Here is a 207,703-nt window from a genome sequence, read left to right as displayed (position 1 = left end):
CCGGACCCCTCGGGACTGGAGGGCATACGGCGAGAGTCCGGTGTTTCGCGTGGCGGTCCGGACCCCTCGGGACTGGAGGGCATACGGCGAGAGTCCGGTGTTTCGCGTGGCGGCCCGGACCCCTCGGGACTGGAGGGCATACGGCGAGAGTCCGGTGTTTCGCGTGGCGGCCCGGACCCCTCGGGACTGGAGGACATACGGCGAGAGTCCGGTGTTTCGCGTCGCGGCCCGGATCTGTTCGGGGTGAAGGGAATCCGGCGGCGGCTCGGCGAATTGCGTGGCGGCTCCGGTGCGTCGGGGGTGGAGAGCGTCCGGCGGCGGCGACCCGATGATCCGGCGGCGTTGGAAGCGGACACGGATCTCGGTGCGGGCGGCCGGGATTCGGCCGGTGGTCGGTGGAAACGCCGGGCCGGGTCCCTGCCGCGCGGTCGAGCCGGGGATCGCGCCCGGCCGACCACGCCGGGCCAGCTGCGGCGGACCCGGTGGATGCTGACCGGGCTCTTCACTGCGCTGACCGCCGTCTGCCTGATCGTGCTGGCCTCCATCGCGGCCTCCATCGACGGGCATTCGCGGGACAAGGCGTTGGACGCGCGGGTCGACCGGGTGGTGACCGGCCTGGTCCGCGAGGTGTATTGGAACGAGGACGGCAGCGTCGATCTCGAGACCGTGCGCGGGGACGAGGATCTGGTGGGCGGCCAGAAGACGGTCGCGATTCTGGTGCGCGACGCGAACGGCGGCTGGTCGGAGCAGTTCGTGCGCAAGCGGTCCGGGCTGCCCGCGAACCTGACCGATACGGCGCAGCAGGTCGCCGAGTCCGAGGACACGCTGTGGCAGACCGTCGCCGACCGCGACGGCAACCCGGTGCGGCTGGCGATCGCCCCCGCCTGGGACAACGACGGCGCGGTCGGCGCGGTCGTGTTCGCGGGCGCGGACCCCGCACCCGGGCAACGCGATCATCGCAGCCTGGTCATGGCCCTGTGGGGCGGCGGCCTGGCACTGGTCCTGATCGCGGGTCTGGCGGGACACCTGCTGTCGGGGGCGAGCATGCGCCCCGCGCTGCGCATGCTGGACCAGCAGGAGCGCTTCCTGTCCGAGGCTTCGCACGAATTGCGTACCCCGCTGGCCACTTTGCGGCTCTACCTCGATGCCGCGCTGCGGGATCCGGCCGACACCCGGCGCGCGGTCACCGACGCGCGCTCGCTCACCGATCGCATGGGCCGCATGGTGGCCGGCCTGCTGGCCCGCACGCGCGCGGAAAGCGGTGTGGGAGAACTGGATCTGCAGCGGCTGTACCTGGATCAGCTGGTCGAGGGCGTGGTCGCCGAATCCGGCGGCGAGATCGAACTGAGCGCCGAACCGACCGCGGTGCGCGCGGATCCGGACCTGCTGGCGCTGGCCGTGCGCAACCTGATCGACAACGCGGTGGTGCACGGCGGCACACCCGTGCAGGTCCGGGTCGCGGCGGGACGGGTGGTCGTGCGTGATCACGGGCCCGGCCCCGATCCCGCGCTCACCGATCCGTTCCGGCGCGGCGCGGTCGGGACACGCGGACACCATGGCATCGGACTCTCGCTGGTGCGGTGGGTGGCCGACGTCCATTCTGGTTCCGTGACACTGACTTCCGCGCCCGGCGGTGGCGCGCTGGCCACCCTCACCCTGCCGGAAGCGCCCGAGGACTCGCCCGCCGCCCAGTGAAGTTGTCGTGATCTTCATCACACGCGGCGTAGGGTGGCGGCGTGCCCACCACCAATGTCGAGAGGTTCGTCGGTGCCCCGCGCGCGAATGTCTTCCGCGCGCTCCTGGACGCGCGTTCGGTGCGAACGTGGATGGTCCCCGACGGAATGTCCAGCCGCGTCCTCGAATTCGATCCCCGCGTCGGCGGCCGCTTCCGGATCTCGCTGACCTATGACCGGCCCACCGAGGCCGGTAAGACGACCGCGCACACCGACACCTTCCACGGTGTCTTCGCCCGCCTCGTCCCGGACCGGGAGGTGGTGCAGACCGTCGAATTCGAGACCGAGGACCCGGATCTGCGCGGCGAGATGACCGTCACCTACACCCTCGTCGACGCCCCCGGCGGAACGACGGTGACCGCCCGGCACGAGAACCTGCCGCCGGGACTGTCCCCGCGCGACAACGAGACCGGATTCCGGATGGCGCTGGCCAAACTCGCCCGATTGAACGAGCGCGCCGCCGAAGACTGACCCGACGCCCGGGTGAACAACGCGATACCAGGAGCTGACCGTCAGCGCAAGCCTGGATGAAACGCCGGAAATTCGTACAGTTGATTGGTATGGCGTTGCCGGGATTCCCGCATCCTTCCGGAATCGCCGAGTACGACGATCGGCGGCGCCGGGAGCGGCTGCACGCGACCCGGCTCGGCGCCGGCTGGGTGCGCTGGCGCCGGACCCGTCTGATGATCATGCGGCTCAGCCTGATTCCACTGGTCACGATCGGCGTGTTCGCCGAGTACCTGGCCGTGGACGTGCTGCCGGAACAGGCGCGGCTGGCGCAGACCCACCCCGCGGTGCTGCCTATCGCGGGTCCCTCGGATCCGAAGGCGAGCGATACCGCCGTCTTCGATCTGGTCGGGCTCGGCGTGCTCGATGCCAGTGACACCGCGCGAGCGCTGCCCTCGCTGCGCCGGCTCGGATCGGTCTGGGCGGTGCGCTACGACAACACCGGTATCGACACCAAGGTCATCGCGGATCTGATCGTGAAGGTCACCGACGCGGCCAAGGTGCCGAACGTGGTGCTGTCCGGGCACAGCATGGGCGGGGTGATCGCGCTCGAGATCGCCAAACACCTGCACACGGGCAGCACCAAGAAGGTGCAGGCGGTCCTGTTGGACTGCACGCCGGTCGATCTCGACGCCGTCCGGCCCGAGAGCCGCGACCAGGGCGAGGAGATGCTGCGCTGGATGGGCTGGGTCCCCGGCGCGCGCGAGAGCCGGTTCCTGCGACTGGTCGTGGAGATGTATGCGCGCCACGACCGTTTCGCCGGCGGCCCCTATCTGATCCGCGGCGACCAGTTCCGCGACGCCCTGAAAGACGTGCTGCGCACCAAGATCCTGAACAACGACGCCGCCAGCAACGGCCTGATCGAGGCCCAGTTCAAGGCGATCGTGGCGGGCGGCGCGGTGGACGATCTGCGCGCGCTCGCCAAACCCGTCGCGGGCAAGCCGCGTCCGGCCGTGGTGTTCATCCGCCCGCACAACCCCTTCGACGATCCGATCGTGGACGTCGATTACTCACACAAGGTGCTCATCGACCAGGTCGGCGGCATGGATGGAACGCTGCTGGTGGTGAAGACGCGAACCACCGGGCACGCCAACCCGATCGAGCGGCCGCAGGAGTACAACACGGTCATCGAGAATCAGGTCGTGCCGTTCGTGCGCGAGTTACAGCTGGAGTGGGCCACCACCGCGGTCTATCTCGGCCGGTGAGGGCCGCTCAGCGCACGACGTCGTCGAAGGCGGGCCGAATTCCCGAGGGCGGCACCAGATTCCACCGCTCCAACTGAACCCGAACCTGCTCGGCGGCATCGATGTTCAACGGCCCGCTGGTCCACAGCGCATACGGCAGGTTCAGGAACCGCCCGTCCTTCACCGCCCGCAGATTCTGGATGCCGGGCTTGCCCCGCAACAGCTCCACCTTCTGCTCGACAGTCTGCGGCGGATAGTCCACGAACACAATGGCATCCGGATCGGCCGCCGCCAGCCGCTCCCAGGAGACCTGCGTCCAGGTGTCGGCCACATCCGCGAGTACGTTCCGCCCGCCCGCCGCCTCCAGAATCGCCTGCGGCGCACCGAATTGACCACTCGACATGATCGTGTCGGAGGCGCTGTCGAAGACGAAGATCGCGGGCGGGTTCGCCGCCGGGGGAGCGGACCGCAGAGCCGCCAGCCGCCGATCCAGATCCCCGGTGACTCGCGCCGCCTCATCCTTGCGCCCCGTGATCGCTCCCAGCGCGGTCAGATCGGTGCGCAACGCCGTCCACGCATCCACCACGCCGCGCTCACCATCGGCCCTGCGGCAGCTCTCGGTCAGCACATAGGGCGCGACCCCCGCGGCCCGCAACGAATCCGGCGTCAGATTCGCGGCCTCGGAATACCCGTAACTCCATCCCGCCACCATGACGTCGGGCCGCTGCGCCAGCACCGTTTCTCGTGAGGGGTAATCCGGCGCAACGGAATTCAGCGTGTCGACCGCATCGCCGTAGTGCTTGCGCAGCGTCTCCGCATCCCGTTTCAGGCTGGACACCGCGACGGTCTGCCCCTGCGCGCCGAGCGCCAGCACCATCGAGATCAGATTCCCGTCATTGACGAACATCCGCTGCGCCGGCGACGGAAACTTCTGCCCCACACCACAATTGCGCACCTCCAGGTTCCCTGCGCCCTCCCGCTGTGCCCCGCACCCCACCGCCATCACGACCGCCATCGCCAGCACCGGCCACACCTTCCCGCCGCCACTCCTCCCGAGAAGCGTCGAGTGGTGCATCCTCGCGGCGAAATCGGGCGAATCCCCTCGGGGATGTGCGACTCGGCGAAAGGTCATCCGGCGTGCGAACGTGGTCAAGACAGGGCCTTTCGTTCGGTGATGATCAGGTGGGTGCGAGTCGACTCGGGGTCGGGCGCACGGTGGGCTCGGACGCCGAAGACTCGCTCCAGAATCTCGGTGCGCAAGGCGACTTCCGGTCGATCGAGGGGGTGCGCCCGCCCGCCCTCGACCACCAGCACCCGATCGCAGAATCGGTCCGCCAAGCTCAGATCGTGCAGGCTCATCACGACCGTCCGCGCCAGTTCCCTTGTCAGCGCCAGCAATTCGAGCTGATGGGTGATGTCCAGATGGTTGGTGGGCTCGTCCAACAACAGCACCGGCGTCCGCTGCGCAAGTGCCCGCGCCAGCAACACCCGCTGCCGCTCCCCGCCGGAGAGTCTGCTCACCGGCCGTCCGATGAATCCGTCCAGATCCACCAGCCGCAGAACCGCTTCCACGGCGGCCCGCTCGTCCGGCCCGCCCGCGCCCCATGGCGGCAGATACGGGGTACGGCCCAAGGCCACCAACTCACCGACCCGCAGATCATCGGGCGGCTGCTCGTCCTGCCCGACCAGACCGACCAGCCGAGCCCGCTCCCGCTGTGAAACCCGGTGCAGCGGACGGCCGTCCACGACGACCTCGCCCGCGACCGGCGAGACCAAGCCCGCCAGGGTGCGCAGCAGCGTAGTCTTCCCCGCCCCATTGGGCCCCACGATCCCCACCGTCTCCCCGGCTCGCACCGCGAACTCGACGCCCGACAGGACGGTGCGCCGACCCGCGACGCACTCGAGTCCGAAGACCTCCAGCCCGCCGGCCGTCAGCTCCGGTGCCCCGGACTGCTCTCGCCCTGCTCCGAACCTCCGGTGGCGAGCAGGATTTCGCGTACCTCCGGAACGGTGCTCGCTACCCGCGCCGACGCCTGCCCCGGTCAGCTCGGCGGCGGTTCCGCGCACCTGCGGCGAGCCGCCGCCGGCGAGCGTAGTGGCCGCCGTCATCGCGGACTTTTCCGAGCCTCTTCCGAAGATCCTGAGGCGACGGTGCTTTCGTGCCCCGACGGGCGTGCGTCGTTCGGCGGGCGAATGGGGCTGATCGACGCCCTCGGCGCGCTCGGCGGCGTTCGCGACCGATCCGGGGGCGATCGGTGTCGGCTGCTGTGCGGCGTCGATCGGGCGAGCGTCGGCGCGAAGTCGTGCCGGGCCGGTGTCGTCGGGGGTCATGCCGTGCCGAAGCGGTAGTGGCGGCGGCCCATGAGCAGGAGGAAGGCGGGGGCGCCGATGAGGCCGGTGAGGACGCCGACCGGGATTTCGGTGGGGCGGACCAGGATTCGGGTGGCGGCGTCGGCTACCACGAGGAACGCGGCTCCGCACAGGGCGCTCGCGGGGAGGAGCGCGTGGTGGCGGGGGCCGACCAGGAGGCGGGCGGCGTGGGGGATGACCAGGCCGACGAAGCCGATGCCGCCGGAGACGGCGACCAGCACGCCGACCAGGACGGCCAGCAGGATGAACAGGGCGATGCGCAACTCGCGCACGGGGATTCCGAGGGAGGCGGCGGTATCGGGTCCGAGGTTGAGGGCGTCGAGCCAGTGGGCGGCCAGCAGGAGGGCGGTGAGGCTGGCGGCGACCACGCAGGCGGGCAGGAGGATTCGGGTCCAGTCGGCGCCCGCGAGGCTGCCGAGGAGCCAGAAGAGGACCGATTGGGCGGCCGACGGGTCGCTGCCGCGGAAGATGAGATAGCTGCTGAAGGCGGCGAAGGCCGACCCGAGGACGGTGCCGGTGAGCACCAGACGCAGTGGGGTGAGGCCGCCTTGGGCCATGGCGATCAGGAAGACGGCGGCGGCCGCGGCCAGGGCTCCGGCGAGTGCGCCCGCCGAGAGTGCCCAGAGCCCCGCTCCGGCGAACAGGCCGGAGGTGATGACCGCTGCCGCACCGACGCCCGCGCCGGAGGAGACGCCCAGCAGATAGGGATCGGCCAGCGGGTTGCGGACCAAGGTCTGCATGGCCGCGCCGGCGACGGCCAGGCCCGCGCCGACGATGGCGGCGAGAATCGTTCGCGGCACTCGCAATTGCCACACGATGGTGTCGAGTCCGAGATCGGCGGGCGCGCCGCCGCTGAATCGCCCTCGCAGCACGGCGAGTACGTCACGCAACGGGATGTTCTCCGCCCCGAACCCGGTCGCGCAGACCATGGCCGCGAGCAGCAGCAGTCCCATGACGGGCAGGGCTATCGATGTGCGCGCACGGCTCATCGCGGTGGCTCCTCGGGCAAATCGCGGCCTCTCCAGAGTGTTTCGCGGCGGGGGAGGTCTGACTCGCACGGCCCGGGGACCCTGCTCACAGTGGCGCGACCGTTCCGGAGTTACACCGGATTCCCGCACCCGCCGAGGATGACAGCGCCGAACTCTACCTCACCGTTATTGAAAATGAATTCCAATAAGGTAGCAAGGCCGGGTTCGCTCAGCGGACGCGGGTGCCGAGGAGATGGCGAACGCCGCTGATGAAGAGCTGGAGACCGAAGTCGAAGCGGGAGGTGGCATCGGTGGTGTCGTAGAGGGGCGAATGTTCTTCGGCCAGTGCGCCCATGGAGTCCATCTGGATGCGGGACTGCTCGTCGACCGTCTGGCCGAGCACGTAATAGAGCAGCGTGTAGGCGGCCAGATCGGCCTCCTCGCGGGTCATGCCCGCGCGAATCGCGGCGCTGGCCAGGCGTTCCCGGCCCTTGCTGGTGGTGAGGCGGGAAGCGTAGGTGGCCGAGACCAATTCGGCGCCGTCACGGTAGGCGAGCAGGCATTCGCGCAGCCGGTGCGCCAATTCGGTGATCTGCTCGGCCCATTCGTCCGCGGCGACCGGCTCGTCCATCGGCCCGAGGATGCGGTCGGCGACCGCGCCCAGCAGCGCCTGCTTGTTGGGGAAGTGCCAGTACAGCGCGCCCGGCTGGACGTGCAGCGAGGTGGCCAGCCGGCGCATGGTGAGATCGGCCAGTCCGTACTGGTCGAGAATGGCGATCGCCCCGTCGACCACGTCCGTGCGATGGAGTTGCACTGAAAAACCCGACCCTCTCGTGTTCCGGCTCACGTTCCGGACTGCTAGCCTACCCTGAACACCGTTCAAGTTGCTCGGCCACGCGGCCGCACGAAGGGATTCGCACGGACATGACCCAGGCAGCCGTCACCACCGAAGCCGTCGACGCCGGCGGCGTCAATGCTCTCAGCGCCACAGGCGACGACATTCTCGCCATCGCTCGCGAGCAGGTGCTCGAGAACGGCGTCGGCCTGACCCAGGAGCAGACGCTGCGGGTCCTGCAGCTCGGCGACGACCGGCTCGAGGAGCTGCTCGGCCTGGCCCACGACGTGCGCATGAAGTGGTGCGGCCCCGAGGTCGAGGTCGAGGGCATCATCTCGCTCAAGACCGGCGGCTGCCCCGAGGACTGCCACTTCTGTTCGCAGTCCGGCCTTTTCCAGTCGCCCGTGCGCGCCGCCTGGCTCGACATCCCCTCCCTCGTCGAGGCCGCCAAGCAGACCGCCAAGACCGGCGCGACCGAGTTCTGCATCGTGGCCGCCGTGCGCGGTCCGGACGAGCGGCTCATGGCACAGGTCGCCGCGGGCGTGGAGGCCATCCGCAACGAGGTCGACATCCAGGTCGCCTGCTCGCTGGGCATGCTCAACCAGGAGCAGGTCGACCAGCTCGCCGCCATGGGCGTGCACCGCTACAACCACAACCTCGAGACCGCGCGTTCGCACTTCCCGAACGTGGTCACCACCCACACCTACGACGAGCGCTGGGAGACCCTGCGCATGGTGCGCGAGGCCGGCATGGAGGTCTGCTGCGGCGGCATCCTCGGCATGGGCGAATCCCTGGAGCAGCGCGCGGAATTCGCCGCCGACCTGGCCTCGCTCGAGCCCGACGAGGTCCCGCTGAACTTCCTCAACCCGCGCCCGGGCACCCCGTTCGGCGACCTCGAGGTGCTGCCCGCCGCCGACGCGCTGCGTGCCGTCGCCGCCTTCCGTCTGGCCATGCCGCGCACCATCCTGCGCTTCGCCGGCGGCCGCGAGATCACCCTGGGCGACCTGGGCGCCAAGCAGGGCATCTTGGGCGGCATCAACGCCGTCATCGTCGGCAACTACCTGACCACGCTGGGCCGCCCGGCCGAGTCCGACATCGATCTGCTCGGCGAGCTCAAGATGCCGATCAAGGCGCTCAACGAAACCCTCTGACGAGGGCTGAGGGGGTCCGGGGGCTCAGCCCCCGCCTCGTCCCTTACCGTATGGGGTATGGGGCGCTGTCCCCGAAAGCCGGCCCAAACGCCCAAGTTTGAGACACGAAGGATCTTTCGAGGTGGTCGTGGACATCGAGGAGCGCTACAACCCCTTCACAGGGAAGCGAGTGGTGCCGGGTCTGGAGGATCCCGTACCTGCCGCCGCGGCATTGGGGTTGGAGCCGCCGCGCTTCTGTGAACAGTGCGGCCGCCGCATGATCGTGCAGGTCAGCCCCGACGGCTGGTGGGCCAAGTGCTCCCGGCACGGGGTAGTCGACTCCACGAGCCTGGAACACCGGTAGTGGCAAGCGCACTCGCCGCCGAGCCGGGCGGGCTACGCGGCGATGTCGTGAAGCGGGAAGTGCGCGCGGCGGCGGTCGTGGTGGCCGCCATCGCCGCGGTGGGCGCGCTGGCCGGGGTCGCCTGGGCGTTCCTGGCTCCCGCCGAGCAGTTCCTGGTGGTCGAACCCGATCGCGGTTCGGCGTTGACCGGTGAGAGCATGCACCGCTTCGACGCGCTCGCCATCTTCGTGCTGATCGGCGTCGTCGCCGGTGTGCTCACCGCCGCCGGGTCCTGGCGCAGGCGGCGGGTGCGCGGCCCGATCCTGCTGACGGGCATCCTCATCGGGTCCCTGGCGGGCGCGTTCCTCACCAAGGTCGTCGGTGAGGCGGTGGCCGAACAGCTGCACACCCGCCCCAAGCATCCGGCCGTCCACACCATCGTGGAATTCGCTCCCTCCGTGGAGGGTTGGGCCGCGCTCATCGCCCAGCCCCTCGCCGCGGCCGTGGTCGTGCTGCTGCTGACGGCCCTGAGCACCTCCGACGATCTGGGCACCGGCGAATACCTGCCCTTCGGCGGCAACCGCCCCGAACCGGTCGTGCTCGCACCGCCGCAATACGGTTCGGCCATCAGCTACGGCCCCTACCCGGGTTCCAACGCCGGCACCCAGTTCACCCCGCGTGACCCCGTGGTTCCCTTCGACGCCCCGGGCGCCGAATCCGAAACCCGCTGAGCATCGGCGCAATATTCGCTGGAGCTCCGGCGTTGTACCCCTTACCGTGTTCGAGTTCACCGAACCGATGCACCCTGGGGATTCCGATGAAGACCACACCCGCCGATCGCGGCGCGCCCGCCCCGGCGGAGCGCCCGGATCTCACGGCCTGGCGTCAGCGCCACGAGCTCCGCAGATCCAATGCCGCCCAGCCGATTCCGAACGGCCGCCGCTACAAGCGCACCACCAAGCACCGCGATCGCGACAATTAGCCGCGCCGGTGGGCTGTCGCGTTCGCCGTATTTGGGCGAAGATGCCCGAATGACGACAGTCGAGCGCAACATGTTCCCCGCGTGGTTCGACCGCCTACAGGTCAAATACATGAACCCGGTGGTCCGTCACCTCGCCCCCTATCTCCCCGGTTTCGCGGTCATCGAGCATCGTGGCCGCAAGTCCGGCCGTGAGTTCGCGACCCCGGTCAACGCCTTCCGCGGCAACGGCAAGCTGGTGGTCGCCATGGGACACGGTCGCACCGACTGGATCCGCAATCTCCTCGCCGCCGACGGGGGCAGCACCCGCACCGCCTTCCGCCGCTACCGCCTCACCAACCCGCGTGTGATCGCCCGCGGCGAAGCGGGCTCCGACCTCCCCTTCGCCGCCCGCCTCGCGGGCCGCAATCTGCCCCTGTTCGTAGCCGACATCCTCCCCGAATAGCCGTGCCAATCTCCTCGGGGCTGGTCGCTAGCGATAGCCCCGTGCGAGAAGGAATTTGGCCCCGGTCTCCAGCCCCTTGGGGGTCTGCAACTCGAAGTCGAAGGTGTCGGCGAGCCGGTTGATGACGTTGAACACGGCCGAGACCGCCAGGGCGTCCGTTATCTGATCGCGGGTTACGCCGGTGGGCAGCACTTTTCGCATATCCTCCGCGTCGACCGTGCCGTCCCTGGTCAGTTTTGTGAGCAATACGAGGACGGCGCGCAGGCCGTCCTCGACGGGGGCCGATTCGATATCGGCCAGGACCGCCTGGACTTTCGGGGCGTCCCGGTAGGCGCGGGCCGCGGTGGCGGTGTGCGCGGCGAGGCAGAAGGCGGTGTCGTTCGCCTGGGATATGCAGGCCGCCATCAGTTCTCGATCGGCGACCGACCAGGCGGAGGGGCCGCGCATGACCTGATGGGTGAACGCTCGGGCGTGGGCGCCGAAGAAATCGGGGCGGTACATCATCAGCCTGACGACATCCGGCAGAGGCTGGCCGGAAAAGAGCCGGACCATGGTGAACAGTGCCTTGGCGGTGGGTCGATAGCCGTGCTCGAGGATGTCGGGTCGCATCAGTTCTCCTCGGTGCCGGTCGCTTCGGCCAGGGCGGTCAGCGCGGCGTCGTACATGCGGGTGGACTGTCCGACGGCGGCGCAGATCACCAGTTCGAAGAGCTGATCCTCGCTGAATCCGCCCGCCTTCGCCGCGGTGAAGTCCGCATCGGTGACCTGCGTCGGCTTCGTCGCGACCTTGTCGATCAATTCGCGCAAAGGTGTTGGGACATCAGTGTTCCGGAAGGCCCGGTCGCGCTCCTCGGCCGAGGTCGTACCGTCTCCCTTCAGCACTCGGTCGACCAGTGCGCGAAGCAATGCTTGTTTGCTGTCATCGGTTGCCACAACCGCCTCCGGGAGCGAGATACGCAGGTTCTGCCTTCCTTCCGATTGTGGCCCTGTACCGCGCCGGAGGTCGGCGACACCGATGAATTCGGACGACCCGCATCGTCTCAACGGTCATGACTCAACCCACGTTCACCTCGGTGCTGACCGTCGCCGTCCCCGTGACCGACCAGGACCGCACCAAGGAACTGTTCGAGACCCTCGGCTCGAAAACCATCTTCGACCGCGAACTCCAGCCGGGCTTCCGCTGGCTGACACTGGAGCTCCCGGGCGGCACCGCGACACTGTCGCTGATCCTCGCGGGCCCGGAGTTGCCCACGGGCATAGACACCGGCGTCCGCCTGTCCACCCCGGACGCCCGCGCCGCCCACGCCACCCTGACCGGACTCGGACTACAGGTCGGCGATCTGCTCGACTGGGAATCCGCCCCGCTGATGTTCGTCTTCCGCGACCCGGACGGCAACCGCTTCTACGTCACCGAACCCTACGACAGCGAATAGCGCAGGTGGCGGGTCACGTCGCCGGTCAAGGTGATGGTGACCTCGCGCCGCGCGAACCGCCACCGCCCGTCGCGGCGCTCGAAGCGATCGCGGTAGCGCCCGGTGACCACGGCTTGCAGCGGAAAGTCCGGAAGTGCCTGGAAGACGGTGAAATAGGCGCGCGAATCCGCCACGTCGCCGGTGTCGTCGAATTCGACGGCGATATTGGTGGTGACGTGGTGGGTCCGCGGCGTGCCGTCCTCGTAGCGGATCACCGTGCCGCGCAACATCTTCTCGACCCCGGCGCTGCCGCGCACCGAACCGCCGCCGCCCGCGAACTCACCGTCCGCGAAAAGCTCGCCGACACCGGCGAAGTCGCCCGCATCGACGAGTTCGGCGTACCTCGCGATCAAATTCGTCACGGCGGTCGTCTCGGTGGCAGTGCTCATGCCAGTGACAGTAGGCCGAAGATCGGCCGGGCGGGATCGGGAGGGTGATCTTCGCCGCCGCAGGCCCGCGATCACCAGCGGTAGCGTTGCTCGCTGACGCGGACGGCGACGAATCGGCACCAGGGTTCCACGAAATGCCGGGTGAAGTCGTGCAGGACGCGGGCCGCCTGCGGCATGTGGGGGCCCGCGTCGGTGTAGTAGCCGTGCCGGTGGCCCAGGACAGTGCGGCGGGCGTGGGCTTCGAGCCGGTCGAACGGGGAGTCCGGTTGGGGCCTGGCGGCGAGGACGTTGGCGAAGCGCAGGTAGTAGCCGTTGTGGGACAGGATGTTCCACTCTTCGTCGGAGATGGCCGGTTCCCGTCTCGGCAGCGACCAGCGCTTGGTCAGCTGCATACGGATCAGGTCGTGGGCGATGGCGGCGTCGACCAGGCTCCAGGCGAGATCGCCCGCCACCTCGCGCACCCACGCGCCGTGTGCGGCGAACTCGTCGGCGCGCTGCGACGCGGCGCGGCGAAACGGCCAATTCGGTTGGGAGTAACCGGAACTGGCCACCGGCTCGACGATCGACACCCGGGCGGCCGCGGCTCCGTACCGGTCGTGGATGGGGCGCAGCACCGGCTCGGTGCGGGTCAGGCTGGGCACGAAATCCTCGAAACCCGGTGCGTCGCTGTCCCGCAACGCCTCCCGGCCCACGCGTTCGCCCTCCGAGGAGATCTGGTGCAGCGCGGTGACCATGTCGCCGTAGGCGCCGAGCAACTGCGTGATCAGCGCGGAGCGCCGGTTCACCCCGAGCGCCCGGGTGGCGACCAGGGCGGAGGTCGCCGCCGCGAGGGCGGACGCCGTCGGAGCGATGACCTGGAACGTAGTCATGGGATTCAGCTGGGAGGGCGGAGGGCCGCGAATTCGTCGGTGACCCGGATCTCGGAGTCGGTGAAGCGGTAGACGGCGGCCGGGCGGCCGCCCGCGCGGCCGGGGGAGGCGGTCGCACCGGTGGGCGTGATGACTTTGCGACGCGACAATACTCGCTGGAGGTTGGTGGTGTCGACGTCGTAACCCAGGGCGGCGCAGTAGATTTCGCGCAGGGTCGACATGGTGAAGGTGGCGGGGGCCAGGCCGAAGGCGATGTTGGTGTAGGAGAGCTTGGCGGCCAGGCGGTTCCGGGCGTGGCGCACGACGGTGCCGTGGTCGAAGGACATGGCGGGCAGCGCCGAGACCGGGTGCCACTTGGTGTCGTGGGGGAGTACCGGTTCGGCGGTCATCGGGACCAGGCCCAGGTAGGCCGAGGCGATGCGGCGGTCGCCGGGGACGCGGTCGGGATCGCTGAAGACCCACACCTGTTCCAGGTGGGTCAGCTCGCGCACATCGACCTTCTCGGCGAGCTGGCGGGCGGCGGAGGTGTCGAGGTCCTCGTCGTCGCGCAGGCGGCCGCCGGGAAGTGACCAGGTGCCCTTGGCGGGGTCCAGTGCTCGTTCCCAGAGCAGGACGGCCAGTTCGGTGTGGTGGCCGGGCGGGCAGCGGTCGGCTGCATCTTTCCCGAGAATGGTGATCCCTCCCACACTAGGGCTCTCACCTGCACTGATGGTGTCGGGGAAGCGACGAACCTGGAACACCGCGGTGAGCGTTTCGTGGATGGTGCTACGATGGGCCACGTTTTCGATTCTAAGTCGAAAACCTGTTGGATGCGAATCGGCGAGGTTGCCGGGCGCATGAGAGAAGGAGCCATCCCATGGCTGCAGCAGTGGGCGCGACGCTGACGTTGACCGATCGCATCGCGGACGGTCCGTCGGGATTCACCGGTGTGGACGCCACCCCCGAATGGGCGGCGGAGATCAAGCGACTGGCGCGCGAGCGCAATGCCACCATCCTGGCGCACAACTATCAGCTGCCCGAGATCCAGGACATCGCCGACCATGTGGGCGACTCCCTGGCCCTGTCCCGGATCGCCGCCGAGGCGCCCGAGGACACCATCGTCTTCTGCGGCGTGCACTTCATGGCCGAGACCGCCAAGATCCTCAGCCCCGAGAAGACCGTGCTCATCCCCGACCAGCGCGCGGGCTGCTCGCTGGCCGACTCCATCACCGCCGACGAGCTGCGCGCCTGGAAGGCCGAGCACCCGGACGCCCTGGTGGTCTCCTACGTGAACACCACCGCCGCGGTGAAGGCGCTGACCGACATCTGCTGCACCTCGTCCAACGCCGTCGACGTGGTCGCCTCCATCGACCCCGACCGTGAGGTGCTGTTCCTGCCGGACCAGTTCCTGGGTGCGCACGTCAAGCGCGTGACCGGCCGCGAGAACATGCACATCTGGATGGGCGAATGCCACGTGCACGCCGGCATCAACGGCGACGAGCTCAACGAGCAGGCCCGCACCCACCCCGACGCCGAGCTGTTCGTGCACCCCGAATGCGGTTGCGCCACTTCGGCTCTCTACCTCGCGGGCGCGGGCGAGTTCCCGGCGGACCGCGTGCACATCCTCTCCACCGGCGGCATGATCGATGCCGCGAAGGCCGCGAAGAGCAACCAGGTCCTGGTCGCCACCGAGGTCGGCATGCTGCACCAGCTGCGAAAGGCCGCCCCCGGCATCGACTTCCAGGCCGTGAACGACCGCGCCTCCTGCAAGTACATGAAGATGATCACCCCCGCCGCCCTGCTCCGCTGCCTGGTGGAGAACCGCGACGAGGTCCACGTCGACGCCGAAACCGCCGCCCTGGCCCGCAATTCGGTCCAGCGCATGATCGAGATCGGCAACCCGGGCGGCGGCGAATAGCCACGCCCACCCCGGCAGGGGAGGGATGAGCAATGGTGAATACATCGATTTCCATCACCTGGGAGGCCGAGGCCGACCTGGTGGTCGTGGGTGGCGGCGTGGCGGGTCTGACCGCCGCGCGTACCGCATCCCTGCGCGGGCTGCGGGTGCTGACCCTCAGCAAGGGCGGACCCAACGACACCTCGACCCAGTACGCGCAGGGCGGCATCGCCGTCGTCGCGCCGCACGGGGATTCGGTCGAATCCCATGTGCACGACACCGTGGTCGCGGGAGCCGGGCTGTGTGACGAGGACGCGGTGCGCTCCATCGTCGAGGGCGGCCAGCACGCGGTGGCGGCGCTGACCGACCTCGGCGCCGTGTTCGACCTCGGCCGCGACGGCGAGGTGTCGCGCACCCGCGAGGGCGGCCACAGCACTCGCCGGATCATCCACGCGGGCGGCGACGCCACCGGCGCGGAAGTGCAGCGCGCCCTGAACGCGGCCGGAATGCAGGTCATGTTCGGGGCCGCGGCGCTCGACATCGTGACCGGACCCGAAGGGGTGCGCGGCGTCATCGCGGTGTCGGACAAGGGATTCGGCATCGTCCACTCACCGGCCGTGCTGCTCGCCACCGGTGGTCTGGGGCAGCTGTACGCGTGCAGCACCAACCCGTCCGGCGCCACCGCCGACGGCGTCGCCCTGGCCCTGCGGGCCGGTGCGCTGGTCTCCGACCTCGAGTTCCTGCAGTTCCACCCGACGGTCCTGTTCACGCCGGGCGGGATCGGCCGACGCCCGCTGATCAGCGAGGCGGTCCGCGGCGAGGGTGCGACTCTCGTCGACACCGAGGGCGATTCGGTCACCGCGGGCGTCCACCCGCGCGGCGATCTCGCGCCCCGCGACGTGGTCTCCCGGGCCATCGCCGCCCGCATGGCCGAACTCGGCACCGATCACGTCTACCTCGACGGCCGCGCGATCGAGGGCTTCGCGCAACGCTTCCCGACCATCACGGCCTCCTGCCTGGCCGCGGGCATCGACCCGACCGTGGACCTGATTCCCGTCGCCCCCGCCGCCCATTTCCAATGTGGCGGCATCCACACCGACACTCACGGCCGCACCACGGTCCCCGGCCTCTACGCAGCCGGCGAGGTCGCCCGCACCGGCCTGCACGGCGCGAACCGCCTCGCCTCCAACAGCCTGCTCGAGGGCCTGGTCGTCGGCGAACGCGCGGGCGCGGCCGCCGGCGAACGCCGCGGCATGTCGGCCCCGATCACCGAGGCCGGCCCGCTGCGCTTCCCCCGAGCCGACCGAAAACTCCTCCAGGAGTTGATGACCGAACGCGCGGGCATCGTCCGCGACGGCGACGGCCTGCGCGCCGCCATCCTCCGCATGGTCGGCCTGGTCGCTGACAACGCGGCCCCGGACATCACGGTCGAGTGGGCGCTCAACCGCCCTTCGGTCGCCACGGAGCCCAAGGGCGAAGGTTCCACTCGTCACTCCGGCGCGTCCTCGGCCGGAATCCACGACGGCGGTGTGGATCCCGAACAGAAGCAGGCCGGGGTGACGAGCGTGTCGGCAGCCCCAGCGGGCGGATCGTCCGCGACGGCGGGCGGGGCCGCCTCCCCAACCGGCACGGCGACGGCGATCATCCGTGAGCTCGAGGATTCGGCGCTCACCCTGACCGCGCGGGCACTGCTCGTCGCGGCGGCGGCGCGCACCGAGAGCCGCGGCTGCCACACCCGCTCGGATCACCCGGAGCCGCAGCAGGAGTCACGGCGCAGCACCCACGTGCGCCTCGGGTCCGATGGTCGGCCGAAGCTGGTCACCGACGGCGTCGCACCCGCGATAGCCTGGGGCCGCCCCGCGGTCCCCGCCGCGTCATGAGGGGGTTCGCGCGCCCGGTCGGATTGTCCGGAGCCGTAGGCGGGGCTGCGGCGCGGCACCCCGTCGCGGCTCGGGGCGGATGGGCGTTCGACGCTGGTTTCCGAGGGCGTCGAGCCGCTGCCGTGGGCTCGCGCCGCGATTTCCGCCGCGTCATGGGCGGGTTCGCCCACACGGTCGCTGGCCGTCGCGGCGATTGTGGCACGACCCGAGGGGTGGGGATGCGCGCACCGGGGCCGGGTCGCGGTCTCCGGCGTCTCGAGGCTCCGCGCCGTATGGGAACGACGTTCACCTCGGGTGCTGTCACCGGGATCGCGGGCCGATGTGCCGCGGTCGACAGTGCCTGGGGCACAAGGCAAGTCATCGAAGAAGGAGCGCTGTCATGACCCTCGACGCCGGACTCGACCGCGACGAAGTGGTCGCTCTGATCCGCACGGCCCTCGGTGAGGATCTGCGGTACGGGCCCGACATCACCACCATGGCCACGGTGCCCGCGGACGCGATGGCCAAGGCGGACATGGCTTCCCGGCAGCCGGGGACGGTCGCGGGGCTGGATGTCGGGTTGCTGGTGCTGGACGAGGTCTTGGGCGCGGGCAATTACGAGGTGACCGCGCGGGTGGCCGACGGTACCCGGGTGCAGCCGGGGGACAAGGTGCTCAGCCTCGTCGCGCCGACTCGCGGGCTGCTCACGGCCGAGCGGACCATGCTGAATCTGGTGTGCCACTTGTCCGGAATTGCGACCGCCACCTCGCGGTGGGCGGACGCGGTCGCCGGGACCGAATGCCGGATTCGCGACAGCCGCAAGACGCTTCCGGGCCTGCGCGCGCTGCAGAAGTACGCGGTCCGGGTGGGCGGCGGCGTGAATCATCGCATGGGCCTGGGCGATGCCGCGTTGATCAAGGACAACCACGTGGTGGCCGCGGGCTCGGTGGTTGCCGCGTTGCGCGCTGTGCGGGAACTGAATCCGGAGATCGAGTGCGAGGTCGAGGTGGACAGTCTCGATCAGCTCGACGCGGTGCTCGCCGAGGACGTGGAACTGGTGCTGCTGGACAACTTCCCGCTGTGGGCCACGCAGGCGGCCGTGCAGCGCCGCAATTCTCGCTCGCCGCGCACCAAACTCGAGTCGTCGGGCGGACTTTCGCTGGACATGGCGGCGGATTACGCGCGGACCGGCGTGGATTATCTGGCCGTGGGCGCGCTCACGCATTCGGTCCGGGTGCTGGATCTCGGACTGGATATGTGAAAAGCGAGTAATGGCGGATTCGTCCCCGGCGTGCCACTCGGCCGGGGACGAATGCCCTGTTCAGCGCCGGTAGACCGGTGGATCGACCAGCCAGCCGATGCCACCGCACCCCGTGCACAGGATTGTCGACCCGTTCGCGGAATAGCCTGCGGCCCCGGTGCCTTCGCACCAGGCGCAGTAACGCCAGCCTCGATTCGGGTGGACGGTGTCGAGCAGGATATTGAGGAACCCTTGGATCGCCATGCAGAGTGAATCCCCTCGCTAGGCATCAAACGATCCAAGAATGCGGGATGCCGCGGGTGACTGTCCAGCAAAAGCCAGAGGGGTTTACACACCGAATTCGTGTGGGTCCAGGCGCAATACCTGACAAGCCTCGCGAATCACCGTGAGCGCGTGTGCGTCGAGTTCGCCCTCGATTCGCCCGACGATCAGACCGATGCGCACCACCGCCCGCGCCTGCTCGGGCCGCTCGGTGGCCTTGGCGATCTGCGCCATCACATAGGCGTGGCCGAAGGCCGGATCCATGATGAGCCGGGCGCAGTTGTCCTCGAACAGGTTTCGCAGATCGTCGGAGGACTGACGCTGCAGAACCTCGTGTGCGCCGGCCATCTGCGCGATGCGCATGCGCGCCGCCGGATCGACGCGCCCGTCGGTCGCGGCCAGCACCGCGCACATGCCGAGGGCGGCATCGCGGAAAGTTTCGCCCCACAGCTCGTTTCGAGGCCCGGGCGGTGGACCCGGGGGATCGGTTTGCGGGGACGCCGGGGAAACCAGCCGATTCGAGAACGCCATGACACACTCCGAGAAAACCACCGGACCCACGGACTCCCCGTGTCCGAGCCCGGACCCTGCGAACCAACCCTGCGTCGATCCACCCACAGCGACAGTAACAGCCTGCCGTCCGGTAGGCCCGCAGAAATTTCCTGACACTCAGCTGAGAAGCGGGTCGCCCGCTGTGGCGTCAGGCGGTGAGCGCGCGCTCGAGCGGCGTGCGGAAGCGGGGGATCGGCCGGATGTCGCCGTACCAGCGGCGCAGGCGCTCGGCCTCGGCCGCGATGGCGGACTCGGCGTCGGAGCCCGCGTCTTCGAGTAGCCGCCAGACGATTTCGCCATCCGGGCGCTGCGCCCAGCCGCCGATGATGCGGCCGTCCCACCACACGCTCGGGCCGATATTGCCGTTGCGGTCGAAGAGCTCGGGCTGATGCGGGCCCAGGTACCAGTCGCGGGACTGCCAGCCCATCGGGGTGGGATCCAGCGCGGGCAGCAGCGCGGCCCAGGGCTCGGGCGGCGGGGTGGGTTCGAGGTCGTCGGCCAGCACCAGGCCGGTCTCGCCGTCGAGATCGACTTCGACGGTATCCACCAGCGCCAAGGCTTTACGGACCTCGCCGAGCGTCCAGCCCGTCCACCACTTGATGTCGCTGACCGGCGCGGGGCCGAAGGCGCGCAACCATTTTCGGACCAGTTCGGCCCGTGCCTGCTCGGCGGGCATGGCCGGAATCCCTTCCGGCAGCCAGGTTTCGATCGGGGCCCAGGTGTATTGGCTGCTGGCCCAGGTGCCATTGGGCCGCCCGCGCACGATCCGGCCCTCACAGCCGAGGGTCACCAGCACCCAGGTGGTGATGTTCGTCGGCTTGGAGTAGGGCTTGCCCGGTGCGGTGTCCACCTGGGTCCGCAGCCGCGGCACGTCCTTGCCCAATTGCGCGCCCGTCGCGCTGCCCCGGGTCAGCAGTGCCGCGTGGGTCTCGGCCTCGACCTGGTTCCACCACTTGGTGAGGTTCCCGGTCACCGCGCCGGACTGTTCGAGATAACGCCCATAGGTCTTGCGCTGCTTGTGCGCCAGCGCGTCCGCGGTCGAAGCCTGCAGCACCGGCACCAGCTCGACGGGCGCGACGAACATGGTGCGCCGCATGGCCAGCATGCGCAGCAGTGTCCGATCGTCGTAGAGCGCCTTCTCGACATGGCCGGGTTCGTTCTCGAGTCCCCGTGCCCCCACGGAAAGGAAGACTGTCGCGGGATCGGTAGCGTGCAACACCACCATCGACCGCACCACATCCTCGACCGCGTCGCTGCGGGTGGCCGCCGCCAGGCGATGCCGTACTCCGAGCCGGGCCCGTCGCTCCGCGACGTCCATCGAACGCATGGTCGAATCCTAGCGGACCGCAATCGAATTCTCGCGCAGCCGGGGTCTGGGGCCGCGATCGTCGAGAGTTCGGTCAGGCGGGTTCGTTGGTGCGGGTGACCTCGTAGCCGAGCAGGCGCTCGGCCTCTTCGATGCCGCCCTGGAGATCGCCGACGGCGTTCATCTTCGACAGATCCAGGCCGAGGGTGACCAGGGTCAGGGCGATTTCGGAGGACAGACCGGTAATGATGACGCTGGCGCCCATCAGGCCCGAGGCGTCGACGGTCTTGACGAGGTGATTGGCCACGACGACGTCGATGGCCGGCACGCCGGTGATATCGATGACCACCACCTTGGCGCGGTTGCTGCGGATGGCCCGCAGCAGCTGCTCGGTGAGCTGGCTGGCGCGCTGTCCGTCGAGCACGCCGATGATCGGGAGGATCAGCAGCTGCTCACGGACCTGCAACACCGGGGTGGACAGCTCGCGGATCGCCTCCTGCTGCTGGCGGATGATGCGCTCGCGTTCCTCGACGAAGCTGACGCCCACGGTATTGGCGATCCGGTTCGCGGCCGGCTCGTAGGCGTCGAGAATTCGATTGAGCAGATCGAAATCCGACTGGTATTTCTCGAACAGGCTGCGGGCCAGCACGTCTCGCAGCAGGAGGACGATACCGAGCACTTCGTCGGTTTCCACGCCCCGGGGAATGATTCGTTCGGATAGGTTTCTGGCGTAATTCTGTAGCGCCTCGACGCTGCCGGTCTCCAGCACTTCGACATAGTTCTCGTAGACCGAGGTCGCTTCCGAGAAGATCTCTTCGCTCGTCATCGCGGTGAGTAATTTTGCCGCGGTGATGCGCTGGGCCCAGCGTTCGCGCAGGACGGAGCGGTTCTGGCGGAGGTGCGCGACCAGCTCGGAGAGCAGGCCCTCGCCCGGCCGGGCGGGGGGCTCCTCGAGTTCGTCGAGCAGCTCGGTCGTCGATATGACCGGTATGTCAGTCATGGATCACTTCGCTTCCTTCCGGATTGTGGATAGTGAGCGGAACAAATTGCGAATCATTTCTTGCTGATTCGGCGGAACCATACTGCTGAACCTCCGAATTGGGGCGTGTTGCCAGCGAACTCGACGGCGATTCGCACCCATCGGCGGGACGCCGGAGAAATTCACCGTCGCCGGTGCCCGGCGTGGGTGCCCGGGGAACGCGATCGCGCGTGCGACGATGCCGGATGTGGGTGGACGGTGGCGAGGCTGGAGAGTGGTCGGCGCAATCTCGGTGATGGTCGCGGCGACGATCAGCGCGACTCCCGCGGTGTCAGCCGCTCCGGGCGACGGCGTGACCATGCGACCGGTCAGCCTGACCGTCGACGGCGAGACCGCGACCGGCCGCGTCTACGAACCCGACGGCGGCGCACGGGGATTGATCGTCGCGGTACACGGGCACGACGGCAGCGCGAGCGACTTCCCCGAATACATGAGCTCGATCGTCAAGCAGACCGGCGCGGCGCTGGTCACCATGGACCAGCGCTCCGACGACAGCGTCTGGCGCACCGGCGAATGGAACGTCTGGGCCGGCTGGCGCGACACCGTCGCCGCTACCCAGTGGTATCGCGCCGACCACCCCGGCCTCGGCCCGACCATCCTCTGGGGCTGGAGCCAGGGCGGCGTCACCAGCGGCCTGGCCGCCGCCTACGCCCCGCCCGGCACCTACGACTACTGGGTCGACACCTTCGGCCACGCCGACGACGTCAGCGCCTGGTTCCTCTCGAACCTCCCCGGAAAATCCCTGCGCCCCGAAATCGAACGCGACGCAGGCAACTGCAACCCCCTCACCTGCCCCCAGTCCTACCTCGACCGCTCGCCGGTCTTCCTGGCCAACCGCATCACCGTGAAGCGAGCCATCCTCGTCCACGGCACCGCCGACGCCCTCGTCCCCTACTCGAGCTCCCTCGAAATGCGCGCCGCCCTCACCCTCACCGGCAAACCCACCTCCCTCTACACCGTCGCCACCGGCCGCGACCTCGACGGCCGCATAGTCCCCGGCGAACACGGCATCAACCCCGTCTTCTTCGAATCCGGCTGTGTGGTCTCCCGCCTCCTCCTCGGCACCGAACCCCAATCCGGCACCCCCGACTACCTCATCGACATAGCCCAGAACATCAACACCGCCCCACCCGCCCCACCAAACGCCAAGTGCGCGGCCTAGTCCCAGCGAGCATCCCGCCCCGCCGGCCGCCACATCAACCACACTGGCGGTCCACCGAAACGCATCCTCGTCCGCCCGCGAACCGCGAACCCGAAACGTTCGTCGTAACCGACATTCCCCGGATTGCTGGTTTCCAGGTAGGCAGCGACGTTTTCGTCATCGCATGAACCGAGCCGGGCCCGTAACAGCTCGCGGCCATAGCCCAGTTCACGCACCCCCGGAGACGTCCCGATCGCCTGCAGGTACCAGTGCGGCTCACCCGGATGTATGCGCTGCTTCTGGAGATCAGCCAGCCCCAGCCGCGGAATCCGCGGCCCGAACGCCCGAATCAACCCGGGCAACATACTGACCTGAGCCCGAACGGTGTGTCTCCACCGACCGGGAGGCGACCACAGAGTCGCCCCGCACACGATGCCACAATCCGAACACGCCATCCCCCTCGCTCGCCACACCGACCATCGACCAGCCCCAATCCCGCTGACCCACACCGACAATCAAGCGCAACCCACGCCTACGACCCCGACGATACCCACCTACCCCCGCACCCGCCCACCAATCTCGGATCAGTGGGCCTATTCATGCGTTATCCGTCGCCGACCGGCGGCTTTCTCCCAATTCCACTGCCTCAGTGCACGTTCAGGCCCATGATCAACTCCTGCGGCCCTTTCGCGGCAATGCTCGCTAATGCCCGTCACGACCGAAATTCGCTGCACAGCAGCAGAACCGGCTGCCGGTGCTACGCGCTGATCAATCGACCGCCTGGCGCCGCAAATGGCGCACGTAGAGTTTCTGGGTGGCCCGGGCTACGAGCGTGCCGGTTTCGTCCAGGATCTCGGCGGTGTGGTCGGTGATGGATTTGGCGCCGGAGTGCGTCGTGTCCCGGATCGCATCTACCTGTTGTCGTGGGAGGTGCATCGTCGCGGTGACCGTTCCCCTGCCCGGCGCGAGGAATTCGATACTTCCGACGGTGTTCCACACGCGATAGTCGCGGCCGAGCCGCCCGTAGGCCATGATCCCGAAGAAGGGATCCGTCATCGAGTACAGGGTGCCGCCGAAGGCGGCACGGTTGGGGTTGTTGCTGGACGGTTGGGTTGACGGCAGCGCCCGGGTACCAGTTGCAGGCGGACCGGGCGCTGACTGCGCTAGCGGCCACGATCGAAGCGGGGGCGCCGCGGAGGAGGGTTTTCGCATTGGTTTGTCTCCCAATCTTCTTCGCAATTGCCCAACCCGGTCAGTCGGGTATGTGTTCAGTCGGCGCTGACGGCGTCGACGATATTGAGGCGGGCGGCGCGGAGGGCGGGGGGAATGGAGCCGAGGAGGCTCAGAGCCAGTGCGGCGAGGGTGAATACGGCCAGTGGGGGGCCGGGGCGGAAGTGGACGTCGATGCCGAGCATGTCGGTGGCCAGGAGGGAGTAGAAGAATTGGTCGGTCAGGCCGAAGGCGACGCCCAGGGCGGCGCCGATGACGCCGATGGCGGCGGCTTCGGCCAGGACCATGCGGAGGGCGAAGCGGCGGCTGGAACCGACGGCTCGGAGGATGCCGAGTTCGCGGCGGCGTTCCAGGAGCGCCAGGGTGAGGGTGTTCAGTAGCGCCATGGCGGCGATGAAAGCGACGATCACCAGCATGATCCGCGACAGGACCAGGCCCTCCTGCATGGCGTGGCTGATGCCGTCGAGGGCGGCGGGGCCGCTGTAGACGTGGACTTCCGGCGGGAGTGCCGCCCGGATGTCGGAGATCAGTCGGTGCGGGTCTACTCCAGGGGCAGCGTCTATTTGGAGGGTGGTGGAGCCGGGACGCTGGAACCAGTCGCGCATGAGGGTGAGGCTCATCGCGGCGGTGCCCGCCAGAGCGGAGAAGTAGGAGACCGTTTCGAGTACGCGGGTGCGTTGTTCGCCGCTCGGGGTCTGCATCATGAGGGTGTCGCCGGTCGAAACCTTCAGGGCGCGAGCCAGATCGCGGGACAGGACGATGCCCTCGCCGGCGAGCAGGCGGCGCTGGGTGTCGGGGCCGAGGGAATGGAACATGGAGTAGTTGCTGCCCGGATCCACGCCGTAGACAAGGGCTTTGGTGCCGCCGAGGGAGGCGAAGGCGAGCTGGCCCTGGACCGTGCGGCCGATGCCGGGCACGGTCGCGACCCGTCGCACGATGTCGTCGGGGAGCAGGGTGGTGGGGGTCATGTCCTCGGCGCTGAGCGCCACCCAGGCGTCGTTGTCGCCGAGGGAGGCGAAAGTTTCGCGGGCCGAGCGGGTGGCATCGGTATTCGCGCCGGTAATGGTGATGGTCATGCCGACCGCGATGGTGACCGTCATGAGCGTCGCCCAGACGCGGCGCGGCGCCCGATCGATGTTCACCCCGGCCAGCACACCGGCCGAACCCAGCCGCCGGGCGAAGGCCGCCGCCAGCCGCACGATCGGCCCGGTGCACGCGAAGGCGAGCAGGATCTCCGCGCCGAGCGCGAAACCCAGTGCGGCGGCGGCGAACAGACCCAGGTGCGCGCGCTGGACCAGGATCGCGCCCGCCACCAGCACGGCCCCGCCGACCGCCGCGGCCACCCGCAACAACACCGGCACCACATCGACCCGCGACGCGCCGACCGGCGCCAGCGCCTCCACCGGATTCACCCGATACACCTGCCGCGCGGCCACCGCCGAGGCCGCCACATTGGTCACCGTCGCCGCCACCACCGCGACCGGAATCGCGTACCCGGGCAGTATGTATTGCAGCCGAGCATCCATCACCTGCGCGAACGCACCCGGCAGCAGGCTGATCGCATACCGCCCGGCCAGCACACCCAGCCCCGCCCCGAGCAGCCCGCCGATGACCCCCAGCGCGACCGCCTCCGCGAGCACATCCCGCACGATGGTCTGCCGTCGAGCCCCGATGGCCCGCAGCATGGAGATCACCGGCCGCCGCCCGGCCAGCGCCATGCTCATGGTGTTGTAGATCAGGAACGCCGACACCACGAACGCCAGGCCCGTACCCATGGACGCGATGAACCGCACCATCACGATCCCGTTGCCGGTCTGCGCGGCCCGCGCACTCGGCGTGCCGACCACCGCGCGTCCGGCGACCGCCGCCGTGACCGCCGAAGTCAACTGCGCCCGATCGGCATTCGGCTGCGCCACGATCAGCACCGAATCCAGTTGCCCGACCCGGTTGGTGATCCGCTGCGCCAACGGCAGCGGCGCCACCAGATAGTGTCCGCCATTGAGCTGCGCGAGCCGCCCGCCGCTCAATACCGCCGCGACGGTGACCCGCATCGGCCCCAGCTGGACCTGCTGCCCTTTCTCGAATCCCGTTCCGGCCCCGGCGAATACGCCGTTCGGCACGCGCAGCAGGCTCGCGAGCTCGTCACCGCGCACCGCACCCTTCAGATCGCTGTCCAGCGCGGCACTGGACGAATCCACGCCCAGCACCAGCAGCCGATCCGAATCCGGCCCGGCACTGGCCCGCAGCATCGGGACGGCCGCCGCCACCCCGGGCACGGTGGCCACATCGGCCGCCACCCGCTGCGGGAACCCCGCGTCGGTGACCCCCGAAATCTCCAGTGCCGCATTGCCCGCCAGCCCGGCGGTCAAGCGCTGGATGGATCCGGTGAGCGAGCCCGAGATGCCGATGACGGCCACCAGGAACGCCGAGCACACGGTCAAGACGACGATCGACGCCGCGGTCCGCCCCCAGTGCGTGGTGAACTCGCGCATGGTGAACAGCCGCAGCCGGTCCAGCAGCGCGATCATGAATTCACGCTAAGTTCCGGTGACGCCGGTGTCCACCCCCTGCGCTCCAATGCGTCTCAGACATTAGGCTCGATAGAATTGGAGCAGCGAGGACGAGGTGAGGCGCTATGAAGGTCGTGGTGGCCGGGGCGACAGGGTCGATCGGACGGCCGCTGGTCACCGCGCTACGGGCATCCGGGCATCAGGTGTACGCCCTGACCAGGGGCGGACGCGGCGCGGAGGTCGCTCGCGCGCTCGGGGCCACGCCGCTGGTCGCCAATGTGATGGACCGCTCGGACCTGTTGCGCGCCACCGAGAGACTGACCGCGGACGCGGTGATCCACCAGCTCACGGCCTACCGCTATTCGCCGCCCACCCACTACCACTCGCCGGGTCTGTTGCGGACCAACGCCTTACGCGAGGTCGGCAGCAAGCATCTGGTCGAGCTGGCCCAAAGGACCGGGGCGCGTAGATATCTCACGCAGTCACTGATCATCGGCTACGGCCTGCGCGACCACGGCCTGAAACCGGTGACCGAGCAGGACCCCTTCGGCCGCATCCCCGGCGACGTCAACGACGGCATCATCGGGGCCCTGCACGAGGCCGAAGCCAGTGCCTGGCGGGCGCCCGGCATCGACGGGATCGCCCTGCGTTACGGCCTGTTCTACGGACCGGGCGCATCCGATACCTTCGTGCGCGCCCTGAAGGTACGCATGCTCCCACTGCCGAACACGGTCACCGGCCACATCGGTTTCGTCCATATCGAGGATGCCGCCGCCGCGACCGTCGCCGCGTTGGAGCAGGGCACCGGCGGCCAGGCCTACAACATCGTCGACGACGAACCCATCACGTGGGGCACTATGTTCGAGGCCATGGCCGAGACCGTCGGCGCGCGCCCGCCCCGGCGCATCCCGGCCCGCCTGATGCGCATGACCTCCCCGCTGGCCACCGCCCAGATGCTGGACTTCTCCATCCGCGTCTCGAATGCCAAGGCGCGCGCCGAACTGGGCTGGAAGCCCGCCTACCCGACCTATCGCGAGGGCCTGCCGACCCTGGTGGACACCGTCACCTAGCCCGCCGGAACACATTCGCGCCCCGTCCGGTTCGATCATGACGAACGGACCGAACGGGAGGCAGTAGCGATGACACCGGTGGACCCCACCTACACCTGGCTGGGCGAGGAACTTGACCTCGACGCCTACCTGGCCCGGATCGGCTTCACCGGCGAACGCACGCCCACCCTGGCCACGCTGCGCGAACTGGTCCGCGCCCACACCACCACCGTGCCGTTCGAGAATCTGGAGATCATTCTCGGCCGCGGCGTCCCGCTGGATCTGGAATCCCTGCAGGACAAGATGATCCGGCGGCGGCGCGGCGGCTACTGCTACGAGAACGTCGGCCTGTTCGCGGCCGCGCTGGAGCGCTTCGGTTTCGAGTTCACGGCCATGTCGGGCCGGGTCACCCGGGGCGCGACCAACCTGCGCCCGGCCACCCACGCCCTGCTGCGGGTGCAGGCGGCCGACGACGATCGGATCTGGCTCTGCGACGTCGGTTTCGGCTGGGGTCCGCTGGAACCGGTCGAGCTCGCGCCGGATCGCGGTGAATTCAGCGCGGGCGCATGGCGTTTCCGGCTGGAGCGGCAGCTCGACGCGGTCGGCGGCGAACTCTGGACGCTGTACCAGTTCGGCAAGGACGGCTGGGTGGATCGGCACACTTTCGCGACCACCCCGCAGTACCGCGTCGATTTCGCGGTCGGCAACCACTACGTGTCCACCTCGGACCGTTCGCCGTTCACCATGCGCCCGTTCGTGGAGCGGTTCCTGCCCGAGGTGCAGCACACCCTCGACGGCACCACCTGGACCGCCAACTACCCGGACGGTTCGGAGGAGGTTCGCGAACTCGAGGTAGCCGAGCTGCCCAAGGTGCTCGCGGAGGTCTTCGACATCGACCTCGACGAGGCCGATGCGGCGCAACTCGTGCGCGCCGAGTGGCCGGCGGCGGTGAAAGGTAGCTGAACGCCGCGAGTGTGCGGGAGCAAACACGCACCAAACCGTTTGGTCTATGTCTGGTCATGGATATGCTCCGACCAGCGTTAACCGGTACACGGTCACGTAAACATCGCCGAGGTGCGGCATAGATCTCACCGAGATCTCGCTCATATCTCACGCTGACGTCGGCGATCCGCGCGCCGCCCGCTACACTCGTGCGGGGAAACGCGCGGGCAACCGCACTGTCACAGTCATCTCGGAGAACTTCGGAGTAGTGCCATCGAAACCGGCCAAGTGATCGCAGGGCATTACCGCCTGGTCGAACGGATTGGTAGCGGCGGCACAGGTGTCGTCTGGCGAGCCGTCGATCAGCGGCTCGAACGTTCCGTCGCGGTCAAGCAGATCATCACGCAGCCGAGCTTGTCGGATGCGGACAAGGACATCGTCCGGCAGCGTGCGGCGCGCGAGGCGCGCAACGCGGCCCGGTTCCAGCACCCCAATGCCATTGTCGTGTTCGACATCACCGAGCACGAGGGTGACCCGTGCCTGGTCATGGAGTACCTGCCGTCGCAGAGCCTGGCGGTCGTACTGTCCGCACAGGGCACGCTGCCGCTGCCGCAGGTCGCGCGCATCGGCGAACAGGTGGCATCCGCTCTGATCGCCGCGCATCGCGCCGGAATCGTGCACCGCGATGTCAAGCCGGGCAACATCCTGCTCGGCGACAACGGCGCGGTGAAGATCACCGACTTCGGCATCGCCAAGTCCAAGGGTGATGTCACCCTCACCGCCACCGGGCTCATCTCCGGCACCGCCGCCTACCTCGCCCCCGAGGTCGCCCGCGGCGCGGAACCGACCCCGGCGGCCGACGTCTTCGCCTTGGGCGCCACCCTCTTCCACGCGCTCGAGGGCGAACCGCCCTACGGCACCAACCCGAATCCGCTGGCCCTGCTGTACGCGGCCGCCAACGGACAGATCAGCGAGCCGCGCAATGCCGGCCCGCTGTCGGACCTGCTGCTGTCGCTGCTCAGCTTCGAGCCGGAGGACCGGCCGAGCATGCTCGACGTGCGCGACATCATGGCCGAATTCGCCGAGGTCGGCCCCGACGCCGAGGCCACCCGCGTGCTCGCCGCGCGCCGCGCCGGCCCGGCCGCGCCGCCCGCCGGACAGGCCGCGCGTCCCGCGCCGCGCCAGAACACCCGGCAGATGGAACGCCGCTCCGCCGCCAATGTCGACATCGCGACCGGGGCCATGCCCCAGGCGCAACTGCTCGACACTCCGCCGCCGCGTCCCTCGCACAACGCCGGTCCGCCGACGCGCAATCATCCCGCGCCCGAAGTGGATTACGAGGAACCGCGGTCGAGCAAGAAGCTGATCTGGATCGCGCTGGCCGCGGTCGTGGTGATCGCGGGCGGCATCGCGTTCGGCCTGCTGTCCAACTCGGGTTCGAGCTCCAACGCGGGCTCGAACGGCGGCGCCAGCACGAGCAAGGTGTCGCCCTCGGCGAGCACCGCCAAGGGCGCGCCGTCGGGTCTCGGCCAGACCAAGAGCGTCTCGCCCGTCAATTTCAGCGACGCGCTCGACGCGGTGCAGAGCTTCTGTGACGGCTTGCTGCCCAACGGCAACAGCGCCGGCGCCTGGAAGCATCTGACCCCCGCCGCCCAGCAGGTCTACGGCAGTCAGCAGGCGTTCCAGAGCTATTGGAGCCAGAACCCGGTGACCAGCTACGCCGGCATCAGCGGAACCAACGGCGGCACCGCCAATTCCGATGGCTCCATGGACATCACGCTGGCCAGCATCACCACCAAGAGCGGCAACAAGTCGCTGAACCTGCGGGTGATCGACGCGGGCGGCGGCAACCTCGAAATCGACAGCGACACCAAGTAGAGTCCGAAGCCGACCACTGCGCCGCACCGGAATTCCGGTGCGGCGCAGTGCATTTCAGATTTCGCATTTCGGTGCGGCCGGCCATGCCCGCGTGACGTCGCCGCGGTGGGGCGAACTCCGTCATTCCGGCTCGACACTCCGTCATTCCGGCCTGCTCATGGCCGGAAACCAGTGCTGTCGGGCGGATCCCGCCCGAGAAACATGCCGGGATGACGAGAGTTCTGGTCTGCCGGGACGACGAAGGGGTCCTGGTTGTTGGGATACCGCCGCCTCCCCCGTCGTGATGATGCGGTGTCGTCGTGCGATAGTGCCGCGATCGTGGGGGTCGGGTCAGCCCCGGGTGGCGGGCTCGGCGGTCAGACTCGCCAGCAGGCGCAGGGCGTCGGCGCTGGGGGAGCCGGGTTCGACGTGGTGGGCGACCAGGGCCTGGTCGGGATCGTCGGGGAGGCGGAAGGTCTCGTAGCCCAGATCGAGGCCGCCGACGATGGGGTGGCGGTAGATGTGGCGGCCGTGGGTCTTGTCCTTGAGCTCGTGGCGCTGCCACAGCTCGGCGAATTCCGGGCTCTCGGCGTTCATTTCGTCGATGAGGGCGGTGATGCGCGGGTCGCCGGGATTGCGGGCGGCGTCCAGGCGCAGGTAGGCGACGGTGTCGGCGGCCTTGTCGTCCCAATCCTCGTAGAGGTCCTTCGCGCCCTCGTCGAGGAAGACCAGGTGCAGGAAGTCGCGCTGTTCCGGCGGCAGCGCCCCGAAATCGGTGATCAGGGCCGCCGCCAAGCGATTCCAGGCCAGCACGCTCACGCCGCGGCCCACGATGTAGGCGGGGACGTCGTGCGCGGCGTCCAGCAGGCGGCGCAGGCCGGGCCGCACCTCCTGCGCGGCCGGCGGCTCCTCGCCCGACCACGGGCGGGCCAGACGGTAAAGATGGTCGCGCTCAACCTGATTCAGGCGCAGCGCCCGCGCCACCGCGTCCAGCACGGACTCGGAGAACTGCAGGCTGCGCCCCTGCTCCAGGCGCACATAGTGATCCACGCTCACCCCGGCCAGCAGCGCCAGCTCCTCGCGGCGCAGGCCCGGAACCCGGCGGCGGGCGCCGTGATCGATCAGCCCCACCTCCTCCGGGCTGAGCCGGGCACGGCGTGAGCGCAGGAATTCACCGAGTTCGGCACGACGGTCGAGGGTCATGAGTTCAGTAAACCAAGATGCGCCCGGAGTTAATCCTGGTCATCCGGTGCCCAGGCAGACGCCGCACTGTTTACCCCGCTTGCACCGGACGAAAGTAGTGCTCAGCGCCGCACAGGACGGCGAAAGACATACGAGGAGCACACCATGACCTCCCTTCCCACCCGTCAGCTCGGCACCACCGACATGCGGATCAGCCGGATCGGATTCGGCGCGTGGGCGATCGGCGGCGCGGGCTGGCGCTACACCTGGGGCGCCCAGGACGACGCCGAGTCCATCGCCACCATCCGCCGCGCGCTCGAGTCGGGCGTGAACTGGATCGACACCGCCGCCGTCTACGGCCTCGGCCACTCCGAGGAAGTGGTCGGCAAGGCCATCGCCGGATTGTCCGACGCGGACCGGCCGTACGTCTTCACCAAGGCCGGACTGGTCTGGGACGACAACGACCGCGCCGCCGCGCCGAAGCGAATCATGGCCGCCGACAGCGTGCGCCGCGAGGTCGAGGACTCGCTGCGCCGGTTGGACGTCGAGCGCATCGACCTGTACCAGGTGCACTGGCCCGACACCGGCGCGTCGCTGGACTTCGCCGACCCCGACGGTGTCGACCCCGCCCTCGCCACCCCGCTCGAGCAGTACTGGCAGACCATGGCCGACCTCGTGCAGGAGGGCAAGGTGCGCGCCATCGGCCTGTCCAATCACGATGTGCCGCAACTGGAGATCGCCGAGTCCATCGCCCACGTCGACGCCATCCAGCCGCAGTTCTCGCTGATCAAGCGGCAGTCCGCGGACGAATTGGCCTGGGCCGCAGCCCATCACACCGGCGGCATCATCTACCAGCCGCAGCACTCCGGCCTGCTCACCGGCGCGTTCTCCGCCGAGCGCGTCGCGAACCTGCCGGATGACGACTGGCGCAAGACCTTCCCGGAGTTCACCACCGAACTCGAGGCCAACCTGGCGCTGGTGGAGGCGCTGCGCCCGATCGCCGCGGCCCACCGCACCACCGTGTCGGCGGTCGCCATCGCCTGGACCCTGACCTGGCCCGGCGTCACCGGCGCGATCGTGGGCGCGCGTTCCCCCGAACAGGTCGACGGCTGGATCGACGGCGCCGCACTGGAATTGACCCCCGCCGATCTGGACGCCATCGCCGACGCGCTGCGCACCACCGGCGCGGGCGAGGGCCCGATCGGGCGCTGAGATCCGGCACTATCTGTACAACGGTCCCACATTTCGAGGAGTAGAAGATGTCCCTGCATGTCATCGCCGAGCTGCGCGCCATGGCCGGACAGGAAGACCGGCTGCGCACCGCGCTGGAGGCCATGATCGAGCCGTCGCTGGACGAACCCGGCTGTGTCTCGTACCAGCCGTTCGGCAACCCGAACGATCCGGGCCACATGGTCGTGATCGAGGAATGGGTGGACTCGGACGCGCTCGAGAAGCACTTCGCCACCGAGCACTTCCAGCACATCGCCGGCGTCATCGGGGAAATCCTCGCCGAGCCCATGACCATCAAGCAGCTCGTCGCCGAATAGTCTCGGTCGAACACTCGATCCTCGTGCCCCCGCGGTTCGCCGCGGGGGCACGGTCGTGTCCGGTGACGCGAAACACACGGTGCCGCAGGCCCGGAACACAGGTAAGGTCGGCCGCATGGTCACCCGGATTCGATCGACGGCGCTGCCGCTGTGCGCGCTCGTGGTCTCCGCGTGGGCCGTGCTGTATCTGGCTACGGCCACCCCCGATTCGCTGTTCGTGCTCGGCGCCGCCGCCGTCGTCGCGGTCACCGCCGCGGTGCTCTCCGCCCGCGGTCCGCTGCTGGTCGCCACCGCGCAGGCCGGTCCGGCCGAATCCGCCGGCAAGCGCCGCCGGGGCACCTTCCTGCGCCAGAGCAATCCCGACGCGCCGGGCCGTCCCCGCCCGCGGGCACCAGGAATCCTCGCGGCCTGACCACGCCCGCACGATCTTTCGACGGTCGTGCGCGCAGTCGGGTTCTCCGCCTTCCCGATTCAATTCGCCCGCGACGCATGCGCGGGCGACGCGCAGCGAGGTACCCCCGTGCTCGATTTCGTCTACTACCCCGTGTCCGCCGTCCTGTGGTTGTGGCACACCGCCTTCGCGTCGATCCTCGGCGCGACCAGTGGCCTGGCCTGGGTGCTGGCCATCGTCTTCCTCGTCATGACCCTGCGGGCGCTGCTGTTCCGGCCGTTCATGGCGCAATTGAGGTTCTCCCGCGCGCTCGCCGAGATGCAGCCGCAGGTCCAGGAGATCAAACGCAAACACGCGGGCGACCGCGAGAAGCAGGCCCTGGCCATCCAGGAACTGCAGAAGGCGGCCGGGGTCAATGTGCTGACCGGCTTCCTGCCGATCATCGGCCAGACGCTGGTCTTCGTCGGCCTCTACCACGTGCTGCGGTCGTTCCAGCCCGGCCACACCGAGAACTACGTCTTCAACGCCGCCCAGGTGCACTCGTTCCTCGACGCCAAGCTGTTCGGCGCGCCGCTGTCGGACACCTTGTCCACCGCGGGCTCCTCGTTCACCACCGTTGCCGCCGTGGCGATTCCGCTCATGATCATCGCCGCGATCGCGACCCACTTCACCGCCCGCGCGGCCATCGCCCGCCAGACCCCGCCCGCCGAGGGCGCCGCGGCCACCCAGGCCCGCATCATGAACACCGTGCAACTGTGGGTGTTTCCCGCCGGCGCGCTGCTGGCCGGGCTGATCATGCCCATTGCCATCCTGCTCTATTTCGTCACGCAGAACGCGTGGACCTTCGCTCAGCAACATTTGGTAGCGACCCGTTACGGGCAGGAGCCTGCCAAGAACACTGTCTGAAAAATGGCCAGCAATATCATGGCTATCTATGAATCGCAGCAGCCGGAAAGTCGCCGGAGCGACCGGGCAACGCCGCATTTTCAACCCGGTTTCCGTGGGCGCGGTCATTGTCATCGTCGCCTTGATCGCGGTCATCACCGCGAACTTCGTGCACAAGCACCATGACAAGCAGCAGGCCGCCGCCGACGTCGCGCCGCCGGCGGTCTTCACCGCGGACGGCCGCCTGCACTTCGGCACCGCGGACACCGTGGTCACGGTCATCACCGATTTCCAGTGCCCGATCTGCCACCAGTTCGAGACGACCACCGGCCCGACGCTGACCGACATGGTCGCCGCCGGCACCGTTTCCGCCGACTACGACACGGTCGCCGTGCTCAACGGCCTGTCGAAGGACAACTACTCGACCCGCGCGGCCAATGCCGGAACCTGCGTCGCCGTCGCGGACAAGTCGCTCTGGCCCGAATTCAGCAAGCGGCTGTTCGAGAACCAGCCCGCCGAGGGCGGCCCCGGCCTGACCGACGATCGGCTCGTCCAGATCGCCGCCGACGCCGGGGTCACCGGGCCCGACCTCGCCGACTGCGTCCATTCCGGTCGCTACAACGGGTTCGTCGCCTCGCACAGTGAGAAGGCCATTACCGCCGGTCTGACCCATGTGCCCGTCGTGAAAGTCGGCGATACCACCCTCGATAACCTCGGCCCCGACGGCTTACGGGCGGCAATCTCGCGCGCGACCTCGGCCGGGAAGTAAAGCGCTGGCGGCCACCCATTAGGCTGGTACCTGGTCGCAAGCGGTTTCGACTGCCTTGCGGATCCGAACAATCAGCACAGACAAGGACTGCACAGCGCTATGACTAGCCGCATCGAGCTCGCCCGCGTGGACCTGCGCGGACGTACTCCCACTGCTGCCGAACTGCGCGCGGCTCTGCCGCGTGGGGGCGTCGACGTGGACTCGGTGCTGCATCATGTGCGGCCGGTCGTGGAGGCGATCCGCGATCGGGGCGTCGAGGCCGCGCAGGAATTCAGCCTGAAGTTCGACGGTGTGCGGCCCGCCTCGGTGCGGGTGCCCGCCGCCGAGCTGGACAAGGCCCTCGCTGAGCTCGACCCGGCCGTGCGCACCGCCCTCGAGGTCGCCATCGAGCGCACCCGCAAGGTGCACAACGATCAGCGCCGCACCGACAAGACCACCCAGGTGGTGCCCGGCGGCACCGTGACCGAGCGGTGGATTCCGGTCGAGCGCGTGGGTCTGTACGTGCCGGGCGGCAATGCCGTCTACCCGTCCTCGGTCGTCATGAACGTGGTTCCGGCGCAGGCCGCGGGCGTGGATTCGCTCGTCGTCGCCTCCCCGCCGCAGGCACAGTTCGACGGCCTGCCGCACCCGACCATCCTGGCCGCCGCCAAGCTGCTGGGCGTCGAGGAGGTGTGGGCGGTCGGCGGTGCGCAGGCCGTGGCGCTGCTGTCCTACGGCGGCACCGACACCGACGGCGCGCAGCTCGAGCCGGTCGACATGATCACCGGACCCGGCAATATCTACGTCACCGCCGCCAAGCGGCTGTGCCGCGGCCTGGTCGGCATCGACGCCGAGGCCGGGCCCACCGAGATCGCGATCCTGGCCGACGCCACCGCCGACCCGGTGCACGTGGCCGCCGACCTCATCTCCCAGGCCGAGCACGACGTGCTCGCCGCCAGCGTGCTGGTGACCGACAGCGTCGAGCTCGCCGACGCGGTGGACGCGGCGCTGACCGCGCAGATGGCCGTGGTCAAGCACCACGATCGCGTCGCGGAAGCGCTGTCGGGCAAGCAGTCCGGCACGGTCCTGGTCGACGACATCGCGCAGGGCCTGCGCGTGGTGAACGCCTACGCGGCCGAGCACCTCGAGATCCAGACCGCCGACGCGCCCGCCGTGGCCGCCCGGGTCCGTGCGGCCGGAGCGGTGTTCGTCGGCGCGTGGTCGCCGGTGTCGCTGGGCGACTACTGCGCCGGATCCAACCACGTGCTGCCCACCGCCGGATGTGCCCGGCACTCTTCGGGTTTGAGCGTGCAGACCTTCCTGCGCGGGATCCACGTCGTCGAGTACTCCGAGGCGGCGCTGAAGGATGTCTCCGGACACGTTGTGGCACTGGCCAATGCGGAGGATCTGCCCGCGCACGGTCAGGCTGTGCAGGCGCGATTCGGAGAGCTGCGGTGAGTACTGTGATCGTCCCCGGCTCGAATATCTCGCTCGACGACCTGCCGATTCGCGACAACCTGCGTGGCAAGAGTCCTTACGGCGCACCGCAATTGACCGTTCCGGTGCAGCTCAACACCAATGAGAACCCGCACCCGCCGAGCAAGGCCCTCGTCGACGACGTCGCCGAATCCGTGCGCGCGGCGGCCGCGGACCTGCACCGCTACCCCGATCGCGACGCGGTCGAACTGCGCACCGATCTGGCCGCCTACCTGACCCGGCAGACCGGCGTCGCGGTGGATGTCTCGAACGTGTGGGCGGCCAACGGCTCCAATGAGATCCTCCAGCAGCTGCTGCAGGCCTTCGGGGGACCCGGCCGCAGCGCACTGGGTTTCGTGCCCTCCTACTCGATGCACCCGATCATCTCCGAGGGCATCGACACCGAGTGGATCGAAGCCAAGCGCAATGGCGACTTCTCCCTCGACATCGACTACGCGGTCATGTCGGTGGGGGAGAAGAAGCCCGACGTGGTGTTCGTGACCAGCCCCAATAACCCGACGGGCCACAGCATTCCGATCGCGGACCTGGAGCGCGTCCTCGAGGCCGCGCCCGGCATCGTGGTGGTCGACGAGGCGTACGGCGAGTTCTCCTCCGCCCCCAGCGCTATCAGCCTGATCGACAAGTACCCCACCAAGCTGGTGGTCAGCCGCACCATGTCCAAGGCGTTCGCCTTCGCGGGCGGGCGCCTCGGCTACCTGGTGGCCGCGCCCGCGGTCATCGACGCCATGCTGCTGGTGCGTCTGCCCTACCACCTGTCCGTGGTCACCCAGGCCGCCGCGCGCGCGGCCCTGCGGCACGCCGACGAAACACTGGGCAGCGTCCACGAATTGGCCGCCCAGCGCGATCGCGTCATGGCGGCGCTGGCCGAGCTGGGCTACGAGGTCATCCCGTCCGACGCCAACTTCGTGCTGTTCGGCCGCTTCGCCGACGCACCCCGCGCCTGGCAGCACTACCTCGACGAGGGCGTGCTCATCCGCGATGTCGCCATCCCCGGCTACCTGCGCACCACCATCGGCCTGGCCGCCGAGAACGACGAATTCCTGCGCGTCAGCGCGAAACTGGCGTCCGAGGAGCTGATCGCCCGATGACCACCGACCGTCCCGCCGACAGGATCGCCCGGGTCGAGCGCACCACCCGCGAATCCAGCATCGTGGTGGAGCTCAACCTGGACGGCTCCGGCAAGACCGACATCTCCACCGGCGTCCCGTTCTACGACCACATGCTGACCGCCTTCGGCCAGCACGGCAGCTTCGACCTGACCGTCCAGGCCAAGGGCGACATCGAGATCGAGGCCCACCACACCGTCGAGGACACCGCCATCGTCATCGGCCAGGCGCTGGGCCAGGCCCTGGGCGACAAGAAGGGCATCCGCCGCTTCGGCGATTGCTTCATCCCCATGGACGAGACCCTCGCCCACGCCGTCGTCGACGTGTCCGGGCGGCCCTACTGCGTGCACACCGGCGAGCCGGACCACATGCTGCACACCATCATTCCCAGCGTCGCGCCGACCGCGTCCTACTCGACCGTGATCAACCGGCACGTCTTCGAGTCGATCGCGCTCAACGCCCGCATCGCCCTGCATGTGCGGGTGCTCTACGGCCGCGACCAGCACCACATCACCGAAGCCGAGTACAAGGCCGTCGCCCGGGCACTGCGCGCCGCGGTCGAGTACGACCCGCGCGTCACCGGCGTCCCGTCGACGAAGGGCTCGCTGTGACCAAGAAGATCGCGCTGCTCGACTACGGCTCTGGCAACCTGCACTCCGCGAGCCGCGCCCTGGCGCGTACGGGTGCGGAAGTGACCATTACCGCCGACCCCGAAACCTGCTTGAACGCAGACGGTCTCGTGGTCCCCGGTGTCGGCGCCTACGCCGCGTGCATGTCCGGACTGCTGTCGGTGCGCGGCGACCGCATCATCGGCAAGCGCCTGTCCGGCGGCCGCCCCGTGCTCGGCATCTGTGTGGGCATGCAGATCCTGTTCGAGCGCGGCGTCGAATTCGGCGTCGAGACCGAGGGCTGCGCCGAATGGCCCGGCACCGTCGAACGGCTGGACGCCCCGGTCCTGCCGCACATGGGCTGGAACACGGTGAAGGCTCCCGAGGACAGCGTGCTGTTCGCGGGCATGGACGCCGATACCCGCTTCTACTTCGTGCACTCCTACGCCGCCCAGCACTGGGCGTGGGAGCCCGACAGCGGCAGCCAGATCGCCCCGGCCAAGCTCACCTGGGCCGAACACGGCGTCCCGTTCCTCGCTGCGGTGGAGAACGGGCCGCTGAGCGCGACCCAGTTCCACCCCGAGAAGTCCGGTGACGCCGGAGCCCAGCTGCTGCGCAACTGGATCGATTCGATCTGATCGACGCCGCGACGACCGAAACCCCCGCCGCAGGCGGGGGTTTCGTGTTTTCGGGCGGCCGGTTCCTCACCCGGCCGAGGGCCCGGGGCGCGCGCCCACCGACCAGACGGGGGCGGAGGCGACGCTGGAGAGCTGCCAGCCGTCGGGGGTGCGGGCGGCGGTGAAGCGGTAGACCTCGCCGAGGGTGAGGCGGGGCTGGGAGCCGAGCGTGGGATCCTGGGCCGGGCCCCACGCGAAGACGGCCAGCAGGTTGGCGCGGACCTTGGCGGTGTCGCCGTCCAGGTCGATCAGGATGCCGCTGATGACGTGCTGGATCCGCCTGTCGGGGGAGTGGTTTCGACTGGCCTGGGTGACCAGGGCGGTCCGCCCGACGGCCAGGCCGCCGGGCGTCTGCGCGGTGGCGTCGGGGGTGTACAGGGCGGCGAGCTCGTCCCAGTCGCCCTCGTCGAGCGCGCGCCCGAGGCGGTGCACGAGCTCGGTGATCTCGAATTTGTCCGCCAGGTCCTGGAATTGCCGGGTGGTGGTGCCGATCGCGTTCATGGCTACAGTCTTTCGACGAGATTGTTGGATGCGCCAACGTTGGTGAAACCAATGTAACCGATTGTGGGTGTCCCCAACAAGTGTTGGTAGATTTCCCGCATGGACTCCGCGCCCGAAGGGGCCTCCGGCCGGCTGCGCGCCCTCCCCACCCGCCTCATCGGCCAGGTCGCCCTCATCGCCAACCGCTGTACCGAGAAAGCGTTGGAACCCACCGGTTCCCGCCGTTATCACTACGCGCTGCTCGCCACCCTCGACGAACACGGCCCGCTCAGCCAGGCCGAGGCCGGCCGCCGCACCGGCATCGACCGCAGCGACGTGGTCGCCGCGGTCAACGACCTCGCCGACCGCGGCCTGCTGCACCGCACCCCCGACCCCGCCGACCGCCGCCGCAACACCCTCACCCTCACCCCGGCGGGACGAGCCCACCTCACCGACCTCGACGAACGCCTGGAAGCCGCTCAGCGCGAACTACTTCCAGGCTTCACCGCCGCCGAACGCGCCAACTTCGTGCTGACCCTGAACCGGATCCTCGAAGCTCATTCGCGCGAGCACTGACCCGACTCAGCACTTCGTCGAACCGGGCTCCACCGTCGTGCCGATGATGCGCGGCGGCCTGCCGGACGTCACGACCTTCGCTCCGTCCCAACGGTATTGGACGCAATAGAACGTCCCATCCGCGCAGGCGTCACAACTGCCGACGACCTTGTACTTCAACCCCACGCTGTCGTCGGTGGTATGCGCCGGATCCGTCGAGATGAAGCTGTTCCAGGTCGGTTCCGCCGTTCCCACGTATCCGCCCCGGTGGAACAGCAACACCTGCATCGGTGAACTCGCCGTCGCCCCTTCGATGCTGATCAAAGCCGCCGAGAGACCCGAGCAGATGCTGTTCACCGTCGGATTCGCGCCGACCGCCGGAAGCGCCCATTTCCATGGCTTTCCGGGCACGACCTCCACCGGCGCGAGACTCGCGGCCGCGTTCCTGATCACCGCCGGATCAGGTTTGCACGGCTGTTCACTCGTTCCCCCACCCGCCGCCGTGGTGGCGGCCGACTGCGATGTGGTTCCCGTCGCGGCCGACGCGCTCGAGCTCACGGGTGCCGTCGTGCTGGATTGCGCACCCGGTGTGCCCGTATCACCGCACCCCGATAGCGCGGCGGCAATGGCGAGCACTGTCATCACGATCCCTGCGCTGCGGAACAAGAGGTCCCTTTCATCCGAATTCGCTACTGGCACACACCCGATACCGCAACAGCATGCGCCCGCCTCCTGCTCGGAGGCGCAATTTCGGCAACTTCGCGCCCGAAGATCGACCGGCGCGAGAGTGGCGGGCGCTCGGTGTCGGTGCGGGTGGGTACCGTCGGACGGGTGGAAATTGGGGAACGAATCCAAGAGCTCGCGGACCGTATCGTGGCGTTGCGCGATGCCTACTATCAGGGCTCGCCGCTGGTCGCCGACGCCGACTACGACGCCGTCGAGGATGAGCTGCGCGCCCTGATCGAGGCGCATCCCGAGCTCGCGCCGGACCCGAATCCGCTGGAACAGGTCGGCGCCGCCGCGGTGCTGCACGCCCCGATCCGGCATTCGCGCCCGATGCTGTCGCTGGAGAAGGCCACCACGCCCGAGCAGGTCGCGGCGTTCTTCGCCCGTTTCCCCGGTCAGCCGGTGGTGGTGATGCCCAAGCTCGACGGGCTCTCGCTGGCCCTGGTGTTCGAGGACGGGCGCCTCGCCCGGGCGGTGACCCGCGGTGACGGCACCACCGGCGACGATGTCACCTTCCTGGTCCGCGCGCTGGTCGACGGCGTTCCCGAACGGATCGAGGCGCCGGGCCGCGTGGAGGTGCGCGGCGAGGCGGTGATGCTGCGCTCGACCTTCGCCGCCTACAACACCGCGCACCCGGACAAGCCGCTGATCAACCCGCGCAATGCGGCCGCGGGCACGCTGCGGGCGAAGGATCCGGCCACGGTCGCCGAGCGTCGCCTGATGTTCTTCGGCTTCGATCTGGACAACCCGGCCAACGACGCCGCCCACGATCTGGAGGAAGGGCTGCGCGCCTTGGGAATCGCGGGCGCGGCCATGCGGCACTGCGCCGACGCCGAACAGGCGCAGGCCGCGATCACCGCGATCGAGCAGGGCCGCAACGATCTGGACTACGACCTCGACGGCGCGGTGCTGCGGTTGGCCGACCGCGAGGCGTACGCCGCGGCCGGGACCCGCTCGAATTCCCCGCGCGGCGCGCTGGCGTTCAAGTTCGCCGCCGAGGAGAAGACCACGCTGCTGCGCGAGGTGATCTGGGATGTCGGCAAGACCGGCAAGATCGTCCCGGTGGCATGGCTCGAGCCGGTATTCGTGGGCGGCACCACCGTCACCAAGGCGACGCTGGCCAACCAGGAGGTGATCCGCGCCCGCGACATCAAGATCGGTGACACGGTGCTGGTGCGCCGCGCCGGTGATGTGATCCCGTTCGTGGCGGGCGTGCTCGACGCCTCCAAGCGCACCGGGGCGGAGCTCGAGATCGTGCCGCCCACCGCCTGCCCCTCCTGCGGGCAGCCGGTGACCGAGCAGGGCAACAGCCGGGAACTGTTCTGCACCAATGTTTCCTGCCCCGCGCAGACGGTGCGCAGGCTGATCCACTGGGCGTCGCGGGCGGCAGCCGACATCGAGGCGATCGGGCCGGTGTGGATCGAGCGGCTCGCCGAGGCGGGCATCCTGGAGAGCCCGGCCGACTTCTACACCCTCACCAAGGAACGCCTGCTCGAATTCGACCGCGTCGGTGAGGTTTCCGCGCAGCGGATGATCGACTCCATCGACACCAGCCGCCAGGTCGGCCTACGCCGCGCCCTGATCGGCCTGGCCATCCCCATGGCCTCCGACGGCACCGCCGCCCGCCTGGCCCGCGCGGGTTTCGCGTCCTTGGAGGAGGTCGCCGACGCGGGCGAGGAACGGCTCGTCGAAGTGGACGACATCGGCCCGAAAGTCGCTGCCTCCCTGGCCGCTAACCTCACCCGGCTGCGTCCGGAACTGGTGCGGCTGCGCGATGCGGGCGTCTCCCTGGACGTGCGGGAGGAGGACCTGCCCCCCGTGGTCGCGGCCGGCGCGCCGCTGGAAGGCAAAACGGTGGTGATCACCGGCGCCATCAGCGATCCGCGCTCGGGGGAGAAGGTGGCGCGCCCGACCTTCCAGCGCCTGTGCGAGAAGGCGGGCGCGACCGCCGCGTCCTCGGTTTCGGCCAACACCGACCTGCTCATCACCGGCGCGGGCGTCGGAGACGCCAAGCTGGCCAAGGCCGCGAAGCTGGGCGTCGAGGTCGTCGACCAGGCCGAGATCTGGAAGCTGCTGATCGAAGCGAATGTCGCCTAGCGACTGCGGGATCGGTGGTCGTCGCGGCGATCGGTGCCTTCGCCGCCGATCCACGCCGTGACCGCGGGCGGGCCAACGGACTTCCGCGGTGGCAGCCTCGCGCGAGCGAGGCTGGGTTCGCTGGTTCGCCGCTGTCGCGATCGGGGCATTTGCCCAGGCCGACGCCGGGCCATCACGTGGCAACCACTAAGCTGCTCCCGTGAGTCTTGTGCTGCTACCTGCCGTCGATGTCGCCAATGGTGAGGCCGTGCGCCTGGTTCAGGGGGAGGCGGGCAGCGAAACCAGCTACGGTTCGCCGCGCGACGCCGCGCTGGCCTGGCAGCATGCCGGGGCCGAGTGGGTGCATCTGGTGGACCTCGACGCCGCGTTCGGCAAGGGCTCCAATCGTGAACTGCTGGCCGAGGTCATCGGCGAACTCGATGTGAAGGTCGAGCTGTCCGGTGGCATCCGTGACGACGAGTCGCTGAAGGCGGCGCTGTCGACCGGCTGCGCGCGGGTGAACATCGGGACCGCGGCCATCGAGAACCCGGACTGGTGCGCCCGGGCCATCGGCGAGTACGGCGACAAGATCGCGGTCGGGCTCGACGTGAAGCTCATCGACGGTGAGTGGCGGCTGCGCGGGCGCGGCTGGGTCACCGACGGCGGCGACCTGTGGGAGGTGCTCGAGCGTCTCGAGCGCGACGGCTGCTCGCGGTACGTGGTCACCGACGTCTCCAAGGACGGCACGCTGACCGGCCCGAACCTGGAGCTGCTGAGCCATGTGGCCAATGCCTGTGAGGCCCCGGTCATCGCGTCCGGCGGCATCTCGGTGCTCGACGACCTGCGCGCCATCGCGACCCTGGTGCCCGAGGGCGTCGAGGGCGCGATCATCGGCAAGGCTCTGTACGCGGGCCGGTTCACCTTGCCCGAAGCTCTCGACGCGGTCCGCTAGCGAATGGCCGAACTCGCCGAGCTGCTGAGCATCGCCAGTGATGTGCTCGACTCCGCCGCACCGCGTTTCGCGGAGGGCATCGGAGCCCCGAGCGCGGTCGAGAAGGGGCGCAACGACTTCGCCACCGAACTCGACCTGGAGTTGGAACGCACCATCTCGCAGCGGCTGGCCGAGCGCACCGGAATCCCGGTGCACGGCGAGGAATTCGGCGGCCCGCAGCTGACCTCGGGCACCACCTGGGTGCTCGACCCCATCGACGGGACCTTCAACTACTCGGCGGGCAGCCCGATGTGCGGCATGCTGCTGGCGCTGGTGCGCGACGGCGTGCCGGTCATCGGATTGACGTGGCTGCCGATCCTGGGCCAGCGCTACGCGGCGATCCAGGACGGCCCGCTGCTGTTGAACGGGAATCCGCTGCCGAGCTTGGCTCCCGCCAAGCTCGCCACCGCCATGATCGGCTTCGGCAGCTTCAATATCGATGGGGCGGGCCGCATTCCGGGCATCTTCCGTTTCAACCTGCTGGGGGCGCTGAGCCGGCTGTCCGGCCGCCAGCGCATGTACGGCTCCACCGGCCTGGACCTGGCCTACACCGCCTCGGGAATTCTGGGCGGATCCGTGGTGTTCGGACATCACCCGTGGGACAACGCCGCCGGGGTGGCCCTGGTCCGGGCCGCGGGCGGCGTGGTCACCGACCTGCTGGGCAAGGACTGGACCATCGAGTCCGGTTCGGTGCTGGCCGCCGCCCCCGGCGTGCACGAGGAACTACTGGACCTGATCGCCGAGACGGCCGATCGGGTCCGAGGAGAGGTAGAACAATGACTTTGGCAGTGCGAGTGATCCCCTGCCTGGATGTCGACGCCGGGCGTGTGGTCAAGGGCGTGAACTTCGAAAACCTCAGGGACGCGGGCGATCCCGTCGAGCTGGCGGCCGCCTACGACGCCCAGGGCGCGGACGAGCTGACCTTCCTCGACGTCACCGCCTCCACCGGCGACCGCGGCACCATGATCGACGTGGTGACCCGCACCGCCGAGCAGATCTTCATCCCGCTCACCGTCGGCGGCGGCGTGCGCACCGTCGAGGACGTGGACCGGCTGCTGCGCGCGGGCGCGGACAAGGTGTCGGTGAACACCGCCGCCATTGCCCGCCCCGAGGTGCTGCGCGAGATGTCGGAGCGCTTCGGCTCGCAGTGCATCGTGCTGTCGGTCGATGCCCGCACCGTGCCCGAGGGCCAGCCCGCGACCCCGTCCGGCTGGGAGGTCACCACCCACGGCGGCAAGCGCGGCACCGGCATCGACGCCGTCGAATGGGCCGTGCGCGGAGCCGAACTCGGCGTCGGCGAGATCCTGCTCAACTCCATGGACGCCGACGGCACCAAGGCCGGTTTCGACCTGCCCATGATCCGGGCCGTGCGCGCCGCGGTGTCGGTGCCGGTCATCGCCTCCGGCGGCGCGGGCAAGGTCGAGGACTTCGCGCCCGCGGTGCAGTCCGGCGCGGACGCGGTGCTGGCCGCCAGCGTCTTCCACTTCGGCGACCTCACCATCGGCCAGGTCAAGGACGCCATGCGCACGGAAGGAATCACGGTCCGATGAGTTCGCTGGATCCCGCGATCGCGGCCCGCCTCAAGCGCAATGCCGACGGGCTCTTCGCCGCGATCGCGCAGGAGAAGAGCACCGGCGACGTGCTCATGATGGCGTGGATGGACGACGAAGCCCTCGCGCGCACGCTCGAAACCCGCAAGGGGACCTACTATTCGCGCTCGCGTCAGCAGTACTGGGTCAAGGGCGAGACCTCCGGCCACACCCAGTACGTGCACGAGGTGCGTCTGGACTGCGACGGCGACACCGTGCTGCTGGTCGTCGACCAGGAGGGCGCGGCCTGCCACACCGGCACGCACACCTGCTTCGACACCGATGTGCTGCTGTCCCAGGGTGATTCGCTGCTCTAGTCGTCGTGTGAGTTGACGTCCAGATGCGAGTTCGGCCGCCCCGAGCGGCCGAGCCCGCGGGCCATGCCCTTGTCGAGCTGCGCGACCAGCGTCTCGCCGAGCTCGAGCAGCTGTTTGGCCTGTTCGTCGTCCAGGCCGTCGAACACCAGGCCGCGCACGCACTCCAGATAGCCCGGCGCGGCCTCGGTGACCTTCCGATATCCGGCATCGGTCAGCACCGCTTGCGCCCCGCGGCGGCCGGAGGTGGTGACCCGCTGCGCCCAGCCGAGCCGTTCGAGCTTGGAGACCACATGCGAGAGCCGCGATAGCGATGCATTTGCCTTTTGCGCAAGCTCGCTCAGTTGCAATCGATGGCCCGGTTCTTCGGAGAGCAGAGTCATCACGAAGTATTCGAAATGGGTAATCCCGGACTCGCGTTGGAGCTGAGTATCCAACGCGGCGGGAAGTCTGGTCGTGAGCGCGACAAGGGTACGCCAAGCTCGCTGTTCCATGGGATTCAACCACTTGGTCACCGTGCGCGCCCTCTCGTAGCAGCCAAGTGACCCGTCATGCCAACCCCGGAACGAGCCACCCGCACGTCAAAGTTTGCCACGATTTCGCTCGTCAGTCACGGTGTTGCTGAATGACGTGACATCGATCACGCGTGTCGCGCAGTCGAATCAGTTCGCGCCGACTTCTGGAGGATTTGACGGAGTTTCGGGCGACACGCGAGCCTTTTCCGGTTCGGTGCGCTGTCGTTCGGCGCGTTGGCGGCGGAAATGCCTGCGCACCAAGAGAAATGCCACCAGTAGGAACAGCGCCGCGGCCACGATCGCGCCAGCGAGGGCGGCCCCGCGGAATCCCGGCGCGTCGACATCGAGAACGCGCTCACCGGCGTGTGCGGCGTTCGAGTTGCCCCACACGATGGTCAGCGTCAACAAATTCGGGACGGCCACGACCAGTGCGAGAACCGCTGCGGCCCCGGCGATAAACCTACCGCCCCGTTTACGCCAGCGCAGACCTGCCAGCAGCAACAAGAAAAGTGGCACAGCCGTACATGCGAGGCCCATTATCAGGCCATACCAGATCCCTTTTGCGAAACTCCCGCTGACCATTTCGCCGATGCGCTGCGCCCACCATCGCGGCAGAAATGACGCCAGAATCAAATACGTCAGCCACAACACGACCGCCGCCACCACGACGGCGATGATCCGATTGCGCCACGTGACGAAGGTTGAACGCTTCCGCTCCGGGTCCGCGCTGGGCGTAGTCATAGCCCCAGCGTATGTCCGATTTGCTGACTCGCGCAGGATCGACGCTCCGGCCGCCGCGCTCGGGACGGCGACCGCGCCTGGCTGCAAGGACTACCGGCGCTCCAAGCCGGGAACGTCAGCGCCGTACGGCAAGAACCGGCGACGCTGCCGGTCGAGAACCGTCAGCGCCGGACGTCGAAGACCCTCAGCCGCGCTGCTTCAAGAACTTCAGCGCCTCGTCGGCGTGCACGTTCGCGCGAATCTCGCTCGCGATCACCTTGGCGACGGTCCGATCGGGGTCGATCACGAAGGTGGTCCGCTTGACCGGCATCACCGCGCCCAGCAGCCCGCGCTTGACCCCGAACTCCTCGGCGACCCTGGCCCCCCGGTCCGACAACACCGGATACCCCAGCCCCTGCTTCTCGGCGAACCCGGACTGCACCTCCACGGAATCCGCGCTGATCCCCACGCAGCTGGCCCCCACGGCCTTGAATTCCGTTGCCAGATCCCGGAAATGGCACGCCTCCGCCGTGCACACCGGCGTATTCGCCGCGGGATAGAAGAACAACACCACCGGCCCGTCCGCGAGCAACGACTCGAGCGAACGCACGGTGCCTGACTGATCGGGAAGCTCAAAGTTGGGCGCGAGCTGACCTGCCTTCATGCCCGTAGGGTACCCCAGATTCATCGCCCACGAGCTATCTGTCAATCCTCTTCCTACCCAACCCAATTCGCTACCCGCCCGCCCATGAATCATCGGGGTCCTACCGCCGTTTGCGACAGCCCGACTCGGTAACGCGCCAACCTGGCCGAATTCGACCCCTGGACGGCTTCGGGTGTGGCGGTTGCGGCCGCCGCACCCGGTTTACCTCTTTGCCTGGGGGTCCGGGGGTGAAACCCCCGGAGCCCCAACCACCCCCGACACGGGGTGTCGGTCTACACCCCGATCAGGGCGGCGACCTCAGGGTTCTTGATCTCCATGACATCGAGGATGCCGTGCGCGCGCAGGAAGGGCTTGAGCTCCCGGATGCGGTCGGTGTGCTCGGCGTACTCGTCCGGGAAGCTCCGCGGGTCCAATGCTTCCAGGGCCTTCACATACGTGACGAACGAGGCGATGGCGGAGTACTTCCCGCCGGTGTTCATATTCATCATCCGCGGCGGCTGGCCGGGCATGTGGCCCGGGGCGATCTGCGGAGCTGCGTGCCGTGGACCCTCCGGTGCTACCGGTTGCGAGGGGTACATCTGTGTTGAACTCCTCTCGAAAATGGGGATACCGCGTGCGACCTCTCCATCTTGCTGCCGGAGCAGTGACGGCCTCCTGCGTATGGAGACCGGCGCGAGTGTAGTGATGACCGCTTCAGGTATTCGCCACAGGTGCCCGCTCGGCTGGGCGGGAACCGCGATTTAGATCGTGTCGGGTCGGCCTGGAATGATGGGCACATGCACGGCGCGCATGGTTTGCCTCTGAACGCGGCTAGCGACACCACCACCTCCCGGGATCAGTTCCGGGCGCTCGCGGCCGATCACCGGGTGGTTCCGGTGGTCCGAAAGGTGTTGGCGGACTCCGAGACTCCCCTCTCGGCCTACCGCAAACTGGCCGCGGACCGGCCCGGCACCTTCCTGCTGGAGTCCGCGGAGAACGGCCGCTCCTGGTCGCGATGGTCGTTCATCGGTGCGGGCGCGCCCAGCGCGCTGACCGTGATCGACGGTGCCGCGGCCTGGCTCGGCCAGACGCCCGCCGACGCGCCCGTGGGCGGTGACCCGCTCGCCGCCCTGAGCGAGACGCTGCGGGTGCTGCGCACCGAACGCCTGCCCGGCCTGCCGCCGCTGACCGGCGGCCTGGTCGGCTACCTCGGCTACGACCACGTCCGCCGCCTCGAGCGTCTGCCGGTCCTGGCCACCGACGACCTGCAGGTCCCCGAGATGGTCCTGATGCTGGCCACCGACCTGGCCGCCTTCGACCACCACGAGGGCGCCATCACCCTCATCGCCAACGCCGTCAACTGGAACGGCACCGACGAGCGCGTGGACGAGGCCTACGACGACGCGGTCGCCCGCCTGGACCGCATGACCGAGGCCCTGGCGGCCCCCGCCGACTCCACCGTGTCGGTCTTCGACCGCCCCGAACCGAAGTTCCGCCGCCAGCGCACCTCCGACGAGTTCGGCGCGGGCGTGCGCCGCCTGGTCAAGGAGATCGAGGCGGGCGAGGCGTTCCAGGTGGTGCTCTCGCAGCGCTTCGAAATGGACTACAACGGCACTCCGTTGGACCTCTACCGCATGCTGCGGGCCTCGAACCCGAGCCCGTACATGTATCTCATGCACATCCCGGACGGCTCCGGCGGCACCGCGTTCTCCATCGTCGGCTCCAGCCCCGAATCGCTGGTGACGGTGAAGGACGGCGTGGCCACCACGCACCCGATCGCGGGCACCCGCTGGCGCGGCGTCACCGAGGAGGACGATCTCCTGCTCGAAAAGGGCCTGCTGGCAGACGAGAAGGAGAACGCCGAGCACCTCATGCTCGTCGATCTGGGCCGCAACGATCTGGGCCGCGTCTGCGAACCCGGCACCGTGAAGGTCACCGAGTACCGCCACGTCGAGCGCTACTCGCACGTCATGCACCTGGTCTCCACGGTCTCGGGCCGCCTCAAGCCCGGCAAGGTCGCCCTCGACGCGGTCCAGGCGTGCTTCCCCGCGGGCACCCTCTCCGGGGCCCCGAAGGTCCGCGCCATGGAACTCATCGAGGAGCTCGAGCCGACCCGCCGCGGCGTCTACGCGGGCGTCGTCGGCTACCTCGACTTCGCCGGTGACGCCGACACCGCCATCGCCATCCGCACCGCGCTGGTGAAGGGCGGCACCGCCTACGTCCAGGCCGGCGCCGGCATCGTGGCCGACTCCGACCCGGACTACGAGGACGTCGAATCCCGCAACAAGGCCATGGCCGTGCTCAAGGCCATCGCCGCCGCCGAAACCGTTCGGGCCTACCGGCCGAACGCCTCGCAGCAATGAGTGATCCCGACCCGGACGCCACGCAAGCCGCAGCGGCCCATCCGGATTCGGTCTCGACGGGGGAGGGCGCGGCGAAACCCGCTGCCGCAGCTCCCGATTCAGCGAGTATCGCCGAGCGCGCGCAGGCGGCCGATCTGGCCGAAGCCGAAGCGGAGGCCGCGACCGCGCCGGCCGCGAAACCGAAGCGGCCGATCGCCGCGGTGGCGCTGCTGGCGCTCGCGGCGGCGCTGCTGTGGGCGTCCTCGCGCATGACCTGGGTTCGGCTCGAGATCACCAGCGATTACGGCCTGCCGCGCCACAAGAATCTCGACGGCGGCGTCTGGTTCGGGGCGCTGACCCCGCTGGCTTTGGTCTTCCTGGCCACCATCGCGGCCGTGTTCGCCACCCACGGCTGGTGGCGGCGCGGCGTCGGCGTGGTGGTCGCGGTGCTGGCGGCGATGTCCGCGGTGCCCGCCTACGCCCTGCTCACCCAGCACGGCACGGCCGATCGCGCGGCCCGGGTGGCCGAATTGCACGGCGGTGATCACGCCGGCGCGGTGACGACCTCGGCGCTACCCGCCGTGGTGGCCATCGCGGGCGCGCTGGCCGCGTTCGTGGCGGGCCTGCTGCTGGTCCGGCAGTCCTCCGAGTCGACCCGCATGTCCGGAAAGTACGACAATCCGGCCGCGCGGAAGCTCTCGGCGGCCGAGCAGGTTGCCGCACATCACGCCCGTTCTCGTGATGCGGAATCCGCATCACAGGGCGCGGCGGGCGAGCCGTTGTCGGGTCGAGTGCTGTGGGACGCGCTCGACGAGGGTGTCGATCCGACCGACGATGAAACCAATCACCCTGCCTCCCACGATGATCCGGATAACACCGGAAAGCGCGGGGACAACCACTGAGCAGGGCGGGGGAGCGGCAGCGTCGCCGCTACCAGCCCCGCTGTCAAGCACGGGAACATAGCCATTTACTCTTTATCAGCATCGGTGAGACAGCGCCTGGGGGGATTCTCAGGCAGCAAGTCCGTCTCCCCAGAAAGGATTCGAGCCAGATGACGGTACTCGACTCGATTCTCGACGGGGTCCGCGCGGATGTGGCCGCTCGGGAAGCCCTTCTGGATTTCCAAACGGTGAAGGCAGCCGCCGCGAAGGCCAAGTCCCCGCGTGACGCCAAGGCCGCCCTGCACGCCGAGGGGATCGGAGTGATCGCCGAGGTGAAGCGGGCCAGCCCCTCCAAGGGTGAGCTCGCGGACATCCCGAACCCCGCCGACCTGGCCCGCGCCTACGAGGACGGCGGCGCGCGCATCATCAGCGTGCTGACCGAACAGCGCCGCTTCCACGGTTCGCTCGCCGATCTGGACGCGGTCCGCGCGGCGGTCGACATTCCGGTCCTGCGCAAGGACTTCATCGTCGGCCCGTACCAGATCCACGAGGCCCGCGCCCACGGCGCGGACGTGATCCTGCTGATCGTGGCCGCCCTGGAACAGGATGTGCTGGCCTCCCTGCTCGACCGCACCGAATCGCTCGGCATGACCGCGCTGGTCGAGGTGCACACCGAGGAGGAGGCCGACCGCGCCCTGCAGGCCGGCGCCAGCGTGATCGGCGTGAACGCCCGCAATCTCAAGACCCTCGAGGTGGATCGGGATGTGTTCGCGCGCATCGCCCCCGGCCTGCCCAGCGAAGTGATCCGGGTGGCCGAGTCCGGCATCCGCGGCACCGCAGACCTTTTGGCCTACGCCGGTGCGGGCGCGGACGCCGTGCTCGTCGGCGAGGGCCTGGTGACCAGCGGCGACCCGCGCGCCGCGGTGGCCGAGCTGGTGACCGCCGGAACCCACCCGTCCTGCCCGAAGCCGGTTCGCCGGGGACGGTGAAAGAAGCGATGACTCAGACCGAAAAGCTCTCTGCCAAGAACGTTTCCGGCTTGCCGCAGATGAGCGAAGCCGTCACGCACAAGAGCCACGAGCCCGACCTGGGCGGCCACTTCGGCGTCTACGGCGGCCGCCATGTGCCCGAGGCGCTGATGGCCGTGATCGAAGAGGTCACCGCCGAATACGACAAGTGCCGGGTGGATCCGAACTTCCTCGACGAGCTGGACCGTTTGCAGCGCGACTACACCGGGCGTCCCTCGCCGGTGTTCGAGTGCAAGAACCTGGCCCAGCACGCGGGCGGCGCGCGCATCTTCCTCAAGCGGGAAGACCTGAACCACACCGGTTCTCACAAAATCAACAATGTGCTCGGCCAGGTGCTGCTGGCCAAGCGCATGAACAAGACCCGTGTCATCGCCGAGACCGGCGCGGGCCAGCACGGCGTGGCCACCGCGACCGCGTGCGCGCTGCTGGGCATCGAGTGCGTCATCTACATGGGCGCGGTCGACACCGTGCGCCAGCAGTTGAACGTGGCCCGCATGCGCCTGCTGGGCGCCGAAGTCATCAGCGTGACAACGGGTTCGCAGACGCTCAAGGACGCGATCAACGAGGCGCTGCGCGACTGGGTCACCAACGCGGACCGCACCTACTACTGCTTCGGCACCGCCGCGGGCCCGCACCCGTTCCCGCTCATGGTGCGCGATTTCCAGCGCATCATCGGCATGGAGGCGCGCCAGCAGATCCAGACCCAGACCGGCCGGCTGCCCGATGCGGTAACCGCCTGTGTCGGTGGCGGTTCCAACGCGATCGGAATCTTCCACGCCTTCATCGACGATCCGGGTGTGCGCCTGATCGGCTACGAGGCCGCCGGTGACGGTGTCGAAACCGGCCGTCACGCCGCCACTTTCACCGGTGGCACCCCGGGCGCGTTCCAGGGCGCGTACTCGTACCTGCTGCAGGACGAGGACGGGCAGACCATCGAATCCCATTCGATCTCAGCGGGTCTGGACTACCCGGGCGTCGGCCCCGAGCACGCGTACCTGAAGGACATCGGCCGCGCCGAGTACTACCCGATCACCGACACCGAGGCCATGGACGCGCTCATGCTGCTGAGCCGCACCGAGGGCATCATCCCGGCCATCGAGTCCGCGCACGCGGTGGCGGGCGCTCTGAAGCTCGGGCGGGAACTGGGCGAGGGCAAGATCATCCTGGTGAGCCTGTCCGGTCGCGGCGACAAGGACATGGATACGGCCGCGGAATGGTTCGGGCTGTTCGACAAGCCCGCCGACGCCGAGAACGCAGGGGAAGACAAGTGAGCCAGCAGTCCCGTCTCGCCAACACCTTCGCGACCTGTCGCGAGGAGAACCGCGCGGCTCTGATCGGCTACCTGCCCGCCGGCTACCCGGATCTGCAGGGCTCCATCGACGTCTGCCGCGCTATGGTCGAATCCGGTTGCGACATCATCGAAGTCGGCGTCGCCTACTCCGATCCGGTGATGGACGGCCCGACCATCCAGCACGCCGCCGAGCAGGCGCTCGCGGGCGGTGTCCGGGTGCGCGACGTGTTCAAGGTCGTGGAGGCCATCTCCCAGGCCGGCGGCAAGGCCGTCGTCATGACCTACTGGAATCCGGTGCTGAAGTACGGCGTCGATCCCTTCTCCCGCGATCTCGCGGCGGCGGGTGGCCTGGGCCTGATCACGCCCAACCTGATTCCGGAGGAGGCCGACGACTGGTTCGTGGCGTCCTCGGCCCACGATCTCGACCGCATCTTCCTGGTCGCGCCGTCCTCCACCGAGGAGCGGCTGGTCAAAACCCTCGAAGCCTCACGGGGTTTCGTGTACGCGGCCTCCACCATGGGCGTCACCGGCGCCCGGGACGCGGTCTCGTCCATGGCTCCGGCGCTGTGCGCCCGTATCCGCGCCCACTCCGACATCCCGATCGGCGTCGGCCTGGGCGTGCGAAACGGCGCGCAGGCCGCCGAAATCGCCTCCTACGCCGACGGCGTCATTGTCGGCTCGGCCCTGGTGACCGCCGCGGCGCAAGGTTTGGACGCGGTTCGCACGCTGACCGAGGAATTGGCGCAGGGCGTGCGCTCGACACCTGTTTCCTCGTAACAGAAAGAATTTCGAAAGGGCGCATACCGAATTCGGTGTGCGCTCTTTCGTATATCTCATTCATCTCCCATTCACACGTCCCGCGCGCAGGATTGTGTCTGGCAAGATATTTCATATTTTTCGGTGGCCGCCCGCGATCCGATCACCGTCGGCTCCGGCCACTCCGAGTACCTGAATCACCGGTCCGGCGCCCGTTTGGGCTACGGTGGGGACTCGTGACCTTACGAGCCCTTGCCGACAGCACCGGCGCAGACGTATTGGCCTATATCCCCAGCCCGCCGCGCGGTGTCTGGAACATCGGGCCGTTCCCGCTGCGGGCCTACGCGATCTGCATCATCATCGGCATCATCGCGGCCATCTGGCTGGGGGAGAAGCGCTGGATCGCGCGCGGCGGGCAGTCGGGCATGGTGCTCGACGTCGCCATGTTCGCGGTGCCGTTCGGGCTGATCGGCGGGCGGCTCTACCACGTGGCCACCGACTGGCAGAAGTACTTCGGGGCCAACGGTCACCCGATGAACGCCCTCAAGATCTGGGAGGGCGGCCTGGGCATCTGGGGCGCGGTGCTGCTGGGCGGCATCGGCGCCTGGATCGGCTGCCGGGTGTACAAGATCCCGCTGCCCGCCTTCGGTGACGCCATCGCGCCCGGAATCCTGTTGGCGCAGGCCATCGGCCGCCTGGGCAACTACTTCAACCAGGAGCTCTACGGGCGCGAGACCAAGGTGCCGTGGGGCCTGGAGATCTTCGTGCGCTACGACCACAGCGGTGGCGTGGACATGATGAACGGCACCGCCGCGGGCGCGGCCGAGAAGATCGTGCAGCCGACCTTCCTCTACGAGCTGATCTGGAACCTGATCGGCGTCGCGGTCCTGCTGTACCTGGACCGCAAGTACCGCGTCGGCCACGGCCGACTGTTCGCGCTCTACGTGGCGATCTACTGCTTCGGGCGGTTCTTCGTCGAGCTGCTGCGCGACGACGAGGCGACCCACATCGCGGGCCTGCGCATCAACACCTTCACCTCGGCGATCGTGTTCGTCTGTGCCTTGGCCTACTTCCTGTTCGCGACCAAGGGACGTGAGACCGCCGAGCAGATCCGGGGCGGGGTGGACCGGCCCTGGCCGTGGCAGTTCGGCGCTCTTCGGGCCTACGGCGCGGCCGGCGCCGCCGCCGCCGAAAGCTCCACTGATTCGGACGATTCCAGCAATTCGGAATCGGAGGATTCGGAAAAAGCCTCCGCCGAGCAGGTATCCGACGGGGAGGACGCATCCGAATCCGCTACGCCCGGCAACGAATCCGAGACGGAGGGCGATAACCCTTCCGAATCCGGTGATTCCGAGCCGGAGCCGAAGGAGCCCGCTGACCAGGCGAAAACGGTCGAGTCCGGCAAGAATGGCTCCTGATCCAGCGGTTCGGGCCGTTCCGGCGTGGGCGGTCCGCGATTCAGGAGGACGTGCGTGACCGACCCATTCAATCAGCAGCCGCCGCAAGACGGCCCGACGTACGGCGCGCCCGGCACCGGGCCGCAGTACGGCCAGCCGTACGGTCAGCAGCCGTACCCGGGCCAGCAGCCGTACGGCCAGCCCGCCCAGCCCATGGGTCAGCCCGTCCAGCCCTACGGCCAGCCCGCACCGTTCGGCGCGCCCGGCCCGATGGGTCCCTACGGCGGCGATCCGGAAGCCCCTTACGGCCGTGACCCGTTCGGAGTTCCGTACTCCGACAAGAGCAAGATCACCGCGGGCCTGCTGTCGATCTTCCTGGGCCACTTCGGAATCGGCCGGTTCTACCTGGGCTACACCACGATCGGCGTGCTGCAGCTGGTCACCTGCGGTGGTTGCGGCGTCTGGGCGCTGGTCGACGGCATCATGATGCTGACCGGCAAGGTCCCGGACCTGCAGGGACGCCCCCTGCGCGATTAGCGCGCAGGTCGACTGCGCGGTCAGCGCACCGGTCGACCACGACACTCCAGTCTCCGACGGCCGCCACTCGATCGAGTGGCGGCCGTTCGCGCATATCATCAGGTCGGATCCGCATCAACCTTTTCGCGCAACATGATGGTTGCCGTGCCGACCACTCGGTTCGCGGCGTACCCTTTGTCGGTTGTTGGTCGCGTGGTCACCCACGCCCGAGGAGAGGTTTCCGTCGTGCGCCGTAAGCTCGCCGCCGTCATGCTCGCCGTAGTCGCCGCAGCGGGACTCGTCGCATGCAGCTCCAGCAAGGACGACGCCAATGTCCTGAAGGTCGGCACCGAGGGCACCTATTCGCCCTTCAGCTACCAGGACAACGGCAACCTGACCGGCTATGACATCGACGTGATCAAGGCCGTCGGCGACAAGATCGGCAAGAAGGTGGAGTTCACCCAGGCCCCCTGGGACTCGCTGTTCGCCTCGCTGGAATCCAAGCGCGTGGACCTCATCGCCAACCAGGTCACCGTCAAACCCGAACGCGAGCAGAAGTATTCGCTCTCGGAGCCCTACACCGTGTCCGAGGGCGTCATCGTCACCAAGACCGGCAATGACGGCATCCACACCCTCGCCGACCTGAACGGCAAGACCTGCGGCCAGTCCGAGACCAGCAACTGGGCCGGTGTCGCCAAGGACGCCGGCTGCAAGGTCGAGGCCATCCCCGGCTTCGTCGAGGCCGTGCAGCTGCTCAAGACCGGCCGCGCCGACGCCACCGTCAACGACACCCTCGCCGTGAACGCCTACACCAAGGCACAGGGCACCGGCACCATCCAGATCGTCGGCAAGACCGGTGAGGTCTCCAAGCAGGCCTTCGCTGCCCGCAAGGACTCCCAGGCCCTGACCGATCAGGTCAACAAGGCCCTCGACGAGCTGCGCGCCGACGGCACCCTGGCCAAGATTTCCGAGAAGTACTTCGGCACCGACGTCAGCAAGTAAGCCGCGCAGGGCAATTCGACATGGATGACGCCACCTGGGCGCTGATCAAGCACAACCTGTGGCCCATGCTGCAGGCCACCGTCGACAAGACGCTGCCGTTGACGGCCATCAGCTTCGTCATCGGCCTGGCCATCGCGCTGTTCGTGGCGCTGGCCCGGATGTCGAGCGTGTGGCCGCTGTCGGCGGCCGCGCGCTTCTACATCTCGATCATTCGCGGCACGCCGCTGCTGGTGCAGCTGTTCATCATCTTCTTCGGCCTGCCGGCGTTCAATATCGTGCTGCAGCCGTTCCCGGCGGCCGTCATCGCGTTCAGCCTGAACGTGGGCGGCTATGCCGCGGAGATCATCCGGGCCGCGATCCTCTCGGTCGCGCAGGGCCAGTGGGAGGCGTCCTACTCGGTCGGCATGAGCTACGCGCAGGCTCTGCGGCTGGTGATCCTGCCGCAGGCGTCGCGCATCGCGGTGCCGCCGCTGTCCAACACCCTCATCTCGTTGGTGAAGGACACGTCGCTCGCGTCCACCATCCTGGTGACCGAGTTGCTGCGCACCGCGCAAATGGCCGCCGCGCCGACTTTCGACTTCTTCGCGCTCTATGGGGTTGCCGCAATTTACTACTGGGTAATATGCCTGGTCCTAGGATTCGGTCAAACTCGCTTGGAGACCCGCTTGGCCAGGCATGTCGCGCGTTGACCAGGCATTAGCTGAACGGCTGCTTACGAGAACCGTATATGTGTGTGCCGGGGTCGGCATGAGGGTTGTCACAGGTCTAGGGTTGAACGCGTGATGCGACGAACGAAGATTGTGTGCACCCTCGGACCAGCTGTCTCGTCCGAGGACCGAATTCGTGAGCTCGTCGAAAGTGGCATGGACGTTGCGCGCCTGAACTTCAGCCACGGCGAGCACTCGGACCATGCGGAAAACTATAAGAAGGTGCGTGCGGCCAGCGATGCCGCCGGCCGCGCCGTCGGCATCCTCGCCGACCTGCAGGGCCCGAAGATCCGGCTCGGCCGGTTCGAGGGTGACGGCAAGACCGTCTGGAACACCGGCGAGGAAGTCCGAATCACCGTCGACGACATCGTAGGGACTCACGACCGGGTTTCCACCACCTACAAACACCTCGCCAAGGACGCCAAGCCCGGCGACCGGCTGCTCGTGGACGACGGCAAGGTCGGGCTGACCGTGCTGCGCGTCGAGGACAACGACGTGGTCTGCCGCGTGACCGAGGGCGGCCCCGTCTCCAACAACAAGGGCGTCTCGCTGCCCGGCATGGACGTGTCCGTGCCCGCGCTGTCCGAAAAGGACATCGACGACCTGGAATTCGCCCTGAAGCTGGGCGTGGACTTCATCGCGCTGTCCTTCGTGCGCTCGCCCTCCGATGTGGAGCTGGTGCACGACATCATGGATCGCGTGGGCCGCCGGGTGCCGGTCATCGGCAAGCTCGAAAAGCCCGAAGCCATCGACAATCTGGAGGCCATCGTGCTGGCCTTCGACGCCATCATGGTCGCCCGCGGCGACCTCGGCGTCGAGCTGCCGCTCGAGCAGGTGCCGCTGGTGCAGAAGCGGGCCGTGCAGATGGCGCGCGAGAATGCCAAGCCGGTCATCGTGGCGACCCAGATGCTGGAGTCCATGATCACCAACTCCCGCCCGACCCGCGCCGAGGCCTCCGACGTGGCCAACGCGGTGCTCGACGGCGCGGACGCGGTCATGCTCTCGGGCGAGACCTCGGTCGGCGACTACCCGATCGAGGCCGTGCGCACCATGGCCCGCATCGTGCACGCCGTGGAATCCGAGTCCTCCACTCGTGTTCCGCCGCTGACCCACGTGCCGCGGACCAAGCGCGGTGTCATCTCCTACGCCGCCCGCGACATCGGCGAGCGCCTGAATGCCAAAGCGCTGGTTGCCTTCACGCAGTCCGGTGACACGGTGCGCCGCCTGGCCCGCCTGCACACCCCGCTGCCGCTGCTGGCGTTCACGCCGCAGTCCGCGATCCGCAGCCAGCTCGCCTTGACGTGGGGCGTGGAAACGTTCATCGTTCCTCCGGTGGGCACGACCGACGAGATGATCCACCAGGTGGACAACGCGTTGCTCTCGATCGGCCGGTACAAGAAGGGTGACCTGGTGGTCATCGTGGCCGGCTCGCCGCCGGGTACTGTCGGGTCCACCAACCTGATCCACGTGCATCGCATCGGCGAGGAGGACCACTAGTTTGAGTGCGTCGCTGGACGAGACGTCTTCGGACGTCGTCGCGGACCCGGACGGGCCCGGTCTATCCGAAGATCTCCGTGAGCTGCTCCGGCTGCTCGATCTCGAAGAGAACGGTCCCGACATCTTCCTCGGACACCATCCGGAGAAGGTCTGGAGCCGCACGTTCGGCGGCCAGCTGGTGGCCCAGGCGATCATCGCCGCGGGCCGCACGGTGGGCCCGGAACGCCCGATCCACGCGATCAACGCGCACTTCGTGCGCGGCGGAGATCCCAAGCAGCCGATCGAATATCACGTCGATCGGCATCGGGACGGGCGTTCCATCGCCAACCGCACGGTGACGGCGTACCAGGACGGGCAGGAGCTGTTCGTCATGCTCGCCGCCTTCCAGGACTGGGGCAAGGGGCTCGAGCACGGCGCGCCCCTGCCCGACGTCCCCGGCCCGGAAGACCTTCCACGCGTGGAAGAGTCGTTCGTGGGCATGGAGGACAAGCTCCAGATGTTCATCAACGCACCGCATCCCATCGAGATGCGCTACACCAACGACCCGGCCTGGATCCTCAAGGGCAAGGGCGAGAGCCTCGACTACAACCGGGTGTGGATGCGCGCCGACGGCGCACTGCCCGACGATCCGCTGATTCACGTTGCGATGCTGGCGTATTCGTCCGACACCACGGTGCTGGACTCCATCGTCACCACCCACGGCCTGTCCTGGGGGTGGGACCGCATCATCGCGGCCACGGTGAACCACTCGATCTGGTTCCACCGCCCCTTCCGCTTCGACGACTGGGCGCTGTACGCCACCGAGTCGCCGGTGGCGGCGGGCTCCCGCGGTCTGGCCCGCGGCCACTTCTACTCCCGCACCGGTGAGCTCCTCGCGACCACGGTGCAGGAGGGCGTGATCCGCCACTTCCCGGCGCGCCGCTGAGACGACACTCCTCTCGGGCCGTACCCCCTCGCGGGTACGGCCCGAGTTTGTTTCCATGCGCTCTCGCCCGCGTGCCGCGCGCGGCTCTCGCGAAGCCCGCAATCTCGCGAAGTGCCGAACCTTGTGGAGCGCCGAGATCTCGCGGAGCGTCGAAATCTCGCGGGGTCTCGAAGTTCAGAGGAGGTCCGGGGCGGAGCCCCGAAATCCCGAGGGGGTTCGGGGGCGAAGCCCCTGAGAGTCCCGAGAGTTGGGCTAGATCAGTTCCCGGTTCTCTTCGAGTTCGAAGTTTTCCCGCTGGAGGGCGTGGACGATGTAGGGGATCGGTTCGTCGGCGGACAGTTCCAGCACCAGGCGCTGCTCGAGCTTGGCGATGCCCGCCTTGGTTAGTTGACGGGCCTCGCCCACGAGACTCAGCGCGATCTCGTAGGTGCGGCGGTCGCCCGGTTCGGCGGCGGGATGGTCCAGCCGCCACTGGGTTTCGAGCACCGTGTGGGTGGGGTCGTCGCACTCCACCGGAAGGGTGAAGCGCCACGCGAAGATATCTCGATCGGCGACATATTCATCGACCACGCGGCACACCGTCTCGGTGACGCGATTCAGGGTCTGAGGTGTCACGTAAACATGGAGCGAAACATCCGAAATGCGCTTCGGCATGTCCTTGGTCCTGTTCTTGTGTCGAACCACCGGCAGTGGCGTTCGGCGGAACTGGTAAATGTTCCGCGCGCGAGTGTAATCCCTTACCGGACCAACCCGGCAGCAAGGGTTATTGACACGCGGGAATCGGCCCGGCCCGTGCGGGGTGTCGCCGTCCGGTGGGATCGCCTGCTATCCGGCCGATTCCACCGCGTGGCGGGTCGGTTCGACTGCCCGCTGGGGGTATTCGACCCGATTGGGAGCTTCGCTCCGTCGGCCCGATTCGCCCCGTCCGCCGTCTATCACCAGCAGCGGCTGCTGGCCGGTGACGGGGCTGCGCGGGTGCAGGGTGGCCTGCGGATGCTGATGCGCGTGCAGCGCCAGCAGCAGCGGGACCAGCGCCTCGGCGATGCGGTCGCCGACATCGCAATACTGTTGCGGGGACAGCCCGACCGGGTCGGCGATGTTCTCGCGGCCGACGATGGCGAGATCATCGCGGGCGGCGTGCAATCCGACGACGCTGCGCGCGCCGCTCACCTTCGCGATGCGGTACGCCTCGAGCAGAGTGAAGGCGCGGGGCAGCGCCTCGGGGACGAGATCGCGCACCTGGTCGCGGATCTTGTCGGTCATGGTCAGCACCAGGTCGGCCCGGTGCACCATCTCCGCCTTGAGGCGGCGGGCCTTGAAGTTGTCGGCATTGCCGCCCAGGCCCACGATCGTCTGTGCGGCAAGGGGTTCCACCGGGAATCCGACCAGCGCACGGACGCCGGCGCTCTCGGCCGACAGCTCCTGCAGTCCGTGGTCAGCGGCCACTGCCAGGGTGAGACGCTCGGCAATGACGGATCGGCAAACATTTCCGCTGCACACGAACAGCACATGCATGCGGATAACTTATGCCCGCCGTTGTCGCTTCGAAACAGTTCCGTGACCGAATCACACGTTTCAACCGCGATGTTCATCGCGCGGCCGAATGTCGCTCATCTACTGTTGGTTCCCGTTTACCGAAGTGTCGGGCCGGTGCCGAGTCAATCCCCCTGGCATGTGAGCATGCCTGTCCTACTCCGGTAAATCAATAGGCGAATAGGTCGGGGTATCGGTCGTCTTCTTGTCGTAGAGCGCGGATTCCGTTACCGCGGGCGCGATTTCGAGACCGCGCGGCTCCTGCCCCGACACCGCGTCGCGCACCCGCCCCCGCGTCGAGAACAACCGCCCTCTAGCTGGGACGGTCCGCGCGAACCGGGCCAGACCCGTGGGCGCGGACATATCGTCGTACACGGAATCTATTCCGCCCCTGGCGAAATAGGCTTCGTGCCAGAATCCCGTACCGCCGGAATCCTTCAGAAACTGCTGCCACCACTGCCGGTGCGGCTCGGACCGCGTCCACCGCTCCAGGCTCTCCAAATCCCGCCAATACTGCCGCGCCCCCCAATGCGGCGGCCACAGCGACCACACCACATCCTCGTGCGACAAAAGCCCGTCCGGCCGATCCCGATGCGACTTGTACAACTTGGGACCCACCCCGATCAGCCGCAGAATTCCCCGCGGAGTGCGCACCCGCATCCCGAGCAGGATGACGACCAGATCCGGATACTCCGTCAGATCCGCCGTAACTCGCTGCACCCGCATCCATCGACCTCCGCACGCACTATTGCCTCGTGCAGACCTACGTCCCACCCCCGAATCCGGTTCGAAGGCCCCACACCTCGGCCTCGCCCTCCAGCGTAGGCCCGCTAGGTGCTCAACCGCAGCACCGCCGAGCTGCCCTGGACGGCAATCACCTTGATCGTGAGCCCGTTCAGAAAGATCGTCCCGCCGACTCCGGTCGAGCCGGAGATGGGAAATCCGAACATCGATCCCGCGGCGGTGACGGACAGGGGGGAGATGTCCTGAATCTTGACCGTCCCACCGATCCTGGTGAATCCGGGCGTGGAAATGGTGGTCGGCCCGTCCACCTGAATCTCGCAGTTGGCATTGGCGCAGGCGTCGACGTTCGTCCCGTCCGCCGCCGAGGGCAATCCCGACTGTGATTTCGCCGATTTCGCCGGGGGAGTCGTGGCGGCTCCTGTCGTCGTCGCCCGATCCGGTGTCGTCCCCGCCGGCGCCGCGGTCCCCGTGGATTCCGATCCGCATCCCGCGGTCATCGCCGCGACCACCATCGCCACGCCCAATCCGGGGACGGCTCTCCTCAACGCGGTCATCGGGATTCGCATGCGGCCACTATGCGCGACGAGGTCCGCCACCGCAGCGGAATGCGAAACGTCTATAAGCCAAATCTTCGGGTGGCCCGGTCCGCGCACAATCTCCACATCGCGCCCGCCCGATGCGCACACCCGATTCCTAGAGTCGATTTCCGAACCCGGCCCGCCCCCAGATCGGAAGCCTTCATGCCCGACCCGCAGACCTTCGCCCGCTGGACAGCCGAATTCGAGGCCAAGGCCACCGCCCGCACCCGCACCGGCGACCCCGACTGGTCCCTGGGCGCCACCCTCCCGCCCGCCCTGGTTCGAAGCATCCAACGCTTCCAGGTAGGCGAATCCGGCGACGGCGCCAACCTCATGTCGAAAGCCGATGCCGCAGGCGATCCCACCTATGCCGCCGCCGTCCGCCTCTTCATCGCCGAGGAACAGAACCATGCCCGCCTACTCCGCCACCTCCTCGCCGCGGCAGGCCACCCAACCATCTCCCGCCACTGGACCGACGCGATCTTCGTCCACCTCCGCCGCGCCCTCGGCCTCCGCCTGGAACTCATGGTCCTCTCGGTAGCCGAGGTAATCGCCGTCCCCTACTACCGAGCCCTCCGCGACGGCACCCCGGACCCCCTCACCACTCGCACCGCCGCCCTCATCCTCGCCGACGAACAACGCCACATCCCCTTCCACACCCACCGCCTCCGGACGGCCTGCACCACCACCCCCTACCCGCTCCGCCCCCTCATCCGCGCCGTCTGGTGGACCATCCTCTGCGGCGCCCTCCTCGTGGTCCTCCTCGACCACGCCCCGGCCCTCCGCCAATTGGGTGTCACCCGAACGGAATTCGCCCGAGCCGCGTGCGCCCATTTCGCCCCGGTCTGCGCGACCGCCCTGCCGCTCCGGCGATCGCGGACCGGGTTCCCTACCGCCCGGCGACTTCCCGCAACCGGCTGACAACCTCATCGGGCCCGGGCATTCGCGCGATCTCCGCGGCGATGGCTTCGGACGCGTCGCGATACGGATTCCTCGTGTGCGGCAGCAACCGCGCCGCACAATCGGCGATCGTGCCCGCCTCGACATCGCCCGACATGAGCCCGATCCCGGCTCCGACGGCTTCGAGCGCGATCGTGTTGGCGAACTGATCGGCCCCTTGCGGCAGAACCAACTGCGGAACCCCGAAATTCAACGCGTCCAGCATGGTCCCGCTTCCGCCGTGATGAACAACCAACTCCGCCCGGCGTATCACCTCACCCTGCGGAACCCACGCGCGGACACTGACATTGCCGGGCAGCGGGCCCAGCTCCCGCGGATCGAGCCGCCCCGTCGCGACGACGATATGCGCGTCGAGGTGTGCCAACCCGTTGATGGCGGTGGTGAGCAGCTCGGGGGTGGCGAACACGCTGCCCAGCGTGAGGTAGATCAGGGAAACACATTCGGGTATGTCCGCGGCCGACTGCCGCCCACCCGGCTCGGAGTACGGCATCGGCCGCAACGCGATACGCTCCGCCTCCAGAAAAGCCTTGTCCTGCAACGACGGCGGACAAATATCGATGTGCGGCAACCCCGGCAACCCCGGAATCCGAGTAGGAAGCTCCAACCCGATCCCATCGGGAAAGTACCGCCCGAACCCATGCCACACCCCGGGTATCCCATGCCGATGCGCCGCAACCGCCACCCCCGGCACCCCCCACTCGTGCACCACCAGATCCGGCCGCACCCGCCTCAAACCCTCCTCGATGTCCTCCGCATAGATCTCGGAAAAACAATCCGCAGGCCGAAACGCCCGCACCCCATGCGCCCCCAACACCCCGTGCACCGCTTCCCCCGCCGCAAAGTGCACCTCACACCCCGCCCGCTGCGCCGCAACCGCAACCGGAATCAACGGAAACGCATGCCCAACAGTCGCAAGGCTGGCAAACAAGACGCGCATCCTGCCACCCTAACCCGTCAACTGAAGGTTGACGAGCGGTCGTGGTACTCCAGATAGATCAGCGCCGTAGAGACAGCTGCTTTCACACACCATGCGATGTGCTTCGTGCCCACCGACTGTGCTGGTCGGCGGTTCGTATCTGGACTCGGGTCTGGAAGTTCGGCCACGAGGACCGCGCAGGTGGCAGTGGCCGGTTGGCGCTCGGCGGCGAAAATAATTGCGTTACAAGGCGAAAGCCGCGCTGATAGCCTCGCAAGGTATCGGGTGGGGCTGTGGGGGATTCATCGTGTTATCCGACCGAGCCACGCCACAACATGATTCGCCGGAATCGGCGAGAAGGTGGGGGACAGCGATGTCGATGATGTCGGCTCCGGTCGATGCGCCGGTGTGGCCGCAATACGGCCGTGCGGTTCATGTCGGGACGAGCGCGAACGGCAAGGTTTCGGTGTACTTCGATCCCCAGTTGGGTCGGCCCGGTCTGCAGAACGCCTGCGACCTCCTCACCGACGCGGACCGTGTGGTCGCGGCCAACGATCGTATCTTCGGCATCGTGAGCGGGGCGGTGAACGTGATCGTGTTCGCCCTCGGCGGCCGGACCGACGGCACCGGGGGCGCCGACCATATGGCATGCGACTTCGTCAACGGCGGTTCCATCGAGGTCTGCGCCGCGTTCGGCGCGCCCGCACGAGTGTCGGCGCTCTTCGAGGCCGAACTCAGCGAATGCTCGATGGGTGGCAGACTCTGCGAGGTCAGTACCGGTGAGGCGCTCTCCCGCTGGTGCGCCGCCGTAGTCAGCGATAATGCGTTGGGCGACTTCGCGACCGCGCCGATCTGGCAGGCCGCGGGCGCCCCGGATTTCGTGAACATCACCGATCCGACCGACCGCAACCCGATCAGCACCGGCTGCGGCATGGCCTTCCTCTCCTGGCTGCTGAGCCTGGGCCACAGCCTCAACGAAGCCGCGCGCGCCATGGTGACACTCGGCGACACCGGCACCCTGGCACAGCTTTACGCCGAACTCACCGGCAACCCCGCCACCGCCGCATGGGACACCTTCTGCACCGCAGTGCACGCCCTGCCGACAAAGATCACCACCGATGACCCGTTCACCGCCTTACCGATGCCCGCCCAACTAGCCCTGCACAACCCGGGAACCGCAGAACCAGTCGACGCCGCCCTCCGCCCGGCCCCCGACCCGGTATGCCAGATCCGCTCCCACCGCCTGCTCGCCGCCGACCTCGACTACCCCGACGACCTGACCACCCAGCTCTGATTCTCTGACGCAACGAACGAAAGATATTGCACCCAAGGCCGTTCGACACCCCGCCGCATCCCGGCGGATCGGCATCAGCCTGAAGGCCGAGGTCGTACAACAAACGAGGAAGGTCCGTCCTGGTGATCTCCAGGACGGCCCTTCCTCTGGTGCCGGGTGCGGGACTCGAACCCAACACGTCCTTCCGGACTACGGCTTTTGAGCTGGTGCTTCTCGGCGTTTTCCTGGATCGGCCGTCATTGGTGAGGATCGGTGTCATTGGCTGGCCGGCGGGTTTGGCGATTGGCCGCCTCGGCTGGGGTCGCCGGTCCTTCTGCGGGCCGACTGTGGATCTGCCTCTTCTTTGTTCCTGGGGGTACTGATCTCCATGGCCGAACGGGTATCTGGCATGGGTGATCGTTCAGCGATACGGTTCTATGCGGGATTGTCCGATTGCCGCCTGTTGATGAACGGGGAGTGCCGTTATGACCGAATCAACGCCCGAGGGTGGGGGGACACCGGCCAGTGAGGCCCAGTCAAAGAGAGCTCTGGATGGGCTGTTTGCCGAGGATCCCACCTCGGACAGCAGTAAGTGGCTCAATGCGATGGAGAAGGCTTATGCCGAGCGCGTACTTCCGCCGGATGAGGACTAGTTTCCGCTGACGACTCGTCCGCTGCCTTCCTGCGCGATCCGACCCTGCTCAGTCACCTCCACCTTCCTGGAAGTCGGCCTGAAAGGAGTTGTAACGCACGGGCTTCGGCACACCGCGGCGTCTCTGGCGATCAGCGCCGGGCCGAATATCAAAGTCGTGCAACGGATGCTGGGGTCGCAAGACGGCCATGTTGACGCTGGACCTGTACGGGCACCTGTTCCCGGATGATCTGGACACCGTGGCGGCGGGGGCGGGTGCGGGCGCGCAGGCTGCTGCGGACCGATTGCGGACCGCATGAGAAAAGGGCCGTCTCGGTAATCACCGAAACGGCCCTCCGCCTTGGTGCCGAGTGTGGGACTCGAACCCACACGTCCTTCCGGACAACGGTTTTTGAGACCGTCGCGTCTGCCAGTTCCGCCAACCCGGCGCACCGGGTGGAAATGATAGCGGGTGTTTGGGCGAACCTACTAATCGAGGGGTCGTGGGGAGAACACGGTTGTGATACTGGTCAGTTTGCCCTGGGTACGTGGGTTGTGGGGGCGGGGCGACGGTACTCTTTGGGGTACTCGGTGCGTGCCGGGCCCGTGAGGGTGGCGCGAGGCGAGGTGGCATCGGGTGACGGTATTCGGAAGCGACAGGGGTTCATCTATGGGAACGACAGCAGGGGGCGGTAAGAAGGATGCGTCCGCCCCCAAGCGGGTGGTGGTTGCCGAGGACGAGGCGCTCATCCGGATGGACCTGGTGGAGATGCTCTCGGAAGAGGGCTATCAGGTGGTGGGTGAGGCGGGAGACGGTCAGCAGGCCGTGGATCTCGCCGTGGAGCTGCGGCCGGATCTGGTGATCATGGACGTGAAGATGCCGCGCCGGGACGGCATCGACGCGGCGGCCGAGATCGCGTCGAAACGCGTTGCGCCGGTGGTCATTCTGACCGCGTTCAGCCAGCGTGACCTGGTGGAGCGGGCGCGCGACGCGGGTGCGATGGCGTACTTGGTCAAGCCGTTCACCAAGTCGGATCTGGTGCCGGCCATCGAATTGGCCGCATCGCGATTCCATGAGATAGCCGCCCTCGAGAGCGAGGTCGCGAACCTGACCGACCGCCTCGAGACCCGCAAGCTGGTGGAGCGCGCCAAGGGTGTGCTCATGCAGACGCAGGGACTATCGGAGCCGCAGGCCTTCAAGTGGATTCAGCGCACGGCCATGGACCGTCGCACCACCATGAAGGCGGTCGCGGAAGTGGTGCTGGAGAATCTCGCGCCGAAGTAAGCGCGTTTGCCACGCTTTAGCCCTGTTGTTGCCAGAAATCAACTGTAAAAATTTACAGTGTGGTAACAACAGGGCATTTTCTCTTGTTGCGATGTCACATAGATGATTCGAATGTGATGCGGAGCTAACGTGGCGGGGCTATGTTCTGGTCGGGCCGATCGATGGGGCGGCCCTCTCCGGTCACCCCCGGGGAGCACAGAACATGAGGTGAATCGTGCTTGGTTCAATGACGCGCACGTCATCGCTGCGACGCAGCCGGGCGGCACGCGCGATGATCATCGGCGCGGCGGCCGTACTCGCTCTGGGTACGGCGGGCTGTAGCAGCAAATCGACGGACAACGGTGGTGGCGGAGGCGGCTCGAATCTGACGATTCAGCCACTCGTACAGGTTGATGCGCAGGGCAAGGAAGTCCCGGTCAAGGACGCCACCGCGGCCGCGGACCCGGCCGGTGACGGCAAGGGCAAGTGCGCCCCGCAGACCATCGGGATGGCGGGCCCGCTGACCGGTGACAACGCCAACCTCGGACTCAATATCGTCCGTGGTGTGAAGCTGGCGCTCGACCAGCACAACAAGGCCAACCCCGGCTGCCAGGTGACGGTCAAGGAATTCGACACCGAGGGCGACCCGCAGAAGGCCACCCAGGTCATTCCGACCATCGTCTCCGACCCGTCGATCGTGGCCCTGATCGGCCCGACCTTCTCGGGCGAGACCAAGGCGACCGGCGCGATTCTGAACCAGGCCAACCTGCTGTCGCTGACGCCGTCGGCCACCAACGTCACCCTGACCACCAACGGCTGGACCAACTTCTTCCGCGGTCTGGGCAACGACGGTGTGCAGGGTCCGGCCGTCGCCGGATACCTCAAGGGCACCGGCAAGTACAAGAAGATCTGCGTCATCGCCGACGACTCCGACTACGGCACCGGTCTGGCCAAGACCGTGACCGAGGGCCTGGGCTCGATCGCCGACCCGAGCTGCGCGGCCAACGTCAAGACGAAGGACAAGGACTTCTCCGCGACGGTGTCGAAGATGGCCGCGGCCAAGCCGGACGGGATCTTCTACGCGGGCTATTACGCCGAAGCGTCCCCGCTGGTGAGCCAGCTGCGCAGTGGCGGCGTGACCGCGACGTTCATCTCCGACGACGGCACCAAGGACGTCGAGTTCGTCAAGCAGGCGGGCAACGCCTCGAAGGGCGCGCTGCTGTCGTGCCCGTGTGGTCCGGCCTCGGACAAGTTCGCCGCCGCCTACAAGGCGTTCAACAACTACGACCCGGGCACCTACTCGACCGAGGGTTACGACCTGACCACCATCGTGCTCAAGGGCATCGAGGCCGGTAAGACCACCCGTCCCGAACTGGTCGATTTCGTGAAGAACTACGACGGCCAGGGTCTGGCGCGTGAGTACAAGTGGGGTCCCACCGGTGAATTGGCGAACGCGCTGATCTGGATGTACCAGGTCAAGTAGCGCAATTGATATTCGGAACAGCGTGTGCCGAGGTGTGGTTTCGGCACACGCTGTTTTCCTAGGACGGCGAAAATAACGAATGTCTGTACCCGCTCTGGCCGATGTGACGCTGTTGGCGAGCAGTTCCATCGAATTCAATGTCTCCGGTGTGGTCGACCAATTCTGGCGGCTCACCGTCGAAGGTTTGACCTACGGTTCGATCTACGCCCTGGTCGCGGTCGGATACACCCTGGTCTACGGTGTGTTGCGACTGATCAATTTCGCCCATTCGGAAGTATTCATGCTGGGCATGTTCGGTCAGCTGGTCGGTCTGATGGTCTTCGGATTCGCGGCCAGCGGTGACGTGTACTCCCAAGGGGTCGTGCTGACCGTCATCTACCTGGGCCTCGCCATGATCTTCGGCATGCTGGTGTCCGGCGTCGCCGCGGTGACTCTGGAACGTGTCGCGTACCGCCCGCTGCGCAAACGCGGCGCGAAACCGCTGATCTTCCTGATCACCGCGATCGGAATGTCGTTCGTGCTGCAGGAATTCGTCCACTACGTGCTGCCGAAGCTCACCGGCAACAAGCTCGGCGGCCTGAACGCGCAGCAGCCGATCAGGCTGGTGAATCCCACCGATCAGTTCTCGATCTTCGGCACTCCGGTCAACAACGTCTCCCTGGTGATCGTGGGCGCGGCGATCGCGCTGGCGCTCACCACCGAATTGCTCATCAACAGAACGAAATTCGGCCGCAGTATTCGCGCGGTGGCCCAGGATCCCGACACCGCGACCCTGATGGGCGTATCCCGGGAACGGGTCATCATGCTGACCTTCCTCATCGGCGGTGTGCTCGCCGGTGCGGCCGCGCTGCTCTACACGCTGAAGATCCCCAACGGGATCATCTACAACGGCGGATTCATCCTGGGCATCAAGGCTTTCAGCGCCGCGGTGCTCGGTGGTATCGGCAACCTGCGCGGCGCACTGCTGGGCGGGCTGCTGCTGGGCCTGGCCGAGGACTACGGGCAGATCCTGTTCGGCACGCAGTGGCGTGACGTGGTTGCCTTCGTGGTGCTGGTGGCGGTGCTGATGATCCGTCCGACCGGCATTCTGGGCGAGAGCCTGGGGAGGGCGCGGGCATGACCAACGCGAAAACGGCTCCCGCGCCGTCGAATCCGCCCGCGGACGCACCGCACGGCGTCGGCGACGCCATCCGCACCTGGTGGGCGGGGCTCTCGCGGCCCGCGCAGTGGGGGTTCGGCGTGCCGGCGGTGCTGGTGCTGGCCATCCTGCCGCTGTTCAAGCTGCCGCTGCTCGACACCCCCGGTACCAGTTTCGGCGGGGTGATGGCGCAGTTCGCCATGTACGCCCTCATCGCCATCGGCCTGAATGTCGTTGTCGGGCAGGCGGGTCTGCTGGACCTGGGCTACGTCGGCTTCTATGCGGTCGGCGCGTACACGGTCGGCCTGCTCACCAGTCCCAACAGCCCGTGGAATCAGACCGGCGGCTGGCTCGGCACGAAATGGGCGTGGCTGCTCTGTGTGCCGATCGCGATCCTCGCGACCTCGATCTCCGGGCTCATCCTGGGCACCCCCACCCTGCGCCTGCGCGGTGACTACCTGGCCATCGTGACCCTCGGCTTCGGTGAGATCGTGCGGCTGCTGGCGGACAATCTGCCCGACATCACCAACGGCAGCCTCGGTCTGTCCCGGATCCAGTACCCGCACCTGGGCGAGTCCGACAAGCACCCGGGCGGCTACTTCTCCTCCGGCAATCTCGGGGACCAGCACAGCTGGAACCTGTTGGACCGGGCCAACTCCGGAACCTGGTGGTACTGGCTTGGCATCGTGCTGGTGGTCATCGTGCTGCTGTTCGTCGGCAATCTCGAGCGCAGCCGCGTGGGCCGCGCCTGGGTCGCCATTCGCGAGGACGAGGACGCCGCCGAGATCATGGGTGTGCCCACCTTCAAGTTCAAGCTGTGGGCGTTCATGATCGGCGCGGGCATCGGCGGCCTGTCCGGCGCGCTGTACGCGGGCCAGGTGCAGTTCATCAACCCGACCGGATTCAACGTCATCAACTCGATGCTGTTCCTGTGCGCGGTGGTGCTGGGCGGCCAGGGCAACAAGCTCGGCGTGATCGTCGGCGCGTTCCTGATCGTGTACCTGCCCAACCGGCTCATGTCGGTGAACGTGGGCGGCCAGTCGCTGGGTGACTACAAGTATCTGTTCTTCGGCCTCACCCTGGTGGTGTTGATGATCTTCCGCCCGCAGGGTCTGTTCCCGGCGCGGCAGAAATTGCTGGCCTACGGGCGGCAGGTGTATCGAGCGGTGCGACGGCCGGCGGCGGCCGCGCAGACGACGGGAGCGGGACAGTGACGGGGCCGGGCGACGCGCTCTTCGACAACGAGGACATGGCGGCCGGGTACGCACAGCCCGAGGCCGAGCCCAGCGTGGGCATGCTCGATGTCACCGAAGTCCTTCCGGTGCTGGGTGATTCGGAGGCGGTCGCGGAGATCGCCGCGCCGCACCGCGAAATCGAGACCCCGATCGGCGCGCCGCTGCTGCGCACCGACGGGCTGACCGTGAAGTTCGGCGGCCTCACCGCGCTCGACAATGTGAGCTTCGAGATCCGCCGCGGCGAGATCCTCGGGCTCATCGGGCCCAACGGCGCGGGCAAGACCACCTGCTTCAACGCCATCTCCGGCGTGTACCGGCCCTCGGGCGGGACGGTCTACTTCGACGGCAAGCCGCTGACGAAGACCAAGCGCAACGAGATCACCCGGCTCGGTATCGCCCGCACCTTCCAGAACATCCGGCTTTTCTCCGAGATGACCGCGCTCGAGAACGTGGTCGTGGGCGCGGACGCCCGGCACAAGACCTCGGTGCCGGGCGCGGTGTTCCGTACGCCGCGGCACCGCGGCGAGGAGAAGGAATCGCTCGAAAGAGCCATGGCGCTGCTGGAATTCGTCGGCATCGCACCGCACGCGGTCGAGAAGGCGCGCAACCTCTCCTACGGTGATCAGCGCCGCCTGGAGATCGCCCGCGCCTTGGCGACCGAACCGAAACTGCTGTGCCTGGACGAGCCGGCCGCCGGGTTCAATCCGAGCGAGAAGTCCGCGCTCATGGATCTGATCCGCAAGATCCGCGACGACGGCTACACGGTGCTGCTCATCGAGCACGACATGCGACTGGTCATGGGCGTGACCGACCGCATCGTGGTGCTGGAGTTCGGCCGCAAGATCGCCGACGGGTTGCCCGAGCAGATCCGCCAGGACCCCGCGGTCATCAACGCCTACCTGGGCGTGCCCGACGAAGCCGACGCCGAGACCGCCCGCGATGCGGCCGAGGCGGAAAGCGTTGGCGCGCAACCGGCCCCGGATCTGGCCAAGCAGGTCCCGGGACTGGAGGCGGAGGCCGCACCGGGCGAGGAGTCGCTGCTGACGGTCGAGGACATGGTCGTCAACTACGGCAGAATCCAAGCCCTGCACGGCGTCTCGCTGAAGGTCGGCCAAGGCGAGCTGGTGACCCTGCTCGGCGCCAACGGCGCGGGCAAGACCACCACCATGCGCGCCCTGTCCGGCCTGCTGCCGCTGACCCGCGGCCGCATCATGTTCCAGGGTCGCGACATCACCCGCATGAAGGCCCATGAACGCGTCGTGGCGGGCCTCATTCAGGCCCCTGAGGGTCGTGGTGTGTTCCCCGGCATGACGGTCCAGGAAAACCTCGACATGGGTTGCCACGCACGCCCGTTCAAGGCCAAGGCGGAGTACAACAAGACCTTGGACTGGGTCTACGAGCTGTTCCCGCGCCTGCTGGAACGCCGTCGCCAGGTCGGCGGCACTCTCTCCGGCGGCGAACAGCAGATGCTGGCCATCGGCCGCGCCCTGATGGCCCGCCCGCAGCTCCTCCTCCTGGACGAGCCGTCAATGGGCTTGGCCCCCATGGTGATCCAGCAGATCTTCCGGATCATCGCCGACATCAACGCCCAGGGCACCACGGTCCTGCTGGTCGAGCAGAACGCCCAGCAGGCCCTGACCCGCAGCGACCGCGCCTACATCCTGGAAACCGGCGAGGTCACCAAAACGGGCGGCGGCCGTGCTCTCCTGCACGACCCGGCCGTCAAGTCCGCCTACCTGGGCGTGGGCTGACCCGCCCCCCCCGAAAAGCATTCAGGCCGGTCACCTTTGGTGACCGGCCTGAATATTCCAGCAGGGGCGACAGGAATCGAACCTGCAACCTGCCGCTTTGGAGACGGCTGCTCTGCCAATTGAGCTACACCCCTTTGACGGGTGATCACGCTACCAGCAACCCCGCCCGGGATGAAATCGGTTTTGCCGACCTGCGGCGATGCTCGGTGCCGACCTGCGGTGACGGGCCGAGTACGCCCGCTGCCCACGGATGTCGGAGGGGATACCTAGACTCTGTCGAGTGACCCCTGCCTCCACTGATCAGCGTCCTGGTGCCGTGCCCGTTGTTGCTTCCGGTGAGCAGCCGACCCTGCTGCTGTTGGATGGGCATTCGCTGGCCTATCGCGCGTTCTTCGCGCTGCCCGCGGAGAACTTCAAGACGCACAGTGGGCAGACCACGAACGCGGTGTACGGGTTCACGGCGATGCTGATCAACCTGCTGCGGGACGAGAAGCCGACGCATGTGGCCGCCGCGTTCGATGTGAGCCGCAAGACGTTCCGCACCGAGGCTTATCCGGAGTACAAGGCGAATCGGTCGACGACGCCGGACGAGTTCAAGGGGCAGGTGGAGACCACCCAGGAAGTGCTGGGGGCGCTGGGGATTCCGGTGATGGCCATCGAGGGCTACGAAGCGGACGATCTGATCGCCACGCTCACCACGCAGGCCGTGCCCGAGGGCTTCAAAGTGCTGATCGTGACCGGCGACCGGGACTCGCTGCAGCTGGTCAACGAGAACGTGACCGTGCTCTACCCGAAGAAGGGCGTCTCCGAGCTGACCCGGTTCACGCCCGAGGCGGTGGAGGAGAAGTACGGCCTCACCCCGCAGCAGTACCCGGACTTCGCGGCCCTGCGCGGCGACCCGAGCGACAACCTGCCCGGCATTCCGGGCGTGGGGGAGAAGACCGCGGCCAAGTGGGTGCGCGAGTACGGCGACCTGGCCACGCTGGTCGACCAGGTGGACAAGGTCAAGGGCAAGGTCGGAGACGCGTTGCGCGCCAACCTGTCCAGCGTGGTGCTCAACCGGCAGCTCACCGAGATGGTGAAGGACGTGCCGCTGCCGTACACGCCCGAACAGCTGGCCATGCAGCCGTGGGATCGGGAGAAGATCCACCGCCTGTTCGACGAGCTCGAGTTCCGCGTGCTGCGCGACCGGCTCTTCGACACCCTCGCGCCCGTCGAGCCGGAGGCCGAGGCGGGCTTCGAGATCAGCGGTAGCGCCCTGGCCGCGGGCACCGTTTCGGACTGGCTGGCCGAGCATGCGAAAGCCGGTGCGCGGCACGGTGTTTCCGTCGTCGGCAATGGCTCGCCGGTACACGGTGACACCCAGGCCATCGCGCTGGCCGCCGCCGACGGCGAAGGCGCGTACATCGACGTGCACACCCTGACCCCCGAGGACGAGAAGGCCCTCGGAGCCTGGCTCGCCGACCCGCAGACGCCGAAGGCGTTGCACGAGGCCAAGACCGCCATGCACGCGCTGCGCGGCCGCGGGTGGACGCTGGGCGGGCTCACCACCGACACCGCCCTGGCCGCCTACTTGATCCTGCCCGGCCAGCGCACCTTCAACCTCGAGGACCTCTCGCTGCGCTACCTGAGCCGCGAGCTGCGCGTCGACAACGGCGGCGAGGCCCAGCTGTCGCTGCTCGACGACGAGGAGCAGGTCGACGCCGAGGTCGCCAACGCCCAGATGCTGCGCGCCCGTGCGGTTTCCGACCTCGCCGACGCCTTCGACGCCGAGCTCGAGCGCATCGAATCCACCGCCCTGCTCGGCGATATGGAACTCCCGCTGCTGAGCGTGCTGGCCGATCTGGAGGCCGCCGGTATCGCCGTCGACTCCGCCCAGCTCGAGGAGCTGCAGCGCGAATTCGCCGACCGCGTCGCCGAGGCCGCCAACGCCGCCTACGAGGTGATCGGCAAGCAGATCAACCTGGGCTCGCCCAAGCAGCTGCAGGTGGTGCTGTTCGACGAGCTCGACATGCCGAAGACCAAGCGCACCAAGACCGGCTACACCACCGACGCCGACGCGCTCGAGAGCCTCTACGAGAAGACCCAGCACCCGTTCCTGCAGCACCTGCTCGAGCACCGCGACGCCACCCGCCTGAAGGTGACCGTCGACGGCCTGCTCAAGTCGGTCGCCGACGACGGCCGCATCCACACCACCTTCAACCAGACGGTCGCCGCCACCGGGCGCCTGTCCTCGACCGAGCCCAACCTGCAGAACATTCCGATCCGCACCGACATGGGCCGCCGCATCCGCGACACCTTCGTCGTCGGCCCCGGCTACGAGTCGCTCATGACCGCCGACTACAGCCAGATCGAAATGCGGATCATGGCCCACCTGTCCAAGGACGAGGGCCTCATCGAGGCCTTCAACTCCGGCGAGGACCTGCACAACTTCGTCGCCTCCAAGGCCTTCGACATCCCGATCTCCGAGGTGGACCCGGAACTGCGCCGCCGCATCAAGGCCATGTCCTACGGCCTGGCCTACGGGCTCTCGGCCTACGGGCTGTCCCAGCAGCTGAAGATCAGCGCCGACGAGGCCAAGGTCCAGATGGAGGTCTACTTCAACCGTTTCGGCGCGATTCGCGACTACCTGCAGACGGCGGTCGAACAGGCCCGCAAGGTCGGCTACACCGAAACCCTCTTCGGCCGCCGCCGCTACCTGCCCGATCTCGACTCCAGCAACCGGCAGCGTCGCGAGGCCGCCGAGCGCATGGCCCTCAACGCCCCCATCCAGGGCACGGCCGCCGACATCATCAAGGTCGCCATGATCGACACCCAGCAGGCGATCCGCGATGCCGGTCTGAAGTCCCGCATGCTGCTGCAGATCCACGACGAACTCGTCTTCGAGGTCGCGGCCGGTGAGCGCGAGCAGCTGGAATCGCTTGCCCGCGAGCACATGTCCAACGCCATCGAACTCTCGGTGCCGCTGGAGGTGTCGGTGGGCGTGGGCCGCAGCTGGGATTCGGCTGCGCACTAGGCAACTCGACACGCGGCGTGAATCGCGCGACACGCGGAATGCCCGCACCGAAGTTCGGTGCGGGCATTCCGCGTTTTCGCGGCGATCGGCATCCGGTGATTTCCGCGCCCGTCACCGGCTGTACGCCTTGTCGGAATTGCCCTGAGCTGGGCATGTTCACGTCTCGGATGTGTGCGGGCCCCACGGTGTTTGCTCGTACCGTCGAGTAGGCCGGTGTGACGGCCGCCGCATGTCAGCTGACCTGCGGCGAAGTTACTCGTGGGTCGATTGCGAATATGGTTGCCATCGAGTGGGAACGCCCCTACTATCGAGCGCGTGCCGAATCCCGCCTACAGCCGCAGCGCAGCGCTCGATGTCGCCGACCGCGACCGCGCCGCGCTCATTTCGCTTACCGCGAGTGTGGCTGCCAACGGCGTACTCGTAGTTCTCCGCCGTAGCGGGGTCTGATTCGGACCGGCCCCTCGCTGCGGCCGATGAACTTTTTCTTGCTGGTCCCCTCTGTCACTTTCTTCGGAAGAAGTCGGGAAGACCTAGTCCAATGACTATCACCATCGATACGCCCATGTTCCACGCCGCTGCCCCCGCGAGCCTGCGGGCCGAAAGCATCGGCCTGACCCCCGCCGAGTTCCACGACCGGTACTGCGAGCCCAACGGTCCGGTCAAGCTCAGCGACTGGACCCCGCTCGGCCACCGCGCCGGCACCGCCACCCTCGAGATCGCCGATCACCTGCGCACCGTCACCGCGACGGGCAACCCGGTGGCGGCGCTGACCTCGGCCCTCTACGACGAGGGCTACCCGGTGGAGATCCTCCAGTTCCACCAGCGCCGTACCCCGGACGGCTTGGCCACCTTCGTCCAGTGCGAGTTCAACGGCCGCCGCGGCTGGGGCGCCGCCCTCGCCGACGACCCGGCCGAATCCACCATCCGCGCCATGATCGCGGGCATCAACCACCTCGGTTCGCACTTCTGAGAGAAGAACAGAACCCGGCCCCGCTGCAGTAGCAGCGGGGCCGGGGTGTGAATGGTGTGGGTTGTCGGCTGTCTCGGGGCACGGGTGAGCGGCCCGGGGGTGTGGGTGGTTGGCCTCTCGGGTCGTAAGTCGGCGGTCTGGGGTGTGGGTTGTCGGCTGTCTCGGGGCACGGGTGAGCGGCCCGGAGGTGTGGCGGTTGGCCTCTCGGGTCGTAAGTGGGCGGTCCGGGGTGTGGGTGGTTGGCCTCTCGGGTCGCGAGTAGGCGAGCCGGGGTGTGGGAGGCAATGTCGCAGTCGCAATGCGATGTCGCGGTAGCCGCGAGGCAGCCGTCGGCGCAATCCGATGCTGCGTCATTTCGGCTGAAATGCGAAGCGCCGCATCTCTTTTCGGGGGAGATGCGGCGCTGGGCAGAGAGGGCGGTGAGCCGGTTACTTGGCTTCCTGCTCGGCGATCTGCTTGCGGACCTCGTCCATGTCGAGGGCCTTCACCTGGGTGACCAGGTCCTCGAGGGCGGCCGGGGGAAGGGCGCCGGGCTGGGCGAAGACGAGCACGCCCTGGCGGAAGGCCATGATGGTCGGAATCGAGCGGATGTTGGCGGCGGCGGCCAGACCCTGCTGATCCTCGGTGTCGACCTTGCCGTGCACCACATCGGGGTGGGCCTCGGACGACTTCTCGAAGGTGGGGGCAAAGCTGCGGCACGGTCCGCACCACGAAGCCCAGAAATCGACGAGAACGACGTCGTTTCCGGTCACTACCTCGTCGAAGTTCTGCTCGGTCAGGGTCTGGGTGGCCATGGTTTCCTCTCGTATTCGATGTCCCCCGGTCCAACACCGGGCCCTCTGGTTATCTTCCCCGGGCGGCGGGCCGGGCCGTCAGAGTCGTTCGGCCCCTGCGATGGGCCATTCGACGTGCCGTTCACCGTCCCATCGCCGGATACCCACCACCGTAGCCGGGGAATCCTTGTCCCAGGCCACCGCGTCCAGCGCGGCGTCGAACTGGCCCGGCCGGAGCCGCCGCGCCAAGGTGAGATGCGGGGTCCATCGGTCGGGCCGCACGTTCGCGGGGATGCCCGGGCAGTCCTCGATCACCTGGAACAGCCTGTGCTGCAACGCGATCAGCGGCGCGGCGGGCACGACGGCGCGGACCAGGATGGGCGCGTGGGATCCGAACACGAGCAGCCCGCCCAGCCGGACCTCGAACGGCTGGAAGTCCTGCCGCCCCAGGGCCTTGTCGAGCCGCGGCCAGATCTCCGCCGCCACCGCGACCGTGATGTGCGGCCGATGATCGGGTCCCGGCGCATGCAATCCGAGCTCGCGCAACAGCGCCCACTGCCGCCGCGTCCGCGCCTCGGCCGCGGCGTCGAGGACCAGCTCCACCGATTGCACCATGGTGTCCCGAACTTACGCCCAGGTCTCGAATGATGCGTGGACGTGTGCCGCCGCGGCACCGCCGAACCGGTTGCGCGAGGATGACTGGTCATGAGCGACAGCGACACTCCACTACGCCTGGGCCTGCTGGAAGGCGACGGCATCGGCCCGGAAATCGTGCGCGCCACCCGGGACGTGGTCGACGACGCCGTCGCCACGACCGGCCTGGCCCCGGTGGAATGGGTGCCGCTGCCGCTGGGCCACGAGGCCATCGAGGAGTACGGCGACCCCGTGCCCGAGCGGACCCTCGAGGGTCTGGCCGAGCTCGACGCCTGGATCATGGGCCCGCACGACAGTGCTTCCTACGCACCCGAATTCCGCACCGGCCTGCCGCCCGCGGGCGCGATCCGCAAACGCTTCGGCCTCTACGCCAATATCCGCCCGGCCCGCACCCTCGAGGGCGTGCGCTCGGTCGCCCCGGCCATGGACCTGTTGATCCTGCGCGAGAACACCGAGGGCCTCTACGCCGACCGCAATATGGCCGCCGGTTCCGGCGAGTTCCAGCCGTCCCGCGATGTCGCGCTGGCCGTGGGCGTGTTCACCCGCGCCGCCATCGAGCGCATCGCGCACCTGGGTTTCGAGATCGCGGGTGAGCGCGGCAAGAAGGTCACCATCGTGCACAAGGCCAATGCCCTGCCGATGACCATGGGCATGTTCCGGGACGTGTGCTACGAGGTCGCCGCGGAGTATCCGGATGTCGAGGTGAACGACGAGCACGTCGACGCCGCGGCCGCGCATCTGGTCCGCGCGCCCCAGGACTACGACGTGATCGTCACCGAAAACCTGTTCGGCGACATCCTTTCCGATCTGGCGGGGGAATTGAGCGGCTCGCTCGGCATGGCCGCCTCGGTGAACTGCTCCGATACCCAGATCATGGCGCAGGCCGTGCACGGTGCGGCGCCCGTGCTGGCCGGACACAATCGGGCGAATCCGGTGGCGCTGTTCAATTCCGCCGCGGGGATGTTGCGGTGGATGAGCCGCACCCAGCGCTACAGCGCCCTGCGCCGGGTAGGCGAGCGCATTGAACACGCGGTTGCGGATACGTTGCGGGCCGGTGTCGCGACGTCCGATTTGGGTGGGCTAGCATCTACCTCCGAATTCACCGAGCAGGTGCGCGCCAGGCTGCACCGCTGGTGAGCGCGCACTTCCGGGACCGGGCGTGTTCGGCCACGCAATGGCGTGTCGCCGATTAAAGTCCGGTTACCGACCGACGCGGACGGTGTCACTCGCATACCTTTCAAATGGCGAGCGGCGCCCGGACGTCGCGCACCCGAACTGTGGAGGATGCTGTGTCTGTTAGTAACTCACTCCGTGGGCACGCCCTGCGTGCCGCCTGTCTGCTAGCCGGAGGCGCCTTGGCGCTGACCGCGTGCAGCAACAATTCCGAGTCCAGCAACCCCAGTGTGGCCAAGGTCGACGTGGCCAAGGTCGACACCATCGCCGCCAAGGTGCCCGCCGACATCAAGTCATCCGGCAAGCTCGTGGTCGGCGTGAACGTGCCCTACCAGCCCAACGAGTACCGCGATCCGAGCAGCGGCAAGATCGTCGGCTTCGATGTCGACCTGATGGACGCGGTCGCCAAGGTCATGGGTCTGAACGCGGACTACAAGGAAGCCGACTTCGAGAAGATCATCCCCTCCATCGAGGCGGGCACCTTCAACGTCGGCATGTCCTCGTTCACCGACAACAAGGAGCGCGAGGGCACGGCCGACTTCGTCGACTACTTCTCCGCGGGCAGCCAGTGGGCCCAGCAGAAGGGCAAGGCGGTCGACCCCGACAATGCCTGCGGCAAGCGAGTCGCGGTGCAGCGCACCACCGTTCAGGACACCGACGAGATCCCGGCCAAGTCCAAGGCGTGCGTCGCCGCGGGCAAGCCCGAGATCCAGAAGGTCGCCTACGACGAGCAGTCCGCCGCCGCCAACGCGCTGGTGCAGGGTCAGGTCGACGCCATGTCCGCCGACTCGCCGGTGACCGCGTACGCCATCAAGCAGGCCAGCGACAAGATCGAGGCCGCCGGCAAGATCTTCGACTCCGCGCCCTACGGCTGGCCGGTCAAGAAGAGCTCGCCGCTCGCGCCGGTGCTGCAGGAAGCCGTGCAGTACCTGATGGACAACGGCCAGTACAAGAAGATCGCCGAGAACTGGGGCGTCCAGGAGGGCGCGATCACCAAGTCGGTCATCAACGGAGCAACGAGCTAAGTCGTTATGTCGCAGGACGAGACCTCTTCCGCAGCTTCGGCTGCGACGGCGGTCGCGAACACCGAGCCCGAGCCGATCAAAGCGATTCCGCTGCGACGGCCGGGCCGGTGGATCGCCGCCGCGATCATCCTGATCGCCCTGGGCCTGTTCCTCTGGGGCGCCAAGACCAACGACGCGTACCACTGGGACACCTACTTCAAGTACCTGGGTGACAAGCGAATCGCCCAGGGCGCGTTGGTGACTCTGGAACTCACCGTGCTGGCCATGATCATCGGCGTCGTGCTGGGCGTACTGCTGGCGGTCATGCGGCTGTCGCCGAACCCGGTGCTGCGGTCGGTGGCGTGGGCCTACCTGTGGATCTTCCGCGGGACCCCGGTCTATGTGCAGTTGGTGTTCTGGGGCCTGTTCCCGTCGCTGTACAAGACGATCACGGTGGGCGTGCCGTTCGGGCCGTCGTTCACGCACTTCGATGTGCAGCACTGGTCGGCGCCGTTCTTCTTCGCCATGATCGGCCTGGGCCTCAACGAGGCCGCCTACATGGCCGAGATCGTCCGTGCCGGAATCAATTCCGTGGGTGACGGGCAGCGCGAGGCATCGGTGGCGCTGGGCATGTCGTGGATGCAGACCATGACCCGCACCGTGCTGCCGCAGGCCATGCGGGTGATCATTCCGCCGACCGGCAACGAGCTGATCTCCATGCTGAAGACCACCTCGCTGGTGACGGCCATCCCGCTGACCACCGACCTCTACGGCCGGGCGCGCGACATCTACAGCATCAACTTCCAGCCGATCCCGCTGCTGCTGGTGGCGGCCACCTGGTACCTGCTCATCACGAGCGTGCTCATGATCGGCCAGTACTACCTGGAGAAGTACTACTCGCGGGGTTCGTCACGGCAGCTGACCGCGAAGCAGTTGCGCGCCTTGGCCGCAGCGCAGGTCGCCGGCGGAACGGGATAGGTGAACGCTGATATGTCCGAGGACTCGATGACGTTCTCCAAGACGCCGCTGGTCGAAGACGCTCGGCCGCACTCCGATGTACCGATGGTGCGGGCGGAGCGGGTGTGCAAGAACTTCGGTGCGCTGCAGGTGCTCAAGGGCATCACTCTCGAGGTGAAGCGCGGTGAGGTGCTGTGCCTGATCGGCCCGTCCGGTTCCGGCAAGTCCACCTTCCTGCGCTGCATCAACCACCTCGAGCAGGTGAACGCCGGACGGCTGTACGTGGACGGCGAACTGGTCGGCTACAACGAGCGCAACGGCAAGCTCTACGAGATGAGCCCGCGCGACGCCGCCAAGCAGCGCCGCGATATCGGCATGGTGTTCCAGCATTTCAATCTGTTCCCGCACCGGACCGTGCTGGAGAATGTGATCGAAGCGCCGACCCAGGTCAAGAAGATCGCCAAGGCGACCGCCCTCGCCCGGGCCAAGGAGCTGCTGGACCGAGTCGGCCTGGCGGACAAGGCCCATGCCTACCCCGCCCAGCTGTCCGGCGGGCAGCAGCAGCGCGTGGCAATCGCGCGGGCGCTGGCCATGGACCCCAAGCTGATGCTCTTCGACGAGCCCACCTCGGCGCTCGACCCGGAGCTGGTCGGCGAGGTTCTCGGCGTCATGCGCGAACTCGCCGCCTCGGGCATGACCATGGTGGTGGTGACCCACGAGATGGGCTTCGCCCGTGAGGTGGCCGATCAGCTGGTCTTCATGGACGGCGGTGTCGTGGTGGAGGCGGGCGACCCCCGCGAGGTTCTGGCCAACCCCCAGCACGACCGCACCAAGGCCTTCCTCTCCCGCATCCTCTAGCGCAGGAAATCCAGCACGGCGTCGGTCTGGCCGAGAATGGCGTGACCGACGCCGGGCAGGATCCGCACCGTCGCGTTCGGCATGAGTTGTTCTGCGCGGCGGGCGGTTTCGGCGGACTTGAACATGGCGTCGTCCTCGCCGGCGAGTACCAGGACGGGCATCGTCAGGGTGCGCAGTTCGGCGTCGGTGAAGATCGGCAGCTTGCCGGTGCGCGGGTTGAAGTGGGTGAAGGTCAGGGCCACGTCGTCGAGGATCTCGGCGTGGTCGGTGAGGTTCAGGCCGGTGACGATGGCCGCCGAGCGGCGCAGGTCGTGGTTGCTGAACAGGTGGTCGAGCAGGTTCTTGAAGATCCAGCCGAAGCGCTGCTTGCCGATGCCGCCGGGGCAGTACAGGGCGAGCTTCGAGACGCGGTCGGGGCGGCGGACGGCGTAATCCAGTGCGATCCAACCGCCCAGGGACATCCCGACGAAGGCTGCCGACGAAAGGTTCAGTCCCGCAAGGACATCGTCCAGCCACTTGGCGAGGGCATCGGAGCCGAGGACCGGGCGCGATTCGGCGCTGCCACCGGGTTCGCCCGGCATGTCCACCGCGTAGACGCGGAAATCCTTTGCCCACGAGGCGATATCGCCGCGCCAGCTCGAGGCGTTGGAGCCGGAGCCGTGCAGCAGGACGACGGGCGGGGCGTCCTGCGGACCGGAGGCGACGACGAAGGTGTCGCCCTCGCCGGTCGGAATGTGCAGCTGTTCGGCGGGAACCGGCCACTGCCGCAGGATCTCCCGGTAGCGGGCCTGGATGGCCTCGCGGCCCGCCTCGGACTTGTAGATCGCGTTCACGACGCGAGCACTCCTTCCAGATATTCGAGCAGCCGGGCGGTATCGCCCAGGCCGCCGACGAGAATGACCTTCATGCGGGCACGTTCACGGTCGTAGAGGGTCTGCACCCGCAAGGGTTGTGCCGCCGCGCCCCGGGCGCCCGCCGCGCCGGTCAGCAGGCTGCTGACGCGGTCGGCGGTGCCGGGATCGACGGCATCGATCTCGATGATGCTCGACGCCTCCGAATGGCGTTGCCGGGCAACCGATTCACGGAGGCTGTCGGGTGCCGGGTGGCCGGTGAAGGCTTCCAGATCGGCCCGCGTGATGCGGTATTGCTTGCCGATGCGGGTGGCGGGGAGCTTGCCGTCGCGCACGTAGCCGCGGACGGTGCGGACGTGCAGACCGAGGCGTTCGGCGACCTCGTCGACGGAGTACAGACGTTCTGTCACGAAAACTACCTTAAACATCCCTATCTATCCCTGCAATAGGGAAGTTTAGGTAATGACGCGAGGTGTCTCGCGTTTGCTAGCGGGTCCGGGTGAACATCGGCGCCGGATCCTTCCAGCGTGACAGCGCGATCCGGAGCTGACCGAGCAGGACCTTCGCTGCCGGGCTCACCGGTCGCTCGGTATTCCAGGCCAGCACCAGGCGGCCCCGCATCTGCGGATCGATCTCGAGAGTGCGCACGCCCAGTGCGGCCGCCTCCTCGGCGGGAATGCGCGGGATCACGGCCACCCCCAACTCGTGCGCGGCCAGCTTGATGAGCAGCGGGGGAGAGGCAGCCTCGAAGGCCACGTCGGGCACGAGACCGGCTTCGGTGCAGGCGTTTTCGAGCAGTCCGCGCAGGCCGGTGCCGCGCGGCAGGCAGATCAGGGGATGCTCGCACAGCTCGGCCACCGTGACTCGTTCGCCGAAGCCCGTGGCCCCGGCCGCGACCGCGGCGACAATGGCGCTGTCGTAGACGGTTTCGCTGTCGATGCCGGGATCCAGGCTGCCGGCGATGCTGAGGACCCCGATATCCAGCTCGCCCCGGCGGAGCGCGGCGTGCATCGAGTCGGAGGTGTCCTCGGTGAGCGAGATGCCGATCTGCGGGTGATCGCGGTGGAAATCGGCCAGCACCTGCGCGATGTCGATCTCCTCGAGTGCGGCCCCGGCGATCAGCCCGACCCGCACGTGTCCGCGCAGCAGGCCGGTGAACTCATCCACGGTGTGGGTGATGCGCTCGACCTGGTCGAGGGTCGCGCGGGCCAGCGGCAGCACGGCTTCGCCGACCGGGGTGAGGGTGACCGAGCGGCTCGTCCGGTCCAGAAGTGGTTGTCCCAGTTCGTGTTCCAGCTGCCGGATCTGTGCGCTGAGCCCGGGCTGGGCCAGGTGCAGGCGAGCGGCCGCCCGGGTGAAGTTGGCCTCCTCGGCGACCGTGACGAAGTACCGCAGCTGACGCAGTTCCATAACTGATAATTCTAGCTACAAGAAAAACTATCTGTTGGAGTTCTGGATTGAACCCGGGCAGAGTCATTGTCATGACGAAGACAGAGATCACCGAAATCCCCACCACCACCGGCCCCGTCTTCCAGCCGGGCGACACCGGCTACGACGCCGAAATCGCCGGATTCCAAACCGCTTACACGCACCGCCCGGCCGTGGTCGTCGGCGCGGCCCACACCGAGGACGTCCGTGCCGCCGTGGAATACGCGGCGCGCCACGGCCTTCCGATCGCCGTGCAGAACACCGGGCACGGTCTGTCGGTCGCCACCGACGGCGGCGTGCTCATCAACACCGGCCGCCTGACCGACATTCGGATCGACGCCGAGACGCGGATCGCCCGGATCGGCGCGGGCGTCAAGGCCGGCGCCCTGATCGACGCGGCCGCCGCGCACGGGCTGGGCCCGCTGCACGGATCCTCGCTGTCGGTCGGCGTGGTCGGGTACATCCTGGGCGGCGGCGTGGGCATCCTGGCCCGCGAGTACGGGTACGCCGCGGAGTACGTGCGCGGCATCGAGATGGTCACCGCCGACGGCCGGCTGCGCCGCCTGACCCCGGGCGACGAGTTGTTCGGCGCCGTGCTCGGCAGCGGCGGCAACTTCGGTGTCGTCACCGCGCTGGACATCGAATTGCTGCCGGTGACACAGGTTTACGGTGGCCAGCTGCAGTTCGACACCCGGCTGGTCGCGCCCGCGCTGGAGGCGTGGCGGCTGTGGACCCAGTCCGTGCCCGAGACCGTCACCTCGGCTATCACCATGCTGACCTTCCCCGACATCCCGCAGCTGCCCGAGCACCTGCGCGGGCGGTACGTGGCGACCGTCAATATCGCCTTCACCGGGTCCGAGGAGGAGGGCGAGCGGCTGGTCGAGCCGCTGCGGGCGGTCGGTCCGCGCATGGCCGACGACCTGCGGATGATGCCGTACTCGGAAAGCCATGCCATCTACCGGGATCCGGACCAGCCGCACGCCTACATCGCCACCAACGCGCTGCTGTCGGAACTACCCGCCGAGGCCACCGACGCCTTCCTGGAGATCACCGGTCCCGATGCGGCGGTGCCGACCGTCGCCGGATTCCGGCACCTGGGTGGTGCGCTGGGACGTCCGGGCCCGAACGGCATCTCGATGGATCACCGCGGGGCCGAGTACATCGCCCGGGTGCTGGCCATGCCGCGGCCCGACAATGCCGAACAGGTCCGCGACCAGCTGGCGCTGGTGCGGAAGACATTGCAGCCCTGGACCTTGGGGCACAACCTGAACTTCCTGTACGGCGGCGGCGACCAGGCCGGTGAGGAGCAGACCCGGGGTGGATACAGCCCGGAGACCTACGCCCGCCTGGCGGGTCTGAAGGCGAAGTACGACCCGGCCAACCTGTTCCGCAACAACCGCAATATCCGTCCGAACTGACCCTGTCGGGGTCAACGGCTCCGTGCCCCGCCGCACTGCTCGTGCGGCGGGGCGAGCTGCTTTTCATGCTTGTCGCGGCCGCCGCCGAGCGCTATCGTCGTGATATCACTTCGATACTAGGAGAGTGTCATGGAGTTGCGTCGAGCCTTCCGGCTGAACGGATTCCTCATGCTGGCGGTGCTGGTACTGCTGGTCATCGCGATCGCGGCGGAGGCGCACGGGCTCAACAGCCGGGCCGATCACCACGAGGGCTCCTCGACCGCCCTCGGCATCCTGCTGGCGGTGACCATCCTTGCCACCGTACTGGTGATCAGCGGCCTGGTCACCGTGAATCCCAACCAGGCCAAGGTGATCCAGTTCTTCGGCCGCTACATCGGCTCGGTCAGCGAGGCGGGCTTCCACTGGGTCACGCCGCTGTCCAGCCGTCGCGGCATCTCGCTGCGCGTCCGCAACTTCGAGACCCAGAAGCTGAAGGTCAACGACCTCGACGGCAACCCGGTCGAGATCGCGGCCGTGGTCGTCTACAAGGTGGTCGACAGCTACAAGGCCGCCTTCGCGGTCGACGACTACGAGGACTTCGTGCAGACCCAGTCCGAGACCGCCGTCCGGCACCTGGCCACCACCCACCCCTACCAGGCCGACGACTCGAGCGTCGCCAGCCTGCGCGACGGCGCCGAGGTGGCGGGCGAGCTCACCGCCGAACTGCGCGACCGCACCGAACTGGCCGGCATCGAGATCATCGAGGCCCGCATCACCCACCTCGCCTACGCCCCGGAGATCGCCCAGGCCATGCTGGTCCGCCAGCAGGCCGCCCAGGTGGTCGCCGCCCGCAGCCGCATCGTGGAAGGCGCGGTCGGTATGGTCGGCATGGCCCTGGATCGACTCGCCGAGCAGGGCGTGGTCGAACTCGATGAGGAGCGCAAAGCCGCAATGGTCTCCAACCTGCTCGTCGTCCTCTGCGGCGACCGTGCCGCCTCCCCGATCGTCAACGCCGGCTCCCTCTACGCCTGATGGTCAAGCGCGAGCCGAAAAAGGTGCTGCTCCGGCTCGACCCGGCGGTCCACGACGCCATCGCCAAATGGGCCGCCGACGACCTCCGCAGCATCAACGCCCAAATCGAGTACGCGCTCAGGATGGCCCTCAAACACGTTGGCCGCGAACCGAAATAGCCCTGCGCCGCCCGCCGATATCGGCCGGGCGGCGCTATCGGTATCTCGGGCGTGACAGGCGAAGAGCCCGTGAGACGACCGTCCGGACGCGTCACGAGCTCTCATATTCGGCCCCACTGGGACCTCACGTCGTCGAGGATACGGCCGAAGCCATGTCACGACACCGTTTCCGAACTGTCGATCAGATACCCGCCGCCGAGGGCGACCACTTGTGCCCTGCGCGTCTCGGTCTGAGAACGCCCGTCGGTGAAGTGCAGGGTCAACCGGTAGGTGACGGTCAGTTCGGACACATCCGCGCTGACGTCCCGCACCGTCACCGAATCGACTGTGCCCCAGTAGTTCCGGTATGCGTCGTACCCGCCGAGAACGCCCTGATAGCGGACGGTCAACCACCACCAGGTGCCGAGCGTGTTTCCCGGCAGCAACTGGTAGTACTGCCGGATGTAATCCGACAGGCCGTTTTCCGTCACCGGGGTGATCGGCGTCGAAAGGATCGGTACCGGGCTGGTCGGTCCCGGGGTGCCTGTCGGCGCCGACTTGGTGGCCGAAGTGAGGGCGGACGCCGAATGCGGTGCGGCGCTGGACGAATGGTTATCGGGCTGGCGTAGCAGTCCGGTCACCAGGGTGACCGCCACGATGGCGGCGACCGCCATGGAGGCGGCCCAGACCAGGGCGCGCAGCGAACGTCTCGCCGGATCCGGCTCGGCGAACCGCACGGACACCACGGTCTCCGCCGACCGGGGCGGATCGGTGTACTCCGTGGTGCGGGGCGGGTTCGATTGCGCGGGAGCGCCGTTGGCGACCACGGGTGCGGTCGGCGCCTCCTCGCCCGTGAGCGCGGCCCGGGCGGCGGCGGCGAGGGCTCCGGCGGACGGGAAGCGCGCACCCGGGTCCTTGGCCATGCCGCCCGCGGTCACCGAGTCGAAGGCCGCCGGGATCGATCCGCGCTCGGCGGAGGGCCGCGGCGGCGGGGCCGAGATGTGCGCGGCGATCTGCCGCTCGACACTGGCTCCGGAGAAAGGCTTCGAACCGGTCAGGCATTCGAACAGGACGCAGGCCAGCGAGTAGACATCGGCGCGTCCGTCGCAGTCGCCGTGCTCGAGCCGCTCGGGAGCCATGTACGTGAACGTGCCCACGGCCGCGCCGCCGGTGGTGACCGAGGTGTCGTCGCCGGACCGGGCGATGCCGAAATCGATCAAATACGCGAAATCATCCGTGGTGGTCAGGATGTTGGACGGTTTCACATCCCGATGCACCAGCCCCGCTCGATGGGCCGCATCCAGCGCGGCCGCGACCTGCGTGACGACCGAGACCGCCACCATTGCCGAAAGCGGTCCGTCGGTGGCCAACCGGCTCGCGAGATCGACGCCCTCGACCAGTCGCATATCGAGGAACAGCCGCCCCTCGATCTCCCCGTAGTCGTGAATCGGGATCACGTGCGGTTCGTTCAACCGAGCCGCGGCCTGCGCCTCCCGCCGAAAACGGGTCCGGTACACCGGATCATGGGCCAACCCCGGCGGCAACACCTTCAATGCCACGACTCGGTTCTTCTCCGTGTCGTAGGCCCGATACACCTGACCCATCCCGCCCGCACCGAGTTCCCCCAGCAGCCGGTAGCGGCCGAACCGGCTCTCCTCCACGCCGTACCCCCTAACACCACGAGGGTACGGTCGTTGCTGTCAGTTCGCTTTTTCGGTCACGAAAATGGCTGTGCCGGGGAAGATCTCGCCGCGCAGGGGGCTCCACTGGCCCCATTCGCGATCGAGCCATTCGGGCCAGTCGGGTTCGATGATGTCGATGAGGGTCAGGCCCGCGGCGACGATTTCGCGGACGCGGTCGCCGATGGTGCGGTGGTGTTCGACGTAGGTGGGTTCGCCCTCGGCGTCCATTTCGACGTACGGGGTGCGGTCGAAGTAGGGGATGGTGGCGCGCAGGCCGTCGGGGCCCGGATCGTCGGGGAAGATCCAGCGCATGGGGTGGTTCACGGAGAAGACCCAGCGGCCGCCGGGTTTGAGGACCCGGTGGACCTCGCGCATGACCTGACCGGAGTCGGTGACGAAGGGGACCGCGCCGAAGGCCGAGCAGGCCAGATCGAAGGATTCGTCGGCGAAGGGCAATTCCTCGGCACCCGCCTGCACGAGCGGAACGCGCGGCCCGCCCGCGGCCATGGCGGCGCGGCCGCGTTCGAGCATGGATCGGGAGATGTCGAGGCCGACGGGGTTCGCACCGTGCGAAGCCAGCCAGCGCGAGCAGGGGGCCGAGCCGCAGCCGATCTCGAGGATCCGCTTTCCTTCTATATCTCCCAGCAGGTGCCAGTCACCTTCGTGCAAGCCCTCCGGGCACCACACGAACTCGCCGGCGGGGGAGTCCACGCCGAGGAAGTCGGCGTGCGTCTCGTGGTATGCCTCGGCGTCGGCGTCCCACCACTTGCGGCTGGCCCGCTGGCTGGACTGCGAGTCGATGCGGGCGCGAGTCACTCCCACGGTCCCGAGGAGGGCATTGGCCTGGGCGTGCCGGGCGTCGTCGGGGGTGGCAGAGTGATCTTCGGACATGGGTTCACCCTATCGAGGGTTGCGATGGGACCCATGTTTGCTTGGTACAACACCCGTCGCGTACGCTGTTTTCCGCGAGTGTCTTCTGTACCCGGTTTCTCGAGACCGAGTAGAGCAGACAATCGTGCTGTGAGTCCGCATGCTGTCTTTGGAAAGAACACAGCAGGGCAGCGTTGTGCAGTGTCGCAGCGATGTGCCGTGCCAACGTTAGTTCCAACGGCTGCTGTTCGCAGCAATACCGAAAGTCCACATGTCCACTACCGACCACAATCCGTCCGGAGCCTCCCAACACATGCCCACCACTGTCACCTCGCCGCAGGTTGCCGTCAACGACATCGGCACTGCCGAGGACTTCCTCGCCGCCATCGACAAGACCATCAAGTACTTCAACGACGGTGACATCGTCGAAGGAACCATCGTCAAGGTCGATCGTGACGAGGTCCTTCTCGACATCGGTTACAAGACCGAAGGCGTGATCCCGTCTCGCGAACTGTCCATCAAGCACGATGTCGACCCGGCCGAGGTCGTTTCCGTGGGCGATGAGGTCGAGGCCCTCGTTCTCACCAAGGAGGACAAGGAAGGCCGCCTGATCCTGTCGAAGAAGCGTGCTCAGTACGAGCGGGCTTGGGGCACGATCGAGGAGCTCAAGGAGCGTGACGAGGCCGTCAAGGGCACCGTCATCGAGGTCGTCAAGGGCGGCCTGATCCTGGACATCGGCCTGCGCGGCTTCCTGCCCGCGTCGCTCGTCGAGATGCGTCGCGTCCGCGACCTCCAGCCGTACGTCGGCAAGGAGATCGAGGCCAAGATCATCGAGCTCGACAAGAACCGCAACAACGTGGTCCTGTCGCGTCGCGCCTGGCTCGAGCAGACCCAGTCCGAGGTCCGCAGCGAGTTCCTGCACCAGCTGCAGAAGGGCCAGGTCCGCAAGGGTGTGGTCTCCTCCATCGTCAACTTCGGTGCCTTCGTGGACCTGGGTGGCGTGGACGGTCTGGTGCACGTCTCCGAGCTGTCCTGGAAGCACATCGACCACCCGTCCGAGGTTGTCGAGGTCGGCAACGAGGTCACCGTCGAGGTTCTCGACGTCGACCTCGACCGCGAGCGTGTCTCCCTGTCGCTCAAGGCGACCCAGGAAGACCCGTGGCGTCAGTTCGCCCGCACCCACGCGATCGGTCAGATCGTGCCGGGCAAGGTCACCAAGCTGGTTCCGTTCGGTGCGTTCGTGCGCGTCGAAGAGGGCATCGAGGGCCTGGTGCACATCTCCGAGCTGGCCGAGCGCCACGTCGAGGTCCCGGACCAGGTTGTCGCCGTCGGCGACGACGCCATGGTCAAGGTCATCGACATCGACCTCGAGCGTCGCCGGATCTCGCTGTCGCTGAAGCAGGCCAACGAGGACTACACCGCCGAGTTCGACCCGTCGAAGTACGGCATGGCCGACAGCTACGACGACCAGGGCAACTACATCTTCCCCGAGGGCTTCGACTCCGAGACCAACGAATGGCTCGAGGGCTTCGAGAAGCAGCGTGAAGAGTGGGAGACCCGGTACGCCGAGGCCGAGCGTCGCCACAAGATGCACACCGCTCAGATGGAGAAGATGGCGGCCGACGCCGCCGCTGAGGCCGCCAACGGCGGACCGCAGAACTACTCCTCGGAGTCGGGCGCGCAGGCTGCCGCTTCGTCTTCGGACGCTCCGGCCGGTGGCTCGCTGGCGTCCGACGCCCAGCTGGCTGCCCTCCGCGAGAAGCTGTCGGGCAACGCGTAATTCGCGTTCCCTGACGGGATAGGCAAAGAAGAATCCCCCCGGGTCCTGAACGGACCCGGGGGGATTTTTTGTGGGGAGGGACGGGGCCTGCGGGATTGCAGGAGATGGGGCGCGGACCCGGGGGTTTTGTGGGTGGGGCCTGCGGGATTGCAGGAGATGGGGCGCGGACCCGGGGGTTTTGTGGGCGGGGCCTGCGGGATTGCAGGAGATGGGGCGCGGACCCGGGGGTTTTGTGGGCGGGGGCTGCGGGATTCGGCGGGTGACCGGGCTTGGGCTGCGGGAATCACGGTGGGGAGTGGGTATTCTCGGCAATAAGATGTCCGAGTCCACCATTGCTTCCACGCCCTCGCTCTGGGAACGCCGCAAGATCGAGGCGATGAGCCGGATCCAGCGGGTCGCGCTGGAGTTGTTCGACGAGCACGGATATCGCGAGGTGACCGTGGAGCGGGTGGCGGGGGCGGCGGGGGTGTCGCCGAGTTCGATCTATCGGTATTTCGGGACCAAAGAGATGCTGGTCCTCTACGACGAGACGGATCCGCAGGCGCTCGAGGTGATGCGGACTGTCGGGGGTGGGCAGACTCGGGACTTCGTCGAGTTGCTGGCCATCGCGCGGCCGCTGGTGCCGGTGGTGCTCGACGAGATCGTCACCGACGACGTCGAATACCGGACGCGGGTGCGGTTGGGCTATGTGCGCTCGATTCCCGAAGTGAAATCGCGGCAGACCGAGCAGTGGCGGGCGCTGGAGAACGAGTTCCGGATCGCGTTCGCGGAGTTGACCGGTCGGGACGCCAATGATCTGAAGCTGCGCATGGCGGCCGCGATCTGCATCTGGAGTTGTATGGCGGCGTTGGACCATTGGGAGGGAACGGGTTTCGCCGCGCGGTTGCGCGACGTCTATGCCGAGGCGGTGGAGGCGATACTGGTGTCGCTGGAGGCGCTGTTCCGCTGACGGCGGAAGGTGGGCAGCCACCAGTTCCAGCGGCCGAACAGCCGCATGAAGGCGGGGACCAGGATCAGGCGCACGAGCACGGCGTCGATGGCCACCGCGATGGCGAGGGCGAAGCCGATCTCCTTCAGCTCCATCACATCCGCGCTCAGGAAGCTCGCGAAGACCGCGACCATGATGGCGGCCGCGGAGGTGATGGGCCGGGCGGTGCGTTGCAGGCCCTCGGCGACGGCGGCGGCATTGTCGTGGGTGCGGTCCCAGGCTTCCTTCATGCGCCGGATGAGGAAAACCTCGTAGTCCATGGACAATCCGAACAGCACGGCGAAGACCAGCATCGGCAGGAAGACCTGCAGGAATCCGGCGCTGCGGAAGCCGAGCAGGTCCTGGCCGACGCCGTGCTGGAAGACCGTGACCGTAATGCCGATGGCCGCACCGGTGGCCAGTAGATTCAGCAGGATCGCCTTGAGTGCCAGCACGATCGAGCGGAAGGTCACCATCAGGAAGGCCAGCGAGGCGGTCAGCACCAGGGCGATGACCCACGGGAAGCCGCGCGAGATCAGGCCCGACACGTCGGTGAACATGGCAGGGGTGCCGCCGACGAGAACGTCCGCGGAATCGACAGCCGTTGCGCGGGAACGGATATCGGCGGTGAGATCACTGACGGCCGTGGAGTCGAAAGCCTCCTTGGGCACCACGGTGGCGAGATAGCGGCCGTCGGCCTGCTGGGGGAGGACGGTCGCCACCCGGGGATCGTGAGCGAGATCGGTGACCAGCTTCAGCATTTCGGTGCGGCCGTCGGCGGAGAGCGGAGTGTCGTCGGGTCCGGTGGCCACGACCTGGATGGGGGAGAGCAGCCCGGGGCCGAAGTTGTCCTGTACCAGGCGGGTCGCCTGACCGGTGGGACGATCGCCGAGCGAGTTCAGTCCCATGTCGATGCCGTAGCGAATGCCGGTGATCGGAAGGGCCGCGGCGACCAGCAGCGCCACCCCGAGCACACCGAAGATCACCGGGCGGCCCATCACCAGATGGGCCCAGCGCGCCCACGCACTCGACGCGGCCGTCGAGCGGGTCTCCGCGGGACGGAGCCGGGCAGGCAGCGCACCGCGATTGACGGTCGGACCGAGCATGGACAACAGTGCGGGCAGCAGGGTGAAGGCGGCGGCCAGCGTGCCGAGAACCGCGGTCACCACGCCGAGCGCCACGCCGTTGAGCATGGGCAGCCCGACCACCAGCAGCGAGCACAGCGCGATCATGACGATCGTGCCCGAGGCCAGGATGGTGCGGCCGGTGGTGTCGAAGGTCGCGCCGACGGCCGCCTCGATTTCCCTGCGGGCCCGACGATCTCGCACCCCGCGTTCGGTCAGCTCCTCGTTGAATCGGCTCACCAGGAACATGGCGTAGTCGATGGCGGTACCGGTGCCGATCATGGTCGCCACCGACAGCACGAACGAGTCGAAGGTCAGCCAGGTGGCGAGCCCGAACAGCACGCCCACCGCCAGCGCGATCCCGGCGGCGGTGACGGAGATCGGGACGGTGGCCGCGACCAGCGCGCCCAGCGCCAGCACCAGCACGACCGCCGCGATCGGCAGGCCGATCGCCTCGCCGCGGGTGATGTCGGCGGTCTCCATCCGGATCAATTCGCCCTCGACCGGGGAGTAGCCGGTCAGTGCGGCCCGCACGTCGGTATCGGAGGCGGCGCCCAGGGCGGTCTGCAGCCGGGTGGTGACGTCGATGCGCTCGGACATGCCGCCGTCGATGCCCACGATGCCGAGCGCGGTGTGCCGGTCGGCGGAGATCTGCTGCGCCGGAACGCCTTCGAAGGGGCCGACCGCACCGGCGACGCCGGACACCGCGCGGGCCGCACCCAGTGCCTGCTCGAGCGCCGAGCGGAAGCGCGGATCGTCCACGGTGTAGCGGTCGGAGTGCACGACGATCACGTCCTGCTCCGCGCCGAGCTGTGAGAAGTGCCGTGCGACAAGGTCTTCGGTCCTGGCCGAATCGGATCCCGGCGCGGCGTAGTTCGGTGCGCCCAGCTCGGCGTGCAGGGCCGGATAGGCCGCGCCGCACACCACGATCAGGACCAGCCAGACGCCGATGACGAGGCGGCGATGCCGGGCCGGATACATCGCCCAGCGCCCGAGCAGCCCGAGCCGGGGCGCGGATTCGGGAGATCGGGGCGGGTCGGCGAGGGCCGGACTGGTCATGGTGTCTCCCATGGATCAATACCTGAAAGTGACTCTCAGATATGGGCGCAAGCTTAGGCCGACCGGCCATTGAGGTGCAAGTCACTGTCAGGAATCCATGGCTGGACGCACTACGGTTACGAGTGGTTCGCTAGGCCGTCATCATTCGAGGGTTGGATGCGAACTGGACGTTCGACCGGATATCTTCGGCGCGGACCATTCACATCACTCCTAGCGGGAAGGCACCACCGGAGCATGGGCGTGTTCGCCGGAATCAACAGGCGCGATTTTCTGGCGAAAGCCATGGCAACCGGCGGAGCGGCCTCGCTCATGTCGCTGGCCGGACCGATCATCGAGAAGGCCTACGCCGCCGACCCGGCCGGCATGGGCGGACTCGGCGACATCGAGCACATCGTGCTGCTCATGCAGGAGAACCGCTCCTTCGACCACTACTTCGGAACCATGTCGGGCGTACGGGGATTCGACGATCCGTCCCCGGCCTGGAACCAGTACGGCTACGCGCCCGGCATCGGACCCACCCCGGACGGCTTCATCAACCCGTTCCGCCTCGACACCACCCGCGGCGCGACCCTCGACGGCGAGTGCATCAACGACCCGGACCACGGCTGGGTCGGCATGCACAAGGCATGGAACGGCGGCAAGAACGACGGCTGGATGCCCATGTCCATCGCCGCCGTCGGCGCCGGAAACGGCCCCGCCGCAATGGGTTACTACACCCAGGACGACGTGCCGGTGCACTGGGATCTCGCCAACGCCTTCACCGTCGCCGACAACTACCACTGCTCGGTGCTCGGCCCGACCGACCCCAACCGCCTGTACTGGGTCTCGGCCACCATCGACCCCGACGGCCGCAACGGCGGACCGCTGCTCGAGACCCCGACCCTGATCCCGCAGAACACTTACAGCTGGCGGACCATGCCGGAGAATCTCTCCGACGCCGGGGTCAGCTGGAAGATCTACAACAACCGCGATGTCGGCCCGCTGTCCTCGGTCGTGCTCGACGGCATGATGGGCTGCTTCAAGCAGGCCGCCGACCCGAATTCCGAACTGGCGCGGCGCGGTAAGGCCCCGGCCTACCCGTCGGACTTCGCCGCCGATGTGGCTTCGGGCCAGCTGCCGTCGGTGTCGTGGGTGATCCCGTCGCTGATCAACTGCGAGCACCCGGCGCTGCCGCCGGCCTTCGGCGCGGTCGGCATCATGCAGGTGCTCGACATCCTCACCTCGAACCCGGCGGTGTGGGAGAAGACCGCGCTGATCATCAGCTACGACGAGAACGGCGGGTTCTTCGACCACGTCACCCCGCCGACCGCGCCCGCGGGCACCCCGGGCGAGTACATCACCGTGCCGACGGACAAGAAGTTCGAGGGCGTGACCGGTCCGATCGGGCTGGGCTATCGCGTTCCGTGCCTGGTGATCTCGCCCTACAGCCGCGGCGGCCTGGTGGCCTCGGAGACCTTCGACCACACCTCGCAGCTGCGCCTGATCGAGCGCCGGTTCGGCGTCGAGGTGCCCAATCTGACGGCCTGGCGGCGCAGCGTGACCGGCGATATGACCTCGGCCTTCGACTTCGGATCGGCCCCGGACGCCACGAAACCCGCTTTCGCCCCGGCCAATCGGAAGGTCGACGCCGCGCTGGCGCAGTGCGGCCCGAACATTGCGCTCGGCTATGCGAACTCGGGCATCCCGTACCCGGTGCCGCCGAATGCCATGCCCACGCAGAACCCGGGCACGCGTCGTCGGCCCAGCGGCATCGTGTAGTCGCGCGACACGCGCGCAAAACAGTGGCTCGGTCCGAAAGGGCCGGGCCACTGGTCGTTTTGGGGAAACGATCAGGCGGCGGTGGCGGGCACCCAGTGCGGCATCGGGGCGGGTTCGGACGTCGAGCGTTTTCGCATGGCCGCGATGCTGTGACGGGCCGGGGTGAGGAGCGCGGTCAGCCAGGAGCGCCGGTACTCGGCGAGAGCGGCTGCGACGGCGGGGATCTCGATGCAATGCACGGTGCCCGCCAGGCCCAGACGGTGGCGACCCGTCTGGAGTTTTTTGGTGCCCACTGATGATCCTTCTCTTGCGTGTTACCGGCCTAAGATCGCCTGCGGCGAACCTTAGCGGAACAAAAGTGTGGATCGCCGAATTTTGCGCGACGAAAACCCCGGCGTGTCGGAATGTTGCCGACAAACGGTCCGTATTCGCCGAAAAAGTTGCGAAACGGTCTCGTCGGTATCACGGAATGGGCAAGGACTGCGGAGACAGGTGAATCCGCAGTTCCAGGTGGGTAACCCTGATTGCCGCCCCGACCGGCCGCAATGCGAGACTGGTCGAATGTTGCGAATCGGTCTCACCGGAGGCATGGGCGCGGGGAAGTCCACCGTCGCCCGCATTCTCACCGAGCTCGGCGCCGTCCTGGTCGACAGCGACGCCATCGCCCGCGAAGTGGTCGCCCCCGGCACCGAGGGCCTGGCCGCCCTGGTCGACGCCTTCGGCGCGGACATCCTCGCCGCCGACGGCAGCCTCGACCGCCCGGCCCTGGCCGCCAGGGCCTTCGCCACCGACGAGGCCCGCGCCACCCTCAACGGCATCACCCATCCGCTGGTCGGCAAGCGCACCGCCGAACTCATCGCCGCCGCACCCGCGGACGGCATCGTGGTGCAGGACATTCCGCTGCTCGTCGAGAACGGGCTCGGGCCGTTCATGAACCTCGTCGTGGTGGTCATGGCCGATGTCGAGACCCGCGTGCACCGGCTCGAGACCTTCCGTGGCATCTCCCGCGACGACGCCTTGGCCCGGATCCAGGCCCAGGCCACCGACGATCAGCGTCGCGCGGCGGGGGATGTGCTGCTGGACAACAGCGGCGAGCCCGAGGAGCTGGAACCGCAGGTCCGTGAACTCTGGGAGCGGCGGCTGGTGCCGTTCGAGCGCAACCTGCGCGAGCGGACCCGCCCGGTGCGCGGGGACGTGCGGCTGGCCGAACCGGATCCGACGTGGGCGGCGCAGGCGCAGCGGCTCATCGCCCGGCTCGCGGTCGCCTGCGGCGACAAGGCGATCCGCATCGATCACATCGGCTCGACGTCGGTTCCGGGCTTGCCCGCCAAGGACGTCATCGACATCCAGATCACCGTCGCCGACCTCGGGGTCGCCGACGCGCTGCGAGAGCCCTTGGAGGCGGCCGGTTATCCACGCCTGGACATCACGACCGACGATTCCAAGCCGGGCACCGATCCGGCCTTGTGGGCCAAGCGGATCCACGTCAACGCCGACCCCGGCCGCGCGGCCAATGTCCATGTGCGCGTGGACGGCTGGCCCGGGCAGCGGTTCGCACTGGCCTTCCGTGACTGGCTGCGCGCCGACGCGGCCGCCCGCGAGGAGTACCTCGAGGTCAAGCGCAAGGCCGAGGCCGCCGCGGCGGGCCTGAACGATCCGGCCGCGATCGAGGCGTACCTGGCTGTCAAGACGCCGTGGTTCGAAGCGGTCTACCCCCGGGTGCTTGCCGCGAACGGTGACACGGACTAGCGCCTACATCCAGGTCGGCACGATGTCCTTCGAAGCCGGCCGGTCCTCGAGGTGAAGCGGGCGAGGCGAGGGCGACCGGTCCGACCCGCGCCGCCGCCGTGGACCTCTTCGCGCGCCTCACATCCAGGTCAGCGTGATGCCCTTGGTGGCCAGCCAGTCCTCGAAGCTGTGGCCGTGCGCGGCGATGCCGTCGATCGTCGAGGTCGCCGACTCGATGGCGGTCTGGGCCTCGGTCAGGGTGAGGTAGCCCGCGGCGTGAGCGGCGAGTAACTCGTCCACGTCGAGTAGTTCGACCTCGCGGCCTTGGCGCACGACCAGGTCCAGGTAGTGGTCGACGGACTTCCACTGTTTGGGGCCGACCTGCTCGAATTCGCCGATGTCGATGTAGTAGTCCTGATCGCGCAGGTGCGCGGGGGTGAAATGGAAGACCGTGGCGCGCAACGAAACCGTCGGCAGCAGCCAGGACTCGATGTAATGGAACTCGGGATGGTCGGAGGTGCGGGCCATGTAGAGGCCCCACGGCTCGACCTGGTAGCGCTCCACCTGCCGCACGAAACCCTTGGGATCGATATTGGTGAGCTCGTCGACGTTGAAGTACTCCACCTTGGGTCGGTGCAGATCTACCGCGGGTGCCCGAGTCATGTCATTCAGCATCGCGTGTCGGGCGGCGGTCGTCCAGGGGAGCGGATGTCGCGTCGCCCATAGATTGCTGGAATCCGGTGCCGAGCGGGGCGAATTTCCCGAAATCACTATCTGAAGCGTTCGTGTTTCGCTAATGTTCGGCTGCGCTGCTTTGTTCGCGTACGGCCCGTCGCGCGTGGGCGGGCGCCTCAAACGTTAGGGAAGTTACTGCATGACTGAAAACACTGCCCGCCGGGTGGGTCTGGGGGCCACGTCCCTCGGCGCGCTGGTCGGGACCATCGTCCTCGCCGCACCGCAGGCCGGCGCCTGGCCGTCCGACGTGCAAGTCTCGGACTCCAGCCACAGTGTCGGCTGCACCTACACGGTGACCGCGACCCTGGATGTCGACCGGCTGCTCTCGGTGAGCTTCCAGGACAACGGCGTCGCGTTCGGCGGCACGGTCACTCCCAACATCGTGACCAGCAAGGCCTCGGTCCAGTGGACGCCGAGCACCGCCGGTTCGCACACCATCACGGCGATCCAGGACTTCATCTCGAAGTCGGTGACCGTGCAGGTGGATCCGCAGAGCGCCTTCGGCAGCTTCGGCTGTGGCCCCAGCGGCATCCTCTCCGGTGGGTCCGGCGTGCTGAACTCGCTGTTCCCGAGCATTTCCGGCTAGTCGGAGGGCGGAAAAACTCGTTCACACCCGCCCGGTCCGTGTTGCACGGACCGGGCGGTGTTGTCTCTGTGGCCTGCCGGGGTCGTCGCTAGAGCCAGCTGAGCGTGACGCCCTTGGTGGCCAGCCAGCGATCGACATCGTGATCGCATCCCGCGATGCCGTCCACCACCGCCGCGGCGCGCTCGATGGCGCGATGGGTGCGGTCGGTGTCGAAATGGCCTGCGGCATGGGCGGTCAGGAGCTCGTCGATGCCGACCAGCTCGGGCACCTGGCCCCGGCGCGCCACCACGTGCAGGTAGTGGCTCTCGGCCCGCCACTTCTTCGCCTCGCACGGGCCGTACTCGCCGATGTCGAGGTAGTAGGTCTGGCCGCGATCGTGGCCGGGCCGCAGGTGGTAGACCGTCGCACGCAGCGTGAGTTCGGGCAGCAGCCAGGACTCGATGTAGTGGTAGCGCGGATTGTCCACCGTCCGTTCGACATACAGACCGAACGGTTCTGCGTGGATCCGCTCCACGGGGTGGAGAAACCCGCGATAATCGGTCCACGAGAGATCCGCGAGATTGAAGTATTCGAGCCTTGGGCGATGCGGGGACACCGAAGGAGTGTTGCCGATCGCCTGACGCGGATGTGTGCCATTGGTGGAATTCCGCTGTGGCGTAAACAGACCGGCCATCGCCCTGCCTCTTCTCGAATCGTGCGACCAGCGAGCCCAGAGTACACCTGGAGAGCGGGATTCAAACCCTCGTGAACGGACTGAGATCTACGCGACATCGGCGCGTCGGAGAGTCGTGAAATCCGTTGGGGTGGGAGGCAATTCGGACATTAGAAGCCCTTTACCGAATTGGGTGTGGGACATGGGGGAACCGCCCGGCGTGAGTACTGATTTCGTGAGGCGGGGGTAACTCACCGGGTACTCCCAGAATCGGTTCGGCTCCCGACTGCCGGCACGGGTTGCCAACGCTGACGGCTCTCAGCCGTCCGCTGAAGGCGCGGGGAGGCGGGGGAGCTCGGCTGCGCATTACTTGTCGGTGGTCCGTCCTAGGCTGGGGGCATGGCTTTCGCAACCGAGATCCCGGACGACCTGCCGTTGGCGCATTCCGAACATCGCCCCATCGGTGAGATCGAACGTGTCGAGGGCCAGTTCCAGGTGGTCAGCGAGCATGTCCCCGCAGGTGACCAGCCCGCGGCCATCGCCGAGCTGGAGCGGCGGATCCGTGCGGGGGAGAAGGACGTGGTGCTGCTGGGCGCCACCGGCACCGGTAAGTCGGCCACCACGGCCTGGCTGATCGAGAAGCTGCAACGGCCCACGCTGGTCATGGCTCCCAACAAGACCCTCGCGGCGCAGCTGGCCAACGAGTTGCGCGAGATGCTGCCCAACAACGCGGTCGAGTACTTCGTCTCGTACTACGACTACTACCAGCCCGAGGCCTACATCGCGCAGACCGACACCTACATCGAGAAGGACAGCTCGATCAACGACGATGTCGAGCGGCTGCGCCACTCGGCGACATCGAGCCTGCTCTCGCGGCGGGACGTGGTCGTGGTCGCGTCGGTGTCGTGCATCTACGGTCTCGGCACGCCGCAGTCCTACCTCGATCGGTCGGTGCAGCTCGAGGTCGGCGAGGAGATCGATCGGGATCGGCTGCTGCGGTTGCTGGTGGACGTGCAATACACCCGCAACGACATGTCGTTCACCCGCGGATCTTTCCGGGTACGCGGCGATACCGTCGAAATCATTCCCTCGTACGAGGAATTGGCGGTGCGCATCGAATTCTTCGGCGACGAGATCGAGGCGCTCTACTATCTGCATCCGCTGACCGGTGATGTGGTCCGGCAGGTGGATATGGTCCGCATTTTCCCGGCCACCCACTATGTGGCCGGTCCGGAACGGATGGAACGCGCGGTCCGCGATATCGAGGCGGAACTCGAGGAGCGGCTGGCCGAATTGGAGAAGCAGGGCAAACTGCTGGAGGCGCAACGACTTCGGATGCGCACCCAATACGACCTGGAGATGATCAAACAGGTCGGATTCTGCTCGGGCATCGAGAATTACTCGCGCCATATCGACGGCCGTGGCGCGGGCACCGCGCCGGCGACGCTGCTGGATTACTTCCCCGAGGATTTCCTGCTCGTCATCGACGAATCGCATGTGACGGTGCCACAGATCGGCGGCATGTACGAGGGCGATATGTCGCGCAAGCGGAACCTGGTGGAATACGGTTTCCGGCTGCCGTCGGCGGTGGACAACCGGCCGCTCACCTGGGAGGAGTTCGCCGACCGCATCGGGCAGGCGGTGTACCTCTCGGCCACGCCCGGCCCCTACGAATTGGGCCAGACCGGCGGCGAATTCGTCGAGCAGGTCATTCGCCCGACCGGCCTGGTGGATCCGCACGTGGTGGTGAAGCCGACCAAGGGGCAGATCGACGACCTGGTGCACGAGATCAAGCTGCGCACCGAGCGCGACGAGCGGGTGCTGGTCACCACCCTGACCAAGAAGATGGCCGAGGATCTCACCGACTACCTGCTGGGTCTCGGTGTGCGCGTGCGGTACCTGCACTCGGAGATCGACACCTTGCGCCGCGTGGAATTGCTGCGCCAGTTGCGCTTGGGCGAGTACGACGTCCTGGTCGGCATCAACCTGCTGCGCGAGGGTCTCGACCTGCCCGAGGTATCGCTGGTCGCCATCCTGGACGCCGACAAGGAAGGCTTCCTGCGCTCGGCCACCAGCCTCGTCCAGACCATCGGCCGAGCGGCGCGCAATGTCTCCGGTGAGGTCCACATGTACGCGGACAAGATCACCGACTCCATGCGCACCGCCATCGACGAGACCGAACGCCGCCGCGCCAAGCAGGTCGCCTACAACGAAGAGCGCGGCATCGACCCGCAGCCGTTGCGCAAGAAGATCAATGACATCCTCGACCAGGTCTACCGCGAGGCCGAGGAGACCGAGGTCGAGGTCGGCGGCTCCGGCCGCAATGCCAGCCGCGGCCGCCGTGCCCAGGGTGAGCCGGGTCGCGCGGTCAGCGCCGGCGTCTACGAGGGCCGCGACGTCAAGAACATGCCCCGCGCCGAACTCGCCGACCTCATCAAGGACATGACCGCCCAGATGATGAACGCCGCCCGCGAACTCCAATTCGAGCTGGCAGGCCGCCTCCGCGACGAGATCGCCGACCTCAAGAAGGAACTACGCGGCATGGACGCCGCCGGGCTGTCGTGAGAGAAAGCTTGCAGCACAAGGATGTTCGGCGAGCGGACGGTGCGCCGACCCTGCAATGGGCGGCGGCGTCGACCACCACGGCACGGAGGTCTGTCCTGCCGGTCGGCGTCGTGAGGACGGCTGCACCACGTGTTATCCCGGCATTTCTTTGGCCGGGATCCGCGGCAGCCAGGGTGGATTCCGGCCGAACGCGCGCCGGAATGGCGAGGCCAGCTCCCCACCGGGCGGATGATCTGCCGAGCGGGCGAGCGGCGAGCTCAGGCTTGCTGGGCCATCCACTCTCCGACTCGGCGTTCGGCCTCTTCGCGGGAGACGTTTTCGACGCGGGTCATGACGATCCAGCGGTGGCCGAAGGGGTCCATGACTCGGCCGTAGCGGTCGCCGGTGACGAAGGTCTGGGGGTCGGAGACCAAGCGGGCGCCGTTATCGGTGGCCAGCTTCGTGACGGCGTCCACGTCGGGGCAGTAGTGGACGACGCTGGTGTGGACCCAGTCGTCGGCGGGGGCGCGCAGGCCCTCCTCGGGGATGGGCATGCCGACCTGGATGGTGGAGTCGCCGATGCGGAGTTCGGCGTGGGCGGCCTGGCCATCGGGAAGGTCGTTGCGGCTCAGCACCTTCGCGCCGAAGACGGCGGTGTAGAAGTCGATGGCCGCAGTGGCGTCCGGCACGGCGAGGAAGCAGGTGATGGAGTGGTAGCCCTCGGGTATCGGATTCACTGTGTCGCTCATGGCAATAACTCTCGTCGGCGCGGTCGAGCCGGTCTTGTAAGAAGGCGACAGGCGTGATGAGCAGCGGAAACAGCGAGGAAAGCCGGTTCGGGCCGCGGCCGGTGCCGCCGCCGGAGACCGCGAAGGGCATTCTGCGCCCGCGGCAGCAGAACGCGGCCAACAATCACGCCCGGTTGTCCGCGGGGGAGCGGGTCTCCCGCTATGTGGAGTGGTACTGGGCGGTTCGCTGGGATCGGCGCGGGCAACCGCCGTTCCACGCGGAGGTGCTGTCGTATCCCTGCGTGAACCTGACCTTCGAGCGCACCCACGAGCGCACCGGAGCGTTCGTCACCGGTGTGTGGACCACCAAGTACGTGCGCGAATTGGCCGGGGAGGGCGAGACTTTCGGCGTCAAGTTCCGCGCGGGCGGCTTCGGCGCGTTCACGGGTCTGGACGTCGGCGCGTTCAGCGACACCTCGGTTCCGGCGGCCGAGGTCTTCCCGGCCGTCGACGCCTTGTCCGAAGCCGTTCTCGCGACGGCGGATCACGAGCGGCGGCGCGATCTGATCGAGGATTTCCTGGTCGCGGCTCAGCGCACCGCCGGTGACGACGCCGCCTATCGTCAGGTGCTCGCGATCATCGAGGCCATGGAGCACGATCCGGCCCTCACCCGGGTCGACCAGGTCACCGAGCGTTTCGATATTCCGATCCGCACCCTGCAGCGCCTGTTCCGGCGCTATGTGGGCGGCAGCCCGAAGTGGGTGCTGCGCCGCTATCGCCTGCAGGACGGCGCGCATCTGCTGGCCGAGGGCCGCACCTCGGATCTGGCCGCCCTGGCCCTCGAACTCGGCTACTTCGATCAGGCGCACTTCTCCAACGAGTTCGCCAAGGAGGTCGGCCTGCCGCCACTGGAATACGCCCGGATCTCGCTATCTTCGTGAAAACACGCTGGTCCGGGAATTTTCCCCGCCCTGATGAAGTTGGTTGCCGTATCAACTGATGGCATTTCGATCATCGAAGGAGCGGGCCATGGACGTACTGGTATTGATCGGACGGATCCTGTTCGCGCTGCTGTTCCTCACCTCGGGCTTCGGGCATATCGCCCAGCGCAAGGCCATGGCGGAGTACGCCAAGTTCAAGGGCGTGCCGTTCCCGGATCTGGCGGTCCCCGCCTCGGGCGTGCTGCTGCTGGCCGGAGCGCTGAGCGTGCTGCTGGGAGTCTGGGCCGATCTGGGGGCGCTGCTGCTGATCGTGTTCCTGGTGCCGACGGCCTTCCTCATGCACGCCTTCTGGAAGGAGACCGATCCGCAGGCCAAGCAGGGGGAGATGGTCCACTTCAACAAGGACCTCGCACTGGCCGGCGCGGCGCTCATGCTGTTCGCCTTCTTCGCCCACACCGGCGGGGATCTCGGATTGACGCTCACCGGGCCGCTTTTCAGCTTCTGATCCGATCGCGACGCGTTAGTATTGCGCGTCATTGATCGGCCGGAGGGAAGAGGATCGCATGGCCATCCTCAGCGCGATTCTCGGCTGGTTGTGGGCCGAATATCGCGAGCTGTGAAGCAAGGCGAAGTCACTACCGCAAGGGCCGTTCGTTGTGCGATGTCACAGCGAACGGCCCGAGCAGTCTCTCTGTGATAAAGGGCTTGTGACGAATCTCCCAGGGCGGCAACGACGTTAACGTTTTGTGGGCCGCGTCGCGGCGGTCCGGAAATTCGCTGGTAGTCGAGGCTGTGTTCGGATGTGGAAGCGAAAGTAACCGCCGCCGGGCACGCCACGTGAGTGTGATGTGTTGCGATATCGAATATTTCCGCCTGTTATGCCGCTATTGTCAGGCCAAGTTGCCGCGGCGGTAACCCCACCGTTGTGGACGTCGCGGCCCCGACCCTTGTACTTGGAGGAGAAATGACCGCCTACCGGACGATCGTCGTCGGTACCGATGGCTCGGACTCGTCGTACGTCGCCGTCGAGCGGGCCGCGGCTCTGGCCGGCGACGAGGGCGCCACGCTGTACATCGCCTGTGCGTATTTCCCGACCGACGACCGCGATGTGGCCGCCGCCGCGGACGTGCTGAAGGACGAGGCCTACCAGGTGCGCGGCTCCGCGCCCACCAGCGAGATCCTGCGCGTGGCGCGGGACAAGGCCGTCGCCGTCGGCGCGGTGAACGTGGTGGAGAAGGCCGTGGTCGGCGAGCCCGTCGAGTCGCTGCTGGACCTGCTCAAGGAGGTGGAGGCCGACCTGCTCGTCGTGGGTAACCGCGGCCTCAACACCCTGGCCGGACGCCTGCTCGGCTCGGTTCCCTCGGACGTGGCCCGCAAGTCCCGCACCGACGTACTCATCGTGCACACCGTGCGCTGAGTGGGGCTTCGCCCCACACCTCGAGGAAGCCGGGGGCCAAGCCCCCGGACCCCCATCCAAGAGGAAGGGGCCGAGCCCGATCGGGCTCGGCCCCTTCACTGTTCGCGGGCCACGTCAGCTCAGCCGGTGCAGGACCCGCGGGAGGTCCTCGGAATGCACGACGGCCAATCGCTGGGTGGCGCGGGTCAGCGCCACGTAGAGGTCGTTCAGCCCGCGCGGTGATTCGGTGAGGATCCGATGCGGTTCGGCGAGGACGACCGCGTCGAATTCCAGACCCTTCACGTCGTGGACGGTCAGCACGCGCACCGAATCATCGGTCAGGTGAGCGAGTTCCGGGGCCAGGTCGTGCGGCACGATGACCGCGGTGGTGCCGGGCTGCTCGGCCTCGGCGGCGATCAAGCGCTTGATCTCGTCGGACAGTTCGGTCGCCGCCACCCGCCGCGCGGTGGGTGCGAAGCCGGAGTCGCGGACCGAGCGCGGTGCGGGCGCGTCCGGGTCGATGGCGGCCAGCACGTCCCCGGCCACCGCCATGATCTCCGAGGGCGTGCGGTAGTTGACCGTCAGCTCGGTGAGCTTCCAGCGTTTGGCCACATACGGTTCCAGCACCTGCTGCCACGACGACGCACCGGCCGGATCACCGGTCTGGGCGACGTCGCCGACGGCGGTGATCCAGCGATTCGGGATGCGGCGCATGACCATTCGCCACGCCATCTCCGAAAGTTCCTGCGCCTCATCCACGATGACGTGCCCGTAGGTCCAGGTGCGGTCCCCGGCGGCGCGTTCGGCGGTGGTCTGGCGGGTGCGGACCTGCTGGCGTTCGGCCAGCTGCGAGGCGTCGATGAGGTCGTAGGCCATGAGCAGTTCGGGGTCCAGGTCGTCCTCGAGATCCTGTGGCGCGGAACCGGTCAGGATGTCGAGGGCCTCCTGGGCCTCGGCCAGCTGGGCGCGCCAGCGGCGGCGGGAGCGCTCGCGCTCCTCGGAGTCGTCGATGCCGAGCAGCTCGGCCAGCTCGTCGAGCAGCGGCGCGTCGGCGTCGCTGAATTCGCCGCTGTCGGAACGCCGCAGCTCGGCGCGGTCGGCCTCGCTCCACCCGGCCGCGGCATTGGCCAGGCGCTTGGGATCGGCCCACAGCCCGCCCAGCACCTCCTGCGGGGTGAGGATCGGCCACAGTCCGGCGATGGCGCGCTGGATCTCGGCGTCGGCGCGCATCTCGTCGCGGATCTCGGTGAGATCCGTCTGGCTCAACAGGTTTCGCCCGCCCAGCGGATTCGCGCCGATGGCGGCGGCCAGCTGATCGGTGAGCGCGTCCACCACCGAGGCCGCGAAGATGGGCCGGGCCAGGTTGTGCGCGCGACGCGAGGACCGGGCGCGGCCGCGGGCCTTGGTGACGATCTTGCGGTCCAGTTCCAGCTGGTGCCCGTCGAAGTAGAGCCGGATCGGCTCGCGCGGCACCTCCTGCCAGTCCCGCACCGCCTTCTTGAGCACCTCGAGCATGGCGAGCGAACCCTTGAGTTCACCGGCGCGCAGCGAATCCTCCAGTGTCGCTTGCACTCCCGGATACAGGTTGCCGATGGTGGACAGCAGCACACCGGTCTCGCCGAGCGAGGGCAGCACCTGGCCGATGTAGTCGAGGAAGGTGGAGTTCGGGCCGATGATGAGCACGCCCGCCTTGTCCAGCTGCTGGCGGTAGGTGTACAGCAGGTAGGCCGCGCGGTGCAGCGCGACGGCGGTCTTGCCGGTGCCGGGACCGCCCTGCACCACGAGCACGCTCTTGTGCTCGGAGCGGATGATGGCGTCCTGCTCGTGCTGAATGGTCTCGACGATGTCGTTCATGTGCCCGGTGCGGGCGGCATTGAGCGCGGCCAGCAGCGCGCTCTCCGAGCCGACGCCGCCGTCGGCGCCGATCACGCCGTCGCGCTTGGCGGCGTCCAGGTCCAGGTATTCGTCGTTGATCGCGGTGACCTTGCGGTTGCGCGAGCGAATGTGGCGGCGGCGGGTGACGCCGTCGGGTGCGGCGGTGGTGGCCAGGTAGAACGGGCGTGCCAGGGGAGCGCGCCAATCCAGCAGCAGCGTCTCGTAGTCGGCGCTCTCGTCGAGGATGCCGATGCGTCCGATGTAGCGGAGTTCCTCGTCCGAGCCGTCACCGTCGCCGAGGTCGATGCGGCCGAAGCATAGGCCGTGTTCGGCGGCATCGTATTTGGACAGGTCCTCGGAGTAGAGCTGGGTGAACGACTCGCGCTCACTGCGCGCCTGCGGGGTGCCGCCGGTTTCCAGGAGCACGGTGCGCAGCCGCCGCTGGGCGTAGGCGCGCATGCCGTCGAGCTGTTCGTAAAGCTTCGTGAGGTATTGCTGCTCGCGTTCCATGTCCGGGGATACCGCGGACGCGGGGTCGGGCACGGAACGCTCCTCGGTGAGGTCGGGCAAAGCGGAAACTCCTTGTTCACCACGTCAGCCGCATCGGTACGGCGCGCGAAGCATCGAGAACAGAGTTGTCGAGTCTAGTGGGACTTTCCACTCGACGCCGTATCCCCAGGTAAAGAGGCCCGGCTCTCGGGACCCCCGGGTGCTTCGGACCCCCTGATCCCGACTACGAAGCGTGGGTGCTGTCGCTGCGGCGACTCAGGGGCCCGTTCTGGTGATTGGGGGGTTTCGCGCGGTACATCGCCAGGTCGGCATCGTGGAGCACGGCTTCCGGGGTCCGGTTGTCGCCCGGGTGCAGGTGGGCGACGCCGATCGAGGCGTCCACGTGGATGCGGTGGCCGCGGGCGATGATCGGTTCGGACATGGTCGCGCGCAGGCGGTCCATGAGGGCTTCGAGGTCGTCGCCGAGGGTGCGGCCGGAGAGCAGGACCAGGAATTCGTCGCCGCCGATGCGGCCCACGATGTCGTCGGCGCGCAGGCCGCGCTGCAGGCGCTGGGCCACGATCTGCAGGACGGTGTCGCCGATGGCGTGGCCGAGGGTGTCGTTGATGGCCTTGAAACCGTCGAGGTCGATGAACAGCACGCTCGACACCGGCAGGGATTCGGTGGTGCCCAGGGCCGCGGCCAGCCGGGAGAGGACCAGGGCGCGGTTGGCCAGCCCGGTGAGCGGGTCGTGGGTGGCCTGGTACTCCAATTGCCTTCGGCTGGCGCGGAATTCGGTGATGTCGTTGAACGAGGACACGGCCGCCGATTCCGGGTCGTCCGGGTTCAGCAGGCGGCTGTTGGCCGAGAGCCAGCGACGCTGCCCATCGGGCCGGTCGAGGCCGAACACGAAGCGGGTCACCGTTTCCCCGGTGGCGAGGGTGCGGATGACCGGATACCAGGACGAGGGCATGGGCTGGGCATTGGCGTCGAGCAGGCACAGCGGGATGTCGTAGATGTGGGTGCCGATGAGGTCGTCGGCGTCGTAGCCGAAGATGCGGCGCGCGGCCGGATTCGCCGATTCGATGCGCCCGTCGCGGTCGATCACCACCACGCCCTCCTCCAGCTGCGACACCACGGTGGTGAAGAACTGTTCGGCGCGGCGCTGGGCGGCCTCGGCCTCGCGCTGCGGGGTGAGGTCGTGCACGACGACCTGGTAGGCGAGGTGTTCGTGCCAGGCGGTGAGCACTGAGACGGTCTCGACCTCGACGGTGCCGCCGTCACAGCGCCGCAGGGTCATCTCGGTGGGGTCGGAGGCGGTGCCGGCGATGGTGAGCCGGCGGATGCGTTCGAGCATGGGGGCGACGGAGGAGGGTTCCACGAAGTCGGTCACCGTCCGGCCGATCACGTCCTCGGGGCGATCGGCCGCCAGCAGGCGCAGCATCGCCGGGTTGGCGTAGACGACGGTGCCGCGCTCGTGGACCACGACCCCGTCGGGGCTGAAGTCCACCAGGGACCGGTACCGCTGGGCCAGCTGTTCGGCATCGGCCGGGTCGTTCGCCCGATCGTCACCCACCACTTCTTGCACCCCCTGATCGTCGTTTCGACACGTCGCCGGAGCACGCCACCATTCTGTTATCTGAAAAGTTGCTGGTGCACCTGGTCGAACGTATTGAATGAATCACAGTCCCGCACAGCATCGGCCCGAGAGTGGTGATCATTACGGGCAACAGTCCGAAAGGAGCGATGCAAATGCCTGGCACTATCCCCGAAACCGAGACCTCGGGTCAGCACCAAGATCATATGACCATCGCTGGTATCGGTGCCGTGACCGGGTACGGCTGGGGCCGCGAAACCCTCTGGGAGGGTTTGCTGAGTGGCAAACCTGCCGCCCGGCTGTTTCCAGGGTACGGGCCGGAACGCGATCGGAACGGGTGGGTTGCCCGCGTGCCGGAAGGCGGCGACCCGGACCTGCCGGAGAGCCGATACATCCGGGCCATCATGGGCGCGTCGCGGGAGGCGGTCGCCGACGCCACCGAGCGCGGCTGGCGGCCCGGGCGCACGGTCGGCCTGCTGCACGCCATCGTGCTCGGCAATGTCTCCGAGTGGCGCGACTTCTACACCGTCGACGGCGGAAAACGGCGCAGCCGTGACTATCTGCGATTACTCCCCTCGACACCGGTGGCGATGCTGATGAACGAGTTCGGGTTCCACGGCCCGGCCATGAGCGCGACCGCCGCCTGCTCCTCCGCGAACGTGGCATTGATCACCGCGCAGTTGTGGCTGGCCCACGGCATCGCCGACGACGTGCTGGTGGTGGCGACCGACCTGTCCGCGATTCCGGAGATGGTGCAGCCGTTCGTGGCGCTGGGCGCGGCGGTCGACGACACCGATCCGCTGGATGCCTGCCGCCCGTTCCAGGAGGGCAGCCGCGGCTTCGGTTTCGGCGAGGCGTCGGTGGGCTTCATGGTGACCCGCGACGCGGACAGACCGTACGCGGCGATGCTGGGCGGGGGCATGTCCAACGACGGGTATCACGTCGTGTCGGTGGACTCCTCGCACGAGCAGATCTTCGATTGCGTGCGGCGCGCGCTGGCCAGCGCGGATGTCCGGCCCGAGGAAGTCGCGTACCTGAACACCCACGGTTCGGGCACCGCCCAGTGCGACGCGGCCGAAACCGCGCTGCTGGCGGACCTTTTCGATGATCGCCCGCAGGTGGTGGCGATCAAGCCGCTGGCCGGGCACTGCCAGGCCGCCTCGGCCGGCGTCGAATTGGCGGCCGCCGCCCTGGGTTACGAGCGCGGGCTGCTGGTGTCGGCCCCGATCGTCGCGCCCGCGCACCCGCGCCTGGTCGACGGCGTGCGGCAGGGATACGACGGCATCACGGTGAAGACGGCGCTCGGCATGGGCGGCCACAATTCGGCGGTGGTGCTCGGCCCGATCGGCTAGTGCAGTGGCACCGACCAGTTCAGTTTGGTTCCCGTTCCGCCACCCTCGGGGTCGGTGCGGCGCGGATACACCGCCAGGCTGCCGCCGGACTGTTCGGCGCGGCGGGCCAGGTTGGTGAGTCCGCTGGGAGTGATGTTGTCCGGTATGCCGCAGCCGTTGTCGGCGACGACGATGGTGAGATCGTCGGCCACGCCGATGTCGATGGTGATGGTGTCCGCGCCCGAATGCCGGACCGCATTCGAGACAGCCTCGCGCACAACGGCTTCCGCGTGATCGGCCAGGGTGGGTTCGACCACCGAGAGCGGACCGCTGACATGCATGAGGGCCCGGATGTCGGTGGCGGTGGTCTGCTGTTTGATCGCGCGTTCCAGCCGCTGGCGCAGCCGGGTGCTGTGCCCCTCGCCGCCGTGCAGGTCGAAGATGGAGGTGCGGATCTCCTCCACCACGTCCTGCAGGTCGTTGATGGCGTCGGAAAGTCGTTGCTGCACTTCGGGAACGCGGGCGCGCGGCACCGTGCCCTGCAGCGACAGCCCGATGGCGAACAGCCGCTGGATGACGTGATCGTGCAGGTCGCGGGCGATGCGATCGCGGTCGGTGAGAATGTCCAGTTCGCGCATGCGCCGCTGCGCCACCGCCAACTGCATGGCCAGCGCCGCCTGATCGGTGAAGGCGGCGATCAGCTCGACCAATTCGTCGGTGTAAGGCGCGGATTCGCTGGGGCGCAACATGATCAGCACGCCGAGCGTGGAGTCGGGCGTGTGCAGGGGCAGCACCAGCGCGGGGCCGACGCCGGTGAGCGGGGTGCCCAGGTCGACGTGGCGGACGTCGTCGAAGCGCAAGGGGGCGCGCGTGCTCAGCGCCTGGCCGACGGCGGTGTCCACGGCCCGCACCGTGTGCCCGGCCGGTGGCTCTCCGGGCCCGGACCATTGCGCCACCAGCAGTTCGGTGACGTGCTCGGGCAGGTCGTCGGGATCGACCACCGCCAGCAGTGCACGCTGCGAGGCGGTCAGGTCCCGCGCGTGCTCGACCACGTGGGCCAGCACCTTGCTGGGTTCGGTGTCGGCCAGGAATTCGGTGGCGATGTCACGGGTGGCCTCGATCCAGGCCTGGCGGGTGCGGGCCTGCTCGTACAGCCGCGCGTTGTCGACGGCGATGCCGGCCGCGGCGGCCAGCGCCTGCAGCAGCACCTCGTCGTCCTCGGTGAAGGGGTGCCCGCCGGGTTTCTCGCAGAGGTACAGATGTCCGAAGACCTCGCCGCGAATCCGCACCGGCATGCCCAGCAGCGTGCGCATGACCGGGTGGTGCGGCGGGAAGCCGACGGTGGCCGGATGCCGCGCGAGGTCGTCCAGGCGCAGCGGTTCGGGCTTGTCGAGCAGCCCGAGCACGCCGTGGCCCTCGGGCAGATCGCCGATCAGCACCCGCGTGTGCTCGTCGACGCCGTGGAAGATGAACTGGCTGAGCTGCTTTTCGTGCCCGGGCACGGCGAGTGCCCCGTAGCGGGCGTCGACGAGGATGGTGGCCGCGCGCACGATGGTGCTCAGCGTCTGGTCCAGGTCCAGGCCCGAGGTGACCGCGAGCATGGCCTCGACCAGCCCGTCGATGCGGTCGCGGGCGTCGATGATCTGTTCGACCCGGTCCTTCACCTCGGTGAGCAATTCGCGTAATCGCAGTTGCGACAGCGTTTCACGCACCGAGTAGGAGCCGGTGCGGGGGATGTCGTGCATGGTTGTCCTGCGGTCCGGCGGATGCGACACGGCACCGGAAGTCTATTCGGCCCGAGGTTGCCGGGAGGTTGTTATGCCGAACGCGGCTGTCCCGTACGCAATTTCGACGCGAGCACGGCGGCCTGGGTGCGGCGTTCCATACCCAGTTTGGCCAGCAGCCGGGAGACGTAGTTCTTGACGGTCTTCTCCGCCAGGAACATCCGCTCGGCGATCTGCCGGTTGGTGAGGCCGTCGCCGAGCAGGTCGAGGAGTTTGCGTTCCTGATCGGTCAAACCGGCCAGCGGGCCGTCGAATTCGGTGCTGCGCCGCAGTCGCGCCATGAGGGCGGCGGCCGCGCGATTGTCCAGCAGCGAGCGGCCCGAGCCGACCTCCTTGATGGCCTTGGCCAGCTCCATGCCCTTGATGTCCTTGACCACGTAACCGCTGGCCCCCGCCAGGATGGCGTCCATCATGGCCTGTTCGTCGGTGTAGGAGGTGAGGATCAGGCAGCGCAGATCGTCGATGTCGGCCAACAGGTCCCGGCACAGTTCGATGCCGTTGCCGTCGGGGAGGCGCACGTCGAGTACCGCCACGTCGGGGCGTAGGGCCGGGATCCGGGCCAGCGCCTGGGCGACGTCGCCGGCCTCGCCGACCACCGTGAGTTCGGGGTCCTCCTCGAGCAGATCGGTCAGTCCGCGCCGCACGATTTCGTGATCGTCGACCAGGAAGACTTTGATCACGACGGCCTCCAAGCTCATCGGTATCGCGGGCGCGCGTGTGGAGCGCGGGCTGGAAGGCCCAACGTAACCCGCGGCGGTGCAAGGGGATACCGCCGAAGGTCCCTAATTCGCGGAGATGTGAACGCGCGATGATTTTTTATCGGAGAATTTTCCCTGAAAGTGGTCTGCTTTGGGACCTTCGGCACTGTCGGCTGGTGACGGTGGTGTGTTGCCATGGAGGCGGGTTGCCGGGTCGGAACAGGGAGAGAGGGGTCGGCTGATGGGCGCGTTCGATGTGTGGTCGAGTGGAATCGATCCGGATTTCGTGGTGATCACACACGGACCGGTCCCATCGGGAGAGGTGACCAGGGTGGTGCGCGGACTGGGCAGAATTCTGCGCCGCCACGGGGTCGACGGGCCGGTGCGGGTACGCCTGCACCGGCCCGATTCCGAAGACCAGACCACGCTGGTGCAGGCCAGTGTCCGGGCGCTGGGGAAGGCGTTCCGGGTACAGGTCGCCGGGCCGGGGAAGTTCGCGGCCACCTTCGCGCTGGAGCGGCTGGATCGGCGGCTGGGCTGCCCGCCGGACGAATTGTCCAGGCCCTGGCCGGATCCCGCGCGGCCGTCGCTGTCGGCGGTGACCGGGCCGCGACCGATCGTGCGGCGCAAGGACTGTCGACTACAGGTGGCCACACCCGCCGCGGCGGCGCGGGTGCTGGACGCCATGGACTACGACGCGCACCTGTTCATCGACTCCGAGAGCGGGTCCGAGGCGGTGGTCTGCTGGACCGGACCGCTGGGCGTGCGGACCGTGGGCCGCTTGCGTGACACCGTGCCGGCGATGCTCGAGGACGAGGCGGTCACACGGCTGTGCACGGGCGGACTGCCGTACCTGTTCTTCACCGACGCCGACACCCGGCGCGGACGGCTGCTGTACCGCCGCTTCGACGGGGATCTGGCGCTGGTGACCGCCAACGGTTCCGAGGATCGGATGCGCGAGCGCGATCGGGGTTTGCAGCCGCGCGCTATCGTGGGCTGTGGGCGGCGGGCGCTGCCCGCCGCATTGCCCGAGGTGACGACTGATTTCGTGAGGCGAGGGTAACTCGCCGGGGACGTCCAAAATCGGTTCGGATCCCAACCGCCGGCACGGGTTGCCAACGTCAACGGCTCTCTGCCGCCCGCTGAAGGCGCGGAGAGGCGGAGCTGCGTAACCAAACTTGTCGGTGGGTGCCCCTAGCATGGCGTCGGGGGTAAGTCTGGATGCTGAAACGTTGGAAGGATGGCCAGTGGCGGATCGCCTGACGGTGCGCGGAGCGCGGGAGCACAACCTCAAAGGGGTCGATCTCGACCTACCCCGCGACAGTCTCATCGTTTTCACTGGTCTGTCCGGGTCCGGTAAATCCTCGCTGGCCTTCGACACGATCTTCGCGGAGGGACAGCGCCGGTATGTGGAATCGCTGTCGGCGTACGCGCGGCAGTTCCTCGGCCAGATGGACAAGCCGGATGTGGACTTCATCGAGGGTCTGTCCCCGGCGGTGTCCATCGACCAGAAGTCGACCAACCGCAATCCGCGGTCCACGGTCGGCACCATCACCGAGGTCTACGACTACCTGCGTCTGCTGTTCGCGCGCGCGGGCACCCCGCACTGCCCGGTCTGCGGGCATCTGATCGCCAAGCAGTCGCCGCAGCAGATCGTGGACCAGGTGCTGGCCATGGAGGAGGGCACCAAGTTCCAGGTCCTCGCGCCCGTGGTGCGCACCCGCAAGGGCGAATTCGTGGACCTGTTCGAGTCGCTGAATTCGCAGGGCTATTCGCGGGTCCGGGTCGACGGCGTGGTGCATCCGCTGAACGACCCGCCCAAGCTGAAGAAGCAGGAGAAGCACGATGTCGAGGTGGTCGTGGACCGCCTCACCGTGAAGCCGAGTTCCAAACAGCGCCTGACCGATTCGATCGAGACCGCCCTGCGGCTGGCCGACGGCATCGTGGTGCTGGACTTCGTGGATCGCGACGAGCACGCCCACGATCGGGAGCGGCGCTTCTCCGAGCGGCTGGCCTGCCCGAACGGGCACCCCCTGGACATCGAGGATCTGGAACCGCGTTCGTTCTCCTTCAACTCGCCCTACGGCGCGTGCCCGGATTGCACCGGTTTGGGTATTCGCAAGGAGGTCGATCCGGATCTCGTTGTGCCGGACCCGGATCTGAGCCTCAACGACGGCGCGATCGCGCCGTGGTCGCGCGGGCAGACCGCCGAATACTTCACCCGCCTGCTGTCGGGTCTGGCCGAGGCCATCGGTTTCTCCATGGACACGCCGTGGAGCCAGCTGCCGCTCAAGGCGCGCAAGGCGGTGCTCGAGGGCAGCTCCGAGCAGGTGCACGTCTCCTACACCAACCGCTACGGCCGCAAGCGTTCGTACTACGCCGATTTCGAGGGCGTGATGCCGTTCCTGCAGCGGCGCATGGATGCCACCGAGTCGGAGGCGATGAAGGAGCACTACGACGGGTACATGCGGGACATCCCGTGCCCCGTCTGCAATGGTGCCCGGCTGCGGCCGGAGATTCTCGCCGTCACGCTGTCGGCGGGCACGGAACGCATGTCGATCGCGGATCTGGCGGATCTGTCGATCGGCGACGCGGCCAAGTTCCTCAACACCCTGACACTCGACGAGCGTCAGGCGGCCATTGCCGCGCAGGTGATCAAGGAGATTCAGGCGCGCCTGGGCTTCCTGCTCGATGTCGGCCTGCAGTACCTGACGCTCTCGCGGGCGGCGGCCACCCTCTCCGGCGGTGAGGCCCAGCGCATTCGCCTGGCCACGCAGATCGGTTCCGGACTGGTGGGTGTCCTGTATGTGCTGGACGAGCCGTCCATCGGCCTGCACCAGCGCGATAACCGGCGATTGATCGAAACCCTCACGCGCCTCAAGAGTCTCGGCAATACGCTCATCGTGGTCGAGCACGACGAGGACACCATTCACGCCTCGGACTGGGTGGTCGACATCGGCCCGCTCGCCGGTGAGCACGGCGGTCAGGTCGTGTACTCGGGTCCCTACGAGGGGCTGCTGAAGGACAAGAATTCCCTCACGGGCGCCTACCTTTCCGGCCGCGAGCAGATCGAGGTGCCGCTGGTGCGGCGGCCGATCGACAAGAAGAAGCAGCTCACGGTGGTGGGCGCGGTCGAGCACAACCTCAAGAACATCGACGTGAGTTTCCCGCTGGGCGTGCTCACCTCGATCACCGGCGTCTCCGGCTCGGGCAAGTCGACGCTGGTCAACGACATCCTGGCGACCGTTCTGCAGAACAAGCTGAACGGCGCGCGCCAGGTCCCCGGCCGCCACACCCGCGTCAACGGCCTCGACCACCTGGACAAGCTGGTCCAGGTCGACCAGTCGCCCATCGGCCGCACCCCGCGCTCGAACCCGGCCACCTACACCGGCGTCTTCGACAAGATCCGCACCCTGTTCGCCGCCACCACCGAGGCCAAGGTTCGCGGCTACCAGCCCGGCCGCTTCTCCTTCAATGTGAAGGGCGGCCGCTGCGAGGCGTGCTCCGGCGACGGCACGCTCAAGATCGAAATGAACTTCCTCCCCGACGTTTACGTCCCCTGCGAGGTCTGCCACGGCGCGCGCTACAACCGCGAGACCCTGGAAGTCCACTACAAGGGCAAGACGATCGCCGAAGTCCTGGACATGCCGATCGAGGAAGCCGCCGACTTCTTCGAGCCGGTCACCTCGATCCACCGCTACCTCAAGACGTTGGTGGACGTCGGTCTCGGCTACGTACGCCTGGGCCAGTCCGCGCCGACCCTCTCCGGCGGTGAGGCCCAGCGCGTGAAGCTGGCCGCCGAACTCCAGAAGCGCTCGACCGGCCGCACCATCTACATCCTCGACGAGCCCACCACCGGCCTGCACTTCGAGGACATCCGCAAACTGCTCACCGTCATCAACGGCCTGGTGGACAAGGGCAACTCGGTCATCGTCATCGAGCACAACCTGGATGTCATCAAGACCTCCGACTGGGTCATCGACATGGGCCCCGAGGGCGGCTCCGGCGGCGGCACTGTCATCGCCCAGGGCACCCCGGAAGACATTGCGGCCGTTGCGGAAAGCTACACCGGCCAGTTCCTGAAGGACGTCCTCGCCTCGTCTCCCGCCACCCTCGCCGAACCCGAACCGGCGAAGAAGGCAGCCAAGAAGGCCCCCGCCAAAAAGGCCGCCGCGAAGACCGACGCCCAGACGGCCGCCGCCAAGAAGGCAGCCGCCGCCCGCCGCAAGGCAGCCGCCCTCCGCTGACCGTCCGTCAAGTTCGTTGAGTGGCACACCAGCGAGGGGGAAACAGACAAACCCCTCACTGGTGTGCCACTCAACATTCGGGCGCGGCTGGAACACGACAACTCGGGCAAAACGCCGGGATGTCAACGCTGGTCGTGCCTCGAGGGGGCTGGAAGCTGGGCGTGTGCGCTCGCGTTGTTCGTTCGGCGTGCCATTATTCAAATGGTTGAAGGGGTAGGTCATGAGTGTGATCGCGGATCGGTTGACGGAGTTGGGGATCCAGTTGCCGCCGGTCGTGAAGCCACCGCCCGGGCTGAATGTCCCGTTTGCTTGGGTTCGGGTGTCGGGACGTCGCGTTCTGGTCTCCGGGCACGGTGCGCTCACCTCGGACGGCCGTCCCGCCGGTCCGTTCGGGAAGGTGCCGAGTGCGGTGTCCCCGGCCGCGGCGGCCGAATCCGCCCGTGGCGCCGCGCTGGCGATGATCGCCGCGCTCGAGGTCGAACTGGGCGACCTGGACCGGATCTCGGCCTGGCTCATGGTCAACGGCATGGTGAACGCCGACCACGGTTTCGCCGGGACCACCACCGTCATCAACGGCTTCTCGGACGTGATCCTGGACGTCTTCGGCCATGAGATCGGTCGTCACGCCCGCACCGCGCTCGGCTTCACCACGCTGCCGCTCGGCTATTGCGTCACCGTCGCAGCGGAATTGGAGATCAACGCCTGACGGGTTCGCGGCGATGCGCGTCTCGTCTCACAAATGTCTCATAATCACGCGTCGGCGTTATCGCCCGCCGCGGTGAGATGCCGGTAGACGGTCGCGCGGGACACCCCCAGTTCGGCGGCGATCTCATCGACCGCGTAGTCGCCGGAATCGCGCATGCGGCGGGCGGATTCCACCATCGCCGCGGTCATCGCCCCGGGACGCCCGCGATTCGGCCGACGGTGCGGAGTCTCGGCCGGGCGGTGGCCGCGATGCTCGCTGCGCGGGGGCCGAGGGGTGTCCAGGAGTCGTTGCGCTCCATCGAGAATCGCCTCCCGCAATTCCGCCGCCGGATGGTCGGCGAAGATGACGACCGGATCGCTGAGCGCGGCGTACACCTGCGCGGCCCGCACTCGCTCGGCGAAGCCGGCCTCGGGCCCGGCGATCAGATCTTGCGCGGTCAGGGCGATGTCGCGCAGCCGCGCGTAGGTCGCGTCGTCGGCGGACAGCGCCTGATCCTGCATCTGCATGCGCAGCAATGCCGAATGCCGCAGCCAGATGTCCAGGAGGCCCTCCAGTACGGCCCAGCGCCGCGCGGGCGGATCCGGGAGGCGTCGCACCGATTCCAGCAGGGCCCCGCTATCGGCCAGCAGCGGTTCGACCAGGGCGGCGACGATATCGCTCTTGCTCGGGAAGTGGTAGAGCACAGCGGTTTTCGTCAGGCTGACCTGCTCGGCGATCTCCCGCACCGACACGGCGTGGTAGCCGCGCTCGGCGAACAGGGTGAGCGCGGTCTTCAGGATTCGGGCTCGCGAATCATCGGTCACGGTACCGATCCTACCCCTTGACTGACCGTCGGTCAGGGGCTTATCGTTGAGCTCTGACCGTTGGTCAGTCTTTTTGAGATAGGGAGAGTATCATGCGTAACGAGCGGATTCTGATTTCCGGTGCCGGTATCGCAGGCCTGACGCTGGCGTATTGGCTTGCCCGCCACGGCTTCCGGCCGACCGTGATCGAGCGGTCGCCCCGGCTCCGAACCGGCGGTCAGGGCGTGGACATTCGTGAACAGGCCATCGACGTGGTCGAGAGGATGGGCATCCTGGCGCGGGTGCGCGAGGTCGCCGCCGATGTGGCCGGAATGCGATTCGTCCGCTCCGACGGCAGCGAGATCGCCCGCATCGACACCGACGGCATCAAGGAAAGGAACGGCAGCGCCGAGGTGGAGATCATGCGCGGTGATCTGGTGCGGATCCTGCACGACGCCACCGCCGACAGCGTCGAGTACCTCTTCGGTGACTCCATCGAGGCGCTCGAGCAGGACGAGGACGGCGTCACCGTCACTTTCGCGCACGCGCCGGTGCGACGCTTCGACCTGGTGATCGGCGCCGACGGCCTGCACTCGGCGGTCCGCCGGCTGGCCTTCGGCCCGGAATCGGAGTTCGTGCGGTACATGAACCACTACTTCGCCTTCGGCAACGCCGACGCGGCACTGGGTCCCGACCGGGCGGTCACGGTGTTCAACACCCCCGGCCGGATGAGCGGGATCTACCGCTCCGGCAACCACCCGCAGGCCAAGGCCTACTTCATGTTCCGCAGCCCCCAACGCGATATCGACCTGCGCGACCAACAGGCCGCACGGGCGCTGCTGTCAACGGAGTTCGGTGACGAAACCGCCTGGCACACAGCGGACTTGCTCGACGGCGTGCTCGCCGACCCGGACGCCTACATCGACGCGCTGGGTCAGGTCCGCATGGACTCGTGGTCCGTGGGCCGGATCGCGCTGGTCGGCGACGCCGCCTACTGCGCCTCCCCGGTCTCGGGCGCCGGCGCGGAGATCGCATTGACCGGGGCCTACCGGCTCGCCGGCGAGCTCGCGGCCGCCGGTGGCGATCACCGCGTCGGATTCCAGCGCTATGAGCTATCCCAGCGCCCGCTGATCGACCGCAAACAGCAGATCGGGCCCAATCTGCGTCTGATGGTGCCCAAGTCGCGTCTCGGCATGACCGTGCGCAACACCATCACCCGCCTGCCGCTGCTGGAATCGCTGGCCGGGATGGAACGCATCATGTCTCCGAAAGCCGGTGAGAGCCTTCCCGACTACGCCCCGGCCGCCGATGTGGACGAGAGCCGCGTCGACTGAGCCGTTCCATCGGCGACGAAAGGCCCCGCACCGAAATCGGTGCGGGGCCTTGGTTTTTCGTCGCTACTCGGCAGCCGCCAAGGGCGGGCTGAGCTCCTTGACCTCGGCGATGCGGCCGAAGTCGAGTTTGACGATCTGGTCGGCGCAGTCGAAGTAGCGGTCGTCGTGGGTGATGACGATGACCGTCTTGCCGCGTTCCTTGAGGTTCACGATGATCTCGCGGTAGAAGACATCGCGGAACTTCGGCTCCTGGTCGGCGGCCCATTCGTCGAACATGTAGATCGGGCGGTCCTCGAGCAGGGCGGTCAACAGCGCCAGGCGCTTTCGCTGGCCCTGGGACAGTGCCACGGTCGACAGGCGGCCGTTCTCCACGGTGACCTTGTGGTCGATCTGCAGTTCCTTCAGGTACTTACGGACTTCGTCGTCGATGCCCTCGTCGAAGCCCAGGTAGTCCTCGAACAGGTGGAAGTCGGTGAAGACCGCCGACGAGTTCTGGCGGAACCACTCGATGTTCTCGTGGTCGATCCGCTCGCCGTTGAGCGACAGGTGGCCGTTCTGCGGGACGTAGAGACCCGTGATCAGTTTGGCCAGCGTCGATTTGCCGCTGCCGTTGCCGCCCACGATGAACGTGATCTGTCCGGGTTCGAAGGTCAGGTCCAGCGGGCCGAGGTGGAAGCCGGTGCCGTCGGCTTCGGGCGGGCTCATCGGCGCGCCCGCGCCCATCGGGACCGGGCGTCCGTCGTGGCCCGCATGGTCGACGAACCTGTGGCCGTTGACATCCGGGCGATCGCCGCCGGGCCGCGGGCCGTGCCCGGGCGGGGGACCGCCGGGGCGTCCGCCGGGCGGATGCGGTCCGGGTCGTCCGCCCACGGGCGCACCGGGTGCCCCGGGTCGCCCGGCCCCACCCGGGTGCGGCCGCGCACCGCCACCCGGGTGAGCTCCGGTTCCGGGCGGCGGACCACCCGGCACTGGCGGAAACGCCGGCGGCGCTTCGGTCAGGTAGTTGTAGCTGACGTCATTGAGTTCCAGCCGCGCTGCGGTGGCGGCCGGTCGCTCGGTGTAGGGCAGCGTGGACTCGTCGTGCGCGGTCTGGATGGACAGATTCAGCGAGCGGATCTTGGCCAGCGCCACGTCACCGCGCAGCAGATCGGGAATGCGGTGCATGAAGTTCTGCATGGGCATCGACAGGAACGTAGTGACCAGGACATAGCCGACCATGGTGTTCTGCGGCAGGTTCAGCGCCCGCGCCAGGCCGAACAGGATCAGGGCCATGGTGCCCAGCTGCAGCAGCTGGCCGAAGCCCTGCGCGAAGGTGAATTTCGAACCGGCGTCGACATTCTGGACGCGCAGCTTCTCGGCCGAGCCGAGCAGGTGCTTGTCCATGAAGTCGGCGCGCCGCCCGCGGTGCAGCTTGAGCTCCTTGATGCCCAGCGACACCTCCTGGAAGGACCGCAGCAGGCCGTCCTCGTTCTCGCGGGCCTCCTTGTAGAGGTGCCGCACCTTCTTGAGAACCGTTTCGACACAGCCGATTCCGAGCAGCGTGCCCGCGACCGTGGTGGCGAAGATCGGGCCGGACACGATCGCCAGGAACACGAAGCACCCGATGATCGTCGCCAGGTCGATGCAGATGCTCGGAATGGCCGTGACCGCCTGCGACAGTGACCGCACGTCCTCGGTCAGGGTCGCGATCAGGCGGTGCTGCCCGAGCCGCTCGAGGTGCTCGAGCGGCGCGGACACGATTTTCGCGCTCAGGTCCGCCCGCAGGCGGTAGATCGCTTCCTGGGCGAGCCGGATCAGCAGCACCTGCGAGATCACGCCGCTGATCAGGATGACCAGCGCGGTCGCCACGAATGCCTGAACCGTAACGCCCGGATGCGGTTCCGGTGACACCACTCCCCGAATCAATGTCACCAGGTAGGTATTGGCCGCACCGCAGACGAGACCGGAGGCGATGACGCCCGCGATCCGCATCCACGAAATGGAGATGAGGAATCTGATGAGTTGCATGACTGCTGAGCCTTCTCGGAGGGACTACCGGATCACGGACGGATGATGTCGAAGAGCACGCCCTCGAGGGTGACACCCGGCGCGAACGAGAACGCCACACCCGTCGAGATCGGCTCGGTGGCCTGCTGCGCGATCATCTGCTCGAGCACGAAGATCAGCGAGACGCTGAGCATGTTGCCGTATTCGGCGAGCACGTCCCAGCTGGTCGCCGCCTGCTCCGAACCCAGGCCGAGCGAGCGCACCGATTCCTCGATGATCTTCGGGCCACCCGGGTGGATCGCCCACAGATCGATGTCGGACTTGGCCATGCCGTGCCGCTCGAGCACCCCGGTGATCACCGGATCGACCCCGCGCAGAATGTACTGCGGCAGGTTCTCCGACAGCTCGCAGGTGATGCCGTTGTCGTTGACGCCCAGGACGATTCCGTCCTCCGCGTCGTCGAACAGGTAGCTGAAGCTGTCGCGGATGACCACGGAGCCGGCGGGCAGCTCGCGCTGCGGGTTGCTCGCCCCGATGACCACCGCGCCGCAGCCGTCACCGAAGAGGCTGTGGATGATGACATCGTTGATGTTGTCGTCGAACACGGCGTTCACCGAGCTCAGCTCGATGCAGATGACCAGCGCCTTCTTGTCCGGGTGCGCCCGGACGAAATCCACCGCGGCGCGCATCGAGTTCATCGCGGCCGCACAGCCCATGAAGTTCACGATGACGCGGTTGACGGCCTTGGACAAGCCCAGCTGCTTCACCACGGCCACATCCACGCCGGGCGCGATGAAACCGGTGCTGGTGGCGAAGACCAGCATGCCGATCTCCTCGGCCGGGTTCTCCAGATGCTCGATCGCGCGGCCGGCCACATCCACGGCCAGCGGCACCGCGTGGTCGTAGAAGGTGTTCATCCGGCCCCGGATGGTCCCGACTTCCTTGCTGTAGGAGAGGAATTCGGGATCGATCGGGTCGACCGCCAGATGCCGGGTGGTGATCCGGGTCTTCTGGTAGATCCGCGGGATCCGGGCCTGCTGGACCGGATCGCTGAACAGTTCCGCCACCTGAGCGGCGGCATCCGCCTGCGAGAAGATCTGGGTGGGCGAACCGGTGGCGATGCTCTCGATCACGCCGACGGTGGTCGGCGGGGTCGGGGGCAACGGGGTGGGCGCGAAATCGTAACCGGGTTCGCCTCCCACGAACCGGGTCGCGGCCTCGGGCCGGGGCATCGCTGCCGACGTGGGCAGAGCGCCCCCTTCATCAATGGTGATAGACACGAAATACTCCCCTCGTTTTTCACAATGACGACCCGCGGTGCGGTCGGCGCATGTTTCGAACGCACCGCGGTTCAATGGAATCGGTTCAGACCGTTCCGATTCCGGTGAAGCCCTGAACCGTGTAGACGGCGCAGGTCTTCAGGGCAAGCGGCGAGAAGTGTTCCTTCACGAACCCCCACTTGCGCTCCACCGCGTCGTCGGACGGCGCGAGAATGTAGGTGCGGATCTGCTTGGGGAACCGGTCGGTAAAGAAGCTCTTGGCCGGCAGCCACTCCACCCCGAACTTGGCCGACTCCTCGCGGAGCACGTCCTCGGTCGCAATGTTCGCGAATCCGCTTCGCTGGTAAGGCAATACGTGGTGCACCCGGTGCGAGCTCAGGCCCGCGGACAGGAAGCAGTCGATGTAGCGGTTGCCGACCACCTTGAGGTCGTAGGCCTGCTCGATCTGGTCGACGCCCCAGTCCTCGGTGTTGTGCTCGAGCTCCTCGGACTCCACCTCGAAGTCGTGGCTGGCCACCACCAGGAAGGTCGAGACCCACAGCGTGATCACGAATTGCAGTGCCCAGGCCCAGAAGTCGCCCGCCACGATGAACGCGATCATCTCGCCCAGCAGCAGGAACCGCACACCGAAGGAGCCGATGAAGTGCGGCAGCGCCCCACCCCAGGTGCCGTACATGTCCTTGATGCCGACCTTGCGGGTGAGCCGGCAGACATCGAGCAGACGCATCAGCATGCCGGTCACGGTGTGGCCGAACTTGTGCACGGTGTGGACCGGCACCCGGTACAGCCGCGGGATCCGCATCATCATGGTGAAGACGTTCTTCTTGATGTCGACTTCACTCTGGGTGTGCGGGTGGTGCAGCAGCGCGTGGCCGTCCGCGGTCACGAAAGCCAGTGCGACGTAATTGAAGTCGAAGGCATTCGTGTAGATCTTGTTCATGCCCTTCTGGGCCCGGTGGATGGCGTAGTGCCCGAAACCGGCCAGGCCGCTGCGCAGCAGCACCATGGCGATCACGAACACCGGCAGCGGCATCCAGCTGCGCTCGAACAGCCGCAGCCCCTGCACCGCGAAGTACGCCACCGCCAGCAGGGCCACCACGATGTTGAAGTAGGTGTCCATGCGGCGGATCCGCGCGGCCAGCTCGGGTTCCTTCAGACGCGCCTTCACCTTGTGTAGGAGGTCGTCCTTGTTGTCGAAGCTGAACTTCGGGGTGTCGCGCCAGCTGTCGAAGCCCTCGTTGAAGAGGAAGGCGGGCGCGTTGGCCTTGGGGTGGATGTCCTCGGGCAGTGCGTCGCGATCCAGCGAGTACTTCTTCAGGATGCGGCCGATGGCCTCCGGATTCTTGTGATACGAACCGACGATCGAGGTGATGTCGCGGTTCTTGGTCCGGCCGATGAAGAACTCACCGCCGGGATGCTTGGAAATCCAGTCGCTGAGGTCGTAGGCTTTGCCGTTGTAGACCCAGACATTGGAAATCGGCGGTGGGCCGTCGAGCGGGGGGCGGCGAAATTCACCCTCGGGTTGGTTTTGCTGGCCCTCGGGCTGTGTTTGCCGTTCGATCGGCGCTTCGGTTTCCTGGCGTTCGATCGTCATGTCATCCCTCCACACGCAGGCCCGACGTTGAACTTTCAGACGAAATCGTCGTTGCTGCGCCTTGCATTTCACTGAACAATCTCTTAAGCGATCAAGCTGCGGTAGCTGCGGACTAACCAGCTCGGCACTGATCTGTAATTCGTTGTGAACAACGGCATTTCAGCATCGAGGTGCTGAAATGCGAAAGCCGGTTCGGGGTAATGGACGACCGGCATTGCCGCCGTTACGTTTTCCCCGAACCGGCTTCGAACTCACATGGCAGGGTGGCGCGTGTTCTTAGCCGCCGGGCTTGGTGACGTGGACTTCCTTACCCCAGTTGGACAGGGTCACGGAGACATTGCCGGCGTCCTTGGTCACGATGGCGCGCACCAGGTTCGGGCCGGTGCCCGGCGAGGCGGCCGTGGACGGCAGCGTGGTGCCCGCGCCGCTCGGGGGAGCGACGTCCTGGATGTACAGGGTGATCGGGAAGGTACCGCCGTCCTTGCCGATCTGCGGCACGACCGGGTCGATGACGGAGGCGTCGATGGTGCCGGTGATCTTCACGACGTCGAGGCCGTTGAGCTTCTCACGGTCCACGGCCTTCGCGTCCTTCACCTGCGCGATGGCGTTGGCCAGGCCCTTGTCCTTGTCCAGGATGACGCCCGGATCGTAGATCTTCTCGGCGGGGCCGACCTTGGCGTACTTGCTGCCGTCGCCGGTGTAGAGGGTCTTGTCGACGACCAGGAACTTGGTGTCGGTGAAGTCGGGGTCGTCCTGCTTGACCTTGACCTTGGCCTCACCGATGGCCTGACCCGCGCCCTGCGGCTGGTTGGTGATGTCGGCCTTGATGCTCTCGAACGGGAGGTTCGGGATGCTGGTGACCTGGAGATCCGCGTGCACGGACTGCAGGGTCTGGGTGGTCTTGGCGGACTCGGCGACGATCTGCGCGCCGTCCGGCAGCTGCGACGGCGGGGCGGCCTGCGAGGTGGTCGCCTTGCTGTCCGAGCTGGAGGACGAGGAGCAGCCCGCAACCAGTGCGGCGACCGCGGCCGCGGCGATCACGATCGGTAGCGCGCCGCGCCGGATCCGGCTTCCGGACGTGCGGTTTCGTTGCGACATCAGTTCATTCATGTACAACCCCCGAAGTTTCCATTCGATCTCGTTGTGAGGACAGCCTTGCCGCTGCCCGTCGTAGTATGCAGTACTTCGCCCGCGTCCGCGTCGGACAAGGGCGATACTCCGGCATCCAACCAGCACCGCAATCGTGTCGCCAAGAATTTTGATCATTCGGCCGCGCAAGCGATTAGCCTGCAACCCTGAAATGGCGCACGTGGCAGCGACTGTTAACAGGTTGCCCGAGCTCGTAGCAAGCTGAGCGACTGCTTATCTGGATGCTGTTCCGTCGCTGACTATTTGCCAAAAAGTCGCTGAAAGTTCAACGACCGGCGGCCTCATGAATCAGCTCCGCCAGTTCGGCCGGCTTCGACCACATCGGCCAGTGGCCGGTCGGTAGGTCCAGGTACTCGGCGTCGAGATCGCGCAGCTCCCGGAAGATCGGCACCTCCCCGGCATCGCGCAACCGCTGGACCAGTTCCGAGGGGTAGCTGCAGCAGATCACCGTGGTCGGAACCTTCAGTCGCGCAGCCGAATCGCTCAGCGTGACCGGACGTCCCGCTACCCCGGCCGGGACGGAGACCGCCCGCTCGCGGAAGCGGGCCAGCGTCGGCTCGTCCAGCCCGGCCAGGCTGTTGCCCATGTCCTCGACCTCTTTCCAGGTCTGCGGCAACGGGAAATCCGGCACATCGCCGAGTGCCGGAATCAGGGTGTGTCCCTCCGGGATGGGGGCGCTGTCGGCGTAGACGACCCGCGAAAAGCGCTCGGGCGCCAGGCCGGTCGCCATGTACGCGGCCGCGCCGCCGCCCGAATGAGCGACCAGGACCGCCGACTCCCCGGCCGCGTCGACGATCGCCCGCGCCTGGGTCTCGAGGGTTGCCGACAGCCGATCCGGATCGTCGGGATCCAATCCCGGCAGCGTCAGCGCCGTCACCTCGTCCCCGAACGATCGAAGCTGTTCGGCCACTTCGTCCCACGCCCATGCCCCCAGCCAAAACCCGGGGACCAGCAGTATCCGTGCCATGTTCGGAAGCATCGCACATCGCGCCGACACTCAAAACCCGTGTGTCCTAGGGGGTCTTGACCCGATAGGGGAGTGCGGCGCATTATGAACACACGTTCATGAACTACTGTTCATATTAGGAGTCGATCATGACCGAAATCGTGAATACCGCTCAGTCCGAGGCCTGGAACGGCTACGAGGGCGAGCACTGGGCGGGCAACTACGACCGATACGACGCGGTGAACCATGGCTTCAACCAGCCTCTGCTGACCGCGGCCGGCGTCGCCGAGGGGGACCGCGTACTCGACATCGGTTGCGGCAATGGCCAATTGACGCGCGCGGCGGCCCGTCGGGCGTCCGGCGGTTCCGCGACGGGCATCGACCTCTCGGGTCCGATGCTCGCCCGCGCCCGCGAACTCGCCGCTACCGAAGCCGTCCCGAACGTGTCCTTCGAACAGGGCGACGCCCAGATCCACCCGTTCCCCGCCGGCGCGTTCGACGCCGCCCTCAGCCGCTTCGGCATCATGTTCTTCGCCGACCCCACCGTCGCCTTCGCCAATATCGCCCGGGCCCTGCGCCCAGGCGGACGCCTCGCCTTCGTCGCCATGCCGCCCATGCCCGGCACCGACCTCGGCGCGGTATTCGGCGCCGCCGCAGCCCATCTCGACAACTTCGTCGTCAGCCCCGCCCAGGGCCCCTTCTCCGACCCCGACCGCATCCGATCCCTGCTGTCCGCAGCCGGTTTCACCGACATCGACGCCGAATACCGTGAGGCCGAAGGCATCTGGGGCCGAGACATCCCCGACGCCACCGAGTTCATCATGGGCTGGGGCCCGGTCCACTACCACCGCACGCTGGCCGGCTTCGCCACCGACGGCAAAGTCCGCCAGGCCGTCTCCGAAACCCTGACCACCTACGCCACCCCCGCGGGCGTCCGTCTGCGCGTAGCGGCCTGGCTGGTCACCGCCACCACCCCGCTACCGTAACCACCATGTCTCCACGAAAGGCGGCGGCGTTGCGGGGTTCCGACGACGGTCTGCGCGACCATCTCGTCGCCACCGCCCAGCGCCTCCTCGCCGAGCAGGGTGCGGCCGGTCTCACCGTCCGCGCCATCGCCCGCGCGGCGGGAGTGGCCGATGGCGTTCTCTACAACCACTTCTCTGACAAGGACGAACTGCTGGCCGCCGCCGTCGGCGCGCACGTCGCCGCCGCACACGCGGATCTGGGGACGCTCCCGGCGCCCGGCACGGCGACGGTCCGTCAGAACCTGGCTGTATACCTGCGCGCCGGTCTGACCCTGCACCGCGCCGTGCTCCCGGTCTTCGCCGGTCTGCTGGCCACACCTGCCGTATTGACTCGCTTCGCCGAATCCCGGGCCCGCGACGACGATTGGCGTGAACTGCTGGCCGCCTACCTGCGCGCCGAACGCGACCTGGGCCGCCTGGCCCCCGCCGCCGACACCGCCGCCGCGACCGCCGTGCTCGTCGGCATCTGCCACGACGTCGTCCTCACCGCCATGCTGCCCGGTGCCACATCGCCGCCCGGCGGGTCGAGCGTGGCGGTCGACGTGGACGCCGTCGATGTGGATGCCATCGTCGCGACCTTGCTGGCCGGGATCGCGCCGCCCGCCTGAGCGAGGATCGCCGGAATTCCACTCGGCCGCCATGCCCGGGAACGCCGGTGCCGCTCGGGCGTCCACGAAAACGGCCCGGGGCGAACCGTGTTCGGGTCGCTCCGGGCCGGAGTTTCGCGGAGGCGGCGGATCAGTAGACCGGGCCGGTGTACTTCTCGCCCGGGCCCGCGCCGGGGGCGTCGGGGTATTCCGAGGATTCGCGGAAGGCTCGCTGGAGGGATTGCAGACCCTCGCGGATGGGCCCGGCGTGGGGGCCGAGATATTCGACGGAGGCGGTGACGAGCCCGGCGAGGGCGGTGATGACGCGGCGGGCCTCGTCGAGGTCGAGGTGGGGGCTGGCCGACGGGTCGGCTTCGCCGAGGCCGAGCTTCTCGGCGGCGGAGCTCATCAGCATGACGGCGGCGCGGCTGATGACCTCGACCGCGGGGATGTCGGCCAGTTCGCGGACGACCTCACCGTCGATGAGGGCGGACTCCGATAGGGTCGCGTCGTCGTTCATGGTTGACTCGCTCATGGGGTAGAGCATGGCATCGGGCGGGTCGGCGCTGGTCCGCGGGGGCGGGCGATTCGGAGCTCACGGCTATCAGTGGTAGAGTCTTCCGCGACGACCGTCCCGGACTGATTCATGCAATCGACTCGGGGCATCAAGTGGAGCCCGACTCCCACCGTCAATCCGCTCTCGCAGCGAGGTTCGACGGTCCGGTCGCCCATCATTTGCTTGATGGGTTCTGCGCGTGGGTTTTTCCTGCGTGCGGTGCGATGCGACATGTTCGCGTCGAAGATCGGTCGACTCGGGCCCCGTGGTGGTGAAATACCAGCACGGGGCTTTCGTGTTGAAATTGGGGTTGCAGTTATTGCTTGCGGTCGTTGACGAACCGCTTGACCTAGGAGGCCCCATCAGCACTGAGACCCGCATCAACGATCGCATCCGCGTTCCCGAGGTCCGACTCATCGGACCGGGTGGCGAGCAGGTTGGGATCGTGCGTGTTGAAGATGCACTACGCGTCGCTCAGGAAGCTGACCTCGACCTGGTCGAGGTCGCCCCGGATGCACGCCCGCCGGTGTGCAAGATCATGGACTACGGCAAGTTCAAGTACGAGACCGCGCAGAAGGCGCGTGAGTCCCGGAAGAACCAGGTCCAGACCGTGATCAAGGAGCAGAAGCTCCGGCCGAAGATCGACGACCACGACTACGCGACCAAGCGCGGCCATGTGATGCGCTTCCTCGAGGCCGGGTCGAAGGTCAAGGTCACCATCATGTTCCGCGGTCGCGAGCAGTCGCGTCCGGAACTCGGCTTCCGGCTCCTGCAGCGACTGGCCGCCGATGTCGCCGACCTCGGTTTCGTCGAAACTTCGGCCAAGCAGGACGGCCGGAACATGACCATGGTCCTCGCGCCGCACAAGGGCGCGAAGACGCGGGTGAAGGCGCAGAACGACGCCAGCTCGCAGCAGCAGCGCAGCAGTGCGCCCGCTGCTCCGGCTGCCGAAGCCGCCCCGGCCGAGACGGCAGCCCCGGCTGCCGAAGCGGCCACCCCGCAGCAGTAATAACGAGAAGCTCCGAAGGCGTGCGGTATTCGCGCGCCCTCGGCACGACAGATATGAGGAATCCATGCCGAAGATGAAGAGCCACAGCGGCGCCTCGAAGCGATTCAAGGTGTCGGGCAGCGGCAAGCTGCTGCGTCAGCAGGCGAACCGTCGCCACCTGCTCGAGCACAAGCCGACCACCCGGACTCGTCGTCTGGACGGCGTGGAGGTCGTCGCGAAGGCGGACGTCGCTCGCGTCAAGAAGCTGCTCGCCAAGTAATTCGGGCCCAGCCAGGATTACGGCGGAGCCAGCCGCTAGCGATCCGTTCGCGGAACGCATAAACCGACTACCTCGGGCGCACGACATCGGGTCTCCGCGAGAAACCCAGCGCCCCTTACGAAACAAGGACTGACAAGTGGCACGCGTCAAAAGGGCCGTCAACGCTCAGAAGAAGCGCCGTTCCGTTCTCGAGGCCTCCAAGGGCTACCGCGGTCAGCGGTCGCGCCTGTACCGCAAGGCCAAGGAACAGCAGCTGCACTCGCTCACCTACGCCTACCGGGACCGCCGGGCGCGGAAGGGTGACTTCCGTCAGCTGTGGATCACTCGTATCAACGCCGCCGCGCGTCTGAACGACATGACCTACAACCGCTTCATGCAGGGCCTCAAGGCCGCCGGCATCGAGGTGGACCGCAAGATCCTGGCCGAGATCGCCGTCTCCGACGCCGAGGCCTTCGCCCAGCTGGTCGCCGCCGCCAAGGCTGCCCTGCCGGCCGACGTCAACGCCCCGGCCGCCTGATTCGGCCTGCGTGACACAGCAATACTCGAAACGACCCGCGACCGTGCTCCCCGAGCACAACTCGCGGGTCGTTCCGCGTCTACGAGGAGCAGGTGGTCATGAGCGCTGACGCCATCGACTGGCGTAATTCCCGCATCGTGTCGGCGGTCAAGCTGCACCGCAGCCCGGTGCGGCGCAAGACCGGCCTGTTCCTGGCCGAGGGCGCGAATTCGGTTGAGGCCGCGCTGGATACGGATCGCGTCGAGGAGCTGTTCTTCTCGTCCAAGGCCGCCGAACGCGAGCACGCGCTGGTGGCCGGTGCCGCCGCCCGCGGCGTGCGCACGACGCTGGTCAGCGACCGGGCCGCGGAGATGCTGGGGGAGACCGTGACTCCGCCGGGTCTGATCGCGGTCTGCCGGCACGTGGACGTGCCGCTGCGCGAGGTTCTCGATGCCGGGCCGCGCATGCTGGCCGTGCCGGTCGAGATCGCCGACCCCGGCAACGCGGGCACCCTCATCCGGGTGGCCGACGCGGTCGGCGCCGACGGTGTCGTACTTGCCGGTGATTCGGTGGACCCGCACAACGGCAAATGCGTACGCGCCTGTGCCGGAAGCCTTTTCCACGTTCCGGTGGCCCGCTCCCGCGACATCGACGCGACCCTGGACGCCCTGGAGGCGGCGGGCATCGCGATCCTCGCCACCACCGCCAAGGGCGAGGTCGACCTCGACGACGCCGACGACATCCTGCGCGGCCCGGTCGCCTGGCTGTTCGGCAACGAGGCCCACGGCCTGGACAAGGCCATCGCCGCCCGCGCCACCCACCGCGTCCGCATCCCCATCCACGGCCGCGCCGAGAGCCTGAATCTCGCTGCCGCCGCCGCGATCTGCCTCTACGCGAGCTCCCGCGTCCAGCACGGGAAATAGTCACCGCGCCGCTGATCGGCCGGGCGGTCGGGTCCGCTGCGGCCGATTCGGTGTGCTGTTGATTTGCCCGTAGTCTTACATGACGTGACATCGCCCAGCACTCTGCGATCCGGTGCGCTTTCCCTGATCTCCAGCGTGGTGATCGGGGTGGCGTCGGCCGGTCCGGCCTACAGCATTACCGCGACGCTCGGCCTGGTGGTCGTGGCGGTCGGGGCGCAGTCGCCGATCATCGTGGTGCTGGCGTTCGTGCCGATGCTGTTGGTCGCGATCGGGTACCGGGATCTCAATGAGGTGGAACCGGATCCGGGGACCACGTTCGTGTGGGCGACGCGCGCGTTCGGGCCGTTCACCGGGTGGATGGCGGGGTGGGCCATCGTGGTGTCGGATCTGCTGGTGATGGCGAGCCTGGCGCAGATCAGCTCGCAGTACACCTTTCACCTGTTCGGGGCGCACGGGATCGGGTCGGATGGGACCAGCATCTGGGTGCTGTTGCTGGGGATTGCCTATCTCGTCGTAATGACCGTGGTCGCGGTGCGGGGGATCGACGTGTCGGCGCGACTGCAGTCGGCACTGCTGAGCGTGGAATTCGGCATGCTCGTGGTGTTCTCGGCGGTCGCGCTCGGGCGGGTGGTGCTCGGGAACGGACCCGACGGGGCGAGCCTGCCGAGCTGGGAGTGGTTCAACCCCTTCGCGATCGGGTCGTTCTCGGACTTCGTGACCGCGCTGCTGCTGATGGTGTTCATCTACTGGGGCTGGGACTCGGCGGTCTCGGTGAACCAGGAGACCGTGGACCCGCGGCATACGCCGGGCCGGTCCGCGGTGCTCTCGACCATCACGCTGGTGGCGCTGTATCTGCTGGTGACCGTGGCCGCGCAGGCGTTCGCGGGAGTCGGCAAGGACGGGCTGGGGCTGGCGAATCCGGATCACGTCGACGATGTGCTGGGCGCGCTCGGGCGGGCCGTGTTCGGCGACAGCGCGATCGGGACCGTCGCGGTGTACCTGCTGTTCGGCATGGTGCTGACCTCGGCGGCGGCATCGACGCAGACCACCATCCTGCCGACCGCGCGCACCACGTATTCGATGGCGCTGCATCACGCGCTGCCCGCCGCGTTCGGGCGCATCGAACCGCGCTTCCGCACGCCGGTGTTCTCGACCTGGGTGTTCGGCGGGGTGTCGGTGGCGCTGTACGTGGGCCTGAACTTCGCCTCGGGCGGGCGGCTCATCGCCGAGGCGGTGACGGCCATCGGCATCTCCATCGGCCTGTACTACGGCCTCACCGGGCTCAGCTGCGCGTGGCTGTACCGGCACGAATTCGCCGGTAGCCCAAGGACTCTCGTGGTCAAGGGCATCCTGCCGACGCTGGGTGGCCTGGCGCTGCTGTTCGCGGCGGGCTGGACGGCGGCGACCTCGTGGTTCAGCGCGGTGTTCGTGCTCGGTGTGGGCACGCTGCTGATCGGCATCCCGATCTATCTGACGCTGGCGCGCCGGATGCCGCCGTTCTTCCGGGGCGAGGTGCTGGCGCGCCGGCTGCCGGAGCCGACCGAGGACATCATCGAGGCCGACGCCGAACCCGAAGAACCTGTCCGGGCCTGATCAGATGCCTTCCTCGCTGAGGTTGGTGAGGATCTCGGCGGCCCACGGCGGGCAATCGGCGGTGACGTCGGTGAACCCCATCGCGGTCAGGTCGATGAGCAGCATGCCGGTGGCGAAGAAGCGGCGGACCTCGTAGATCGTCGCGCCGGTGAGTTCCTTGGCGAGGTCGTAGAGCTGCCCGTAGTGCTCGCGGATGTTCGCGCCGATGGCCGGTTCGCTCGCCGCCGCGATGCCCTGCAGGAAGACCCGGGGCAGATCGTGGTCGGTGAGGAAGTGCTCGCCGAAGTGCTGGCCGAGCGCGTCGAGGCGGTCCTTGGGGGAGGCATCGGGTTCGGCCATGGTGGCTCCGGCGCGGAAGATCTCCTCGATGCGCTCGCAGACCTGGTCCAGCACGGCCAGGAACAGCTGCTGCTTGGTGCCGAACAAACGGATCACATACGGCTGCGAGACTCCGGCCCGCCGCGCGATGTCATCGGTTTTCGTTGCGGCGTAACCGGATTCGGCGAATGCCGAGGTCGCCGCGGCGAGGACTTCCGCGCTGCGTTCGGTCGCCGTCATCCGGGTCCTGGTCATGGCTGTCGAGCCTCCTCGGTCGTTCGGGTCTCGGGGGAATCCTAGGCCCCATTGACATGTTATCAGTCGATGCATACTCTCTAGTTATCAGTCGATTACAACAAGGATTGGTCATGACTGAAACACTCGAAACCTCCAACGCCGCAACCAAGGTCGTGAACGCTGTCAAGCAGCGACCGCTCGCGGCGATCCTCGCGGCTGTCAGCATCCCGATGTTCATGGCCACCCTCGACAACCTCGTGGTGACCATGGCGCTGCCGGTCATCCGCACCGAACTGCACGCGTCGCTATCGGATCTGCAATGGTTCGTCAACGCCTACACGCTGTCCTTCGCGTCGATGCTGCTCACGGCCGCCGCCGTCGGCGACCGGCTGGGGCGGCGGCGGGTGTTCCTGTTCGGCATCACGCTGTTCACCCTCGGCTCGGCCGCCTGCGCCCTGGCCACCGAACCGTGGATGCTGATCGCGGCACGCGCCGCACAGGGCTTCGGCGGCGCGGCGATCGTGCCGCTGTCACTGACGCTGTTGACGGCGGCGGTGCCGGAGAAGATGCGCAGCGCGGCCATCGGAATCTGGGGCGGCGTCACCGGACTCGGTGTGGCGCTCGGGCCCGTGGTCGGCGGCGCGGTGGTCGACGGGCTCAGCTGGCAGTGGATCTTCTGGCTGAACGTGCCGATCGGCATCATCGCTGTGCCGTTCGCCGCTCGCGTGCTGAACGAATCCTTCGGTAGCACAGTGAAACTGGATCCGGCGGGCGTGGTGCTGTCCGCGGGTGGCGTGCTCGCGGTCGTGTGGGGCGTGATCCATGGCGCGGGCGACGGCTGGACCTCGGCCAAGGTGTTGACCGGACTGATCGGCGGCGCGGCACTGCTGATCGGATTCGTGTTGTGGGAGAACCGCTCCGCCGCGCCCATGCTGCCGCTGCGGCTGTTCCGTTCGCGGGGCTTCAGCGCGGTGAACATCGTGCAGTTCACCTTCTCGGTCGGCGTATTCGGGGCGATCTTCCTGCTGGCCCAGTACTTCCAGGTGGTGCAGGGTTATTCGCCGCTCGCGTCGGGTATCCGCACGCTGCCCTGGACCATGGCCCCGATGGTCGTGGCGCCGCTGGCCGGGCTGATCGTCGATCGGGTGGGTGTGCGGCTGCTGATCGGGATCGGGCAGGTGTTCCTGTCGGCGGCGCTGCTGTGGATGGCCTTGATCGCGACTGTCGATCTCTCCTACGGCTCCTTCGTGCCGCCGTTCGTGCTCGCAGGCGTCGGCATGGGCCTGACCTTCGCGCCCATCGCCACCGCCATCATGGCCAGTGCGGCCCCGGCCGATCAGGGCATGGCATCCGGCACCAACAACACCATCCGCGAGGTCGGTGTCGCGATGGGCGTGGCGATTCTGGCCTCGGTCTTCGCCTCCCACGGCTCCTACATCAGCCCGCAGCACTACGTCGACGGCCTGATCCCCGCCATCAAGGTCGGCGCGGTCATCGTCGCGGTCGGCGCGGTGGTCTCCCTGCTGCTCCCCAGCCGCAAGGACGTCGCCGAATCCACCACCGGTGCAACCATTTCCGCCCACTGACCCGGATCGACACGACGGGACCGCATCATGTTCACGACCCTGCTGCTCCTGACGATTCCCACCGTGCTCCTCCGCGCCCTCGGTGCCCTGGGCGTCGCCCGCTTCGCCACCTGGCGAGTGTCAGCCGCCCACGGTCTGGCCTTCATGCTGGTGAACACCGGTGCGGCCCATTTCGCCCCCGACTGGGTCACCGCCATCCCCAATCACAGCGACATGGTCGCCATGGTCCCGTCCTTCGTCCCGTTCCCCGACTTCACCGTCTACGCGACCGGTGTCCTCGAATACCTGGGCGCTCTCGGCCTGATCCTCACCCCGCCCACCCGCCGTCTCGCGGGCTTGTCCCTGGCCCTGATGTTCGTCCTGCTGCTCCCGGCGAACATCCATGCGGCACAGGCTCACATCTCCTTCCACGGCGACCCGGCCACACCGTTGTGGTTCCGGATTCCCGAACAGCTGGTCTACATCGCCGTAGCCCTGTTCGCCGCGCTGCGCACCGCCCCCTTCGCCGCAGCGGCCGTTCGGCGAGCGCCCGCCACCACCGCCGTGCGAGAGTGATGACCGCACAATCACGCCGCGCCCCTTCCGGATCGATCCGGAAGGGGCGCGGCGCGCATGGGGGCGACGCGCGATATGTCCACTGCCCGACAGAGTTTCGGCCGATTCTTCTGTCAGACCTTTGTTTCCGTGACGGTGACGTTCGGATTCGTCGCGGTGTTCTTCGGATCCCTGTGGGATTGGTGCGGGAGCAGGATCTACATCGACGGCCGCGTGCCGATCAGCGACCGGGCACCGGAGTAGGGGTCGCTTCGAACGCGGCGGCGACGGTCGCGACCGCTTCGGGCATCGTCGGTGCCGGTCGGTCGCCGAGTTCGCGTTCGAGACTGGTCATGTCGACGTCGGGGAGGCCGCAGGCGATTGCCATCTTCCAGGGGCTCAGGTCGCCGGTGACGTTGAGGGCGAAGCCGTGGGTGGAGACGTTGCGGCCGACGCGCATGCCGATGGAGGTGATCTTGCGGCCGGTGTCGCGGGTCCAGACGCCGGTGAGGAGCTCGGAGCCGGGTGGGGTGTCGCGGCGTTCGGCGGGGATGCCGAAATCGGCCAGGGCCTTGACGATTCGGTGTTCGACGTCGCGGATCAGGTCGACGACGCCCTCGCCGGGTTGCAGGCGGACGATCAGGTAGCCGACGAGTTGGCCGGGGCCGTGGTAGGTGAGCTGGCCGCCGCGGGTCGTGGTGAAGACGGGGATGTCGGTGTCCGGCGCGGGCAGGTGGGCTTCGGGGGTGCGGCGGCCGATGGTGAAGATGGGTTCATGGGTCAGCAGCCACAGGGTGTCGGGCCGTTGGTCGGCGACGCGTTCCTCCCACAGCTCCTGCATGCGGTCCATGGCCGCCGAGTACTCGATGAGGCGGTCGGTGTCGTCGATGAGGGTCAGGGGCCGGGACTTCACGAATTCATTCGTACACCCGCTGAGCGGTAACCACGCCGAGAGGGTGCGCCCGAGCTGGGAAAATCCAGGTGAGGTGGGCTGATTACAAGGATTACGATGCCACCAGCAAGAATAGGGAAGCAATCCCGACCCGTAACCAGCCTGGGGAGTGACGAACCATCGTGGCCGATGACAACAGTGCCGAGCAGAACGCTGCCTTGAGCGAGGAGTCGCTCGCTGCTGCCGCGGAAGCTGCTGAGAAGGCGTTTGCCGCGGCCGCGACCCTCGACGAGCTGGCGACCGCCAAGACCGAGTACATGGGCGGCAAGTCGCCGATCTCGCTGGCGCAGCGCTCGCTGGGCACCCTGCCCAAGGAAGAGAAGGCCGAGGCCGGCAAGCGCGTGAACGTCGCGCGCGGCCGCGTGTCGAAGGCGTTCGAGACCCGCCAGGCCGAACTGCTCGCCGAGCGCGACGCGGCGGTCCTGGTCGCCGAGACCATCGACGTGACCCTGCCCGCCCGCCGCCACGCCGAGGGCGCGCGGCATCCGATCCAGGTGCTGTCCGAGCGCGTCGCGGACGTGTTCGTGGCCATGGGCTGGGAGGTCGCCGAGGGTCCCGAGGTCGAGACCGAGCATTTCAACTTCGACGCCCTGAACTTCCTGCCGGACCACCCGGCCCGCACCATGCAGGACACCTTCCACATCGCGCCCGAGGGCTCGCGGCAGGTGCTGCGCACGCACACCTCGCCGGTTCAGGTGCGCTCCATGCTGTCTCGCGAGCTGCCGATCTACGTGGTGTGCCCGGGGCGGACCTTCCGCACCGACGAGCTGGACGCCACCCACACCCCGGTGTTCTCGCAGGTCGAGGGTCTGGCCATCGACAAGGGCCTGACCATGGCGCACCTCAAGGGCACCCTGGACGCGTTCGCGCGGGCGCTGTTCGGCCCGAACACCACCACCCGCATGCGGCCCAGCTTCTTCCCCTTCACCGAGCCGTCCGCCGAGGTGGACGTGTGGTTCGAGGACAAGAAGGGCGGCCCCGGCTGGGTCGAGTGGGGCGGCTGCGGCATGGTGAACCCGAAGGTGTTGATCGCCAGCGGCATCGATCCCGAGGTTTACAGCGGTTTCGCGTTCGGCATGGGTCTGGAGCGGACCCTGCAGTTCCGCAACGGCCTGCCGGACATGCGCGACATCGTCGAGGGCGATGTGCGTTTCACGCTGCCGTTCGGCATCCAGTCCTGACCTGACCCCGATACGAGGAAGCGAAACGTCAAGTGCGAGTAGCGCAGTCCTGGCTGACGGACATCCTGCAGCGGACCACCCCCGGGTGGTCGGTGACGGCCGAGGAACTCGACGCGGGGTTCGTCCGGGTCGGCCTGGAAGTCGAAGAAGTCGATCCGCTCGAGCCGGTGACCGGTGACATCGAGCACCCGCTGGTGGTCGGCCGTGTCGCCGAGATCACCGAGCTGACCGAGTTCAAGAAGCCGATCCGCTTCTGCAAGGTCGACGTCGGCAATCCCGAGCTGCAGGAGATCGTCTGCGGTGCGCGGAATTTCGCCGTCGGCGACCTGGTCGTCGTGGTGCTGCCGGGCGGCGTGCTGCCCGGCGGTTTCAAGATCGCGTCGCGGAAGACTTACGGGCACACCAGCAATGGCATGATCTGCTCGGTCGCCGAGCTGGGCATCGGCAAGGACCACAGCGGCATCCTGGTGCTCGAGCCGGGTACCGCCGAGCCGGGTGCGGACGCCAATGAGCTGCTGGGCCTGGACGATACGGTCATCGAGCTGGCCATTACCCCCGACCGCGGCTACGCCTTCTCGGCTCGCGGCCTGGCGCGCGAGCTGGCCTGTGGCTTCGACCTGGAGTACGGCGATCCGGCGCAGCGCCTGCTGCCGGACTCGGAGGCCGAGGCGTGGTCGATCAAGATCGAGCCGGATTCGCTGTGCACGCGGTTCGCCGCCCGCCGCGTGACCGGTATCGACCCGAAGGCCGTGAGCCCGTGGTGGTTGCAGCGCCGGCTGCTGCTGTCGGGTGTGCGCCCGATCTCCCCGGCCGTGGACGTCACCAACTATGTGATGCTCGAACTCGGTCAGCCGCTGCACGCCTGGGATGCCGCGAAGGTGTCGGGCGGGCTGGTGACCCGTCGCGCCCACAAGGGCGAAACCCTGCGCACCCTCGACGAGGTCGAGCGCACCCTCGACTCCGAGGACGTGATCATCGCCGACGATTCCGGCGTGGTGTCGCTGGCGGGTGTCATGGGTGGCGCGAGCACCGAGGTCGGCTCGGACACCACCGATGTGCTGCTGGAGGCGGCGACTTGGAATCCGGTCGCCATCGCGCGCACCGCGCGTCGGCACAAGCTGTCCTCGGAGGCGAGCCGCCGCTACGAGCGCATCGTTGACCCCGAGATCAATGTGATCGCGCTGGATCGCGCCGCCACCCTGCTGGCCGAGATCGCCGGTGGCACGGTCGAATCCGTGCTGACCGACATTCGCGTGCCCACACCGCAGCCGCAGCCGATCGCCATGGACATCGACCTGGCCGACCGCACCGCGGGCGTGCACTACGCGCCCGGCGCGGCCACCCGCCGCCTGCAGCAGGTGGGCTGCTCGATCGAGGTGGGCGTCAGTGAGGCCGGGCACGGTCAGCTGGTCGTCACCCCGCCGAGCTGGCGGCCCGACCTGGTCCAGCCCGCCGATCTGGTGGAGGAGGTGCTGCGCCTGGAGGGTTTGGACAAGATCCCGTCGGTGCTGCCGACCGCTCCCGCCGGCCGCGGCCTGACCGCCGAGCAGCGCCGCCGCCGCGCGGTGAGCAAGGCGCTGGCCTTCGAGGGCTGCGTCGAGGTGCCCGCGCCGGTCTTCATGCCCGGTGGCGTCTTCGACACCTGGGGGCTGGACGCCGACGACGCGCGCCGCAAGACGCTGCGCGTGCTCAACCCGCTCGACGTCGAGCGGGCCGAGCTTTCCTCGACCCTGCTGCCCGGCCTGCTGGAGATCGCCGCCCGCAACCTCTCCCGCGGTGAGCGCGACCTCGCCATCTACGGCATCGGCCAGGTCACCCTGCCGACCGCCGAGACCACCGCGGTGCAGCCGCTGCCGGTCGACCGTCGCCCCACAGAGGATGAGATCGCCGTCCTGCTGAAGTCGTTGCCGCTGCAGCCGATTCACATCGGCGCGGTGCTCACCGGCCGCCGCGAGCCCCGTGGTCCGTGGGGCTCGGGCCGCGCGGTCGAGGCGAGCGACGCCTTCGCCCTCGTGGACGCGATCGCCGACGCCTCCGGCGTGGTGATCGAACGCCGTGCCGCGCAGTACCTTCCGTGGCACCCGGGCCGCTGCGCCGAGCTCGTCGTGGACGGCGTGGTCGTCGGCCACGCGGGCGAACTGCACCCGGCGGTGCTGGAGCGTTCGGGCCTGCCCCCGCGCACCTGCGCGGTCGAACTCGACCTGGACGCGATCCCGGTCCGCGAAGTCCGGCCCACCCCGGTGGTTTCCGCGTTCCCCGCGGTGCTGCAGGACGTGTCCGTGAGCGTCGACAAGGCGGTGCCCGCGGCATCGGTGGAGTCCGCCCTCCGCGCGGGTGCAGGCGAACTCCTCGAGAACATCTCGCTCTTCGATGTCTACGAGGGGGCCCAGGCCGGTGAGGGCCGCAAGTCCCTCACCTACGCCCTGCGCTTCCGCGCCACCGACCGTACCTTGACCGAGGACGAGGCCAGCGCCGCCCGCGACGCGGCCGTCGCCCGCGCGGCCGACGCGGTCGGAGCCGTGCTGCGCGGCTGATTCATTCCCGGAGGAGGCCCCGATCCTGTTGGATCGGGGCCTCTTTCGTGCGTGTGCCAGAGGCAGAAAGATAGATAGAGGCAAGAGATAAAAGAAGGAAAAGATAAAAGAAGAAAAAGATAAAAGACGCCTGGACGAGGGAGAGGGGATGGCTGGGTTGGGAGGCCCGGCTCGGTTCCAGCCTCCTTCAGGCTCGAACCGTGTTGGCCTCCCGGTGTAGACGTCCGAGTTGTCTCGTTCCAGCCACCCCGGTTCATCGAGTGGCACATATTTCCGGACGAAACAGATAAAACCTCTCCAGGATGTGCCACTCGATGAAAGGGCCTCGGCGTGTCGGGAACCGGGGCCGTGTGTCGGGTGTTTTGGTCTTTGTGGTGTTGTCTTGGAACGTGATCCGTGCAGTCTGTGGGCTGGGATCGGTGGTTACGGCTGGCGGCTGGGCGTCAGCCCAAGTCCGGTAGGGCAGGCGAGGCGACCACACTTCCGGTACATCCCGCCTTCGAGCAATCCAGTTGTCAGTTCACTCACTCCGGGAAGTCTTCTCCCGAGTTACCTGGCCTCATGGGTCTGAATCACATGTTTCACGCCGCGCGAGAAGACCATTCGCGGGAGCGCGCCTCGATCGCGGAGGCGACCCCCTCCCCAATGTGATGTGTCTCGTTCACGCGGGGAGTCTGCGTCGGGTCGATCGATTTCGGTGGAATCCACCCGACGCGTCCCGGGTACGGGGAGTTCTTGCTGAGCATCACGGTCTTCCACCCGTTTTCGCTGTCGTTGACCATCGCGTGGTGGTGATCGCAAACGAGAGCGAGGTTGTTCAGGTCGGTGGGTCCGCCCTTGGCCCAATCGATCACGTGGTGGGCTGCGCACATGCTCGCGGGCATATCGCAGCCCGGGTGGGTGCAACCCCGATCCCGTGCGATCAACCCGAGACGTTGCCCGCCGGAGGCGAGGCGCTTGCCGCGTGCCAGGTAGACCGGGACCCCGTGCTCGTCGAGGACGGCGAGGACCGGGCGGGTGCCGGTGGCCATCTTCAACGCGGAGTCGATCGGCACCTGTACTCCGGAGGCGGTGGTGGCGTAGCCGGTGCCGCGTTCGACATCGGCGAGGTTCATGACGAACACCGTCTGCACCGCCATCCCCCGATGCTTGCCGAGCTTGCTCATATCCACCCCGGGTTGCAGCATCGCGATGAACGCATCGTGGGTGCGCTGGGCCGCGTCACGACGATCCCGGCGCGCGGCCGCGTCCAACACTGTGGAGTCGATGACGGCATTGCTTGCGGTGCTGGGGCTTTCGTTGTCGTCGGGGTTGCACATGCCCGGGCGTGCGTACTTGGCCAGGAACGGATCCAACAGGGCACGCAGCTCCGGGGTGAGGTAGCCCTCGATCCAGGTCATGCCGTCGATGCCGGGACGCCCGACCTTGATGCCACGCTTGCGTTGGCGGTCGGCGACGTTGAATACCGTCCCGTCGGGATCGACGCGGGCCATGATCTCGCGCCCGATCTTGGGCAGATCATCGGGAAGCACACCCGCACAAGACTTCTCCACCAGCAACTCCTCGGTCTGCGCGCGTTCTTCGGCGGGCAGGTCGGCAGGCAGATGGGTCATGATCTTGACGATGTTGCGGGCATGATCACGTGAGATATCCCCAGCCGCAGCAGCTTCAGCAAGAACCGGCAGAGCCGGTGTACCCAGCTGGCCGTTCGACCCACGGAACTGACCGCACTCACGAGCGAGCTTCACCCGCACCGACGCATCCGCAGCCGACAGTCCCAGGGTCTGGCGCAGGAACGGAATCAGCTTGCCCGCGCCGGTGGTTTCGGGCAGGCACCGTTCGGAGGCTTCCAGGATCAGTTTCGGATCCAGCGCGGCGAGTTGACGTTTGCAGGTTTCGAGCTGCTGCATGAACGCCACAACCTGAGCGTCGGCGAACGGTGTCAGGTCCCCGTGGGCGACGGTGTCGCACAGATAGTGGACCGCGGTCACCAGGTCGGTGATGCCGCTGCTGTCGAGTGTCACTCCCTTCGAACCCATGTGCTAATTCTACCGCATGCATGATCGCTATGGAACCCGAAATCCATTGTGATACAACATATTTCAGACAAGCATGCGTTTCCGAAGGCTGCTCCTGGCGTCCATGGAGCAGAATGCGCGGGTGGAATCTGTTGACCTGTCACGTGCGACGTTGCGCAAGGTGACCATTCGGTTGGTCCCGTTTCTGGGCCTGCTGTACTTCGTGAACTATCTGGATCGGGTGAACATCGGGTTTGCGGGGCCCAATGGGATGAAGGCTGATCTCGGGTTGAGTGAGACGGCGTTCGGGTTTGCTTCGGGGATCTTCTTTCTGGGATATCTGGTGCTCGAGGTGCCGAGCAATCTGGCGTTGCATCGGTTCGGGGCGCGGCGGTGGATTGCCCGGATTCTGGTGACGTGGGCGGTGATCGCGTCGGCGATGGCGTTCGTGCCGAACGGGACGATGCTGATCGTGCTGCGGTTCCTGCTGGGCGTCGCGGAGGCGGGGTTCTTTCCGGGAATCCTGCTGTACCTGACGTACTGGTTCCCGCAGCGGCAGCGCGCGCGGATGGTGGCCTTGTTCATGACGGCCGTGCCGATCTCGACGGCGCTGGGCGCCACCCTGTCGAGCCTGGTGTTGCAGTGGGGGAACGGTGTTTTCGGGCTCAGCGGCTGGCGGTTCATGTTCCTGGTGGAGGGCATCCCGTCGCTGATGTTGGCGGCGGTGACCTGGTGGTACCTCACCGATCGTCCGGAGCAGGCGAACTGGCTGCGGCCGGCCGAAAGGCAATGGCTGGCGGCGGAACTCGCGGCCGAGGAGCAGCAGCGCGTGGCCGAGGAGCATTGGACGGTGCGGAAGGCGCTGACGCATCCGCGCATTCTCGGGCTGGCCCTGGTGTACGGCGGCATCGTGTACGGCCTGTACGCGCTCGGGTTCTTCCTGCCGACCATCATCAACGAGTTCCAACAGCAGTACGGCGCACACTATTCGGTGATCCAGCGCGGCCTGATCAATGCGGTGCCGTATGTGATCGGCGCGGTGGTCATGGTGTGGTGGGCCCGCCACGGTGATCGCACCGGGGAACGCGTGTGGCATGTGGCCCTGCCCGCGTTGGCCGGCGGGCTGGCGATTCCGGTGACGCTGTATCTGGGAAACCCGTTCAGCGCCATGGTCGCCGTCACCGTCTGCGGGGTCGGAGTGCTGGCAGCGTTGCCGACCTTCTGGGCCCTGCCCAGCACGTTCCTCTCCGGCGCCGCGGCCGCCGGCGGAATCGCACTGATCAATTCGATCGGCAATATCAGCGGCTTCGCCGCGCCGTATATGACCGGCTGGCTGAAGGACTGGACCGGGACCCAGAAGGTCGGACTGTGGGTGGTTGGTTTGTGCATGGTGGGTTCGGCACTCGGCGCGCTCGCCCTCCGCGCGGGAACGCGGGAACGAGCGACGTCGGGCTAGCGGGTCAATGCCGCAGGCGCTGCGCCTCGGGGTCGACGCCGAAGCTGAGGATCCAGCGCGGGTGGATGCGGATGATGGGTCCGCTCCATTGGCCGGCGGAGTCCTCGGGGTCGACGAGCGCCTCGGCCTCGCCGCGGATCTCGATACAGCGTGGTGCCCACGGGTTCACGCTGGCGAGATCGTCGACGACGAACGCGACCGACGAGCCTGCCGCGACATTCTTGAACTTCCGGCTGGCGGCCATGTCGTGGCCGCTGATATCGATGGTTCCGAGCTTGTCGTTGAACCCGAAGCCGACCGGATTGTTCTGCACGGTGCCGTCCGGCCGGACGGTGGCGAGCCGACCGAGGTGCTGGGCGCGCAGGTATTCCAGCTCGCGTCCGGTGAAGGAATCCATTGTCGTTTCTCCTCTGAACTATTGATGTTGCGGGACCAGGACGGATCGCCCGAGAATGCCGAAACCCGCGATGGCGGCGGCCAATTCGGTGACGGTGATGAAAGCCCAGCCGCGGTCGTAACCGGACATGCCCTGGTCGATCTCCGAGTGGCCCAGCAGGGCGATGAAAGCGGCGACGCCGAGCACGGTGCCGAGCTGGCGGCCCATGGCGAAGATGCCGCTGCCCACCGCGCGCTGGTCCGGCGGTAGCGGCGCCGAGATCGCGGCGGCCAGGGTCGGCAGCGTCAGCCCCACGCCCGCACCGATGATGAGTCCGCCGGGCAGGTAATGGGTTACGTAGGCGGGATCGGTGGTCATGGTCGCGAGCAGCAACGTGCTGCCGAGCGCGGTGACCAAGGTTCCGGCGACGGCAAGGGGGCGATGGCCGAAGCGTGCGATCAGTCTGGCGCTGACGGTGAACGAAACCAGCGCCGCCATCGCGGGCCCCGGCGCGAATTCGAGCCCGGCCTGCAGCACCGACCCGTGCCAGGCGTCGGTGAGAAACAGGATGTTGCCCAATACGATCGCGCCGAAGCCCGCGAAGAACAACACCGTCACGGCGGTCGCGGCCGAGAAGGCGCGGTCGCTGAACATGCGCGGTTCGACGACCGGTTGCCGATGCCGCGCGCAGCGGGCGAGGAAGGCCGCCACGGCCACCGGACCGCCGACCAGGCAGGCCACGGTCGCCGGTGCGCCCCACGACCAGTCGTTGCCTTTGACCACTCCCAGGGTGAGCAACCCGATACCCAGAACGAGCAGCATCGCGCCCGGGAGGTCGGGCAGCTGCGGCCGGCCCTCGGCGCGTGATTCGGCCACCAGCCAGAAGGCGCCGGCCAGCGCCAGCGCGGCGATGGGCGCATTGATCAGGAACACCCAGCGCCACCCGGCCTGCACCAGGAGTCCGCCGAGCGGAGGCCCGGCGGCCGCGGCGAGCGCCCCGCTGGCCGCCCAGGTGGCGACTGCGGAAGGCCTACGCGCAGGCGGAAATTCGCCGAGCAGCAGACTCAGCGAGGTGGGGACCAGCGCCGCCGCTCCGACGGCCTGCGCGACCCGGGCGGCGATCAGCCAACCCAGTGACGGCGCCACCGCGCAGCCGATCGAGGCCGCCGCGAATACCGTCAGTCCGGCCGCGAAGCCCGCGCGCCGGCCATAGGCGTCGGCCAACCTGCCGAGTGGAATCGGCAGCGCCGCAAAGGCTATCGCGTAGGCGTTCAGCACCCAGGACAACGATGCGTCGTCGGTGTGGAAGGCGTGGCGCAGATTCGGGAACGCCACATTGACGATGAACAGGTCCAGGCCGGCCATGAACGTCGCGGCCGACACCAGCAGCAGTATCAGGCGTAATCGGGGAGATGGTGAATCGTTTGGTACGTGGGACATTTCGACCTCCCTTAGTAGGTATCGTGATTGGACCTACTAGGTAGCGTGACGATACCAGGGGTGAGTAGCTTCACGCTACACTTGGGAAATGCTCCCCCGGGCCTACGACTCCCAGCACTGCTCGATCGCCGCGACCCTCGAAATCGTCGGTGACCGTTGGACTTTGCTGATCTTGCGGGAGGCCAGCCGGGGCGTCACCCGGTTCGCCGACTTCCAGCACACCCTCGGACTCGCCCGCACCGTGCTCAGCGACCGGCTGGGCCGACTGACCGAGCACGGGGTGCTGGAACGGCACCGCTATCAAGAGCGTCCGGAGCGTTTCGAATACCTGCTGACCAGCAAGGGCGCCGAACTCTGGCCGGTGCTGAACGCGCTGATGACCTGGGGCGACAAGCACATCATGGCTGACTTGCCACCGGTTGTGGTGCGCCACAACGACTGTGGCGGATCGATCGACAGCCACCGCATCTGCCGGACCTGCCACAGCCCGGTCGAACTCCACGACGTCTATCGCGAGCCGGGCCCCGGCGCGCTCCCGGTACCCGGTCGCGGCTGACCCTCGTCCGGTTAACGCCGGATTGATTGGACCCGATGACCAGTTTGTCTTTCCGTTCGGAACGGAAGTTGGGTCGGGGTAGGGATGTGAGGGGTTCGATGAAGGCCAGATCAGTGTTGTTCGCCGTGCTCGCCACGGGTGTGGTGGCGGTCGCGAGCGGATGCTCGGGCGGTTCGTCCACGCAGGCGGGATCGACGAGCACGACGGTCGCGGTTGCGACGACCGCACCGGCGCAGGGCGGCCAGTCCATACCGCCGACCACGCAGGTCTCGGGTGGCCAGGGCGGCGGTTCGGCGAGTGATTCGAATACGCCAGGAGGCGGCGATAATTCGCCGCAGCCAGCACCGGTCACCACCACCGCCGGAGGCGACGCACCGCAGCCCACGGCGGCGCCGGTGACCACCTCCAATCCCGCACCGAACGGCAGCGGGCACGGGTTGTGCTTCGACCTCAATTCCGCGCTGGCCAACCAGGCGATCAAGAGCCTCGGGCCGACCGCGAACGGCGGTTGGAGCAATCCGTCGGCGAGCAATGATCCGATCTCGGCGGGCTGTGACGGCGTGCTGTCCTGGATGACGGTGGAATCGGGCAACATTCACCCCTACATCCACGTGTTGTTCTTCGCCAATGGCTCCTACCTGGGTACGGCCACCAGCAAGCCCTACGGCTACACCACGGTGACCGGCAAGACCGCCGACACCGTCACGGTGCAGTACAAGTGGGCCAAGCCCGATGACGCGCTGTGCTGCCCGAGCGGTGGCCCCAGCACCGTCACCTTCACCCTCTCCGGTGGCAAGGTGCAGGCGAAGGGCCAGTTCCCGCCCGGCAACTGACCTCTCGCGAGCCCGCGATCCGCGGTGGGGTATGAAAGGGACATGTGGCATCCGGCGAATCCGATCCTGAACGTGCTGACCTATGCGCCGGGCGATCGGCGAGTCGTGGCCACGCCCGAGATGTTCGGGGTCCCCTACACCGATATGTCCCTGACCACCTCGGACGGCGAGACCGTGAACGCCTGGTTCGTGCGGGCGAGCGGGGAGCCGATCGGGCACATCCTGTTCGCGCACGGCAATGGCGGGAACATCGGGGACCGGTCTCCGATGCTCGCCATGCTGTCGGCGGTCGGCTTCGATGTGCTGGTCTTCGACTATCGCGGCTACGGGCGCAGCACCGGGCGGACCAGTGAGGCGGGCACCTACCGGGATGTGCGGGCGGCGCGGGAAGCGCTGCTCGCACAGCCGGGGGTGGATGCGAATCGTGTGGTCTATCTGGGCAAGTCGCTGGGCGGGGGAGTGATGCTCGAGCTGGCGAAGACTCATCCGCCCGCCGCCTTGCTGCTCATGTCGACGTTCACCGGACTGCGGGACGCGGCGGTCGCGGTGTATCCGTTCCTGCCGAAGCTGTTCGTGCCCAACGCCTATCCCAGTCTGCGGCGGATCCGGCAGCTGCGGTGCCCGGTGCTGATCATGCACGGCGACCATGACGAACTGCTGCCGGTCCGGATGGGCCGCGAGTTGTTCGCGGCCGCACCGGAACCCAAGGAACTGGTGATCTATCCGGGCGGGATGCACAACGATCTCATCGGATTCCCCGGCTGGGCGCAGACGGTGGCGGCCTGGGCGGCGGGGGTGCTGCCGCCCAAGCGGCTCACTTCCGGATGATGTTGGCCAGGAACTCGGCATTGCCGCCGGTCTTGCGCAGGCCGTCGAGCAGCAGGTCGAGGGCGCGCTGATCGTCGAGTTCGGCGAGGGTGCGGCGCAGCCGGTCCACGGCCACGCGCTCGGCGGGGTCGAGCAGCAGCTCGTCGCGACGGGTGCTGGACTTGGCGATGTCCACGGCCGGGAAGACGTGGCGGCTCGCCAGGGTGCGGTCGAGTTTGAGCTCGGCGTTGCCGGTGCCCTTGTACTCCTCGAAGATGACCGTGTCGGCGAGCGAACCGGTTTCGACCAGAGCGGTGGCGATGACGGTCAGCGATCCGCCGTGCTCGATATTGCGGGCCGCGCCCAGGAAGCGCTTCGGCGGGATCAGCGCCGTGGAATCCACACCGCCGGAAAGGATCCGGCCGGAGGCATGCCCGGCCATGTTGTAGGCGCGGGCGAGCCGGGTGAGGGAGTCGAGCAGGACGACGACGTCGCGGCCCTCCTCGACCAGCCGCTGCGCGCGTTCGATGGCCAGTTCGGCGATGGCGGTCTGCTGCGCGGGCGATTCGTCGAAGGTGGCGGCCACCACCTCGGCGGGCACACCGCGCGAGAGGTCGGTGACCTCCTCGGGCCGTTCGCCGACCAGCACCAGCATCAGATGGGCCTCCGGGTGGTTGGCCGCGATGCCGTGCGCGATCGCTTGCAGCACAGAGGTTTTGCCCGCCTTCGGCGGTGCGACGATGAGGGCGCGCTGGCCCTTGCCGATCGGCATGATCAGGTCGGTGACGCGGGTGGTGAGCTTGGTCGGCCCGGTTTCCAGCCGCAGCCGCTGATCGGGATGGATGGGGGTCAGGTCCCCGAAGTGCGGGCGCTTGGGCAGGTCGGTGGCCGGGTGGCCGTTGACGGTGTCGACCCGGACCAGGGGAGCGTGCTTGCCGTTCTTGGCATTCGGCTCCGCGAGGCCGGTCACGAGGTCGCCGCGGCGCAGTCCGTGCCCGCGGATCAGCCGGGCGGGGACGTGGATGTCGTCGGGGCCGGGAAGATAGCCGCTGGTGCGCAGCACTCCCGATTGGCCGTTGAGATCCAGGATTCCCGTTGTGTGGGAAAGGGTTTCGATGTGCTCGAGTGCTGGGGCCGGATCCTGTTTCGCGGGACGCGGCCGGGGTTCGATGGTGGTCATGTTGTGTTCTCCTCTGAGGGATCTGGTGACTTGTGCACCGGGAGTGAGTGATTGGAATGGCCTGAGACGGCCGATAGCGGTCGTGAACCGCCCGTGAATCCGAATGCGACCGGGCCGCTGATCCGGCTGCGCCGAATCGGTACAGCTGTGCCGGGATCGAACTCGGGGAGGGAAGAAATCTCGTGGGAGGGATGTGCCTTCGAAAAGCTGAGGTGTCTACCTGCGTCCACGGATTGCGACGCCCTCACCGTACGCCCTCTCCGATCGCCGCGCAACGATCGGCCTCGTCTGCCCCGCCGATGCGTAGCCTGGAACGCATGAGCGATGCCAAGGAACTCGCGGCGTTGTTGGCGCAGCTGCCGGACGCCGAACTCGCCGCCGTCGTGGAGGTGGCCTCGGAGGGCAAGGCCGGATTGGCGGCCCTGCACGCGGTGGCGCAGTCGCTGGCCGCCACCCTCGGTCATGCCCCCGATGTCATCGATGTGACTCCTGACACCCTGCCGGTGGAAAGCTATCCGGAGTCTGAGACGGTCGGCGCATCGGGGCAGGTGGGAGCGGGTCCCGTGGTCACCGGGGTACCGGTACCTCCTGCGGGTATCCCGTCCGCGCCCGGGATCGGCGGGTATACGAACACCGGTGTCCCTACTTTCGAGTCAGTTCGCGATAAGGTCGAGCAGCGCTACGGCACATCGCAGGGGATGGGCGAGCTCGATCGTCAGACACCGGTGGGTCGCAGCGTAGAGGAACAGTGGGATGCGCGAGCCAAGGCCGCGCGGGAACGTCTGGAACAGATTCGAAAATCGGTGCACGGCAACGATTCCGAGTAGTTCCGGCCGGTCCGCTTCGAACTTGATTGGGTGGAACCTTGACCGAGCCGCGCGAAATCGCCGAAAAGTTGCTGGATCTGCAGGTCGACTGGATTGTCGCCGAGGTCAGCGGTGACCGCTTCGCCGAAGTGATCGCCCGCGACGTGAAAGACGTGATCGGTGTCGCCGACACCATCATCTTCCGCGACGTGGTCGAGATCGATCAGGCCAAGCAGACCGTCGCCAATGTCGTCAACCTGATCGGCGGCAGCCCGGTCCTCGGTGACATGGTCCCCGTGCTGGCCGGCTCGCTCTACGAGAACATCGCCGAGAACACCGACTACACCCTCGGTGACGTGGTGGATCGGGAGCCGGTCGAGGCGCTGCTGGAGAAGATCTTCGGCATGCACCAGGCCCAGGAACGGATCCTGGAACGGCTGACCGAGAGCCCCCTGATCGCGACCGTGGCCGCCAAGTTCGTGGACAAGCTGGTCGACGATTTCATGGAGACCAACAAGCAGATCGCGGGAAAGATTCCCGGCGTCGGCTCGCTGGTCTCGATGGGCACCAATGCCGCCAAGTCGGCGCGCAAGGCCGCGGAGAAGGCAGGCGGCACCTTCATCGGCGAAATGGCGGGCAAGGGTGCGCAATTCGCGCTCAAGCGCACCAACAACGCCATTCGCGAGATGCTGCGCGACGCCCCCGTGCACGACGCGGCCATGGAATTCTGGGACCTGCACGCCGGTGAGCCGGTCGCCGGTCTCAAGGAGTATCTGTCTCAGCAGGACCTCGTCGATCTGGCGGTGATCATCCACCGGATCGCGCTGACCACCCGCAACAAGGAGTACGTCGGCGTCCTGGTGGACCAGGGCGTCGAAGTCTTCTTCGAGAAGTACGGCGACCACACCCTCGCGGCCATGCTGCCGGAGCTCGGCCTGAGCGAAGAGGTCATCGCCGAGGAGATCCTGCGCTACGGCCCGGCCGTGGTGGAGGCCGCCAAGCGCAACGGCGTGCTGGCCAAACTGATCCGCGAACGACTGGAGCCGTTCTTCCTGTCCGAGCAGGTGCTCGCGGTGCTCGCCGGGAACTGATTCCCTCCAGGGAATCGATCATGGCATCGAATCCGCGCAGACTCGATGCCATGACCGATTTCAACGACCTCGCCAACCGCTACCTCGCCCAGTGGAACGAATCCGATCCGGCCTTGCGCCGCAAGCTGATTCGGGAAATCTGGGCCGAGGACGGCGTGCAGTTCCTCGTCGATCCGCCGGAGGATGTGCGAAACGCCGCCGCCCGCATCAGTTTCCCGATTCCGCAGCTCGAAGTGCGTGGGCACGACCTGCTGGAGCGCCGGGTGGAACGGGCCTACGAGATGTTCATCGAGACCGGGCACCGATTCGTCCAGCGCGGTGCGGCGACGACCCTGCTGAAGGATGTCATCGCGTTCACCTGGTCGATGGTGACCGAGGACGGCGCCGTGGTCGGCGGCGGGATGGACGTGCTCGCTCTGAACGAGGACGGTCGCATCCGCACCGACCATCAGCACATCGGAATCGACTAGGGCTGCGTCGATTTCGTCACTGACCGTTTTCGTACACCAGGCTCAGCCGACCGTTCGGCAGTTGCTCGACCTTGGTCAGCTCCATCGCGTGCCGCGCCGATGACGGGAACAACGCCTTGCCCTCTCCCACGATCAGGGGATAGACGATCAGGCGCAGCTCGTCCACCAGACCCGCGTCCATGGCGGCGGCCGCGATGGTGGGACCGCCGATCAGGTAGATATCCTTGCCCGGTTCCCGCTTCATCGCCGCCACCGCATCCAAGTTCGCGAGGATGCGGGTGTTCGGCCACGCCACCGATTCCAGCGTGCTCGACACCACGTAGTGGGTGGTCTGCGCCGCGAATCCGGACCATTCGACATCCGCCGCCGTCGGCACCCTCCCGCTGAACGGGTGAATCTCGCTGGGCGCGGCCGCGACCCGTGACCAATACTGCTCGTACAGCGGATAGAACTCCGCGCCGAGCACGCACGCATCGATCTGCGTCGTCAGCCACGAGCCGAAGTCCTCCGGCCAGCTCTCGACCCAGTCGGCGTATCCGTCCGGCCCGCCGTACTTCCCGTCGGCCGAGATCTTGAAAGCCGCGATCACCTTGCGCATTGTCGTCTCCAGTTCGTTGGTGGCGGCCCGTACGGATCGCCGGTATGTGTTGTAGTGATCCGGGAGATCCCGAAAAATCACCGCGAGGCGGAATCCCGGGCCGCCGAGAGTTCGGTCGGGGAAGAGAGCGTGGCCATGCCGATCGGTAGCGAGGAGTTCGCGATCCTGTTCGCGCCGTACCGCCGGGAGCTGCTGGTGCACTGCTATCGCATGCTCGGCTCGGTGCACGACGCGGAAGACGTGGTTCAGGAGACGTATCTGCGAGCCTGGCGCTCGTACGACGACTTCGAAGGCCGGTCCGCACTTCGGCATTGGCTCTACCGGATCGCGACCAATGCCGCGTTGCGGGAACTGGAGAAGGGCCATCGGCGGTGGCTGCCATCGGGTTTGGGCAATCCGGTGCGCGAACCCACCGATGACCAGATGCTCGAACGGCACGATATCGCGTGGTTGGAACCGATTCCGACCACGCTCGTGCGGTCCGCCTCGGAACCACAGGATCCCGCGGACACCGTCACGCAATCGCAGAGCGTCAGGCTGGCATTCGTTGCGGCGCTTCAATATCTGTCGCCACGGCAGCGCGCCGTCCTGCTGTTGCGCGACGTGCTGGCGTTTCGAGCGTCGGAGGTCGCGGGACTGCTGGATATCAGCCTCGCGGCGGCCAACGGCCTGCTGCAGCGCGCCAGGGACAAACTGGCGGCGGCCGCGCCATCCGAGCAAACCGTCAGCGACACACTCGAACCCGACCAGCAGCATGCTCTCGACGAATACATGGCCGCGTTCGCGAACTCCGATATTCCGCGCTTACAGCGAATATTGCTGGCCGACGCGTCCCTGGAGATGCCGCCGGTGTCGACCTGGTTCTCCGGCCGTGCCGTCGTGATCGGCTTCTTCACCCCGCCGTTCAGCACCGGACCCGGCCTGTTCCGGGTTATTCCCGCCGCTGCCAACGGCCAGCCCGCCGCCGCGCTGTACCTGCGGCACGACGACGGTTCCTATCGTGCCCACGCGTTCCATGTGCTCACGCCCGCGCCCGGTGGGATCGCGCGGATAGTCGTGTTCCTCGGGCCCGCGGTCTTCGAACTGTTCGATCTTCCTGTGACCATCGACCATGCGGCAGTGGAGGGGTAGCACCGTGCGGTGCCACCCCTCCACTCATTCGAGACGGGCCCTACTCGACGACGGCGATGCCGTCGATCTCGACGAGCATCTCCTCGCGCGGGAGGCCGGTGAAAACGGTTGTGCGGCTGGGGAGTACCTCGCCGGTGGTGTGCTCGTTGACGAACTTGCCGTAAGCCTCGTTCATGATGGCGAAGTCCTCGCGCTTGGTGAGGTAGACGCGCAGCATCACCACGTCGTCGAAGCTCGCGCCGCCCGCCTCGACGATCGCCTTCACGTTCTCCAGAGTCCGGATCGTCTGCGCCGCAACATCACCCGGGTACAGGTACTCATTGGTCTTCGGGTCGACGGGCCCCTGACCGGAGACCTGCAGGAACGGGCCCTTGCGCACACCCTGGGAGAAGGTGTGCGCGGGGGCGGGGGCGTTCTCGGTGCGGATGGCGATCTTCTGGCTCATGGTCGGCCTTTCACTGGTCGGGGCTCGGGCTCCAGCCGAGCTCGGTGGAGATGGCCTCGGCGGTGCCGCGCACTTGCGGCAGCAGTCCGAGGACCTGGTCGTGATCGAGCAGCATGTCCGGCACCGACACCGACAGCGCGGCGACGGTCGCGCCGGTGCCGTCGTGGATCGGGACGGCCACGCAGTTGATGAAGCTCTCATGCTCCTCGTGGTCCTCGGCGAAGCCTTGGGCCGCAACGAGTTCGAGTTCCGCGAGGTATTGCTCCGGAGTGCGGATGGTGCGGTCGGTGTAGGGGCGGTATTCGATGCCCGCCGCGATGGCGGGCCACTGCGTGCGGGGCAGCGCGGCCACCAGCACCTTGCCGACGGCAGTGCAGTGCAGCGCGGCCGGGCGGCCGATGCGCGAGTACATGCGCACGCTGTGGGTGGCGTCGAGCTTGTCGATGTAGACGGCCTCGCCGGATTCGTAGGTGGCCAGGTGCACGGTCTGCCCGGTGTCGGCGTTCAGCGCCGCCAGGTGCGGGCGGGCCACCGTGCGCACGTCGCGGCCCTCGAGGGACCGGTTGGCCAGTTCGAAGAGCCTGGTGCCCAGCCGGTACCGGTGCTCGCTGTCATGGGTGACGAAGCGGTCCGCCTCCATGGTCTGCAGCAGCCGCAGCACCGTGGACTTGTGCACGCCGAGTCGAGTCGCCAACTGGTCCAGCGACTTCGGCTCTTCGCCGAGTTCGACCAGGAGGGTGAGGGCGCGTTGGAGGCTCTGGCTCATGAGGCAACATTCTCGGGTACGAACGAACCGGGGCGGTACTGCGTGGCAGCCCATTCGGACGGGGTTGCGGCGGCGAGGGATTCGAGGAGCGGGAGCGGAGGCAGTTCGGCGATGTCGCCGGTGCCGGTGAGCGCGGCCGCGGCGCACAGATGCCCGAAGCGCAGCAGCTGCTCGTGCGGACGGCCCTGCAGCAGGGCCGCGAGGTAGCCGCCCGCGAAAGCGTCTCCCGCGCCGATGCGTTCGGTGACCTCGAGGGTGAGGGCCGGGACCTCGAGGCGGTCCGCGCCCAGGAATCCGGTGACGGAGTGCTTGTCGTTCTTCACGATCAGATGCCTCGGCTGCGGGAACGCGGTGCGCAGCCGGTCGGCGTCGCCGATGCCGAACACCTCCTCGGCCTCGTCCGCGCCGAGGAACACCACGTCGCTGCCGCCGATGTGGCGGGCCAGGATGTCGGCGGCGGATTCGGTGCGGCGCGCCCACAGGGCGGGGCGGTAGTTGAGATCGAAGCTGATCAGCCGGCCGCGCCGGGGGAGGGCGACGAGGGCGTCGGTGAGCTCGGTCGCCGAGGTCGAGAGCGCGGTGGTGATGCCGGTGAAGTGGATGAGTTCGGCCTGGTCGAGCAGGTCGGCCGCAGTGGTCAGATCCGCCGGGGACAGTGCGCTCGCGGCGGAACCGGTGCGGTAGTACAGCATTCGGCTGGCTCCGGCGGCCAGGTCGGTGGGCCGGTCCGAACCGCTGCCACGTTCCTTCACGTACACCCCGGTCGGGCGCGTGGCGTCGACCGTGACGGCGGAGGTGTCCACGCCGCGCTCGGTGAGGTGGCGGACCAGATACCGGCCGAAGCCGTCGTCCCCGACCCGCGACATCCATCCGGTCGGCACACCCAGCTGGCTCAGCACGCAGGCGACATTCGCCTCGGCTCCACCCGCGCCGCGGTCGAACACCGGGGAGTCCTCGAGCGGTCCGGGCGCCGCGATGAGCACCGCGAGCCCCTCGCCGACGGTGACAGCCCGGGTGGTCGGCTGGATCACACCAATCTCCTTCGAATGGTTGCGGCTTTCGGACATTACGTGCAGACTAACCACCAGAAACACGATGTGCAACAAGCGTTGCAAATTATGCAATGCAGTATCGCTCTCACGGGCGATGCGAGGTTGCTTCGACCGGAAGGAGCGTCGTGGCCGTCGACAAAGGAGTCGTCGCAACGCTGAGCGACACGGTCGCCGCATGCGGTGACACCGTCCTGGGCCCGCAACACAAGTCGCTGCCACCCGCCGCCTGGGGGCTGACCGTGCGCGAGTACCTGGCCACGGCCCCGCACCTGGACGAGTTGCAGACCCCGATCCTCACCATGGACCGCTCCGCGCTCGACGCGAACCGCGCGGTCATGGCCGACTGGGCCCGCGCCGCCGGCGTCCGCCTCGCCCCGCACGGCAAGACCTCCATGTCCCCGCAGCTCTGGAAAGAGCAGCTCGACGCCGGAGCCTGGGCCATCACCCTCGCCACCGGCTGGCAGGTCCAGATCGGCCGCGCCCTCGGCCTCGGCCGCATCCTGCTGGCCAACGCTCTCCTGGACCCGGTCGCATTGCGTTGGGCCGCAGCCGAAATCGAGCGCGACCCGAACTTCGAGCTCTACAGCTGGGTCGACGGCGTCGACTCGGTCCGCGAAATGGAACGCCACCTCGAGTCCGCGCCGGTGCACGTGAAGCTGAACGTCATCGTCGAACTCGGTGGCCCACACGGCCGTACCGGCGCCCGCGGCCTCGCCGCCGCCCACGAGGTAGCCGACGCGGTCCACAAGTCCTCGCGCCTGCGCCTGGCCGGAGTCGGCGGCTACGAAGGCGCCCTCGCCCACGACCGCACCCCCGAAGGTCTCGCCGCCGTGCGGCACTACCTGGACGAGATCGCCATCCTGCACCAGGAACTCGCGGCGGCCGGACGCTACGACGAATTCATCGGCGGCCCCGGCGTTGCTGCCGACCACACCTCGCCCCGTCATCCCGGCACGTTGTCGGCCGGAAGCGACCAGGTCGCTGCGTATCCCGGCCACGAGCATGCCGGGCCGATGGGCGGGTCCTCCACCGGTATGGGCAAGACTGCTGGATCCGCGGAGGAAGCCGCCCCGGGCAGCGCCGCGAACGGGTTGCGCGAGAGCGCGATCGGTGCGCGCGCGGAGACGCGTGCCGCCGGGTTGCGGGAGGCTGCGGTCGGAGCAGCCGGTGGGGGTACTCCCGGAGCGCCGGGCGGCACCGCGCGCCGTCATTCCGGTGCGGGATCGGCCGGAATCGACTCGGACGCTGTGGATCCCGGCGGCGAAAATGCTGGACTGACGGGTGGTCCCGGCGCCTCCAGGGCCGACGCCGCTGTCGGTGCGTCCGACGCCGGACGCGCGTGCGGTGGTCGAGCGGCGATCGTGACGGCCGGGGGATCGGCGTATCCGGATCTGGTGGTCGAGCGGTTGGCGGGGCTGGCCGATGAGGGTGGCGCGCACGGGGTTCCGACTGCGGTGGTGTTGCGGTCCGGGGCTTACCTGGTGCACGACGACGGGTTCTATTCGGGGATTTCGCCGCTGGCCGCCGGGCGCTCGGAGCATCCGTTGCGGTCGGCCATGCACGGATGGGCACGGTGTGTGTCCCGCCCGGAGGTGGAGCTCGCGCTGCTCGATGCGGGTAAGCGGGATCTGCCGTTCGATGAGGGGTTGCCGGTCCCGCAGCGGATGGCGGGACCGGCAAGCATGCCGTTGCCGGAGGGGGCGCGGGTATCGGCGTTGAACGATCAGCACACCTTCCTGCGGTTGCCCGGTGGGTCGGATACCGATATTCCGGTGGGAAGTGTTGTGCGGCTCGGTCTTTCGCATCCGTGTACCGCGTTCGACAAGTGGCGGCTGATTCCGGTGATCGATGACGCCGAGGCCGAGCGGCCGCTGGTCGTCGGCTTCCTGCCGACCTACTTCTGATCGGGATGTCATGGCCGACTTACTGATTCGGAACATCGACGTCATCGACGGGACCGGTGGGGAGCGGTACCGGGCGGATGTGGTGGTCGACGGCGGGCGCATCGCGGAGATCGCCGCGCCCGGCACCGTCGCGGGAGCCGACCGGATCCTCGACGAGGGTGAGAACCTGGTGCTGGCACCGGGATTCATCGATATGCATGCGCATTCCGATCTGCATCTGCTCACCCATCCGGGGCACTTTCCCAAGCTGAGCCAGGGCATCACCACCGAGGTGATCGGTCAGGACGGGCTGTCCTACGCGCCCGTCGACGATGCCGCGCTGGCCATCGTGCGCCGCCAGATCGCCGGGTGGAACGGCAATCCCGCCGATCTCGACTTCGACTGGCGCACGGTGGGGGAGTACCTGGACCGGCTGGACCGGTCCGGGATCACCCCGAACGCCGCGTATCTGGTGCCGCAGGGCACCCTGCGCCTGATGGTGGTGGGCACCGAGAAGCGTGCCGCCACCGCGGACGAAATCCACCGCATGCGCCTGATCCTGCGACAGGCCCTGTCCGAGGGCGCGGTCGGCATGTCCAGCGGGCTCACCTACACGCCCGGAATGTACGCCGACACTTCGGAACTCGCGTCGCTGTGCGAGGTGGTCGCCGAGTTCGGCGGCTTCTACGCCCCGCACACCCGCTCCTACGGGGCCGGAGCGCTGGACGCCTACGCCGAGATGATCGAGCTCGCCCGCCGTACCGGCGTGGCCCTGCATCTCACCCACGCCACCATGAACTTCGGCGAGAACCGCGGCCGCGCACCGGAATTCCTCGCCATGATCGACGCGGCTCTGGCCGAGGGCTGCGACATCACCCTCGACACCTACCCGTATCTGCCCGGCTCCACCACGCTGTCGGCGCTGCTGCCCAGCTGGGCCATGAGCGGCGGACCGGATGCCGCGTTGGAACGCCTCGGCGATCCGGACGCCCGGGCCCGAATTGTGGCAGACGTCAATGTCAACGGTTCCGACGGCTGCCACGGCGTGACCGTCGAGTGGGAGACCATCCAGATCAGCGGCGTCGCGAACCCGGACCTGAACGAATTCGTCGGCCGCACGATCGCCGAGATCGCGACCGCGCAGGCCCGCCCGCCGGTCGAGGTGTTCTTCGACCTGCTGACCCGAGACCAGTTGGCCACCAGCATCCTTCAACACGTCGGCCACGAGGAGAATGTGCGCGCCATCATGCGCCACCACCGCCACATGGGCGGCACCGACGGCCTGCTCGCCCCCGCCCGCCCCCACCCCCGCGCCTGGGGCACCTTCCCCCGCTACCTCGGCCACTACACCCGAGACCTCGGCGTCCTCGCCCTCGAGGACTGCGTCCACCACTGCACCGGCCGCCCCGCCGCCCGCCTCCGCCTGTCCGACCGCGGCCTGATCCGCCCCGGCTACGCCGCCGACCTGGTGCTCTTCGACCCGGCCACCGTGATCGACACGGCGACCTTCGAAGAGCCCAAGCAGCAGGCACAGGGCATCCCTTACGTCCTCGTGAACGGCGAATTCGCCTTGGACGCAGGCAAACCCACCGGCATTCGCGTCGGCCGCGCCCTGCGCCTGAATGCTGCGGCCGGGGAAACCCGATGATCGCGGCAGCGTCGGGCAGCGAGCCGAGTTCCCGACGAGCCGACGCGCGCCACCGTTGGTGCGGATACCTACCGAATTTCATTCGACACCAGGCAGACCCAGCGGCGGGCGCGCGATGAACGCGAGGCCGCGAGCTATGTGGAAGGAGTTTCGATGAGCGGCGCTGTGGAGGGCGATTCGCCCGCCGTGGAGGCCATCCTGGTCGATCGCGCGCTGACCGTGGTGCGGGCGCCGGAGATCCCGGATCCGGTGGCACTGGCGAATGCGATCGCCGGGGCCGGAATCCGGGCGGTGGAACTGACTTTCACCACGCCCGGAGTCCTGGGGTACATCCGTGAGATCTCCAAGGGGGCGCGTGCCGTGATCGGCGCGGGCACCGTGTTGAGCCGGGATCAGGCCGAGTCCGCCATCGACGCGGGGGCGCAGTTCCTGGTTACTCCGGGTCTCAGTGAGCAGGTCGCCGAGGTGGCCGCGCAGCGCGAGATCCCGGTTGTCATGGGTGCTTTCACCCCCTCCGAGGTGATGCGGGCCATGGAGCTGGGGGCGGCCGCGGTGAAGATCTTTCCCGCCCGGGCGCTGGGGCCGGGCTATTTGAAGGACCTGCGCGGTCCGTTTCCCGACGTCCGCCTGATCCCCTCCGGCGGGGTCAATGCGGGCAATGCCGCCGACTTCCTCGCCCACGGGGCGGTCGCGGTCACCGCCGGAACCGATGTCGTACCACCCGCCGCCGTGGCGGCGGGCGAATGGGCCGAGATCGCCTCGCGCGCGGCCACATTCGTTCGAGCGTTGAACTGAGAGGTATCCCCATGAGCACCACCGTGGACTGGCTGCGCACCAGCACGCCGGGACTGCTGCTGCTCTGCGGTGCGGCCATCGCCGTACTGCTGATCGCGATCATCCGGTTCAAGCTGGAACCGTTCATCGCCCTGCTGCTCACCGGGCTCGGGCTGGCGCTGGCCGCCGGGCTGCCGGTCAACCAGATCGTCGGCACCGCGCTGAAATCCGGTGACTCCCTATTGGAGACCGGATTCGGCTCGATCCTGGGCCATATCGCCGTGATCATCGGCTTGGGCACCGTGCTCGGCGCGATCCTGGAACGCTCCGGCGGCGCGGATGTGCTGACCGCCAAGCTGCTGAGCCTGTTCGGCGAGAAGGGCGCTCCCGTCGCCATGGGCCTGCTCGGGCTCATCTTCGGTATCCCGGTGTTCTTCGACATCGGCATCTTCGTGCTCGCGCCGCTGGTGTATGTGGCGGCCAAGCGCGGCGGACGCTCGCTGGTGCTGTACGCCCTGCCGATGCTCGCGGGCCTGTCCATGACCCATGCCTTCCTGCCCCCGCACCCGGGCCCGGTGTCGCTGGGCGGTCTGCTCGGGGTGAGCCTGGGCTGGCTGATCGTCATGGGATTCGTCTGCGGCATACCGGGATTCATCGCGGCGGGCATCGTGTGGGGCAGCTGGATCGGCAAGCGCGTGCAGATCGAGGTGCCCGCGGACTTCCTGGTCGGCGCCGAGATCGACGGTGCCGACGGCCCGGGCACCCCGGCGGGCGACGCCGCGACCGCGACGCTGGTCAAACGGCCCTCGGTCGGCCTGATCGGCGCGATCATCGCGATCCCGCTGGTCCTCATTCTCGGCGCGACCTTCGGCAGCCAGCTGCTGACCAAGGGCTCGAAGCCATTGCAGGTCTTGACGTTCCTGGGCACCCCCGCCGTGGCCTTGCTGCTGACGGTGCTCGTCGCCTTCTACGTGCTCGGCATCCGGCGCGGATCCACGGTGCAGGAGCTCAGCGCCGTGACCGCCGAGTCGCTGCGCCCGGTCGGCATGCTGCTGCTGGTGGTCGGCGCGGGCGCGTTCTTCGGAAAGGTGATCTCCGCCACCGGAATCGGCACCGCCCTGGCCCACACCATGGCGGCGGCCGGGCTGCCGGTGATCGTGCTCGCCTATGTGATCAGCTGCGGTCTGCGCATCGCGCAGGGCTCGGCCACGGTGGCCATCGTCACCACGGGCGGCATCGTCGCGCCGCTGGTGCACGAGCAGGGCTATTCGCAGGTGGCACTGGCCCTGATCGCCATGTCCATCGCGGCCGGTTCGATCATCCTCAGCCACGTCAACGACGGCGGCTTCTGGATCATCTCGAAGTTCTTCAACATGAGCGTCAAACAGACCCTGCAGACCTGGACCGTGCTGGAAACGGTGCTGTCGGTGGTCAGCTTCGCGGTGGCCGCCGTGCTGTTCGCGATCCTCACCTGAGGTGACATTCGGGCAGAGTGGAATCAGACACTTCGGATAGGGAGACCCGCATGGACCTACCGATCGCTGGTTCCACTCTCGCCGTTTCGACCGCGTCCACCATCTACCAGCTCTCCCTCGAGGCCGGCGCCTACGTGCTGAACATCGAGGGCGAGGCCGCGGTGCACAGCCCCAACGGGGCCAGCCTGCACCGGATTCCGGGCGAGCCGCACACCGAGGACCTCGCCGCCGCCCTCACCGGCGTGATCGTCGCGGCCGTCGTCTCCGACTCCGGGGAACTGCGCATCGATCTGGAATCCGGTCACCGCCTGGTGGTCGAACCCGACCGCTATTTCGAGGCGTGGAACCTCACCGCGCCCGGCCGCTATCTGGTGGTCTGCATGCCCGGCGGCGAGCTGGCCGTCTGGTCGGCCGAAACCTGATCGGCGTGTTCGAGTTTCGCCGGGTGCTTGTCCGTGGAGAAATGCTGCCGGTAGCGTTCGGGGGTGGTGCCGAGACGGCGGGTGAAGACGCGGTGCAGGGTCTCGCCGTGGCGGTAGCCGACCTGGCGGGCGATCGCGCCGACGGTCAGCTCGCTGGACTCCAGCAGGCGGCGGGCCGCCTCCACGCGCAGGTCTTCCACGAAAGCCGCGGGCGTGCTGCCGGTCTCGGTGCGGAAGGCGCGCGCGAACTGGCGCTCGCTCATGCCCGCGCGGCGCGCCAGTTCGGCCACCCCGAGATCGTCGCCGAGATGATCGGGCAGCCACTGCTGAACCGCGCGGATGGCCGGCGTGCGGGCGGGCTGGGCCCGCATCTGCGCGCTGAACTGGTCCTGCCCGCCGGTGCGCCGGGTGAACATCACCGATACCCGCGCGACCAGGGCGGCGGTTTCGCGGCCGTGGTCGTCCTCGACCAGCGCCAGCGCCAGATCCAGGCCCGCCGTCATGCCCGCGGAGGTCCAGCGATTGCGGTCGTGCACGTAGATGCGGTCCGGCTCCACGGTGATCCGCGGATAGCGCTGCGCCAGTAGCGCGGTCGAGGCCCAATGGGTGGTGGCCCGGTAGCCGTCCAGCAGTCCGGCGGCGGCCAGCAGCAGCGCGCCCGCGCACACCGATGCCACCCGTCGTGCCTTGCGGGCCAGGGCGGGCAGCTCCGGGACCACCTGCGCGGCCCCCGGGCCCTGGACATCGCCACCGACGACGATGAGGGTGTCGAAGTCCGGACCGGCGGCGATGTCGTCGAGGGAATGCGCGACGGTGACGGTCAAGCCGCCGTCCGCGGTGATCGGACGGCCGCCGGGCGCGGCCGTGAGCAGCCGATAGGGCTGTGCGGGGGAAGCGTCCCCCGCGGCCGGGTCGTCGTCCACGGTGATCGTGTGCCCGCGCAGTTCCGGCGGCAGCCGTTGCGGTGGCGTCTCGGCGATCCCGTTGACCACCGAGAACACATCCAGCGGCCCGGCCAGTTCGGATATCTGCATGCCTTGGAAGACGACGAAGACGATGGTGCGAGGGGCGGGCACCTCGCCATCATCGCAGTCCCCGGGCACGGCCGCCACGGTCAGTGGCTGACCGGATCGGACGCGGTGCGGGCGGCGTGCCGGTCCAGGAACGGGATGATCAGCTCGGCCATCCGGTCGGCGGATTGGGCGTGCGGGTAGTGGCCGCCGCCCTCGACCATCGCCACCTTGCCGAGCCCGAGCGGCATGGCGTCGACGACCCGCCGCGCCTCGGCCTCGGGATCGGCGAAATCGGGATCCTGGGTGCCGAAGAGCACCAGTGCGGGACAACGGATTTCGGCGATGCGCGCGTGGGCGTCGGCGGGGGTGGTGGCGCCGGTCTTCATGAATTCCTCCCAGCGCCCGGGCTGCCGCAGCAGGGCCCGGAGTCCGGCGATGAACTGCGCGTGGTCGGCGGGCTTGGTCGGGTAGGCGATGTCGAGGTAGCGGAACCACCATCCGAACGACTTCAGTCCCTGGGTCAGGCCCAGCCGGACCATTCCGCGGCGGTAGCGTCGGCTGGTGAGCATCGCGCCCGGGTAGAACCGCTGGGTCAGGGTGAACGGGTCGACTTCCACGATGGCGCTGACCAGTTCGGGGGCTTCGGCCGCGGCGATGGTGGCCGAACCGCCGGACAGCGAATGGCCGATGATCACGGCCGGGCCCCCGAAATGCCGGATCACGCCGAGCAGATCGAGGGCCACGTCGGTGCGGCTGATGGCCTCTTTCCCGGTCACCGAGGGCCAGCCCATGCTGGACTCGCCGTGCCCGCGCATATCGGCATTGACCACCCGGTACCCGGCGGCGACCAGCGGCCCCACCAGATGCCGGAACTCCTGCCGCCAGGTGCCCATGCCGTGCGACAGCACCACCAGCGGTCCGTCTCCGGCCACGTCGCACGCGATCCGTCCGTGCTCGAGGGTTACGAACTCGGTCATCTTCCCGGTCCTTCCAAGCGATGTCGTTCCCGCCGCGTTGTGCGGCATGCCGGAATTGAACGCCGGAAACGGGAGCCGGCCGAGGGCTCGGGCCGGACGGATCAGTCGTATGGCAGATCCGGTCAGTCGCTGACCATGCTTGCCACCGCCGCCCGGTCGGGTGCGCCGAACCAGGTGGTGAGCGCGTCGCGCAGGGCGGGAACGGCGGTGTCCGGGGACTCGTCCACCGTTGCGGCCCAGGCGATATGGGCGTCCGGGCGGATCAGCAGGGCGTCGGCCGGACGGTCGGCCGCGGTGGCGGTGCGGAGGTCGACGCGATCGGACCAGTCCTCGGCGAGAAGGCGCAGATCCTCGCGATCGGACAGGAACAGCAGTACCGGACGGGCCGCGTGCAGCAGATCGGCGACGGTGCCCTCTCCCTGCTCGGTCCGCAACGGCAGGTCGGGGACGACGGTGCCTGTCAGCGGGTGCCGGTTGGGAGCGGGCAGCGGATAACGCAGTTCGGTACCCGCGATGAGCGCGGCCAGGCGATGCAGTGCGGGCTCGTCGACCAGCATCTCCTGGAACAGCTCGCGCAGCGCCTGGGCCGCCGGGTCGTCGCCGCGCCGCAGCGCCACCTGCGCCTGGGTCTGCATCATGATGCGGGTGCCCGCGAAATGGCGTTCGTCGTGATAGCTGTCCAGCAGTCCCGCCGGCGCCCGGCCGTGCAGTTCGGCGGCCAGCTTCCAGGCCAGGTTGACCGCGTCCAGCATGCCCGCGTTCAGCCCGACACCCGTCATCGGGAAGCCGTGGGCGGCGTCACCGGCCACCAGAATCCTTCCGGCGCGGTACCGTTCGGCCTGACGGGCCTGGAACTGATAGCGCGACAGGCGAATCGGATCGGTCAGCGGCAGCTCGACGCCGAGGACGCGGCGGATGCTGTCCTGCAGCTCGGTCAGGGTCATCGGTTCGTTGTCGTCGGTCTCGCCGGCCGTATCCTCGGTGACCTGGATCATCACCGTGCGCGCGGGGGAGACCGGTCCCATCGCGAACACGCCGTGATCGGTGCGGGTGAATCCGGTGGGAACGACGCCGTACCCGTCGATCTCGATGGTGCCGTCCGCCAGCACCGTCACCGAATCCGGCACGCTGACCTGCCCCAACCGGTTGACCTCCGGATAGGTGGTGCCGGGAAAGCCGATACCGGCCAGATCACGGACCCGGCTGCGGGTTCCGTCGCAGGCCACCACATAGCCTGCGGTGAGCCGGTATTCGCTGTCCGGTCCCTGAACCTCAACGGTGACGGCGGCATCGTCCTGCTCGACACCGATCACCGCGTGCCCGCGCCGCACCTGCGCACCGAGCTCGCTCGCCCGATCATCGAGCAGCTGTTCGAGTTTCGGCTGCGGCAGGTGCATGGCCTTCAGCGGCGAATCGGCCAGCGGACTGAGATCCACCTGCATTCCGCCGAACGGAACAGCGGTCATCGGCCCGGCGTCCGAGCCGATCTCCCGGAGTCGTTCCGTCAGACCCCGATAGCCCAGCACTTGCACGATCTGCCCACCGAGGCCATTGGCCTTCGGTACGGTCCGCAGTTGCGGCGACCGCTCCAGGACCACCGGCATCACCCCGGCCAGCCGCAGTTCGGCGGCCAGCATCAGGCCCGTCGGGCCCGCACCCACGATGATCACGTCGGCATCCGTATCACGCACTCGCACTACCCCGTTTCCGTGGACATTCGCTACGGTCGGCGATTCTGCAGCATCGACGGGGTCTTGCCGCAAGCCCCGGGGTGCGATATACGTTGAAGAGGGAAGGGATTCGAGATCCTTTCCCGCTTCCATATCCGGGCTCAGCGGGTCATCGGCCGAGATGCTGCCACAGGGACCATGCCCCGGAGCGTCGACGGCCACGACGGTGTACCGGCTCTCGGCGGCCAGGTGCCGTGCGTCGGCGACCAGGGCACGCCGGTGATGTCGCCGAGGAGGAAGTCGCGTTCGAGGATGCCGTTGTCCAGCGTCTCCGCGGGCATCAGGACCCGGCTTCGGCGCCGAGCTTGTGGCGCAGCACCTTTCCGCTGGGGTTGCGGGGGAGCTCGGTGAGGCGGACGAACTGCTTGGGGATCTTGTAGCGCTCGAGGCGGGCTCGGATGTGGGTCTTCAGCTCCTCGTCGCCGGGTTCGGCGCCGGTGGTCACCAGGTAGGCGCGCAGGACCTGACCGTAGTCGTGGTCGGGGACGCCGATCACGATCACGTCGGTGACGGCCGGGTGTTCGGCCAGCGCGTTCTCGACCTCGCGGGGATAGATGTTCTCGCCGCCCGAGACGATCATCTCGTCGTCGCGGCCGTCGATGTAGAGCCGGCCCTGCGCGTCCAGATGGCCCATGTCGCCGACGTTGACGTAGCCGTCGCGAATCTCCTTGGCGGGTGCGGAACCTCCGTGATCGGCGGTGTAGCCGTGGAAGCCCAGGCCCCCGCGCACGAAGATGGTGCCGGTCTCGCCGACGGCGGCCGGGGTGCGGTCGGCGCGCAGAATGCGGACGGAGACACCGAGAATGGGGCGGCCGACGGTCTTGGGGGAATGCTCGAGGTCGGCGGGGGTCGCGATCGACACGACGCCCGCCTCGGTGGAGCCGTAGCCGTTGATCAGCCGGGGGCCGTAGTCGCGCAGGAACGTTTCGATGGTGTTCGGGGAAATCGGTGCCGCACCGGTCAAGGCCAGGCGCAAGGTGCCGAGCTCGTAGCGGCGGCGGACCTCCGCCGGCAGCGCCGCGAGGCGCTGGATCATGATGGGGACGCCGATGAACACCGTGGCGCGATGGCGTTCGATAGCGGCCAGCGCCAGTTCGGGATCGAAGCGGCGGCGCGTGACAACCGTTGCGCCCAGGGCCAATTGGCCCGCGAGCGCGCCGAGTCCGAAGCCGTGGAAGAACGGCGGCGCGACGATCGCGGTATCGCGGTGCCCGAGACGGCTGGCGGCGGCCAGCGACGCGGCGGCCTCCAGCGCGGGCCGCAGGCCGACCTGGCGGGCCACGCCCTTGGCCATGCCGGAGGTCCCCGAGGTCAGCAGGGTGATCTTCGACGGCCGACCGGCGCGCGGCGGGGACAGATGATGGTGCCGCGCAAGCTGGTCCAGGGTCGGAAGATCGGATTCGGCCGCCTCGTCGACCCAGCCGCGCACCCGCAGGCCGGGGTAGCCCGCCTCGGCGACCGCCGCCAGATACTCGTCGTCATGGACGAGCACATCCGGCGCGTGCCGCTCCAGGATCCGGGCCAGCTGGGCGGCGGGCAGCTCGGTATTGAGGAAGACGAGCTCGCATCCGAGCCGGCTGCCCGCGATCATCGCCTCGACGAAGCCGCGGTGATTGCGGCACAGGATGCCCAGCGTCCGCGCGCGGGGAGCCAGCGAATGCAATGACGCCGCAATGGCTTCGGACCGGCGCACGAGCTCGCGGTAGGTGACCGCACCGGCCTCGTCGATGACCGCGATGCGATTCGGATACCGGGCCGCGGAGATGGCGATGATCAGGCCGAGGGACGGGCCGTAGGCGCGATATCCGCGGGCGATGGACAGCGCGGCGACCGGACCGACCGGGCGGAGCGCGCCCGAGCCAGCGACGGCGGAAAGGGCTGTGCCCCAGTCGAAGACGGCATTATCGCGCATCGCTCGTCCCCTTCCCGTCGACCGCGCGCAGTGCGGCGTCGGTATCGCCGAGTCGCTGGTAGACGGCGGTGGTGGCGATCTCCATCGGGACCCGCAGGATCGGCGTCAGCACTGCGGTCGCGTATCCGTAGGCGGGAATCATGATGCGCGGCTTGGTGATCAGCGCCCGCGCCACTCCGGTGGCCGCCTCGGCGGGGGACTGTCCGGGCAGCGCCGACATCCACCGGCTGGGCGCGCTCATCCGGGTGTGCATGAGCCCGGCGTAGATGGTGGTGAGGGTGACCCCGTCGGGGCGGGCCTCCATGCCCACCGCCCGCATCCACACGTCGAAGGCCGCCTTGGACGACAGGTAGAAGCCCCACTTCGGCACGACCGGGAAGAGCACGCCGACCGTCGAGATGTTCACGATGTGCCCGCTGTGCCGGGCCCGCATGCTCGGCAGCAGGGCGAGGGTGAGCCGGATCGGGCCGAGATAGTTGGCGGTCGAGGTCGCGGTCAGATCCTTGGGCCGGTCGTAGGACAGGTGGATGGAGCGCCGTAATGACTTGCCCGCGTTGTGGATCAGATAGTCGACGTGGTCGAAGCAGGCCAGGATCTCCTCGGCGAACGCCGAGATCGACTCCGGTTCGGCCAGATCCAGGCGGATCGCGACCGCCTTGCCGCCCGCGGCCGTGATCTCGGCGGCGATCGCCTCCAGCTGATCGACTGAGCGCGCGCCCAGCACGACGGTCGCCCCGGCGGCGGCCAGCATGCGGGCGGTCTCCGCGCCCAGGCCGTGGGAAGCGCCGGTGACCACCGCGATCTTGCCTTCGACCTCGCGGCGCAGGCGTTCCCGGTCGGAGATGCCGCGCGGGCCGATGAGCCGGGCGGCGGCCCGCCCGATCGGCCCGGCGGCGAGGGCATTGCTGGGTCGGTGCAGGGGATCCACTAGCTCGTCTCTTCTCGTTCGGTGCGCTGCGAGCCGTCCAGATTCAGCAGCGCCGCGATGGTGCGCGAGGTCAGGGTGATGGACGGGTCGAGCGCCAAAGCCGTTTGCACCGTGGCGAATCCGGCGGCGAGCACCAGGCTCCGCAGGGTGTCGCGATCCGGATCGGGCTCGGCGAGCCACCGCGCGGTGGCGCCCTCGATGAAGGCCAGCCAGCCGTCCATGGCGATGCGAACGGTCGCGTTGTCGCCCGCGGAGACGATCTCGGTCAGCAGCGCCTCGACCAGCCGGTCCCGATGCCGCTCGTGCTGGGCCAGCAAACGCTCGTCGGCTCCCGCGCGCGGCGTCATGAGCAGCCCGGTGCCGTGCTGCTGCACGAAGTCCAGATAGATCCCGAAGCCCTGAGTCATCCGCTCGAGCGCGGCTCCCCGCAACTCCTGCAGCCGACCCCAGAAGTCCTCGAAGACCGCCTCGTGCACGGCCAGATACAGCTCGTACTTGCCCCCGAAGTGGTATCCGATCGACCCGGCCGCGGCACCCGCCGCCGAGGCGATCTCGGCGATGGAGACCTCCTCGTACCGCTTGGCCGAGAATGCGGTCCGCCCGGCGTCGAGCAGCGCCGCGCGGGACTGCCGCCCGCGCCGGTTATCGCCCGGCCCACTTTTTGAATCGCGTTCAACTTTGGCCACGACAGCAGCATAACCAACTTTTTGAACCGGATTCAAGAACTGATTCCGGGGCCGGTGCTGGGTAGGCTGCCACCATGACCGTGGGTGCTGATATCGGTCCGATGGGCGATGTGGACGCGTTCGATCGGTTGCGGCCGTTGCTGTTCACCATCGCCTACGAGCTGCTCGGCAGTGCCGCGGACGCCGAGGACGTGGTGCAGGACAGCTACCTCCGCTGGCGCGGCACCGATCGCACGACGGTGACCCACGAGCGGGCCTATCTCACCCAGATCGTCACGCGGCAGGCGCTCAACCATCTGCGCACCGTCCGACGCCGCCGCGAGGAGTACGTGGGCAGCTGGCTGCCCGAGCCCATTCGCACCGACAACGACGCCAGTCACGATGTGCTGCTGGCGGAATCGGTGTCCATGGCCATGCTGCTGGTGCTCGAGACCCTGGGGCCGACCGAGCGCGCGGTATTCGTGCTCTCGGAGGTGTTCGGGCACAGCCTGGTCGACATCGCGGGCATGCTCGGCAGATCCGACGCCAGCGTGCGCCAGATCGCGCACCGGGCCCGCGCGCATGTGCGTTCGCGCAAGAAGCGGTTCGAACCCGACTCCGAGACCAGTCGCGCGGTGATCGGCAAGTTCCTGCGCGCCGCGCAGACCGGCGATGTGCAGACGCTCATGGACGTGCTCGCCCCCGACATCGTGCAGATCTCCGACGGCGGCGGCAAGGTCAGCGCGGCCCGGCGTCCGGTGGTCGGGGCGGAGAAGGTCGCCGCCTATCTGATCGGCCTGGTGCGAAAGAGCCTGACGGACATGACCATCGAATTCGGCACCTATAACGCGCTGCCCGCGGTGCTGCTGCGCGGCGCGGACGGGCAGCTGGACACGGTTCAGATGATCGAGGTCGATGGGGAACGCATCGTCGGGCTGTACGCGGTCCGCAATCCCGATAAGCTGCGGACCGCCGAGCTGACCCGCGCGCTCGTCCGGTGACTACTGCTCCAGTAGCCGCTGAACCGTTGCGTAGCTGGGGATCTCGCCGTCCAACCGCTGTCCGTCGGCGACGGATTCGGCGGTGGACACCGCGGCCGCCAGGGCCGCGCGATACAGCAGCGAGCCGGTGCTGATCCGTCGCACCCCGAGCTCCGCGAGCTCGGCCACGGTCGATCCGGTAGGGGAGAACAGGACGTTCAGCGGCGCGGTCAAAGCCGAAGTGAGCGTCCGGATCTGCGCGGGATCGCTGACACCGGGCACGAAAATGCCGTCCGCGCCACACTTCTCGTAGTACAGGACGCGGTCGAGGGTGGAGTCCGCGTCGATGCCCAGCCAGTGGGTATCGGTGCGCGCGTTGACGAAAAGCTCCGGAACCCTGGCCTTCACGGCCGCGATCAGCGCGCCGTGCGCCTCGGGGTCGGCCAGCTCGGCATTGGATCGGCTGTCCTCCAGATTGATTCCCGCGATGCCGACCGCGACGAGCTCGGCGCAGAACTGAGCCACCTCACCGGGGTCGGTGCTGAATCCGCCCTCGATATCCACGGTCACCGGAACCGGAAGCCGCCCGAGTCGCCGTGCCAGCGACAGGGTTTCGTCGCGGGTCGCCGCCGTCCCGTCGGGCAGCCCCGCCGCCGCTGCCACCCCGAGGCTCGTGGTCCCGACGGCCGGGAATCCGGCCTCGGCGAGCATGGCCGCCGAGCCGTAGTCCCACGCGTTCGGCAGCATCAGCGGCCGATCACCGTGGTGCAGACTGCGAAAGACGTCGGTCTTCGTCATTGTGCCGCTCCGCTTCTCGCGGCAGCCGTACTGCCGGTCAGTTCACGCAGGGAATCTTCGAACCGATCGTAGTGGTGACGGGCTTGCCGGAATCCGGGGCGTCGGAGTTGGCCGCGTCCGTGGTGGCGGCGGCCGCCAGCGAATTGCCGTTGCCGCCGGCGGTCGTGGTCGGGCTGGTGGTGGCCAGCGACGGGCCGAGCGAGGACGGGATCTCGAGATCCGCGCCCACGACCAGCTTCACGTGCCCGGACGACACATAGCTCGACTTGCTCACCGGAATCCCGCCGAACATCTCCGAGAGCTGCTTGGCGTCGACGTCCGCGCCCGCGCCGTAGTAGACCGCCGACGTGGTGCCGTCCGAGGAGGTGGCGTTGGCGACGTCACCGGCGGGGAATCCCTTGGCGGTCAGCAACTTCGACACGTTCGCGGCCTGGCCCGGGGTGCCGCTGGCATTGACCACGTCCAGCGTGGAGGTGGGCGTGGTGGCCGGGGCGCTGGGCGCGGCGGGTGTGGTCACGCCGAACGCCTCGCGCACGGTCTTCTTGATGGCCACCGGATCGATGATGTTGACGTCCTGGCCGTCGACATTGTCGTAGCGCAGCACCGGCAGGGTGCGGAACTCCACGGTCGGCGACTCGGCGCGGCCCACGGTGGTGGCGAAATCGGTGAGGCTCCAGCCGTCGGAGAGCACCACGTCCTTGTGCGCCACATCCATCAGGGACTTGAGCCGGCCCGGATTGGCCAGGGTGCCCGAGCTCTTCATGGAGTTGGCGACCGAGGTGAGGAACGCCTGCTGCCGGTGGGTGCGGTCGAGGTCGCCGTTCTCGAGGCCGTGGCGCTGGCGCACGAACGCCAGCGCGTCGGAGCCGTCGAGGTGCTGCGGCCCGGCGGGGAACACCGCGCCGGAGTAGTAGCTGTCGTCCACGGCGTGATTGAGGCAGACGTCGACGCCGCCGAGCGCGGTCGCCAGATCGTAGAAGCCCGCCAGGGAGATCTCGGCGAACCGGTTGATCGGCACGCCTGTGAGGGCTTTCACAGTCTGAACGATGCTCGCGCGTCCGGCTTCCCGGCCGAGGCGCTCGAGCTCGGGCCCGTCGGACATGCCGTTGTTCTTCTGCTTCTCCTCTTCCTGGTACTTCCGCAGGCCGTACGACTCCTTGATCTTGGCGTGGTCGTAGCCCTTGATGCCCTGTACCGGGACGTAGTCGTCGCGCGGAATGGAGAACGCGACGATGTGTTTCAGATCCTTCGGAATGTGCACCAGGATGAGCGAATTGGCGTTGTAGCCGCCCTCCGAGCCGTCGCCGGCGTGCAACTGGTCCAGGATCTCCTTGGGTAGATCGTTGCCGTTCAGGTCTTTTCGGGTATCCAGACCGATCAGCAGCATATTGATGTCGCCGTCGAGGTTCACGTCCTCGGGCGCGATCGCGCCCGAGCGGACGAAGCCCTGATCGAAATCCATACGGCCGTACCAGACCATGCCCGTGACGCCGATCACCACCGTGGCGACCAGTGCCGACATACCGCGGCCCGCGAGGCGTAGACGACGATCCCGGTCCTTCTGGGCGGGGGTGCGCTCCGGTTTGCCGGCGGTGCGCCGCTTGTCCGCGCGCCGACGGGTGGCGGCCGGTTCGGCACGCCGGGAGCGGCGGGGAGTCGGGCTGGGCGTCTCCGGTGCCTCGGGGGTGCGGCCCGCCTTGGGACCGACGATCGGCAGCGGTTGGGTGGCGTCGTCGTACATGGCGCTGTCGAGTGTGCCGTAAGCGGCGCTCCCTGTCAGATTCTCGACCCGTTGTGAATGAGCTTGCACAGTCGTGCATAATCATCACATGGCGGATGTCTCGAACGGGCCCCTGCGGGTCGCGGTAGCTGGTGCGAGCGGGTACGCGGGCGGTGAAGTCCTGCGACTGCTGCTCGGGCACCCAGCCTACCGAAGCGGGCGCCTCGAGATCGGGGCGCTGACCGCGGGGTCCAATGCCGGTACCACCCTGGGTGAGCTGCAGCCGCATCTGCTGCCGCTGGCCGACCGGGTGCTCGGGCCCACCACCGTCGAGGAACTGGCGGGCCACGACGTGGTCTTCCTGGGTCTGCCGCACGGGCAGTCCGCGGCGATCGCCAAGGCATTGCCGGAGTCCACCATCATCATCGACTGCGGTGCGGATTTCCGGCTCACCGACAGCGCGGCCTGGGAGAAGTACTACGGCTCCCCGCATGCGGGCAGCTGGCCCTACGGGCTGCCGGAGCTACCCGGCGGCCGCGAGCGGCTGCGCGGCGCGACCCGGATCGCGGTGCCCGGCTGCTACCCGACCGTGTCGAGCCTGGCGCTGGCCCCGGCCATCGCGGCCGGGATCATCGAACCGCGGGTGAATGTGGTTGCGGTGAGCGGCACTTCGGGCGCGGGCCGCAAACTCGATGTCGGACTGCTGGGTTCGGAGGTCATGGGCTCGGTGCGGGCGTACGGTATCGCGGGCGCGCACCGGCACACCCCGGAGATCGCGCAGAACCTCAAGGCCGCCAGCGGATCGGAGACAGACGTGACCGTGTCGTTCACTCCGGTCCTGGCCCCGCTGCCGCGCGGCATCCTGGCCACCTGCACCGCGTCCACCAACGTCGACGCCGCGCAGGCCCGCGCCGTCTACGAGAAGGCTTACGCCGACGAGCCTTTCGTGCACCTGCTGCCCGAAGGCGTGCTGCCGCAGACCGGTTCGGTGCTCGGCTCCAATGCCGTCACCCTGCAGGTGACCGTGGACACCGACGCCGGGCTGCTGGTGGTCATCGGCGCGATCGACAACCTGACCAAGGGCACCGCGGGCGCCGCGGTGCAATCCATGAATCTGGCTCTCGGAATCGACGAGACCGCAGGACTTTCCACCGTAGGAGTGGCACCGTGACCATCGGGACTATCGACAACGGCAAGCTGGTGCGGACCCAGGGCGTCACCGCGCCGCTCGGCTTCCGTGCCGCGGGTATCGCCGCGGGCATCAAGAAGAGCGGCAAGGCCGATCTGGCGCTGGTGTTCAACGAAGGCCCGGAATACGCGGCCGCCGGTGTCTTCACCCGCAACAAGGTCAAGGCCGCGCCGGTGCTGTGGTCGCAGCAGGTGCTCAGCGACGGGCAGCTGCGCGCGGTCATCCTGAACTCCGGCGGCGCCAACGCGTGCACCGGTCCGGGCGGCTTCCAGGACACCCACGCCACCGCCGAGGAACTCGCGAAGGCGTTGAGCAACTGGGGAACCGAGACCGGGGCGGGCGAGATCGCGGTCTGCTCCACCGGTTTGATCGGTGACCGGCTGCCGATGGACAAGCTGATCCCGGCCGTCACCGAGATCGTGCACGAGATGGGCGGCGGGCTGTCGGGCGGCGCGGAAGCGGCGCGGGCCATCATGACCACCGACACCGTGCCGAAAGAGGCCGCGTTCCACCACAAGGACAAGTGGAACGTGGGCGGCATGGCCAAGGGCGCGGGCATGCTCGCCCCGTCGCTGGCCACCATGCTCGTGGTGCTGACCACCGATGTGATCGCCACGCCGCAGCAGCTGGACGAGGCGCTGCGCAACGCGACCGAGTACACCTTCGACCGGCTCGACGTGGACGGTTCCTGCTCCACCAACGACACCGTGCTGCTGCTGGCCAACGGCGCGTCCGGGGTCACCCCGAGCCAGGCGGACCTGAACGCGGCCGTGCTTGCGGTCTGCGACGATCTGGCCGAGCAGCTCATGTCCGACGCCGAGGGTGTCACCAAGCGGGTGCACATCACCGTGAAGGGCGCTGTCAGCGAAGAGGAAGCGCTGATCGGCGCGCGGGCGCTGGCCCGCGACAGCCTGGTCAAGACCGCGTTCTTCGGTTCGGACCCGAACTGGGGTCGCGTGCTGGCCTCGATCGGTATCGCGCCCATCGAACTGGATCCGAACCGGGTCTCGGTGTCGTTCAACGGATCTCCGGTGTGCGTCGACGGCGTGGGCGCGCCGGGCGCGCGTGAGGTGGACCTGTCCGGGGCCGACATCAACGTGCTGGTCGACCTCGGCCTGGGCGACGGTGAGGCCACCGTCCGCACCACCGACCTCTCGCACGGCTACGTCGAAGAGAACTCGGCCTACAGCTCATGAACGATGTGGTGAAACAGCTTTCGGCCCTCGACAAGGCGCACGTCCTCGCCGACGCGCTGCCGTGGCTGCAGAAGTTCCGCGACAAGATCGTGGTCGTGAAGTACGGCGGCAACGCCATGATCGACGACGAGCTGAAGCGGGCGTTCGCGGCGGACATGGCATTCCTGCGCACCGTCGGCGTGCATCCGGTGGTGGTGCACGGCGGCGGGCCGCAGATCAGCGCCATGCTGAAGAAGCTCGGCATGACCGGCGAGTTCCGGGGCGGCTTCCGGGTCACCACGCCCGAGGTCATGGACATCGTGCGCATGGTGCTGTTCGGTCAGGTGGGCCGGGAACTGGTGGGGCTCATCAACGCTCACGGCCCGTACGCGGTCGGCATCTCCGGTGAGGACGCGCACCTGTTCACCGCCACCCGGCGCACCGTGCTGGTCGACGGCGAGGCCACCGATATCGGGCTGGTCGGCGACGTCACCGCCGTGGAACCCTCGGCCGTGCTGGATCTCATTGCGGCGGGCCGGATTCCGGTGGTGTCCACCATCGCCCCCGACGCGGACGGCGTGGTCCACAACATCAACGCCGACACCGCGGCGGCCGCGCTGGCCGAGGGTATCGGCGCGGAGAAGCTGGTCATCCTCACCGATGTGGAGGGCCTGTATACGAATTGGCCCGACCGGTCCTCGCTGACCAGCCGCATCGACACCGACGAGCTTGCCAAGTTGCTGCCGTCGCTGGACGAGGGCATGGTGCCCAAGATGGAAGCCTGCCTGCGCGCCGTCGAGGGCGGCGTCCCGACGGCGCACGTCATCGACGGGCGGGTCGCGCATTCGGTCCTGCTGGAACTGTTCACCGGGGAGGGCATCGGCACGATGGTCACTCCCGCACAGGAGATCTCATGAGCACAGCCGACCTTCGGCAGCGGTGGAGCACCGCCCTGATGAACAACTACGGCACCCCCAAGGTGGCGCTGGTGCGCGGCGCGGGCGCGGTGGTCTACGACGCCGACGGCAAGCGGTACCTGGACTTTCTGGGCGGCATCGCGGTCAACAGCCTCGGGCACGCGCATCCGGCGATTCTGGCGGCGGTCACCCAGCAGCTGGGGACGCTGGGGCACGTCTCGAATCTGTATGCGTCCGAACCGGTCATCGAATTGGCGGAGCGACTGCTCGCGCACTTCGGCGACGGCAACGGCAAGGCGTTCTTCTGCAATTCCGGCACCGAGGCCAACGAGGCCGCGTTCAAGATGGCGCGGCTGACCGGCAAGACCAAGATCGTCGCCTGCGAGGAGGCGTTCCACGGACGGACCATGGGCGCACTGGCGCTCACGGGTCAGCCGTCCAAGCGGGCCCCGTTCGAGCCGATGCCGCCCGGCGTCGTGCACGTGCCCTACGGCGACGCGCTGGCGCTGGCCGCCGCGGTCGACAAGAACACGGCCGCGGTGTTCCTGGAACCCATCATGGGTGAGAGCGGTGTCGTGGTGCCCCCGGCCGACTACCTGGCCAAGGCCCGCGCCATCACCAAGGACCAAGGCGCACTGCTGATCCTGGACGAGGTGCAGACCGGTATCGGCCGCACCGGCGCGTTCTACGCGCATCAGGCGGCGGGCATCGTGCCCGATGTCATCACCCTGGCCAAGGGGCTCGGCGGCGGCCTACCCATCGGTGCCGTACTGGCCCAGGGCGCGGCGGCGGATCTGCTGCAGCCCGGCATGCACGGCACCACCTTCGGCGGCAATCCCGTCTGTGCCGCGGCGGCGCTGGCCGTGCTGCGGACCATCGACGAGGAGGGGCTGCTGGCTCATGTCGAGACGGTCGGCAAGATCCTGGTCGACGGCATCGAGAATCTCGATCACCCGCTGGTCGACCACGTGCGGGGAGCGGGTCTGCTCATCGGCATCCAGCTGACCGCCGACGTTTCCGCTCAGGTCGACACGGCCGCGCGGGAGGCGGGCTACCTGCTGAACCCGGCCAAGCCCAATGTGATTCGGCTCGCGCCGCCGCTGGTTCTCACCGAAACTCAAGCCGAGAACTTCCTGTCCGACCTGCCCGGCATTCTGGATGCCGCCCAGGCCCCCGAGGAGAACAAGTGACCATCCGGCATTTCCTGCGTGACGACGACGTCACCCCCGCCGAGCAGGCCGAGATCCTCGCCATCGCGGCGGAACTGAAGGCCGCGCCGCTCTCGCGCCGGCCGCTGGACGGGCCGCGCGGTGTGGCGGTCATGTTCGAGAAGAACTCCACGCGCACCCGCTTCTCCTTCGAGATGGGCATCGCGCAGCTCGGCGGGCACGCCGTCGTGGTGGACGGGCGCGACACCCAGCTGGGCCGCGAGGAGACCCTGGCCGACACCGGCCGGGTGCTGTCGCGGTACGTGGACGCCATCGTGTGGCGTACTTTCGAGCAGACCCGCCTCGACGAGATGGCCGGTGCTGCAACGGTTCCCGTGGTGAACGCGCTGTCCAACGAGTTCCACCCGTGCCAGGTGCTGGCGGACCTGCAGACGCTCAAGGAGCGCAAGGGGTCCGATCTGAGCGGCCGCAACCTCACCTACCTGGGCGACGGCGCCAACAACATGGCGCACTCGCTCATGCTGGGCGGCGTGACCGCGGGCATGAACGTCACCATCGCTGCCCCCGAGGGTTTCGAGCCGCTGGGCTGGATCGTCGACGCCGCGCAGAAGCGGGCCGCCGAAACCGGTGCCAGCATCACGATCACAAACGACCCGCAGGCCGCCGCCGAGGGCGCGGACGCGCTGGTCACCGACGCGTGGACCTCCATGGGCCAGGAGAACGACGGCCGCGATCGGGTCGCTCCCTTCCGCCCGTTCCAGGTGAACGCCGCGCTGCTGGCCCGCGCCGCCGCGGATGTGACCGTGCTGCACTGTCTTCCGGCGCACCGCGGTGAGGAGATCACCGACGAGGTTCTCGACGGTACGCACAGCGCGGTCTGGGATGAGGCCGAGAACCGCCTGCACGCCCAGAAGGCGCTACTCGTGTGGCTGCTCGACCGCGCCGAACGAGGTGAGAGGTGAGCATCGCGCGAACCCGGGCCGGACGTCAGGCCCGGATAGTCGCGATCCTCTCCCAGCACGAGGTCCGCAGCCAATCCGAACTGGCCGTTCTGCTTTCATCCGAGGGCATCGAGACCACCCAGGCGACCCTGTCGCGTGATCTCGACGAACTCGGCGCGGTGAAGCTGCGCGCCGCCGACGGCGGCGCGGGCGTGTACGTCGTCCCCGAGGACGGCAGCCCCGTCCGCGGTGTCACCGGCGGCACCGAACGCCTCTCCAAACTCCTCGGCGACCTGCTGGTCTCCACCGACGCCAGCGGCAATATCGCAGTCCTGCGTACGCCGCCCGGCGCCGCCCACTTCCTGGCCAGCGCCCTCGACCGAGCCGCACTGCCCGAGATAGTGGGCACCATCGCGGGCGACGACACCATCGCCGTCATTGCCCGTGAGCCCATGACCGGCGCGGAACTGGCCGCCAAGATCGAACAGCTCGCCTGAATCGATCTGTGCCGCAGGATAATTGCGGTAGCGGGGTGCGTACGTGCGCGTACGCTCGTGGACAAGGACATCCCCGAGCGAGGAAACGCACATGTGCGAAGGCTATGGACTGATCGGATCCTTCGAAGCCGGGACGCGGGAACGGCCCGAAGTCCCGGAGCTGGTCCAGCCGAGTCTGAGCCGAACCGCCGATGGGGTGTGGGTCGTCATCGCGTACAAGGTGGCGCATCGGGTGGAGGGGAAGGATCAGTTCGTTCCCGCTACCGGGGGCGCGCCCTATCCGCTCGACGCGGTCGCGGAGTGCCGTCGTGGTGGGACGCATCCGGTGCCGGATGCGCTGTGCAGTTGCGGCTTCCATGCTGTTTCGCTGAATATGCAGGACCGGGGGCGTTATACGCATTTGACGGTGGCGTTGTCGGGGCGGGTGGTGGCTTCTCATTGGGCTGCGGGTGGGGTGCTCTTCCGGGCTGAGCGGCAGACTGTTCTTTCGTGGACGGATGTGACTGTGCCGCAGCCGATTCAGGTGCCGGATTTTCCGCCTCAGTGGCCTACTCCGCCTGCTGAGCCGGGTGGGCGGACGGCTCGGTTGCGGAAGCCTTATCCGCGGGATCTTGATAGTGCTGGGCTGGTTTTGCCGGTTAGTCCGCCGCCGTTCGTGTGTCTTGATGATGACGCGGGGTATTGCGTTGTTGGGCAAGGGGTGGAAGAGCAAGGGCCAGAAGAGACAAAAGATAAAAGAAGAAGAGATAAAAGATGCCTGGAGGAGGGAGAGGGGATGGCTGGGTTGGGAGCCCGAGCTCGGTTCCAGCCTCCTCCAGGCTCGAACCGTGTTGGCCTCCCGGTGTGAAGAGAAAAGAGATTCTCTGTGTAGTTGTCAGTGAACGTGATCCGTGCAGTCCGTGGGCTGGGATCGAAGGCTGACGGCTCCCGACTCGGCGTCAGCCCAACTCCGGTAGGGCAGGCGAGGCGACCACACTTCCGGTACATCCGAGCGTCGAGCAAAACCGTTCTGGTTCATTCACCCGGGAAGTCTTTCCCCGGGTTACCTGGCCTCATGGGTCTGAATCACATGTTCACGCCGCGCGAGAAAACTCTTCGCGTGACCGCGCCTCGAGATCGGAGGCGACCCGCTCCCCAACGTGATGGTTCTCGTTGATCTGGGGAGTCTGGGTGGGGTCGATCGATTTCGGGGCGATCCACCCCACCCGCCCGGCGTGTGGGGAGTCTTTGCCGAGCATCACGGTCTTCCATCCGGTTTCGCTGTCGTTGACCATCGCGTGGTGGTGATCGCACACCAACGCCAGGTTGTTCAAATCGGTGGGACCACCCTTGGCCCAATCGATCACATGATGCGCCGCGCACATGCTCGCAGGCATGTCACACCCGGGGTGGGTGCAACCCCGATCCCGCGCGATCAACCCGAGACGCTGACCGGAGGAGGCGAGGCGCTTGCCGCGGGCCAGGTAGACCGGCACCCCGTGCTCGTCGAGGACGGCGAGGACCGGACGAGTGCCGGTGGCCATCTTCAGGGCGGAGTCGATCGGCACCTGCACCCCGGAAGCGGTGGTCGCCATGCCGGTGCCGCGTTCGACATCGGTGAGGTTCATGACGAACACCGTCTGCACCGCCATGCCCCGATGCTTACCCAGCTTGCTCATGTCGACGCCGGGTTGCAGCATCGCGATGAACGCATCATGGGTGCGCTGGGCCGCGTCACGACGATCCCGACGCGCGGCCGCGTCGAGCACTGTGGAGTCGATGACGGCATTGCTGGCGGTGCTGGGGCTTTCGTTGTCGTCGGGGTTGCACATGCCGGGGCGGGCGTACTTGGCCAGGAACGGGTCCAACAGGGCGCGCAGTTCGGGGGTGAGGTAGCCCTCGATCCAGGTCATGCCGTCGATGCCGGGACGCCCGACTTTGATGCCGCGCTTGCGCTGCCGGTCGGCGGTGTTGAACACCGTCCCGTCGGGATCGACGCGGGCCATGATCTCGCGCCCGATCTTGGGCAGGTCATCGGGAAGCAAACCCGCACAGGACTTCTCGACCAAAAGTTCCTCGGTGCGGGCGCGTTCCTCGGCGAGCAGGTCGGACGGCAGGTGGGTCATGATCTTGACGATGTTGCGGGCATGATCACGCGAAACCTCCCCCGCCGCAGCAGCTTCGGCCAGCACCGGCAGAGCGGCCGGGGTCAACTGCCCGTTCAACCCACGAAACTCTCCGCACTCGCGGGCGAGCTTGACCCGCACCGACGCATCCGCCGCACTCAATCCCAGGGTTTGACGCAGGAACGGAATCAACTTGCCCGCGCCGCTGGTTTCGGGCAGGCACCGTTCGGAGGCTTCCAGGATCAGTTTCGGATCCAGTGCGGCGAGTTGGCGTTTGCAGGTTTCGAGCTGCTGCATGAACTCCACGACCTGGCTGTCGGTGAACGGTGTCAGGTCCCCGTGTCCGATCGTGTCGCACAGGTGATGGACGGCGGTCACCAGGTCGGTGAGACCGCTGCTGTCGAGTGTTACCCCCTTCGAACTCATGTACTAATTCTACCGCATGCATGATCGCTATGGAAGACGAATTCCCTTGTGATACAAGGTTTTGCAGACTCCACCGCGTTTCGAAGGCGGTTGTGAATCGCACCGATTCCTATTGCGGCGTAAGGATTTCGATGGTCCGGCGTCGTGGTCGGAGCTGCGGTCGATGAGGTGGGCATCGTTGTCGGGGTCCCGCATCCGCTGATCGCGAGCGCGATAACCGCCGCAAGGCCGATTCCCCCAAAGAGCCTTGATGTGAAGAGCGCTCGTTGAAACCTAGCAGTCTGCTTGCTCGGGGGTTCGGGCGCCGGGGATCGCGGCGAGAAGTTCGCGGGTGTAGGAGGCGGTGGGGGAGTCGAGGACTCGGGAGGTGGGGCCCTGCTCGATGATTCGGCCTTCGCGCATGACGACCACGTCGTGGGCGAGGGCGCGGACGACGGCCAGGTCGTGGGTGATGAACAGGTAGCTGAGGCGCAGTTCGGACTGGAGGGTGGACAGCAGGGTCAGAATCTGGTCCTGGACCAGGACGTCCAGGGCCGAGACGGGCTCGTCGCAGATCATGAGGCGCGGTTCGATGGCGAGGGCGCGGGCGATGGCCACGCGCTGGCGTTGGCCGCCGGAGAGTTCGTGAGGGTAGCGGGTGGCCAGGGCGGCGGGGAGGGCTACCTGGTCGAGGAGTTCGGTGACTCGGGCGCGGCGGGTGGCGCGGTCGCCGATGGCGAAGGCGCGCAAGGGTTCCGCGATGAGGTGTTCGACCGTCCACATCGGGTCCAGGGAGGAGTAGGGGTCCTGGAAGACCGGCTGCATCGCCCGGCGGGCCGCACGTAGTCGTGCGCCGCGCAAGGTCACGACCTCCTCGCCGTTCAGCCGAACCGTGCCGGAAGTAGCGGGGAGCAGGCCCAGGATCATGCGGGCGGTGGTGGTCTTGCCGGAGCCCGATTCGCCGACCAGGGCGGTGGTGCGGCCGCGGCCGATGGTGAAGGAGACGTCGTCAACGACGGGCGCCGACTCGTGGCGTCCGCGTGTCCGGAACTGCTTGGTGAGGTGTGAAACCTCCAGTACCGGAGGCGCTTTCGCATCGGATACGGCAGCGTCGACCGCCCGGGGCGCGAGGTGGGACGGTGCGGCCGCCACCAGCCGGCGGGTGTAGTCCTCACGCGGCTCGGTCAAAACCTCACCGGCGGGCCCGGATTCGACGATTCGGCCGTCCGACATCACCAGCACCCGGTCCGCGCGCTCGGCGGCCAGCGCGAGGTCGTGGGTGACCAGCAGCAGCGCCGTGCCCAATTCCTTGGTGAGCTTGTCCAAATGGTCGAGGATGCGGCGCTGCACGGTGACATCGAGTGCGGAGGTCGGCTCGTCGGCGATCAGCAGTCCGGGCCGGCAGGACAGGCCGATGGCGATCAGGGCGCGCTGGCGTTGACCGCCGGAGAGTTCGTGCGGGTACTGGCGGGCGCGGCGGGCGGGCTCGGGAAGGCCCGCCTCGCCGAGGAGTTCGACGGCGCGCTCGTCGGCCGCCCGTCCCGAGTAGAGGCCGTGCGCCTCCAGGGTTTCCGACACCTGGCGTCCCACCCGTGACACCGGGTTGAGGTTCGACATCGGGTCCTGCGGCACCAATCCGATTTCCTTGCCGCGGATGCCACGCATCTGCTTCTCGTCGGCCCGCGTGATATCGGTGCCACGCCACCGGATGCTGCCGCCGCGGACCTGTCCCGCTCCGGGCAGCAGGCCGATGATCGCGTGCGCGAGTGAGGATTTCCCCGATCCCGACGCCCCCACGACCGCGACCCGCTCACCGGGCGCGATGGTCAGGTCGACCCCGTCCACCGCCGTCACCTCGCCGAAGTCGACCCGCAGCCCGCTGATCTCCAACAGTGATTCGCTCATCAGCGGCTCGTCTTCGGGTCGAGGGCGTCGCGCAGCGCGTCGCCGAAGAGGTTGAATCCCAGGCAGATCAGCAGCAGCATCACACCCGGGAAGATGCCGGGCCACGGCGTGCGCAGCAGGTATTGCTGCGCGTCGGCGAGCATGATGCCCAGGCTCGGCTGCGGCGGTTTGATGCCCAGACCCAGGAACGACAGGATCGCCTCGCCCAGCACCGCGGTCGGCATGATGACGGTGGCCTGCACGATGATCGGGGCCAGGGCGTTGGGCAGGATGTGCTCGCCGAGGATCCGCCAGGACGGAACGTGCATGGCGCGGGCGGCGAGCACGAAGTCGGTTTCCCTGAGCCGCAACGTTTCCGCGCGCACCACCCGCATCATCACCGGCACCTGCGCGACCCCGAGGGCGATGGCGGCCTGGGTGAGCCCGCCACCGTAGATGGCGGTCAGCCCGACGGCCAGCATGACGAACGGGAAGGCCAGCACCGTGTCCGCGATCCGCGACAGCACCGTGTCCAGCCACCGCCAGTATCCGGCCAGCAGGCCCATCGGCACCCCGACGGCCACCGCGCACAACACCGCCAGCGTGCCCACCTCCAGCGACGCGCGGGTGCCGTACAGCACCCGCGAGAGCACATCGCGGCCCAGATCGTCGGTGCCCAAGGCGAATCCGACCGTCCCCGGCTTCTGGAACGGCGTCGGGAAATGCACTTCGGCGGGCGGATAGGGAGCCAGCAGCGGTGCGAACACCGCGATCACGATCACGATCAGCAGCAGTACCGCGCCGACCAGACCCAGCCGATTGCTTCGCAACCCGCGCATCACCCGCCCGCGTGCGACCACCACCGGCGTGGGCTCGGCGCTCTCCGACACGCTCACCGCGCCCTCCCCGACACTCGCACGCGCGGGTCGATCACCGTGTACAGCACGTCGACCAGCAGATTGATCACGATGTAGGACGTGGCGATCACCAGCACGACCGCCTGGATCACCGGATAGTCCCGGGAGAACACCGAATCCAGGGTCAGCTTCCCGATCCCGGGCAGGCCGAAGATGCGTTCGGTGACCACCGTGCCCGCGATGAGCAGCCCGAGCTGCAGCCCGATGACCGTGGTCACCACAATCAGGCTGTTGCGCAACCCGTAGCGCAGGATCACCGTGCGCGGCGCGAGCCCCTTGGCGCGGGCGGTGCGCACGAAGTCCGCGGTCAGCGTCTCCACCATCGACGAGCGGGTCTGCCGCTGCACCACGGCCGCGTGCGTGACGCCCAGGACCAGCGCGGGCAGCGTCAGGAAGTGCAAGCCGCGCAACGGATGATCGAACGGCGACACGTACCCCGAGGCCGGGAACCAGCCCAGCCCGACCGACAGATAGAACACGCCGAGGATGCCCAGCCAGAACGTCGGCACCGACAGCCCGACCAGCGAGAACCCGTTGACCAGCCACTCCGGCCAGCGCCCCCGGTACACCGCCGCGATCGTCCCGCCGAGCACCCCGATCAGCACCGCGATCAGCATGGCGTACACCGCCAGCTGCACGGTGACCGGCAGCGTCACCCGGATCATGTGGCGCACCGGGGTTCCGGTGCGAATGGACCGCCCGAAGTCACCGGTCAGCGCGTTGCGGGCGAAATCCAGATACTGCACGGGCAGTGACCGATCCAGCCCCAGTTCCGCGCGGACCGCGGCGACGGCGGCCGGGTCGGCCTGCTGCCCGGCCATCACCGTCGCGGGATCGCCCGGCAGCGCGCGGACGCCCGCGAACACCACCAGCGAGACCAGCACCAGGGTGACCGCCGACTGCCACGCACGGTGAAAGACATACTGCAGCATGGTTTCTCAGCTGTTCCGTTCCGAGACGAACGCCGCCCTGCCGAGCCGCACCGCGCCGTCGGCGTACACCTCGATACCGGTCACCCGCGTCGACTGCACGGTCAGATTGCGCAGCCGATAGGTGTAGATGTACGGGTTGTCGCGCTGGATGGCCCGCACCGCCTGCTCGTACAACGCGCCGCGGCGCGCCGGGCTGGTGCTGTGCGCGGCCCAGCCGAGCACGTCGTCCAGCGCGGGTGAGCTGTACCCGGTGTAGTTGCCGGTGGACCCGGTGGTGAGGAAGCGGGCGATATTGCCGTCCGGATCCAGTCGCCCGGACCAACCCAGCAGCAGCGCTTCGTAGGTGCCGCGCTTCTGCGCGTCCAGCATGGCCGAGTACTCGGTCGGCACGATCCGCAGATCGAACCCGCCCGCGGCGACCGCGGTTTGCAGCGCCTGCGCGTACTCGAGCTGGTCGGCCACGTTCATCACCTGCATGGTGATCGGATACGGCGTCTGCACCCCCGCGTCGGCGAGCAGCCGGCGCGAGCGCTCCGGGTCATAGACCGGGCACTGCGTCGAGGCTTGCGTCGCGAACGAGGTGAGCGGCGCGATACCCGTGCACGCGGGCTGATACCAGCCCTTGAACACCTTGTCCGACAGCGCCTGCCGATCGATGCTCAGCGAGAGTGCCTGGCGGATGCGGGAATCCTTGGCCAGCGGCGTATCGATCTGCTTCGGTGTTTTGCCCGCGCCGTCCACATTGCCGATGTTCAGATAGAAGCCCTGGAACCCGAACGACCCCGAAACCAGCAGGCGCAGGCGGGGATCGGTGCTCAAGGCGTCGGCGTCCTGCGGCGACATGGTGTCCGCCACCTGGATCGCACCCGAGTGCACGGCCGCGGCGCGGGCCTTCGGGTCGGTCATGATGCGGTAGGTGATGGAGTCGAAGTGCACGTTCTGCGCGTCGTAGTAGAGCGGATCGCGCTCGACCACGATGGAGGTCTGCGGCGTCCGCTGCGCGAACTTGAACGGCCCCACGCACACCGGATTGTCGCCGAAGTCCTTGCCCTCCTCCTTGAGCGCGGTCGGCGACATGATCATTCCGGCGCGGTCGGCCAGCGCCGCGGTGATCGGCGCGAACGGCTGGCGGAAGCGGAGCACCACCTGCGTCGGCCCGTCGGTCTCGACCTCGGCGATCGGGCCCAGTTCGGCGCTGCGCTGCGAGCCCTCCATGGTCAGGTGCCGTTTCAGGCTGGTCTGCACCGCGGCCGCGTTGAACGGCGTGCCGTCGGCGAAGGTGACCCCGGTCCGCACCGGGATGGTGACCGTCAGCCCGTCGTCGGAGAAGCGCGGCAGCTCGGTGGCCAGCTGCGGGACCAGGTTGCCCGAAGCGTCGTTGTCGTAGAGCTTTTCGCAGATCGTGGTCATGACCATGCGCGTGTAGAGCGAGCTGGAGGTGGTGGGGTCCAGACGGTCCGGATCGTTGGACAACCCCATCGTCAGATCGCCGCCCTGCTGCACCTTCTGATCACCGACCGGAGTCCCGTAATCGTCGGCGTGCGTGGCGACGGCGGCCGGGGTCTCGTGCTGCGAGCAGGAGGCGAGGACGAGGGCGGCGCAACCCAGCGCGAGCAGCCTGCGCACGGGAAAGCGTCGGGCGCTCATCCCTGACCCGTGAGGAACGCGGCCTTGGCCACCCGCACCACGCCGTCCGGATACTGCTCGATGCCGGTGACCTTGGTGGTGTGCGCGGTCAGCAGCCGCTCCCGATAGGTGTAGAGGTACGGGTTGTCCTTCTGGATGATCTGCACCGCTTGCCCGTACAGGTCCGCGCGACGGGCGGTGTCGGTGGTGCGGGCCGCCTGCCCGAGCAGATCGTCGAGCGCGGGCGAACTGTAGCCGGAGTAGTTGCCGCTGGATCCGGTCATCATGAACCGGGCGATATTGCCGTCCGGATCCAGTCGTCCCGACCAGCCCAGGAACAGGGCCTCGTAGGTGCCGCGCTTCTGCACGTCGAGCAACGTCGAGTACTCGGTCGGCACGATCTCGAGCTCGAACCCGCCGGCCGCGACACCGGCCTGCAGCGCCTGCACGTAGCGGAGCTGGTCCGGAGTGTTCTGCACCTGCAGCTTCACCTTGTACGGGAGCTGCACGCCCGCGTCGGCGAGCAGCTTCTTGGACTTCTCGGGATCGTATGCGGGGCAGGCGGTTCCGGCGGGGGTCGCGAAGGTGCTCTGCGGGACGATCGGCGAACAGGCGGGCTCGTACCAGCTGTTGAACACGGTGGCGGCCAATGCGTTCCGGTCGATGCTCAGCGAGAGCGCCTCACGCACACGGGCATCCTTGGCCAGCGGGGTGTCGATCGGCTTGGCGGGTTTGCCCACGCCGTCCACATTGCCGACGTTCACGTACAGGCCGCGGAAGTTCAGGCCGCGCGCCTGCAGCACGTGCAGACCCGAATCCTTGGCCAGCGCATCGACATCCTGCGGGCTGATGGTGTCCGCGACCTGGATGTCACCGGAGCGCAGGTTGGTCGCGCGGATATTGGCGTCGGTCATGATGCGGTAGGTGATGGTGTCCAGGTGCACCTGCTGCGCGTCGTAGTACAGCGGGTCGCGCTCCACCTTGATGGAGGTCTGCGGCACCCGCTCGACGAATTTGAACGGCCCGACGCATACCGGGTGATCGCCGAAATTGTCACCGGCCTTGGCCAATTCGGTCGGCGACATGATCATTCCGGCCCGGTCGGCGAGCGCGGCGGTCAGCGGTGCGAACGGCTGCTTGTAGTGGACCACCACCTCCGAGGCGCCCTGCGCGTCGATGCTCGCGATCGGGCCCATCTCACTGGTCCGCTGCGAGGTCTTGGCGCTGAAGTGGCGCTGCAGGCTGGTCTGCACCGCCGCCGCGTCGAAGGGCGTGCCGTCGGCGAACTTGACGCCCGTGCGCAGCGGGATGGTCACGGTCAGCCCGTCGGCCGACACCGTCGGCAGCGCGGTGGCCAGCTGTGGGACCAGATTGCCGGAAGCGTCGTTGTCGTAGAGCTTCTCGCAGATCGAGTTCATGACGTAGCGGGTGTAGAGCGAGCTGGAGGTGGTCGGGTCCAGGCGGTCGGGTTCGGCCGACAGGCCCATCACCAGATCACCGCCCGCCTTCACCGACTGCGAGCCGACCGGCGTGCCGAAATCATCGGCGTGCGCGCCGCTGTGGTCCTGTGTCTGCGACGCCGCGCAGGACGCGAGCGTGACGGCGATGACGCCGAGCCCCAGCACCCTGGAGAGTTGACCGAGCATGTGCAACAACCTACTTCGTCATCCCATGAATTTCGCGCCGTGCGGGCGGCGCGATATTTCGTTCATATGCTGTACTTTTCGTCGCCCTGCGGCTGTTCTGTTCAGCGCCCCGCGGCGTAACCTTGCATGCCCCGAGGATTGGCCCCCGCGGCCAGCACTCCGGTCTCGGGATCGCGGGACACCGCGCACAACCGGCCCTCCGACCACGGGCCGCCGACCGTGATGCGGTGGCCCCGGCGCTCGAGCTCACCGATGACCTCGTCGCCGATCCGCGATTCCACCACGGTCACACCGGGACTCATGACGCGCGGATAGAAGGAGCCCGGGAAGCTCTCCTGATGCCAGTTCGGCGCGTCGATGGCCCCCTGCAGATCGAGGCTCCCGCGCACCGGCTCGCGCAGCGCGACCGCCAGGAAGAAGTGCAGGTTCCACTGATCCTGTTGATCGCCGCCGGGAGTGCCGAACGCCATCACCGCCTCACCGCCGCGCAGTGCCAGGCAGGGCGTCAGCGTGGTGCGCGGACGATGGCCGGGGACAAGTGAATTCGGGAGATCGGCTTCCAGCCAGGACATCTGCAACCGGGTGCCGAGCGGGAAACCCAGTTCCGGCACCACGGGATTGGACTGCAGCCAGCCGCCGCTGGGCGTCGCCGCGACCATATTGCCCCAGCGGTCCACCACGTCGAGATGGCAGGTGTCCCCGCGGGTTCCACCGTTGGACGCGACCGTCGGCTCGCCCGCACCGAGCCCGTCGGCCGTCGCCGCCGCCGACTGCGATCGGGCGTAGGCGCTGAGCCGGGGAGCCAGACCGCCCGGACTGCCGGGGCGCAGCTCCTCCGAGGACCGCTCACCGATCAGCTTGCGCCGCTCGGCGTTGTACTCCGGGGCCAGCAACTGCGCGAGCGTGACCGTCGCGCCATCGCCGTACCACGCCTCGCGGTCCGCCATCGCGAGCTTCGAACCCTCGATCAGCGTGTGGTAGTACTCGGGCGTGCCGTACTCGGGCAGCTCGTCCAGCAGGCCGAGCTGCTGCAGGAAGACCGGTCCCTGACTCCACAGTCCGGGCTTGGCCACGGTCCAGCCGTTCCACTCGTGGAAGGCCGGATCCTCGTACGTGGCACGGAAATTCGCGAAATCGTCGAGGCCGAGCGTGCCGGTGTGCCGCTCGCCGGAGGTGTCCATGGTCGGCCGGGCCGCCGCGGCGGCCAGCGCCTCGGCGATGAAGCCGCTGCTCCACACCCGCCGGGCCGCCTCGATCTGCGCGTCCCGGTCCGCACCGGCCGCCTCGGCCTCGGCGAGCACCCGCCGCCAGGTGGCGGCCAGCGCCGGATTGCGCAGCAGCGCACCGGGTGCGGGCGGCTTCCCGCCGGGCAGGTACACCGCCGCGGAATCGGTCCACTCGGTTTCGAACAGCTCCTGGACCTCGGCAATGGTCGCGCCGATCCGTTCCACCGCCGGAATCCCGTGCTCGGCGTAGCCGATGGCGAAGGACAGCACCTGCGCCAAGGTCTTGGTGCCGTGATCGCGCAGCAGCAGCATCCAGGCGTCGAACGCGCCGGGCACCGCGGCCGCCAACGGCCCGGTGCCGGGCACCAATTCGAGGCCCAGACCTCGATAGTGGTCGACCGTCGCACCGGCCGGCGCCGGGCCCTGACCGCACAGCACGCGCGGCGCGCTACCGGCCGGGGCCAGGATGACCGGCACCTCGCCGGCCGGACCGTTCAGGTGCGGCTCCGCGACGTGCAGTACGAAGGCCGCGGCCACCGCGGCGTCGAAGGCATTGCCGTCGTCCTCGAGCACCGCCATGGCCGTGGCCGAGGCCAGCCAGTGGGTGGAGGACGCCATGCCGAAGGTGCCCTGCAGGGTGGGGCGGGTGGTGAACATCGAGCCTCCTCCTACACCGCGAGCCGGTGGTAGAGCACCTGCTCGAGCAGGGCCACCAGCACGTTCTTCACCGATTCCCGATCGCGCGCATCGCATTCCAGCACCGGGATGTCGTCCTCGAGCTCCAGCGCCTCGCGCACCTCGTCGAGGTCGAAGCGCGGCTCGCCGTCGAAGCGGTTGACCACCACCACGAACGGCGTGCGGGTCTGCTCGAAGTAGTCGAGCACCGGATAGCAGTCGTCGATGCGGCTGGTGTCGACCACGATGACCGCGCCGAGCGCGCCGTCGACCAGGTCGTCCCACAGGAACACGAACCGCTCCTGGCCGGGCGTGCCGAACAGGTACAGGATCAGCGACCGGTCCAGGGTGATGCGGCCGAAATCGAGGGCCACCGTGGTCTGGGTCTTGTCCGCGCGGTGCCCGGGATCGTCGATGTTCGCCGCGGCCTCGGTCATGGCGGCCTCGGTGGCCAGCGGCTCGATCTCGGAGATCGCGCCGATGAAAGTCGTCTTGCCGACACCGAATCCGCCGCTGATCACGATCTTCACCGAAGACGGCGTGCGCGGTGCGATAGCGGTGTCAGAGTGCGCGGACAAGGTCCCTGATCCTCTCGATGGCGGCGACGGTCAGCTCGGGTGCCTCGCGGACCGACAGATAGTTGTGCGCGGCCAAGTCGCTCACGATCACCTTGGCGACGCCGACCGGAACATGCAGCGCGGCGGCGACTTCGGCGATGGAGGTGGGCTGCTGACACAGCCGCACCACCTCCCGCTGCTCGAGCTGCAAGGGCGCGGAGAGCGCCGAAGGCACCGCCTGCACCAGGGTTTCGATGCGCAGGCCGTCGATCACCGGGGTGGTGCGGCCGCCGGTGACCACGAAGGGCCGGACGAAGTCGTGCGCGCCGTGCTCGAGGTCCGCGTGCACCGCGTTGTTCGGGTGTAGCGGGTCGGAATCTCTCATCGGCGCAAGGACTCTCTCAGTTCGGAGATGAGCGCCGGATCCAGCAGCGAACCGGCGCGCTCGGCCAGGATCGACATCTCGTAGCCGAGCAGTCCGATATCGCAGTTGCCGTCGGCGATGACGCCCAGGCAACTGCCGCTGCCCATGGCCGAGACGAGCAGGAAGCCGCGCTTCATCTCGATCATGATGAGCTTCAGGCCGTCGAAGGAGTAGCTGCGCGAGGCGCTGGTGGCCAGGCTGGTCAGCCCGGACACCATGGCGGCCAGGCGATCCGCGGCGGAGCGCTCCAAACCCTCGGACATGGCGATGAGCAGTCCGTCGGAGGAGACCGCGACGGTGTCTCGCACACCCGGGGTGGTGCGGACGAAGTTCGCCAGCAGCCAGCTGAAGGTATGGGGATCGGCGGTCGGCAGCTGGGCGGTCACCGGTACTCCTCTCGGATCGTCGTGAAAGTGTGGTTAGACGGAATCGTTTGTGCGGGAAGATATCTCGCCGGAGACCGGGAACAGGCGAGAAGAGGTCGTATAGATCTCGGTGGCGCGCTCGTGCCCGGCCCGGAAGGCGGTCAGCATGGAACGGGTCTGCTCGGGGGTGCGATCGGCCACCGGCTCCTGGCGCGGCGGCGGGGCGGGCTCGGGCGCCGGGCGCGACTGCGGTGCGGTCGTCGCGCCGCGACCCGCCTTGTTGCGCCTGACCAGACCGTTGCGGGTCGTGGCCCGGTCGGAGGATTCCGGCGCCGCGGCGCGGGGCGTGACGCGCGGGCTTTCGCTTACGGCGCCACCCGTCTCTTTCGCGGCCTCGCTGACCACCGCGGCTTCACTGGTCATCCCGGCCCGCGTCCCGCCCGCGATCCCGGCGTACCGCTGGCCGGGATCTCCTTGCGCAGCATGGACTCCGGTCACCGGCCCGCCGGAATGGCGAGGGAAGCCCTCGGCGCGGCTCGCGGGCGGAGCCTCGATCGCCGCGGCGCTCACCGGTGCCGGATCCGAGCCCCAGGTCGGTTCCACCGGGGTGCTCGCGGTCGGCTCCTGCACGGTCTCGATCCGCTGATCACCGTCGGCGGCAAGCAATTCCGCCGGCAGTGTCAGCCGCGCGACGATGCCGCTGACCGGCGAGGTGTTCAGCTCGATCTCGATGCCCAGGCGCTGGGCCAGCCGGCCCACCACGTAGTGGCCGAGATAGCGGGTCGGCGCGACGATGAAGTCCTGCTCGCCGCGCAGCTTGGCATTGGACTGCGCGAGCTGCTCGGGCGACATGCCGACGCCGTGGTCGACCACCGCCAGCAGATACCCCTGCGCGGAGCGGCGACCGTAGACCTCGACATCGAGATCCGGTGGGGAGAAGGCCAATCCGTTCTCGAGCAGCTCGGCGAGCATGTGCGAGAGCTCGCTGGCCGCCACGCCGACGATGAACACGTCCTCGATCCGGCGCAGCACCACCCGGCGGTAGTCGTCGACCTCCGACATGCCCGCGCGGATCACGTTGACCAGCGAGATCGGCTGCGGCATCCGCCGCGGGCTGTTCTCGCCCACCAGCACCAGCAGGCTCTCGGCATTACGGCGCATGCGGGTGGCCAGGTGATCGAGCTCGAACAGGTTGGCCAGGCCCTGCGGGTCGAGCTCCTCGCGCTCGAAGTGGCTGATCAGGGCGAGCTGCCGGTGCACCAGCTTCTGATTGCGGCGCGCCAGGCTGCCCATCGACTCGATGGTGTTGCGCCGCACCAGCGCCTGCTGCGAGGCGAGCTCGAATGCCGTGGACTGCACGCGATCCAGCGCGCCCGCGACCGCGGCGATCTCGGCGCTCGCGCCGTGTGGCGTGCGCACCGCCTCGGGTGCGTCCGGGGTGCTGTCGACCGCGTTCGACCACGCGTCGATGACCTGCGGCAACCGCCGCGACGCCACCTCGTCGGCCTCTCCGGCGAGGGCGGCCAGCGGTCGCACCAGGGCGCGCACGGAGGCGAGGACCAGCGCGATCATGGCCGCGATGGCGATGGCGGCACCGGCCAGGAACACGATCAGCGAGGTCTGCGCGGAATCGCGCAACTGTGCTGCGCGCGAACGGATGTCGTCGCCGATGGTCTTCTGCACGGTGCGCTGCGCGTCGATGACGGCGGTCAGCTTGCTCCACCAGGTCGCCGGATCCACCGGGCGGGCCAGTGGGCCGTCGCCGGAGGCCAGCGCGACGCTCTCGTCCTGATCGACGCGGGTGGCGTCGTCGCCGCGCATGGCCTCGTCCAGATCGCCCTGGCGATCCTTGTCGGCGAAGCGGGAAAACGATTGCAGCGCGGACTGTTTGGCCGAGCGGATCTCCATGAACTGGCCGTATTCGCCGCCGGAGAAGTGCCCGGCCACGAAGACGCCGTTGAGGAAGCCGCGCTCCTTGTCGAACTGCTCCTTGACCGAGCCGAGGGCGTAGAACGCCTGCAGCCCGCGCTCGAGCTGGGCGTCATTGGCGCGATCCAGGCCGAGGGTGAGCCGATTGAGCGAGCTCACGGCGTCGCCGTAGAACTGGAGCACGACGGGGCGGCTGACGCGGCGGGTGTCGACCTGGGTTCGGGTGTTGGACAACAGGTTCAGCTGAGCCAGGGCCGCCCGGACCTGATCCGCGCCCGGTGCGTCGCCGGCCGCGGCGGTCTTGACCAGATCGAGGGTGTGGTCGACCGTGCGCCGCTGGGCGACCAGCGGCTGCGCCAAACTGTTGTCGCCACCCAGTAGCCCGTTGCTCAGGCCGAGTTCCCGCTGGATCTGGTCGGTCAAATCCTGAACGTTCAGTGCCATTGACACCGACTGCGAGGTGTCGTCGGATTCGCGGTAGTCCTTATACGCCCGTTGCACGGTCGCTGCCAAGGGAACAACAACCAAAATCAAAGCGAACGCCAAGATTCGGGAGAGCTGACCGCGAATTGTCCGGGCGCGCAATATCCCGGTAAATGCAACCCCGGGTACCGGCTGCGCATCGGTTGTCGACGCGGACCCGGACTCCATTCTGTCCCTTGACTTTTCCCGCCACAGACGTGGACGCACTACCTGCTGCTCCTCTGAAAACCCGTGAGTGTTCCAAATCGAGCCCACGGAACCGTCTGAAAGTTCCCATACCGCCCATCGCGAGTCAACTCGAGATCTGATTGATTTCAATGCAAGTACTTAACTGTCGACTGACCGACTCGGGTGCGTCACATTCCCGGCGGGCGGCCGGTCATGGAGATATGACAATTGCGCACACCTGGCCCGGATGGGTCGCGACCGGCTTGCTGTGGTTCCTCGCGTTCGAGTTCCTGATGGGGGCGGTGACCAAGTTCTGGTCCGGCCCCACGCTTTTCGGGCCCGCCTACTCGGTCAGATTCCCGGAGTGGGGCCGGCCCGCGTGGTTCCGATTCGTCGTCGGCGGGATCGAGGGCGGGTGTGCGCTATTGCTGGTACTCCCGTACCACGAGTCGCGCTTTCTCGGCGCAGCCGTGCTGGTCCTCGTGCTGACCGGCGCCGTGGTCACTCATATCGTGAATCACCATGGGCCCAAGGAGAGTTTCGCCGCGCCGCTGCATCTGGTCGTCATGGCGATCGTCGTGCTGGCCACCTGGCCGGCGGACTGGGTGGACGTGCTCCAGCCGGGGCGGTGGTCCTAATGGAATCGGCGGCGACATCATCATGATGCCGCCGCCGATTCGCGGGTTTGCCGATAGTTGGCCGCTACTGGATCGAGAAGCTGCCCGCCATGGGCGGCGTGCCGCTGTTGCCCGCCGCCACGGTGCCGAGGGGGTCGCCCGAGCAGTCGTGGCTCGCATAGAAGGTGGCGTCCTGGTCGGTTCCGTTGGATACCACCGTGGTGTCCATATCGGTCACCATGATGCTGACGCATCCGGTCGGGTCCACCAGCACCCGGCCATTGGAGGTCAGAGTGCCGGTCGACGCGCCGGCGATTCCCGGCACGAGCACCGCGACCATCCCGGCTACCGCGGCAGCGCCCAGAACTCCGGCAATACGCAACTTCATCGAATCCTCCGTGCTGATTCCGCACCCGGCGATCCGGGCGTGGAGATCCTGTAGAACGCCCGACATCCTCGCAACGAGATGTGGCCGGGAGGATACGGCCGTGTTTCGGGCTAGCTGCCCGAGTCGAGGAACTTGGCCAGCAACCCGGCCAGCTGTGCCCTCTCACCTGCGGAGAAGGCGGCGAAAGCCGTTGCGCTGACCGATTCTTGGAGGTTGCTGATAGTTGTTCGCGCCCGCTCACCCGCCGCGGTGAGGGCCAGGCGGAAGGCGCGGCGGTCGGCGGCGTCGGGGGTGCGGGTGATCAGGCCCTCGCGTTCGAGGCGGTCGACGAGCGGGGTGACGGCACGGGCGGTGACGCCGAGCCGCTCGGCGAGTTCACGCATGCGGATATCGGGTGCCTCGCCGACGGTGACGATGAGCCGGACGCGGGCGGGGGAGAGGTCGTGGGCGGCGAAGCCCGCGATGCCGCGGCGGGCGAAGGCGTGAGAAGCCTTCTGCAGCAGTTCGCCCAGTTCTGCGGCGGTCACGTCGGTACGCCGGGTCCTTGTCATGTCCTCGAGTCTAGCGAGCATCGATGAATGTGGTGATAATGAACTAGGTAACTATCTGCTAGGTAAATATCCAGGGAGTAATCATGAAGACGATCCTGGTCACCGGGGCCACCGGGCATCAGGGCGGCGCGGTCGTGGCGGCGCTGCGAGCAGCGGAGGGGGAGTGGAGGATTCGGGCCGCCACGCGAAAGCCGGACAGTGCCCGGGCGAAAGCCCTGGGGCGCGACGGAATCGAGCTGGTGGCCGCCGATCTGGACCGGCCCGACGAACTCGCCGACGTCCTGCGCGGCGTCTACGGGGTGTTCGGCGTCGGGCCACGCGGAGGCAGGGAAGCCGAACGCGGGATCGCGCTCGCCGAGGCGGCGGCCCGGGCCGGAGTCGAGCACTATGTCTATTCGTCGGTGGGCGGTGTGGAACGCGTGCGCGGCATTCCGCACTTCGACAATAAATGGCTGGTGGAACAGCGAATTCGAGAACTCGGCCTACCGGCGACCATGCTGCGCCCGACCAGCTATATGGAGGGATTCGCGACACCGATGGTGGCGTCGATCGGCCTGGGCATGCTGGCGTCCGTACTCGGTGAGAACAAAACCCTGCAAATGATCTCGGTGCGCGATATCGGCGTCTTCGCCGCCCTGGCGTTCGCCGATCCGGACGAATATCTCGGCCGCGCACTGGAAATCGCCGGTGACGAACTCGCCGTCCCGGAGATCTCCGCCATCACCGGCCGCGCCTATCTCCGCATGCCGCAACGCCTGCTCCGCATGATGGGCCCCGAATCGCGAATGTTCTTCTGGTTCGGCGAATCCGGCTACCGAGCCGACATCCCCGCCCTCCGCCGACTCCACCCGAACCTGCTCACCTTGCGGGAATGGATGGCCGAGCACCGCTGATCCACAGCCGTCGGGCAACATGCGCCGCGGCCATGGTGTCCTGCGTGTCGCGGGCGTTGCTAAGGTCGGTGCGACATGGCGGTCGGGATCTCCATGAAGGCAGGTCGATGTCCTCCCTGGTACGAATCGCATGCTCGACCGTGCTCACGCTGTCCGCGGCCATCGGAGTTCTCCTGGGACGGCCCGGAACCGCGAACGCGGACGGTCCGCCGCGTGATCCGGTGCTGCTGATCGGCGGTATCGCCGCGGACGAGGGGCGCCTGGAGAGTTTCCGGATCTGGCTCACCGGGCAGGGGTACACCGCGTTCTCGATGGTGCTGAGCGGGAATCCCACAGGGACAGCGGCGATCCCGGAGTCCGCGCAGGCGCTGGCCGGCAAGGTCGCCGAGATCCGCGGGCAGACGGGTGCCGCGCGCGTCGATCTGGTCGGGCATTCGATGGGCGGGCTCGCGCAGCGGTATTACGTGAAGTTCCTAGGCGGATTCGACACAGTGGGCACGTATGTCGACTACGGCACCCCCGAGCAGGGTGACGACCTGGCCTCGGTCTGTGCGCTGGTGTCACCTGGTTGCCGGGATCTGGTTCCCGGCTCGGATTTCCTGACTCGACTGAATGCGGACCCCGCGGTGCCGCCCGGCCTCGCCGCGTATCACTTCTACTCCGAAAGCGCTGGCGCGGAAAAGAATTCGCTGCCCGGAGCGGTGAATATCGGCATTCAATCGTTCTGTCCGGGACGTACTGTCTCCCACGGCGAGGAGCCGATCGACGGTGCGCTGCGGCAATTGATCGACACCGCATTGCGGGGCGTTCCGCTGAGGACCGACTGTCCGTGACGCAGAGAATCGGTGACGGCATCCAGGGTGATGCCGCCACCGATTCACGCGAAGAGCCGAGTTGTCAGTTCAGCGGGTACTGGCCGGGCGGGTAGGTGCCGACGCCGCCGCCCTGGCCGGTGCCGCCCGAGGTGATGAGGTCCTGCGCGAACTGCAGTGCGGCCGAGCCGATGGACAAGATGTCGTGGCCTAGGGTTCCGACGTTCTGGGCGAGTGTCGAGAGCATGGCTGATCCTCCGGTGTGCGCGGGGGGGTGACGATCTTCAGCGTGACACAGCCGGACCGGGCGCGCCCGGTGATCGGGAGTCTTTGTGCGCTACCGCGAACACCCGGCGAAACGGCAGCCATGTGGTGCCGTCGGGCTGGCGGGGGTAGACCGAGCGCAGCATCGGGGCGAGCTCGGCGCGGAAGGCCTGCCAGTCGGCATCGTCGAGGGCGTCCCGCACCGGCCGCAACGCGGTGCCCGTCAGCCATTCCAGCACCGGATCCTCGCCCGTGAGCGGCTGCAAATAGGTTGTCTCCCAGGCGTCGACCCGGCATCCGGCCGCGGTCAGCACCTCGGCATACCCCGCCGGGTCCGGCACGGCCTGCCGTTCGAGAATGCCGGCCTCCGCCAGCTTGTCGAACCAGCGCTCGGTGGACGCGAGTCCGTGAATCGCGAGATGTGAAGGCGCGTCGAAGTTTCCGGGTACCTGCAGCGCGAACCACGCGCCTTCCGGCAGTGCCGCGATCCAATCGGGCAGCAGCGCGAGATGATCCGGCACCCACTGCAGCACCGCATTGGTCACCACGACATCCGTGTCCGGCGCGGGCATCCACTCCCGCACATCGGCCACCGTGGCGTCGATCCCGTGTTCCCTTGCCGCGGCGACCATTTCGGGCGAGGAGTCGAATGCTTCGAGCACCGCCTCCGGCCATCGCTCGGCCAGGCTGACCGTCAGATTCCCGGGTCCGCAACCCAGGTCCGCCACTCGCCGCGGCTTGCTCGCTCCCACCCGATTCACCAGGTCGAAGAACGGCCGCGCGCGCAGGTCGTCGAAGGCGAGGTACTTGTCCGGATCCCACATGGGCCGCTCCGATCACGTCGAATTTCCCAAACCGTACGTCCGTACTGTATTCCGCTCCGGGTGCCGGTGCAAGAATTAGCGGTCGGTTTCGCCGGGTGTGGGACCCGGTTATGAATGGGATTGCATCGTCGTGCATAATCATTTGCAGGACGACGGAGCGCGCCACGCGGAGCTGGGAACGGCTCGCGACTCGAGCGCACCGGTCGAGGACCTATACGCACAATCGAGGAGCACACGGACTATGACGAAGCGCGTCGTACTCGCCTACTCCGGCGGGCTGGACACCTCTGTCGCCATCAGCTGGATCGCGAAGGAGACCGGCGCCGAGGTCGTCGCCGTCGCCATCGATCTCGGCCAGGGTGGCGAGGACATGAACGACGTGCGCCAGCGCGCGCTGGACTGCGGCGCGGTCGAGTCCATCGTCGTGGACGCCCGCGACGAGTTCGCCAACGAATACTGCCTGCCGACCATCCAGGCCAACGCCCTCTACATGGGCCGCTACCCGCTGGTCTCGGCCATCTCCCGGCCGCTGATCGTCAAGCACCTGGTCGAGGCCGCCGAGTACCACGGCGCCGACACCGTCTCGCACGGCTGCACCGGCAAGGGCAACGACCAGGTCCGCTTCGAGGTCGGCATCGGCGCGCTCGCGCCCGATCTGAAGGTCATCGCGCCGGTCCGCGACTACGCCTGGACCCGTGAGAAGGCCATCGAGTTCGCGGGTGAGAACAACCTGCCGATCAACGTGTCCAAGAAGTCGCCGTTCTCCATCGACCAGAACCTGTGGGGCCGCGCGGTCGAGACCGGGTTCCTCGAGGACCTGTGGAACGCGCCGACCAAGGACGTCTACGACTACACCGTCGACCCGACCGTCAACTTCGAGGCGCCCGACGAGCTCATCGTCACCTTCGACAAGGGTGTCCCGGTCGCCATCGACGGCCGCCCGGTCACCATGCTCGAGGCCATCACCGAGCTGAACAAGCGCGCCGGCCGCCAGGGCGTGGGCCGCCTCGACATGGTCGAGGACCGGCTCGTCGGCATCAAGAGCCGCGAGATCTACGAGGCCCCGGGCGCGATCGCGCTCATCGCCGCCCACCAGGAGATGGAAGCGGTCACCATCGAGCGCGAGCTGGGCCGCTACAAGCGGCAGGTCGAGCAGCGCTGGGGCGAGCTGGTGTACGACGGCCTGTGGTACTCGCCGCTCAAGCGCGCGCTGGACGCGTTCGTGAGCGAGACCCAGCAGCACGTCTCCGGTGAGATCCGCATGGTGCTGCACGGCGGCAATGTGGTGGTCAACGGCCGTCGCTCCGACGAGTCGCTCTACGACTTCAACCTGGCCACCTACGACGAGGGCGACACCTTCGACCAGTCGCTGGCCAAGGGCTTCGTGCAGATCCACGGCCTGTCGTCCAAGGTCGCGGCGCGTCGGGATCTCAACAGCAAGTAGTAGCCTGCGACCGGAGACATACCGGCCTGAGGAGACGCGCCCATGCGAACCGATGACGACAGTTGGGACATCACGGAGAGCGTGGGCGCGACCGCCCTCGGCGTGGCGGCGATCCGGGCGTACGAATCCAAGCGCGAGGACGCGCTGTTCCACGATCCGTATGCGGCGAAGCTCGTCGGCGCGGTCGCCTCGCCCGGCTGGGATGCGCTCATGGCGGGGTCGCTGAGCGGGCAGAACGTCGACGACGGTGATCTGCGCGGCTGGTCGATGGGCAGCGTGCTCATCGCCCGCACCGTGTACTTCGACGAGTACTTCGCCGCCGCCGCGCGGGCCGGCATCCGGCAGATCGTGATCCTGGCCGCCGGTCTCGACGCTCGCGCCTACCGGCTCGAATGGCCCTCGGGCACCAGGATTTTCGAGCTCGACCAACCGAAGGTGCTGGCGTTCAAGGCGCGGGCGCTGGCCGAGGACGAGCCCGCCGCCGATCGTCGCGAGGTGGCGATCGACCTGCGGCAGGACTGGCCGAAAGCCTTGCTGGACAAGGGTTTCGAACCCGGGGAGCCGACCGCCTGGCTGGCCGAGGGCCTGCTGCGGTACCTGCCCGGTCACGCACAGAACCAGCTGCTGGAGAAGGTGGTGGAGCTCAGCGCTCCCGGCAGCCGCCTGGCACTGAATCTGGGGCGCGGCGGCGATATGGCCGACGAGTTCCGGGAGCGGCGCAAGAAGGTCATGGCGGAGGCCGGAATCACCATCGACCTGGAGAATCTGTTCTACCCGTGGGAGGACCGTCACGACCCCCGCGACTGGTTCGCCATGCACCGCTGGCTGGTGACCGAGGGCGATCCGGTCGCCCTGCTCGAAGACCACGGCCGTAGCGTCCCCGAGGCGGCCAAGGCCGGTATGGCCCACCACATTCTGATGACCGCGACGAAACCGCGAGGAGACGAGACGCAATGACCCAGGGCGGCAGCACGAACGAAGGCGCGCTGTGGGGTGGACGCTTCGCGTCCGGCCCGGCCGCGGCGATGGCGGCGCTGAGCAAGTCGACCCACTTCGACTGGGTGCTCGCGCCCTACGACGTGCGCGCGTCCAAGGCGCACGCCCGCGTGCTGCACAAGGCCGGGCTGCTGTCGGAGAGCGACCTCGCGGGCATGCTCGCCGGGCTGGATTCCCTTGCCGCCGACGTGGAGTCGGGCGCCTTCGGGCCGCTGGAATCCGATGAGGACGTGCACGGCGCGCTCGAGCGTGGCCTGATCGATCGCGTCGGCACCGAGCTCGGCGGCCGCCTGCGCGCGGGCCGTTCGCGCAATGACCAGGTGGCGACGCTGTTCCGCATGTGGCTGCGGGATGCGGTGCGGCGCATCGCGGTCGGCGTGCTGGATGTGGTGGACGCGCTGGTCGAGCAGGCCGCCGCGCACCCGGACGCGGTCATGCCCGGCAAGACCCACCTGCAGGCCGCCCAGCCGGTGCTGCTGGCGCACCACCTGCTCGCGCACGCGCATCCGTTGCTGCGTGATATCGACCGGATCCGCGACTTCGACAAGCGGGCCGCGGTGTCGCCCTACGGTTCCGGCGCGCTGGCGGGCTCCTCGCTGGGGCTGGACCCGGAAGCCATTGCCGCCGAACTGAACTTCGACTCCTCGGCCGCGAACTCCATCGACGCCACCTCTTCTCGCGACTTCGCTGCCGAGGCCGCGTTCGTGCTGGCCATGATCGCGGTGGACCTGAGCCGCATGGCCGAAGAGGTCATCATCTGGAGCACACCGGAATTCGGCTACATCACCCTCGCCGACGCCTGGTCCACCGGTTCCTCGATCATGCCGCAGAAGAAGAACCCGGACGTCTCCGAGCTCACCCGCGGCAAGGCGGGCCGCCTGATCGGCAATGTGACGGGTCTGCTCGCGACCTTGAAGGCCCAGCCGCTGGCCTACAACCGCGACCTGCAGGAAGACAAGGAACCGGTCTTCGACTCGGTGGCTCAGCTGGAACTGCTGCTGCCCGCCATCGCGGGCCTGGTCTCCACCCTGACCTTCCACACCGACCGGATGGCCGAACTCGCTCCCGCGGGCTTCACCCTCGCCACCGATATCGCCGAATGGCTTGTCCGCCAGGGTGTTCCGTTCCGGGTCGCGCACGAGGCCGCGGGCGGTTGCGTGCGCGCCGCCGAAGCTCGCGGCGTGGGGCTGGACGAGCTCACCGACGCGGAATTCGCCGCCGTCGACCCGGCCCTGACCCCCGGTGTCCGCGAGGTCCTGACCGTTCAGGGCTCCATCGCCTCCCGCAACGCACGCGGCGGCACCGCCGGCACCCAGGTCGCCAAGCAGCTCGAAGAGGTCCGCGGGACCGCCGCCACCCAGCGCGCCTGGCTGAGCTGAGCGCCGATATGCCAACGGCCCGTTGGGTTTCCGTCCATGGAAACCCAACGGGCCGTTCGTCATCCGCGTCGGTAGTTCATATGTTTCGCGGCGGGTACGGCGGCGCGGCCGGAACCGTGCACCTTGCCATCCGCCATCGTCTGCTGCTTCTGCTTCCCCTTACCCCGCCGTTCCCGCCGTGACAGCGGCTGATCGGCAGGGTCTTCCGAGGGGATTTCGGGCAGCGGAAAGCGCTCGGGCATGAGTCCTCCTACAGGTATGCGTGACCGACGTACCGGTTCGATCGCCGGTCGGAATCGGAAAAGCCTCAGCACGGTCGTTTCGAACGACCGCCGGGCAGCACGAGCGAATAGCTCTCAGGAGAACAGGAACAGCCACATGCCGAGCACTGTATCCACGAATGCGGGCTCGCCGCATCCCATTTAATCGCGCATGGACTCGATGGCCGCGGTGATCCCCTTCTTGTCGTAGCTGTTGGTCGGCATGGTCGCGCCGTGCGCGTGGCGGACCAGGCCGTCTCTGTCGATCAGCACGGTGCCGGACTGCAACCACGAGCCGAACAGCCGACGGTTCAGGCCGACCGATTCATGTGGGTCGGCGGTCGGTCCGGTCGCCACGGTGAACGGTACGCCGTGTTCGGTCTTCCAAGCCCGCACCGCATCGCGATCCTCCGGTGCCACGATGACGACCCCGATGTTCGCGGTGTCGAACTCCGCGCGGCGAGCGACGAGATCACGGATGTGGTGGTTGCAGATCGCGCACGAGATCGATCGCGTGAAGAACAGCAGTGTGCCGTGCGCGCCGGGCTGGTCCGACAGCCGCCAGGGCTGTCCGTCGGTGTCGATCAGTTCCAGGTCGGGGGCGGGGTTTCCGTTCGTGAGCATGCTGGATCTACCCTTCGAGATTCTGTCGCACCGCGGCGCGGGCCCGATGCAGCTGCGATTTCATTGCCGCGGTGCTCAATCCGAGCGCGTCGGCCGTCGCGCGCCCCGGATGCCCCAGCACGTCGCGCATGATCAACACCCGGCGCTGGATCTCGGGCAGCGCCGTGATCGCCTGCGCGAGCCGATCGGCGTCGAACCGGCGCAGCACCTCGTCCTCGGCGGAGATGACGACCTCGCCGCCGACCGCGTCCGTCCGCGGCGCCTGCTCCATGAATTGCCGCGCCCGCCGCAGACACTCGTTGCGAACGATCCGGAACATCCACGACGCGAGCGCCGACGTCGCCCGCAGCGTTCCGATCTTCCGGTACAGGATGATCAACGCTTCCTGCGTGGCATCCTCGGCATCGCTCGACGACGCACACAAATGCTGCGCGAACCGCCGCACATGCGGATGAGCCCCGTACACCACGGCGGCAATGGCCTGCCGATCCCCGTTCTGGGCCGCCTCGACCAGTTGCCTCCCGGCCCACCCAGGTTCCACGCCCGCCCGGCCCTCTGTCTCGATTCGTACTGTCACAACCATAAGAGCGTCCACGCCCGCAAAAGGATTCAGCTTCTCTGGCAGCCGTCTCCGAGCTCGAACCGGCTCGACCGGGCTCGGCACCATCGTGCGTTCACCAGACGTGCCCGGTGCCTGCCACTGAATTGCGGTGGCAGGCAATCGGTTCAGCGTAGGGCTTTGGTCAGGAGTTCGGTGATCTTGGCCTCGGTTTCGGGGGTCATGCGCTGGATGGCGAAGTTGACGGCCCAGATGTCGCCCTCGTCGAGGGTGGCGACGTCGTTGAAGCCGAGGACGGCGTAGCGGGTTTTGAACTTCGCCGCGGGCTGGAAGAAGCAGAGGATTTTGCCGTCGCGCACGTAGGAGGGCATGCCGTACCAGGTCTTGCAGGTCAGTTCCGGGGCAACGGATTTGATCAGGGCGTGCAGGCGTTCGGCGATTTCGCGGTCGGCGCCGGTCATTTCGGTGATCTTGGCGAGTACTTCCCGCTCGGCTTCGGCGGCGGCGTTGGCGGATTTGGCGCGGCGCGCGGCGGCCTTCAGTTCCGCGGCATGGCTCTTCATCGCGGCGCGCTCTTCGGCGGTGAAACCGATAGCGGTCTGCTTGGCGGAAGTCTGGGTGGTCATGGCTGGATTCCTTTGCGGGAGTCGGGAGTGCGGGAGGGGGAGAAGTCAGCGGTCCTGGATGAGGCCCAGGATGTTGCCGTCGGTGTCGGCGACGGTGGCGACCAGGCGGCCGCCGCCCACCTCGTGGGCGGGCTGGTCGACGGTGGCGCCGGCGGCGGTGAGGGCGGCGAGCTTGGCTTCGATGTCGCCGACGTGCCAGTAGGAGACGGGGGTGGCCATGGACTGGGGGCCGCCCTCGGGGACCAGGCCGATGTGCTGGCCCTCGGAGTCGAAGCCGACGTAGTAGGGGGAGTCGGTCTGGGGGGCGATGCCCAGCAGCGCGGCGTAGACGGACTTGGCGGCGGCCAGGTCGGAGACCGGGTGCAGGACGGTCTTGATGCCCATGGTGGTCATGGTTTCTCCTTTGTTTTCCGGTGAACCCGGTGTGCATTCAGCTTCGCCTCGGGAGCGGGTCGACCACATCCGTGGTGACCACGGAATCCACCACGGAGAGCGATCCGTACCGTGCGTGAGGGAGACTGATCCCATGGTTGTGACGTCGGAAATCTCCACTCGCGAGGCGGAAGTGCTGGCGCTGGTCGGCGAGCATCTCAGCAATGCCGAGATCGGGGCGCGCCTGTTCATCTCGGTGCGCACGGTGGAGAGCCACGTGTCCTCGCTGCTGCGGAAACTGGAGGTGCCCGACCGTCGGGCGCTGGCCCAGCACGCGGCGGCGACCCGCACCGCGAGTCCGCGACCCGCGACCGCGCTGCCGAAACCGTTGACCTCGTTCATCGGTCGCGGCAGCGAGCGCGCCGAGCTGGCCGAGCTGATCAAGACGCAACGGCAGGTGACGGCGGTCGGCGCGGGCGGCGTGGGCAAGACGCGGCTCGCTCTCGCGGTGGCGGCCGAGGTGGCCGGCGAATTCGCCGACGGCGTGTGGTTCGTCGACCTGGTGCCGCTCGCCAGCCCGGACACGTGCGTGGTCGCGGGCACCGTCGCCATGGCGCTCGGGCTGGGCGAGCAGCCGGGCCGCGGCTTCGACCGCGCCGTCCTGTCCGCCCTCGCCGACCGCAATGCGCTGCTGGTACTGGACAATTGCGAGCACGTGCGCGACGGTGTCGCTCCGTTCGTGGAGCAGTTGCTCGAAGCCTGCCCGGGTGTGAGCGTCCTCGCCACCAGTCGTGCCCGGCTCATGGTGCCCTTCGAGCGGGTGTACACCGTCCCGCCGATGTCGCTTGCGGGAGAGGGCGCTTCGGACGCGGTCGACCTGTTCATGGATCGCGCGGCGGCCGGCGGCTGGCCGCCCAACCACGCCATGCGCGACCAGGTCGCTGCCTTCTGCGAACGCCTGGACGGAGTGGCGCTGGCCATCGAACTGGCGGCAGCCCGTTGGACCACCCTCGGTCTCGACGGCCTCGCAGCGGGTCTGGACGATCAGCTGCGCATGCTCTCCGGTGGAGCGCGCGCCGACGACCGGCATCGCTCGGTGCGCGCCGCTCTGGACTGGAGCCACGCGCTGCTCGAACCCGAGGACCGGGCGCTGCTGCGGCGGGTATCGGTCTTCATGACCGTCTTCCCCGTGGAGGCGGCCGCCGAGGTGACGGGAGTCGAAAAGGGCTCTGTCGCAGCCGGATTGGCGCGACTGGTCGAGCAGAGCCTGCTGGCGGTCACCGACACGCAGAACGGCACTCGGTTCCGCGCACTCGAAACCATCCGGCAGTACGGGCTCGAACAGCTCGAGGCGGCAGGCGAAGTCGACGACGCCCGCGCCGGACACCTGCGCTGGTGCCTGGCCGAGGCCGACGAGATCTCGGTGATGCGCACCGACCGTCGCCTCCGATTCGATACCGCCGCAGATGATTTCCGTGCCGCACTGGGTTGGGCGGGCGAGCGGCCGGACCGCCGGGCGGAAGCGCACCAATTGGCGAGCCGGTTCGCGAACCTGCTGTTCACCCGGCACTTCACCGGCGAATCCCAATGGCGTTACCAGCAAGCCGCATATTTCTCCGACGACCCTGCCGTCTCAGCGGACCTGCTGCGCCAGGCGGCAGCGGCCGCCGGTTGCCAGGGCAATGGCGACGACATGTTCCGCTTGCACCGCGACGCCGCCGATTTCGCGCAGCGCGCAGGCGATCTCGCGAGGGCGTCCGCCGACCTGGCGACCGCGGCGGCCTGCGTCTACCGGTTCCACGGTACATTCGAGAATCTGCCCGGCCCCGCGGAGACCCGCGCACTCGTCGACGAGGCGCTGCGACTGGCCACCGCCGCGGGGATCGACCATGTCGACATCACACGAACGGCAACGGTCGTACCCGACGTTGCCGGGGTGCCGGATTCCGCAACCGCAGGAGCGGATTCGGGACCTTCGGTGCGGACGGACGAAGCCTTCGGTGACGGGCAGGAGATGGATCCGGCCCGGGTGGCAGCCGTGCGCGCCGCTATCGCACTCGCGGCGGCGGCGCTGGCCGATCCGTTCGGGGCGCAGCGGAATGTCGCCGACATCCCTGTTTCGGAGATGATCTCGCTCGCCGAGCGCGCGGTCGAGTTCGCGCACGCCACCGGTGACCCGCTGGCCGAATCGGCTGCGCTCGATATCCTCGCGGCGGTCCGGAGCCGCGCCGGGGATCTGCCCGCCGCGGCCGCCACCGCCCGCCGCCGGATCCGGCTCCTGTCGGTCGCCCCCGACAGTCCCGCGGGCACTCACGAACTGAT

General features: G+C 68.0%; 199 protein-coding genes, 2 tRNA genes and 2 pseudogenes (1 of these 203 cut by a window edge). 111 read left to right on the top strand and 92 right to left on the bottom strand.

Going from position 1 to position 207,703, the window contains the following annotated elements; all coding sequences use genetic code 11:
- From GPX89_RS39535 to GPX89_RS39525, 3 genes are all read left to right on the top strand, one after another.
- A partial coding sequence (locus tag GPX89_RS39535; protein WP_207710610.1) for a sensor histidine kinase occupies positions 1 to 1,695 on the top strand: 1,695 nt, incomplete at its 5' end.
- Between the two features lie 41 nt (positions 1,696 to 1,736).
- Positions 1,737 to 2,204 carry an SRPBCC domain-containing protein gene (locus tag GPX89_RS39530; RefSeq protein WP_328602838.1) on the top strand — a complete coding sequence of 156 codons (468 nt, stop codon included), beginning with the start codon at positions 1,737 to 1,739 and terminating at the stop codon, positions 2,202 to 2,204.
- A gap of 89 nt (positions 2,205 to 2,293) precedes the next feature.
- Positions 2,294 to 3,445: an alpha/beta fold hydrolase gene (locus tag GPX89_RS39525; RefSeq protein WP_157392849.1), complete on the top strand. Its 1,152-nt coding sequence runs from the start codon at positions 2,294 to 2,296 to the stop codon at positions 3,443 to 3,445.
- Positions 3,446 to 3,452: 7 nt separating this feature from the next.
- Here the strand turns inward: GPX89_RS39525 and GPX89_RS39520 are convergent, their stop codons facing one another.
- The 4 genes from GPX89_RS39520 to GPX89_RS39505 all read right to left on the bottom strand — a co-directional run bounded on the left by GPX89_RS39520 (position 3,453) and on the right by GPX89_RS39505 (position 7,576).
- Positions 3,453 to 4,439 (bottom strand): ABC transporter substrate-binding protein, encoded by a 987-nt coding sequence (locus tag GPX89_RS39520; RefSeq protein ID WP_235949160.1) that lies wholly within the window; start codon positions 4,437 to 4,439, stop codon positions 3,453 to 3,455.
- Positions 4,440 to 4,573: 134 nt separating this feature from the next.
- The gene (locus GPX89_RS39515) at positions 4,574 to 5,755 is read right to left on the bottom strand and encodes an ABC transporter ATP-binding protein (protein WP_235949093.1); all 1,182 of its coding nucleotides are present in this window, start codon (positions 5,753 to 5,755) and stop codon (positions 4,574 to 4,576) included.
- Positions 5,752 to 6,783, bottom strand: a complete 1,032-nt coding sequence (locus tag GPX89_RS39510; RefSeq protein WP_157392847.1) for a FecCD family ABC transporter permease — start codon at positions 6,781 to 6,783, stop codon at positions 5,752 to 5,754. Before GPX89_RS39510 ends, GPX89_RS39515 begins: the two co-directional genes overlap by 4 nt.
- Positions 6,784 to 6,991: 208 nt before the next feature.
- Positions 6,992 to 7,576, bottom strand: coding sequence for a TetR/AcrR family transcriptional regulator C-terminal domain-containing protein (locus tag GPX89_RS39505; RefSeq protein WP_328602837.1), 585 nt, complete (start codon positions 7,574 to 7,576; stop codon positions 6,992 to 6,994).
- Between the two features lie 110 nt (positions 7,577 to 7,686).
- Between GPX89_RS39505 and bioB the strand changes: the two genes are divergently transcribed.
- From bioB to GPX89_RS39485, 5 genes are all read left to right on the top strand, one after another.
- The gene (bioB, locus tag GPX89_RS39500) at positions 7,687 to 8,748 is read left to right on the top strand and encodes a biotin synthase BioB (protein ID WP_157392845.1); all 1,062 of its coding nucleotides are present in this window, start codon (positions 7,687 to 7,689) and stop codon (positions 8,746 to 8,748) included.
- Between the two features lie 127 nt (positions 8,749 to 8,875).
- On the top strand, positions 8,876 to 9,091 hold the full coding sequence (gene bsaP, locus GPX89_RS39495) for a biotin synthase auxiliary protein BsaP (RefSeq protein ID WP_328602845.1): 216 nt from the start codon (positions 8,876 to 8,878) through the stop codon (positions 9,089 to 9,091).
- Positions 9,091 to 9,801 carry a DUF2567 domain-containing protein gene (locus GPX89_RS39490; protein WP_157392843.1) on the top strand — a complete coding sequence of 237 codons (711 nt, stop codon included), beginning with the start codon at positions 9,091 to 9,093 and terminating at the stop codon, positions 9,799 to 9,801. Before bsaP ends, GPX89_RS39490 begins: the two co-directional genes overlap by 1 nt.
- Positions 9,802 to 9,887: 86 nt before the next feature.
- Entirely contained in the window at positions 9,888 to 10,052 is a 165-nt protein-coding gene (locus GPX89_RS44080; protein ID WP_198347800.1) for a hypothetical protein, read from the top strand.
- Positions 10,053 to 10,101: 49 nt separating this feature from the next.
- The gene (locus tag GPX89_RS39485) at positions 10,102 to 10,494 is read left to right on the top strand and encodes a nitroreductase family deazaflavin-dependent oxidoreductase (protein ID WP_157392842.1); all 393 of its coding nucleotides are present in this window, start codon (positions 10,102 to 10,104) and stop codon (positions 10,492 to 10,494) included.
- A 27-nt stretch (positions 10,495 to 10,521) separates the two neighbouring features.
- On the opposite strand, the gene GPX89_RS39480 is transcribed toward GPX89_RS39485, so the two are convergent.
- The gene (locus GPX89_RS39480; RefSeq protein ID WP_157392841.1) at positions 10,522 to 11,103 is read right to left on the bottom strand and encodes a carboxymuconolactone decarboxylase family protein; all 582 of its coding nucleotides are present in this window, start codon (positions 11,101 to 11,103) and stop codon (positions 10,522 to 10,524) included.
- Entirely contained in the window at positions 11,103 to 11,426 is a 324-nt protein-coding gene (locus tag GPX89_RS39475; protein ID WP_328602836.1) for a carboxymuconolactone decarboxylase family protein, read from the bottom strand. The genes GPX89_RS39480 and GPX89_RS39475 overlap by 1 nt, the downstream gene beginning before the upstream one ends.
- A 116-nt stretch (positions 11,427 to 11,542) precedes the next feature.
- Here GPX89_RS39475 and GPX89_RS39470 point away from each other — a divergent pair, with 116 nt between their 5' ends.
- A complete protein-coding gene (locus GPX89_RS39470; protein WP_157392840.1) occupies positions 11,543 to 11,926 on the top strand; it encodes a VOC family protein in 384 nt (127 codons plus the stop codon).
- Here GPX89_RS39470 and GPX89_RS39465 read toward each other — a convergent pair.
- From GPX89_RS39465 to GPX89_RS39455, 3 genes are all read right to left on the bottom strand, one after another.
- Positions 11,911 to 12,354 (bottom strand): nuclear transport factor 2 family protein, encoded by a 444-nt coding sequence (locus tag GPX89_RS39465; RefSeq protein ID WP_157392839.1) that lies wholly within the window; start codon positions 12,352 to 12,354, stop codon positions 11,911 to 11,913. The genes GPX89_RS39470 and GPX89_RS39465 overlap by 16 nt on opposite strands.
- A gap of 71 nt (positions 12,355 to 12,425) precedes the next feature.
- Positions 12,426 to 13,223 (bottom strand): hypothetical protein, encoded by a 798-nt coding sequence (locus tag GPX89_RS39460; protein WP_157392838.1) that lies wholly within the window; start codon positions 13,221 to 13,223, stop codon positions 12,426 to 12,428.
- A gap of 5 nt (positions 13,224 to 13,228) precedes the next feature.
- A complete protein-coding gene (locus tag GPX89_RS39455; protein WP_328602835.1) occupies positions 13,229 to 14,002 on the bottom strand; it encodes an NUDIX hydrolase in 774 nt (257 codons plus the stop codon).
- Positions 14,003 to 14,079: 77 nt separating this feature from the next.
- On the opposite strand from GPX89_RS39455, the gene nadA reads away from it, so the two are divergent.
- The 3 genes from nadA (at position 14,080) to nadC (ending at position 18,219) form a co-directional block, all read left to right on the top strand.
- Entirely contained in the window at positions 14,080 to 15,120 is a 1,041-nt protein-coding gene (gene nadA / locus GPX89_RS39450) for a quinolinate synthase NadA (RefSeq protein WP_157392837.1), read from the top strand.
- Positions 15,121 to 15,152: 32 nt separating this feature from the next.
- The gene (locus GPX89_RS39445; RefSeq protein ID WP_157392836.1) at positions 15,153 to 16,979 is read left to right on the top strand and encodes an L-aspartate oxidase; all 1,827 of its coding nucleotides are present in this window, start codon (positions 15,153 to 15,155) and stop codon (positions 16,977 to 16,979) included.
- Positions 16,980 to 17,358: 379 nt separating this feature from the next.
- The gene (nadC, locus tag GPX89_RS39440; protein WP_157392835.1) at positions 17,359 to 18,219 is read left to right on the top strand and encodes a carboxylating nicotinate-nucleotide diphosphorylase; all 861 of its coding nucleotides are present in this window, start codon (positions 17,359 to 17,361) and stop codon (positions 18,217 to 18,219) included.
- A gap of 60 nt (positions 18,220 to 18,279) precedes the next feature.
- Here the strand turns inward: nadC and GPX89_RS39435 are convergent, their stop codons facing one another.
- The 4 genes from GPX89_RS39435 to GPX89_RS39420 all read right to left on the bottom strand — a co-directional run bounded on the left by GPX89_RS39435 (position 18,280) and on the right by GPX89_RS39420 (position 21,338).
- The gene (locus tag GPX89_RS39435) at positions 18,280 to 18,462 is read right to left on the bottom strand and encodes a hypothetical protein (RefSeq protein WP_157392834.1); all 183 of its coding nucleotides are present in this window, start codon (positions 18,460 to 18,462) and stop codon (positions 18,280 to 18,282) included.
- 84 nt (positions 18,463 to 18,546) lie between these two features.
- Positions 18,547 to 19,011, bottom strand: a complete 465-nt coding sequence (locus tag GPX89_RS39430) for a tellurite resistance TerB family protein (RefSeq protein WP_157392833.1) — start codon at positions 19,009 to 19,011, stop codon at positions 18,547 to 18,549.
- Between the two features lie 169 nt (positions 19,012 to 19,180).
- Positions 19,181 to 20,359 carry a winged helix DNA-binding domain-containing protein gene (locus GPX89_RS39425; RefSeq protein WP_157392832.1) on the bottom strand — a complete coding sequence of 393 codons (1,179 nt, stop codon included), beginning with the start codon at positions 20,357 to 20,359 and terminating at the stop codon, positions 19,181 to 19,183.
- A 73-nt stretch (positions 20,360 to 20,432) separates the two neighbouring features.
- Positions 20,433 to 21,338, bottom strand: a complete 906-nt coding sequence (locus GPX89_RS39420) for an STAS domain-containing protein (protein ID WP_157392831.1) — start codon at positions 21,336 to 21,338, stop codon at positions 20,433 to 20,435.
- 253 nt (positions 21,339 to 21,591) lie between these two features.
- Between GPX89_RS39420 and GPX89_RS39415 the strand changes: the two genes are divergently transcribed.
- A complete protein-coding gene (locus tag GPX89_RS39415) occupies positions 21,592 to 22,539 on the top strand; it encodes an alpha/beta hydrolase family protein (protein WP_328602834.1) in 948 nt (315 codons plus the stop codon).
- Here the strand turns inward: GPX89_RS39415 and GPX89_RS46380 are convergent.
- The 3 genes from GPX89_RS46380 to GPX89_RS39400 form a co-directional block, all read right to left on the bottom strand.
- On the bottom strand, positions 22,536 to 22,883 hold the full coding sequence (locus GPX89_RS46380; protein ID WP_407939549.1) for a GNAT family N-acetyltransferase: 348 nt from the start codon (positions 22,881 to 22,883) through the stop codon (positions 22,536 to 22,538). The genes GPX89_RS39415 and GPX89_RS46380 overlap by 4 nt on opposite strands.
- Before the next feature lie 403 nt (positions 22,884 to 23,286).
- The gene (locus tag GPX89_RS45695; protein ID WP_157392829.1) at positions 23,287 to 23,730 is read right to left on the bottom strand and encodes a DUF4442 domain-containing protein; all 444 of its coding nucleotides are present in this window, start codon (positions 23,728 to 23,730) and stop codon (positions 23,287 to 23,289) included.
- Between the two features lie 56 nt (positions 23,731 to 23,786).
- A complete protein-coding gene (locus GPX89_RS39400; protein ID WP_157392828.1) occupies positions 23,787 to 26,276 on the bottom strand; it encodes an FtsX-like permease family protein in 2,490 nt (829 codons plus the stop codon).
- Between the two features lie 107 nt (positions 26,277 to 26,383).
- On the opposite strand from GPX89_RS39400, the gene GPX89_RS39395 reads away from it, so the two are divergent.
- From GPX89_RS39395 to GPX89_RS39385, 3 genes are all read left to right on the top strand, one after another.
- Complete coding sequence (locus GPX89_RS39395; RefSeq protein ID WP_157392827.1) at positions 26,384 to 27,328, top strand: NAD-dependent epimerase/dehydratase family protein; 945 nt, start codon at positions 26,384 to 26,386, stop codon at positions 27,326 to 27,328.
- A gap of 69 nt (positions 27,329 to 27,397) precedes the next feature.
- Positions 27,398 to 28,270, top strand: a complete 873-nt coding sequence (locus GPX89_RS39390) for an arylamine N-acetyltransferase family protein (protein WP_157392826.1) — start codon at positions 27,398 to 27,400, stop codon at positions 28,268 to 28,270.
- A gap of 267 nt (positions 28,271 to 28,537) precedes the next feature.
- The gene (locus GPX89_RS39385) at positions 28,538 to 30,127 is read left to right on the top strand and encodes a serine/threonine-protein kinase (protein ID WP_328602833.1); all 1,590 of its coding nucleotides are present in this window, start codon (positions 28,538 to 28,540) and stop codon (positions 30,125 to 30,127) included.
- A gap of 330 nt (positions 30,128 to 30,457) precedes the next feature.
- Here the strand turns inward: GPX89_RS39385 and GPX89_RS39380 are convergent, their stop codons facing one another.
- On the bottom strand, positions 30,458 to 31,309 hold the full coding sequence (locus tag GPX89_RS39380) for a helix-turn-helix transcriptional regulator (protein ID WP_157392825.1): 852 nt from the start codon (positions 31,307 to 31,309) through the stop codon (positions 30,458 to 30,460).
- A 144-nt stretch (positions 31,310 to 31,453) separates the two neighbouring features.
- On the opposite strand from GPX89_RS39380, the gene GPX89_RS39375 reads away from it, so the two are divergent.
- From GPX89_RS39375 to hisH, 9 genes are all read left to right on the top strand, one after another.
- Positions 31,454 to 32,500 carry an aldo/keto reductase gene (locus GPX89_RS39375; RefSeq protein WP_198347799.1) on the top strand — a complete coding sequence of 349 codons (1,047 nt, stop codon included), beginning with the start codon at positions 31,454 to 31,456 and terminating at the stop codon, positions 32,498 to 32,500.
- 47 nt (positions 32,501 to 32,547) lie between these two features.
- Complete coding sequence (locus tag GPX89_RS39370) at positions 32,548 to 32,835, top strand: putative quinol monooxygenase (protein WP_157392824.1); 288 nt, start codon at positions 32,548 to 32,550, stop codon at positions 32,833 to 32,835.
- 115 nt (positions 32,836 to 32,950) lie between these two features.
- A complete protein-coding gene (locus GPX89_RS39365; RefSeq protein WP_157392823.1) occupies positions 32,951 to 33,247 on the top strand; it encodes a DUF6412 domain-containing protein in 297 nt (98 codons plus the stop codon).
- Positions 33,248 to 33,355: 108 nt separating this feature from the next.
- Positions 33,356 to 34,132 carry a membrane protein insertase YidC gene (yidC, locus tag GPX89_RS39360; RefSeq protein ID WP_157392822.1) on the top strand — a complete coding sequence of 259 codons (777 nt, stop codon included), beginning with the start codon at positions 33,356 to 33,358 and terminating at the stop codon, positions 34,130 to 34,132.
- Between the two features lie 28 nt (positions 34,133 to 34,160).
- Positions 34,161 to 34,880 carry a DsbA family protein gene (locus GPX89_RS39355; RefSeq protein WP_157392821.1) on the top strand — a complete coding sequence of 240 codons (720 nt, stop codon included), beginning with the start codon at positions 34,161 to 34,163 and terminating at the stop codon, positions 34,878 to 34,880.
- A gap of 99 nt (positions 34,881 to 34,979) precedes the next feature.
- Positions 34,980 to 36,317 (top strand): histidinol dehydrogenase, encoded by a 1,338-nt coding sequence (gene hisD, locus GPX89_RS39350; RefSeq protein WP_157392820.1) that lies wholly within the window; start codon positions 34,980 to 34,982, stop codon positions 36,315 to 36,317.
- Positions 36,314 to 37,444 carry a histidinol-phosphate transaminase gene (locus tag GPX89_RS39345; RefSeq protein WP_328602832.1) on the top strand — a complete coding sequence of 377 codons (1,131 nt, stop codon included), beginning with the start codon at positions 36,314 to 36,316 and terminating at the stop codon, positions 37,442 to 37,444. Before hisD ends, GPX89_RS39345 begins: the two co-directional genes overlap by 4 nt.
- A complete protein-coding gene (hisB, locus tag GPX89_RS39340; protein WP_157392819.1) occupies positions 37,441 to 38,073 on the top strand; it encodes an imidazoleglycerol-phosphate dehydratase HisB in 633 nt (210 codons plus the stop codon). Before GPX89_RS39345 ends, hisB begins: the two co-directional genes overlap by 4 nt.
- The gene (gene hisH / locus GPX89_RS39335) at positions 38,070 to 38,708 is read left to right on the top strand and encodes an imidazole glycerol phosphate synthase subunit HisH (RefSeq protein ID WP_328602831.1); all 639 of its coding nucleotides are present in this window, start codon (positions 38,070 to 38,072) and stop codon (positions 38,706 to 38,708) included. The genes hisB and hisH overlap by 4 nt, the downstream gene beginning before the upstream one ends.
- A 66-nt stretch (positions 38,709 to 38,774) precedes the next feature.
- On the opposite strand, the gene GPX89_RS39330 is transcribed toward hisH, so the two are convergent.
- Entirely contained in the window at positions 38,775 to 39,248 is a 474-nt protein-coding gene (locus GPX89_RS39330) for a nuclear transport factor 2 family protein (RefSeq protein WP_157392818.1), read from the bottom strand.
- 99 nt (positions 39,249 to 39,347) lie between these two features.
- Between GPX89_RS39330 and GPX89_RS39325 the strand changes: the two genes are divergently transcribed.
- Positions 39,348 to 39,803: a MarR family winged helix-turn-helix transcriptional regulator gene (locus GPX89_RS39325; RefSeq protein WP_157392817.1), complete on the top strand. Its 456-nt coding sequence runs from the start codon at positions 39,348 to 39,350 to the stop codon at positions 39,801 to 39,803.
- Positions 39,804 to 39,809: 6 nt separating this feature from the next.
- Here GPX89_RS39325 and GPX89_RS46100 read toward each other — a convergent pair whose 3' ends face one another.
- A complete protein-coding gene (locus GPX89_RS46100) occupies positions 39,810 to 40,202 on the bottom strand; it encodes an LppP/LprE family lipoprotein (RefSeq protein WP_198347798.1) in 393 nt (130 codons plus the stop codon).
- 411 nt (positions 40,203 to 40,613) lie between these two features.
- Between GPX89_RS46100 and ligA the strand changes: the two genes are divergently transcribed.
- The 5 genes from ligA (at position 40,614) to hisI (ending at position 45,481) form a co-directional block, all read left to right on the top strand.
- On the top strand, positions 40,614 to 42,605 hold the full coding sequence (gene ligA, locus GPX89_RS39315; protein ID WP_328602830.1) for an NAD-dependent DNA ligase LigA: 1,992 nt from the start codon (positions 40,614 to 40,616) through the stop codon (positions 42,603 to 42,605).
- A 199-nt stretch (positions 42,606 to 42,804) separates the two neighbouring features.
- Positions 42,805 to 43,536 carry a bifunctional 1-(5-phosphoribosyl)-5-((5-phosphoribosylamino)methylideneamino)imidazole-4-carboxamide isomerase/phosphoribosylanthranilate isomerase PriA gene (gene priA / locus GPX89_RS39310; protein ID WP_328602829.1) on the top strand — a complete coding sequence of 244 codons (732 nt, stop codon included), beginning with the start codon at positions 42,805 to 42,807 and terminating at the stop codon, positions 43,534 to 43,536.
- A 3-nt stretch (positions 43,537 to 43,539) separates the two neighbouring features.
- On the top strand, positions 43,540 to 44,355 hold the full coding sequence (locus tag GPX89_RS39305; protein WP_157392816.1) for an inositol monophosphatase family protein: 816 nt from the start codon (positions 43,540 to 43,542) through the stop codon (positions 44,353 to 44,355).
- The gene (gene hisF, locus GPX89_RS39300) at positions 44,352 to 45,125 is read left to right on the top strand and encodes an imidazole glycerol phosphate synthase subunit HisF (RefSeq protein ID WP_157392815.1); all 774 of its coding nucleotides are present in this window, start codon (positions 44,352 to 44,354) and stop codon (positions 45,123 to 45,125) included. Before GPX89_RS39305 ends, hisF begins: the two co-directional genes overlap by 4 nt.
- Positions 45,122 to 45,481 carry a phosphoribosyl-AMP cyclohydrolase gene (gene hisI, locus GPX89_RS39295; protein WP_157392814.1) on the top strand — a complete coding sequence of 120 codons (360 nt, stop codon included), beginning with the start codon at positions 45,122 to 45,124 and terminating at the stop codon, positions 45,479 to 45,481. The genes hisF and hisI overlap by 4 nt, the downstream gene beginning before the upstream one ends.
- Here the strand turns inward: hisI and GPX89_RS39290 are convergent.
- The 4 genes from GPX89_RS39290 to GPX89_RS39275 all read right to left on the bottom strand — a co-directional run bounded on the left by GPX89_RS39290 (position 45,478) and on the right by GPX89_RS39275 (position 47,856).
- Positions 45,478 to 45,972, bottom strand: a complete 495-nt coding sequence (locus tag GPX89_RS39290; protein WP_157392813.1) for a MarR family winged helix-turn-helix transcriptional regulator — start codon at positions 45,970 to 45,972, stop codon at positions 45,478 to 45,480. The two genes, hisI and GPX89_RS39290, sit on opposite strands and share 4 nt — an antisense overlap.
- A 168-nt stretch (positions 45,973 to 46,140) precedes the next feature.
- A complete protein-coding gene (locus GPX89_RS39285) occupies positions 46,141 to 46,734 on the bottom strand; it encodes a permease (RefSeq protein ID WP_235949089.1) in 594 nt (197 codons plus the stop codon).
- A gap of 184 nt (positions 46,735 to 46,918) precedes the next feature.
- Positions 46,919 to 47,377 carry a peroxiredoxin gene (locus GPX89_RS39280; protein WP_157392812.1) on the bottom strand — a complete coding sequence of 153 codons (459 nt, stop codon included), beginning with the start codon at positions 47,375 to 47,377 and terminating at the stop codon, positions 46,919 to 46,921.
- A 272-nt stretch (positions 47,378 to 47,649) separates the two neighbouring features.
- Positions 47,650 to 47,856, bottom strand: a complete 207-nt coding sequence (locus GPX89_RS39275; RefSeq protein ID WP_228102730.1) for a hypothetical protein — start codon at positions 47,854 to 47,856, stop codon at positions 47,650 to 47,652.
- Positions 47,857 to 48,153: 297 nt separating this feature from the next.
- On the opposite strand from GPX89_RS39275, the gene GPX89_RS39270 reads away from it, so the two are divergent.
- From GPX89_RS39270 to GPX89_RS39220, 11 genes are all read left to right on the top strand, one after another.
- Positions 48,154 to 49,719: an anthranilate synthase component I gene (locus GPX89_RS39270; protein ID WP_157392810.1), complete on the top strand. Its 1,566-nt coding sequence runs from the start codon at positions 48,154 to 48,156 to the stop codon at positions 49,717 to 49,719.
- On the top strand, positions 49,716 to 50,600 hold the full coding sequence (locus GPX89_RS39265; RefSeq protein WP_157392809.1) for a TIGR02234 family membrane protein: 885 nt from the start codon (positions 49,716 to 49,718) through the stop codon (positions 50,598 to 50,600). Before GPX89_RS39270 ends, GPX89_RS39265 begins: the two co-directional genes overlap by 4 nt.
- A gap of 149 nt (positions 50,601 to 50,749) precedes the next feature.
- A complete protein-coding gene (gene trpC / locus GPX89_RS39260) occupies positions 50,750 to 51,568 on the top strand; it encodes an indole-3-glycerol phosphate synthase TrpC (RefSeq protein WP_157392808.1) in 819 nt (272 codons plus the stop codon).
- Between the two features lie 59 nt (positions 51,569 to 51,627).
- Positions 51,628 to 52,878 carry a tryptophan synthase subunit beta gene (gene trpB / locus GPX89_RS39255; RefSeq protein ID WP_157392903.1) on the top strand — a complete coding sequence of 417 codons (1,251 nt, stop codon included), beginning with the start codon at positions 51,628 to 51,630 and terminating at the stop codon, positions 52,876 to 52,878.
- Positions 52,875 to 53,675, top strand: a complete 801-nt coding sequence (gene trpA, locus GPX89_RS39250; protein WP_328602828.1) for a tryptophan synthase subunit alpha — start codon at positions 52,875 to 52,877, stop codon at positions 53,673 to 53,675. Before trpB ends, trpA begins: the two co-directional genes overlap by 4 nt.
- 215 nt (positions 53,676 to 53,890) lie before the next feature.
- Complete coding sequence (gene lgt / locus GPX89_RS39245) at positions 53,891 to 55,072, top strand: prolipoprotein diacylglyceryl transferase (protein WP_328602827.1); 1,182 nt, start codon at positions 53,891 to 53,893, stop codon at positions 55,070 to 55,072.
- A gap of 54 nt (positions 55,073 to 55,126) precedes the next feature.
- The gene (locus tag GPX89_RS45685; RefSeq protein ID WP_328602826.1) at positions 55,127 to 55,588 is read left to right on the top strand and encodes a TM2 domain-containing protein; all 462 of its coding nucleotides are present in this window, start codon (positions 55,127 to 55,129) and stop codon (positions 55,586 to 55,588) included.
- Between the two features lie 225 nt (positions 55,589 to 55,813).
- Entirely contained in the window at positions 55,814 to 56,569 is a 756-nt protein-coding gene (locus tag GPX89_RS39235) for a transporter substrate-binding domain-containing protein (protein ID WP_328602825.1), read from the top strand.
- Positions 56,570 to 56,589: 20 nt separating this feature from the next.
- The gene (locus GPX89_RS39230; RefSeq protein WP_157392806.1) at positions 56,590 to 57,258 is read left to right on the top strand and encodes an amino acid ABC transporter permease; all 669 of its coding nucleotides are present in this window, start codon (positions 56,590 to 56,592) and stop codon (positions 57,256 to 57,258) included.
- Between the two features lie 90 nt (positions 57,259 to 57,348).
- The gene (pyk, locus tag GPX89_RS39225) at positions 57,349 to 58,773 is read left to right on the top strand and encodes a pyruvate kinase (RefSeq protein WP_328602824.1); all 1,425 of its coding nucleotides are present in this window, start codon (positions 57,349 to 57,351) and stop codon (positions 58,771 to 58,773) included.
- A 13-nt stretch (positions 58,774 to 58,786) separates the two neighbouring features.
- The gene (locus tag GPX89_RS39220; RefSeq protein WP_157392898.1) at positions 58,787 to 59,698 is read left to right on the top strand and encodes an acyl-CoA thioesterase; all 912 of its coding nucleotides are present in this window, start codon (positions 58,787 to 58,789) and stop codon (positions 59,696 to 59,698) included.
- Positions 59,699 to 59,950: 252 nt separating this feature from the next.
- Here GPX89_RS39220 and GPX89_RS39215 read toward each other — a convergent pair whose 3' ends face one another.
- From GPX89_RS39215 to GPX89_RS39200, 4 genes are all read right to left on the bottom strand, one after another.
- The gene (locus GPX89_RS39215) at positions 59,951 to 60,313 is read right to left on the bottom strand and encodes a hypothetical protein (protein WP_328602823.1); all 363 of its coding nucleotides are present in this window, start codon (positions 60,311 to 60,313) and stop codon (positions 59,951 to 59,953) included.
- Positions 60,314 to 60,523: 210 nt separating this feature from the next.
- Positions 60,524 to 61,213, bottom strand: coding sequence for an arsenate reductase/protein-tyrosine-phosphatase family protein (locus GPX89_RS39210; protein WP_157392804.1), 690 nt, complete (start codon positions 61,211 to 61,213; stop codon positions 60,524 to 60,526).
- Between the two features lie 174 nt (positions 61,214 to 61,387).
- Positions 61,388 to 61,957: a phenylacetaldoxime dehydratase family protein gene (locus tag GPX89_RS39205; protein ID WP_157392803.1), complete on the bottom strand. Its 570-nt coding sequence runs from the start codon at positions 61,955 to 61,957 to the stop codon at positions 61,388 to 61,390.
- A gap of 104 nt (positions 61,958 to 62,061) precedes the next feature.
- The gene (locus GPX89_RS39200; protein ID WP_157392802.1) at positions 62,062 to 62,541 is read right to left on the bottom strand and encodes a hypothetical protein; all 480 of its coding nucleotides are present in this window, start codon (positions 62,539 to 62,541) and stop codon (positions 62,062 to 62,064) included.
- A 174-nt stretch (positions 62,542 to 62,715) separates the two neighbouring features.
- On the opposite strand from GPX89_RS39200, the gene GPX89_RS39195 reads away from it, so the two are divergent.
- Positions 62,716 to 63,474 carry a ferritin-like domain-containing protein gene (locus tag GPX89_RS39195; RefSeq protein ID WP_157392801.1) on the top strand — a complete coding sequence of 253 codons (759 nt, stop codon included), beginning with the start codon at positions 62,716 to 62,718 and terminating at the stop codon, positions 63,472 to 63,474.
- Here GPX89_RS39195 and GPX89_RS39190 read toward each other — a convergent pair.
- Positions 63,443 to 64,450, bottom strand: coding sequence for a glycosyltransferase (locus GPX89_RS39190; protein WP_157392800.1), 1,008 nt, complete (start codon positions 64,448 to 64,450; stop codon positions 63,443 to 63,445). The two genes, GPX89_RS39195 and GPX89_RS39190, sit on opposite strands and share 32 nt — an antisense overlap.
- 352 nt (positions 64,451 to 64,802) lie before the next feature.
- On the opposite strand from GPX89_RS39190, the gene GPX89_RS39185 reads away from it, so the two are divergent.
- Positions 64,803 to 65,723 carry a hypothetical protein gene (locus GPX89_RS39185; protein WP_157392799.1) on the top strand — a complete coding sequence of 307 codons (921 nt, stop codon included), beginning with the start codon at positions 64,803 to 64,805 and terminating at the stop codon, positions 65,721 to 65,723.
- Between the two features lie 972 nt (positions 65,724 to 66,695).
- On the opposite strand, the gene GPX89_RS39175 is transcribed toward GPX89_RS39185, so the two are convergent.
- Positions 66,696 to 66,782, bottom strand: a tRNA-Leu gene (locus GPX89_RS39175).
- Positions 66,783 to 67,003: 221 nt separating this feature from the next.
- Between GPX89_RS39175 and GPX89_RS39170 the strand changes: the two genes are divergently transcribed.
- The 6 genes and pseudogenes from GPX89_RS39170 (at position 67,004) to GPX89_RS45130 (ending at position 73,204) form a co-directional block, all read left to right on the top strand.
- Entirely contained in the window at positions 67,004 to 67,618 is a 615-nt protein-coding gene (locus GPX89_RS39170) for an ANTAR domain-containing response regulator (protein WP_157392798.1), read from the top strand.
- Positions 67,619 to 67,844: 226 nt separating this feature from the next.
- The gene (locus tag GPX89_RS39165; RefSeq protein ID WP_407939548.1) at positions 67,845 to 69,080 is read left to right on the top strand and encodes a branched-chain amino acid ABC transporter substrate-binding protein; all 1,236 of its coding nucleotides are present in this window, start codon (positions 67,845 to 67,847) and stop codon (positions 69,078 to 69,080) included.
- A 79-nt stretch (positions 69,081 to 69,159) separates the two neighbouring features.
- Positions 69,160 to 70,200 carry a branched-chain amino acid ABC transporter permease gene (locus tag GPX89_RS39160; protein ID WP_157392797.1) on the top strand — a complete coding sequence of 347 codons (1,041 nt, stop codon included), beginning with the start codon at positions 69,160 to 69,162 and terminating at the stop codon, positions 70,198 to 70,200.
- Entirely contained in the window at positions 70,197 to 71,432 is a 1,236-nt protein-coding gene (locus GPX89_RS39155) for a branched-chain amino acid ABC transporter permease (RefSeq protein ID WP_157392796.1), read from the top strand. Before GPX89_RS39160 ends, GPX89_RS39155 begins: the two co-directional genes overlap by 4 nt.
- A gap of 80 nt (positions 71,433 to 71,512) precedes the next feature.
- Positions 71,513 to 72,370: pseudogene (locus GPX89_RS45135) on the top strand (ABC transporter ATP-binding protein); the annotation flags it as partial.
- A gap of 138 nt (positions 72,371 to 72,508) precedes the next feature.
- Entirely contained in the window at positions 72,509 to 73,204 is a 696-nt protein-coding gene (locus GPX89_RS45130) for an ABC transporter ATP-binding protein (protein WP_235949137.1), read from the top strand.
- Between the two features lie 61 nt (positions 73,205 to 73,265).
- Here the strand turns inward: GPX89_RS45130 and GPX89_RS39145 are convergent.
- A tRNA-Trp gene (locus GPX89_RS39145) sits at positions 73,266 to 73,338 on the bottom strand.
- A gap of 116 nt (positions 73,339 to 73,454) precedes the next feature.
- On the opposite strand from GPX89_RS39145, the gene polA reads away from it, so the two are divergent.
- Entirely contained in the window at positions 73,455 to 76,220 is a 2,766-nt protein-coding gene (gene polA, locus GPX89_RS39140) for a DNA polymerase I (protein ID WP_157392795.1), read from the top strand.
- A 538-nt stretch (positions 76,221 to 76,758) separates the two neighbouring features.
- On the top strand, positions 76,759 to 77,190 hold the full coding sequence (locus tag GPX89_RS39135) for a 2-isopropylmalate synthase (RefSeq protein ID WP_157392794.1): 432 nt from the start codon (positions 76,759 to 76,761) through the stop codon (positions 77,188 to 77,190).
- Positions 77,191 to 77,618: 428 nt separating this feature from the next.
- Here GPX89_RS39135 and trxA read toward each other — a convergent pair whose 3' ends face one another.
- The gene (gene trxA / locus GPX89_RS39130; protein ID WP_157392793.1) at positions 77,619 to 77,984 is read right to left on the bottom strand and encodes a thioredoxin; all 366 of its coding nucleotides are present in this window, start codon (positions 77,982 to 77,984) and stop codon (positions 77,619 to 77,621) included.
- 78 nt (positions 77,985 to 78,062) lie between these two features.
- Positions 78,063 to 78,578 (bottom strand): 2'-5' RNA ligase family protein, encoded by a 516-nt coding sequence (locus GPX89_RS39125; protein WP_157392792.1) that lies wholly within the window; start codon positions 78,576 to 78,578, stop codon positions 78,063 to 78,065.
- Positions 78,579 to 78,668: 90 nt separating this feature from the next.
- On the opposite strand from GPX89_RS39125, the gene GPX89_RS39120 reads away from it, so the two are divergent.
- The 4 genes from GPX89_RS39120 to GPX89_RS39105 all read left to right on the top strand — a co-directional run bounded on the left by GPX89_RS39120 (position 78,669) and on the right by GPX89_RS39105 (position 82,609).
- Complete coding sequence (locus tag GPX89_RS39120; protein WP_157392791.1) at positions 78,669 to 79,754, top strand: isocitrate/isopropylmalate dehydrogenase family protein; 1,086 nt, start codon at positions 78,669 to 78,671, stop codon at positions 79,752 to 79,754.
- Positions 79,755 to 79,906: 152 nt separating this feature from the next.
- On the top strand, positions 79,907 to 80,815 hold the full coding sequence (locus GPX89_RS39115) for an ABC transporter substrate-binding protein (protein ID WP_328602822.1): 909 nt from the start codon (positions 79,907 to 79,909) through the stop codon (positions 80,813 to 80,815).
- A 6-nt stretch (positions 80,816 to 80,821) separates the two neighbouring features.
- Positions 80,822 to 81,772 carry an amino acid ABC transporter permease gene (locus GPX89_RS39110; protein ID WP_157392789.1) on the top strand — a complete coding sequence of 317 codons (951 nt, stop codon included), beginning with the start codon at positions 80,822 to 80,824 and terminating at the stop codon, positions 81,770 to 81,772.
- Positions 81,773 to 81,856: 84 nt separating this feature from the next.
- Complete coding sequence (locus GPX89_RS39105; protein WP_157392895.1) at positions 81,857 to 82,609, top strand: amino acid ABC transporter ATP-binding protein; 753 nt, start codon at positions 81,857 to 81,859, stop codon at positions 82,607 to 82,609.
- Here GPX89_RS39105 and GPX89_RS39100 read toward each other — a convergent pair.
- From GPX89_RS39100 to GPX89_RS39090, 3 genes are all read right to left on the bottom strand, one after another.
- Complete coding sequence (locus tag GPX89_RS39100; protein WP_328602821.1) at positions 82,606 to 83,442, bottom strand: alpha/beta fold hydrolase; 837 nt, start codon at positions 83,440 to 83,442, stop codon at positions 82,606 to 82,608. The two genes, GPX89_RS39105 and GPX89_RS39100, sit on opposite strands and share 4 nt — an antisense overlap.
- Positions 83,439 to 83,870: a helix-turn-helix domain-containing protein gene (locus tag GPX89_RS39095; protein ID WP_328602820.1), complete on the bottom strand. Its 432-nt coding sequence runs from the start codon at positions 83,868 to 83,870 to the stop codon at positions 83,439 to 83,441. Before GPX89_RS39095 ends, GPX89_RS39100 begins: the two co-directional genes overlap by 4 nt.
- A 76-nt stretch (positions 83,871 to 83,946) precedes the next feature.
- Entirely contained in the window at positions 83,947 to 84,870 is a 924-nt protein-coding gene (locus GPX89_RS39090; protein WP_157392787.1) for a LysR family transcriptional regulator, read from the bottom strand.
- 71 nt (positions 84,871 to 84,941) lie between these two features.
- Here GPX89_RS39090 and GPX89_RS39085 point away from each other — a divergent pair, with 71 nt between their 5' ends.
- The 3 genes from GPX89_RS39085 (at position 84,942) to GPX89_RS44070 (ending at position 87,475) form a co-directional block, all read left to right on the top strand.
- Complete coding sequence (locus tag GPX89_RS39085) at positions 84,942 to 86,306, top strand: FAD-binding oxidoreductase (protein ID WP_157392786.1); 1,365 nt, start codon at positions 84,942 to 84,944, stop codon at positions 86,304 to 86,306.
- Between the two features lie 129 nt (positions 86,307 to 86,435).
- Positions 86,436 to 87,317 carry an SPFH domain-containing protein gene (locus GPX89_RS39080; RefSeq protein WP_157392785.1) on the top strand — a complete coding sequence of 294 codons (882 nt, stop codon included), beginning with the start codon at positions 86,436 to 86,438 and terminating at the stop codon, positions 87,315 to 87,317.
- Positions 87,317 to 87,475, top strand: coding sequence for a hypothetical protein (locus GPX89_RS44070; RefSeq protein ID WP_198347797.1), 159 nt, complete (start codon positions 87,317 to 87,319; stop codon positions 87,473 to 87,475). The genes GPX89_RS39080 and GPX89_RS44070 overlap by 1 nt, the downstream gene beginning before the upstream one ends.
- Positions 87,476 to 87,630: 155 nt before the next feature.
- Here GPX89_RS44070 and GPX89_RS39075 read toward each other — a convergent pair whose 3' ends face one another.
- A complete protein-coding gene (locus GPX89_RS39075; RefSeq protein WP_328602819.1) occupies positions 87,631 to 89,115 on the bottom strand; it encodes a serine/threonine-protein kinase in 1,485 nt (494 codons plus the stop codon).
- 39 nt (positions 89,116 to 89,154) lie between these two features.
- Positions 89,155 to 90,027 (bottom strand): class I SAM-dependent methyltransferase, encoded by an 873-nt coding sequence (locus GPX89_RS39070; RefSeq protein WP_157392784.1) that lies wholly within the window; start codon positions 90,025 to 90,027, stop codon positions 89,155 to 89,157.
- Positions 90,028 to 90,319: 292 nt separating this feature from the next.
- Between GPX89_RS39070 and rpsA the strand changes: the two genes are divergently transcribed.
- Both rpsA and GPX89_RS39060 read left to right on the top strand, forming a co-directional pair.
- The gene (gene rpsA, locus GPX89_RS39065) at positions 90,320 to 91,786 is read left to right on the top strand and encodes a 30S ribosomal protein S1 (RefSeq protein ID WP_157392783.1); all 1,467 of its coding nucleotides are present in this window, start codon (positions 90,320 to 90,322) and stop codon (positions 91,784 to 91,786) included.
- Positions 91,787 to 92,102: 316 nt separating this feature from the next.
- Entirely contained in the window at positions 92,103 to 92,735 is a 633-nt protein-coding gene (locus tag GPX89_RS39060; RefSeq protein WP_157392782.1) for a TetR/AcrR family transcriptional regulator, read from the top strand.
- Here GPX89_RS39060 and GPX89_RS39055 read toward each other — a convergent pair.
- Positions 92,681 to 94,936 carry an MMPL family transporter gene (locus GPX89_RS39055; RefSeq protein WP_157392781.1) on the bottom strand — a complete coding sequence of 752 codons (2,256 nt, stop codon included), beginning with the start codon at positions 94,934 to 94,936 and terminating at the stop codon, positions 92,681 to 92,683. The two genes, GPX89_RS39060 and GPX89_RS39055, sit on opposite strands and share 55 nt — an antisense overlap.
- A gap of 234 nt (positions 94,937 to 95,170) precedes the next feature.
- Here GPX89_RS39055 and GPX89_RS39050 point away from each other — a divergent pair, with 234 nt between their 5' ends.
- Positions 95,171 to 96,694 carry a phospholipase C gene (locus tag GPX89_RS39050; protein WP_157392780.1) on the top strand — a complete coding sequence of 508 codons (1,524 nt, stop codon included), beginning with the start codon at positions 95,171 to 95,173 and terminating at the stop codon, positions 96,692 to 96,694.
- 71 nt (positions 96,695 to 96,765) lie between these two features.
- On the opposite strand, the gene GPX89_RS39045 is transcribed toward GPX89_RS39050, so the two are convergent.
- Positions 96,766 to 96,987 (bottom strand): hypothetical protein, encoded by a 222-nt coding sequence (locus tag GPX89_RS39045; RefSeq protein ID WP_328602818.1) that lies wholly within the window; start codon positions 96,985 to 96,987, stop codon positions 96,766 to 96,768.
- Positions 96,988 to 97,255: 268 nt separating this feature from the next.
- Here GPX89_RS39045 and coaE point away from each other — a divergent pair, with 268 nt between their 5' ends.
- Positions 97,256 to 98,443, top strand: coding sequence for a dephospho-CoA kinase (gene coaE / locus GPX89_RS39040; protein ID WP_157392779.1), 1,188 nt, complete (start codon positions 97,256 to 97,258; stop codon positions 98,441 to 98,443).
- Positions 98,444 to 98,560: 117 nt separating this feature from the next.
- Here the strand turns inward: coaE and GPX89_RS39035 are convergent, their stop codons facing one another.
- The gene (locus GPX89_RS39035; RefSeq protein ID WP_157392778.1) at positions 98,561 to 99,085 is read right to left on the bottom strand and encodes a DUF402 domain-containing protein; all 525 of its coding nucleotides are present in this window, start codon (positions 99,083 to 99,085) and stop codon (positions 98,561 to 98,563) included.
- 211 nt (positions 99,086 to 99,296) lie between these two features.
- On the opposite strand from GPX89_RS39035, the gene GPX89_RS39030 reads away from it, so the two are divergent.
- Positions 99,297 to 99,743: a hypothetical protein gene (locus GPX89_RS39030; protein ID WP_157392777.1), complete on the top strand. Its 447-nt coding sequence runs from the start codon at positions 99,297 to 99,299 to the stop codon at positions 99,741 to 99,743.
- Between the two features lie 88 nt (positions 99,744 to 99,831).
- Here the strand turns inward: GPX89_RS39030 and GPX89_RS39025 are convergent, their stop codons facing one another.
- A complete protein-coding gene (locus GPX89_RS39025) occupies positions 99,832 to 100,338 on the bottom strand; it encodes a DUF402 domain-containing protein (protein WP_328602817.1) in 507 nt (168 codons plus the stop codon).
- 456 nt (positions 100,339 to 100,794) lie between these two features.
- Here GPX89_RS39025 and uvrB point away from each other — a divergent pair, with 456 nt between their 5' ends.
- Complete coding sequence (gene uvrB, locus GPX89_RS39020; RefSeq protein ID WP_157392775.1) at positions 100,795 to 102,960, top strand: excinuclease ABC subunit UvrB; 2,166 nt, start codon at positions 100,795 to 100,797, stop codon at positions 102,958 to 102,960.
- Positions 102,961 to 103,217: 257 nt separating this feature from the next.
- Here uvrB and GPX89_RS39015 read toward each other — a convergent pair whose 3' ends face one another.
- Positions 103,218 to 103,688: a VOC family protein gene (locus GPX89_RS39015; protein WP_157392774.1), complete on the bottom strand. Its 471-nt coding sequence runs from the start codon at positions 103,686 to 103,688 to the stop codon at positions 103,218 to 103,220.
- 56 nt (positions 103,689 to 103,744) lie between these two features.
- Here GPX89_RS39015 and GPX89_RS39010 point away from each other — a divergent pair, with 56 nt between their 5' ends.
- From GPX89_RS39010 to GPX89_RS39000, 3 genes are all read left to right on the top strand, one after another.
- Positions 103,745 to 104,608, top strand: coding sequence for a helix-turn-helix domain-containing protein (locus GPX89_RS39010; RefSeq protein WP_157392773.1), 864 nt, complete (start codon positions 103,745 to 103,747; stop codon positions 104,606 to 104,608).
- Positions 104,609 to 104,696: 88 nt separating this feature from the next.
- Positions 104,697 to 105,113 carry a DoxX family protein gene (locus GPX89_RS39005; protein WP_157392772.1) on the top strand — a complete coding sequence of 139 codons (417 nt, stop codon included), beginning with the start codon at positions 104,697 to 104,699 and terminating at the stop codon, positions 105,111 to 105,113.
- A gap of 459 nt (positions 105,114 to 105,572) precedes the next feature.
- A complete protein-coding gene (locus GPX89_RS39000; protein ID WP_157392771.1) occupies positions 105,573 to 106,025 on the top strand; it encodes a universal stress protein in 453 nt (150 codons plus the stop codon).
- Between the two features lie 114 nt (positions 106,026 to 106,139).
- Here GPX89_RS39000 and GPX89_RS38995 read toward each other — a convergent pair whose 3' ends face one another.
- Complete coding sequence (locus tag GPX89_RS38995) at positions 106,140 to 108,422, bottom strand: HelD family protein (protein ID WP_328602844.1); 2,283 nt, start codon at positions 108,420 to 108,422, stop codon at positions 106,140 to 106,142.
- A 190-nt stretch (positions 108,423 to 108,612) separates the two neighbouring features.
- Entirely contained in the window at positions 108,613 to 109,956 is a 1,344-nt protein-coding gene (locus GPX89_RS38990) for a diguanylate cyclase domain-containing protein (protein ID WP_328602816.1), read from the bottom strand.
- Between the two features lie 215 nt (positions 109,957 to 110,171).
- On the opposite strand from GPX89_RS38990, the gene GPX89_RS38985 reads away from it, so the two are divergent.
- A complete protein-coding gene (locus GPX89_RS38985) occupies positions 110,172 to 111,317 on the top strand; it encodes a beta-ketoacyl synthase N-terminal-like domain-containing protein (RefSeq protein ID WP_157392770.1) in 1,146 nt (381 codons plus the stop codon).
- Here the strand turns inward: GPX89_RS38985 and GPX89_RS38980 are convergent.
- Positions 111,314 to 113,041 (bottom strand): GAF domain-containing sensor histidine kinase, encoded by a 1,728-nt coding sequence (locus tag GPX89_RS38980; protein ID WP_157392769.1) that lies wholly within the window; start codon positions 113,039 to 113,041, stop codon positions 111,314 to 111,316. The two genes, GPX89_RS38985 and GPX89_RS38980, sit on opposite strands and share 4 nt — an antisense overlap.
- Before the next feature lie 71 nt (positions 113,042 to 113,112).
- Positions 113,113 to 113,760 carry a response regulator transcription factor gene (locus tag GPX89_RS38975; protein ID WP_328602815.1) on the bottom strand — a complete coding sequence of 216 codons (648 nt, stop codon included), beginning with the start codon at positions 113,758 to 113,760 and terminating at the stop codon, positions 113,113 to 113,115.
- Between the two features lie 259 nt (positions 113,761 to 114,019).
- Here GPX89_RS38975 and GPX89_RS38970 point away from each other — a divergent pair, with 259 nt between their 5' ends.
- From GPX89_RS38970 to GPX89_RS38960, 3 genes are all read left to right on the top strand, one after another.
- Entirely contained in the window at positions 114,020 to 114,841 is an 822-nt protein-coding gene (locus GPX89_RS38970) for a hypothetical protein (protein WP_198347796.1), read from the top strand.
- Between the two features lie 184 nt (positions 114,842 to 115,025).
- Entirely contained in the window at positions 115,026 to 118,025 is a 3,000-nt protein-coding gene (gene uvrA / locus GPX89_RS38965) for an excinuclease ABC subunit UvrA (protein WP_328602814.1), read from the top strand.
- A 220-nt stretch (positions 118,026 to 118,245) separates the two neighbouring features.
- Positions 118,246 to 118,731 carry a RidA family protein gene (locus tag GPX89_RS38960; protein WP_157392766.1) on the top strand — a complete coding sequence of 162 codons (486 nt, stop codon included), beginning with the start codon at positions 118,246 to 118,248 and terminating at the stop codon, positions 118,729 to 118,731.
- A gap of 44 nt (positions 118,732 to 118,775) precedes the next feature.
- Here the strand turns inward: GPX89_RS38960 and GPX89_RS38955 are convergent, their stop codons facing one another.
- Positions 118,776 to 119,534 carry a TetR family transcriptional regulator gene (locus tag GPX89_RS38955; RefSeq protein WP_328602813.1) on the bottom strand — a complete coding sequence of 253 codons (759 nt, stop codon included), beginning with the start codon at positions 119,532 to 119,534 and terminating at the stop codon, positions 118,776 to 118,778.
- A gap of 92 nt (positions 119,535 to 119,626) precedes the next feature.
- Here GPX89_RS38955 and GPX89_RS38950 point away from each other — a divergent pair, with 92 nt between their 5' ends.
- The gene (locus tag GPX89_RS38950) at positions 119,627 to 120,847 is read left to right on the top strand and encodes an FAD-dependent monooxygenase (protein ID WP_157392765.1); all 1,221 of its coding nucleotides are present in this window, start codon (positions 119,627 to 119,629) and stop codon (positions 120,845 to 120,847) included.
- A gap of 63 nt (positions 120,848 to 120,910) precedes the next feature.
- Here GPX89_RS38950 and GPX89_RS38945 read toward each other — a convergent pair whose 3' ends face one another.
- The 5 genes from GPX89_RS38945 to GPX89_RS38925 all read right to left on the bottom strand — a co-directional run bounded on the left by GPX89_RS38945 (position 120,911) and on the right by GPX89_RS38925 (position 127,823).
- The gene (locus GPX89_RS38945; protein WP_157392764.1) at positions 120,911 to 122,854 is read right to left on the bottom strand and encodes an ATP-binding cassette domain-containing protein; all 1,944 of its coding nucleotides are present in this window, start codon (positions 122,852 to 122,854) and stop codon (positions 120,911 to 120,913) included.
- A gap of 32 nt (positions 122,855 to 122,886) precedes the next feature.
- The gene (locus GPX89_RS38940) at positions 122,887 to 124,065 is read right to left on the bottom strand and encodes a type III polyketide synthase (RefSeq protein ID WP_157392888.1); all 1,179 of its coding nucleotides are present in this window, start codon (positions 124,063 to 124,065) and stop codon (positions 122,887 to 122,889) included.
- 133 nt (positions 124,066 to 124,198) lie between these two features.
- Complete coding sequence (locus tag GPX89_RS38935) at positions 124,199 to 125,707, bottom strand: fatty acid desaturase (RefSeq protein WP_157392763.1); 1,509 nt, start codon at positions 125,705 to 125,707, stop codon at positions 124,199 to 124,201.
- Between the two features lie 276 nt (positions 125,708 to 125,983).
- A complete protein-coding gene (locus GPX89_RS38930) occupies positions 125,984 to 126,817 on the bottom strand; it encodes an LppX_LprAFG lipoprotein (protein WP_198347795.1) in 834 nt (277 codons plus the stop codon).
- A gap of 304 nt (positions 126,818 to 127,121) precedes the next feature.
- On the bottom strand, positions 127,122 to 127,823 hold the full coding sequence (locus GPX89_RS38925) for an alpha/beta fold hydrolase (RefSeq protein WP_157392761.1): 702 nt from the start codon (positions 127,821 to 127,823) through the stop codon (positions 127,122 to 127,124).
- A gap of 128 nt (positions 127,824 to 127,951) precedes the next feature.
- Between GPX89_RS38925 and GPX89_RS38920 the strand changes: the two genes are divergently transcribed.
- Together GPX89_RS38920 and GPX89_RS38915 are read left to right on the top strand one after the other, a co-directional pair.
- Positions 127,952 to 128,788 (top strand): class I SAM-dependent methyltransferase, encoded by an 837-nt coding sequence (locus GPX89_RS38920; protein WP_157392760.1) that lies wholly within the window; start codon positions 127,952 to 127,954, stop codon positions 128,786 to 128,788.
- Positions 128,789 to 128,793: 5 nt separating this feature from the next.
- Complete coding sequence (locus GPX89_RS38915; RefSeq protein WP_157392759.1) at positions 128,794 to 129,435, top strand: TetR/AcrR family transcriptional regulator; 642 nt, start codon at positions 128,794 to 128,796, stop codon at positions 129,433 to 129,435.
- 130 nt (positions 129,436 to 129,565) lie between these two features.
- Here the strand turns inward: GPX89_RS38915 and GPX89_RS38910 are convergent, their stop codons facing one another.
- Positions 129,566 to 129,934 carry a DUF1844 domain-containing protein gene (locus GPX89_RS38910; RefSeq protein WP_157392887.1) on the bottom strand — a complete coding sequence of 123 codons (369 nt, stop codon included), beginning with the start codon at positions 129,932 to 129,934 and terminating at the stop codon, positions 129,566 to 129,568.
- A gap of 346 nt (positions 129,935 to 130,280) precedes the next feature.
- On the opposite strand from GPX89_RS38910, the gene infC reads away from it, so the two are divergent.
- The 5 genes from infC to GPX89_RS38885 all read left to right on the top strand — a co-directional run bounded on the left by infC (position 130,281) and on the right by GPX89_RS38885 (position 134,250).
- Positions 130,281 to 130,979, top strand: a complete 699-nt coding sequence (gene infC, locus GPX89_RS38905) for a translation initiation factor IF-3 (RefSeq protein ID WP_157392886.1) — start codon at positions 130,281 to 130,283, stop codon at positions 130,977 to 130,979.
- A gap of 64 nt (positions 130,980 to 131,043) precedes the next feature.
- Positions 131,044 to 131,238, top strand: coding sequence for a 50S ribosomal protein L35 (gene rpmI, locus GPX89_RS38900; RefSeq protein WP_033090982.1), 195 nt, complete (start codon positions 131,044 to 131,046; stop codon positions 131,236 to 131,238).
- A gap of 136 nt (positions 131,239 to 131,374) precedes the next feature.
- Positions 131,375 to 131,755: a 50S ribosomal protein L20 gene (rplT, locus tag GPX89_RS38895; RefSeq protein ID WP_328602812.1), complete on the top strand. Its 381-nt coding sequence runs from the start codon at positions 131,375 to 131,377 to the stop codon at positions 131,753 to 131,755.
- A gap of 98 nt (positions 131,756 to 131,853) precedes the next feature.
- Complete coding sequence (locus GPX89_RS38890; protein ID WP_157392758.1) at positions 131,854 to 132,657, top strand: TrmH family RNA methyltransferase; 804 nt, start codon at positions 131,854 to 131,856, stop codon at positions 132,655 to 132,657.
- 84 nt (positions 132,658 to 132,741) lie between these two features.
- Positions 132,742 to 134,250, top strand: coding sequence for an APC family permease (locus tag GPX89_RS38885; RefSeq protein ID WP_328602811.1), 1,509 nt, complete (start codon positions 132,742 to 132,744; stop codon positions 134,248 to 134,250).
- Here GPX89_RS38885 and GPX89_RS38880 read toward each other — a convergent pair whose 3' ends face one another.
- The gene (locus GPX89_RS38880) at positions 134,251 to 134,823 is read right to left on the bottom strand and encodes a TetR/AcrR family transcriptional regulator (RefSeq protein WP_235949087.1); all 573 of its coding nucleotides are present in this window, start codon (positions 134,821 to 134,823) and stop codon (positions 134,251 to 134,253) included.
- A gap of 113 nt (positions 134,824 to 134,936) precedes the next feature.
- Between GPX89_RS38880 and GPX89_RS38875 the strand changes: the two genes are divergently transcribed.
- Both GPX89_RS38875 and GPX89_RS38870 read left to right on the top strand, forming a co-directional pair.
- Entirely contained in the window at positions 134,937 to 136,391 is a 1,455-nt protein-coding gene (locus tag GPX89_RS38875) for an MFS transporter (RefSeq protein ID WP_157392757.1), read from the top strand.
- A 27-nt stretch (positions 136,392 to 136,418) separates the two neighbouring features.
- The gene (locus GPX89_RS38870) at positions 136,419 to 136,946 is read left to right on the top strand and encodes a DoxX family protein (protein ID WP_157392756.1); all 528 of its coding nucleotides are present in this window, start codon (positions 136,419 to 136,421) and stop codon (positions 136,944 to 136,946) included.
- 220 nt (positions 136,947 to 137,166) lie between these two features.
- On the opposite strand, the gene lipB is transcribed toward GPX89_RS38870, so the two are convergent.
- Positions 137,167 to 137,838 (bottom strand): lipoyl(octanoyl) transferase LipB, encoded by a 672-nt coding sequence (gene lipB, locus GPX89_RS38865; protein WP_328602810.1) that lies wholly within the window; start codon positions 137,836 to 137,838, stop codon positions 137,167 to 137,169.
- Positions 137,839 to 137,999: 161 nt separating this feature from the next.
- Between lipB and pheS the strand changes: the two genes are divergently transcribed.
- Positions 138,000 to 139,058, top strand: a complete 1,059-nt coding sequence (gene pheS, locus GPX89_RS38860) for a phenylalanine--tRNA ligase subunit alpha (RefSeq protein ID WP_328602809.1) — start codon at positions 138,000 to 138,002, stop codon at positions 139,056 to 139,058.
- Positions 139,059 to 139,090: 32 nt separating this feature from the next.
- On the top strand, positions 139,091 to 141,592 hold the full coding sequence (gene pheT / locus GPX89_RS38855) for a phenylalanine--tRNA ligase subunit beta (RefSeq protein WP_328602808.1): 2,502 nt from the start codon (positions 139,091 to 139,093) through the stop codon (positions 141,590 to 141,592).
- Between the two features lie 581 nt (positions 141,593 to 142,173).
- Here the strand turns inward: pheT and GPX89_RS38850 are convergent.
- Positions 142,174 to 143,631 (bottom strand): HNH endonuclease signature motif containing protein, encoded by a 1,458-nt coding sequence (locus tag GPX89_RS38850; RefSeq protein ID WP_157392755.1) that lies wholly within the window; start codon positions 143,629 to 143,631, stop codon positions 142,174 to 142,176.
- Positions 143,632 to 143,752: 121 nt separating this feature from the next.
- Between GPX89_RS38850 and GPX89_RS38845 the strand changes: the two genes are divergently transcribed.
- Positions 143,753 to 145,066 (top strand): MFS transporter, encoded by a 1,314-nt coding sequence (locus GPX89_RS38845; protein ID WP_328602807.1) that lies wholly within the window; start codon positions 143,753 to 143,755, stop codon positions 145,064 to 145,066.
- 4 nt (positions 145,067 to 145,070) lie between these two features.
- Here the strand turns inward: GPX89_RS38845 and GPX89_RS38840 are convergent, their stop codons facing one another.
- On the bottom strand, positions 145,071 to 145,463 hold the full coding sequence (locus GPX89_RS38840) for a PPOX class F420-dependent oxidoreductase (RefSeq protein ID WP_157392754.1): 393 nt from the start codon (positions 145,461 to 145,463) through the stop codon (positions 145,071 to 145,073).
- A gap of 18 nt (positions 145,464 to 145,481) precedes the next feature.
- Positions 145,482 to 146,882 carry an MFS transporter gene (locus GPX89_RS38835; protein WP_157392753.1) on the bottom strand — a complete coding sequence of 467 codons (1,401 nt, stop codon included), beginning with the start codon at positions 146,880 to 146,882 and terminating at the stop codon, positions 145,482 to 145,484.
- Between the two features lie 88 nt (positions 146,883 to 146,970).
- On the opposite strand from GPX89_RS38835, the gene GPX89_RS38830 reads away from it, so the two are divergent.
- From GPX89_RS38830 to GPX89_RS38820, 3 genes are all read left to right on the top strand, one after another.
- Complete coding sequence (locus GPX89_RS38830; protein ID WP_157392752.1) at positions 146,971 to 147,438, top strand: winged helix-turn-helix transcriptional regulator; 468 nt, start codon at positions 146,971 to 146,973, stop codon at positions 147,436 to 147,438.
- A gap of 98 nt (positions 147,439 to 147,536) precedes the next feature.
- Entirely contained in the window at positions 147,537 to 148,271 is a 735-nt protein-coding gene (locus GPX89_RS38825) for an LppP/LprE family lipoprotein (RefSeq protein ID WP_157392751.1), read from the top strand.
- 42 nt (positions 148,272 to 148,313) lie between these two features.
- Positions 148,314 to 149,099, top strand: a complete 786-nt coding sequence (locus GPX89_RS38820) for an alpha/beta hydrolase (RefSeq protein WP_157392750.1) — start codon at positions 148,314 to 148,316, stop codon at positions 149,097 to 149,099.
- Here the strand turns inward: GPX89_RS38820 and rho are convergent.
- A pseudogene (rho, locus tag GPX89_RS38815) lies at positions 149,086 to 150,282 on the bottom strand (transcription termination factor Rho); the annotation flags it as partial. The gene GPX89_RS38820 and the pseudogene rho overlap by 14 nt on opposite strands.
- Positions 150,283 to 150,575: 293 nt before the next feature.
- On the opposite strand from rho, the gene GPX89_RS38810 reads away from it, so the two are divergent.
- The 3 genes from GPX89_RS38810 to GPX89_RS38800 are packed head-to-tail and all read left to right on the top strand — an operon-like array spanning position 150,576 to position 152,625.
- Positions 150,576 to 151,085, top strand: a complete 510-nt coding sequence (locus tag GPX89_RS38810; RefSeq protein ID WP_157392748.1) for a hypothetical protein — start codon at positions 150,576 to 150,578, stop codon at positions 151,083 to 151,085.
- Between the two features lie 38 nt (positions 151,086 to 151,123).
- Entirely contained in the window at positions 151,124 to 152,155 is a 1,032-nt protein-coding gene (locus GPX89_RS38805) for a hypothetical protein (protein WP_157392747.1), read from the top strand.
- A 20-nt stretch (positions 152,156 to 152,175) separates the two neighbouring features.
- On the top strand, positions 152,176 to 152,625 hold the full coding sequence (locus tag GPX89_RS38800; RefSeq protein ID WP_235949085.1) for a hypothetical protein: 450 nt from the start codon (positions 152,176 to 152,178) through the stop codon (positions 152,623 to 152,625).
- Between the two features lie 16 nt (positions 152,626 to 152,641).
- Here the strand turns inward: GPX89_RS38800 and GPX89_RS38795 are convergent, their stop codons facing one another.
- Positions 152,642 to 153,223 (bottom strand): dihydrofolate reductase family protein, encoded by a 582-nt coding sequence (locus GPX89_RS38795; protein WP_157392746.1) that lies wholly within the window; start codon positions 153,221 to 153,223, stop codon positions 152,642 to 152,644.
- Positions 153,224 to 153,277: 54 nt separating this feature from the next.
- Between GPX89_RS38795 and GPX89_RS38790 the strand changes: the two genes are divergently transcribed.
- Positions 153,278 to 154,354 carry an RNA polymerase subunit sigma-70 gene (locus GPX89_RS38790; RefSeq protein WP_328602806.1) on the top strand — a complete coding sequence of 359 codons (1,077 nt, stop codon included), beginning with the start codon at positions 153,278 to 153,280 and terminating at the stop codon, positions 154,352 to 154,354.
- Between the two features lie 40 nt (positions 154,355 to 154,394).
- Here GPX89_RS38790 and GPX89_RS38785 read toward each other — a convergent pair whose 3' ends face one another.
- The 3 genes from GPX89_RS38785 to GPX89_RS38775 are packed head-to-tail and all read right to left on the bottom strand — an operon-like array spanning position 154,395 to position 156,596.
- A complete protein-coding gene (locus GPX89_RS38785) occupies positions 154,395 to 154,799 on the bottom strand; it encodes a RidA family protein (protein ID WP_157392745.1) in 405 nt (134 codons plus the stop codon).
- Between the two features lie 10 nt (positions 154,800 to 154,809).
- Positions 154,810 to 155,565 (bottom strand): IclR family transcriptional regulator, encoded by a 756-nt coding sequence (locus GPX89_RS46430; protein ID WP_157392744.1) that lies wholly within the window; start codon positions 155,563 to 155,565, stop codon positions 154,810 to 154,812.
- The gene (locus GPX89_RS38775) at positions 155,562 to 156,596 is read right to left on the bottom strand and encodes a sugar kinase (RefSeq protein ID WP_328602805.1); all 1,035 of its coding nucleotides are present in this window, start codon (positions 156,594 to 156,596) and stop codon (positions 155,562 to 155,564) included. Before GPX89_RS38775 ends, GPX89_RS46430 begins: the two co-directional genes overlap by 4 nt.
- Positions 156,597 to 156,742: 146 nt before the next feature.
- Here GPX89_RS38775 and GPX89_RS45125 point away from each other — a divergent pair, with 146 nt between their 5' ends.
- The 5 genes from GPX89_RS45125 (at position 156,743) to GPX89_RS38750 (ending at position 162,819) form a co-directional block, all read left to right on the top strand.
- Positions 156,743 to 158,521 (top strand): type III PLP-dependent enzyme domain-containing protein, encoded by a 1,779-nt coding sequence (locus GPX89_RS45125; RefSeq protein ID WP_328602804.1) that lies wholly within the window; start codon positions 156,743 to 156,745, stop codon positions 158,519 to 158,521.
- A 10-nt stretch (positions 158,522 to 158,531) separates the two neighbouring features.
- A complete protein-coding gene (locus tag GPX89_RS38765; protein ID WP_157392742.1) occupies positions 158,532 to 160,148 on the top strand; it encodes an N-acyl-D-amino-acid deacylase family protein in 1,617 nt (538 codons plus the stop codon).
- Between the two features lie 153 nt (positions 160,149 to 160,301).
- Positions 160,302 to 160,943 carry a bifunctional 4-hydroxy-2-oxoglutarate aldolase/2-dehydro-3-deoxy-phosphogluconate aldolase gene (locus GPX89_RS38760; protein WP_157392741.1) on the top strand — a complete coding sequence of 214 codons (642 nt, stop codon included), beginning with the start codon at positions 160,302 to 160,304 and terminating at the stop codon, positions 160,941 to 160,943.
- An 11-nt stretch (positions 160,944 to 160,954) separates the two neighbouring features.
- Positions 160,955 to 162,397: a GntP family permease gene (locus GPX89_RS38755; protein WP_157392740.1), complete on the top strand. Its 1,443-nt coding sequence runs from the start codon at positions 160,955 to 160,957 to the stop codon at positions 162,395 to 162,397.
- 50 nt (positions 162,398 to 162,447) lie between these two features.
- Positions 162,448 to 162,819 carry a DUF6188 family protein gene (locus tag GPX89_RS38750; RefSeq protein ID WP_157392739.1) on the top strand — a complete coding sequence of 124 codons (372 nt, stop codon included), beginning with the start codon at positions 162,448 to 162,450 and terminating at the stop codon, positions 162,817 to 162,819.
- On the opposite strand, the gene GPX89_RS38745 is transcribed toward GPX89_RS38750, so the two are convergent.
- The 7 genes from GPX89_RS38745 to GPX89_RS38715 form a co-directional block, all read right to left on the bottom strand.
- Positions 162,762 to 163,895, bottom strand: a complete 1,134-nt coding sequence (locus tag GPX89_RS38745) for a GlxA family transcriptional regulator (protein ID WP_328602803.1) — start codon at positions 163,893 to 163,895, stop codon at positions 162,762 to 162,764. The genes GPX89_RS38750 and GPX89_RS38745 overlap by 58 nt on opposite strands.
- Before the next feature lie 38 nt (positions 163,896 to 163,933).
- The gene (locus GPX89_RS38740) at positions 163,934 to 164,809 is read right to left on the bottom strand and encodes an alpha/beta fold hydrolase (protein ID WP_328602802.1); all 876 of its coding nucleotides are present in this window, start codon (positions 164,807 to 164,809) and stop codon (positions 163,934 to 163,936) included.
- 122 nt (positions 164,810 to 164,931) lie between these two features.
- Positions 164,932 to 166,500, bottom strand: coding sequence for an FAD-dependent monooxygenase (locus tag GPX89_RS38735; protein WP_328602801.1), 1,569 nt, complete (start codon positions 166,498 to 166,500; stop codon positions 164,932 to 164,934).
- Positions 166,501 to 166,640: 140 nt separating this feature from the next.
- Positions 166,641 to 166,820, bottom strand: a complete 180-nt coding sequence (locus GPX89_RS38730) for a hypothetical protein (RefSeq protein ID WP_157392737.1) — start codon at positions 166,818 to 166,820, stop codon at positions 166,641 to 166,643.
- Positions 166,820 to 168,451: an AMP-binding protein gene (locus tag GPX89_RS38725; protein ID WP_157392736.1), complete on the bottom strand. Its 1,632-nt coding sequence runs from the start codon at positions 168,449 to 168,451 to the stop codon at positions 166,820 to 166,822. Before GPX89_RS38725 ends, GPX89_RS38730 begins: the two co-directional genes overlap by 1 nt.
- Entirely contained in the window at positions 168,441 to 169,379 is a 939-nt protein-coding gene (locus GPX89_RS38720) for an SDR family NAD(P)-dependent oxidoreductase (protein ID WP_328602800.1), read from the bottom strand. The genes GPX89_RS38725 and GPX89_RS38720 overlap by 11 nt, the downstream gene beginning before the upstream one ends.
- Positions 169,379 to 170,065, bottom strand: coding sequence for a TetR/AcrR family transcriptional regulator (locus tag GPX89_RS38715; protein ID WP_198347794.1), 687 nt, complete (start codon positions 170,063 to 170,065; stop codon positions 169,379 to 169,381). The genes GPX89_RS38720 and GPX89_RS38715 overlap by 1 nt, the downstream gene beginning before the upstream one ends.
- Before the next feature lie 74 nt (positions 170,066 to 170,139).
- On the opposite strand from GPX89_RS38715, the gene GPX89_RS38710 reads away from it, so the two are divergent.
- Positions 170,140 to 171,045, top strand: coding sequence for an RNA polymerase sigma-70 factor (locus GPX89_RS38710; RefSeq protein WP_235949083.1), 906 nt, complete (start codon positions 170,140 to 170,142; stop codon positions 171,043 to 171,045).
- Here GPX89_RS38710 and GPX89_RS38705 read toward each other — a convergent pair whose 3' ends face one another.
- Positions 171,046 to 171,822, bottom strand: coding sequence for an isocitrate lyase/PEP mutase family protein (locus GPX89_RS38705; protein WP_157392734.1), 777 nt, complete (start codon positions 171,820 to 171,822; stop codon positions 171,046 to 171,048).
- Positions 171,823 to 171,859: 37 nt separating this feature from the next.
- Entirely contained in the window at positions 171,860 to 173,632 is a 1,773-nt protein-coding gene (locus GPX89_RS38700; RefSeq protein ID WP_328602799.1) for an LCP family protein, read from the bottom strand.
- A gap of 19 nt (positions 173,633 to 173,651) precedes the next feature.
- Between GPX89_RS38700 and argC the strand changes: the two genes are divergently transcribed.
- From argC to GPX89_RS38670, 6 genes are read left to right on the top strand one after another with little or no spacing between them, the layout of a single operon-like run.
- A complete protein-coding gene (argC, locus tag GPX89_RS38695) occupies positions 173,652 to 174,713 on the top strand; it encodes an N-acetyl-gamma-glutamyl-phosphate reductase (protein ID WP_157392732.1) in 1,062 nt (353 codons plus the stop codon).
- Positions 174,710 to 175,927, top strand: coding sequence for a bifunctional glutamate N-acetyltransferase/amino-acid acetyltransferase ArgJ (argJ, locus tag GPX89_RS38690; protein ID WP_328602798.1), 1,218 nt, complete (start codon positions 174,710 to 174,712; stop codon positions 175,925 to 175,927). The genes argC and argJ overlap by 4 nt, the downstream gene beginning before the upstream one ends.
- Positions 175,924 to 176,823: an acetylglutamate kinase gene (argB, locus tag GPX89_RS38685; protein WP_157392731.1), complete on the top strand. Its 900-nt coding sequence runs from the start codon at positions 175,924 to 175,926 to the stop codon at positions 176,821 to 176,823. The genes argJ and argB overlap by 4 nt, the downstream gene beginning before the upstream one ends.
- Positions 176,820 to 178,013, top strand: coding sequence for an acetylornithine transaminase (locus GPX89_RS38680; protein WP_157392730.1), 1,194 nt, complete (start codon positions 176,820 to 176,822; stop codon positions 178,011 to 178,013). The genes argB and GPX89_RS38680 overlap by 4 nt, the downstream gene beginning before the upstream one ends.
- Positions 178,010 to 178,954, top strand: coding sequence for an ornithine carbamoyltransferase (argF, locus tag GPX89_RS38675; protein ID WP_328602797.1), 945 nt, complete (start codon positions 178,010 to 178,012; stop codon positions 178,952 to 178,954). Before GPX89_RS38680 ends, argF begins: the two co-directional genes overlap by 4 nt.
- Entirely contained in the window at positions 178,951 to 179,430 is a 480-nt protein-coding gene (locus tag GPX89_RS38670; protein WP_328602796.1) for an arginine repressor, read from the top strand. Before argF ends, GPX89_RS38670 begins: the two co-directional genes overlap by 4 nt.
- Positions 179,431 to 180,503: 1,073 nt before the next feature.
- On the opposite strand, the gene GPX89_RS38665 is transcribed toward GPX89_RS38670, so the two are convergent.
- From GPX89_RS38665 to GPX89_RS38615, 11 genes are all read right to left on the bottom strand, one after another.
- On the bottom strand, positions 180,504 to 181,961 hold the full coding sequence (locus GPX89_RS38665) for an HNH endonuclease signature motif containing protein (RefSeq protein WP_157392729.1): 1,458 nt from the start codon (positions 181,959 to 181,961) through the stop codon (positions 180,504 to 180,506).
- 273 nt (positions 181,962 to 182,234) lie between these two features.
- Positions 182,235 to 183,845, bottom strand: a complete 1,611-nt coding sequence (locus GPX89_RS38660; protein WP_157392728.1) for a dipeptide ABC transporter ATP-binding protein — start codon at positions 183,843 to 183,845, stop codon at positions 182,235 to 182,237.
- Positions 183,845 to 184,720: an ABC transporter permease gene (locus GPX89_RS38655; protein ID WP_328602795.1), complete on the bottom strand. Its 876-nt coding sequence runs from the start codon at positions 184,718 to 184,720 to the stop codon at positions 183,845 to 183,847. Before GPX89_RS38655 ends, GPX89_RS38660 begins: the two co-directional genes overlap by 1 nt.
- Complete coding sequence (locus GPX89_RS38650; RefSeq protein WP_157392727.1) at positions 184,717 to 185,673, bottom strand: ABC transporter permease; 957 nt, start codon at positions 185,671 to 185,673, stop codon at positions 184,717 to 184,719. The genes GPX89_RS38655 and GPX89_RS38650 overlap by 4 nt, the downstream gene beginning before the upstream one ends.
- A gap of 6 nt (positions 185,674 to 185,679) precedes the next feature.
- Entirely contained in the window at positions 185,680 to 187,320 is a 1,641-nt protein-coding gene (locus GPX89_RS38645) for an ABC transporter substrate-binding protein (RefSeq protein ID WP_157392726.1), read from the bottom strand.
- Complete coding sequence (locus GPX89_RS38640) at positions 187,317 to 188,945, bottom strand: ABC transporter substrate-binding protein (RefSeq protein ID WP_157392725.1); 1,629 nt, start codon at positions 188,943 to 188,945, stop codon at positions 187,317 to 187,319. The genes GPX89_RS38645 and GPX89_RS38640 overlap by 4 nt, the downstream gene beginning before the upstream one ends.
- A 101-nt stretch (positions 188,946 to 189,046) precedes the next feature.
- On the bottom strand, positions 189,047 to 190,828 hold the full coding sequence (locus GPX89_RS38635; protein WP_157392724.1) for a gamma-glutamyltransferase family protein: 1,782 nt from the start codon (positions 190,826 to 190,828) through the stop codon (positions 189,047 to 189,049).
- Positions 190,829 to 190,839: 11 nt separating this feature from the next.
- The gene (locus GPX89_RS38630; protein WP_157392723.1) at positions 190,840 to 191,424 is read right to left on the bottom strand and encodes a GTP-binding protein; all 585 of its coding nucleotides are present in this window, start codon (positions 191,422 to 191,424) and stop codon (positions 190,840 to 190,842) included.
- On the bottom strand, positions 191,408 to 191,788 hold the full coding sequence (locus GPX89_RS38625; RefSeq protein WP_157392722.1) for a DUF742 domain-containing protein: 381 nt from the start codon (positions 191,786 to 191,788) through the stop codon (positions 191,408 to 191,410). Before GPX89_RS38625 ends, GPX89_RS38630 begins: the two co-directional genes overlap by 17 nt.
- A complete protein-coding gene (locus GPX89_RS38620) occupies positions 191,785 to 192,213 on the bottom strand; it encodes a roadblock/LC7 domain-containing protein (RefSeq protein ID WP_328602794.1) in 429 nt (142 codons plus the stop codon). The genes GPX89_RS38625 and GPX89_RS38620 overlap by 4 nt, the downstream gene beginning before the upstream one ends.
- Before the next feature lie 33 nt (positions 192,214 to 192,246).
- On the bottom strand, positions 192,247 to 194,622 hold the full coding sequence (locus tag GPX89_RS38615) for a sensor histidine kinase (RefSeq protein ID WP_328602793.1): 2,376 nt from the start codon (positions 194,620 to 194,622) through the stop codon (positions 192,247 to 192,249).
- 371 nt (positions 194,623 to 194,993) lie between these two features.
- Between GPX89_RS38615 and GPX89_RS38610 the strand changes: the two genes are divergently transcribed.
- A complete protein-coding gene (locus tag GPX89_RS38610) occupies positions 194,994 to 195,410 on the top strand; it encodes a DoxX family protein (protein WP_157392720.1) in 417 nt (138 codons plus the stop codon).
- A gap of 64 nt (positions 195,411 to 195,474) precedes the next feature.
- Here the strand turns inward: GPX89_RS38610 and GPX89_RS38605 are convergent, their stop codons facing one another.
- Both GPX89_RS38605 and GPX89_RS38600 read right to left on the bottom strand, forming a co-directional pair.
- Entirely contained in the window at positions 195,475 to 195,777 is a 303-nt protein-coding gene (locus GPX89_RS38605; protein WP_157392719.1) for a hypothetical protein, read from the bottom strand.
- A gap of 110 nt (positions 195,778 to 195,887) precedes the next feature.
- Positions 195,888 to 196,328, bottom strand: a complete 441-nt coding sequence (locus GPX89_RS38600) for a MarR family winged helix-turn-helix transcriptional regulator (protein ID WP_157392718.1) — start codon at positions 196,326 to 196,328, stop codon at positions 195,888 to 195,890.
- 83 nt (positions 196,329 to 196,411) lie between these two features.
- On the opposite strand from GPX89_RS38600, the gene GPX89_RS38595 reads away from it, so the two are divergent.
- A complete protein-coding gene (locus GPX89_RS38595; RefSeq protein ID WP_157392717.1) occupies positions 196,412 to 197,221 on the top strand; it encodes an NmrA/HSCARG family protein in 810 nt (269 codons plus the stop codon).
- 44 nt (positions 197,222 to 197,265) lie between these two features.
- Complete coding sequence (locus tag GPX89_RS38590; protein WP_328602792.1) at positions 197,266 to 198,054, top strand: esterase/lipase family protein; 789 nt, start codon at positions 197,266 to 197,268, stop codon at positions 198,052 to 198,054.
- 64 nt (positions 198,055 to 198,118) lie between these two features.
- On the opposite strand, the gene GPX89_RS38585 is transcribed toward GPX89_RS38590, so the two are convergent.
- The gene (locus tag GPX89_RS38585; RefSeq protein WP_157392716.1) at positions 198,119 to 198,280 is read right to left on the bottom strand and encodes a hypothetical protein; all 162 of its coding nucleotides are present in this window, start codon (positions 198,278 to 198,280) and stop codon (positions 198,119 to 198,121) included.
- Between the two features lie 37 nt (positions 198,281 to 198,317).
- Positions 198,318 to 199,121, bottom strand: coding sequence for a trans-aconitate 2-methyltransferase (locus GPX89_RS38580; RefSeq protein ID WP_157392715.1), 804 nt, complete (start codon positions 199,119 to 199,121; stop codon positions 198,318 to 198,320).
- Positions 199,122 to 199,362: 241 nt separating this feature from the next.
- Here GPX89_RS38580 and GPX89_RS38575 point away from each other — a divergent pair, with 241 nt between their 5' ends.
- The 3 genes from GPX89_RS38575 to argH are packed head-to-tail and all read left to right on the top strand — an operon-like array spanning position 199,363 to position 202,940.
- Complete coding sequence (locus tag GPX89_RS38575; protein ID WP_157392714.1) at positions 199,363 to 200,565, top strand: argininosuccinate synthase; 1,203 nt, start codon at positions 199,363 to 199,365, stop codon at positions 200,563 to 200,565.
- A gap of 42 nt (positions 200,566 to 200,607) precedes the next feature.
- Complete coding sequence (locus GPX89_RS38570) at positions 200,608 to 201,522, top strand: SAM-dependent methyltransferase (protein WP_157392713.1); 915 nt, start codon at positions 200,608 to 200,610, stop codon at positions 201,520 to 201,522.
- Complete coding sequence (gene argH / locus GPX89_RS38565) at positions 201,519 to 202,940, top strand: argininosuccinate lyase (protein ID WP_157392712.1); 1,422 nt, start codon at positions 201,519 to 201,521, stop codon at positions 202,938 to 202,940. Before GPX89_RS38570 ends, argH begins: the two co-directional genes overlap by 4 nt.
- Before the next feature lie 59 nt (positions 202,941 to 202,999).
- Here the strand turns inward: argH and GPX89_RS38560 are convergent, their stop codons facing one another.
- The 5 genes from GPX89_RS38560 to GPX89_RS38540 all read right to left on the bottom strand — a co-directional run bounded on the left by GPX89_RS38560 (position 203,000) and on the right by GPX89_RS38540 (position 205,402).
- Positions 203,000 to 203,182, bottom strand: coding sequence for a hypothetical protein (locus GPX89_RS38560; protein ID WP_157392711.1), 183 nt, complete (start codon positions 203,180 to 203,182; stop codon positions 203,000 to 203,002).
- Positions 203,183 to 203,362: 180 nt separating this feature from the next.
- Positions 203,363 to 203,824 (bottom strand): peroxiredoxin family protein, encoded by a 462-nt coding sequence (locus GPX89_RS38555; RefSeq protein ID WP_157392710.1) that lies wholly within the window; start codon positions 203,822 to 203,824, stop codon positions 203,363 to 203,365.
- Positions 203,825 to 203,831: 7 nt separating this feature from the next.
- A complete protein-coding gene (locus GPX89_RS38550) occupies positions 203,832 to 204,545 on the bottom strand; it encodes an RNA polymerase sigma factor (protein WP_235949080.1) in 714 nt (237 codons plus the stop codon).
- Between the two features lie 5 nt (positions 204,546 to 204,550).
- Complete coding sequence (locus GPX89_RS38545; protein ID WP_157392709.1) at positions 204,551 to 205,009, bottom strand: iron chaperone; 459 nt, start codon at positions 205,007 to 205,009, stop codon at positions 204,551 to 204,553.
- A gap of 45 nt (positions 205,010 to 205,054) precedes the next feature.
- On the bottom strand, positions 205,055 to 205,402 hold the full coding sequence (locus tag GPX89_RS38540) for a VOC family protein (RefSeq protein WP_157392708.1): 348 nt from the start codon (positions 205,400 to 205,402) through the stop codon (positions 205,055 to 205,057).
- A gap of 133 nt (positions 205,403 to 205,535) precedes the next feature.
- On the opposite strand from GPX89_RS38540, the gene GPX89_RS38535 reads away from it, so the two are divergent.
- Positions 205,536 to 207,703: the 5' portion of an ATP-binding protein gene (locus tag GPX89_RS38535; protein WP_157392707.1), read on the top strand. It continues 781 nt past the right edge of the window; the window shows 2,168 of its 2,949 coding nt (coding positions 1-2,168); its start codon is at positions 205,536 to 205,538; its stop codon lies beyond the right edge, outside the window.

The organism is Nocardia terrae (genome assembly GCF_009760405.1).
Lineage (GTDB): Bacteria > Actinomycetota > Actinomycetes > Mycobacteriales > Mycobacteriaceae > Nocardia > Nocardia terrae.
The sequence above is the reverse complement of the archived record's forward strand: the minus strand, read 5'-3'. Positions and strand labels throughout refer to the sequence as shown.

Bases quoted from the DNA above. Each gene is read 5' to 3' on its own strand.
- GPX89_RS39525 (WP_157392849.1), top strand. From the start codon at position 2,294: ATGGCGTTGCCGGGATTCCCGCATCCTTCCGGAATCGCCGAGTACGAC.
- GPX89_RS39520 (WP_235949160.1), bottom strand. From the start codon at position 4,439: ATGGCGGTCGTGATGGCGGTGGGGTGCGGGGCACAGCGGGAGGGCGCA.
- GPX89_RS39515 (WP_235949093.1), bottom strand. From the start codon at position 5,755: ATGACCCCCGACGACACCGGCCCGGCACGACTTCGCGCCGACGCTCGC.
- GPX89_RS39510 (WP_157392847.1), bottom strand. From the start codon at position 6,783: ATGAGCCGTGCGCGCACATCGATAGCCCTGCCCGTCATGGGACTGCTG.
- bioB (WP_157392845.1), top strand. From the start codon at position 7,687: ATGACCCAGGCAGCCGTCACCACCGAAGCCGTCGACGCCGGCGGCGTC.
- GPX89_RS44080 (WP_198347800.1), top strand. From the start codon at position 9,888: ATGAAGACCACACCCGCCGATCGCGGCGCGCCCGCCCCGGCGGAGCGC.
- GPX89_RS39485 (WP_157392842.1), top strand. From the start codon at position 10,102: ATGACGACAGTCGAGCGCAACATGTTCCCCGCGTGGTTCGACCGCCTA.
- GPX89_RS39480 (WP_157392841.1), bottom strand. From the start codon at position 11,103: ATGCGACCCGACATCCTCGAGCACGGCTATCGACCCACCGCCAAGGCA.
- GPX89_RS39470 (WP_157392840.1), top strand. From the start codon at position 11,543: ATGACTCAACCCACGTTCACCTCGGTGCTGACCGTCGCCGTCCCCGTG.
- GPX89_RS39465 (WP_157392839.1), bottom strand. From the start codon at position 12,354: ATGAGCACTGCCACCGAGACGACCGCCGTGACGAATTTGATCGCGAGG.
- GPX89_RS39460 (WP_157392838.1), bottom strand. From the start codon at position 13,223: ATGACTACGTTCCAGGTCATCGCTCCGACGGCGTCCGCCCTCGCGGCG.
- nadA (WP_157392837.1), top strand. From the start codon at position 14,080: ATGGCTGCAGCAGTGGGCGCGACGCTGACGTTGACCGATCGCATCGCG.
- GPX89_RS39445 (WP_157392836.1), top strand. From the start codon at position 15,153: ATGGTGAATACATCGATTTCCATCACCTGGGAGGCCGAGGCCGACCTG.
- nadC (WP_157392835.1), top strand. From the start codon at position 17,359: ATGACCCTCGACGCCGGACTCGACCGCGACGAAGTGGTCGCTCTGATC.
- GPX89_RS39435 (WP_157392834.1), bottom strand. From the start codon at position 18,462: ATGGCGATCCAAGGGTTCCTCAATATCCTGCTCGACACCGTCCACCCG.
- GPX89_RS39430 (WP_157392833.1), bottom strand. From the start codon at position 19,011: ATGGCGTTCTCGAATCGGCTGGTTTCCCCGGCGTCCCCGCAAACCGAT.
- GPX89_RS39425 (WP_157392832.1), bottom strand. From the start codon at position 20,359: ATGCGTTCGATGGACGTCGCGGAGCGACGGGCCCGGCTCGGAGTACGG.
- GPX89_RS39420 (WP_157392831.1), bottom strand. From the start codon at position 21,338: ATGACTGACATACCGGTCATATCGACGACCGAGCTGCTCGACGAACTC.
- GPX89_RS46380 (WP_407939549.1), bottom strand. From the start codon at position 22,883: ATGTTGCCCGGGTTGATTCGGGCGTTCGGGCCGCGGATTCCGCGGCTG.
- GPX89_RS45695 (WP_157392829.1), bottom strand. From the start codon at position 23,730: ATGCGAAAACCCTCCTCCGCGGCGCCCCCGCTTCGATCGTGGCCGCTA.
- GPX89_RS39400 (WP_157392828.1), bottom strand. From the start codon at position 26,276: ATGATCGCGCTGCTGGACCGGCTGCGGCTGTTCACCATGCGCGAGTTC.
- GPX89_RS39395 (WP_157392827.1), top strand. From the start codon at position 26,384: ATGAAGGTCGTGGTGGCCGGGGCGACAGGGTCGATCGGACGGCCGCTG.
- GPX89_RS39390 (WP_157392826.1), top strand. From the start codon at position 27,398: ATGACACCGGTGGACCCCACCTACACCTGGCTGGGCGAGGAACTTGAC.
- GPX89_RS39380 (WP_157392825.1), bottom strand. From the start codon at position 31,309: ATGACCCTCGACCGTCGTGCCGAACTCGGTGAATTCCTGCGCTCACGC.
- GPX89_RS39375 (WP_198347799.1), top strand. From the start codon at position 31,454: ATGACCTCCCTTCCCACCCGTCAGCTCGGCACCACCGACATGCGGATC.
- GPX89_RS39370 (WP_157392824.1), top strand. From the start codon at position 32,548: ATGTCCCTGCATGTCATCGCCGAGCTGCGCGCCATGGCCGGACAGGAA.
- GPX89_RS39365 (WP_157392823.1), top strand. From the start codon at position 32,951: ATGGTCACCCGGATTCGATCGACGGCGCTGCCGCTGTGCGCGCTCGTG.
- GPX89_RS39355 (WP_157392821.1), top strand. From the start codon at position 34,161: ATGAATCGCAGCAGCCGGAAAGTCGCCGGAGCGACCGGGCAACGCCGC.
- hisD (WP_157392820.1), top strand. From the start codon at position 34,980: ATGACTAGCCGCATCGAGCTCGCCCGCGTGGACCTGCGCGGACGTACT.
- hisB (WP_157392819.1), top strand. From the start codon at position 37,441: ATGACCACCGACCGTCCCGCCGACAGGATCGCCCGGGTCGAGCGCACC.
- GPX89_RS39330 (WP_157392818.1), bottom strand. From the start codon at position 39,248: ATGAACGCGATCGGCACCACCACCCGGCAATTCCAGGACCTGGCGGAC.
- GPX89_RS39325 (WP_157392817.1), top strand. From the start codon at position 39,348: ATGGACTCCGCGCCCGAAGGGGCCTCCGGCCGGCTGCGCGCCCTCCCC.
- GPX89_RS39305 (WP_157392816.1), top strand. From the start codon at position 43,540: ATGGCCGAACTCGCCGAGCTGCTGAGCATCGCCAGTGATGTGCTCGAC.
- hisF (WP_157392815.1), top strand. From the start codon at position 44,352: ATGACTTTGGCAGTGCGAGTGATCCCCTGCCTGGATGTCGACGCCGGG.
- hisI (WP_157392814.1), top strand. From the start codon at position 45,122: ATGAGTTCGCTGGATCCCGCGATCGCGGCCCGCCTCAAGCGCAATGCC.
- GPX89_RS39290 (WP_157392813.1), bottom strand. From the start codon at position 45,972: ATGGAACAGCGAGCTTGGCGTACCCTTGTCGCGCTCACGACCAGACTT.
- GPX89_RS39285 (WP_235949089.1), bottom strand. From the start codon at position 46,734: ATGACTACGCCCAGCGCGGACCCGGAGCGGAAGCGTTCAACCTTCGTC.
- GPX89_RS39280 (WP_157392812.1), bottom strand. From the start codon at position 47,377: ATGAAGGCAGGTCAGCTCGCGCCCAACTTTGAGCTTCCCGATCAGTCA.
- GPX89_RS39275 (WP_228102730.1), bottom strand. From the start codon at position 47,856: ATGAACACCGGCGGGAAGTACTCCGCCATCGCCTCGTTCGTCACGTAT.
- GPX89_RS39270 (WP_157392810.1), top strand. From the start codon at position 48,154: ATGCACGGCGCGCATGGTTTGCCTCTGAACGCGGCTAGCGACACCACC.
- GPX89_RS39265 (WP_157392809.1), top strand. From the start codon at position 49,716: ATGAGTGATCCCGACCCGGACGCCACGCAAGCCGCAGCGGCCCATCCG.
- trpC (WP_157392808.1), top strand. From the start codon at position 50,750: ATGACGGTACTCGACTCGATTCTCGACGGGGTCCGCGCGGATGTGGCC.
- trpB (WP_157392903.1), top strand. From the start codon at position 51,628: ATGAGCGAAGCCGTCACGCACAAGAGCCACGAGCCCGACCTGGGCGGC.
- GPX89_RS39230 (WP_157392806.1), top strand. From the start codon at position 56,590: ATGGATGACGCCACCTGGGCGCTGATCAAGCACAACCTGTGGCCCATG.
- GPX89_RS39210 (WP_157392804.1), bottom strand. From the start codon at position 61,213: ATGCATGTGCTGTTCGTGTGCAGCGGAAATGTTTGCCGATCCGTCATT.
- GPX89_RS39205 (WP_157392803.1), bottom strand. From the start codon at position 61,957: ATGCGGGTGCAGCGAGTTACGGCGGATCTGACGGAGTATCCGGATCTG.
- GPX89_RS39200 (WP_157392802.1), bottom strand. From the start codon at position 62,541: ATGCGAATCCCGATGACCGCGTTGAGGAGAGCCGTCCCCGGATTGGGC.
- GPX89_RS39195 (WP_157392801.1), top strand. From the start codon at position 62,716: ATGCCCGACCCGCAGACCTTCGCCCGCTGGACAGCCGAATTCGAGGCC.
- GPX89_RS39190 (WP_157392800.1), bottom strand. From the start codon at position 64,450: ATGCGCGTCTTGTTTGCCAGCCTTGCGACTGTTGGGCATGCGTTTCCG.
- GPX89_RS39185 (WP_157392799.1), top strand. From the start codon at position 64,803: ATGTCGATGATGTCGGCTCCGGTCGATGCGCCGGTGTGGCCGCAATAC.
- GPX89_RS39170 (WP_157392798.1), top strand. From the start codon at position 67,004: ATGGGAACGACAGCAGGGGGCGGTAAGAAGGATGCGTCCGCCCCCAAG.
- GPX89_RS39165 (WP_407939548.1), top strand. From the start codon at position 67,845: ATGACGCGCACGTCATCGCTGCGACGCAGCCGGGCGGCACGCGCGATG.
- GPX89_RS39160 (WP_157392797.1), top strand. From the start codon at position 69,160: ATGTCTGTACCCGCTCTGGCCGATGTGACGCTGTTGGCGAGCAGTTCC.
- GPX89_RS39155 (WP_157392796.1), top strand. From the start codon at position 70,197: ATGACCAACGCGAAAACGGCTCCCGCGCCGTCGAATCCGCCCGCGGAC.
- GPX89_RS45130 (WP_235949137.1), top strand. From the start codon at position 72,509: ATGGTCGTCAACTACGGCAGAATCCAAGCCCTGCACGGCGTCTCGCTG.
- polA (WP_157392795.1), top strand. From the start codon at position 73,455: ATGTCGGAGGGGATACCTAGACTCTGTCGAGTGACCCCTGCCTCCACT.
- GPX89_RS39135 (WP_157392794.1), top strand. From the start codon at position 76,759: ATGACTATCACCATCGATACGCCCATGTTCCACGCCGCTGCCCCCGCG.
- trxA (WP_157392793.1), bottom strand. From the start codon at position 77,984: ATGGCCACCCAGACCCTGACCGAGCAGAACTTCGACGAGGTAGTGACC.
- GPX89_RS39125 (WP_157392792.1), bottom strand. From the start codon at position 78,578: ATGGTGCAATCGGTGGAGCTGGTCCTCGACGCCGCGGCCGAGGCGCGG.
- GPX89_RS39120 (WP_157392791.1), top strand. From the start codon at position 78,669: ATGAGCGACAGCGACACTCCACTACGCCTGGGCCTGCTGGAAGGCGAC.
- GPX89_RS39110 (WP_157392789.1), top strand. From the start codon at position 80,822: ATGTCGCAGGACGAGACCTCTTCCGCAGCTTCGGCTGCGACGGCGGTC.
- GPX89_RS39105 (WP_157392895.1), top strand. From the start codon at position 81,857: ATGGTGCGGGCGGAGCGGGTGTGCAAGAACTTCGGTGCGCTGCAGGTG.
- GPX89_RS39090 (WP_157392787.1), bottom strand. From the start codon at position 84,870: ATGGAACTGCGTCAGCTGCGGTACTTCGTCACGGTCGCCGAGGAGGCC.
- GPX89_RS39085 (WP_157392786.1), top strand. From the start codon at position 84,942: ATGACGAAGACAGAGATCACCGAAATCCCCACCACCACCGGCCCCGTC.
- GPX89_RS39080 (WP_157392785.1), top strand. From the start codon at position 86,436: ATGGAGTTGCGTCGAGCCTTCCGGCTGAACGGATTCCTCATGCTGGCG.
- GPX89_RS44070 (WP_198347797.1), top strand. From the start codon at position 87,317: ATGGTCAAGCGCGAGCCGAAAAAGGTGCTGCTCCGGCTCGACCCGGCG.
- GPX89_RS39070 (WP_157392784.1), bottom strand. From the start codon at position 90,027: ATGTCCGAAGATCACTCTGCCACCCCCGACGACGCCCGGCACGCCCAG.
- rpsA (WP_157392783.1), top strand. From the start codon at position 90,320: ATGCCCACCACTGTCACCTCGCCGCAGGTTGCCGTCAACGACATCGGC.
- GPX89_RS39060 (WP_157392782.1), top strand. From the start codon at position 92,103: ATGTCCGAGTCCACCATTGCTTCCACGCCCTCGCTCTGGGAACGCCGC.
- GPX89_RS39055 (WP_157392781.1), bottom strand. From the start codon at position 94,936: ATGACCAGTCCGGCCCTCGCCGACCCGCCCCGATCTCCCGAATCCGCG.
- GPX89_RS39050 (WP_157392780.1), top strand. From the start codon at position 95,171: ATGGGCGTGTTCGCCGGAATCAACAGGCGCGATTTTCTGGCGAAAGCC.
- coaE (WP_157392779.1), top strand. From the start codon at position 97,256: ATGTTGCGAATCGGTCTCACCGGAGGCATGGGCGCGGGGAAGTCCACC.
- GPX89_RS39035 (WP_157392778.1), bottom strand. From the start codon at position 99,085: ATGACTCGGGCACCCGCGGTAGATCTGCACCGACCCAAGGTGGAGTAC.
- GPX89_RS39030 (WP_157392777.1), top strand. From the start codon at position 99,297: ATGACTGAAAACACTGCCCGCCGGGTGGGTCTGGGGGCCACGTCCCTC.
- uvrB (WP_157392775.1), top strand. From the start codon at position 100,795: ATGGCTTTCGCAACCGAGATCCCGGACGACCTGCCGTTGGCGCATTCC.
- GPX89_RS39015 (WP_157392774.1), bottom strand. From the start codon at position 103,688: ATGAGCGACACAGTGAATCCGATACCCGAGGGCTACCACTCCATCACC.
- GPX89_RS39010 (WP_157392773.1), top strand. From the start codon at position 103,745: ATGAGCAGCGGAAACAGCGAGGAAAGCCGGTTCGGGCCGCGGCCGGTG.
- GPX89_RS39005 (WP_157392772.1), top strand. From the start codon at position 104,697: ATGGACGTACTGGTATTGATCGGACGGATCCTGTTCGCGCTGCTGTTC.
- GPX89_RS39000 (WP_157392771.1), top strand. From the start codon at position 105,573: ATGACCGCCTACCGGACGATCGTCGTCGGTACCGATGGCTCGGACTCG.
- GPX89_RS38985 (WP_157392770.1), top strand. From the start codon at position 110,172: ATGACCATCGCTGGTATCGGTGCCGTGACCGGGTACGGCTGGGGCCGC.
- GPX89_RS38980 (WP_157392769.1), bottom strand. From the start codon at position 113,041: ATGCACGACATCCCCCGCACCGGCTCCTACTCGGTGCGTGAAACGCTG.
- GPX89_RS38970 (WP_198347796.1), top strand. From the start codon at position 114,020: ATGGGCGCGTTCGATGTGTGGTCGAGTGGAATCGATCCGGATTTCGTG.
- GPX89_RS38960 (WP_157392766.1), top strand. From the start codon at position 118,246: ATGAGTGTGATCGCGGATCGGTTGACGGAGTTGGGGATCCAGTTGCCG.
- GPX89_RS38950 (WP_157392765.1), top strand. From the start codon at position 119,627: ATGCGTAACGAGCGGATTCTGATTTCCGGTGCCGGTATCGCAGGCCTG.
- GPX89_RS38945 (WP_157392764.1), bottom strand. From the start codon at position 122,854: ATGCAACTCATCAGATTCCTCATCTCCATTTCGTGGATGCGGATCGCG.
- GPX89_RS38940 (WP_157392888.1), bottom strand. From the start codon at position 124,065: ATGCCCCGGCCCGAGGCCGCGACCCGGTTCGTGGGAGGCGAACCCGGT.
- GPX89_RS38935 (WP_157392763.1), bottom strand. From the start codon at position 125,707: ATGACGATCGAACGCCAGGAAACCGAAGCGCCGATCGAACGGCAAACA.
- GPX89_RS38930 (WP_198347795.1), bottom strand. From the start codon at position 126,817: ATGAATGAACTGATGTCGCAACGAAACCGCACGTCCGGAAGCCGGATC.
- GPX89_RS38925 (WP_157392761.1), bottom strand. From the start codon at position 127,823: ATGGCACGGATACTGCTGGTCCCCGGGTTTTGGCTGGGGGCATGGGCG.
- GPX89_RS38920 (WP_157392760.1), top strand. From the start codon at position 127,952: ATGACCGAAATCGTGAATACCGCTCAGTCCGAGGCCTGGAACGGCTAC.
- GPX89_RS38915 (WP_157392759.1), top strand. From the start codon at position 128,794: ATGTCTCCACGAAAGGCGGCGGCGTTGCGGGGTTCCGACGACGGTCTG.
- GPX89_RS38910 (WP_157392887.1), bottom strand. From the start codon at position 129,934: ATGAACGACGACGCGACCCTATCGGAGTCCGCCCTCATCGACGGTGAG.
- rpmI (WP_033090982.1), top strand. From the start codon at position 131,044: ATGCCGAAGATGAAGAGCCACAGCGGCGCCTCGAAGCGATTCAAGGTG.
- GPX89_RS38890 (WP_157392758.1), top strand. From the start codon at position 131,854: ATGAGCGCTGACGCCATCGACTGGCGTAATTCCCGCATCGTGTCGGCG.
- GPX89_RS38880 (WP_235949087.1), bottom strand. From the start codon at position 134,823: ATGACCAGGACCCGGATGACGGCGACCGAACGCAGCGCGGAAGTCCTC.
- GPX89_RS38875 (WP_157392757.1), top strand. From the start codon at position 134,937: ATGACTGAAACACTCGAAACCTCCAACGCCGCAACCAAGGTCGTGAAC.
- GPX89_RS38870 (WP_157392756.1), top strand. From the start codon at position 136,419: ATGTTCACGACCCTGCTGCTCCTGACGATTCCCACCGTGCTCCTCCGC.
- GPX89_RS38850 (WP_157392755.1), bottom strand. From the start codon at position 143,631: ATGGGTTCGAAGGGAGTGACACTCGACAGCAGCGGCATCACCGACCTG.
- GPX89_RS38840 (WP_157392754.1), bottom strand. From the start codon at position 145,463: ATGGATTCCTTCACCGGACGCGAGCTGGAATACCTGCGCGCCCAGCAC.
- GPX89_RS38835 (WP_157392753.1), bottom strand. From the start codon at position 146,882: ATGTCCCACGTACCAAACGATTCACCATCTCCCCGATTACGCCTGATA.
- GPX89_RS38830 (WP_157392752.1), top strand. From the start codon at position 146,971: ATGCTCCCCCGGGCCTACGACTCCCAGCACTGCTCGATCGCCGCGACC.
- GPX89_RS38825 (WP_157392751.1), top strand. From the start codon at position 147,537: ATGAAGGCCAGATCAGTGTTGTTCGCCGTGCTCGCCACGGGTGTGGTG.
- GPX89_RS38820 (WP_157392750.1), top strand. From the start codon at position 148,314: ATGTGGCATCCGGCGAATCCGATCCTGAACGTGCTGACCTATGCGCCG.
- GPX89_RS38810 (WP_157392748.1), top strand. From the start codon at position 150,576: ATGAGCGATGCCAAGGAACTCGCGGCGTTGTTGGCGCAGCTGCCGGAC.
- GPX89_RS38800 (WP_235949085.1), top strand. From the start codon at position 152,176: ATGGCATCGAATCCGCGCAGACTCGATGCCATGACCGATTTCAACGAC.
- GPX89_RS38795 (WP_157392746.1), bottom strand. From the start codon at position 153,223: ATGCGCAAGGTGATCGCGGCTTTCAAGATCTCGGCCGACGGGAAGTAC.
- GPX89_RS38785 (WP_157392745.1), bottom strand. From the start codon at position 154,799: ATGAGCCAGAAGATCGCCATCCGCACCGAGAACGCCCCCGCCCCCGCG.
- GPX89_RS46430 (WP_157392744.1), bottom strand. From the start codon at position 155,565: ATGAGCCAGAGCCTCCAACGCGCCCTCACCCTCCTGGTCGAACTCGGC.
- GPX89_RS38765 (WP_157392742.1), top strand. From the start codon at position 158,532: ATGGCCGACTTACTGATTCGGAACATCGACGTCATCGACGGGACCGGT.
- GPX89_RS38760 (WP_157392741.1), top strand. From the start codon at position 160,302: ATGAGCGGCGCTGTGGAGGGCGATTCGCCCGCCGTGGAGGCCATCCTG.
- GPX89_RS38755 (WP_157392740.1), top strand. From the start codon at position 160,955: ATGAGCACCACCGTGGACTGGCTGCGCACCAGCACGCCGGGACTGCTG.
- GPX89_RS38750 (WP_157392739.1), top strand. From the start codon at position 162,448: ATGGACCTACCGATCGCTGGTTCCACTCTCGCCGTTTCGACCGCGTCC.
- GPX89_RS38740 (WP_328602802.1), bottom strand. From the start codon at position 164,809: ATGACCGAGTTCGTAACCCTCGAGCACGGACGGATCGCGTGCGACGTG.
- GPX89_RS38730 (WP_157392737.1), bottom strand. From the start codon at position 166,820: ATGCCCGCGGAGACGCTGGACAACGGCATCCTCGAACGCGACTTCCTC.
- GPX89_RS38725 (WP_157392736.1), bottom strand. From the start codon at position 168,451: ATGCGCGATAATGCCGTCTTCGACTGGGGCACAGCCCTTTCCGCCGTC.
- GPX89_RS38710 (WP_235949083.1), top strand. From the start codon at position 170,140: ATGACCGTGGGTGCTGATATCGGTCCGATGGGCGATGTGGACGCGTTC.
- GPX89_RS38705 (WP_157392734.1), bottom strand. From the start codon at position 171,822: ATGACGAAGACCGACGTCTTTCGCAGTCTGCACCACGGTGATCGGCCG.
- argC (WP_157392732.1), top strand. From the start codon at position 173,652: ATGGCGGATGTCTCGAACGGGCCCCTGCGGGTCGCGGTAGCTGGTGCG.
- argB (WP_157392731.1), top strand. From the start codon at position 175,924: ATGAACGATGTGGTGAAACAGCTTTCGGCCCTCGACAAGGCGCACGTC.
- GPX89_RS38680 (WP_157392730.1), top strand. From the start codon at position 176,820: ATGAGCACAGCCGACCTTCGGCAGCGGTGGAGCACCGCCCTGATGAAC.
- GPX89_RS38665 (WP_157392729.1), bottom strand. From the start codon at position 181,961: ATGAGTTCGAAGGGGGTAACACTCGACAGCAGCGGTCTCACCGACCTG.
- GPX89_RS38660 (WP_157392728.1), bottom strand. From the start codon at position 183,845: ATGAGCGAATCACTGTTGGAGATCAGCGGGCTGCGGGTCGACTTCGGC.
- GPX89_RS38650 (WP_157392727.1), bottom strand. From the start codon at position 185,673: ATGCTGCAGTATGTCTTTCACCGTGCGTGGCAGTCGGCGGTCACCCTG.
- GPX89_RS38645 (WP_157392726.1), bottom strand. From the start codon at position 187,320: ATGAGCGCCCGACGCTTTCCCGTGCGCAGGCTGCTCGCGCTGGGTTGC.
- GPX89_RS38640 (WP_157392725.1), bottom strand. From the start codon at position 188,945: ATGCTCGGTCAACTCTCCAGGGTGCTGGGGCTCGGCGTCATCGCCGTC.
- GPX89_RS38635 (WP_157392724.1), bottom strand. From the start codon at position 190,828: ATGTTCACCACCCGCCCCACCCTGCAGGGCACCTTCGGCATGGCGTCC.
- GPX89_RS38625 (WP_157392722.1), bottom strand. From the start codon at position 191,788: ATGAGAGATTCCGACCCGCTACACCCGAACAACGCGGTGCACGCGGAC.
- GPX89_RS38610 (WP_157392720.1), top strand. From the start codon at position 194,994: ATGACAATTGCGCACACCTGGCCCGGATGGGTCGCGACCGGCTTGCTG.
- GPX89_RS38605 (WP_157392719.1), bottom strand. From the start codon at position 195,777: ATGAAGTTGCGTATTGCCGGAGTTCTGGGCGCTGCCGCGGTAGCCGGG.
- GPX89_RS38600 (WP_157392718.1), bottom strand. From the start codon at position 196,328: ATGACAAGGACCCGGCGTACCGACGTGACCGCCGCAGAACTGGGCGAA.
- GPX89_RS38595 (WP_157392717.1), top strand. From the start codon at position 196,412: ATGAAGACGATCCTGGTCACCGGGGCCACCGGGCATCAGGGCGGCGCG.
- GPX89_RS38585 (WP_157392716.1), bottom strand. From the start codon at position 198,280: ATGCTCTCGACACTCGCCCAGAACGTCGGAACCCTAGGCCACGACATC.
- GPX89_RS38580 (WP_157392715.1), bottom strand. From the start codon at position 199,121: ATGTGGGATCCGGACAAGTACCTCGCCTTCGACGACCTGCGCGCGCGG.
- GPX89_RS38575 (WP_157392714.1), top strand. From the start codon at position 199,363: ATGACGAAGCGCGTCGTACTCGCCTACTCCGGCGGGCTGGACACCTCT.
- GPX89_RS38570 (WP_157392713.1), top strand. From the start codon at position 200,608: ATGCGAACCGATGACGACAGTTGGGACATCACGGAGAGCGTGGGCGCG.
- argH (WP_157392712.1), top strand. From the start codon at position 201,519: ATGACCCAGGGCGGCAGCACGAACGAAGGCGCGCTGTGGGGTGGACGC.
- GPX89_RS38560 (WP_157392711.1), bottom strand. From the start codon at position 203,182: ATGCCCGAGCGCTTTCCGCTGCCCGAAATCCCCTCGGAAGACCCTGCC.
- GPX89_RS38555 (WP_157392710.1), bottom strand. From the start codon at position 203,824: ATGCTCACGAACGGAAACCCCGCCCCCGACCTGGAACTGATCGACACC.
- GPX89_RS38545 (WP_157392709.1), bottom strand. From the start codon at position 205,009: ATGACCACCCAGACTTCCGCCAAGCAGACCGCTATCGGTTTCACCGCC.
- GPX89_RS38540 (WP_157392708.1), bottom strand. From the start codon at position 205,402: ATGACCACCATGGGCATCAAGACCGTCCTGCACCCGGTCTCCGACCTG.